Annotated in this window: 224 protein-coding genes, 1 tRNA gene and 2 pseudogenes (1 of these 227 only partly in view); 115 read left to right on the top strand and 112 right to left on the bottom strand. The window is 64.3% G+C overall.

All coding sequences use genetic code 11. The features are described 5' to 3' along the window. The 4 genes from ACM43_RS36555 to ACM43_RS36540 all read right to left on the bottom strand — a co-directional run. Positions 1-37, bottom strand: partial view of a dienelactone hydrolase family protein gene (locus tag ACM43_RS36555; RefSeq protein WP_271546890.1) — the beginning only. 929 nt of this gene lie to the left of the window's left edge; the window shows 37 of its 966 coding nt (coding positions 1-37); its start codon is at positions 35-37; its stop codon lies beyond the left edge, outside the window. A 238-nt stretch (positions 38-275) separates the two neighbouring features. After that, complete coding sequence (locus ACM43_RS36550; RefSeq protein ID WP_271546888.1) at positions 276-1,109, bottom strand: hypothetical protein; 834 nt, start codon at positions 1,107-1,109, stop codon at positions 276-278. 565 nt (positions 1,110-1,674) lie between these two features. Continuing rightward, on the bottom strand, positions 1,675-2,547 hold the full coding sequence (locus ACM43_RS36545) for a tetratricopeptide repeat protein (RefSeq protein WP_271546886.1): 873 nt from the start codon (positions 2,545-2,547) through the stop codon (positions 1,675-1,677). Positions 2,548-3,684: 1,137 nt separating this feature from the next. Continuing rightward, the gene (locus tag ACM43_RS36540; protein ID WP_271547269.1) at positions 3,685-4,419 is read right to left on the bottom strand and encodes a DUF3750 domain-containing protein; all 735 of its coding nucleotides are present in this window, start codon (positions 4,417-4,419) and stop codon (positions 3,685-3,687) included. A gap of 167 nt (positions 4,420-4,586) precedes the next feature. Between ACM43_RS36540 and ACM43_RS36535 the strand changes: the two genes are divergently transcribed. Further along, entirely contained in the window at positions 4,587-4,841 is a 255-nt protein-coding gene (locus ACM43_RS36535) for a hypothetical protein (RefSeq protein ID WP_271546884.1), read from the top strand. 454 nt (positions 4,842-5,295) lie between these two features. Here the strand turns inward: ACM43_RS36535 and ACM43_RS36530 are convergent, their stop codons facing one another. Next, positions 5,296-6,075: a class I SAM-dependent methyltransferase gene (locus ACM43_RS36530; protein ID WP_271546882.1), complete on the bottom strand. Its 780-nt coding sequence runs from the start codon at positions 6,073-6,075 to the stop codon at positions 5,296-5,298. Positions 6,076-6,162: 87 nt separating this feature from the next. Here ACM43_RS36530 and ACM43_RS36525 point away from each other — a divergent pair, with 87 nt between their 5' ends. Further along, the gene (locus tag ACM43_RS36525) at positions 6,163-6,621 is read left to right on the top strand and encodes an Rrf2 family transcriptional regulator (RefSeq protein WP_271546880.1); all 459 of its coding nucleotides are present in this window, start codon (positions 6,163-6,165) and stop codon (positions 6,619-6,621) included. Between the two features lie 74 nt (positions 6,622-6,695). On the opposite strand, the gene ACM43_RS36520 is transcribed toward ACM43_RS36525, so the two are convergent. From ACM43_RS36520 to ACM43_RS36500, 5 genes are all read right to left on the bottom strand, one after another. Further along, positions 6,696-6,866 (bottom strand): hypothetical protein, encoded by a 171-nt coding sequence (locus tag ACM43_RS36520; RefSeq protein ID WP_271546878.1) that lies wholly within the window; start codon positions 6,864-6,866, stop codon positions 6,696-6,698. Next, entirely contained in the window at positions 6,863-8,263 is a 1,401-nt protein-coding gene (locus ACM43_RS36515; RefSeq protein ID WP_271546876.1) for an amidase, read from the bottom strand. Before ACM43_RS36515 ends, ACM43_RS36520 begins: the two co-directional genes overlap by 4 nt. A gap of 31 nt (positions 8,264-8,294) precedes the next feature. Continuing rightward, positions 8,295-9,644 (bottom strand): TRAP transporter large permease, encoded by a 1,350-nt coding sequence (locus ACM43_RS36510; protein ID WP_271546874.1) that lies wholly within the window; start codon positions 9,642-9,644, stop codon positions 8,295-8,297. After that, positions 9,641-10,243 carry a TRAP transporter small permease subunit gene (locus tag ACM43_RS36505; protein WP_025035930.1) on the bottom strand — a complete coding sequence of 201 codons (603 nt, stop codon included), beginning with the start codon at positions 10,241-10,243 and terminating at the stop codon, positions 9,641-9,643. The genes ACM43_RS36510 and ACM43_RS36505 overlap by 4 nt, the downstream gene beginning before the upstream one ends. Before the next feature lie 114 nt (positions 10,244-10,357). Continuing rightward, positions 10,358-11,485, bottom strand: coding sequence for a TRAP transporter substrate-binding protein (locus tag ACM43_RS36500; RefSeq protein ID WP_271546872.1), 1,128 nt, complete (start codon positions 11,483-11,485; stop codon positions 10,358-10,360). 330 nt (positions 11,486-11,815) lie between these two features. Here ACM43_RS36500 and ACM43_RS36495 point away from each other — a divergent pair, with 330 nt between their 5' ends. Next, a complete protein-coding gene (locus ACM43_RS36495) occupies positions 11,816-13,096 on the top strand; it encodes an amidohydrolase/deacetylase family metallohydrolase (protein ID WP_271546870.1) in 1,281 nt (426 codons plus the stop codon). A gap of 267 nt (positions 13,097-13,363) precedes the next feature. Continuing rightward, complete coding sequence (locus ACM43_RS36490; RefSeq protein WP_271546868.1) at positions 13,364-14,986, top strand: ABC-F family ATP-binding cassette domain-containing protein; 1,623 nt, start codon at positions 13,364-13,366, stop codon at positions 14,984-14,986. On the opposite strand, the gene ACM43_RS36485 is transcribed toward ACM43_RS36490, so the two are convergent. Beyond that, positions 14,983-15,966 (bottom strand): glycerophosphodiester phosphodiesterase family protein, encoded by a 984-nt coding sequence (locus tag ACM43_RS36485; protein WP_271546866.1) that lies wholly within the window; start codon positions 15,964-15,966, stop codon positions 14,983-14,985. The two genes, ACM43_RS36490 and ACM43_RS36485, sit on opposite strands and share 4 nt — an antisense overlap. Positions 15,967-16,109: 143 nt before the next feature. Between ACM43_RS36485 and ACM43_RS36480 the strand changes: the two genes are divergently transcribed. Further along, a complete protein-coding gene (locus tag ACM43_RS36480; protein WP_271546864.1) occupies positions 16,110-16,985 on the top strand; it encodes an MBL fold metallo-hydrolase in 876 nt (291 codons plus the stop codon). Between the two features lie 3 nt (positions 16,986-16,988). On the opposite strand, the gene ACM43_RS36475 is transcribed toward ACM43_RS36480, so the two are convergent. Together ACM43_RS36475 and ACM43_RS36470 are read right to left on the bottom strand one after the other, a co-directional pair. Continuing rightward, positions 16,989-18,041: a type II asparaginase gene (locus ACM43_RS36475; RefSeq protein WP_271546862.1), complete on the bottom strand. Its 1,053-nt coding sequence runs from the start codon at positions 18,039-18,041 to the stop codon at positions 16,989-16,991. Between the two features lie 295 nt (positions 18,042-18,336). Continuing rightward, the gene (locus ACM43_RS36470; RefSeq protein ID WP_271546860.1) at positions 18,337-18,585 is read right to left on the bottom strand and encodes a hypothetical protein; all 249 of its coding nucleotides are present in this window, start codon (positions 18,583-18,585) and stop codon (positions 18,337-18,339) included. A 203-nt stretch (positions 18,586-18,788) separates the two neighbouring features. Between ACM43_RS36470 and ACM43_RS36465 the strand changes: the two genes are divergently transcribed. Then, the gene (locus tag ACM43_RS36465) at positions 18,789-19,250 is read left to right on the top strand and encodes a cupin domain-containing protein (RefSeq protein ID WP_271546859.1); all 462 of its coding nucleotides are present in this window, start codon (positions 18,789-18,791) and stop codon (positions 19,248-19,250) included. Positions 19,251-19,256: 6 nt separating this feature from the next. Here the strand turns inward: ACM43_RS36465 and ACM43_RS36460 are convergent, their stop codons facing one another. Beyond that, positions 19,257-20,219, bottom strand: a complete 963-nt coding sequence (locus ACM43_RS36460) for an alpha/beta hydrolase (protein WP_157284660.1) — start codon at positions 20,217-20,219, stop codon at positions 19,257-19,259. A gap of 114 nt (positions 20,220-20,333) precedes the next feature. Between ACM43_RS36460 and ACM43_RS36455 the strand changes: the two genes are divergently transcribed. Both ACM43_RS36455 and ACM43_RS36450 read left to right on the top strand, forming a co-directional pair. Further along, a complete protein-coding gene (locus ACM43_RS36455) occupies positions 20,334-21,011 on the top strand; it encodes a nitroreductase (protein ID WP_225114113.1) in 678 nt (225 codons plus the stop codon). Between the two features lie 132 nt (positions 21,012-21,143). Then, positions 21,144-21,347, top strand: a complete 204-nt coding sequence (locus ACM43_RS36450) for a hypothetical protein (RefSeq protein WP_036000317.1) — start codon at positions 21,144-21,146, stop codon at positions 21,345-21,347. A gap of 26 nt (positions 21,348-21,373) precedes the next feature. Here the strand turns inward: ACM43_RS36450 and ACM43_RS36445 are convergent, their stop codons facing one another. Genes ACM43_RS36445 through ACM43_RS36435 form a run of 3 tightly spaced genes read right to left on the bottom strand, consistent with a single transcriptional unit; the run spans position 21,374 to position 23,981 of the window. After that, positions 21,374-22,492 carry an HD-GYP domain-containing protein gene (locus tag ACM43_RS36445; protein ID WP_271547268.1) on the bottom strand — a complete coding sequence of 373 codons (1,119 nt, stop codon included), beginning with the start codon at positions 22,490-22,492 and terminating at the stop codon, positions 21,374-21,376. 50 nt (positions 22,493-22,542) lie between these two features. Continuing rightward, the gene (locus ACM43_RS36440; RefSeq protein WP_271546855.1) at positions 22,543-22,875 is read right to left on the bottom strand and encodes a PilZ domain-containing protein; all 333 of its coding nucleotides are present in this window, start codon (positions 22,873-22,875) and stop codon (positions 22,543-22,545) included. Continuing rightward, a complete protein-coding gene (locus ACM43_RS36435; RefSeq protein ID WP_271546853.1) occupies positions 22,872-23,981 on the bottom strand; it encodes a DUF2336 domain-containing protein in 1,110 nt (369 codons plus the stop codon). Before ACM43_RS36435 ends, ACM43_RS36440 begins: the two co-directional genes overlap by 4 nt. A 277-nt stretch (positions 23,982-24,258) precedes the next feature. Here ACM43_RS36435 and ACM43_RS36430 point away from each other — a divergent pair, with 277 nt between their 5' ends. Both ACM43_RS36430 and ACM43_RS36425 read left to right on the top strand, forming a co-directional pair. Continuing rightward, on the top strand, positions 24,259-25,206 hold the full coding sequence (locus tag ACM43_RS36430; protein WP_271547267.1) for an AraC family transcriptional regulator: 948 nt from the start codon (positions 24,259-24,261) through the stop codon (positions 25,204-25,206). Positions 25,207-25,256: 50 nt separating this feature from the next. Continuing rightward, entirely contained in the window at positions 25,257-25,847 is a 591-nt protein-coding gene (locus ACM43_RS36425; RefSeq protein WP_271546851.1) for an NADPH-dependent FMN reductase, read from the top strand. A gap of 7 nt (positions 25,848-25,854) precedes the next feature. On the opposite strand, the gene ACM43_RS36420 is transcribed toward ACM43_RS36425, so the two are convergent. From ACM43_RS36420 to ACM43_RS36410, 3 genes are all read right to left on the bottom strand, one after another. Then, the gene (locus ACM43_RS36420; protein WP_271546849.1) at positions 25,855-27,936 is read right to left on the bottom strand and encodes a methyl-accepting chemotaxis protein; all 2,082 of its coding nucleotides are present in this window, start codon (positions 27,934-27,936) and stop codon (positions 25,855-25,857) included. A gap of 85 nt (positions 27,937-28,021) precedes the next feature. Next, a complete protein-coding gene (locus ACM43_RS36415; protein WP_271546847.1) occupies positions 28,022-28,807 on the bottom strand; it encodes a 2-keto-4-pentenoate hydratase in 786 nt (261 codons plus the stop codon). A 13-nt stretch (positions 28,808-28,820) separates the two neighbouring features. After that, a complete protein-coding gene (locus tag ACM43_RS36410; protein WP_225155977.1) occupies positions 28,821-29,408 on the bottom strand; it encodes a TetR/AcrR family transcriptional regulator in 588 nt (195 codons plus the stop codon). A 125-nt stretch (positions 29,409-29,533) separates the two neighbouring features. On the opposite strand from ACM43_RS36410, the gene ACM43_RS36405 reads away from it, so the two are divergent. Both ACM43_RS36405 and ACM43_RS36400 read left to right on the top strand, forming a co-directional pair. Further along, the gene (locus ACM43_RS36405; protein WP_271546843.1) at positions 29,534-30,016 is read left to right on the top strand and encodes a tautomerase family protein; all 483 of its coding nucleotides are present in this window, start codon (positions 29,534-29,536) and stop codon (positions 30,014-30,016) included. A 34-nt stretch (positions 30,017-30,050) separates the two neighbouring features. Then, positions 30,051-30,827, top strand: a complete 777-nt coding sequence (locus ACM43_RS36400) for a crotonase/enoyl-CoA hydratase family protein (protein WP_271546841.1) — start codon at positions 30,051-30,053, stop codon at positions 30,825-30,827. 10 nt (positions 30,828-30,837) lie between these two features. On the opposite strand, the pseudogene ACM43_RS36395 reads toward ACM43_RS36400, so the two are convergent. After that, a pseudogene (locus tag ACM43_RS36395) lies at positions 30,838-31,277 on the bottom strand (DUF1810 domain-containing protein). 206 nt (positions 31,278-31,483) lie between these two features. On the opposite strand from ACM43_RS36395, the gene ACM43_RS36390 reads away from it, so the two are divergent. The 8 genes from ACM43_RS36390 to ACM43_RS36355 all read left to right on the top strand — a co-directional run bounded on the left by ACM43_RS36390 (position 31,484) and on the right by ACM43_RS36355 (position 37,068). Continuing rightward, a complete protein-coding gene (locus ACM43_RS36390) occupies positions 31,484-32,434 on the top strand; it encodes a DUF2778 domain-containing protein (RefSeq protein ID WP_157287478.1) in 951 nt (316 codons plus the stop codon). A 66-nt stretch (positions 32,435-32,500) separates the two neighbouring features. Beyond that, a complete protein-coding gene (locus ACM43_RS36385) occupies positions 32,501-32,758 on the top strand; it encodes a hypothetical protein (RefSeq protein WP_024338019.1) in 258 nt (85 codons plus the stop codon). A 95-nt stretch (positions 32,759-32,853) separates the two neighbouring features. Then, entirely contained in the window at positions 32,854-33,354 is a 501-nt protein-coding gene (locus tag ACM43_RS36380; protein ID WP_271546839.1) for an SMI1/KNR4 family protein, read from the top strand. Positions 33,355-33,539: 185 nt separating this feature from the next. After that, the gene (locus ACM43_RS36375) at positions 33,540-34,631 is read left to right on the top strand and encodes a TRAP transporter substrate-binding protein (protein WP_271546837.1); all 1,092 of its coding nucleotides are present in this window, start codon (positions 33,540-33,542) and stop codon (positions 34,629-34,631) included. Between the two features lie 256 nt (positions 34,632-34,887). Continuing rightward, positions 34,888-35,586: a septum site-determining protein MinC gene (gene minC, locus ACM43_RS36370; protein WP_271546835.1), complete on the top strand. Its 699-nt coding sequence runs from the start codon at positions 34,888-34,890 to the stop codon at positions 35,584-35,586. 19 nt (positions 35,587-35,605) lie between these two features. After that, positions 35,606-36,421, top strand: coding sequence for a septum site-determining protein MinD (gene minD, locus ACM43_RS36365; protein ID WP_271546833.1), 816 nt, complete (start codon positions 35,606-35,608; stop codon positions 36,419-36,421). Next, a complete protein-coding gene (gene minE / locus ACM43_RS36360) occupies positions 36,418-36,699 on the top strand; it encodes a cell division topological specificity factor MinE (protein WP_025035955.1) in 282 nt (93 codons plus the stop codon). Before minD ends, minE begins: the two co-directional genes overlap by 4 nt. Positions 36,700-36,882: 183 nt before the next feature. After that, complete coding sequence (locus ACM43_RS36355; RefSeq protein ID WP_271546830.1) at positions 36,883-37,068, top strand: hypothetical protein; 186 nt, start codon at positions 36,883-36,885, stop codon at positions 37,066-37,068. An 18-nt stretch (positions 37,069-37,086) separates the two neighbouring features. Here the strand turns inward: ACM43_RS36355 and ACM43_RS36350 are convergent, their stop codons facing one another. Together ACM43_RS36350 and ACM43_RS36345 are read right to left on the bottom strand one after the other, a co-directional pair. Continuing rightward, complete coding sequence (locus tag ACM43_RS36350; protein ID WP_271546828.1) at positions 37,087-37,335, bottom strand: hypothetical protein; 249 nt, start codon at positions 37,333-37,335, stop codon at positions 37,087-37,089. A gap of 113 nt (positions 37,336-37,448) precedes the next feature. Next, complete coding sequence (locus ACM43_RS36345; protein ID WP_271546826.1) at positions 37,449-37,841, bottom strand: hypothetical protein; 393 nt, start codon at positions 37,839-37,841, stop codon at positions 37,449-37,451. 127 nt (positions 37,842-37,968) lie between these two features. On the opposite strand from ACM43_RS36345, the gene ACM43_RS36340 reads away from it, so the two are divergent. Further along, complete coding sequence (locus tag ACM43_RS36340; protein WP_271546824.1) at positions 37,969-38,751, top strand: SDR family NAD(P)-dependent oxidoreductase; 783 nt, start codon at positions 37,969-37,971, stop codon at positions 38,749-38,751. 1 nt (position 38,752) lies between these two features. On the opposite strand, the gene ACM43_RS36335 is transcribed toward ACM43_RS36340, so the two are convergent. Both ACM43_RS36335 and ACM43_RS36330 read right to left on the bottom strand, forming a co-directional pair. Beyond that, positions 38,753-38,983, bottom strand: coding sequence for a DUF6894 family protein (locus ACM43_RS36335; RefSeq protein WP_025035960.1), 231 nt, complete (start codon positions 38,981-38,983; stop codon positions 38,753-38,755). 351 nt (positions 38,984-39,334) lie between these two features. Further along, the gene (locus tag ACM43_RS36330; protein WP_271546822.1) at positions 39,335-40,405 is read right to left on the bottom strand and encodes a hypothetical protein; all 1,071 of its coding nucleotides are present in this window, start codon (positions 40,403-40,405) and stop codon (positions 39,335-39,337) included. 342 nt (positions 40,406-40,747) lie between these two features. Between ACM43_RS36330 and ACM43_RS36325 the strand changes: the two genes are divergently transcribed. Next, entirely contained in the window at positions 40,748-41,344 is a 597-nt protein-coding gene (locus ACM43_RS36325; RefSeq protein WP_157287451.1) for a L,D-transpeptidase, read from the top strand. Positions 41,345-41,386: 42 nt separating this feature from the next. On the opposite strand, the gene ACM43_RS36320 is transcribed toward ACM43_RS36325, so the two are convergent. Beyond that, positions 41,387-41,818 (bottom strand): COG4315 family predicted lipoprotein, encoded by a 432-nt coding sequence (locus tag ACM43_RS36320; RefSeq protein WP_157287449.1) that lies wholly within the window; start codon positions 41,816-41,818, stop codon positions 41,387-41,389. Positions 41,819-41,936: 118 nt separating this feature from the next. After that, on the bottom strand, positions 41,937-42,401 hold the full coding sequence (locus tag ACM43_RS36315) for a MarR family winged helix-turn-helix transcriptional regulator (protein WP_271546818.1): 465 nt from the start codon (positions 42,399-42,401) through the stop codon (positions 41,937-41,939). A 102-nt stretch (positions 42,402-42,503) separates the two neighbouring features. Here ACM43_RS36315 and ACM43_RS36310 point away from each other — a divergent pair, with 102 nt between their 5' ends. The 3 genes from ACM43_RS36310 (at position 42,504) to ACM43_RS36300 (ending at position 45,278) form a co-directional block, all read left to right on the top strand. Next, a complete protein-coding gene (locus tag ACM43_RS36310; RefSeq protein ID WP_271546816.1) occupies positions 42,504-44,426 on the top strand; it encodes an FAD-binding monooxygenase in 1,923 nt (640 codons plus the stop codon). 235 nt (positions 44,427-44,661) lie between these two features. Further along, positions 44,662-44,943, top strand: coding sequence for a hypothetical protein (locus ACM43_RS36305; protein WP_036000293.1), 282 nt, complete (start codon positions 44,662-44,664; stop codon positions 44,941-44,943). Positions 44,944-45,071: 128 nt separating this feature from the next. Next, positions 45,072-45,278, top strand: a complete 207-nt coding sequence (locus ACM43_RS36300) for a hypothetical protein (protein ID WP_036000235.1) — start codon at positions 45,072-45,074, stop codon at positions 45,276-45,278. 43 nt (positions 45,279-45,321) lie between these two features. On the opposite strand, the gene ACM43_RS36295 is transcribed toward ACM43_RS36300, so the two are convergent. After that, a complete protein-coding gene (locus ACM43_RS36295) occupies positions 45,322-45,666 on the bottom strand; it encodes a DMT family transporter (RefSeq protein WP_025035970.1) in 345 nt (114 codons plus the stop codon). Between the two features lie 160 nt (positions 45,667-45,826). After that, positions 45,827-46,492 carry an O-methyltransferase gene (locus ACM43_RS36290; protein WP_271546813.1) on the bottom strand — a complete coding sequence of 222 codons (666 nt, stop codon included), beginning with the start codon at positions 46,490-46,492 and terminating at the stop codon, positions 45,827-45,829. A gap of 98 nt (positions 46,493-46,590) precedes the next feature. Between ACM43_RS36290 and ACM43_RS36285 the strand changes: the two genes are divergently transcribed. Continuing rightward, positions 46,591-47,223, top strand: a complete 633-nt coding sequence (locus ACM43_RS36285; RefSeq protein ID WP_157287443.1) for a TetR family transcriptional regulator — start codon at positions 46,591-46,593, stop codon at positions 47,221-47,223. Positions 47,224-47,279: 56 nt separating this feature from the next. Further along, on the top strand, positions 47,280-48,095 hold the full coding sequence (gene pdxY, locus ACM43_RS36280; protein ID WP_271546811.1) for a pyridoxal kinase: 816 nt from the start codon (positions 47,280-47,282) through the stop codon (positions 48,093-48,095). A gap of 4 nt (positions 48,096-48,099) precedes the next feature. Here pdxY and ACM43_RS36275 read toward each other — a convergent pair whose 3' ends face one another. Then, positions 48,100-49,407, bottom strand: a complete 1,308-nt coding sequence (locus ACM43_RS36275; protein WP_271546809.1) for a hypothetical protein — start codon at positions 49,405-49,407, stop codon at positions 48,100-48,102. Between the two features lie 242 nt (positions 49,408-49,649). On the opposite strand from ACM43_RS36275, the gene ACM43_RS36270 reads away from it, so the two are divergent. Both ACM43_RS36270 and ACM43_RS36265 read left to right on the top strand, forming a co-directional pair. Continuing rightward, the gene (locus ACM43_RS36270) at positions 49,650-49,853 is read left to right on the top strand and encodes a hypothetical protein (RefSeq protein ID WP_271546807.1); all 204 of its coding nucleotides are present in this window, start codon (positions 49,650-49,652) and stop codon (positions 49,851-49,853) included. A gap of 171 nt (positions 49,854-50,024) precedes the next feature. Next, complete coding sequence (locus ACM43_RS36265; protein ID WP_271546805.1) at positions 50,025-50,276, top strand: hypothetical protein; 252 nt, start codon at positions 50,025-50,027, stop codon at positions 50,274-50,276. Here ACM43_RS36265 and ACM43_RS36260 read toward each other — a convergent pair. Then, on the bottom strand, positions 50,273-50,833 hold the full coding sequence (locus tag ACM43_RS36260) for a bifunctional transcriptional activator/DNA repair enzyme AdaA (protein WP_157287437.1): 561 nt from the start codon (positions 50,831-50,833) through the stop codon (positions 50,273-50,275). The genes ACM43_RS36265 and ACM43_RS36260 overlap by 4 nt on opposite strands. A gap of 129 nt (positions 50,834-50,962) precedes the next feature. On the opposite strand from ACM43_RS36260, the gene ACM43_RS36255 reads away from it, so the two are divergent. Beyond that, positions 50,963-51,379 carry a nuclear transport factor 2 family protein gene (locus tag ACM43_RS36255; protein WP_271546802.1) on the top strand — a complete coding sequence of 139 codons (417 nt, stop codon included), beginning with the start codon at positions 50,963-50,965 and terminating at the stop codon, positions 51,377-51,379. Between the two features lie 85 nt (positions 51,380-51,464). Beyond that, the gene (locus ACM43_RS36250) at positions 51,465-52,379 is read left to right on the top strand and encodes a DMT family transporter (RefSeq protein ID WP_271546800.1); all 915 of its coding nucleotides are present in this window, start codon (positions 51,465-51,467) and stop codon (positions 52,377-52,379) included. A gap of 6 nt (positions 52,380-52,385) precedes the next feature. Here the strand turns inward: ACM43_RS36250 and ACM43_RS36245 are convergent, their stop codons facing one another. Continuing rightward, on the bottom strand, positions 52,386-52,736 hold the full coding sequence (locus ACM43_RS36245) for a zinc ribbon domain-containing protein YjdM (protein WP_271546799.1): 351 nt from the start codon (positions 52,734-52,736) through the stop codon (positions 52,386-52,388). 349 nt (positions 52,737-53,085) lie between these two features. On the opposite strand from ACM43_RS36245, the gene ACM43_RS36240 reads away from it, so the two are divergent. The 5 genes from ACM43_RS36240 to ACM43_RS36220 all read left to right on the top strand — a co-directional run bounded on the left by ACM43_RS36240 (position 53,086) and on the right by ACM43_RS36220 (position 56,820). Beyond that, on the top strand, positions 53,086-53,490 hold the full coding sequence (locus tag ACM43_RS36240; protein WP_157287472.1) for a VOC family protein: 405 nt from the start codon (positions 53,086-53,088) through the stop codon (positions 53,488-53,490). A gap of 115 nt (positions 53,491-53,605) precedes the next feature. After that, positions 53,606-54,253 carry a cell envelope biogenesis protein TolA gene (locus ACM43_RS36235; protein WP_271546795.1) on the top strand — a complete coding sequence of 216 codons (648 nt, stop codon included), beginning with the start codon at positions 53,606-53,608 and terminating at the stop codon, positions 54,251-54,253. A gap of 297 nt (positions 54,254-54,550) precedes the next feature. Further along, a complete protein-coding gene (locus tag ACM43_RS36230) occupies positions 54,551-54,832 on the top strand; it encodes a hypothetical protein (protein WP_271546793.1) in 282 nt (93 codons plus the stop codon). A 218-nt stretch (positions 54,833-55,050) separates the two neighbouring features. Next, entirely contained in the window at positions 55,051-56,091 is a 1,041-nt protein-coding gene (locus tag ACM43_RS36225; protein ID WP_128261898.1) for an acyl-CoA desaturase, read from the top strand. A gap of 225 nt (positions 56,092-56,316) precedes the next feature. Further along, entirely contained in the window at positions 56,317-56,820 is a 504-nt protein-coding gene (locus ACM43_RS36220) for a hypothetical protein (protein WP_036033716.1), read from the top strand. Between the two features lie 186 nt (positions 56,821-57,006). Here ACM43_RS36220 and ACM43_RS36215 read toward each other — a convergent pair whose 3' ends face one another. Further along, on the bottom strand, positions 57,007-58,020 hold the full coding sequence (locus tag ACM43_RS36215; protein ID WP_271547266.1) for a hypothetical protein: 1,014 nt from the start codon (positions 58,018-58,020) through the stop codon (positions 57,007-57,009). Between the two features lie 344 nt (positions 58,021-58,364). On the opposite strand from ACM43_RS36215, the gene ACM43_RS36210 reads away from it, so the two are divergent. Further along, a complete protein-coding gene (locus ACM43_RS36210) occupies positions 58,365-58,667 on the top strand; it encodes a hypothetical protein (RefSeq protein WP_271546788.1) in 303 nt (100 codons plus the stop codon). A 189-nt stretch (positions 58,668-58,856) separates the two neighbouring features. Here the strand turns inward: ACM43_RS36210 and ACM43_RS36205 are convergent, their stop codons facing one another. Then, positions 58,857-59,513, bottom strand: a complete 657-nt coding sequence (locus tag ACM43_RS36205; RefSeq protein ID WP_271546786.1) for a phasin family protein — start codon at positions 59,511-59,513, stop codon at positions 58,857-58,859. Between the two features lie 185 nt (positions 59,514-59,698). On the opposite strand from ACM43_RS36205, the gene ACM43_RS36200 reads away from it, so the two are divergent. Then, positions 59,699-59,965, top strand: a complete 267-nt coding sequence (locus tag ACM43_RS36200; RefSeq protein ID WP_025575662.1) for a DUF2312 domain-containing protein — start codon at positions 59,699-59,701, stop codon at positions 59,963-59,965. 168 nt (positions 59,966-60,133) lie between these two features. Here the strand turns inward: ACM43_RS36200 and ACM43_RS36195 are convergent, their stop codons facing one another. Together ACM43_RS36195 and ACM43_RS36190 are read right to left on the bottom strand one after the other, a co-directional pair. Beyond that, positions 60,134-60,832, bottom strand: a complete 699-nt coding sequence (locus ACM43_RS36195; protein WP_271546784.1) for a DUF1236 domain-containing protein — start codon at positions 60,830-60,832, stop codon at positions 60,134-60,136. Between the two features lie 336 nt (positions 60,833-61,168). Beyond that, entirely contained in the window at positions 61,169-61,549 is a 381-nt protein-coding gene (locus ACM43_RS36190; RefSeq protein ID WP_271547285.1) for a hypothetical protein, read from the bottom strand. On the opposite strand from ACM43_RS36190, the gene ACM43_RS36185 reads away from it, so the two are divergent. Then, on the top strand, positions 61,439-61,684 hold the full coding sequence (locus ACM43_RS36185) for a GlsB/YeaQ/YmgE family stress response membrane protein (protein ID WP_271547265.1): 246 nt from the start codon (positions 61,439-61,441) through the stop codon (positions 61,682-61,684). The genes ACM43_RS36190 and ACM43_RS36185 overlap by 111 nt on opposite strands. A 71-nt stretch (positions 61,685-61,755) precedes the next feature. Next, positions 61,756-61,992, top strand: a complete 237-nt coding sequence (locus ACM43_RS36180; RefSeq protein ID WP_271547264.1) for a hypothetical protein — start codon at positions 61,756-61,758, stop codon at positions 61,990-61,992. Positions 61,993-62,047: 55 nt separating this feature from the next. Here the strand turns inward: ACM43_RS36180 and ACM43_RS36175 are convergent, their stop codons facing one another. The 4 genes from ACM43_RS36175 to ACM43_RS36160 form a co-directional block, all read right to left on the bottom strand. Further along, positions 62,048-62,563: a ParB N-terminal domain-containing protein gene (locus tag ACM43_RS36175; protein ID WP_271546782.1), complete on the bottom strand. Its 516-nt coding sequence runs from the start codon at positions 62,561-62,563 to the stop codon at positions 62,048-62,050. A 223-nt stretch (positions 62,564-62,786) separates the two neighbouring features. Then, complete coding sequence (locus ACM43_RS36170; protein ID WP_271546780.1) at positions 62,787-63,482, bottom strand: hypothetical protein; 696 nt, start codon at positions 63,480-63,482, stop codon at positions 62,787-62,789. An 11-nt stretch (positions 63,483-63,493) separates the two neighbouring features. Then, the gene (locus ACM43_RS36165; protein ID WP_271546778.1) at positions 63,494-64,795 is read right to left on the bottom strand and encodes an ATP-binding protein; all 1,302 of its coding nucleotides are present in this window, start codon (positions 64,793-64,795) and stop codon (positions 63,494-63,496) included. 247 nt (positions 64,796-65,042) lie between these two features. Next, the gene (locus ACM43_RS36160) at positions 65,043-68,810 is read right to left on the bottom strand and encodes a vitamin B12-dependent ribonucleotide reductase (RefSeq protein WP_271546776.1); all 3,768 of its coding nucleotides are present in this window, start codon (positions 68,808-68,810) and stop codon (positions 65,043-65,045) included. Positions 68,811-69,576: 766 nt separating this feature from the next. On the opposite strand from ACM43_RS36160, the gene ACM43_RS36155 reads away from it, so the two are divergent. Then, positions 69,577-70,476 carry a DMT family transporter gene (locus tag ACM43_RS36155; protein ID WP_271546774.1) on the top strand — a complete coding sequence of 300 codons (900 nt, stop codon included), beginning with the start codon at positions 69,577-69,579 and terminating at the stop codon, positions 70,474-70,476. Positions 70,477-70,495: 19 nt separating this feature from the next. On the opposite strand, the gene ACM43_RS36150 is transcribed toward ACM43_RS36155, so the two are convergent. From ACM43_RS36150 to ACM43_RS36140, 3 genes are all read right to left on the bottom strand, one after another. After that, positions 70,496-72,295, bottom strand: a complete 1,800-nt coding sequence (locus ACM43_RS36150; RefSeq protein WP_271546772.1) for an adenylate/guanylate cyclase domain-containing protein — start codon at positions 72,293-72,295, stop codon at positions 70,496-70,498. A gap of 8 nt (positions 72,296-72,303) precedes the next feature. Beyond that, entirely contained in the window at positions 72,304-73,275 is a 972-nt protein-coding gene (locus ACM43_RS36145) for an ABC transporter substrate-binding protein (RefSeq protein ID WP_271546770.1), read from the bottom strand. Positions 73,276-73,868: 593 nt separating this feature from the next. Then, complete coding sequence (locus ACM43_RS36140; protein ID WP_271546768.1) at positions 73,869-74,729, bottom strand: LysR substrate-binding domain-containing protein; 861 nt, start codon at positions 74,727-74,729, stop codon at positions 73,869-73,871. 111 nt (positions 74,730-74,840) lie between these two features. Here ACM43_RS36140 and mdcA point away from each other — a divergent pair, with 111 nt between their 5' ends. The 3 genes and pseudogenes from mdcA to ACM43_RS36125 all read left to right on the top strand — a co-directional run. Then, a complete protein-coding gene (gene mdcA / locus ACM43_RS36135) occupies positions 74,841-76,487 on the top strand; it encodes a malonate decarboxylase subunit alpha (RefSeq protein WP_271546766.1) in 1,647 nt (548 codons plus the stop codon). 12 nt (positions 76,488-76,499) lie between these two features. Then, positions 76,500-77,780, top strand: coding sequence for a malonyl-CoA decarboxylase domain-containing protein (locus ACM43_RS36130; protein ID WP_271546764.1), 1,281 nt, complete (start codon positions 76,500-76,502; stop codon positions 77,778-77,780). After that, a pseudogene (locus ACM43_RS36125) lies at positions 77,680-78,236 on the top strand (alpha/beta hydrolase); the annotation flags it as partial. The gene ACM43_RS36130 and the pseudogene ACM43_RS36125, both read left to right, overlap by 101 nt. A 188-nt stretch (positions 78,237-78,424) precedes the next feature. Here ACM43_RS36125 and ACM43_RS36120 read toward each other — a convergent pair. The 3 genes from ACM43_RS36120 to ACM43_RS36110 all read right to left on the bottom strand — a co-directional run bounded on the left by ACM43_RS36120 (position 78,425) and on the right by ACM43_RS36110 (position 82,035). Next, positions 78,425-80,683 (bottom strand): CHASE3 domain-containing protein, encoded by a 2,259-nt coding sequence (locus tag ACM43_RS36120; RefSeq protein WP_271546762.1) that lies wholly within the window; start codon positions 80,681-80,683, stop codon positions 78,425-78,427. Further along, positions 80,680-81,102 carry a response regulator gene (locus tag ACM43_RS36115; RefSeq protein WP_157287617.1) on the bottom strand — a complete coding sequence of 141 codons (423 nt, stop codon included), beginning with the start codon at positions 81,100-81,102 and terminating at the stop codon, positions 80,680-80,682. The genes ACM43_RS36120 and ACM43_RS36115 overlap by 4 nt, the downstream gene beginning before the upstream one ends. 240 nt (positions 81,103-81,342) lie before the next feature. After that, positions 81,343-82,035, bottom strand: a complete 693-nt coding sequence (locus tag ACM43_RS36110) for a BA14K family protein (RefSeq protein ID WP_271546760.1) — start codon at positions 82,033-82,035, stop codon at positions 81,343-81,345. Between the two features lie 239 nt (positions 82,036-82,274). Between ACM43_RS36110 and ACM43_RS36105 the strand changes: the two genes are divergently transcribed. Further along, positions 82,275-82,682, top strand: coding sequence for an NADH:ubiquinone oxidoreductase subunit NDUFA12 (locus tag ACM43_RS36105; protein ID WP_157288059.1), 408 nt, complete (start codon positions 82,275-82,277; stop codon positions 82,680-82,682). 522 nt (positions 82,683-83,204) lie between these two features. Here ACM43_RS36105 and ACM43_RS36100 read toward each other — a convergent pair. Continuing rightward, on the bottom strand, positions 83,205-83,891 hold the full coding sequence (locus tag ACM43_RS36100) for a DJ-1/PfpI family protein (RefSeq protein WP_271546757.1): 687 nt from the start codon (positions 83,889-83,891) through the stop codon (positions 83,205-83,207). A gap of 117 nt (positions 83,892-84,008) precedes the next feature. Between ACM43_RS36100 and ACM43_RS36095 the strand changes: the two genes are divergently transcribed. Next, positions 84,009-84,947 carry a GlxA family transcriptional regulator gene (locus tag ACM43_RS36095; RefSeq protein WP_271546755.1) on the top strand — a complete coding sequence of 313 codons (939 nt, stop codon included), beginning with the start codon at positions 84,009-84,011 and terminating at the stop codon, positions 84,945-84,947. A gap of 66 nt (positions 84,948-85,013) precedes the next feature. On the opposite strand, the gene bla is transcribed toward ACM43_RS36095, so the two are convergent. Continuing rightward, positions 85,014-85,796: a class A beta-lactamase gene (bla, locus tag ACM43_RS36090; protein ID WP_271546753.1), complete on the bottom strand. Its 783-nt coding sequence runs from the start codon at positions 85,794-85,796 to the stop codon at positions 85,014-85,016. 200 nt (positions 85,797-85,996) lie between these two features. Here bla and ACM43_RS36085 point away from each other — a divergent pair, with 200 nt between their 5' ends. Beyond that, complete coding sequence (locus ACM43_RS36085) at positions 85,997-86,893, top strand: LysR family transcriptional regulator (protein WP_271546751.1); 897 nt, start codon at positions 85,997-85,999, stop codon at positions 86,891-86,893. A 42-nt stretch (positions 86,894-86,935) separates the two neighbouring features. Here ACM43_RS36085 and ACM43_RS36080 read toward each other — a convergent pair whose 3' ends face one another. Beyond that, positions 86,936-87,190 carry a PepSY domain-containing protein gene (locus ACM43_RS36080; RefSeq protein ID WP_057029054.1) on the bottom strand — a complete coding sequence of 85 codons (255 nt, stop codon included), beginning with the start codon at positions 87,188-87,190 and terminating at the stop codon, positions 86,936-86,938. Positions 87,191-87,216: 26 nt separating this feature from the next. Then, positions 87,217-88,275, bottom strand: coding sequence for a Na+-dependent transporter (locus tag ACM43_RS36075; RefSeq protein ID WP_271546748.1), 1,059 nt, complete (start codon positions 88,273-88,275; stop codon positions 87,217-87,219). Between the two features lie 182 nt (positions 88,276-88,457). Between ACM43_RS36075 and ACM43_RS36070 the strand changes: the two genes are divergently transcribed. After that, the gene (locus tag ACM43_RS36070; protein ID WP_271546746.1) at positions 88,458-89,486 is read left to right on the top strand and encodes a DUF2155 domain-containing protein; all 1,029 of its coding nucleotides are present in this window, start codon (positions 88,458-88,460) and stop codon (positions 89,484-89,486) included. A gap of 212 nt (positions 89,487-89,698) precedes the next feature. On the opposite strand, the gene aat is transcribed toward ACM43_RS36070, so the two are convergent. The 10 genes from aat to ACM43_RS36020 form a co-directional block, all read right to left on the bottom strand. Continuing rightward, complete coding sequence (gene aat, locus ACM43_RS36065) at positions 89,699-90,379, bottom strand: leucyl/phenylalanyl-tRNA--protein transferase (RefSeq protein ID WP_271546745.1); 681 nt, start codon at positions 90,377-90,379, stop codon at positions 89,699-89,701. Between the two features lie 54 nt (positions 90,380-90,433). Next, entirely contained in the window at positions 90,434-91,549 is a 1,116-nt protein-coding gene (locus tag ACM43_RS36060) for a sensor histidine kinase (protein WP_271546743.1), read from the bottom strand. Continuing rightward, on the bottom strand, positions 91,546-91,986 hold the full coding sequence (locus ACM43_RS36055; RefSeq protein ID WP_036000093.1) for a response regulator: 441 nt from the start codon (positions 91,984-91,986) through the stop codon (positions 91,546-91,548). Before ACM43_RS36055 ends, ACM43_RS36060 begins: the two co-directional genes overlap by 4 nt. After that, positions 91,983-93,509 carry a sensor histidine kinase gene (locus ACM43_RS36050; protein WP_271546740.1) on the bottom strand — a complete coding sequence of 509 codons (1,527 nt, stop codon included), beginning with the start codon at positions 93,507-93,509 and terminating at the stop codon, positions 91,983-91,985. Before ACM43_RS36050 ends, ACM43_RS36055 begins: the two co-directional genes overlap by 4 nt. A 105-nt stretch (positions 93,510-93,614) precedes the next feature. Next, the gene (gene accC / locus ACM43_RS36045) at positions 93,615-94,973 is read right to left on the bottom strand and encodes an acetyl-CoA carboxylase biotin carboxylase subunit (RefSeq protein ID WP_271546738.1); all 1,359 of its coding nucleotides are present in this window, start codon (positions 94,971-94,973) and stop codon (positions 93,615-93,617) included. Positions 94,974-95,055: 82 nt separating this feature from the next. Beyond that, positions 95,056-95,544 (bottom strand): acetyl-CoA carboxylase biotin carboxyl carrier protein, encoded by a 489-nt coding sequence (accB, locus tag ACM43_RS36040; protein WP_157285923.1) that lies wholly within the window; start codon positions 95,542-95,544, stop codon positions 95,056-95,058. Between the two features lie 35 nt (positions 95,545-95,579). Beyond that, positions 95,580-96,047, bottom strand: coding sequence for a type II 3-dehydroquinate dehydratase (gene aroQ, locus ACM43_RS36035; protein WP_157285922.1), 468 nt, complete (start codon positions 96,045-96,047; stop codon positions 95,580-95,582). 230 nt (positions 96,048-96,277) lie between these two features. Beyond that, positions 96,278-97,168, bottom strand: a complete 891-nt coding sequence (locus ACM43_RS36030) for a DUF1236 domain-containing protein (RefSeq protein WP_271546731.1) — start codon at positions 97,166-97,168, stop codon at positions 96,278-96,280. A gap of 209 nt (positions 97,169-97,377) precedes the next feature. Beyond that, on the bottom strand, positions 97,378-98,145 hold the full coding sequence (locus ACM43_RS36025; protein WP_271546729.1) for a DsbA family protein: 768 nt from the start codon (positions 98,143-98,145) through the stop codon (positions 97,378-97,380). Between the two features lie 96 nt (positions 98,146-98,241). Then, positions 98,242-99,642, bottom strand: a complete 1,401-nt coding sequence (locus ACM43_RS36020; RefSeq protein ID WP_036022887.1) for a M48 family metalloprotease — start codon at positions 99,640-99,642, stop codon at positions 98,242-98,244. 205 nt (positions 99,643-99,847) lie between these two features. On the opposite strand from ACM43_RS36020, the gene ACM43_RS36015 reads away from it, so the two are divergent. The 3 genes from ACM43_RS36015 (at position 99,848) to ACM43_RS36005 (ending at position 103,099) form a co-directional block, all read left to right on the top strand. Beyond that, positions 99,848-101,035, top strand: a complete 1,188-nt coding sequence (locus tag ACM43_RS36015; RefSeq protein ID WP_271546727.1) for a pyridoxal phosphate-dependent aminotransferase — start codon at positions 99,848-99,850, stop codon at positions 101,033-101,035. A gap of 89 nt (positions 101,036-101,124) precedes the next feature. Next, the gene (locus ACM43_RS36010) at positions 101,125-101,682 is read left to right on the top strand and encodes a biotin transporter BioY (protein ID WP_271547263.1); all 558 of its coding nucleotides are present in this window, start codon (positions 101,125-101,127) and stop codon (positions 101,680-101,682) included. A gap of 82 nt (positions 101,683-101,764) precedes the next feature. Further along, on the top strand, positions 101,765-103,099 hold the full coding sequence (locus tag ACM43_RS36005) for a dicarboxylate/amino acid:cation symporter (protein ID WP_157285915.1): 1,335 nt from the start codon (positions 101,765-101,767) through the stop codon (positions 103,097-103,099). Between the two features lie 84 nt (positions 103,100-103,183). Here ACM43_RS36005 and ACM43_RS36000 read toward each other — a convergent pair whose 3' ends face one another. Next, positions 103,184-104,416 carry an NAD(P)/FAD-dependent oxidoreductase gene (locus ACM43_RS36000; protein ID WP_271546725.1) on the bottom strand — a complete coding sequence of 411 codons (1,233 nt, stop codon included), beginning with the start codon at positions 104,414-104,416 and terminating at the stop codon, positions 103,184-103,186. A 66-nt stretch (positions 104,417-104,482) separates the two neighbouring features. Further along, positions 104,483-107,599, bottom strand: a complete 3,117-nt coding sequence (locus ACM43_RS35995) for an Rne/Rng family ribonuclease (RefSeq protein WP_442869366.1) — start codon at positions 107,597-107,599, stop codon at positions 104,483-104,485. 705 nt (positions 107,600-108,304) lie between these two features. Between ACM43_RS35995 and ACM43_RS35985 the strand changes: the two genes are divergently transcribed. From ACM43_RS35985 to ACM43_RS35965, 5 genes are all read left to right on the top strand, one after another. Next, positions 108,305-109,600: an N-acetylmuramoyl-L-alanine amidase gene (locus ACM43_RS35985; RefSeq protein WP_271546719.1), complete on the top strand. Its 1,296-nt coding sequence runs from the start codon at positions 108,305-108,307 to the stop codon at positions 109,598-109,600. A gap of 227 nt (positions 109,601-109,827) precedes the next feature. After that, positions 109,828-112,329 carry a penicillin-binding protein 1A gene (locus ACM43_RS35980; protein ID WP_157285912.1) on the top strand — a complete coding sequence of 834 codons (2,502 nt, stop codon included), beginning with the start codon at positions 109,828-109,830 and terminating at the stop codon, positions 112,327-112,329. 107 nt (positions 112,330-112,436) lie between these two features. Further along, positions 112,437-113,568, top strand: a protein-coding gene (prfB, locus tag ACM43_RS35975; protein WP_100213427.1) for a peptide chain release factor 2 whose coding sequence is annotated in 2 segments (ribosomal slippage) — positions 112,437-112,505 and positions 112,507-113,568 — 1,131 coding nt in all. Because the reading frame shifts where the segments join, the coding sequence is not laid out codon by codon here. A gap of 2 nt (positions 113,569-113,570) precedes the next feature. Continuing rightward, complete coding sequence (locus ACM43_RS35970) at positions 113,571-114,455, top strand: NAD(P)-dependent oxidoreductase (RefSeq protein WP_271546717.1); 885 nt, start codon at positions 113,571-113,573, stop codon at positions 114,453-114,455. A gap of 139 nt (positions 114,456-114,594) precedes the next feature. Next, the gene (locus ACM43_RS35965; RefSeq protein WP_271546715.1) at positions 114,595-115,197 is read left to right on the top strand and encodes a DUF4337 domain-containing protein; all 603 of its coding nucleotides are present in this window, start codon (positions 114,595-114,597) and stop codon (positions 115,195-115,197) included. A 249-nt stretch (positions 115,198-115,446) separates the two neighbouring features. Here the strand turns inward: ACM43_RS35965 and ACM43_RS35960 are convergent, their stop codons facing one another. After that, positions 115,447-116,379 carry a LysR family transcriptional regulator gene (locus tag ACM43_RS35960; protein WP_157285908.1) on the bottom strand — a complete coding sequence of 311 codons (933 nt, stop codon included), beginning with the start codon at positions 116,377-116,379 and terminating at the stop codon, positions 115,447-115,449. A gap of 170 nt (positions 116,380-116,549) precedes the next feature. On the opposite strand from ACM43_RS35960, the gene ACM43_RS35955 reads away from it, so the two are divergent. From ACM43_RS35955 to ACM43_RS35940, 4 genes are all read left to right on the top strand, one after another. Then, complete coding sequence (locus ACM43_RS35955; RefSeq protein ID WP_271546713.1) at positions 116,550-117,524, top strand: Bug family tripartite tricarboxylate transporter substrate binding protein; 975 nt, start codon at positions 116,550-116,552, stop codon at positions 117,522-117,524. Positions 117,525-117,576: 52 nt separating this feature from the next. Next, positions 117,577-118,845, top strand: a complete 1,269-nt coding sequence (locus ACM43_RS35950) for an FAD-dependent oxidoreductase (RefSeq protein WP_271546711.1) — start codon at positions 117,577-117,579, stop codon at positions 118,843-118,845. 7 nt (positions 118,846-118,852) lie between these two features. Further along, the gene (locus ACM43_RS35945) at positions 118,853-120,061 is read left to right on the top strand and encodes a cytochrome P450 (protein WP_271546709.1); all 1,209 of its coding nucleotides are present in this window, start codon (positions 118,853-118,855) and stop codon (positions 120,059-120,061) included. 212 nt (positions 120,062-120,273) lie between these two features. Next, positions 120,274-121,257, top strand: a complete 984-nt coding sequence (locus ACM43_RS35940; protein WP_271546707.1) for a DMT family transporter — start codon at positions 120,274-120,276, stop codon at positions 121,255-121,257. Here the strand turns inward: ACM43_RS35940 and ACM43_RS35935 are convergent. Both ACM43_RS35935 and ACM43_RS35930 read right to left on the bottom strand, forming a co-directional pair. Further along, the gene (locus ACM43_RS35935; protein ID WP_271546705.1) at positions 121,244-122,599 is read right to left on the bottom strand and encodes a M23 family metallopeptidase; all 1,356 of its coding nucleotides are present in this window, start codon (positions 122,597-122,599) and stop codon (positions 121,244-121,246) included. The genes ACM43_RS35940 and ACM43_RS35935 overlap by 14 nt on opposite strands. Before the next feature lie 111 nt (positions 122,600-122,710). Further along, a complete protein-coding gene (locus ACM43_RS35930; RefSeq protein ID WP_271546703.1) occupies positions 122,711-123,412 on the bottom strand; it encodes a peroxiredoxin in 702 nt (233 codons plus the stop codon). Between the two features lie 195 nt (positions 123,413-123,607). On the opposite strand from ACM43_RS35930, the gene ACM43_RS35925 reads away from it, so the two are divergent. Further along, positions 123,608-127,414, top strand: a complete 3,807-nt coding sequence (locus ACM43_RS35925; RefSeq protein WP_271546701.1) for a YhdP family protein — start codon at positions 123,608-123,610, stop codon at positions 127,412-127,414. 172 nt (positions 127,415-127,586) lie between these two features. On the opposite strand, the gene ACM43_RS35920 is transcribed toward ACM43_RS35925, so the two are convergent. The 4 genes from ACM43_RS35920 to tyrS form a co-directional block, all read right to left on the bottom strand. Beyond that, on the bottom strand, positions 127,587-129,281 hold the full coding sequence (locus ACM43_RS35920; RefSeq protein WP_271546699.1) for a methyl-accepting chemotaxis protein: 1,695 nt from the start codon (positions 129,279-129,281) through the stop codon (positions 127,587-127,589). 389 nt (positions 129,282-129,670) lie between these two features. Beyond that, positions 129,671-130,081, bottom strand: a complete 411-nt coding sequence (locus tag ACM43_RS35915) for a DoxX family protein (protein ID WP_271546697.1) — start codon at positions 130,079-130,081, stop codon at positions 129,671-129,673. Between the two features lie 230 nt (positions 130,082-130,311). Beyond that, positions 130,312-131,595, bottom strand: coding sequence for an MFS transporter (locus tag ACM43_RS35910; RefSeq protein ID WP_271547262.1), 1,284 nt, complete (start codon positions 131,593-131,595; stop codon positions 130,312-130,314). 56 nt (positions 131,596-131,651) lie between these two features. After that, the gene (gene tyrS, locus ACM43_RS35905) at positions 131,652-132,914 is read right to left on the bottom strand and encodes a tyrosine--tRNA ligase (RefSeq protein ID WP_271546695.1); all 1,263 of its coding nucleotides are present in this window, start codon (positions 132,912-132,914) and stop codon (positions 131,652-131,654) included. A gap of 166 nt (positions 132,915-133,080) precedes the next feature. Between tyrS and ACM43_RS35900 the strand changes: the two genes are divergently transcribed. The 3 genes from ACM43_RS35900 to ACM43_RS35890 all read left to right on the top strand — a co-directional run bounded on the left by ACM43_RS35900 (position 133,081) and on the right by ACM43_RS35890 (position 135,324). Next, positions 133,081-134,184, top strand: a complete 1,104-nt coding sequence (locus tag ACM43_RS35900) for an anhydro-N-acetylmuramic acid kinase (protein WP_271546694.1) — start codon at positions 133,081-133,083, stop codon at positions 134,182-134,184. Positions 134,185-134,296: 112 nt separating this feature from the next. Then, on the top strand, positions 134,297-134,992 hold the full coding sequence (locus ACM43_RS35895) for a glutathione S-transferase family protein (protein WP_271546692.1): 696 nt from the start codon (positions 134,297-134,299) through the stop codon (positions 134,990-134,992). 8 nt (positions 134,993-135,000) lie between these two features. Continuing rightward, positions 135,001-135,324 carry a DMT family transporter gene (locus ACM43_RS35890; protein WP_271546690.1) on the top strand — a complete coding sequence of 108 codons (324 nt, stop codon included), beginning with the start codon at positions 135,001-135,003 and terminating at the stop codon, positions 135,322-135,324. A gap of 10 nt (positions 135,325-135,334) precedes the next feature. Here ACM43_RS35890 and ACM43_RS35885 read toward each other — a convergent pair whose 3' ends face one another. Further along, on the bottom strand, positions 135,335-135,982 hold the full coding sequence (locus ACM43_RS35885; RefSeq protein ID WP_025036034.1) for an alpha/beta hydrolase: 648 nt from the start codon (positions 135,980-135,982) through the stop codon (positions 135,335-135,337). A 346-nt stretch (positions 135,983-136,328) separates the two neighbouring features. Further along, positions 136,329-137,165 (bottom strand): LytTR family DNA-binding domain-containing protein, encoded by an 837-nt coding sequence (locus tag ACM43_RS35880; RefSeq protein WP_271546688.1) that lies wholly within the window; start codon positions 137,163-137,165, stop codon positions 136,329-136,331. A 195-nt stretch (positions 137,166-137,360) separates the two neighbouring features. On the opposite strand from ACM43_RS35880, the gene ACM43_RS35875 reads away from it, so the two are divergent. From ACM43_RS35875 to ACM43_RS35835, 9 genes are all read left to right on the top strand, one after another. Further along, positions 137,361-138,554 carry an acyltransferase family protein gene (locus ACM43_RS35875; protein WP_271546686.1) on the top strand — a complete coding sequence of 398 codons (1,194 nt, stop codon included), beginning with the start codon at positions 137,361-137,363 and terminating at the stop codon, positions 138,552-138,554. A 52-nt stretch (positions 138,555-138,606) separates the two neighbouring features. After that, the gene (locus ACM43_RS35870; RefSeq protein ID WP_271546684.1) at positions 138,607-139,746 is read left to right on the top strand and encodes a cysteine desulfurase family protein; all 1,140 of its coding nucleotides are present in this window, start codon (positions 138,607-138,609) and stop codon (positions 139,744-139,746) included. A gap of 113 nt (positions 139,747-139,859) precedes the next feature. After that, complete coding sequence (sufB, locus tag ACM43_RS35865; RefSeq protein ID WP_271546682.1) at positions 139,860-141,356, top strand: Fe-S cluster assembly protein SufB; 1,497 nt, start codon at positions 139,860-139,862, stop codon at positions 141,354-141,356. Positions 141,357-141,489: 133 nt separating this feature from the next. Next, positions 141,490-142,242, top strand: a complete 753-nt coding sequence (gene sufC, locus ACM43_RS35860; RefSeq protein ID WP_035999976.1) for a Fe-S cluster assembly ATPase SufC — start codon at positions 141,490-141,492, stop codon at positions 142,240-142,242. A 12-nt stretch (positions 142,243-142,254) separates the two neighbouring features. Continuing rightward, complete coding sequence (sufD, locus tag ACM43_RS35855; protein ID WP_271546680.1) at positions 142,255-143,559, top strand: Fe-S cluster assembly protein SufD; 1,305 nt, start codon at positions 142,255-142,257, stop codon at positions 143,557-143,559. Next, a complete protein-coding gene (locus tag ACM43_RS35850) occupies positions 143,556-144,803 on the top strand; it encodes a cysteine desulfurase (RefSeq protein WP_157285888.1) in 1,248 nt (415 codons plus the stop codon). Before sufD ends, ACM43_RS35850 begins: the two co-directional genes overlap by 4 nt. Beyond that, the gene (locus ACM43_RS35845) at positions 144,800-145,171 is read left to right on the top strand and encodes an SUF system Fe-S cluster assembly protein (RefSeq protein WP_018641712.1); all 372 of its coding nucleotides are present in this window, start codon (positions 144,800-144,802) and stop codon (positions 145,169-145,171) included. Before ACM43_RS35850 ends, ACM43_RS35845 begins: the two co-directional genes overlap by 4 nt. 49 nt (positions 145,172-145,220) lie before the next feature. After that, positions 145,221-145,631: a HesB/IscA family protein gene (locus ACM43_RS35840; RefSeq protein ID WP_074447904.1), complete on the top strand. Its 411-nt coding sequence runs from the start codon at positions 145,221-145,223 to the stop codon at positions 145,629-145,631. Between the two features lie 166 nt (positions 145,632-145,797). After that, positions 145,798-146,217, top strand: coding sequence for a TfoX/Sxy family protein (locus ACM43_RS35835; RefSeq protein WP_271546675.1), 420 nt, complete (start codon positions 145,798-145,800; stop codon positions 146,215-146,217). A gap of 174 nt (positions 146,218-146,391) precedes the next feature. Here the strand turns inward: ACM43_RS35835 and ACM43_RS35830 are convergent, their stop codons facing one another. From ACM43_RS35830 to ACM43_RS35820, 3 genes are all read right to left on the bottom strand, one after another. Continuing rightward, on the bottom strand, positions 146,392-147,459 hold the full coding sequence (locus ACM43_RS35830) for a GGDEF domain-containing protein (protein WP_271546673.1): 1,068 nt from the start codon (positions 147,457-147,459) through the stop codon (positions 146,392-146,394). Between the two features lie 164 nt (positions 147,460-147,623). Continuing rightward, positions 147,624-149,132 carry a DEAD/DEAH box helicase gene (locus ACM43_RS35825; RefSeq protein WP_036022928.1) on the bottom strand — a complete coding sequence of 503 codons (1,509 nt, stop codon included), beginning with the start codon at positions 149,130-149,132 and terminating at the stop codon, positions 147,624-147,626. A 299-nt stretch (positions 149,133-149,431) separates the two neighbouring features. Further along, a complete protein-coding gene (locus ACM43_RS35820; protein WP_271546670.1) occupies positions 149,432-150,397 on the bottom strand; it encodes a helix-turn-helix domain-containing protein in 966 nt (321 codons plus the stop codon). Positions 150,398-150,598: 201 nt separating this feature from the next. Between ACM43_RS35820 and ACM43_RS35815 the strand changes: the two genes are divergently transcribed. From ACM43_RS35815 to ACM43_RS35805, 3 genes are all read left to right on the top strand, one after another. Continuing rightward, complete coding sequence (locus ACM43_RS35815; protein WP_271546668.1) at positions 150,599-152,113, top strand: caspase family protein; 1,515 nt, start codon at positions 150,599-150,601, stop codon at positions 152,111-152,113. 1,021 nt (positions 152,114-153,134) lie between these two features. After that, positions 153,135-154,352: an FAD-dependent oxidoreductase gene (locus ACM43_RS35810; protein WP_271546666.1), complete on the top strand. Its 1,218-nt coding sequence runs from the start codon at positions 153,135-153,137 to the stop codon at positions 154,350-154,352. Positions 154,353-154,529: 177 nt separating this feature from the next. Further along, positions 154,530-155,294: an outer membrane protein gene (locus ACM43_RS35805; protein WP_271546664.1), complete on the top strand. Its 765-nt coding sequence runs from the start codon at positions 154,530-154,532 to the stop codon at positions 155,292-155,294. 111 nt (positions 155,295-155,405) lie between these two features. On the opposite strand, the gene ACM43_RS35800 is transcribed toward ACM43_RS35805, so the two are convergent. The 4 genes from ACM43_RS35800 to parE all read right to left on the bottom strand — a co-directional run bounded on the left by ACM43_RS35800 (position 155,406) and on the right by parE (position 159,838). Further along, positions 155,406-156,176, bottom strand: a complete 771-nt coding sequence (locus tag ACM43_RS35800) for an SDR family NAD(P)-dependent oxidoreductase (RefSeq protein ID WP_271546662.1) — start codon at positions 156,174-156,176, stop codon at positions 155,406-155,408. A 21-nt stretch (positions 156,177-156,197) separates the two neighbouring features. Continuing rightward, positions 156,198-156,383, bottom strand: coding sequence for a hypothetical protein (locus ACM43_RS35795; protein ID WP_036000069.1), 186 nt, complete (start codon positions 156,381-156,383; stop codon positions 156,198-156,200). Between the two features lie 190 nt (positions 156,384-156,573). Next, positions 156,574-157,356 (bottom strand): outer membrane protein, encoded by a 783-nt coding sequence (locus ACM43_RS35790; RefSeq protein ID WP_271546659.1) that lies wholly within the window; start codon positions 157,354-157,356, stop codon positions 156,574-156,576. A 439-nt stretch (positions 157,357-157,795) separates the two neighbouring features. Next, positions 157,796-159,838 (bottom strand): DNA topoisomerase IV subunit B, encoded by a 2,043-nt coding sequence (gene parE / locus ACM43_RS35785; protein WP_271546657.1) that lies wholly within the window; start codon positions 159,836-159,838, stop codon positions 157,796-157,798. A gap of 273 nt (positions 159,839-160,111) precedes the next feature. Here parE and ACM43_RS35780 point away from each other — a divergent pair, with 273 nt between their 5' ends. Next, complete coding sequence (locus ACM43_RS35780; RefSeq protein WP_271546656.1) at positions 160,112-160,642, top strand: DedA family protein; 531 nt, start codon at positions 160,112-160,114, stop codon at positions 160,640-160,642. Between the two features lie 54 nt (positions 160,643-160,696). Here ACM43_RS35780 and ACM43_RS35775 read toward each other — a convergent pair whose 3' ends face one another. Beyond that, positions 160,697-161,698, bottom strand: coding sequence for an MBL fold metallo-hydrolase (locus ACM43_RS35775; RefSeq protein ID WP_271546654.1), 1,002 nt, complete (start codon positions 161,696-161,698; stop codon positions 160,697-160,699). 388 nt (positions 161,699-162,086) lie between these two features. Between ACM43_RS35775 and ACM43_RS35770 the strand changes: the two genes are divergently transcribed. Together ACM43_RS35770 and argC are read left to right on the top strand one after the other, a co-directional pair. Further along, positions 162,087-162,752: an FMN-binding negative transcriptional regulator gene (locus tag ACM43_RS35770; RefSeq protein WP_271546652.1), complete on the top strand. Its 666-nt coding sequence runs from the start codon at positions 162,087-162,089 to the stop codon at positions 162,750-162,752. Then, the gene (gene argC / locus ACM43_RS35765) at positions 162,749-163,732 is read left to right on the top strand and encodes an N-acetyl-gamma-glutamyl-phosphate reductase (protein WP_036022938.1); all 984 of its coding nucleotides are present in this window, start codon (positions 162,749-162,751) and stop codon (positions 163,730-163,732) included. The genes ACM43_RS35770 and argC overlap by 4 nt, the downstream gene beginning before the upstream one ends. Before the next feature lie 150 nt (positions 163,733-163,882). Here the strand turns inward: argC and ACM43_RS35760 are convergent, their stop codons facing one another. After that, the gene (locus ACM43_RS35760; protein ID WP_271546649.1) at positions 163,883-164,281 is read right to left on the bottom strand and encodes an MAPEG family protein; all 399 of its coding nucleotides are present in this window, start codon (positions 164,279-164,281) and stop codon (positions 163,883-163,885) included. Positions 164,282-164,403: 122 nt separating this feature from the next. After that, positions 164,404-166,212 (bottom strand): PHA/PHB synthase family protein, encoded by a 1,809-nt coding sequence (locus tag ACM43_RS35755; RefSeq protein ID WP_271546647.1) that lies wholly within the window; start codon positions 166,210-166,212, stop codon positions 164,404-164,406. A gap of 253 nt (positions 166,213-166,465) precedes the next feature. Between ACM43_RS35755 and ACM43_RS35750 the strand changes: the two genes are divergently transcribed. The 7 genes from ACM43_RS35750 (at position 166,466) to ACM43_RS35720 (ending at position 172,545) form a co-directional block, all read left to right on the top strand. Beyond that, entirely contained in the window at positions 166,466-166,741 is a 276-nt protein-coding gene (locus tag ACM43_RS35750) for a hypothetical protein (RefSeq protein WP_271546644.1), read from the top strand. 228 nt (positions 166,742-166,969) lie between these two features. Beyond that, entirely contained in the window at positions 166,970-168,190 is a 1,221-nt protein-coding gene (locus ACM43_RS35745; RefSeq protein ID WP_271546642.1) for an LL-diaminopimelate aminotransferase, read from the top strand. A 28-nt stretch (positions 168,191-168,218) separates the two neighbouring features. Then, the gene (locus ACM43_RS35740) at positions 168,219-169,535 is read left to right on the top strand and encodes a homoserine dehydrogenase (RefSeq protein WP_157285872.1); all 1,317 of its coding nucleotides are present in this window, start codon (positions 168,219-168,221) and stop codon (positions 169,533-169,535) included. Between the two features lie 165 nt (positions 169,536-169,700). Next, a complete protein-coding gene (gene glpX, locus ACM43_RS35735; protein WP_271546640.1) occupies positions 169,701-170,702 on the top strand; it encodes a class II fructose-bisphosphatase in 1,002 nt (333 codons plus the stop codon). 149 nt (positions 170,703-170,851) lie between these two features. Continuing rightward, positions 170,852-171,571, top strand: a complete 720-nt coding sequence (locus ACM43_RS35730; RefSeq protein ID WP_271546639.1) for a haloacid dehalogenase type II — start codon at positions 170,852-170,854, stop codon at positions 171,569-171,571. 1 nt (position 171,572) lies between these two features. After that, positions 171,573-171,986: an ASCH domain-containing protein gene (locus tag ACM43_RS35725; RefSeq protein ID WP_271546637.1), complete on the top strand. Its 414-nt coding sequence runs from the start codon at positions 171,573-171,575 to the stop codon at positions 171,984-171,986. After that, positions 171,967-172,545, top strand: a complete 579-nt coding sequence (locus tag ACM43_RS35720) for a DUF4269 domain-containing protein (protein ID WP_271546635.1) — start codon at positions 171,967-171,969, stop codon at positions 172,543-172,545. The genes ACM43_RS35725 and ACM43_RS35720 overlap by 20 nt, the downstream gene beginning before the upstream one ends. Positions 172,546-172,553: 8 nt before the next feature. On the opposite strand, the gene ACM43_RS35715 is transcribed toward ACM43_RS35720, so the two are convergent. From ACM43_RS35715 to ACM43_RS35705, 3 genes are all read right to left on the bottom strand, one after another. Beyond that, positions 172,554-173,525, bottom strand: coding sequence for an MBL fold metallo-hydrolase (locus ACM43_RS35715; RefSeq protein ID WP_271546633.1), 972 nt, complete (start codon positions 173,523-173,525; stop codon positions 172,554-172,556). Between the two features lie 212 nt (positions 173,526-173,737). Beyond that, on the bottom strand, positions 173,738-176,752 hold the full coding sequence (locus tag ACM43_RS35710) for an autotransporter outer membrane beta-barrel domain-containing protein (RefSeq protein WP_271546631.1): 3,015 nt from the start codon (positions 176,750-176,752) through the stop codon (positions 173,738-173,740). Between the two features lie 255 nt (positions 176,753-177,007). Then, the gene (locus tag ACM43_RS35705; protein WP_271546629.1) at positions 177,008-177,673 is read right to left on the bottom strand and encodes a GntR family transcriptional regulator; all 666 of its coding nucleotides are present in this window, start codon (positions 177,671-177,673) and stop codon (positions 177,008-177,010) included. 117 nt (positions 177,674-177,790) lie between these two features. Here ACM43_RS35705 and ACM43_RS35700 point away from each other — a divergent pair, with 117 nt between their 5' ends. From ACM43_RS35700 to ACM43_RS35675, 6 genes are read left to right on the top strand one after another with little or no spacing between them, the layout of a single operon-like run. Continuing rightward, positions 177,791-178,585, top strand: a complete 795-nt coding sequence (locus ACM43_RS35700; RefSeq protein ID WP_271546627.1) for an enoyl-CoA hydratase/isomerase family protein — start codon at positions 177,791-177,793, stop codon at positions 178,583-178,585. 9 nt (positions 178,586-178,594) lie between these two features. Then, positions 178,595-179,854: a CaiB/BaiF CoA transferase family protein gene (locus ACM43_RS35695; protein ID WP_271546625.1), complete on the top strand. Its 1,260-nt coding sequence runs from the start codon at positions 178,595-178,597 to the stop codon at positions 179,852-179,854. 52 nt (positions 179,855-179,906) lie between these two features. After that, positions 179,907-180,899 carry a Bug family tripartite tricarboxylate transporter substrate binding protein gene (locus ACM43_RS35690; RefSeq protein WP_271546623.1) on the top strand — a complete coding sequence of 331 codons (993 nt, stop codon included), beginning with the start codon at positions 179,907-179,909 and terminating at the stop codon, positions 180,897-180,899. An 11-nt stretch (positions 180,900-180,910) separates the two neighbouring features. Next, complete coding sequence (locus ACM43_RS35685; protein ID WP_157285863.1) at positions 180,911-181,393, top strand: tripartite tricarboxylate transporter TctB family protein; 483 nt, start codon at positions 180,911-180,913, stop codon at positions 181,391-181,393. A gap of 12 nt (positions 181,394-181,405) precedes the next feature. Then, entirely contained in the window at positions 181,406-182,944 is a 1,539-nt protein-coding gene (locus ACM43_RS35680; protein WP_057029102.1) for a tripartite tricarboxylate transporter permease, read from the top strand. Then, entirely contained in the window at positions 182,941-183,942 is a 1,002-nt protein-coding gene (locus tag ACM43_RS35675; RefSeq protein WP_271546621.1) for a 4-hydroxythreonine-4-phosphate dehydrogenase PdxA, read from the top strand. The genes ACM43_RS35680 and ACM43_RS35675 overlap by 4 nt, the downstream gene beginning before the upstream one ends. Positions 183,943-183,974: 32 nt before the next feature. Here ACM43_RS35675 and ACM43_RS35670 read toward each other — a convergent pair whose 3' ends face one another. Together ACM43_RS35670 and ACM43_RS35665 are read right to left on the bottom strand one after the other, a co-directional pair. Next, the gene (locus ACM43_RS35670; protein WP_271546619.1) at positions 183,975-184,718 is read right to left on the bottom strand and encodes an SDR family oxidoreductase; all 744 of its coding nucleotides are present in this window, start codon (positions 184,716-184,718) and stop codon (positions 183,975-183,977) included. A 317-nt stretch (positions 184,719-185,035) separates the two neighbouring features. Continuing rightward, positions 185,036-186,112, bottom strand: coding sequence for a methyl-accepting chemotaxis protein (locus ACM43_RS35665; RefSeq protein ID WP_271546617.1), 1,077 nt, complete (start codon positions 186,110-186,112; stop codon positions 185,036-185,038). A gap of 282 nt (positions 186,113-186,394) precedes the next feature. Here ACM43_RS35665 and recJ point away from each other — a divergent pair, with 282 nt between their 5' ends. The 3 genes from recJ (at position 186,395) to ACM43_RS35650 (ending at position 190,023) form a co-directional block, all read left to right on the top strand. After that, complete coding sequence (gene recJ / locus ACM43_RS35660) at positions 186,395-188,236, top strand: single-stranded-DNA-specific exonuclease RecJ (protein ID WP_271546615.1); 1,842 nt, start codon at positions 186,395-186,397, stop codon at positions 188,234-188,236. A gap of 89 nt (positions 188,237-188,325) precedes the next feature. After that, a complete protein-coding gene (locus ACM43_RS35655) occupies positions 188,326-189,135 on the top strand; it encodes an SDR family NAD(P)-dependent oxidoreductase (protein WP_271546613.1) in 810 nt (269 codons plus the stop codon). A 96-nt stretch (positions 189,136-189,231) separates the two neighbouring features. After that, positions 189,232-190,023, top strand: a complete 792-nt coding sequence (locus tag ACM43_RS35650) for an aldolase (protein ID WP_271546611.1) — start codon at positions 189,232-189,234, stop codon at positions 190,021-190,023. A 39-nt stretch (positions 190,024-190,062) separates the two neighbouring features. Here ACM43_RS35650 and ACM43_RS35645 read toward each other — a convergent pair whose 3' ends face one another. Next, entirely contained in the window at positions 190,063-190,947 is an 885-nt protein-coding gene (locus tag ACM43_RS35645) for a LysR substrate-binding domain-containing protein (RefSeq protein WP_271546609.1), read from the bottom strand. A gap of 108 nt (positions 190,948-191,055) precedes the next feature. Here ACM43_RS35645 and ACM43_RS35640 point away from each other — a divergent pair, with 108 nt between their 5' ends. Further along, positions 191,056-191,745 carry an FMN-dependent NADH-azoreductase gene (locus ACM43_RS35640; RefSeq protein WP_271546607.1) on the top strand — a complete coding sequence of 230 codons (690 nt, stop codon included), beginning with the start codon at positions 191,056-191,058 and terminating at the stop codon, positions 191,743-191,745. Positions 191,746-191,795: 50 nt separating this feature from the next. Here the strand turns inward: ACM43_RS35640 and ACM43_RS35635 are convergent, their stop codons facing one another. Continuing rightward, positions 191,796-193,025 carry a lytic murein transglycosylase gene (locus ACM43_RS35635; RefSeq protein ID WP_271546605.1) on the bottom strand — a complete coding sequence of 410 codons (1,230 nt, stop codon included), beginning with the start codon at positions 193,023-193,025 and terminating at the stop codon, positions 191,796-191,798. Between the two features lie 190 nt (positions 193,026-193,215). Here ACM43_RS35635 and ACM43_RS35630 point away from each other — a divergent pair, with 190 nt between their 5' ends. Then, positions 193,216-193,467, top strand: coding sequence for a hypothetical protein (locus tag ACM43_RS35630; protein ID WP_271546604.1), 252 nt, complete (start codon positions 193,216-193,218; stop codon positions 193,465-193,467). A gap of 35 nt (positions 193,468-193,502) precedes the next feature. On the opposite strand, the gene ACM43_RS35625 is transcribed toward ACM43_RS35630, so the two are convergent. After that, a complete protein-coding gene (locus ACM43_RS35625) occupies positions 193,503-194,021 on the bottom strand; it encodes a MarR family winged helix-turn-helix transcriptional regulator (protein ID WP_157285853.1) in 519 nt (172 codons plus the stop codon). A 54-nt stretch (positions 194,022-194,075) separates the two neighbouring features. Here ACM43_RS35625 and ACM43_RS35620 point away from each other — a divergent pair, with 54 nt between their 5' ends. Beyond that, positions 194,076-194,555, top strand: a complete 480-nt coding sequence (locus ACM43_RS35620) for a carboxymuconolactone decarboxylase family protein (protein WP_157285852.1) — start codon at positions 194,076-194,078, stop codon at positions 194,553-194,555. A 21-nt stretch (positions 194,556-194,576) separates the two neighbouring features. Then, the gene (locus ACM43_RS35615) at positions 194,577-195,080 is read left to right on the top strand and encodes a cupin domain-containing protein (RefSeq protein WP_225141852.1); all 504 of its coding nucleotides are present in this window, start codon (positions 194,577-194,579) and stop codon (positions 195,078-195,080) included. A 29-nt stretch (positions 195,081-195,109) separates the two neighbouring features. Here the strand turns inward: ACM43_RS35615 and ACM43_RS35610 are convergent, their stop codons facing one another. The 3 genes from ACM43_RS35610 to efp form a co-directional block, all read right to left on the bottom strand. Further along, positions 195,110-196,096 carry a DUF808 domain-containing protein gene (locus ACM43_RS35610; protein ID WP_271546600.1) on the bottom strand — a complete coding sequence of 329 codons (987 nt, stop codon included), beginning with the start codon at positions 196,094-196,096 and terminating at the stop codon, positions 195,110-195,112. A gap of 77 nt (positions 196,097-196,173) precedes the next feature. Next, a complete protein-coding gene (locus ACM43_RS35605; protein ID WP_271546598.1) occupies positions 196,174-197,775 on the bottom strand; it encodes a M23 family peptidase in 1,602 nt (533 codons plus the stop codon). 44 nt (positions 197,776-197,819) lie between these two features. Then, positions 197,820-198,386 (bottom strand): elongation factor P, encoded by a 567-nt coding sequence (gene efp / locus ACM43_RS35600; RefSeq protein WP_028136595.1) that lies wholly within the window; start codon positions 198,384-198,386, stop codon positions 197,820-197,822. Between the two features lie 162 nt (positions 198,387-198,548). On the opposite strand from efp, the gene epmA reads away from it, so the two are divergent. The 3 genes from epmA to ACM43_RS35585 all read left to right on the top strand — a co-directional run bounded on the left by epmA (position 198,549) and on the right by ACM43_RS35585 (position 201,028). Continuing rightward, entirely contained in the window at positions 198,549-199,601 is a 1,053-nt protein-coding gene (gene epmA, locus ACM43_RS35595) for an EF-P lysine aminoacylase EpmA (protein ID WP_271546596.1), read from the top strand. Next, entirely contained in the window at positions 199,598-200,692 is a 1,095-nt protein-coding gene (locus ACM43_RS35590; RefSeq protein ID WP_128261807.1) for a lysine-2,3-aminomutase-like protein, read from the top strand. Before epmA ends, ACM43_RS35590 begins: the two co-directional genes overlap by 4 nt. Positions 200,693-200,773: 81 nt before the next feature. Then, a complete protein-coding gene (locus tag ACM43_RS35585) occupies positions 200,774-201,028 on the top strand; it encodes a hypothetical protein (RefSeq protein WP_157285847.1) in 255 nt (84 codons plus the stop codon). Between the two features lie 62 nt (positions 201,029-201,090). Here ACM43_RS35585 and ACM43_RS35580 read toward each other — a convergent pair whose 3' ends face one another. From ACM43_RS35580 to ACM43_RS35555, 6 genes are all read right to left on the bottom strand, one after another. Further along, positions 201,091-202,176 carry a 3-deoxy-7-phosphoheptulonate synthase gene (locus ACM43_RS35580; RefSeq protein WP_271546593.1) on the bottom strand — a complete coding sequence of 362 codons (1,086 nt, stop codon included), beginning with the start codon at positions 202,174-202,176 and terminating at the stop codon, positions 201,091-201,093. Positions 202,177-202,411: 235 nt separating this feature from the next. Then, positions 202,412-202,990: an HdeD family acid-resistance protein gene (locus ACM43_RS35575; RefSeq protein WP_271546591.1), complete on the bottom strand. Its 579-nt coding sequence runs from the start codon at positions 202,988-202,990 to the stop codon at positions 202,412-202,414. Positions 202,991-203,060: 70 nt separating this feature from the next. Further along, positions 203,061-204,101 (bottom strand): PrsW family glutamic-type intramembrane protease, encoded by a 1,041-nt coding sequence (locus ACM43_RS35570; RefSeq protein WP_271546589.1) that lies wholly within the window; start codon positions 204,099-204,101, stop codon positions 203,061-203,063. Positions 204,102-204,424: 323 nt separating this feature from the next. Continuing rightward, positions 204,425-204,667, bottom strand: coding sequence for a hypothetical protein (locus ACM43_RS35565; RefSeq protein WP_198399898.1), 243 nt, complete (start codon positions 204,665-204,667; stop codon positions 204,425-204,427). A 97-nt stretch (positions 204,668-204,764) separates the two neighbouring features. Then, on the bottom strand, positions 204,765-205,391 hold the full coding sequence (locus ACM43_RS35560; protein WP_271546587.1) for a PilZ domain-containing protein: 627 nt from the start codon (positions 205,389-205,391) through the stop codon (positions 204,765-204,767). Between the two features lie 174 nt (positions 205,392-205,565). Next, on the bottom strand, positions 205,566-206,231 hold the full coding sequence (locus ACM43_RS35555) for a hypothetical protein (protein ID WP_271546585.1): 666 nt from the start codon (positions 206,229-206,231) through the stop codon (positions 205,566-205,568). A 695-nt stretch (positions 206,232-206,926) separates the two neighbouring features. Between ACM43_RS35555 and ACM43_RS35550 the strand changes: the two genes are divergently transcribed. Next, positions 206,927-207,070 (top strand): hypothetical protein, encoded by a 144-nt coding sequence (locus ACM43_RS35550; RefSeq protein ID WP_271546583.1) that lies wholly within the window; start codon positions 206,927-206,929, stop codon positions 207,068-207,070. A gap of 1,047 nt (positions 207,071-208,117) precedes the next feature. Here the strand turns inward: ACM43_RS35550 and ACM43_RS35545 are convergent. Next, positions 208,118-208,192 (bottom strand) — tRNA-Glu (locus ACM43_RS35545). A gap of 224 nt (positions 208,193-208,416) precedes the next feature. Here ACM43_RS35545 and ACM43_RS35540 point away from each other — a divergent pair. The 3 genes from ACM43_RS35540 to ACM43_RS35530 are packed head-to-tail and all read left to right on the top strand — an operon-like array spanning position 208,417 to position 209,143. After that, complete coding sequence (locus ACM43_RS35540) at positions 208,417-208,671, top strand: PilZ domain-containing protein (RefSeq protein WP_197952920.1); 255 nt, start codon at positions 208,417-208,419, stop codon at positions 208,669-208,671. A 50-nt stretch (positions 208,672-208,721) separates the two neighbouring features. Then, positions 208,722-208,970, top strand: a complete 249-nt coding sequence (locus ACM43_RS35535; protein WP_271547261.1) for a hypothetical protein — start codon at positions 208,722-208,724, stop codon at positions 208,968-208,970. A 5-nt stretch (positions 208,971-208,975) separates the two neighbouring features. After that, positions 208,976-209,143: a hypothetical protein gene (locus tag ACM43_RS35530; RefSeq protein ID WP_036022969.1), complete on the top strand. Its 168-nt coding sequence runs from the start codon at positions 208,976-208,978 to the stop codon at positions 209,141-209,143. A 128-nt stretch (positions 209,144-209,271) separates the two neighbouring features. On the opposite strand, the gene ACM43_RS35525 is transcribed toward ACM43_RS35530, so the two are convergent. Both ACM43_RS35525 and ACM43_RS35520 read right to left on the bottom strand, forming a co-directional pair. Then, entirely contained in the window at positions 209,272-209,910 is a 639-nt protein-coding gene (locus ACM43_RS35525; RefSeq protein WP_271546579.1) for a glutathione S-transferase family protein, read from the bottom strand. 375 nt (positions 209,911-210,285) lie between these two features. Continuing rightward, positions 210,286-210,738 (bottom strand): VOC family protein, encoded by a 453-nt coding sequence (locus ACM43_RS35520; RefSeq protein WP_225113580.1) that lies wholly within the window; start codon positions 210,736-210,738, stop codon positions 210,286-210,288. 838 nt (positions 210,739-211,576) lie between these two features. On the opposite strand from ACM43_RS35520, the gene ACM43_RS35515 reads away from it, so the two are divergent. After that, entirely contained in the window at positions 211,577-211,888 is a 312-nt protein-coding gene (locus tag ACM43_RS35515) for a hypothetical protein (RefSeq protein WP_271546574.1), read from the top strand. A gap of 118 nt (positions 211,889-212,006) precedes the next feature. On the opposite strand, the gene ACM43_RS35510 is transcribed toward ACM43_RS35515, so the two are convergent. The 4 genes from ACM43_RS35510 to ACM43_RS35495 form a co-directional block, all read right to left on the bottom strand. Next, positions 212,007-212,762 carry a hypothetical protein gene (locus ACM43_RS35510; protein ID WP_271546572.1) on the bottom strand — a complete coding sequence of 252 codons (756 nt, stop codon included), beginning with the start codon at positions 212,760-212,762 and terminating at the stop codon, positions 212,007-212,009. Next, complete coding sequence (locus ACM43_RS35505; protein ID WP_271546571.1) at positions 212,743-213,375, bottom strand: hypothetical protein; 633 nt, start codon at positions 213,373-213,375, stop codon at positions 212,743-212,745. Before ACM43_RS35505 ends, ACM43_RS35510 begins: the two co-directional genes overlap by 20 nt. Before the next feature lie 671 nt (positions 213,376-214,046). Next, positions 214,047-214,706 carry an oxidoreductase gene (locus ACM43_RS35500; protein ID WP_271546569.1) on the bottom strand — a complete coding sequence of 220 codons (660 nt, stop codon included), beginning with the start codon at positions 214,704-214,706 and terminating at the stop codon, positions 214,047-214,049. 77 nt (positions 214,707-214,783) lie between these two features. Then, a complete protein-coding gene (locus tag ACM43_RS35495) occupies positions 214,784-216,250 on the bottom strand; it encodes a tannase/feruloyl esterase family alpha/beta hydrolase (RefSeq protein WP_442869368.1) in 1,467 nt (488 codons plus the stop codon). A 337-nt stretch (positions 216,251-216,587) separates the two neighbouring features. Here ACM43_RS35495 and ACM43_RS35490 point away from each other — a divergent pair, with 337 nt between their 5' ends. Continuing rightward, the gene (locus tag ACM43_RS35490) at positions 216,588-216,788 is read left to right on the top strand and encodes a hypothetical protein (protein ID WP_271546565.1); all 201 of its coding nucleotides are present in this window, start codon (positions 216,588-216,590) and stop codon (positions 216,786-216,788) included. Beyond that, the gene (locus ACM43_RS35485; protein WP_271546563.1) at positions 216,788-217,048 is read left to right on the top strand and encodes a hypothetical protein; all 261 of its coding nucleotides are present in this window, start codon (positions 216,788-216,790) and stop codon (positions 217,046-217,048) included. The genes ACM43_RS35490 and ACM43_RS35485 overlap by 1 nt, the downstream gene beginning before the upstream one ends. Positions 217,049-217,052: 4 nt before the next feature. On the opposite strand, the gene ACM43_RS35480 is transcribed toward ACM43_RS35485, so the two are convergent. Both ACM43_RS35480 and ACM43_RS35475 read right to left on the bottom strand, forming a co-directional pair. Beyond that, positions 217,053-217,205, bottom strand: a complete 153-nt coding sequence (locus ACM43_RS35480; protein WP_157783960.1) for a hypothetical protein — start codon at positions 217,203-217,205, stop codon at positions 217,053-217,055. Between the two features lie 58 nt (positions 217,206-217,263). Continuing rightward, positions 217,264-217,455 (bottom strand): DUF3072 domain-containing protein, encoded by a 192-nt coding sequence (locus ACM43_RS35475; protein ID WP_271546560.1) that lies wholly within the window; start codon positions 217,453-217,455, stop codon positions 217,264-217,266. A gap of 98 nt (positions 217,456-217,553) precedes the next feature. Here ACM43_RS35475 and ACM43_RS35470 point away from each other — a divergent pair, with 98 nt between their 5' ends. Together ACM43_RS35470 and ACM43_RS35465 are read left to right on the top strand one after the other, a co-directional pair. Continuing rightward, a complete protein-coding gene (locus tag ACM43_RS35470) occupies positions 217,554-217,787 on the top strand; it encodes a hypothetical protein (RefSeq protein WP_271546558.1) in 234 nt (77 codons plus the stop codon). Then, positions 217,784-218,008 (top strand): hypothetical protein, encoded by a 225-nt coding sequence (locus ACM43_RS35465; protein ID WP_085974320.1) that lies wholly within the window; start codon positions 217,784-217,786, stop codon positions 218,006-218,008. Before ACM43_RS35470 ends, ACM43_RS35465 begins: the two co-directional genes overlap by 4 nt. A 42-nt stretch (positions 218,009-218,050) precedes the next feature. Here ACM43_RS35465 and ACM43_RS35460 read toward each other — a convergent pair whose 3' ends face one another. Continuing rightward, positions 218,051-218,287: a hypothetical protein gene (locus ACM43_RS35460; protein WP_271546555.1), complete on the bottom strand. Its 237-nt coding sequence runs from the start codon at positions 218,285-218,287 to the stop codon at positions 218,051-218,053. A gap of 665 nt (positions 218,288-218,952) precedes the next feature. Here ACM43_RS35460 and ACM43_RS35455 point away from each other — a divergent pair. Then, complete coding sequence (locus ACM43_RS35455) at positions 218,953-219,180, top strand: hypothetical protein (RefSeq protein ID WP_035999684.1); 228 nt, start codon at positions 218,953-218,955, stop codon at positions 219,178-219,180. A gap of 60 nt (positions 219,181-219,240) precedes the next feature. Here ACM43_RS35455 and ACM43_RS35450 read toward each other — a convergent pair whose 3' ends face one another. Then, positions 219,241-219,543 (bottom strand): hypothetical protein, encoded by a 303-nt coding sequence (locus ACM43_RS35450; RefSeq protein WP_197952678.1) that lies wholly within the window; start codon positions 219,541-219,543, stop codon positions 219,241-219,243. A gap of 123 nt (positions 219,544-219,666) precedes the next feature. Next, entirely contained in the window at positions 219,667-220,158 is a 492-nt protein-coding gene (locus ACM43_RS35445; protein WP_271546551.1) for a hypothetical protein, read from the bottom strand. Between the two features lie 272 nt (positions 220,159-220,430). Between ACM43_RS35445 and ACM43_RS35440 the strand changes: the two genes are divergently transcribed. The 3 genes from ACM43_RS35440 to ACM43_RS35430 all read left to right on the top strand — a co-directional run bounded on the left by ACM43_RS35440 (position 220,431) and on the right by ACM43_RS35430 (position 222,041). Next, positions 220,431-220,727 (top strand): HU family DNA-binding protein, encoded by a 297-nt coding sequence (locus tag ACM43_RS35440; protein WP_008558895.1) that lies wholly within the window; start codon positions 220,431-220,433, stop codon positions 220,725-220,727. A gap of 495 nt (positions 220,728-221,222) precedes the next feature. After that, a complete protein-coding gene (locus ACM43_RS35435; RefSeq protein ID WP_260347228.1) occupies positions 221,223-221,357 on the top strand; it encodes a hypothetical protein in 135 nt (44 codons plus the stop codon). A gap of 486 nt (positions 221,358-221,843) precedes the next feature. Beyond that, positions 221,844-222,041, top strand: a complete 198-nt coding sequence (locus ACM43_RS35430) for a hypothetical protein (RefSeq protein WP_333920065.1) — start codon at positions 221,844-221,846, stop codon at positions 222,039-222,041. Here the strand turns inward: ACM43_RS35430 and ACM43_RS35425 are convergent. Then, entirely contained in the window at positions 222,038-222,163 is a 126-nt protein-coding gene (locus ACM43_RS35425; protein WP_057029130.1) for a hypothetical protein, read from the bottom strand. The genes ACM43_RS35430 and ACM43_RS35425 overlap by 4 nt on opposite strands. Before the next feature lie 77 nt (positions 222,164-222,240). After that, complete coding sequence (locus ACM43_RS35420; RefSeq protein ID WP_225138145.1) at positions 222,241-222,483, bottom strand: hypothetical protein; 243 nt, start codon at positions 222,481-222,483, stop codon at positions 222,241-222,243. Positions 222,484-222,879: the final 396 nt, after the last annotated feature.

Raw genomic sequence — 222,879 nt, 5'->3', positions numbered from 1 at the left:
CCATATTCGCTGGGTTCAAAAATTTCTGCCGCCTCATGCCCATTTCCCCTGCTCGAACCGACATCATAGTGGGTCAGACCAGCGCTTCGATAGGGGCTCAAAGTGCGCGCGCATTCAAGATGACGGCCCGGCCATGTCGGCTTTGGGTCAAAGCGGTTCGACCGCTCTGCTCGTCCGGTCCGGTTTCTCTCTGAGAGCAGGCTTCGCGGCGGTTCATGGGCAGTTCGGCTGAGGGCCAAGGAGCTGACATTCGACGCAAACGCGCACCGGTCCGCTCACGGCGGCGGAAATATTCCTGCGATTGCTCCGACGACGTCGCGGCCAGCTGCCGGTCGATGGGATCGAACGAAGATGAAACGGGACGCCACGGATATATCCGTTTCGGAGCGACCATCCTGGCCGATGAGTATCAATCCGGCGCCGCCATTCGCTACATTCAGAATGATCGGCTCGCCGCTCCATGTCTTGATCGGGTCCATTCCGATGATGAGAAATTCGCCGATAGGCTGGTCGAAATATTGGAGACGCAATTGTGGGCCGACTTCGGCCGCAGCGAGTTCAAGGCCGAACTGCTGGGCGCGTGCGTAAACGTTAGCCAAAGTCACGGTATCGGACGTGAATCCAAGCTGCGCAGGCGATAGATCGAGAAGCTCCACATATGTCTTCCGAGAGCTAACGGTGAACGTCGGCCTAGCAAGGATTTCAGCGGCCTGACCACCGACATTGCAGCCCTTGCTATCGAGTTCGTTGCGCAAGGCAAGAGAGTCGGCGAAGGTCCCTATTGTGATCGTCTTCCATGTCGCAACGTCGCGCGCGGACTTAATAGGCTGTTGCGACACCGAGGCCGAGCGCGTCTTGAGCTTCAGCTTGTTTTGCAACACGTCGCGCGCCGCGCATTGAGCGGACGCGGCGCTCGCAAAGGAAATGACGCAGGCGGCCGAGAGTATGGAAGCCAAAACGTAGAGGAAAGGTCGGCTTGCTTGGTTATGACCTGCCGCGCACCGGGCTCGGCTTGAAAAAATACACATGGCAAATGACTTTTCAAAAACCTTTGGACTGGAAAATCCCGTTTCCGAGTCAGCGGAAGAACGGAGGGAAATGAGGTCCAATAAACATTTCACTGCCCGCTTTTTGAATGCGTCCGGAGGCGGGGCTCATGGCCAAGTATTGCAATTTCCAAAATGGCAGGCAGCCGGACGCTGCGCCACCGTTTCGAGGCGGTGCCCTTCTAATCGGGCTTCTTCCGACCGTACTCCGTTTAACCAAGGCAGCATGTGAACCAGCTCACAGCCTCCTTAGACGCGTGCAGTCGCCTGATTGCACCGTTTCGAACAAAGGCGACAACTATGTGTCAAGAACACGAATGGCACCGAACGCGTGAGCTGCGGGAATCCTGCTCAACCAAGCGATCAGCAGACATGCTCGTTTCAAGAAAGCGCAACACCGGGGGACGCCTGGATGTCGCCCTGCAGGAACTCTCGCAGACGCGTGAAGTACAGACAGAGCTTGCCCCTTGCGCGGCGTCGCAAGGGGCGGGCGGGACAGAGTCAATCCCCCTCGGCGTGCAACAAGTCACTCTGTTGAAACGCCTTCATTCAGCCGTTTTAATTTCCGCCTCGAGGCAAAGGCAGCCCTCGCAACCCGGAATGACCTGGATCAGGCGACCCTTGATCCTTACTTCGCGCGGAGCCTCTGCAGCCGCTTCACGGCTAATTCGTCGCCTGGATGTAGTCTTAAGACGGTCTCATAGTCGCGATACGCACGATCAAGCTCACCCGCCAGTTCATAGTCCAGGCCTCGGTATCTGAGGGCTGTAGTCGAATTGGGGTCGAGTTCGACAGCCTTATCCAAGCTTTCGATCGCGGCCTTCTCATTCTTCAGTTTGAGATGAGCGGCTCCGACACCCACGCGAAGTCGATAGGTATCGCTTAGCGTGAGATGTCCGAGCGCCAACGCCTTGTCGTAATCCTCCAGCGCGGTTTGCGGTCGGTCGGAACGATTGTAGGCCTCGGCCCTTCCGAGCATGAATAGACCTGATGTCGGCGCAAGCTTTATCGCTTCGTCAAACCGTTTGATCGCTTCGTCGAATTTGCCCTGCTCCATGAGCGCCAGCCCCTGACCGTTGGGGAAAGCCCCGTTATCCGGGAACAGCCTCCCCGCGGCGGTGTAGTCGGCTAGCGCAAGTTCGAAGTGACCTCGGTGGTGATAAAAAACGCCGCGGTCCAGATAAGCGCGCGGGTCGGTAGAGCCGACCATTTCGACGGCCGCGGTAAGGTCGGCTTCGGCTTGATCCCATCTTTTTGCAAGCTGAGCGGTTACACCCCTCATCCGCAGCAGCTCCGCCCGGTCCTTGAGGCTGATTTGCCGTTCGAGTCCTTTGGAGTAGATTTGAATGGCTCGGTCATAGTCCAGTTTGCTTACGGCAACGGCAGCCGCCGTCTGGTAAGTCTCGGCATCGGACGCAATTGCCGCAGAACAGAAGGGCCAGAGCACGGACAGGAAGGCAATCCCGCGCAGGACCCGCCGCAGCTCCAAGCCCACTTTCATTTGCTTCTCCGGCCTGAAAAAACGTTCTTGCCGATGGTAACTCAATCGGCAGCAAGGCCCATGGAACGCTGCAACGTTAACGCGGATTGCGGTTAAACAATCGTCAAGCGAGTAGAGGCCATTCGCCGTTGCCGTTCTCATCCGGAGGAGGCCGCCTCAAGCGGGCGTCTCGAAGGATGGCCGCAGCGAAAAGCTCTCAAATGCCAGTCCTCCGTTGGATCCAACCAGTTGCAATCGCATCCGCCCAAGTGCGCATTCCTTTGCTGAGGGCGAGTTCAGCCATAGGCGCGTTATCGTAAGGCACGTACCGGATGGTCGAGAGCCACCCTTTCCGAGGTACTCCAAAATTGCGTAGCAAGCATGCGGCGTGCCGACTTCAACCACGTAAGGAACGGGCGTCCTTCCGTCGTAACCGGGCAATCCAACGCTGCCGGGATTCACGACAAGTCGTCCATCTCTCAAAGGAACGATTCTAGGAATGTGAGTGTGTCAGCACAGGATAACCTGGGCGTCGATCCCGTCGGCTTCTGGCTCGATGGCCTCGATTGGACTGGGGCGCATATCACCTTCGCGACTTACGTAGTCCAACCAAAAGGCAGCATCGTTTCGTGGCGACGCATGGCACAAGAACACATGTTCTCTGTACGTCAGCGTCGGCGGCATGCTGGCCAACCAATCGAAATGCCGACGTTCGAGCTGTCGGAAAATCGCTGCGAGCCGATGTGCCAGTCTGCCAGAGCTCGACGAGGATTCGATCCTGATCGCCCCGCACGGACGGAAAGCCTCGCTCAATCAGGAGGTCCGCAGTTCCGGCCGCCTCCAATGGGCCGCTGACGTGATCACCGAGATTAACGACCTCCGTGCATTCAGCTCGTTGGTAGAGCGCCAGCGTCCCATCGCTGCCTCCAGATACGGGCGAAGCAGGATGGGTTTCGCAAGGGCTTCAACCCATCCTACGTGCTTGCCGATGTCAGCAGGTAATTCTCGTCGCCGATGCTGAGCAGCCGCAGGTCACAATGGAAGAGGGCCTGGCCGCGATGCGGCAGAACGAGGTTGAGCTCGCCAGTCTATCTGCCCACCTGGGCGAGCATCGTCTCCTGATGACGAATGTCCGGCCAACCCAGCATTCGCTCTCTATCACGACAGGCCGGGGGTTACCCCAAGCCGACCGAGACCGGGGAGCTTGAGCGCCGGGCGTCGGATGTCGATGCCGAGCACGGCGCCGAAGAAATTGATCTCCAGACCTTCGACCCAGCCGAGCGAGAAGCCGATGTATCCGGCAAGCGAGGCGTAGATGCCTGTGCCGGACGCCGTTACGCCGAACCATTTGCCGGTGTACGGGAAGTCCTTGCCGATCGCGGTCGGCGGCAGCACGGCGCGGAGTTCGGGGACGGAGTCGAGTGCGGCCTGCACGAAGGTGTTCGAATTCGGACCAGGCCAGACGCTGTAATCTCCATAGGATCGAAACCTGTAGTTTTCGACCACATCTCTGATTTTCGGGATCAGCGCCTCCGCGCGCGCTCCATCGACGGCCACGATGATTTCCGGCACGGCGCCGAACCACCGCCCATCCGGAGCGAAGCCGTTGGTGCGGATCGGCTCGCCCCAGGCCGTGTAGTCGTACCTTGTGTAGGTCGGCGCATCTTTCTCCTTGACGACGATCCAGGTGTGGATCGCGAAGATGCCGCGCCATCTCACCGTTCTTGCTCCGAACACCCGGATGACCGCCTCACGGTGATCGGCCGCGGCGGTCAATAGACCCGCGCTGGAGCGGTCGGCCGTTTGCCAGTTCTGGCGGCCATCATCCAGCCAAAAATATCTCGCCGCCGATGCGGCAAGCGGTGCGAAGACGAGGAACAGAAAGATGAGCAACGGCTTTTTCAAGGGAGCGGTGACGGCGGGATCTTCAACAAGCATATAGTTCGCATCAATGCCGACGCCATAGCCGCCTCCGGTCGTCGAACGAGCCTGTGACCTCGGTCGGACGGGCACCAGATCAGTTGAGTTGTTCCGCAATCGTCATCGGATGGAGCTCGCGCATGGACATGAAGGAAGCCGCGGCAATGACGGAAGCCTCCGGGCTGACGGACGATCAAGGCGGCACGGAGCGGACCTCAGGCCTGCGGCCGGGTTCCGGAGAGCGAGGCGGAGTTTTTGCTCCGCAGGCCCGCACGCCGTCGCCAGAGCCGGCGAAGCGATGGGCTGATCAGTTGCGCGAGGTGACGGTGAGGGCGCCGTTACGGTCCTTGCTCGTCGCTTTCCTGGCCGGAGCATGGATCGCCCGCCGACGATAGGAATGGTGACAAGGAAGCCAGCGGTTCAGGCGCTGGCATAGGAAAGGGTGGAAGATGAGGGTTCTGGTTTTGACCGCGACTGTCCTTCTGGGCACGATCTCGTTTTCCATGGCGCAAAGCTCAGGAGGTGGTTCAGGTGGTGCTTCATCCGCTGGAGGGGCGGGCGCAACCGGGTCGGGCGGCACGGCTGGCTCGACGCTCTCAAACGGAACGACGCTGAGCGGAACCGGCGGTTCGCCGGGGCCCAACACGCTCAATGCAAAGGGCCAGGGAACGACGGGCCAGAGACTCGGCGTGACCCCGCCCGGTCAGGAGGGCGGCGGATCTCGACCGACTTACAACACGCCAGCCGCAAACGCCGCCATCCAGCAGCTTGGAAACACCAACACGGGCATCCTTAAGAAGTAGCGACGACCAACGCGAGTTGGATTGTCCACGCAAAGGCGGTTTGTATTCATCGTTCAGCGACGCCAATGAGTGCGGTCGAGCATATCGGCAGCACCGGACGACCATCGGCTCTGGCCCGCACCTCGGCAATCACCGCAGCCTTTTCGCTGTCGTCCAGGCTGGTCCAGTCGGGTGACATGCCGAAAAGCGTGTCAGGCGCGTCGAGCGCCGCCACGTTGAGCAGAAAATCATGAGTCACCACGTCGATCCGGGGATCGCGATAGCCGGCAGTGACGAGGGCGCGGGCGAAATCGTCCGGATCGCTCATGGCCTGAACGGCTTCAGGCATTGCCATGCCCGGCCGATCAGGGAACAGCTTTTGCCGCACTTCGCCCAACAGGAGGAAGGTCGCCGCGCCCCGATCCTGCCAGGTCGCAACCACGCCATGCCCGCCGGGGCGCGTAACCCGTCGCATCTCTGCCAAACCCTTGCGCCAATCGGGGAACATGATGACACCGAAGATCGAAAAGACGGCATCGAAATGCGCGTCAGGCAAATCGAGCGCCTGTCCGTCCATGACCCGCGCCTCCACATTGGGCAGACCAGCAGCTGCGATGCATCCCACCATGCCGGGCGAGAAGTCGGTCGCCAGGACACGTGCGCCGGTGCGAGCGGCTGCCAGGGCGAGCGCGCCGGTGCCGGCTGCCACGTCGAGAACATGACTCTGAGGCGTCAAGGTTACGCGCGCCAGCGCCGCCTCCGCAAACAGGGCGGTGAAAGGGTGCGCGGTCTCTCGATAATGCCTGGCTGCGCTGTCCCAGTGGTCTGGATGCTCAAACTGTCGCACGTCCGATACCTCACGAGTCATGTAACTTTATATGTATCATGACTGCGTGCCCTTGCCAATGATGGGATGCATGCGAAAGATCAGCCGATGCGAAACGACAGCCGCCTTTCCCGAATGCTGCATGTGCTGCTCCACATGGCGCGCCATGACGGACCCATGACGTCGGAGGCGATCGGCGCGATGCTGGGGACCAATCCGGTCGTCGTTCGCCGCACATTGGCGGGCCTGCGCGATGCGGGCTATGTCCGATCGGACAAAGGGCATGGCGGCGGCTGGGTCATCGCGTGCGATCTCGAGCGCGTGTCGCTTCTCGATGTCTATCGTGCGGTTGGCGGTCCCCGGCTATTTGCGATCGGGAACGAGCACTCCAACCCAGACTGCGCGGTCGAGCAACTCGTCAACGCAGCGGTGGACGATGTCCTTCGCGATGCCGAAGCATTGCTGGTCGAGCGGCTGGGCGCGGTGAGCCTCGCGAACCTGAGCAAAGGTCTCGACGCGCGCTGCGCAGGCGATCCCAAGTGGCAGCTCGAACGGGTTGGCCGCTAAAGCTCTCTTCTTGTCGCAATTCCGGCTGCTCCGGCCAATGCCGAGAAGTGAAGCATCTTCTTGCCATGGGGCATTCAACGAGGCGCGCCGTTCGTCCGCAGGGATCGAACGAAATCGATCACTGCCAGCACCACGACGCAGACAACGATGACGATGAGCGGAATGGCCTTGATCCAGACCAGCAGGATTCCAAGAAATGCGATCATGAGCGCGAGGCCGATGAGTCCGGTGATCAGATTGGTCATCGCACTTTCCTTTTCTCGGCGCCGGGAGCGGAGTTCGATCCGGCGCTCGGGGCGTTGCGCCGACCGCTACCACGCGTGCGCCCGATGGTCTTGATCAGCCAGTGCGCCGTGCGCAAGAGGCGGGCGTCGTTGCCGCGGCGGCCGACGAGCTGGACGCCCAGCGGAAGGCCCGTTTCCGAGCGCATCAATGGCAGGCTGATGGCGGGTACGCCGAGATAGGTCCAGAGCGAGCAGAAAGCCGGGTTGCCGGTCGTTTCGATTCCGGGTGCCGCGCCCGGCGCTGCGGGCGTCAGGATGGCGTCGTATTCATCGAAAAGGTGGTCCAGGGCCTGGTTGAGCGGCGCAATTCCGGCCAGAGCGTTGCAATAATCCATCGCAAGATGCGCGCGGCCGCGCGCGATCGCCTCACGCAGGCGCGTGCTCAGCCTGTCGCCGCCGCGCTGGTCATCGCGCCGCAGATTGTGGGCCATATCAACTTCCATGATGATGCGGTGCATGTCGACGGCCCCGTCGAAGCTCGGCCCAAGCTCGACCTCGCTGCACGCTTCGCCCAAAGCGTCGACGAGCTCGGCAAAGGCTTCACGCATCTCCGGCTCGGCCTGATCCCAGACCGGAGAGCGCACGAAGGCAAATCGCGGCGGCAACGGCGGCTCGCTCGCCGCGATCACAGAGAATGGCGGGCGCGCAACTGGCCGGGTGTCCGGATCCTCCGGGTCGAAGTCGACCATGACCTCCGCCAGCAGGGCCGCGTCCTCGACGCTGCGCCCGAACACGCCGACATGGTCGAGCGTGCGCGACAGCTGGAGCGCGCCGCTGCGTGGAATGAGGCCATGCGTGGGCTTGAAGCCGACCACGCCGCAGAAGGCGGCAGGACGGATCACCGAACCGTTGGTCTGCGAGCCGATGGCACCCGGCACCATCAGCGCCGCGACGGCCGCGGCGGAGCCCGAGGACGATCCGCCGGGGGTGTGATTTGGGTTGTGCGGATTTCGGGTCTTGCCTGGATTGTAGTACGCGTACTCGGTGGTCACCGTCTTGCCGAGGATCACCGCGCCTGCGGCCCGCAGACGCGCCACGGCCGCCGCATCGCGCCGCGGCGTGCGTCCGGCCCACAGCTCCGATCCGAATTCCGTCGGCATGTCGCCGGTGTCGAAGATATCCTTGATGCCCACGGGCACGCCATGCAGCGGGCCTGTGGCCTTGCCGTGCTTGCGATGATCGTCGGCCGCCTCGGCCTGCCGCATCGCGTGGTCGCGATCGAGAAACGCCCACGCCTGGATATCGCGATCGACCTCATCGATGCGCCTGAGGCAGTCGCCGACGAGCTCCACCGAGCTGAGCCGGCCGTCGCGGATGCCGGCCGCAGCCTCCGCGAGACCGAGCGCGTTGAGACTCATGCGCAGCCTCTCGTCGGTTTGCCGGGTCCGCTCATCGCGCCCCATAGAGATAGCTCGGCAGCCACAATGCGATCCCCGGGAAGATGTAGACCAGTGCCATGGTGAGGAAGACCAGGCCGACGAACGGAAGCGCGCCGGAGAAGATGTCGGTCAGCTTCACCTCAGGCGGCGCCACGCCCTTCAGATAGAAGGCCGCCATCGCGACCGGCGGCGTGTTGAAGGCCGTCTGCGTGTTCAGCGCCACCAGAATGCCGAAGAAGATCGGATCAATGCCGTACTGGGGAAGCAGCGGCAGGAAGATCGGCACGAAGATGATGATGATCTCGGTCCATTCCAGCGGCCAGCCGAGCAGAAAGATGATGAGCTGGGTCAGCAGCAGGAACTGGATCGGCGAAAGGTTCATCGACGTGAAGAACTGCTCCACCACCGATTGTCCGCCAAGGACGGCAAATACCGCCGAAAACGTCCAGGAGCCGATGAACAGGTAGCAGACCATCGCCGTGGCGCGCACGGTCAGATACACGGATTCGCGTATCATCTCGTAATTCAGCGAACGATAGGCGGCCGCCAGCACGATGCTCATGAGGGCTCCAATCGCGGCCGCCTCGGATGGCGTCGCCAGGCCGAACAGGATCGCGCCGAGCACCGAAACGATCAGCAACGCAAGCGGCAGGAACGACGTGGCGAGCGCCCAGATGACCTTCGAGGTCGGCACGTCGGTCTGCTCGCGCGGCAGCTTCGGCGCGAGCGCGGGATTGATGATCGCGCGCGTCATGGCATAGAGGACGTACAAGCCGGCCAGCATGAACCCCGGAAAGAATGCTGCCGCGTAAAGCTTGACCGCCGAGACGCCGGCGGTCGCCGCATAGACGATCAGGAGAATGCTCGGCGGGATCAGGATGCCGAGGCAGCCACCGGCGCAGACGACGCCCGCCGACAGCTTGGCGTCATAGCCGGCTCGCAGCATCGCCGGCAACGCCAGCAGACCCATCAGCGTGACGACGGCGCCAACGATGCCGGTGGCGGTGGCGAACATCGCGCATGTGATCAAGGTGGCCACCGCAAGCGCGCCCGGCACGTTCTTCATCGACAGCTGCAGCGAGTAGAACAGGCGGTCGAGGATGTTTGCGCGCTCGATCAAATAACCCATGAACAGGAATAGCGGAACCGCCACCAGCACGTCGCTGGATGTGACCTCGAACGTCTTCTGCACCAGAAGCGTGAAGATGCGGTTCTGGAAGAAGTCCTGACCGGGGGTGTAGTAGGCATAGTAGCCGAAGGAGACGCCCATCGCCATCAGCGTGAAGGCGATCGGGAAGCCGAGCATGATGATGAAGATGAAGAGGCCCAGCATCAGCATGCCGAGTTGAGGATCGGTCATGCGCCTGGTCCCTTTTCGCTCTGCGGCTCAGCCGCGTGCTGCTGATGTTCGCGGATGACGAGGCTCTCGGTCTCCTCCACGTCGTGCAGACGTTGCGGCCATCGGCCGGTGCGGATGCACAGCACACAGCGGATGATTTCGGCGACCCCTTGCAGGAACAGAAGGAAGCCGGTGAGCGGGATCAGCGCCTTCAGCGGAAACACCGGCACGCCGGCCGGACTGAAGATGCTGACTTCGCGGAAGCGCACCGACATCTGGGCGTAATTCCAGCCCGAATACATCAAGGCCGCGATCGCCGGCAGGAAGAACAGGATATAGAGGACGAGGTCCATCGTCGCCTGGGTGCGCGGCGACCAGAGGCGGTAGACCACGTCGGCGCGAACATGGCCGTTTCGCGAGAGCGTGTACGCGCCGGCCATCAGGAACATCGCCCCATAGGTGATGTAGCTGATGTCGAAAGCCCAGGTGGTCGGCGCACGCAGCACGTAGCGCACGAATACCTCGTAGCTGACACCCAGGGTGAGGACGAGGATCAGCCAGGCGAACGCCTTGCCTACCCACGTGCTGAGCTCATCGATGAAGAACAGGAATTTCGTCATGCGAGCTGAACTCGCTGCGAGCAGTCCATCCGGATGTCCCCCTCCAAATCGTGGGCGGCGCTTCAATTGCGCCGCCCTCGCGATAAGACCTGACGCGATCCCCCGCGACAGCCGTCAGACCTTGAGCACGCCCGGGAAGTGATGCTCGAAGGCGCCGCGGTAATCCGTCGCGTTGTTCATGTTGTAGTAAACCACGCGGCGCACCCATTCCTTCTGCGAGTCCATGACCTTCTTCATGAACGGATCCGAGCCGAGCTGGGCGATCAGCCCGTCCCAGGCCTTGATCTGCGCGTCGAACACCGACTTCGGTGTCCGCTGGACGTTGACCTTGTCCTTGTTGATCAGCTCCTGCAGGTCCTTCGAATAATAATCCATGGCCTTCCATTCGTTGGCGGAGGACACGGCTTCGGCGGCGTATTGCAGGATCGCCTGCTGTTCCTTCGGCAGCGCGTTGAATTTCGTCCGGTTGAACATGATCTCGAAATATTCCGTCGCCTGATGATGGCTGCCCATCATGTAGTTCTTGGCGACATCCTGAGCGCCGAAGCGGCGGTCCGAGGTCGGGTTGTTGAACTCGAACCCGTCGATCACGCCGCGCTCCATCGCGGGCACGATCTCGCCGCCGGGCAGCTGCGCGACCGATGCGCCCATCGCCTGGAAGAGATCGGCGGCCAGACCCACCGTGCGATATTTCAAGCCCTTGAGATCGGCGTCGCTAGTGATCGGCTTCTTGAACCAGCCGAGCGGCTGGGTCGGCATCGGCATCGCGAAGAAGCTCTTGATGTTGACGTTCATGATCTTGGTCTGGAGCTCCTCGAACAGCTCCTTGCCGCCGCCGTTGTGGATCCAGCCGAGGCCTTCGTTGGCGTTGAAGCCGAACACCGGGCCGGTGCCGAACAGCGAGGCGGCCTTGTGCTTGCCGTACCAGTAGACCGTCACCGTGTGTGCCGCGTCGATCTGGCCGCCATGAACGCCGTCGAACACCTGGAACGGATGCACGACCGAGCCGCCGACCAGATAGTCGATGCGCAGCCGGCCTCCGGCCATCTCGTTGACGCGCTTCACATAATCTTCGGCCATCTCGTTGAAGACATCGGCCTTGCCCCACGAGCCCTGCATCTTCAGGGTCGCTGTCTGCGCCCGGCTGATTTGCGGCATGGCGATGGCGGCAGCGCCGGCCGCGCCGGCGGTCAGCAGGAATTTCCGACGAGTTGTTCTGGTCTTTTCAGACTTTGCAGTCATTGACGTCCTCCCTGGCGGCCTGGTTTTTCGAACGCGCTTCAGTGCGCTTGCCGTTGTCAACCGCTGGAGGTATGCCGCATTCCAGCGACTTTGATCACAGTTTGGACGCATTGCCGGCATCCGACAAGCCCTGGTGTCGCATTATTGGTCTTAGACGTTCGACTCCAGGCAGTCCGACATTCACGCGCCTGTCGCGGCGCAGCATAGGATTGGATCATCCGGGCTTCATTTCCAATCCCGTTCGTTGTGAACTCGACTGTGGCGGCGGAAGCGGATCTGGTCATCCAGCCCGGCCGTCGCCATCAACAAAAGCACAGAGGGGGGATCATCATGCCTGCATTGTCACGCCGCGATTTCCTGGCACTCTCGACGTCGGCGGCAGCCGTCGGCCTCGCCGCGCCCGCGCGCGGGGCGATGGGGCCGAACGACAAGTACGATCTGGTGATCCGGGGCGGCGAGGTGCTCGATCCCAGCCAGTCGCTGCGCGCCAGGCGCGATATCGGCATCCGCTGGGGCACGATCGAGGCGGTCCAGGAGACGATCCCGGCCGAGCGCGCGCAAAAGAGCATCGACGCCGCGGGCAAGCTGGTGATGCCCGGCCTGATCGATCTGCATTGCCACGTCTATCCCTACGGCTCGGCCATCGGCATTCCCGCCGACGAGCTGGTGCAGTTCCAGGGCACGACGACCGTCGTGTCGGCGGGCGATGCCGGCGTCAACAATCTGGCGGCGCTGCGCCGCTTCATCGTGGCCCAGACGCGGGCGCGGATGTACGCCTTCGTCCACATCGCCAATAACGGCCTGTCGGCGTTCCCGGTCGCCGAGCTCCACAACATCGACACCGCGCAGACCGAAGCCTGCGCCATGGCACTGGCCGAGAATTCGGACTTCCTGCTCGGGGTCAAGGTACGCATGTCGGAAAACGTCATCTTCAAGCACGGGCTCGAGCCGCTCAAGCGCGGCATCCAGGCGTGCGAGATGTGCGGATGGCCGGCGAAGATGATGGTGCATATCGGCGGGGTCGAATCCAAGGAGCTGATGTCTGAGATCCTCGACCTGATGCGCCCCGGCGACGTGCTGACGCATGCCTATTCGGGCGCCCCGAACATGTCGAGCGTCTTCACGAATATCGTTCAGGACGGCAAGCTGCTGCCTGCGGCTCTCGCGGCCAAGCAGCGCGGCGTCATGTTCGACGTCGGGCATGGCGGCGGCAGCTTCGATTTCACCGTGGCGGACGTGGCGATCCCCGGCGGATGCGCTCCTGATACCATCTCTTCCGACATCCACGTCTTCTCCGGCAATTCGCCGGGCATACCCTTCCTGCCCAACGTGATGAGCAAGTTCATGACGCTCGGTTTCACGCTGGAGCAGGTGGTCGCAATGGCAACGACCGCGCCGGCCAAAATCATCAACCGTGCGCCGAAGATCGGCACGCTTCAGGTCGGTGCGCCCGCCGACGTCGCGATCATGGAGCTGGTCGAGGGACCCGTCAGCTTCGTTGATACGCGCAACAACAAAAGGGAAGGGAAAGCCCACCTCAAGCCGGTCCAGACCGTCATCAACGGCGTGCCGTTCGGGCGGCCCTATCAGGCTCCTTTCTCAGTGAGATAGAGAGCCGATCTCAAGCCTTTTTGAGATTTCGGCGAAAAGTTCTTACAGGCCGGGCGTGACCCCGAAGCGGCCGAGGCCGGGCAGCTTGAGCGCCGGGCGTCGGACGTCGCCTGTGCCGGACGCAATTGGCCCGACCCATTTGTCCGTAGGCCCCAAAGCCGAACGGTCATGGGCCGAATGGGCCGGATCCCGGCCTGTCCCGGGCTTCCCCTTGCAGCCCGCATGCCGTATGACGCTGCAACGCAAAAATCCCCCAAAAATGACCTCATGATCCGCCTCGACAACGTCAGCAAGCAAGCCGGCCACCAGATCCTGTTCATCGAAGCCTCCGCGGCCCTCAACAAGGGGGAGAAGATCGGTCTCGTCGGGCCGAACGGCGCCGGAAAGAGCACGCTGTTCCGGATGATCGCCGGTGAGGAACTGCCCGACGAGGGTCAGGTCTCGATCGATCGCGGCATCACCATCGGCTATTTCAACCAGGACGTCGGCGAGATGAGTGGCCGCAGCGCGGTGGCCGAGGTGATGGATGGCGCCGGTCCCGTCAGCGAGGTCGCTGCCGAATTGCGCGAGCTCGAGGCCGCCATGGCCGACCCCGACAAGGCCGACCAGATGGACGAGATCATCGCCCGCTACGGCGAGGTGCAGCACCGGTTCGAGGAGCTCGACGGCTATGCGCTCGACGGCCGCGCGCGCGAGGCGCTCTCCGGCCTCGGCTTCAGCCAGGAGATGATGGACGGCGACGTCGGCAAGCTCTCCGGCGGCTGGAAGATGCGCGTGGCGCTGGCGCGTATTCTTTTGATGCGGCCCGACGTGATGCTGCTCGACGAGCCGAGCAACCATCTCGATCTCGAAAGCCTGATCTGGCTGGAAAAATTCCTGCACGATTACGAAGGCACGTTGCTGATGACCTCGCACGACCGCGAGTTCATCAACCGCGTGATCTCCAAGGTGATCGAGATCGATTCCGGCTCGCTCACCACCTACACCGGCGATTACGAATTCTACGAGCAGCAGCGGGCGCAGAACGAGAAGCAGCAGCAGGCGCAGTTCGAGCGCCAGCAGGCCATGCTCGCCAAGGAGATCAAGTTCATCGAGCGCTTCAAGGCGCGCGCATCGCATGCGGCGCAGGTGCAGAGCCGGGTCAAGAAGCTCGACAAGATCGAGCGCGTCGAGCCGCCGCGGCGCCGGCAGAGCGTGGCGTTCGACTTCCTGCCGGCGCCGCGCTCGGGCGAGGACGTCGTCGCACTCAAGAACGTGCACAAGGGCTATGGCTCAAAGCGCATCTATGACGGGCTGGATTTCATGATCCGCCGTCGGGAGCGCTGGTGCGTGATGGGCGTCAACGGCGCCGGCAAATCGACGCTGCTCAAGCTGGTTGCCGGCGCGAGCGAGCCGGACGAGGGCACCGTGGCGCTCGGAGGCAGCGTCAAGATGGGCTATTTCGCCCAGCACGCAATGGATCTGCTCGACGGCGAGCGCACCGTGTTCCAGTCGCTGGAGGACGCGTTTCCGACCGCGGGCCAGGGCTCCTTGCGCGCGCTCGCCGGCTGCTTCGGCTTCTCCGGCGACGACGTCGAGAAGCGCTGCCGCGTGCTCTCGGGCGGCGAGAAGGCGCGCCTCGTGATGGCCAAGATGCTGTTCGACCCGCCGAACTTCCTGGTGCTGGACGAGCCCACCAACCATCTCGACCTCGCCACCAAGGAAATGCTGATCAATGCGCTGTCGGATTTCGAGGGCACCATGCTGTTCGTCTCGCACGACCGGCATTTCTTGGCGACGCTGTCGAACCGCGTGCTGGAGCTGACGCCTGATGGCATCCACCAATATGGCGGCGGCTACACCGAATATGTCGCGCGCACCGGACAGGAGGCGCCGGGGCTGCGGAGCTAATCTCTGCTGTTGCCGGTGAGCCTGGCGATCGCCTCGATCTCGTTGGTCCAGATGCCGCCGGAATAGCTTTGCGGCAGCCGCGCAAGCAATTCCGGCGTATCGATGCCGGTGGAGAACTCGCCGCCGCTGTAGGGGCCGAGCGCGAACACAGCGCTGTTGACGGCGTTCATGCGCGCGAGAAAGCGATCGGGCCAGCCCCATAGCCAGGGGGCGACGTTGATTGGCACCAGCACCATCGCGTTGCGGCAGGCCGCTGGGACGAGACCGGTCCAGCCGTATCCGATATAGCGTGCCAGGCAGCTTTTGATAGACTTCCGCGAGATCGTGCGGACATCCGGGGCGAGGCGACGGATCACGTCGATGGGCTCGTCGCCGCCATAGACCATGATGGTGCTACGCCGCCCGGCCGACAACGTGGTCAGCACGCCGGCAAGTTTCTCGCCTTCGTCCGGGTCCCGGCTCTTCACGTTGATGAGCAACTGCTTGTCGGGGAAGGCGGCGAACACCTCCGACAAGGTCGGCATCATGCCGACACCTTTGCCGCGGAACGGGAAGGTCTTGCCGGCGTCGGCGGTGTAGCCGTAGCCGATATCGAGCGTCTTCAGCTTTGCCATGCTCTGCGCGCGGGTGACGCCGACGCCGTCGGTCCGGCAGTCGAGCGTCCAGTCATGGAAGACGGCGAACTCGCCGTCACTGGTCGGGTGCACGTCGAGCTCGACGACGTCGGCACCGGCCGCGAAGCTCGCGCGCATCGAGCGCAGCGTGTTTTCGAGATAGTCGTGCGCCGGCGGCAGCATCCGCGCGGCGGTGCAGGTGTCGTTCTTCAGCTCGCGCTCGTCAAATCGTTGCGCCATGCCGCGATGGGCGAGCAGCACGGGCTTGCCGTCCCGATGTGGCGCCAGATGGCTTGTGTTGTTGACGTAGATTGCAGCTGCGACGGCGATCACGATCGCCGCGGTCACTCTCAGTTTCCTGCCCACCGGACATTCCTCATTCCGCGATCATCTTCTCCGGGGTTTGAGGTTGATTTGCGGCACGGGGCGCATGGGAGGCTCCCGGGTTCGGCGCCTTGAATGCCCTGATTCCGTTCGCTACGCTTTCGTCAAAAAGGGAGCGAACACCCATGAAGCCAGTCCGGATCGGCGACATCTCCATCGATGCGGTGATCGAGCGGGAGGGGCCGTGGCGCCGGCCGCAGGATTTCTTCCCGGCCTATGACGAAGACGTGTTCAAGCGCCATCTGCCGACAATGGAGCCGGAGGTGTTCGACGCCGCGCGCGGCATGATGGTGATCACCTATCAGACCTTCGTGGTCCGCACGCCGCGTTACACCATCCTTGTCGACACCTGCACCGGCGAGGACAAGGGCCATCCGCCGCCGTTCGATTTTCCCGGCAAGGCGCGCTGGCGCAACGAATTGTTCGCGCTCGGCATCGGCTTCGAGCAGATCGATTACGTGTTCTGCACGCATCTGCACATCGACCATACCGGCTGGAACACGACCTTGCGCGACGGACGCTGGGTGCCGACGTTTCCCAACGCGAAATATGTCTTCCACAAGGGCGAGTATGCGGCCTGGGAGGCCGAGCATGCCAAGGGCAACAATCCGCCCGGCACCGTCTTTCGCGACAATTGCCTGCCGATCGTCGAGGCCGGGCAGGCGCTGCTGGTCGACGACGACTACGCGCTCGACGATACCGTGACGCTGACCCCGACGCCGGGGCATTCGCCTTGTCATTGCTGCGTGAACATTTCTTCGAACGGCCAGCGCGCCGTGGTCGCGGGCGACCTCATGCATCACCAGATCCAGTGCCGCGAGCCGGGCTGGTCGGCGAAGCCGGATTGGGATGCGAAGCAGTCGGCGATGTCGCGACTAAAGTTCTTCGCCTCTGTTGCCGACACGGACACGCTGATCCTGCCGATCCATTTTCCGGCGCCGACGGCCGGGCTGATCAAGCCGTTCGGCGCCGCTTTCGATTACCGTTTCAAGCGCAAGTAGCCTCTAATAGGCGTAGAACATCCGCTGAATGTCCTTGGTGTCGGTCGTCTTGGTCAACGCCAGCATCAGCAAGATGCGCGCCTTCTGGGGATTGAGCGTATCCGAGACGACGAAGTCGTGCTCATCGTCCTTGGCCTCGCCATTGCGCGCGACGATGCCGTTGCCGACACGGCTGCTGCGAACGATCAGCACGCCTTTCTTGCGGGCATCGTCGAGCGCCGGCTCGACCGCCGGGCGGGCCAGGCTGCCGTCACCCACGCCGGCATGCACGACCCCCTTGGCGCCGGCAGCGACAAAGGCGTCGATCGCGACCCGGTTCATGCTGGCGTAGCCGTAGACGATGTCGACCTGCGGGAGGACATCGAGCTTGGACACGTCAAATTCGGAATCCGCCGTGTGCCGGCGGGTCGTTTGGCGATAGAAATACGGCTTGTTGCCCTGCATGTAGCCGAGAAAGCCGAGTTCGGGCGTGCGAAAGGTGTCTGCCGTGGACGTGTTGTTCTTGGTGACGTCGCGCGCGGCGTTGATCTGATCGTTGAGGGCGACGAGCACGCCCTTGCCGACGGCTTCTTCACTGCCTGCGAGGATCACCGCATTGAAGAGATTGATCGGGCCGTCCGCGCTGATCGCGGTCGATGGACGCATCGCACCGACGACGACCACAGGCTTCTTGCTCTTGACGACCAGATTCAGGAAATAGCTGGTTTCCTCGATTGTATCGGTTCCGTGCGTGATCACGATCCCATCCACGTCGTCCTGCGCGAGGAGCGTATTGACGCGCTTGGCGAGCTTCAGCCAATAATCATTGTTCATATTCTCGCTGGCGATCTGGAAGACCTGCTCGCCCTTGACGTTGGCCACGGTTTTCAACTCGGGGACGGCGTTCAAGAGGGTCTCGATGCCCACCGTGGCCGCGGTATACCCGATGACGGTGGTGCTGCTCGCCCCGCTGCCGGCGATCGTGCCGCCGGTTGCGAGAACCATGACGTTGGGCAGGCCGGGGCCTCTCGCGTTGGCAACGTCAACGATCATAAGCAGCGTAAAGAGCACGCTCATTATCGCCACCAAGTGATCACGCACGCGGAACTGCAACATCTCGTCCATCCTTTGCTGGAAGCCTCGTTGATGCGCCCCGGTTCGCTCAGCGCCGCATCATCTGTCAGCCGCTGCGTTCTGTCTAGGGTCGCGGCGCGTTTGCTTTACGCGCTCGGCGCGTGTCGGAAACTGGCGGCGGGGTGGGGCACAAGGAGCCGATGGCCGGGACATCTGGCGCGAAGACGCGCTTCTGCCCGGCCATGACGGCATTTCATTTGTGATGGCTTGCTGAAAAAGCTGGGAACGGACTGCGCGCTTACGCGCTGGTCTCGCACTTCTTCATGAAGCTGTTCTTGGCGGCGCCGGCGAGCGGCTTGCCGTCGGCGCTGACGGCCTTGGGCGCGCAGGCGTCTTCCTTGCATTTCTTCAGGAACGAGGTCTTGGCGGCGCCGGCCAGCGGCTTGCCGTCCTTGCCGACGGCCTTGCTCTCGCAGGTTTCTTGCGCAAGGGCCGAACCCGCTGCGAAGGTGGCAACGATCGCAGCGACGAAAATCCGCTTCATCATGGGGGTCTCCTGAACCAGAAATGGCCGGCAGATTGGAGCCGGGAATCGTGGCGCAATCAAGCAGGATGAGCACTGGGCCGCCCGGTCGCCCGCTGATTTTTGCACTTCAAGCGCGGGAGATGTCGCCTCTGTTGCAGTGCTCGCTGACCGCATCGGGCGATCCTGCTAGCGTTGGTCCCTTGAGACGGAGAGGAAGCATCGTGATGGACGCGGCGATCCCGCACGACCAGGCAGCCGATCGGCATTCCCACCTGGTTCGCCCCCAAGACATGGATTGGCAGAAGACGCGCTTTCCGGGCTGCGAGGCCAAGACGCTGCTGTTCGATCGGCGTACGGGGCTGATGACCGCCTTGATGCGTTTTGCGCCAGGATCGGTGCTGCCCGATCACGAGCATGTCGGCATCGAGCAGAGTTGGGTCATCGAAGGTGCGCTCGTCGACAAGGAGGGGCCGGCCAAGGGCATTGCCTGCAAGGCCGGCGAATTCATCTGGCGCGAGGCAGGCAGCCGGCACGCCGCCTGGTGCCCGGACGGGGCGTTGATCCTGGCGATCTTCCAGGTGCCGAACAAATTCTTCGAGGCCGACGGCCGCGTGGTCGATGCCGCCGGTCAGGACTGGGACGAGACTTGGGGGCACACCGGCGCGCAGCGGCCGCAGAGCGCCTGATCGCCTTCACGCGCCGCGCATCAGCAGCGCCTTGAAGTCGGCCCGCGCGCGCTGCGCTTCGGCGCGTGCGACGTCGGAGGCGTCGCCCATGCCGAAATAGCCATGGATCAGGCCGGGACCCTCATGGTGCTTGACGCGGACGCCGGCGGCCTCCAGCGCCCGCGCATAGGCGGCGCCTTCGTCGCGCAGGGGATCAAACCAGGCGGTGGTTACGACCGCGGGCGCGACGCCGGCCAAGGAGGCAGCCCGCAGCGGCGAGACGCGCCAATCGCCGGCGTGTGCGGGATCGGCGAGATAATGGCCGCAGAACCATTCCATCGTCGCCCGCGTGAGGAAGTAGCCCTCGGCGTTCTCGCTGCGCGAGGGATACCGCGCGTTCTCGCGCGCATCGGCATAAGCGCCGACGACGTCGGTGACCGGATAGACCAGCAGTTGCGCGGCGAGCTTGATGCCGGCCTCTCGACAGGCGATCGCGCTCGTCGCTGCGAGATTGCCGCCGGCGCTGTCGCCGGCAACACCGAAGCGCTTTGCGTCACCGCCAAATTCCGCGACGCGGCCAAACACGTCGCTGACCGCGGCGAAAGCATCCTCGAAGGCGCCGGGAAAGCGCGTCTCGGGTGGGCGGCGATAGTCGACGGAGACGACGACCGCGCCGGTCTCGATCGCAAGGTTGCGCGCCTGCCGGTCGTGGGTTTCGAGATCGCCCGCAACCCAGCCGCCGCCGTGGAAGAACACCACCGTCGGTGCCGGCGCGGCGCCGACCCGATAGACCCGTGCGGGAAGCAGACTGGCGCCGCCTTTCACCCTGATATCCTCGACGCTATCGACCGGCGGCGGCGGAATGGCGGCACGCGAGGCAGCCAGTGCGCGCAAGGAATCGCGGGCGCTCTGTGGCGTCATGACCGTGGGATCGCGCATAGGCATGAGCGGAATGATCTGGGCGATGACGGGATCGAGCGGTGCGGCCATGGGCTTTCCTCACAGGGTTCTTGGTCTTGCTTGGTCATTAGCATAGGTTTTGCGGGCAGCATCGGCAACCGGCGTGCGTCGCAAGGCCGGACGACGGGCAGGGAGGTTCACGAGGTGGAATTCGAGACGCTGGTCCAGTCGCGCCGCAGCGTGCGTGGCTTCAAGAACGAGCCGGTGCCGCGCGCGGTGATCGAGGCGATCATCGAGAGCGCCAAGCGCGCGCCCTCGTCGATGAACACCCAGCCCTGGCATGTCCATGTGCTCACGGGTCATCCGCTGGAGGAGGTGCGTCGCCGCAACATGTCGGAGATGGCCGGCGGCGCCAAGGTCAAGCGCGACATCGTCAGCCATGGCGAATACCAGGGCGTGCATCGCACCCGGCAGGTCGACATCGCCAAGAAGCTGTTCGGCGCGATGGGAATCGCGCGCGACGACAAGCCGATGCGGCAGGACTGGGTGCTGCGCGGCTTCCGCCAGTTCGACGCGCCGGTCTCGCTGGTGCTGACCTATGACCGCGTGCTCGATCCCGGCGCGGTCTGCCACTTCGATCTCGGCGCGCTCTGCTACGGCATCGTGCTCGCGGCGTGGGACCGCGGGCTCGGCTCGGTCATCAACGGGCAGGGCATCATGCGCTCCGACATCGTGCGCGAGGTCGCCGAGATTCCGGAAGACGAGGTCATCATGACCTGTGTCGCGATGGGCTATCCCGACGACGGCTTTGCCGCGAACGCCGTGCGCTCGGACCGCGAGCACAACCACCAGTTCGTGCGTTACGTGGGTTTTGCCGATTAGCACGAGCAAGAGGAGATTATTCTCTAGCGAAAATATTTGGTGCGGTGTCGCGAGTGGCCTCTTGCAATCTCGAAGTCGCGGGAGGAACAATATGCGGACTGAGAGGTTTGTTGCTGGCGCGAGGGAATTGATATGCGGCGGCTGGCTAGCCTGGTTCGGCGGTTCTTCGGTCCGCGACTGCGGCCTAAGATCGATGATGATCCAAGTCTTCCTTTCACACCCGAAGAGTTCGGCCGGCTGATTCGCAGCGGCCGGCACGAGGACATGAAGCTGCTGGCCGACGGGCTGGCCTGCCGCTCCATCCCGCGCCGCGCCAGCCATCGTGCGACGCATTAGGCTGCGCTCGAGACGGGTCACAGCGCTCACCGCGTGAGCGCGACCTGCTTGAACGCGCGGACCAGCGCCTTCTCCAGCTTGCCCGTCATCTCGCACAGAACGTCGTAGGCCTCCGCGCGCGGCATGGTCGGCTTGTAGTGCCGGTGCTCGATCAGGGCTGCGAAGATGTCCGAGATCGTTAGAATCCTGACGATATCGCCAATGCTCTCGGCGCAGAGCGCATCGGGATAGCCGCTCCCGTCGAGGTACTCGTGATGATGGCGGACGGCATCGAGAATCTCCGGCGAGATCCCGTCATGGTCCTTGAGAAACGTATGGCCGGCGGCGGGATGCGTTTCGATCAGCGCGCGCTCGGCGGCATCGAGGCGGCCCGGCTTGTCGAGGATGGCGAGTGGAATCTGCGCCTTGCCGATGTCATGGAACATGGCCGCCGAGTAGAGACGTTCCAGGTCGGCCCTGCCGACGCCGAGGCTCAGTCCGAAGTCGATGGCGACACCGGTCACCAGCAGGCAATGCTGATAGGTTCCTTCGTGGTGCCGCCGCACCGTCATGAGCCACTCCGTCAGGCCATGCCGGGTGATGCGATCGGCGATCTGGCGACCGGCTTCCTTGGTGGCGTTTACGTCGAGCGGCTGGCCCAGGGTGACGGAGGTGAACATGGATGCGATCGCGGTCGCGGCGGTCTCGACGGCAGTGTCGGCCTGCGCGCTCGCGCGCGACGCAGCCGAGAGCGGATCAGGCGGATCAGACAGCGCCGCCAGCAGCTTCGCCCGGTTGATCGCGCCCGGCAGGACCAGGGTCGCTCCAAGCGCATAGGCCTGCGAAACGGAGACATGCGAGGTGTGCTCCAGCAGGAAAATCCGTTTCTTCGCTTTTGCGAGCTTGCCCGCCCGTTTCTTGATCGCCGCGATGTTGTCGACATCGCGAAGCTCGGCGCGAATGACGATGGCGGACGGCACCTCTGACAGCTTGGCCTCAGCGTCCAGCCGCTCGCCCGCGACGGCAAAGCGTTGCTCGAGGATCGAGCACACACCGGCCAGCTTGTCGGACGTGTCGGCCAGCACATGCACGAACGGGCGCGGCGCTCCAGCGACGGCGGTGCCGTCGAGGCTGGTGGGTTTGAGTGTGGTTTGCGCGTTCTGCACGGACATGACCCGGAATATCGCGGGCTCCCATCGAGGGGTCGAATTCTCGTCTACTTGGCCTGAGCGGCGGCCTGCGTTGCGGCAGCCGGCGTACTCGCCTGCTTCTTCTTGCTTTGCGAGGTGACGAAGTGGATGCCGGCCGTGGTGCCGTCGATCCAGACCAGCTCGCAGCGCCGGTAGGCGAGGCCCGTCGACGACAGCAGCATGAAGAATTCCTTGGCCTGGAGCACGTCCAGCGTGCCCTCGACCTCGACCTTCGCGCCCGTCTGCGAGACGTCGAGCAGGACGCAGCTGCGCCGCCAGGTGCCGTCGGAGCCCATCAGATTGACGGGCTGCCGGTGGTCCATTCGCACGCGCGCCGCCTTGCGGCCATCGAACTTCATTGCTTGTCTCCCACTCGTGCGGCGCGATGCGTCCCATCGCTTGGCTTGGCGCTTGCGGCGATTTGCCCCCAGCGCACCGTCCATTGGCTCGTGGACAGCAACTGCGTCTCGAAGATCCGTTGGGCTCGTTCGCGCTGGGCAAAGGAAAGACGCGCGCCGCTGCGATTGCTCAGGATGGCGAGCGTGGTCTGCCAGTTGAGCCGTGAAGCGCGGCAGGCCATGACCAGACCCTCGCAATCCTCGTCGGCCATGACGTGCTCGACGATGTCGAGAGGCGCCCCCGAAAGCACCGACAGCGCCGTGAACAGATTGGCGGTCTCTCCACGGATCGCAAAGCGGTTCACGGCGGAATCGTTGAGCTTGCCGATGCGATTGAGGGCGACGATCTCCGGCCGCGCGCTTGCATAGGCGGCCGCGCAGGGCAGCTTGGCGATGTTTGGCGCGGCCGTTGCGCCTCGAGGCGACACGGCGGCCTTCTGCCCTGTGCCGGATTTCGGCGCTGCCGAGGTCGACAGCAACTCCCGCACGACCGTGTCGGGCGTATCCGGCCGGAGCGTCAGTGCCTTCGTGAGTTCACCATCCGTCAGGCATCTCTCAACGAGCGCAGCGTAAGCGGCATCAGAGAAACGTGCCTCTGTATTGCCGATCAGCGCAATACACGCGCTGCGGGCGCCGACCTTGATCAGCGTCTCGATCACCGGCGGATCGATAGGCGCGCGGGCGGCGATCGCACATTGCTGCCGTTCGCCGGTCGCGGCCGCGATCGAGTTGAGATCGGCCGCGGACAGAGACTGCGAGCTGAGCAAGACAGGGCACGCCACCTGTGGATCGCGGTGGGAGGCGAGGCGTCGCACGGTCTTCGGCGGAGCCACCTTGAGCTCCGCGAGTGCCGTGCTGAGATCGATCAGCGCACCGGCCCCCACCCGCTCCGTCAATCGCAGCAGAACGCCGTCGGTCACATTGGCGAGCAATTCCTGAGGCCGGTCGCGGCTGCTGGTGAGCAGCTGCAAGATGCCGGAGAGGATGCGGGTGCAGCGGTCCAGCGGACACGTTGCGACTGCGTCTTCCAACTCGACCAGAGTATCAGCAGGCGAACTTGCCATCATTGGCGGGAGCCTGAGTTGAAAAAACTTGACTATACAACGTTCGTTATTGCACCTTACATCTGTTAATTTTTGATTTTAAAAATTAAATGTTGGGGTATTAATGCACCGCCAATTTCCAGGAAATACTATCGAAATTTGGTGGGACACGGCGCCACGGCCTGTCTTTATCTTCAATTGTCTAGGACAAGTTTGATTGTTTTGCGTAACCGAAAGCCGAAAGGGGGAGCGGCACGCGGCCGGACGGACGTCAAACACGACGCTGCGTTTTCTTATTGCCATGAACAAAATTGATGATGTGCCCGGGGTGGCGCTCAGAACATTTCACTTTTCAGATGCCGACGAATTTCGAAGCGCCATTCGCGGGCTGAATTTCGAATTCACGCCCTTTGTACCGAAGATTTCGGCCGAGCAGACAATCCTGTCGTTGCCCGGCTGCGACGTGAACTTGACGCGCGCGTTTCCGCGGGTGGTTGACGCACAGCTCGTCGAGAATTGCACGGCGATCGGCTTCACCATGGACGATCTCAACGTGCCAATTCGCTTCAACGGCTCGCAACGGGCGCGACCCGCCGTGGTCATTGGCAACGGCGGCGCGGCCTACACCACCATCGAGGAGGTGCAGCGGCAGATCGCCTCGGTCGTTTTCAGGCCGGAGGTGAGGGATCGTGGCTGGCCGCCCACGCTCTCGAGCTTCAAGATCTTTGAGGTTTCCGCGACTGGCTTGCAGCGGCTGCGCGGCGTGGTTCGTGGGGTGCTGGCCGAGGCGTCCGGGCCGGTCCCGCCACCGGAGCTCTTGTTGAAGAGCGCCGCGATGAAGGAGTCCCTGCTCGCAGCCGTCGACGAGGTCTTTGAATCGATCGTTCCGGTCCGCTGGACCCTGGGTCCCAACGACGGACGGAATTTCAGGATCTTCCAGGATATCCGCGCGCTGCTGTCCGACGACCTGTCGCAGCCGATCTATAGCGACGAGATCGCCCGCAAGCTCGGGCTGTCGGTTCGCACCATGCACGACGTCGTCCGCCGCTATCGCGGCATGAGCCTGCACCGCTATTTGCGTCTGCACCGGCTGTGGCTGGTGCGACGGCGCCTTCTCGCCGGGGCCGATAGCGTCAAGGCGGTGGCCCTGGCGTACGGCTTCTGGCACCTCAGCGATTTCTCCAGAAGCTACCGCGACCAGTTCGGCGAGACGCCGTCGCAAACGCTGGAGCATGGTCGCGGACGGTAATGCGACAAATCGAGTAGGGCTGGGCGCCGGTTTCGTGCTACCGTCGAGCCATGAGCAATCGCATTCTCGTTCTCTACGGTTCTTACCGTTCCGACCGCATGGGCATCCGCCTTGCGAATTTCGTCATCAACCGGCTGCGCGGCCGCGGCGAGGACGTCGAATTCATCGACGCCAAGGCGATCGGGCTGCCGATGCTGGACCGCATGTACAAGGAACATCCCAAGGGCTCGGCGCCGGAGGCGCTCGAGAAGCTGGCCGGGCAGATCCGCGGGGCCGACGGATTCGTCTTCGTCACCGGCGAGTATAATTGGGGCATGCAGCCTGGGCTGAAGAACCTCACCGACCATTTCCTGGAGGAATGGTTCTGGCGCCCGGCCGCGATCGTGAGCTATTCGGCCGGCCGGCTGTCCGGAGCACGCGCGGCGACCGCCTGGCACGGCACGCTCTCGGAGATGGGCATGGTGGTGGTATCGAGCACCATCGGTGTCGGCCCGATCGCGCAGACGCTGTCGGAGGCCGGCGAGCCAATCGGCGATGGCGGCAAGGCCCTGGAGCGCTCGTTTCCGCGCTTCGCCGACGATCTGACGTGGTGGATCGAGGCGGCGAAAGCGCAGCGCGCGCGTAAGGCGCCGCCGTATTGACGTCGCGCTACGCCGCCCGGACCTCGCCAAGGAAGCGCTCGAACTGGCCGGCGAGATCGCGCGACTGGGTCGAGAGCTGCTCGGCCGCGCCCAGCACCTCTCTTGCCGCGGCGCCGGTGTCGTCGGCGGCGCGCTGCACGCCGGAGATGTTGCTGTTGACCTCCTGGGTGCCGCGGGCGGCCTCCTGAACGCTGCGGGCGATCTCCTTGGTCGCCGAGCCCTGCTCCTCGATCGCCGCCGCGATCGCGGTGCCGATCTGGTCGATCTCGGCGATGACGTCGGCGACGTTGCGGATCGCCGCCACCGTCTCGTCGCTCGCGGTCTGGATCGCGGTGATCTGCTCGGAGATCTCCGTCGTGGCCTTGGCGGTCTGACCGGCCAGCGACTTCACTTCGGAGGCGACCACGGCAAAGCCGCGGCCGGCCTCGCCGGCACGGGCGGCTTCGATGGTCGCATTTAGCGCAAGCAGGTTGGTCTGCTCGGCGATGCTCTGGATCAGCGTCACGACGTCGCCGATCTTCTGCGCGCCCTCGGCGAGCGTGCGCGCGGTGTCGCCGGTGCGGCGGGCATAGTCGACGGCACGTGCCGCGATCTCGGTGCTCTGGGCGACCTGACGCCCGATCTCCGCGATCGAGGAGGTCAGCTCTTCAGTGGCGCTCGCGACCGTCTGCACGTTGGTCGAGGTCTGTTCGGAGGCGGCGGCGACCACGGCGGCCTGGCTGTTGGTCTGCGCCGCCGTCGAGGTCATCGACTGCGCGGTGCTTTCCATTGCAGCAGAGGCCCGCGACAGGCCGCCGACCAGCTCGGTCACCTTGGCCTCGAAGGCGCGGGTGAGATCGTCGAGCGCCTGGGCGCGGCGCATCTTGCCGTCGTTCTCGGCCTGCTTCTCGGCCGCGAGCCGATCGGCGCGGATCATGTTGTCCTTGAACACCTGAACGGCCGCGGCCATCGCGCCGATCTCGTCGGAGCGCTCGGCGCCCCGAATGGTCTCCGCAACCTCGCCGTCGGCGAGCCGCGACATGCGCGTCGTCAGGCCGACGATCGGCGCGCAGACGCGGCGGCGAACCGTCACGATGAGGCCGGCGCTGGCGATCAGCACGGCGACAAGGCCGACGAGCGCGATCGTGAAGCTGGTGTGCGCGGCCGACGAAGCGCCGGCGAGAATCTGCTCGGCGTTGTCGTAGAAGGCGTCGCGGACGCCGATGATGGTGCCGAGGCCGCGCTGCGTGGCGGCGTAATAGGTATCCATGTCGTGTTCGTATTTGCCGGTGATCGCGCCGTCCTTCACCAGCTTGAGCTCGCGGCCGAACTCCTCGACATAGATCGCGTTGAACTTCTCCAGGGCCTCCGCGACGTTCGCCGGCGTTGTTGGATTGCCGCGCAATTCCTGCAGCGACATCACGATCTGATCGTTGCGGCCCTGCGAGCGGGCAATGTCGGCCTTCTCGGCGTCGGTCGCCGGCTTCTTTCCGCCGAGGAGATTCTTGTGCAGGCTGGAGTTGAAGCCGCCGACGTCGCGCAGCGTCATCGCGACATTGGCGTAGCTGGCCTGCCGGTAGGCGTCACCGTTCAGGATCGCCATGCGGCGGACCTGCTCGTTGAGCAGCGCAGTCACGCCGCCGTTGAGCACGGCATTGTCGGCGACGATCTTCTTGGCGGCGTCCTTGCGCGCATCGGCGGGACCCGCCAGCGCCTTGTCGATGGCCTCGCGCAAGCCAGTGAACTTCGCGTTGATGCCGTCGATGTTGCTGCCGATCGTGGTGCCGTCGTCGAACGGGCCGGGCAGCTCCTTGCGCAGTGCATTCATCTTGTCGCGGGCGCGGTCGGTCTGCTTGCGCAGCTTGTCCTGCTCGGCCAGCAGCGCAGGGTCGATGGCCGCAGGTCCATAGAGGATGTTGGTGGAAAAGCCGCGCTCCGGATTAAGATAGCGCGGGATGTCGCTGACCGCGCGGACGATCGCGAGGCGGCCTTGCGCCTCGCTGATCAGTTCCATGGTCTGATATTTCGTCACGGCGACGTAGACGGCGAGGCCGCCGCCGACGGTCGAGAGCGAGACGATGGCGCTGGTCAGGAGCGTACCGATTTTCATGATCTGTCCGGCAAATAACGGAGAATTATTTCGCCCGGACGATAGGGCGGCCATGTTAATCAGCGGTTTACGCTCTTTTGCCGTCTCAGCTGTAGGTCGCGCTGACCGATCCCAGCGGGCCAAAATCGGCAACGTAGGTTTCGCCAGCCTTGGGCCGGAGCATACCGGTCAGCGTTCCCGTGCTGATCGTCTGGCCGGCCTTGAGACCGATGCCGGTCCGCGACAGCTCGTTGGCAAGCCAGGCCAGCGGCACCAGCGGATGGTCAATCGCCTCTGCAGCGGAGCCGCGGCGTCTCTCGATGCCGTTGCAATTGAGGACGACATCCTGAGTGGCGACGTCGCGGCTGCGCCAGTCGGCGATGGGCTCTCCGAGCACGATCGTTCCTGATCCAGAGCCGTCGGCCATAATCGCTGGCATCGGCGGAAACGCCGCGTCGTGAATGAAGCGGCACTCGGCGAGCTCGATGCCGGGATGCAACGAGGCGACGGCGTCGCCGACCTCGTCCACCGTATAGGGCTTCGCGCGCGGCGGCAGATCGGCGCCGAGAAGCGCCTGGAACTCGACTTCGGGGATAGGGCTGCATTGTCTGGCATGCTCGACGCTGGCGGGCGAGCTCTTGATCAGGGGCGCGAACACCCGCCCATAGATCGGCGAGGAGATGCGAAGCTGACGCTGGAGCCCGGACTTCATGCCCGCGATCTTCCAGCCGACGACATCCCAGCCGAGTTCTTCTTCAACCATCTGCGCGACTTGGTACGCCGTGTCCGCATCCGGTGGGACCAGCCGTTCGTCGAGGCCGCTCTGTTGCCGGCCCTCGCGACGCAAATCGGCGAGCTGACGGGCGAGTTCGCGTTGTCGGGACAAGTCCATGCGCGTCTCCAATCTATTTTTTTGTGCAGGCGAGGGCGGTTGCGAGGACGATCTCCAGTTCCTCCTGAACCTGATCGAGCGCGTCGGCGCTGCGGCTGGCGCGGCACATCGCGACCGTGCCTTCGATCGAGGCGACGACGAGGGTTGCAAGCCGCTCGGCGCGCTCGGCAGCCAGTCCTTCGCGCAACAAGGCTGCTTGCATGATCCGCCGCCAATCGGCGAACACGCCGTCGGCGAGGTCGAGCAGGTGCTGCTGCGCGGCCGCGTCGTCCTTGTCACTGGGCTCACCGACATAGCGATCGACCGCCACGGCGAGCACGGGGCAGCCGGCCTCGAAGCCAGTTGCCTCCAACTGACGGCGCCATGATGCGACAAAAGCCTTGAGGCCGCCGATCACGCCGCGTTCGTTCATGGCTTTCTCCAGAGGAATGGATACCTGCCGTCCGGCGAAGGTCACGGCTTCGGCGATCAATTGCGGCTTACCGTCGGGGAAGTGGTGGCTGATCGAGCCGCGCGGCGTCGCTGTGTGGCGGACCACGTCGCGCATGCTGGTGGCGTTGACGCCGCGGCGGCTCATCAGGTCGGCGGCGCCGGCGATCATCCTGTCGCGTGTGGTGGCAGTCATCGGGAATCCTGCAATTGGCCATCTCCATCTAGACTATGACACTTGACATAAGCAAGCCGCGATGAAATATGACGAGTGTATATTCGTGGAGAGATGCCAATTTGACCATCATCACCGTCACCGCACCGGCCGGACGGCTCGGCCTGCCGCAGCGTCGGCAGCTTGCGGAAAGCCTGACCGACGCCGTGCTCGAGCCGGAGGTCGGCCAGAAGGCGCCGGCGGCCCGAATGGGGTTCCAGGTGCATTTCCACGACCTGCCGCCCGACAGCATGGCGATCGGCGGCCGGTTGCTGTGCGATCAGGACAAGCCGCGCGACATCATCACCGTCAACATCGCCGTCATGAACGCGGCCTGGCCGGCGGAGGTGCGCGCCGAGGTGATCCGCAACGTGCTGGCGCGACTTGCGGAGGCCTGCAGCATGCCGGCGCCGTCGCCGACCTGGTGGGTCAATTTCGAGATCATCGATGAGGGAAGCTGGGGATCGCGCGGCGGGGTGCTCTCGATCCTTCAGCTGTTGGATTCCGGCGTGTTCACGCCGGCCCGGATCGAGGCGATCCGCGCGGCGCTTCAGCAGCCGGCCTGACTTGCTGCCAACACCACAATCGGGAGACGAGCACATGAGCGAAGGTCAGATCCGCACCGAGGTGCACGGCCACGTCCTCAAGATCATCATCGCCAACGCCGCGAAGAAGAACGCGTTCACGCCTGCGATGATGGAGCAATTGTCCGATGCACTCACCGAACTGCACGACAACGATGCCTATCGCGTCGGCGTGGTCTGCGCCGAGGGCGGGGATTTCACTGCAGGTCTCGATATGCCCAAATTCTTCGGTCCCACCGCGGAGAAGCGCAACACCAAGGACGGCAATGTCGACCCGTTCGGGCTCAACAAGCGCTGCCGCAAGCCGATCGTGACGGCCGTGCAGGGTATCGTCTACACCATCGGCATCGAGTTGATGCTCGCCGGTGACATCGTGGTTGCAGCCGATGACTCACGCTTCTGCCAGATGGAGGCGAGGCGCGGCATCGCACCGCTGGGCGGCGCGCATTTCCGCTTCTTGTCGCGGGCCGGCTGGGGCGATGCGATGTATCATCTGTTCCTCTGCGACGAGTTTTCGGCGCAGCGCGCGCATGCGATCGGTCTCGTCCAGGAGGTCGTGCCTGCAGGCGAGCAGATCGAGCGGGCGATGACGCTCGCCGCCATGATCGCGCGCAATGCGCCACTCGGCATTCAGGTGACCAAGGAAGCGGCGGCGAACTATGTCAAAGCTGGCGAAGCGGCCGCGATTGCCTACATCCCGAAAATTCGCGATCGCGTGCTCGGCAGTGCCGACGCCAAGGAAGGCATCCAATCCTTCATCGAGCGTCGAGCGGCCGTCTTCCAGGGGCGCTGATCGGCGCCGACTAGCGCGGCGCCTGATCGAGCTTTGCGAGAATCTCCAGCGTGGCGCCGTCGCGTTCGCCTGCGAAATATCGGGCGAGCGCCTGATCGAAGACGGGCTCGTCGGAGACCGCGCCGAACAGCGTCATCGACGAGCGGAATTTGGCGTCATCCGGCGCGCCGAGGATCGCGTTGATAGTCCGGCCATCGACCGCGAGCACCAGCCTGGTGCATTCGATCAGGCGACCGCCGAGGATGGGGTGGGCGAGATAAGCCTCGGCCTCCGCGCGGGAGCCGATGGCATAGCGCTGCGACATGGCGCTGAACCCGAGACCTGCGACCTGGGGAAGATGAACCACATCCAGTGAGTCTGCTTCCGGCCCCTAGCCAGCTCGCCCAAGATGTCGCCGTAGACCGGGTCTTGGGCCCGGACAAAGCGATCGAGATCGAACGGATCGGTCATTGGATACCTTAGGGGATACCTTTGGAGGGCCTTGGCGGCCCCGATTATGCCTAACTTTTGGCTCCCAATGTGGTAGCTGGTATAGAGTCTCTCCGGGTGGGGGTGGGTAAGCCCCCGGGGGTCGATTTGGGGATCTGATGGTTTCCGACGCAGCACACGCCGAGAGGCTGTTGTCGCGCCGCCGTGTCGGGCGGGCTGAAACGATTCTGCTGTCCGTGGCCGCGATGGCGCTGGCGCTCGGCGCCGCCGCGTGGGTCGCCGATATCAGCGATTCGACCCCGCTGGTCTCCGCGGCGTTGCCGCCGGCCAATGCCCCCTCATTCGAGGACCGTTTCGCCTCGGCCTCGGCCGGCCCGTCGCCGCGCGAGCTTGGTTTGCGGGTGCTGGAGCGCTCCGCGGTGAATGCGGCCCAGCTCAAGCTGCGGGATGCCAAGGCGATGCTGGCCCAGAAGCTCCAAGGCGACGACTGGCGCTCGATCCTGACCGAGGACGACCGGTACATGACCGAGGAGGCGAGGCGCTCGCAGCGCGCCGACGCCATCCCCATGCCGCGCGCGCGTCCGGTCCAGGCGGACTTCTCCGCTCAGATCGCCTCCAGCCAGGCCTATGCGGACACCAATCTCAGGGTCGACAACCGCAATTTCTTCGAAAAATTCACCGACAAGATCAAGCTGGCCTCGCTGACGCCCGGCGACGGCCTGCTCGGCAGGGGGCCGGACCTCGCCGCTCTCGGCTACGATTCGCGCACCGCGGTCTACGACATCTCGGCCAAGGCGGTTTACCTGCCGAGCGGCGTGGCGCTGGAAGCCCATTCCGGCCTGGGCGCGCTGATGGACAATCCTGACCATGTCGATCGGCGGATGGTCGGCGCGACGCCGCCGGCGATCTACGATCTGAAGCCGCGCGAGAAGCCGTTCCACGGCGTCCGTGCGCTGCGCATGACCCCGGTCGAAGGCACCAGCGCGCTCGGCCGCGTCGGGCTGCTCACGCACAATTACCTGCTCGGGCCGCGCGGCGATTCCAACGGCTGCGTCTCGATCAAGGACTATGATCGGTTCATCAAGGCCTACGACAATGGCGAGTTCAACCGCCTCGTCGTGGTGCCGAGCCTGCGCGGAGCGACGACCGCCTCGCAGCGCGCGAGCACCGATTCCTGATATTCGCCTGCGACGGCGGGGCTGCCGTTTCCCCTTCTTTAAGCCGTCCTCGTCCAGAAGCAGCCCATGAGTGATCCATCCAGTTCCGAGACCCCGCTGCGTACGACGTTCAAGATCAAGCTGAACGGCGACACGTTGGCGATCGCGACCGTCGGCCAGGCCTATCAATTCCTGACCAACTTCAAGTCGGTCGAGTGGATGGAATTTCGCTCGCTGCATGAGGACGCCGTCGCGGCCCTGGAAGGCGCCGCCGGTAACGCCATGCTGGCAGTGCAGGCAACCAACGCCGTGCGCGCGCTGTTCGTCAGCGCGAAGCTGCTCTGAGAGAATCTCTCCCTCTGGCCTGATCCGTCGTCCTCGAACCCACTGCAAGGCGGGTGCGACGAAGGCTTGCGCGTCCCGCGCCAGGGAGAGGGAATATGAAATTGGCAGAATTCATTGCAGGCATCGACGTTGGCGCGGAGCAACCAACCGAAGCCGCGCTCACCGCCTTCGAGACGTCCATCGGCTGTCGCTTGCCGGACGACTATCGCCGCTTCCTGCTGGCCTGCGCCGGCGGCTATCATCAGGGGGGCGCCGACTTCAACTGGCCGCATGGGGACTGGGCGGGTTCGGTGCAGGAGGTGCTGGGATTGCGGACCGAGGAGTGCTCGCTGGTGCAGACGCGCCAGACGCCGCAATGGCCGACCGTCGATGAGCTGCTGTGGATCATGAGCGATCACGGCGGCAACCCGATCTGCATGACGATCGACAAGGCCCATTTCGGCAAGATCTGGTTCATGGACCACGAGATGGCCGAATACGAAAAGCCCTGGACACTGGCGCAGGCGATGTCCGATCAATGGGGCTATGTCCTGCCGCTAGCACCGACGTTCAGCGATTTCATCGCCGGCCTGTACGAGGAAGCAGCGGCCGCCTGAGGCGAGGCCGGGCCGAGCGGGCGGGTCCGCCGCGACATGCTGGGTCCAGCTGGTCCACGGTATCCGGTGCAAGCCCGACCTGTCTTTTCCGTCGCTTGAACTCCGCTCCCGGAACGGGCAAACGGTTCGACAAGAAGCCGTGGCCCAAGCCATCCATTCGACGCTGAGTTCAAGGGAGACCCATCATGAAACGCCGTACATTCCTCCAAGGTGGTGCGGTCGCCGGCGCGACCACGCTGGTTGCGGCCCCTGCGATCGCGCAGAGCATGCCCGAGATTAAATGGCGCCTGACGTCGAGCTTCCCGAAATCGCTCGATACCATCTTCGGCACGGCGCAGACCTTTGCGAAATACGTTGCCGAGGCCACCGACAACAAATTCCAGATCCAGACTTTTGCGGCCGGCGAGATCGTTCCCGGCCTGCAGGCGCTCGATGCGGTCAGCACGGCATCGGTCGAGATGGCGCAGACCCCGCTCTATTTCTACATCGGCAAGGAGCCGGCGCTGGCCTATGCCACCGGCGCGCCGTTCGGCATGAACCATCGCCACCAGGAATCGTGGTGGCATTTCGGCGGCGGCGCAGACCTCACCAACGAGGCGCTCAAACCGTTCAAGGCGCACGCCATCCTCTGCGGCAATTCCGGCACCCAGATGGGCGGCTGGTTCCGCAAGGAGATCAAGACCGTCGACGACCTCAAGGGTCTCAAATTCCGCATCGCAGGCATGGGCGGCCACGTGCTGGCAAAGCTCGGCGTCGTGCCGCAGCAGATCGCCGGTGGCGACGTCTATCCAGCCCTCGAGAAGGGCACGATCGATGCCGCCGAGTTCGTCGGTCCCTATGACGACGAGAAGCTCGGTTTCCAGAAAGTCGCCAAGTACTATTACTTCCCCGGCTGGTGGGAAGGCGGCGCCATGCTGCACATGATCGTCAACGACGAGAAATGGGCTTCGCTGCCCAAGCAATATCAGGCGATCGTCAACCAGGCGGGCGCGGCGGCCGGCGCCTGGATGCTGGAAAAATACGACAGCGTGAATCCGGTGGCGCTCAAGCGCCTGATCGCAGGCGGCGCGGAGCTGAAGGCGTTCCCGCAACCGGTGCTGGAGGCCTGCTACAACGCGACCCAGGAGCACCTGAACGAGCTCGCTGCCAAGAGCGACCTGTTCAAGCGGACCAAGGAGAGCCACGACGCGTATATGAAGGAGGTGCTGTTCTATACGCAGATCGCGGAGAATTTCTACGACAACTATCTGCTCAGCAAGACGCGCAGCAAGACCTGAGCGGAAGAGACGAGGGGGCGGTGTTTACGCCGCGCCCAGCTTCGTAGCCCGGATGAAGCGCAGCGCAATCCGGGAGAGTGCCGGGTGAGGCGAGACCCGGATTGCGCCAACGGGCGGCGCGTCGCGCCGACCGTTGGCTCCATCCAGGGTACAGGACTTTGCATCCGCTCACGTAACCGCACGGAGACATTAACCAGCCATTAACCATATCGGCCGCATCGTTAACCATTCAATAACAGGGAACGAGTCGGCCGCCATGGAGGCTGCAGCAAAGGTCCAACGTCAGATGGTGCGCCTGCGCGGGCGCTCCTATGTGGCTTTCGTGTTCACGCCGACGGTTCCGGTGCAGGACTGGCTGCACGAGATCGACGCCACGATTGCGCGCTCGCCCGGCTTTTTCGCCGGCCGGCCGGTGGTGATCGATCTGTCCTCGGTCGATCTCAGCCAGGCCGGCATCGGCCATCTGCTCACCAGCCTGCAGGACCGCAACATCCGCGTGCTCGGCATCGAGGGTGTGGAGGAGGGAAGGCTGACGCCGATGATGCCGCCGCTGCTGTCGGGCGGACGCAGCTGCGTGGTCGAGCAGAGCGCGCCGAAGAAGGGCAACGTGAAGGCCGAGACCAAGGCGACGTCGCTGCTGCTCGAAAGCCCCGTGCGCTCGGGCCAGACCGTGATCTTTCCGGAAGGCGACGTCACCATTCTGGGCTCGGTCGGCTCCGGCGCCGAGGTCGTCGCCGGCGGCTCCATCCACGTCTATGGCGCGTTGCGCGGCCGCGCCATGGCGGGTGTCAACGGTCACACCAGCGCGCGCATCTATTGCCAGAAGATCGAAGCCGAACTGCTTGCAATCGACGGATTTTATCAGACCGCCGAGGACATCGACGACGCTTTGCGCGGCCGGCCGGCCCAGGCCTTCCTGCAAGGCAACACCATGCGAATTACAGCGCTGAACTGACCAGAAGGAGACAATCGAGATGGCCAAAGTACTGGTCGTGACATCAGGCAAGGGCGGGGTCGGCAAGACCACGACGACCGCCGCGCTGGGAGCGGCGCTCGCGCAGCGCGGCGACAAGGTGGTCGTCGTCGATTTCGACGTCGGCCTGCGCAACCTCGACCTCGTGATGGGCGCCGAACGCCGCGTCGTGTTCGATCTCATCAACGTGGTGCAGGGCGTTGCGAAGCTTCCGCAGGCGCTGATCAAGGACAAGCGGCTGGAGAATTTGTGGCTGCTGCCGGCGTCCCAAACCCGCGACAAGGACGCGCTGACGGAGGAGGGCGTCGGCAAGGTCATCGCCGAGTTGCGCAGCCGGTTCGACTGGGTGATCTGCGACAGCCCGGCCGGCATCGAGCGCGGCGCGTCCATGGCGATGCGCTTTGCCGACGAGGCCGTGATCGTCACCAATCCGGAAGTCTCCTCGGTGCGCGATTCCGACCGCATCATCGGCATGCTCGATTCCAAGACGGTGCGGGCCGAGAAGGGCGAGCGCGTCGAGAAGCATATTCTCATCACTCGCTACGATCCCTCGCGCGCCGCGCGCGGCGAGATGCTGACCATCGACGACATCCTGGAGATCCTTGCGACGCCGTTGCTCGGCATCATTCCGGAGAGCCAGGACGTGTTGAAGGCCTCCAACGTCGGCACGCCTGTGACTCTGTCGAATGCCGATGGAGCGCCGGCACGAGCCTATATGGACGCCGCCAAGCGCCTGTGCGGCGAGAACGTGACAATGCACGTTCCTGCCGAGCGCAGAGGATTTATGGATCGGCTGCTGCGACGGAGGGCTGCATGAGCATGGGTCTGCTTCGACTTCTCCGCGGCAAGAAGGCCTCGGCACCCGTCGCTCGCGAACGGCTGCAGATCCTGCTTGCCCATGAACGTGGAATGCGCGGCCAGCCCGATCTGCTCGGTGTGCTGCGTGAGGAAATTCTCGCCGTCGTGTCCAGGCATGTGACGCTGGACCCGACCAAGGTCATCGTCCGGCTCGAGCGCGGCGACGAGGTCTCGACCCTCGAGGTCGATATCGAGGTGCCCAACGATTTCGAGCGGAAGAAGGTGGCGGTCGCGTAGAGCGCAGCTTCACGTTTTGGGGTGGGTGAAAAGGCGGTCCGCCGGGCATGGCGGGCCGCCTTTGTCTTTGCCGCTCACATCGACGTCTTGGACCTGACATCGACGGAACGCGCCCCACGCCTCGATCGTTGTGAGCGACCCCCGGCGGCGTTGCGCCGTCTTTGGTCACACGGGAGAGCGCCCATGATGTCCGAGGTCCAGGTCCATACACTTGCCCGGCAAATGCTCGAACAGCACGGCTTTGCTGCGATCGCGAAGGCCGCTGAGCAGGCCCAGGCCTGCGAGGGCCGCGGCGAAGTCGACGAGGCCAGGGAATGGCGTCACATTGTGGACGCCATGAAGATCATGCGCGGCCCGCATCACAGCTGACATTCGAACGCGCGAGTTTCAACGCTCCCCGCGATCGGCGCCTTGCTGCGGCGTGCGATTCTGTGTCTGGGGCTGCCCGCGCTCGCTGGCTTCCTTGCAGGGCAGCGGTTCCCACGAGCCGTCCGGCGCCTGCTGATAGGCACTGCAGGATGGCGAGGTGGACTTTTCCCCGCCCTTCTGGGCGTCGGAGTTTCTCGCCAATGCGGGCGCAGTCAGCACCGCGGCGGCTGCGATCGCGCCGGCGAAAACGAAATGGATACTCCGCATGAGGACCTCCTGTTCGAATCCGAAAAGAGGCCGCATGCTTTCGAGGATTGTGACGATTTTGGGCCGCGGCGGAGATTCCGTCGCGGCGTGCTTAACGCGGTGAAGCCGGCGCGCTAGCCACCCTTGCTGCGGATCAGGCCGGCGAGATTGGTCTTCTGGGCTTCGCACCAGCCGGACATGCCGAGGCGGCGCTGGTCCAGGTCGGTCGCCTTGGTCGCGATCGCGACCTCCGCCATCAGGTCATCGTCCTGCTTCTCGCCCATCTTGCCGCCGGTGTGCATCCAGGCGATCGCTTTGCGCACCTTCTCGGTGGTGCCGTCGGGTAGCTGCATCTGCTGCGCCCTCTGCACGAGGTCCTGATAGGCGAGATCGGTGTTGGGACACTCGACCTTGGCGGCGAAGGCCTGCAAGACCATCGTCACATAGGTCGATCGCGGCGGCGCATCGCCAGCGAGGGCCGGGGCGGCCAACAGCAACAGGCCCGTCATCAGAAAACCGGTTCGCATCCTTGGGACCTCCTCCATTTTCTCGAGAGGCTAGCGTCCGCCGCGCTGCTCGGCAATGGGATCGGGACACAATTGTCGCCGCTCGGCCGAGTAGGCTAACCTGCGCTCCCCAGCATCGGAGCGCGACATGAGCCTGTTCAGCACGCCGTTCGATCCCACCCGCGACACCGCGCTCGTCACCGGCGCGGGCAACGGCATCGGCCGCGCGATCGCGCTCGGCCTGGTCGGCGAGGGCATCCGTACCGTGTTCGCGGATGTCAGCGCGGAGCGGGTGCGCGCCGCGATCGGCGCGAGCGAGAGGCCAGATCTCGCCGTGCCCTGGGTCGGCAATCTTGCCAGCCTCGAGGCCTGCGATGAGCTGCTGACATCAGCACATTCCGCGCTGGGCGAGGTCACGCATTTCGTCCACAGCGCCTCGCCGCCGCGGCGCGAGGCGGATCACTTGCTCGCAGTCGATCGCAACATCTGGCAGGAGATGCATGCCGTCAATCTCGATGCCGGCTTTCACCTGGCGCGCGGGCTCGCCAAAGGTCTGATCGCGGCGAAGCGGCCGGGCTCGTTCCTGTTTCTGACCTCGCTACATGCGGGCACGCCGCGCAACCTGGCGCATTACTCGACGGCAAAGGCCGCCATGGCGATGCTGGTGAAGGAGCTGGCCAAGACGCTCGGACGCTACGACATCCGCGTCAACGCTCTAGTTCCCGGCGCGATCGCAGCCGGCGGGTTCGTCGCCGATCCCGCGCTGGCGCGGCACATTCCGCTCGGACGCCTCGGTGAGGCCGGGGATCTCGCACCGATGGCGCTCACGGTGCTGTCGAACAAGCTGTCCGCTTACGTCACCGGCGCGGCCTTCGTCGTCGACGGCGGATTGTCGCTGACGAACTGGTTCGAAGCACCAGTGCTGGATTAGCCTAGCGCTGCCAGGCCGGCACCGGATCGAGCGGCGTGCGATAGAGCTCGTTGTGATCGCGATCGGTGACGCGCACCGCGCAACCCTTCTGCTGCAGCTCCGGCTTCACCTGCGACAGCTCGCAGGCCAATTGATCAGCGCGATCGGAGGCAACCTCGATGTCCTCGAGGATGATTCCACCCTGGTTCTTGAACTCTTCACCAACCACGAGATCGAAATAATAGTAGGGCATCCGAATTCCCCGGTGTGACGATCTGAGCTTCAGTGCAAGTCTCAACACATGTCGGATGGTACCACTGAGTCGACCTCTATCGAATGAACAGAGCGCGCAATCTCTGGGCTTATGGCGCAGAAATGATGTGCAGCGTGCGGGCTCGTTAAGAATTTATTAAATATGCCTGCGCGATCATTAAGGCATGGAATTGCAGCAGAACCGGGCTCCGGGAACCGGCAGCTGCAAGAGAAGGCCGCCGGCATAGATCCCGACGGCCTTTTCTCTTGAGCGAGACGTCGCTCACCGTAATCGCCCGGAGTTAACGCTTCACATCGACTCGGACAGCGTGCGCGGGACGTCGGCGTTATTCTAACGCAGCGGCATCGGCGGACGAACGATAGGTCCGTCGTCATCGGCAACGGCTTGCGTCGTCGTGGTCGGCGCAGCCGGCGGCGCGGCGGCGGCCTGCGTTGACGGCGGCGGAGGTGCGAGCGGTGCGGGCGAAGAAGCCGGCATGTAGGTCCGCGTTACAGGCGGCTTGGGCTTGCGAACCGGCGGCGCCGCGGGCTGCGACGGGACCGCGGCTGCGCGTGCGCGCGGATCAACCGGCGGCCGCGCTTCGGTGACCGGCTTCGCTGCGGGTGGCCTCGCCATCTCGCGCGCCATCTGCTCCTGTCCGGCCTTCAACTCGGCGATGTTGGCCTTGAGCTGCTCGATCTGCTGCGCCATGGCGGCGAGATCGCGTGTCATCGATTGCACCGACTGCGCCGCGTCGACGGGCTGTGGTGCCGCGGGCGGAGCCGCAGCAAGCTGAGCTGCGGGCGGCGCAGCAGCTTGATCTGCCGTTTGGTTGGGTGTGGCTTCTACTGCGGGCGGCGCGGCCTGGGCGGCGGCGACCGGCGCGCTTTGCTGCGGTGTCGCAGACAGCAACGAGGTCGTCGGGAGCAGCGAGGTCAGCGCCGGCGTCCATTCGGCCAGCAACTGCTTTGCTGTGTCGCCGTGCTTCTCCCAGGCGATGCTCGCGGCCACGCTGGCGCCGGCAAGCAGGAACGCGACGGACGCGCCGCGCAGCCACTTGCCGACCGAGGATCGCCTCTTGATCACGGGACCATCGCTGGACGTGACGCGGACAGCGGTGTCGATCGACGGTGCCGCAGTGGATTTTCCGTAGACGACGCTGATGGTGGGCTCGGGCGCGCGCGCCGGCTCCAGACTGAACTTCGGCGTGACCTTGGGCTGCGGGGCAAACTTGGGTTCCGGGGCAATCCTGGGCTCCGGACGCGGCGCGATCTCCGGCGCCAGCGCTGGCGACACGCTGGCGGGGCGCGAGGCCCGCACTATCTCAGGCGAGATCTGGACCGCGTCGTGAGGATCGTTGTCCTTGACCGTGTCTTTCACGATCTCATCGACGATTTGCTTGGCATTCAGCGTCGCGAGCATCGCAGCTCCTTTGAAGCCCAGTGTTCGAGGTTAAGGCATCCGCATTGGCGCGGGGCTGATCCGAGGTGAGCCCATCCCCGGTCCCCATGCGCACGAGTCCAGCCGGGTTTGACCAAAGCAAGGCGAGGGGATGGAGATGATGCGACACTCTTCCGCCCTTTGTGGTGATGGAACCCGATTTGCCGAACACGCGCATGTGTTCCTGCACCGCCTTGTTTTCAGCACGATTTTGGCAATATCTGGCGACGTTGGGGGCGGTGTTGTTCCGCTATTGGGGGGCCGGCGGTGCCTAGATCTCTACTCGTTTTGTTCGTCGCAGCCCTGTTGCCGCTCGGCGGCTGCATGCAGACGACACTTTCGCCATCGACGGATGCGAGCATGACGCCGCGCGACCGTCAGTTGCTCGCGCACGCGCCTTACGCGAAGGCGAACGTGCCCCAGCAATATCTGCGTCACATCGTCGATTATCACCGCAAGGAGCTGCCGGGCACGATCCTGGTCGATACCGACGCGCGCTACCTCTATTACGTGCTGCCCGAGGGCAAGGCGATCCGCTACGGCGTTGCGGTCGGCGAGGAAGCCATGGCGTTCTCCGGCGTCGCGCGGGTCGGCCGTTTGGCGGAATGGCCGGACTGGGTCCCCACCGCGGATATCCAGGCGCGGCTCGGTCCCTATCCGGCGCGCGTTCCCGGTGGTCCCGCCAATCCGCTGGGCGCGCGGGGCATCTATCTCTATGTCGGCAACAAGGACACGCTCTACCGCATCCACGGCACTAACCAGCCCGAATATATCGGGCAGGCGATCTCGTCCGGCTGCATCCGGATGCGCAACGAGGACGTCATTGATCTCTACGACCGGGTGAAGCTCAATTCGATGGTCGTGGTGTTGCCGCCGGGGCAGAGCGCGCAGGCCGAGGCGGGTGGACGCTGGCGCGGCTGAGGTCTGCGCCGGTCAGTTCGAGTTTTGGTGCGTTGTCACGCTCTAGTTCTCAGGCCGGGCGACCCGCCATTGCAGCGTCGTGGCGTTGCCGTTGGCGTCGCCCGGCGCCTTGTCGGCGGGCGAGGTGTAGAGCGGGCGATAACGGTAGGCCCACATCTTGCTGCCGTCGTTGCGGCTGATCACGGTGAAGTCGCCGACGGCCCTGGCGTCGGCCGTTGCGGCGAGCGGCACCCAGCTCTCGATGCATTTGCCGTTGCAGTTCGACGTCTTTCCCGTGGTGTCGCGCTCGTAATAGTAGAGCGTCATGCCGTTGAGATCGACGAGCTTGGGCCCCTGCTTGGTCAGGATCACCTTCGCGGGAGCCGTTGGCGCCTCGACCTTCGGCGGAGGAGGATCGCCGCCGCCATGGCCCCCTGCGACCGCCTGAACGGTCGAGAGCGCGACGGCCGCGGCCGCAACCAGGAACCTGAACATCCGAAACTCCGCCCCGCAAAGTTAATCGCGCGTTAAGCGCCCCAATGCGGCCGACGTTAGCAGCCGAAGGTTAGTTCCTGGTTTCGTGCGCTGCGACAATTACCGACATGGTCCGAGATCAGAGCTGCGTATCGCGCAGCGGCGCGCGGCTGAGCTCGTTGCCGGCGGCGATCGCCTTGCGCAGCAGCCGCATCAGCTCCTCACCCTCTTTCGCGCTGAGGCCGCGCAGCATGATGCGCTGCGCGGATTCGACGGCCGGGGTGATCTTGCGCAGCGTGCGGCGGCCCTCGTCGGTGATCTCGAGCTCACGCGCGCGGCGGTCGCGGCTGGAGGGGCGCCGCTCCGCGAGGCCCTTCTGGACGAGGCGATCGATCACGCCGGTGATGGTGGTGCGATCGTAGGCGATCAATCCGGCGAGCGTCACCTGATCGAGCCCTGGATTGGCCTTGATGGTCGCAAGCGCCGCGTATTGCACCGGCGTGAGATCGAAGCCGGCATCCCCGACCTCGGCCAGGAACACCGCGACCGAGATCTGCTGGAAGCGGCGTGCCAGATGTCCGGGCATGTCGTTGTTGTCTTTCACCGAAATCTCCTCCGGGGCAGAGCGGTGCGGATCATTTGACAAGTATACTGATAGTCAGCATACTGAGCAATAATCAAACAGAATTTGGCGGGAGAGGTGCTCATGCAGTTCCATCTCAATGGATTTCAGCCGGGCGACCCTGAAATCGCCGATCCTGCCGCGCGCGTTCAGGCATCGGGAGCGGCGGGCGCCGTGCCTGGCGAGGTCGATGTCCTCATCGTCGGCTGCGGGCCGGCCGGCCTGACGCTCGCCGCCCAGCTCGCGCAATTCCCCGACATCAGGACCTGCATCGTCGAGCAGAAGCCGGACCGCCTGCTGGTCGGTCAGGCCGACGGCATCGCCTGCCGCACCATGGAGATGTTCCACGCCTATGGCTTCAGCGAGCGTGTGCTGAAGGAGGCCTGTTGGGTCAACGAGACCACGTTCTGGAAGCCGGATGAAGCGGCGCCGGAGAAGATCGTCCGCAGTGGCCGGGTGCAGGACGTCGAGGACGGGCTGTCGGAATTCCCGCACCTCATCCTGAACCAGGCGCGCGTCCATGATTGCTTTCTCGACGTCATGCGCAAGTCGCCGGCGAAGCTCGCGCCGTATTACAGCCGACGCGTGCTTGATGTGAATGTCGATCCGGCCGCCGGTGCCGACGATCCTGCCGTGACCGTGCGCCTCGAACGCGTCGATGCCGCGAACGAGGGCAAGGTCGAGACGATCAAGGCCCGCTACGTCGTCGGCTGCGACGGCGCCCGCAGCACGGTGCGCAAGTCGATCGGGCGCGAGCTGCACGGTGATTCCGCCAACCACGCCTGGGGCGTGATGGACGTGCTGGCGGTGACCGATTTTCCGGACATCCGCTTCAAGTCGCTGATCCAGTCGGCCAAGGACGGCAGCCTGCTGATCATTCCGCGCGAAGGCGGCTACATGGTCCGCATCTATGTCGAGCTCGCCAAGCTCGATGCCGGCGAACGCGTCGCCAATCGCAACATCACCGCCGATGACGTGATTGCGAAAGCGCAGCGGGTCCTGAAGCCGCATCGGCTTGAGGTGAAGGAGATCGCCTGGTGGTCGGTCTACGAGATCGGCCAGCGCCTCACCGACAAGTTCGACGACGTGCCGGAGGGCGAGATCGAGACGCGCCTGCCGCGCATCTTCATCGCCGGCGATGCCTGCCACACCCACAGCCCGAAGGCCGGGCAGGGCATGAACGTTTCGATGCAGGATGCCTTCAATCTCGGCTGGAAGCTCGCCGCCGTGCTGCGGAGGCAATGTGCGCAAAGCCTGTTGCATTCCTACTCGGCCGAGCGCCGGGCAGTCGCGAAGGAGCTGATCGATTTCGATCGCGAATGGGCTGATATCCTCGCCTCCGCCGCCAAGGCCGGCGGCGCCGATGCCGCCAAAACGCAGGACTATTTCGTCCGGCACGGACGTTTTACCGCGGGCACGGCAACGCATTACAAGCCGTCGATACTCACCGGCGCGGCCACGCATCAGCATCTTGCGCAGGGCCTCATTATCGGCACGCGCTTCCATTCCGCGCCGGTGATCCGGCTGGCGGATGCCAAGCCGGTGCATCTCGGCCATGCCGGACGGGCTGATGGCCGCTTCCGCATCTACGCGTTCTCGCCCGCTGAGAACCCCGCAGCGTCGGGCTCGGCCATTCGTGCTTTGTGCAATTTCCTCGCGGAGTCCCGGAAGTCACCTATCCGTCGATATACGCCTGTTGGAGCTGACATCGACAGCGTGATCGATCTGCGCGCGGTGTTTCAGCAGGACCATCGCGAGCTCGCCATCGAGGCAATGCCGCCGATGTTGCTCCCGAGCAAAGGCCGCTATGGCTTGCACGACTACGAGAAGATGTTCTGCCCGGATTTCAAGAGCGGCCAGGACGTCTTCACGATGCGCGGCATCGATCGGGCTGCCGGCTGCATGGTCGTGGTGCGGCCCGATCAGTATGTCGCGACCGTGCTGCCGCTCGACGATTTTGCCGGGCTCGCATCGTTCTTCGATGCCTTCATGCTGCCGGCGAGCTGACGCCGAAAGCGCCGCGTGGGCCGTGCCGCCCGCGATGCCGCATGCGGCGCAGCCGAGCTAGCACGGCTGCAACGAAAGCCCGGCCCTCGTGCCGGGCTTACCGCTTGCGCGCGCCCTCCGGTTCCGTGCGCGTACAATTTAAGAAAGTTCTTCGCGGGCAGATTTCATCGATCGTAATATGTCTATCCAAAGCTGTAAGCATCCACTCGGGGCAGCGGGGCACCGGAGGATGACGATGAGACAGAACCAAGCGGAGACGCGCCGTCAGCAAAATGTCGCGAAGCGGTCGATGACCAAGGAGGCCAAGCAGCTGGCCGGCCTGATTGCCGGACTGCGCGAATCCCTCGAGGAGATCCACAAGGAGCGGGCGGGCACCAAGCTGTCGGGCGCAGAAATGGGACTACTCGATGAGCGTCGCAACAATCTGCTGCTCACCATCGCAGCCCTCAATGACCGTCTTTCGGCGGTGCAGGGCCTCATCAATCTCGGCCGCCCGCACATTATCCGCGTGCACTAGCGCCGATCCGAGGCAACGAGATCGCTCTGTTGCGACGGCACGGGGCCGGCCACAGGCCTCGTGGATGGCACGAAATTGCCACGCTCCCGGCGAATTGCCGCCAAAGCCCGCTGCCACGAGAAGGCCGGGTGCAGGGCGACGCAAGGGGATGCGAATTGGCCTACAAGATGGTCGCAGAACGCGACAACGAAAAGTACAGTTTCGCCCGCGAGAGCCGATTGCTCATCGTAGCGAAGGCGAAAGTGTGGGCGAGCGAGGGGTGGCGGGTGGTCGTCACCGACCAGGATGGCAAGGCCTACGCGCCGTCCGAGCTCGATCAGCTGTCCGCAGCGTGATGGTGGAGCGCGGCCTGGACCTTCAGTGCCGGTGCCGCGCGCATCAACGCACGGTGGTCTCCGAGAACAGGTTGATGATCACCACCCCTGATACGATCAACGCGATACCGACGAAGGCTGCGGCGTCCAAGATCTGACGGAACAGCACGAAGGAGACGGTGGCGGTCAGGATGATGCCGACCCCGCCCCAGATCGCATAGGCGATGCTCAACGGAATCACCCGGATCGCCACCGAGAGCGCGTAGAACGAGGCGACGTAGAACAGCACCATCGCCAGCGTCGGCCAGGGACGGGTGAACTGCGCGGACTGCTGCAGGAACGCCGACGCGGTGACCTCGAACACGATGGCGAGGGCGAGGGCCGTATAGGCGTTGAAGGCGGAGGTCATGAGCCTCTTGGCGTGAGGAAGATACCGCGCGGCTGTCGCCAATATCACATGCGAATGACGAACCTGCGACATTGCCGACGGGACGTGGTGACTTCCGCTGGGGCCGAGCCGCCGCGTGTGATCGTGCGGCGGCTCGAGGCCGCGATGCGTCGGCCCCTTCCTAGCTGATCCGGACCGAGAGTTCGACATCTTCGGCAAAGGGCGTGGACATGTAGCCGCTGCCGGGCGCGCGCACCCGCGCCAGATAGTCAGGGCTGTGGCCGGCGTTGTCGGCGACGATGATCGCCCCCGGCCGGAGCCGGCCTTCGACCAGATCCAGGATCTCGCGGTAAAGCGCCTTGGCACCATCGAGCAGCACGAGATCGACCGCATCGGGCAGATTGGTGCTGAGTGTCTTCAGCGCGTCGCCTTCGCGGATGTCGACGAGATCGATCAAGCCGGCGGCCGAGATGTTGTCTCGCGCCCGCGCCGCCTTGGACGGCTCGAACTCGCTGGTGATGAGACGCCCCCCACCGTTGTCGCGCAGGCCCGCGGCAAGGTGCAGTGTCGAGATGCCGAACGAGGTGCCGAACTCGACGATGGACCGGGCGTGGGAGCTGCGCGCCAGCATGTAGAGCAGCGCTCCGGTCGCGCGCGAGACCGCGAGCGGTGCGTCCTTCAGGCGTCCATAGAGATCGCGATATTCGGTCATGCTCCGCATCATCCGCTCCCGCTCTGCGTCGGACAGGTCTGCGACTGCGGCTTCCGTTGCTTCGCTTGCTGCCTCGGCTTCGCTGAACAGGCGATCCAGTAGCGGCGCAAGCGAAGCGATGGTCGGGGTGGTCATTCGAAGTCTCCAGAGTTGGCGAAAGAAGCGCGTGCTTGCGCGTCGTTTGAAATACGACTAATTCGTCGCATTTCCTATTCGCATTGCCGGAGCGACCCATGGCCGACCGTCGAAGCCGTTCAATTTCCTCGCGAAAACAGCCGCAACAAGCCCGCTCGACGGAGCTGGTGGCGGCGATTCTGGATGCGGCTGTTCAGGTTTTGGCGAAGGAGGGCGCGCAACGTTTCACCACGGCGCGGGTGGCTGAGCGGGCCGGGGTGAGCGTCGGGTCGCTCTATCAATATTTTCCAAACAAGGCCGCAATCCTGTTTCGTCTCCAGAGCGACGAGTGGCGGCATACGAGCGAGCTGCTGCGCGATATCCTCGCCGATCGCGCCAAGCCGCCACCGGCGCGGTTGCGCGCGCTGGTCCATGCCTTCATCCGCTCCGAGTGCGAGGAGGCTGCGATCCGCACGGCCCTCAACGACGCCGCGCCACTCTATCGTGACGCACCCGAAGCGCGCGAGGTCCGGGCGGCCAGCAAGGGCATCGTCGATGCCTTCATGCGAGAGGCGCTGCCCAAAACTTCCAATGCGACGCGGGGTCTCGCCGGCGAGCTGATCACGACCACGCTCAGCGAGGTCGGCAAGCGATTTTCGGAGACGCCGCGCAGTCATGCCGAGATTGCGCATCATGCCGACGGGCTTGCCGACATGTTCTGCGCCTATCTCGGGGAATTGGGCCGACGCTGAAGCGAGATCCGGGCAACACTTGCATCGCTCCACGTTTGTCCGTACGGACCTCTTTCATGCTCGTCATCTCCATCCAGAGCCAGGTGGTCCACGGCCATGTCGGCAACAGCGCGGCCGCCTATGCCCTGCAGGCGGAGGGCGTGAACGTCGCTGCGGTGCCGACGACGCTGCTGTCCAACCATCCGCGCTATCCGAGCCTGCGCGGGCGGGTGCTGGAGACCGAGCTCGTCGCCGATCTCCTCAAGGGCGTGGAGGAGCGCGGCCTGGTCGACGAGGCCGCGCTGCTCGTTACCGGCTATCTCGGCTCGCCCGGCAATGCCGCCGTGATCGCCGACTTCGTCGAACGGGCGCGCACGCGGAATGGAAAGCTCGTCTATCTCTGCGATCCCGTGATCGGTGACGACGGCCGCGTCTATGTCGCGGACGGCATCCTGGACGTGCTCCGCCACCGGCTGCTCCCGGCGGCGAACCTGACGACGCCGAACCAGTTCGAACTCGAGCTGCTCTCTGGCGCCGCAATTGCCGACGCCGAGAGCCTCAGCGCGGCCTGCGCGGTGCTGGCTGGGGCAGGCACCGACGTCGTCGCCACCGGCTGCACCCTCGCTGACACGGCGGCGGGGCAGGTGGAGACGATCCTGTGCACTGATGGGCGATTGTCGCGCTTTGCGACGCCGCGCCTGCCGATCCGTCCCTACGGCACCGGCGATCTCCTTACCGGGCTGATCGCGGCGCATCTGGCCAAGGGCGAAGCAATGGAGTTGGCGGTAGGGCGCGCGGTCGACACGGTCTTTGCCGTGCTGGTGCGCACGCAGGACGCCGGCTCGGCCGAGATGCGGCTGGTGCCGCTGCCGACGGCAGAGCGCAAGCCGTAAACCGTCAGGTCGCGCGCTTGCCGGCCGATTGCGCCGACTTCTGCGGCTTGGCCGCCGAGCCCTTGTGCTCGCGCGCGACGTCAGCCTTCGGCGGCTTGGCGCTCGCGAGGCCTTGTGTCTTCTTCGGCTTGGCGCCGGCAACGTCCTTGCGGTCGGAGGTGCCGCGCTTCGAGATATATTCCTGGCCGTCGATCGGGCCGACATGGGGCGGATCGCGGCCGAGATAGGGGCGCCCGATGCCAAACGCCTTGCCGTTGGCGTCGACCCACTTCCACAGGATCTCGGTCGAGACCCAGCGCTGCGCCCGATTATTGCCTTGCGTGCTGACGATATCGGCGGCCATGCCATGGCCATAACCGCCGCGCGTGCTGCCGCCGTGATAGGAACGGTTGGACGCAGCCTTCAGGCCGCTCGCGATCGACTGGCGATAATCGTCGCGGAACGCGCTGGTGATGCCCGGCGAGAGGCCGGCGGCTTCGGCCGCGAGCATCATGCGGAACAGCTTCCGCTTGAAGCTCTTGTCCATGCCGCCGATGACGTAGTCCATCATTGACATGCCCGCGCGCTCGGCCGCATGTGGATCCTTCCAGGTGAAGTCCTGATCGACCAGCTTGGTGAAGCTGCGCATCACCGTGACGGTCTTGCCCTTGCGCTTGATGGTGACGGCGCGCCGCTCCTGCACCTTCATCGTGTCTTCCTTGGCGGTGCGCTGATAGAGCGCCCAGAGGTAGCGGTCGATGCAGGCTTCCATGACGAAGCATTCGTCGAGCACAGCGATGTTGTCGGCAGGCGGTGACGCCTTGCGCGCAGGCGCAACGGGGTCGCTCGCGCTCGCCGCGGCCGACAATGTGTCCGTCGTCACGATCTCGGTGGGATCGGCGGATGCGAGCTTGACGGGCTCGGGCGCAGGGGCGGGGGCAACCTCGCTGACGACGGGCTCCGGTTCAGGCAAGATCGGCGGCGCGGGCACGGCTTCCGCCGGCAGGATCAGCGCCGGGTCGGCCGAGGCAAGCTTGATGGTGGAGGCGGGCTCTTCCGGCGTTGCCTCTGCCGGTGCGGCAGGGTCGGGCAGCGCAGTGACGGTGGCCGCGATGTCGGCGGCCAAGGCGACGCGGTCCTCAAGGGTCGCAGCGCGCGGCACGTCGGCGAGGTCGATGCGGCCGAGATCCTTGGCGTGCGAGATCGCAGCTACATTGGCGCCGCTATTCTCGATGAGCGCAGGCGCATAGGCGGAGAGAGACAATGCCAGCCAGCCGGCGACAACCGCCGAGGGACACGATAACGCCACCAGAAGAGACCGCCGATCGTTCATGATCCCCTGCCTCCAAACGGTCTGCTCGAACAATCCTGCCCGAACAGTGATGATGCAAACAGTCTGACGAAACAGTCGCACGGAAAGGCACGCAGCACGTCGATTGTTCGGGCCACGGTGTGGCGGCGCAATGGCGCAAATCGGGGAGTGCGGGCTTTTCGGGGCAACTGTGGCCGAAGTGCAACGCCCGGTTCCATTTGACGCTGCCGCAACTTTGTTGCGGCTGGTGCGTTGGAGGCGCCATGACGCATCCCTCGCTTCGTCCCATGGACGCCTTCGACCCCACCGAGCCCGCCATCCTGCACGATCGTCTCTCCGACACGATCATCACCTGGACCGCCGACCAGGCCGAGGACTACCGCCGCGCCAGCCGGCCTAGCGCGGATGGAACCGTGGCCTGGAAGACCTATCTCTTCGATGGCTGGGGCAACGTGCTCGGCGGCTGAGCACTTCCTCTGGAGGCGCCGCGTCGCAGCCGGCGCGATTCGCCCAAATCCCTGGACGTATTAGGCATAACGTCATGCACCGCATGCGATGTTGCAATGCGGCTGTGTATGTCGCGCTGCAGCAAAATGCGCCTAGATAGGCTTCGACTCTCAAACCTCGGAGCATCACCAATGAACAAGAAGACCTTGTCGATCGCCGCCTTCCTGACGATCGCGGGCGGCACCGCGGCTTTCGCCGCCGAGCTGCCGACCTATGAGGCCAACGGTTTCCCGGTTTCCCCGCTGCAGGTGCGCGTGCTCGGTGCCGCACATGTCGAGCAGCAGGTCGCAACGCCAAGCGCAATCGCCTCGGTCCACCAGGTGAAGGTGCTCAGCCCGCGCAAGGTGAAGACCGCGGACGTGATCACTGGCGCGGGCCGCTAAGCTCGCCGCGCGCGCAGGCTTGACGGCGAGCGGCCGTAGAGTTCGGCGAAGGCGGCGTTGAACCTGCGCAGGCTGCCGAACCCGGCCTGGAATGCGATAGCGGTCATGCTGTCATCGCCGGCATCGAGCAGGCGCTTGGCGCGCTGGACGCGCAGTGTCTGGGCGAGCTGCTGCGGCGTAGCGCCGACATGGCGCTCGAACAGGCGCGCCAGGTGACGCGACGAGATGCCGAGCCGCGTCGCGAGATCGACCACAGAGCCTTCATCCAGCGCGCCGTCATCGATGAGCCTCATGGCCCGGGCCACCGTGGAGCGTGTGCCGTTCCAGGCCGGGCAGAAAGGAGCGGTCTCGGGACGGCAGCGCAGGCAGGGCCGGAAGCCGGCGGCCTCGGCAGCCGCAGCCGTCGGATAATAGACCACATTGCGCGCCAGCGGCTGCTTGGCCGGACAGACCGGCCGGCAATAGATGCCCGTGGTCTTCACCGCCGTGAAGAAGCGGCCGTCATAGCGGGGATCGCGGCGCAGGCGCGCGGCGTTGCAGACATCAAAGCTCAACATGATCGCATGGTAGCGCATGGGGGCGGCGGCGGAAGGGCTGCCGGATGACCGAGTCCGATTGCGGCGAGCCGCGGCGCGCCTCGCGGCCTAGAAGGCGGTTCTCATCGCAACACGGCCGGAGACCCCATCGTGACCAGCCCGAGAGACGTCGTACTGAACGCCTGGAAGACCTTTTCGTCACGCGATCCCGAGCGCATCGCGGCACTCTTCACCGAAGACGCCGAATGGATCGCGCCGAAGGGCAATGCCACCGCCATCGCGCTCGACCACACCGATCACATGAAGGGGCCGCACCAGATCGCGCGCTTCATCGCGCAGGAGATGCACCGATTGTTTTCGAGCATCGATATCGCGTTCCGCGGCGTGTATGTCGACGGCGATGTCGTGATCGTGGAGGAGCGGATGCGCGCCACGCTGCCCGGCGGCAAGCCGTACGAGAACGAGTATTGCTTCGTGTTCGAGGTGGTGGGCGACCGGATCAGGCAAGTGCGGGAATACATGGATACGCGCAAGGGATGGCGGATGGTCTTCGACGAGGGGCTGTAACACGCGCAGTCGGCACCGCCCTCGCGTGACAGCCCTGCAGCCGCGTGGGTTGAGCGGCTCAGCGAGCCGACATATCGAGAGATCCATGGATCAGCGGACGAGCGGCGCCGACGCTCAGAAGAAGGATACCGCGCCGGCACTGCTCGGCGTGGTCTGCGGGCTTGCCGCGGCGCTGTTCTGGGCGCTCGGCTTTGCCGCCACGCGGCACGGCCTCAGGGCCGGCTTCACGCCGGTCGATCTGCTGGTGCATCGCTACGTCTGGTCGGGGATCGCCTTCCTGCCCCTCGTGTTGCGCGCCGGACTCTCCGATCTCTGCGGTATCGGCTGGGGCAGGGGGCTGGTGCTGATGGTGCTCGGCGGTCCCGTGATGTCGCTGATCTCCTACAGCGGCTTCCTGTTCGTCCCGCTCGGCCATGGCAGCGTGATCCAGCCCTCTTGCGCCACGCTCGGCGGCCTCCTGCTCGCGGCGGTCGTGCTGAAGGAGCGGATCTCCGCCTCGCGCCTGACCGGCGCGCTCGTCATCGTCGGAGGCCTCGGCGTGATCGGTGCGGAATCGATCGGCCACATCGGCGCCGACGGCATTCAGGGCGATCTGATCTTCGTGCTCGCCGGGTTCATGTTCGCCGGCTTCGGCGCGATGCTGCGCCGATGGCGCGTCTCGGCCGTGCCGGCTGCGCTCGTGATCAACGTGCTGTCGCTGCTGCTGGTGCCGGTCTACGTCGCCACGGTCGGCCTCGCCCACATTGCGTCAATCGGCATGACCGAGAACGCGATCCAGGCGCTGGCGCAGGGCGTGCTTGCCGGCCCCGCGGCGCTCTATCTCTACGCCGTCTCCGTCCAGCGTCTCGGCGTCGCCCGCGCCGCGGTGTTTCCGGCCTGCGTGCCCGCACTGACGCTGCTCACGGGCTGGTTGCTGCTCGGCGAGCCGCCGACGATGCTGCAGATGGCAGGCCTCGTGACGGTGCTGTGCGGGTTCTACCTGGCGCAGCGGCAAAGCTAGCGGACCTCACGCCTTCTTCACGAACTCAGACTTCAGATTCATCGCGCCGATGCCGTCGATCTTGCAGGCGATGTTGTGGCCGTCGCTGGCGTCCTGCAGGCGGATGTTGCGCACCTTGGTGCCGCCCTTGACGACCGAGGACGAGCCCTTGATCTTGAGATCCTTGATCACGATGACGCTGTCGCCGTCGGCGAGCGCGTTGCCGTTGGCATCGCGCACGCCCGTATCCTGCGCCGTGTCCGCGGCCGCGTCCGCCGCGCCGCTCCATTCATGGCCGCATTCCGGGCAGACCCAGAGATCGCGGTCCTGATAGGCGTGCTCGGAATTGCAGGTCGGGCATTTCATCGTGTCGGTCATGACGGGCTTGTCTCGCGCGTTCGTTCGCGGCGCGACCGTAGAGGCGGGAACCGGGAAAGCAAGCAAAAGCTGGCAGGTGCTCGCGGCCGATTCTGAGCCTGAGGGGCAATCGAGGGCCTACTCAAGCAAGTGTTGTGAAAACAACCCCATGCACAGTAGCCATCCGTATGGAATTGCTCGGGGTTTTTCCTGACTTCGGTAAAATCGAACAAGAGTTGACCCGTCGGGCAAAACAATGGCATGATGCCATCGTGGAACGCGATCGGGGGCGTCGGGTGCGGCACCATCCCGGATTACGCTTGCGCTCCGTCCGGGCTACGCTCGCGCCTCAACTTGCGACGAGCCGCTCATGAGCTTCCTCCTCAACATCGACGTTCCCGACGTGGCGAAAGCCACGACCTTCTACACCGAAGCCTTTGGCCTCTCGGTCGGCCGCCGCTTCGGCGCCGACTTCGTCGAGCTCAACGGCTGGCCCGCGCCGGTGTATCTCTTGACCAAGCAGGCCGGCACGATCGGCGCCGGCGGCGACCGCCGCCGCTATGAGCGGCACTGGACGCCGATGCATATCGACGTCGTCGTCGACGATGTCGACGCCGCTGTCGCGCGTGCGCTCGCTGCCGGGGCGATCCTGGAAGTGCCTGCGAGCGATGCGCCCTATGGCCGGATCGCGATGCTGGCCGATCCGTTCGGGCACGGTTTTTGTCTATTGGCGTTCAGCGCGCAAGGCTATGACGCGTTGCTTGAAGATTCGTAGCCTCGATGGAGCGCAAGCGTAGTCCAGCGCCGAGCGTGCCGCACGACCCCGGATTGTGTTTTGCTCGATCCGGGCTACGCTCGCGCGCGGAAAGCTGCGCCGACATCGGAGCGATATGGCAAAGAAGCTGAAGACCTACCAGACCTCGCTCGGCTTCTACGATCAGGCGATCGCCGCGCCCTCGATGAAGGCGGCGCTTGCTGCCTGGGGCGCCAGCTCCAATCTGTTCCATCAGGGCGTCGCCAGGGAGACCGACGATCCCGATGTCGTCGCCGCGACCATGGCGAAGCCGGGCGTGGTGCTGAGGCGGCCGGTCGGCTCGGACGGCCCGTTCACCGAGAGCGCGGAGCTGCCCACCGATCTCGGCGGGGGCGAGGCCAAGCCCAAGCGCAAGTCCAAGAGCAAGGCCGAGAGCAAGCCGACGTCAAAGAAGCGTCCCGCCAAGACAGCCCGGCATGCATCCCGCGAAATCGATGATGCGGCCGCCCGCAAGGCCGCAGCAGCTTTCGAGAAGGAGGAGCGACGCCGCGAGGCAGCGCGTGCCAAGGAGGAGGCCGCCCGCGCCATGGAGCGTGCCCGGCGCGACAAGGCGGTTGCCGCGGCGGAAGCAGCGCTCGACAAGGCAACACGCGAGCACGAAGCGAAGGCGGGGGCGATCGAAGCCGAGCGGGCCGCGCTTGAAGCGCGCGCCGAAGCGGAGAAGGAGCGCTGGGACAAGCAGAGGCACAAGCTGGATCAGGCCCTGCGCCGCGCGCGCGAGTGAGAGGCAGGTGCCGACATCCGGGAGTTCTGTTGCGCACCTAGACCACCCTTGCGTCATACTCGCCGTCATTGCGAGCCACCGGGTCCGCGCGGAGCGCGGCCCGATGACAGGCTCCGCGAAGCAATCCAGGCTCCTTCCGCGGAAGGACTCAGGATTGCTTCGTCGCAAGAGCTCCTCGCAATGACGGGGGAGAGGTCGGAGCGCCAAAGCTCACAGCGCTTATGTCCGCACCTCGCGCGAAATTTGCTTGCCTCGCCTGGCATCCTTTTGCACTCTTGAAGCGAAGGAGACCAACGCATGACCAAGATGACTGTCGCCTGCGCGCTCGGAACGGCCCTGGTGCTGAGCGGCCTTGCAACCTCGGACGCCGAAGCCCGGACGCGGAGAGCCGTCGTCGTTCGCGCGCCGCAGGAGCGGCTCATCGTCACGGCGCCTGTGCTGAGGCCGACGCCGTGGGATTACAACATCGTGCCACGCTATCGCTATCGCCCCGAGCACGACCGGGTCGATCCCTACGGCCCGCCCCTGGTGCCGTCCTACGTGCGCTATGAAGGATGGCGCTGGCCGTATTGGTGGTGAAGGCACCGACCGACGCGAAACTGATCGGCGCGTGAGGGTGGGTGAGCTGAGCAGATGCACGACGTGCATCTGCTCGTCACGATCACTATTCTCTATCCGCGTGAAAACGGGTGGGGTGCGCCGGCCCGTGCTCCTACGGCCGCTCGGGTCCTTGCCTCAGATAACCAGGGGTTGTACGCTGCACTGCAGAAAAATGCAGTGTAAATGGATCGGCTGGAATGAGTGTGGTTGAGAGCGTGGCGTCCGAGCAGCTTTCGGAGCCGAAGATGCCGCCGGGCGTGCTGACCGAAGGTCCGCTGGTCGACGCCAAGTTTCGCGATTCCTACATCTCCTTCGCGATCATGGTCGGCGGCTCGATCGCCGCGCTGGTCTGGGCGTTCTGGCAGGGCATCGGCTGGGTGGAGGTTTCGGTCTTCGCCGGCACGTTCATCATGTCCACGATCGGCATCGGCTTCATGCATCGCTATTTCGTGCACCGCAGCTTCCGCTGCGGTCCGGTGATGCGGACGATCTTCGCCGCGCTCGCGACCATGGCGGTGCAGGGCTCGATCCTGAAATGGGTGAGCAACCACCGGCGGCACCATCTGCACTCCGACCGGCCCGGCGACGTGCACAGCCCGTACTATGACGGCTCCGGCAACGCGTATACCAGCTTCGCCAAGGGCATGACGCATGCGCAAGGCGGCTGGGTGTGGGACCGCGAGACCACCGATGCCAGCTACTACGCCAAGGACATCCTGGCCGACCCGATCGCGATGTTCTTCACCAGGACGCGCTGGTACTGGTACGCGCTGTCAGCGCTGATCATTCCAGGTGCCATCGGCTACGCCTTCGGCGGCGTGCGCACGATGATCGGCTGCATCCTGTTCTCAGGCCTGTTCCGCAGCTACCTGATGACGATGGCAACGTCGCTGGTCAACTCGGTCTGTCACAGCGACGGCCGCTGGGGCTACCGCCGCTTCGAGACCCATGACGGCACCACCAACGAGCTGGTGACCACGCTGCTGACGTTCGGCGAGGGGCTGCACAACAACCATCACCGCTTTCCGCGGGATGCGTATCTCTCGCACGCCTGGTACGAGGTGGACATCAACGGGCTGATCATCCTGGGGCTGGGGAAGCTCGGGCTGGTGCACGATATTTTCGCGGCGGGCGATGCCGGCCGCCATCGTGCTGCGGATGCAGGGCGGGGCGAGCCTGCGCCCGCCGCCGTCGGGAATGCCTTCGACGCCGACGACCGTCGCTCCCCCGGAACGTAATCGTGCCCGCCATGGCCCGGCGCCGATGCGGCGGGGAGTGCACTTCGAACAGGTACACGGATAGATTGAAGTTTGTTGGCTCGTTATCTCTGCGTGCAGTGTTGGCGATTGGGCAAAAGTGGCAAAGTGGAGACTGTCAAGAATACATAGAGGTAGAACGGCACTTATCCCCGTAATAAACCCAATGCTGCTTGGGGTTTCTTTGCGCGTATTGGGAGGACAGTCATGGCAAGTGTCGAACAATTGCACAGACGCGACGGAGTGAACTTGGTCCAACTCGAAGCGGACATCACTTCGATCCGGTCGGGAAGCTCCATTACTTCAGTTAATCTGCCTGATTACGTCGAGCACACCGCGGGGGTGTCCCGGGTCGGTGCGCTCAGTGCAGAAGCGGTCATTCGCGACTATGAGTCCGCTGCAAAAGAGATCGAGGCCATGGGCACCGAGTTGATCGACGCCGCGCAAAAATGCGAGGCGCTGACGGCCCAGGTTCATGATGCGATCGCCTTCATGCGAGAAACGGCGGCAGGCTATCGTGAAGAGGGACGCAAGATCTTCAAGCGCATCGAAGAATGCGCGCTGTTCACCGAAGACGTTCGCAAGACCTGCGAACAGGTCAAACGCAGAATGGCTGAAGTCTCGGTCGGCCCTTCCGATGAGGAGCTTGCGCCGCAAGAGCCCGAGCTGACGGGGATCGCGGCCAAGGTGACGATGAGCGAGATACGCTGAGGGGAGCGTAGGTCCGTAGGGTGGGTTAGCTGCGCGACTGCGCAAGGCGCAGCTCGCGCAGCGTAACCCACCACGTCTGTCTCCGCGGAAATCAAGAGGCGGGGTACGCCAGCGGACTGCGCTTCGCGCCGCCGCAGGCTAACCCACCCTACGGCACTTCAAATCGCGCGCCTTCGCGAAACGGGCTCACCAATCCGGATCGCCGTAATAATAAGGGTCGGCCATATAGCGCGGCGGCATCCAGGGGCCTCGCGGCGGTGGCCTCGGCCGTCGTGGCGCGGCGTCTGGTACGTGCGCCCGGGCACGCGCAGCCGTGTCGTTGCTCACCACGCTGCGCACGACGGGCTTGGCGGCTGCAGAGGCGGATGGCGCCGATGACGCGCTCAGTTGCGTTTGCAGCGCTTGGACCTGCGCGGCGAGGCGCGCATTGTCCGCCGCATCCTTCTCCTGCGCGGCCTTGAGCTGTTGAATAGTGTCGGCCTGGTCGCGCAGGGTCTGCTCGCTGCGGCTCTTCAGCTGCTCGAGCTTGCCGTTGATATTCGCAAGCTCGCTCGTGATGGCCTTGAGCGATTGCGCGAGCTCGGACGATGCCGGCTCGGCCGCCGTGGCGCCGGGCTTCGGGGCGCTTTCCGCGTCCTTAGGCCCCGGCGGTGCAGGCACCGGGCTCGGCTCATCCGCGGCCGCCAGCAGCACCGTCGCCGGCTGCTCCGGACTTTCCGCGGCGGTCGCTTGCGGGGGTGCGCTCGCGGGTGGAGCCCATCGCGCCATGATGGACTTGCCGATCGATGTCGCCTCGTCGCCATATTGCGATGCGACAGCGGCACCGAGCAGGCCGATCGCCATCACGAGAATAGCCAGAGCGCGCATCATCGCCCTGTCTCCCCTCAGGCCGTGATCGCGAGGCTTGGTGTTTAGAACCCTGGCATCCGGCGTCGGCGCCTTGTTTGCCGAGGTGGCGGCTGCCGTCGAGGCGGCGCTTGCGTGGAAGGTCCGCGGGGCTTCGCTGCTCCGTTCCATTCCAGAAACCAGCCGGTCCAGCCGCGCGAGGTCTTCCTCTGCGCTCTTGATCCGGTCGTAGGCCCGCGCCAGCCCACCGTCGGCGCGCGCCTCGTCCGGCTTGGCGGTTTCAGGCTTGGCCGCATCAGGCTTGTCGGTATCGGGTTTGGGGTCGTTCGTCTCAGGCACCGATGCGCTCTCCATCCGGTCGGGCGTCAATGGGAGGCAGTCCGATTTTTGGGAAGAATAGGTCTCGCTGCTATCAGACACAACGCGTGTGCAAAGGAAAAATTATGGCGGGCTCGGCACACCATGCGCGACACGGCGCTGTCGTGCGATCGCTTGGAATCTTCTGGTGCTGAAGCAGCCGGGAGCAGCTTCCCCGTATTCCTACGACGTGCACCGATCCTGATCGAAAAACGTTCATCGCGTTGCGGCGGCGACAGGGACCAGTCGAGCAGCGCCGGTCTCACCATGAGCGTTCGCTGACGGGAACGGGCGCTAGTCCATTCCGTTTCCTTCGAGGGGGCTTGTTCGAGGAGGACAACATGAAAGCAATGATCATCGCGCTTTCGGCTGCTGTTGTCATGGCTACAGCCCCGGCCGTATTTGCTCAGGGTGTATCGAGCAAGACGCCAGGTCATGAGATGCAGCAAATGGGTTCCCAGAAGGGCGAGCCGGGCGCTTCCAGCTACGCTCCGGGACATAAGAAGAAGCAGCAGGCGAAGTCCTCGAAGAGAACCAGCCCCGGCGCGTCGAGCTACGCTCCAGGACGAACTACAGGACAAACCACAGGTCAAACCACGGGCGCGAGCGGCGGGTCGACCACCGGCACCAAGTCCGGGTACTGAACTCCCGGCGGTCCTCAGGCGCGTAGGGTGAGTTAGCTCCGCGACGGCGCAAAGCGCAGGTCGGGTAGCGCAACCCACCTCTTTGATCTCGGCGGCGGAGGGGTGGTGGGTTACGCCGGCGGACCGCGCTTCGCGCAACCGCCAGCTAACCCACCCTACATCCCGCGGCGCCGCAATGTGCACCCGTCGTCAGTGACGTATCGTGCGGATTTCGAGCGTGGTCTGGGTGAGCCTGGCCACGAACCCCTCAAGATGCATGACCCTTTCTCTGGTCAATTGTTCATGCAGCTCGGCGATCTTCTGGGATTCGGCGACAAACGAGTCGCACGCCTGTTTCGCGTACGCCATCTGAAGCTCAAAGGCCTCGACGGGTGAACGCGCCGTCGCGAGCTTTCCCAGGAAATTCCAGGCTTGCTCAAGCGAGGTCCTGATGTAGTCGCTATAGGCGTCGGCAATCGCCTGCGTGGTGGCCTGGAACGGTTCGACCGGTGCGACGGGCGGGCTTGCAGCTAGCTCCATCCCGGAAGCCTCGTCCGGCAAGGCCGCAGCCGAAGGTATCTCCGCACTGATCTGTCGGCCAGGCTCTTGCTCGGTCTCGTGCTCGGTCTCTTGCCTGGTCTCCGCCGGGGCATCCGGCAATTGATGCGCTGCACTTGCGCGTTGCTCGCCGGCCCCGGTCCGATGTCCGGCCTTCTTCTTGCCGCCGCGCCGTCCGGATTTTCCCTTTGGCTTGTTGTCCACCGCACTCAACATTGCAAATGGCTCCCGAATATCGATGAAGCCGCGAGCCTCCGTCGCGTTTGCGCTGAAATCGCGATTGTGGGCTGTCGCTTGCGTGGCGGCCATGTGGTGAGATTTTGCCGCTGCATCGTCGAGGCATACGGGCAAGAAGTCGCCGGTCCAGATAGCTCGGGGTGGCCGCCTGTCCCGGGTATCGCTGCGGCGCGATGGCATCGGGTGCGGCAACTCGGTTAACACATTGGTCATTTCTTTGCGGGCATTTTCACGGCCTCATTCAGCAAGGAGGCACCATGTCCGACATCACCATTCCCGGCGGCAAGATCCGTTCTTTCGTCGAGCGGATCGAGAACCTCGACAGCGAGATGCAGGAGTTGAGCGAGCAGAAGAAGGAAGTCTTCGCGGAAGCCAAGGGCGAGGGTTTTGACGTGAAGATCCTCAAGGAGATCATCAAGCTGCGCAAGGAAGACAAGAACGAGCGCGACGAGCGCGAGAGCCTGCTCGACCTCTACATGCGCGCGATGGAGACGGCCTCGCCCGAGCAGGCGAAGGCGGCCTGATAGGAGCGGGTTGATCGGTGAGGGAGAGATGGCCGCGATCGCTGGGATTGCGGCTATCGCTCCGGAGCGGCGAGGCGAGAACGGCCTGGTGGATCGCCTCGGGCGGAACGACAATAAGGGCGGCCGTGGGCCGCCCTCTCTGTTCGTGCGTGATCCGTCGGATTGCGCTTAGCCCTCGATGATATAGACGATCTCGTGGGTGTGCGGACGAAGGATGACGTACCTGCCGCGCACCAGGATGAACTCGTATCCGCGCCACTCCGGATAGATTTCGACGATGCGGCTCGGCAACGCGTGATAACGAACGCCTGCCGGGACGACGGTGCCGATCGACACGTTGAAGTTCACGTTGGTGACTTCCTCTATCTTCTCCTGCTTGATGGCCGTCGTGATCTGGGTGCGCTTTTCAGCGGGAGGCGCGGCGACCGCGGCGGTCGCGGCATTGCCGGTCGTCTTGCCTTCCGGCGCGGTGGGCTTGCTCTCCGCGGTTGGCGTCTTCAGGTCCTTCGAGGTGGTGGCGGAATCGGTCGCCTTTGCCTTCCCATCGGCCTTCATCTCGCCGGTCGTCTTGCTGTCGGCGGTCGGCTTGGTTTCGGGTGCCGAAGTCTTCACGTCCTTGGACGTGGTCGCCGGGGCCATTCCCTCCGCGGCCTTCGGCTTGCCGTCGACCTTTGCGTCGCCGAGTTGCTTTGCATCGGGCGCGCCCTTTGCTGCGGGTGCGGGCGCATTCATCGGTGCCGCGCTGTCAGCTTTCGGCGCAATGGCAGCAGGGGACTCAGAACCCTTTGCTCCGCCTTGAGCCATCGCAACACCGGTCGCAGCAAGCAAGGCCGCAACGGCGACAGAAGCCATCAAAGTATGTTTCATCTGATTTTCCAATTCGATTGAGTATGATGCCGACGAGAGTCAGCCATGGAGAGCAAACGGGCTCGACCAGTCGAAGTTCCGATTCTATTTCTGGTTTAATGACGATTGATGCGCCTTTATCGGAAACGCCTGTACAAGCGGAAAAACAGTGACGTTCGCGAGCTCATTCCCGGTGTGGACTTAGACGCAATCAACATATTCAAATATAAGTTGTGCCAGGAGGAACCGTTGGCCCTTGCGCATGTTGAGCCAACGATACTGTACGCAAGCAGGATCGAACGTCGATCCTGACTCCCTGCAGCGACAAAAAGACCGCATTCGCCTTGCCAGGGCTGCTCAGGCACGGCGCCTGAATCCTCCGAGCGTACCAACCGGAAACTGTCCGAACAGCCCGGCAATGCCATCCGGATCGACCGCGGCTTCGGCCTGGCGATCCGCAAGGAAAGCTCGGCGGGACACGGCCAACGACCCCAACGTCCGACGCCCCTGGTCGACCAGCTTTGCGCAGATCAACCGCCATTCGGACCAAACCATTGAGGTTGCAAAATGCACATGTCGAGCGAAAGCCTTTTGGTCATCCTGTTTGTAGGTCTCGTCGCCGGCTGGCTGGCGGGCCAGATCGTCCGCGGCACCGGCTTTGGGATCGTCGGTGATATCGTTGTCGGAATTCTCGGCGCGTTTGTCGGCAGCTGGCTGTTGCCTCAGCTCGGCGTGCATCTTGGCAGCGGAATCGTCAGCGCCATCGTCAACGCCACCATAGGTGCGGTCCTGCTGCTCCTCGTCGTCCGACTGCTCCGCGGCGGCGGTGGATGGGGAAGCAGCTGGCGCGGGAGTTGGGGGCGGCGCTGGTAACCCCTGCTGAAGCAGCGACATCGCGCGCCGGCAAGACCCGGGCGCGCGGTGACCTCCGGATCGGTGCCTCCATGCTGGACTTTTCGAATGCATCCTTTTCGCCTGAAACGATCGAGGTGATGAAAGCTGCGCTGGACGCGGCGGTTGCGACGCTGCCTGCCCCGGTCGGATCCGCGCATGTTCAGGCGATCGCGGAATCGATCCTCCGCACCGCGAAGGAGGGCGAGCGAGACCCAATCGTCCTGCAGCGCATGGCGCTGATGGAGCTTCAGATCTCGACGCGTTGTGATGCCGATCCCCGAACTTGAGCGCTGGCGCCAAGGCCGGCTGACGTGAAAATCCCCAAGCAGGTCATCCCGGCCATCAATAGCGGCCGCCGCTGCCTTTTTGCTGTGTGATCCAGGCCGACAATGTTTTTGGTGGCGATTTCGCGGTCCGGCCCGGTGATGCCTTCGGCTTGTCGCGGGCGCCCTTCGCTGGACGGGTGCGCGACGCTTCCGCCTGCTTGACGCCCTTCAAGGCAGCCGTCGACGCCTCCGCGGCTTCCTTCTCGAGGCGCAACTGCTTCAATCGTGCCATCTTGATGCGCTCGGCCTCGACTTCGGGTCGCTCGGCGAGCTGCGGCTTGTGTTGAGCAAGCTCGGCCGTAACGAGGACTCCGAGAATGGTCGTCTCTCCGAGCGCCTTGCAGGCCTCTAACCGATGCAGTCCCTCGACCAGAACGAGGCGGTCTCCGTCGCGCCAAACGGAAATCGGGGCCTGTTGTCCGATGTCCAGGATGCTTTCAGCGATCTCCGCGACGGTGTCGGGCCTGATGGCTTTCTTCTGCTTCGTGGGAACGAAGATATTCTCGATCGGGAAGCTTTCCGGTTTGGGCATGACTTGACTCCGCTTCTATCGGGCCCGTCGGAACCGATGCCGGTGCGGTTGGGAGTTTAGGAGGGAAGGGCGCGAGCGCAAAGGCAATTTCGGGGGTGTTGATGAGCCTCGAGCGGATCGAGAACCTCGACTCCGAAATCCAGGAGGCTGCGATTTACCACTTCGGCGCGGCGAGACGAGGCGGATCGATCTAGAATTTAGTGCCTGTGCCGCAATCCGGGAGTTACATCGGGAGTTTTTGGCGCGCCAATTCCTCAAACTTGTTTGCGGTCGTTGCGACGCCTTTTGCCAGAGCATTCAGATGGCGAATGGTCTCGCGCGTATTCTGCTGTATTCCCCGCTGCCTATCAATGTCCGTAAGCGGAGATCCGAAACCGGGATTGCCACGATCGGGGAAAATGGAGGTATCGAGCTTGTTACAAAGGCCGCGCGCTGATCCTATAACGGACGTCAATGCTTTTTGCAGGTCAGCGTCGAGAAATTGATAGTGCGCACCGCGCCAGTCATCAGCAAGTCTCTCGAGTGGGGCTAATTTTTCGAAGCGATAGGGGAACCTAAAGCTGTGATTCGTCAAGAAGGTAATAAGCTCTCGGGTCACAAGTTTGCGGTAGTTAGCCAATAACTCGACGTCATGTGGACTCGCCGCGGGCACTCCTTCTGCTTGTTCAGGGACTACCCGCGAAAGAACTAAGACGAAGATCCCCAAAAGAATGAGTGTAAGGCTCAGCCACGCCGGTGTTTCAGGAATAGAAATGTTTATTCCGAATGTCTCGGCGAGGGGCGAGAGGACGTACTGGATGATGCCGTTGATGGAAACTACGCCACCGATTATGAGCACTAAGGCACCTTTAGCCCAGGCGGTGCCAATCCAGATCTTAAAAAGCCGCTCAACAAACTCTGGAAGCTGTTTAGGCAACATTGGATGCTCAGTTAATCGAGCTTGCGCAATTTGACGTAGGCTCGGAAAACTGGGTCGGAAAATTCGTAATGTCCGCGTTGCTCACCTTTGATGAGTGCCGGACCATATCGCTCCTCGACTAGTCGCGGCATGAGTTGGTCTATGTATTCAATTCCCAACCCTTGCGCAGTCGTTCGGGTTCTTTGCAGCACGACGCGGCCGACTTCATCATTATACAATGTAGCTTCCCCTTGCTGTTCCGCGAGCAGCGTCAGTAGCATCGCGCGTTCCTTACCTCGGCCGATAGCTAGCTGGTACTGTTCTTCCAGGTTGGGGAAAGACTTACCTTCTCTGATCTTCCCAAGTACCTCACCGAAGATCTTCGCGTCGATGTCGTTTGTTCCTACTTCGTTGCCGTACTGAACTGAGGATTTTCCGATCAGCTGTGCGAAATAGGGCAGTCCCTCGCTCAATTCGACGATGTGGTCCACGACTGACTTCGCAAAAGTGACCTTCCCTCGGAATAGCTCAGTCGCAGTTGTGAAGATTTGACGCGTCTCGTCTCCGCTCATTGGTTTGACATGTATCGCCCCTTGCTCGATGAGCCGGGCCACCGATTTGTGGTCCTTTATCAGCGCGCCGATATCCGCTCCGATTCCGCAAACGCCAAATTTTACTGTAGGGGAAGTGAGCGATTTGATCAGTGACCCCATGCCAAATTTGGAGCCGACTACGTCAAACTCGTCCAGCAGGATCAGCACGCCATCGCGTTTCGACCAAATGCGATTGTTAGCATCGACGGATCCACTCACAAAATTTCGGAAAGACTGTATCGTGTCATTCGGGACGACGCTTGCATACTTTTGGGAATCGGAACCCTTTGCCCCCCATTTGACGAGTTTAAGATCCATTCCGCCGGATATCTCGTCAGAGCGCGAGAACTCGGTTAATTCCTTACCGCTGTCTGGTACTAGCCGGAGCAGTCCGTCTTCTGGATCTGTGTCATTGCAAAGCCTTCGGATTAGGTCGTCCGTGTTGTTTATGTTGGAATCGCAGGCGTAATAGACCGTGTAATAGCGACGAGCTGACTTCGGGATGAGGTGGGCGAGACCAGCTTTTTGAGCGATGTCGTAATTGCCATTTGCCATTTGCTGTATCTGTCGCACTAGCGACGATTTTCCTACACCCCGCTTTCCATAGACAGCAATCACGCCTTCCCTGGCGTTGAGGGCGTTCATGCAGCTTTGAATGAGGTCAGACCGTCCAACAAACCGCTTGGGGTCTCGGATTACACTCGAAGTAAAGCCTATTTCGGGATCGACGAATTCAAACATGCTTTCACCGGTAATTGGTGCGCCTTTCTACAAGATGCCTCCGAAATGATCTCTGCGCAACTGTTGGTTGCCAGTGTATTCTGCTCAACGCGCAACGCGGCCGAATTAGGCGAAGCCGTAGCGAGCGTAGTTTGGACCGGGTTCGGCAGTGGTTCGATCTTGGCTTCGATCAGTAAAAGGGCGGCCATTCGGCCGCCCTTTCTCCCTCGTCAAACTCGGACCTAACAACAACGATTACTAGGCTACCTCACGAACACCCCGTCGTGCTTCCACACGTATCGCACTTCATGCACGTCCCATTCCGCACCAGCGTGAAGTTGCCGCACTCGCTGCACATCTCGCCCTCGTAGCCCTTGGCCTTGGCTTCGGCGCGGCGCTCGGCCTTTGTCGGAGCTGCGGTCGCGGCGGTGCCGGCCTTGCTCCACTGCAGCTGCTCCAGCTTCTCCGTGGGGGAGAGGTCGTGCTGGACTTCCTGCTTCAGGGCGACGGCGCCTTCGATGGCGTCACCGACGCGGGCTGACGCACCGTGCGCCAGGGCCGTGATCTTGCTGCCGCCGGAGGGCGCGCTGTCGTTGCCCTGGCTGACTGCGGTCGAGCCGCCGCGCATCACGACGAGGTTGTCGGTCCGCGAGCGGGTGAGGCCGCGCGAGACCAGTTTTGTCGCGTGGTGGCCGCCGTCGTCGTCCGGCTCCTTGCCTTCCTCGACGCCCTTGCCGAGCGCGTCGAAACCCGTCTCGTTGGGATCGACGTGGGCGAGGTCGAAGCGGGAGAGGTAGCTCACCGCGAGCTCGCGGAAGACGTAGTCGAGGATCGAGGTCGCGTACTTGATGCTGTCGTTGCCCTGCACGGGGCCCGCCGGCTCGAAGCGGGTGAAGGTGAAGGCGTCGACATATTCGTCGAGCGGCACGCCGTATTGCAGGCCGAGCGACACCGCGATGGCGAAGTTGTTGATGAAGGAGCGCAGCGCCGCGCCTTCCTTGTGCATGTCGATGAAGATCTCGCCGAGGCGGCCGTCGTCGTATTCGCCAGTGCGCAAGTACACCTTGTGGCCGCCGACGACCGCCTTCTGGGTGTAGCCCTTGCGGCGATCGGGCATCTTCTCGCGCTCGCGCATCACGACGATGCGCTCGACCAGCTTCTCGACGACCTTTTCGGCCACATGCGCGGCGCGCGCCGCCATGGGTTTCTCGTGCAGCACTTCGACCGCATCGTCCTCGTCCTCATCGTCGCTGATGAGCTGCGAGTTGAGCGGCTGGGAGAGCTTGGAGCCGTCGCGATAGAGCGCGTTGGCCTTGAGCGCGAGCTTCCACGACAGCATGTAGGCGGACTTGCAGTCCTCCACCGTGGCGTCGTTCGGCATGTTGATGGTCTTGGAGATCGCACCCGAGATGAAGGGCTGCGCCGCCGCCATCATGCGGATGTGGCTCTCGACCGACAGATAGCGCTTGCCGATCTTGCCGCAGGGATTGGCGCAGTCGAACACCGGATAGTGCTCAGGCCTAAGGTGCGGGGCACCTTCCACCGTCATCGCGCCGCAGATGTGGACGTTGGCCGCCTCGATCTCGCGCTTGGTGAAGCCGACGGCCTGGAGCAGGTCGAAGCCGGGGGCGGCGATCGCCTCGGCGCCGATGCCGAGCTGGTCGCGGATGAAGTCCTCGCCGAAGGTCCACTTGTTGAAAGCGAACTTGATGTCGAAGGCGGTCGGCAGGGCCTTCTCGACCTTGGCGATCGCCTCATCCGTGAAGCCCTTGGACTTCAGCGTGGTGACGTTGATGCCGGGGGCATTCGCCAGCGAGCCGTGGCCGACGGCGTAGGCCTCGATCTCCGCGATCTCGCTCTCGCGATAGCCGAGCGCGCGCAGTGCGGCCGGAACGGCGCGGTTGATGATCTTGAAGTAGCCGCCGCCGGCGAGCTTCTTGAACTTGACCAGCGCGAAGTCCGGCTCGATGCCGGTGGTGTCGCAATCCATGACCAGGCCGATCGTGCCGGTCGGCGCGATCACCGTGGTCTGGGCGTTGCGATAGCCGTGCTTCTCGCCGAGCTCGAGCGCCGCATCCCAGGCCGCCTGGGCATGGCTGACGAGGTCTCCTTGCGGGCAGGAGACGAGGTCGAGCGGCACCGGGTTGACGCTGAGCGCCTCATAGCCGTTGGACTGGCCATGCGCAGCGCGGCGGTGGTTGCGGATCACGCGCAGCATGTGCGCGGCGTTCTTCTTGTAGCCGGGGAAGGTGCCGAGCTCGGCCGCCATTTCCGCGGAGGTCTTGTAGGTGATGCCGGTCATGATCGCGGTCAGCGCGCCGGCGATCGCACGGCCTTCCTTCGAGTCATAGGGCAGGCCCATGGTCATCAGGAGGCCGCCGATATTGGCGTAGCCGAGGCCGAGCGTGCGGAACTCGTAGGAGAGCTCGGCGATCGCCTTCGACGGGAACTGTGCCATCATGACGGAGATTTCCAGCACGACGGTCCAGAGCCGGCAGAGGTGCTCATAGCCCTCGACGTCGAAGCGCTTGGTCTCGGTGTTGTAGAACGTCAGCAGGTTGGCGGAGGCGAGGTTGCACGCCGTGTCGTCCAGGAACATGTATTCCGAGCACGGATTGGACGCGCGGATGTCGCCGGACGCCTTGCAGGTGTGCCAGTCATTCATGGTGGTGTTGAAGTGCAGGCCCGGATCGGCCGAGGCCCAGGCGGCGTAGCCGATCTTCTCCCATAGGTCGCGCGCCTTCAGCGTCTTGGTCACCTTCTTCGAGGTGCGGGCGGTCAGATTCCAGTCGCCGTCGGTCTCGACCGCGCGCAGGAAGTCGTCCTTGAGCGAGACCGAGTTGTTGGAGTTCTGCCCCGAGACCGTGAGATAGGCTTCGCTGTCCCAGTCGGTGTCGTAGGTGTCGAACTGGATGTCCTTGTAGCCTTGCTTGGCGAACTGGATGACGCGCTTGATGTAATTGTCAGGCACGAGGCTGCGGCGGGCGAGCTTGATTTCGCGGCGCAGGGCAGGGTTCTTCTCGGGGTCGAAGCAATCGTCGCCCGAGCCTTCGCAATTCACGCAGGCCTTCAGCACGGCCTTGAGGTGCTTCTGGTTGATCTTGGAGCCCGTGACGAGGGCGGCGACCTTCTGCTCCTCCTTCACCTTCCAGTCGATATAGGTCTCGATGTCGGGGTGATCGACGTCGACGACGACCATCTTGGCGGCGCGGCGCGTGGTGCCGCCGCTCTTGATAGCGCCGGCGGCGCGGTCGCCGATCTTGAGGAAGCTCATCAGGCCGGAGGAGCGGCCGCCGCCGGAGAGCTTTTCGCCTTCGCCGCGCAGGCGCGAGAAGTTGGAGCCGGTGCCGGAGCCGTATTTGAACAGGCGCGCCTCGCGGACCCAGAGGTCCATGATGCCGCCCTCGTTGACGAGGTCGTCGCCGACGCCCTGGATGAAGCAGGCATGCGGCTGCGGGTGCTCGTAGGCCGATTTGGACTTGGTCAGCTTGCCCGTGAAGGGGTCGACGTAATAATGGCCCTGGCCGGGGCCGTCGATGCCATAGGCCCAATGCAGGCCGGTGTTGAACCATTGCGGCGAGTTCGGCGCGACCATCTGCATGGCGAGCATGTAGCGGAGCTCGTCGTAGAAGGCCTGGGCGTCGTCGTCGGTGGAGAAGTACTTGCCCTTCCAGCCCCAATAGGTCCAGCAGCCGGCGAGGCGGTCGAACACCTGCTTGGCCGAGAGCTCGCTGACATAGCGCTCCTTCTCGGGCAGCGCGGCGAGGGCATCAGTGTCGGGCACGGAGCGCCACAGGAAGGAGGGGACGGATTCCTCTTCGACCTTCTTCAGGCGCGCGGCAACGCCCGCTTTACGGAAATATTTCTGTGCCAGCACGTCGGAGGCGACCTGCGACCACTCGCTCGGCACCTCGACGTTATCAAGCTTGAACACGACCGAGCCGTCGGGATTGCGAATCTCCGACGTGGTCAGGCGGAATTCGATTCCCGCATAAGGTGACTGTCCCGCAGTGGTGTGGCGCCGCTCAATCCGCATGGTCTTGCCCCGTCCTTTTCTTTGACCGGTCCCGCCCCTCGTTGTGGGCGTGCCGGGTCGTCATTGCATTCGCGGCGCCTTCGGCCGTTCGGCCTCGGGGCTCCGCAGTTCAGCCGGTGGATCCGGCCCTGTTTTTTCCCGGCGCGAGCTCGATGCGTCGCATCGATCATCCCGCCGGCATGTCCACACCCATCCGCCCCCAAGGGGATGTGCGCGACATGCGTTCAACGCCCCACACGTCACTTCGTCATCGATGCCATCCGAGCCTGTTGCCGGCCCGTTCTGGCGCCCCGAAGAGCCTGCATTCCGAGGGCAGACAAGCCCTCATCCGCAGCCTTTGGCCGGCTGGCGGAGCTGAAATTTGCGAGACCCTTTGGGGGAGTGCCGGCGGGACGCAAACTCACTCGCGCCGAACGGACCGAAAGCTAGGACTCTCCGTTGCGCCCGTCAAGAACTAGTGCGAGTTCCTGAATCAAATACTAAATATGGTGGATTGTGGGGGATAACAGGGGTCTTCGCCGCGCCTGTCGTGGACCCAAGTATCAGTGAGTCCTCAGGGATTCCCAACTGAAAAAATTTGCATGCCGTGATGACGCGGGGCCTTCATCCCGCTGTTCACAGGGCAGGTATATTTTTGAGCAATGGGATTGCGTCAGCAGGACTCACGTAGCCCTACGGACGGTGAGGGCAGGCATGCCCGCCAGAGCGGTGGTGGGACCTGCGAATCCGGGCCAAGGTGGTCCCAGATTTTGCCGGACTAGCCGACATGCTTGATTCGACGACGCCGGGCGTGCGGCCGCGCATCGCCCCGGCCGGCCTGATGTTCCTTGCGATCACGTCGATCGGCTGGGGCTTCAACTGGCCGGTGACGAAATTCCTGCTCGCCGAGCTGCCGCCTCTGACGCTGCGCGGGGTCACCGGCGTGCTCGGCGCGCTGCTGCTGGCGCTGCTTGCGGTGATCCGCCGGCAAAGCCTGCACGTTCAGGGCGCGATCTGGCCGCGCCTGCTCACCGCAGCCGCGCTCAACGTCACCGGCTGGATGGTGCTGATGGGGCTGGCGCTGCTCTGGCTGCCGGCGAGCGAGGCGGCGCTGATCGCCTATACGATGCCGGTCTGGGCCTCGATCATCGCCTGGCCGGTCCTTGGGGAGCGGCCGACGGTCTTGCGCACGCTTGGGCTGGTGCTGGCTTTCGCAGGGCTTGCCTCGATCATGGGGGGCAACGGCCTTGCCGCCAGCACGGAAAAGCTGCCGGGCATCATCATGGTACTCGTCGGTGCGTTCGGCTTTGCCCTCGGCACGGTGCTCTCGAAGAAGTACCCGATTCACCTGCCGCCGCTCACGGCGGCAGCCTGGCAGATCGGGATCGGCTGCCTGCCGATCTCGATCGTCGGCCTCCTGATCGAGACCACGCATTTGTCGCATGTGACGCCGCTCGGCTGGTGGCTGCTGGTCTATTCGGTCGTCGGGCAGTTCTGCATCGCCTATGTCAGCTGGTTCGCAGCGCTGGCGCGCCTGCCGGCCTCGGTCGCCGCGATCGGCACCATGGCGGTGCCGGTGATCGGCGTCGTGGCCTCGGCGGTCGCGCTCGGCGAGCCGCTCGGGCCAGGGCAGATCGCGGGGCTGGTGTTTACGCTGGCCGCGGTGGTGCTGGCGACACGGGGGTAGCCGTCCGGACGCCGGGGTATCAGTGGTCCTGGGCCTCTTTCTCTCGCATTCGTCGTGCCGAGCCCGGCGGTTTCGACGGAAGGTCAGCAGGTGCGACGGCAAAGACCTCGAGAGCCCGGTCGTAGCCTTTGATGGTTCGCTGTCCGAGCGATGCCATCGGCACGCTATCCCTGACCCTTCCAGCGATCGTGGGATCAGCCAGGATCTGGGCGTCCTTTGCGAGACTGCAGAGCCGCGACGCCAGATTCACCACGGCTCCCATCGCCGTGTAGTCCAGCCGACCGTTATAACCAACGGTTCCTACCGTTGCCGGTCCCATGGCAACGCCCACACCAAAGCCGATCGCGTGGCCGGCGTCACACCATTTGCCGGCAAGGGACTGCACCGTCATTTGCAGGTCGATCGCGAGCCGGACCGCTTGAGTTGCCGGCTGTTCGCATGCGACCGGGGCATTGACCAGGAGCATGACTCCGTCGCCATCAAAGCCGATGAGCGTTGCCTCGTGACGAGTCGTCACGGCGCCGACGGCCTCGTAGTATTCTCGCATGACGGCCATGATGACATCGGGTTCATTGCGCGTGGAGAACGCCGTGAAGCCGCGCAAGTCGCCAAAAATGACAGCCACTTCACGTCGCTGCCCTTCGAGCAGTTCGTGAGAATGTTCGACCAATTCGGCGACCTGTGACGGCAGGAACTGCTTCAGCCGTTCGATCCGCGCAGATTTCTGCTGCGAGATCGCCAGTTCAGAAGCCATTTCATTGAAACGCAACGCCAGCTGCTGCAACTCGTCACCGCTGAAGATTTTGATGCGATGCTCGAATTGTCCGGTTCTAATCCGCTCCACGCCCTCTTCCAGTTGCTTGATCGGACCGGACATTCTGTGCGCGCGCCAATAGGCGAGCGCCAGCGCGACAAGCACACCGAAGGCAATGAGGATCGACGATCGCCACAACGCCGCGCGAATTGATGCGAAGGCTTCCGAGGTCGGCAGCATCGCGATCACCGTCCATCCCACATCGGCGGCCTGAACGGACAGCGCCACCACCGGGTTGCCTTGGTCCCCGGTTATCACCGCCGCTCCACTCGCCGCGCCAACGAGATGCTTGATCCGGCCGAAACTGCCCGAGCTGGCGCGACCGCGCAGAACCAGACTGATATCGGGATGTGCGATCAGATGACCGGAGTTATCGACGACAATGGCGTAGCCGGTCTCGCCAATTCTGATGGCTGCGATGACGTCCCAGATCAGCTTCAGATTGACCTCGGCGATCGCAACCCCCGCTTCCGGCAGGCTCCCGGCAACCGCGATCCTCATGTAGGGCTCTGAATCTCGCTGGTACTGAACCGGTCCGTACCAGACTTTGTTGGCGCGAGCGCCCAGAACAGCGGGATCTGCAGACATATCAATGCCGCGTCCGGTCCTGTTCAGATGCAGCCTGGAGACAAAGACCCGTTCGGTGCCGGTCTCATCCAGGAGCGAAACCGAAACGATAGCAGGCACCTGCTGGAGGAGACGCATGGCATCGATCTTATGTTGCGCATCGCCTCCGGCAGCCCAGGGAAGCTGCACCATCCAACCCAGCTGATCTCGGATGCCTTCGCTGAACGCCTCGATCCTGTCGGACGCCGCGCGAGCATCGGCCTGCAGCACCGCGCTGATCTGGCGGCGCTGGTCTCGATAGCCGAAAGAAGCCTCGACGGCCGCGCCGAGTATCAGAGGCACGACCGCAGCGACAAACAACGTCGCGAAGTACTTGCAGAACAGCGAGCGACGCGGGGGCATCGTACACGAAGAGGGCTGCGCAGCACCGTCCGTCATAACTACGCTCAGGAGATCACCTTGCTGGCGCGAAACAGGATCGACGACACATCCAGATCCATACCCAGAAGCCTGGCTGTCTTCATATTGACTGCCAGTTCAAACTTCTCGGGACGTATCACCGGAAGATCTGACGGATCTTCACCGCGCAGGATGCGATCGGCGTAATTGGCAAGCCGAAAATAGGTCGTGCGCTGGTTTGCGCCGTAGCTCAGGAGACCTCCAGCGTCACAATATTCAGACCAGCCAAACATCGAGGGCAGCCGGCGCGCGATTGCAAGCTCCGCAATCTTCGCACGATGCACCAGCGTCACAGCATCGGGAAACACGAGGAGAGCATCCGCGTCCACCTTGCCGGCAGCCATCAACCCGTTCTCGATTTCGCGAGCGCCGGAGAACGGAACGTAGGCTGCCTCAATGCCGAGATTTCGGCACGACTCCAAGGTCGCACGCCATTCCAGCGGCTCTCCCGGATGATCCGTGTTCGAGAAGACCGCCAGTTTTCGCAGCTTTGGATAGATGTCCTTGAGCAGCTCAACGCGCTTTCCTGCCAGCTCGAGTGACAGGAATGTGCTGCCGGTGAAATTGGTGCCGGGGTGAGAAAGGCTCTTCACCACACCCAAAGCGACGGGGTCGCCGCTCAATGCAAACAGCACGGGGACGTCGGTGACGGCAGTCATGGCGCGTGTCGCCGGACCGCTCGAGACCACGAGGTCGATATCCGCTCGCTGCAACTCGGAGACGATCTTGCGCAGTGCCTGCGGATTTCCAGGAGCATAATGCGTCTCGAAGGTTAAGTTCCTGCCCTCGACGTATCCCAGCGCGCGCATTCCCTCGCGAAAGCCGTCCAGGAAGGGATCCGGTTCGGACTCAGTCGAGACCCAGAAGATACGATGCAGCTTGGTTCCGCCCTGCGCCCGTGCGATCGCAGGCCAGGCCAGTCCTCCACCAATCAATAAGATGAACTCTCGTCTCTTCATGCGAGCACCTGTCGAAACTGGGCCGGCAGTTCCGGCCGCAGACCAAGATCCGAGCCGTGCATCTGGTGACTGCGCTTGGTATCGCGCTCCGCAAGCGGACTCTCGCGACACCGACTCCAACATTTGTCGCCGAGAGCATGCTCAGAGACTGGGTTGGTGAGACGCTTTGTCCTTGAGATGCGCTTGATTTTTGCTTGAGACCGGCCCGGTTAAGACCAAAACGGCCTTACGCGTTGCATCGCGCGGTGTCCGAACACCTCCAGCGCGGATCCGAGCTAGCTATGGCGTCTCAAGAGGACAGTTGGAACTCACATCCTGAGCCAGTGCCCACGACCTCATAGATTGGGTGACTGCAGCGCCTTCGGCAACTCACGGGCTAGTGCGTGTACTCATACGGGCTAGGGGGTGTACTCATAAAGGTAATGTTCGCTCCTGAGGACGAGCGGAGATATTCTGATCTGCCAGAGCATTACTGCTTGTGACCCAGAGCCGTCATGGGACCGATGCGCTCAATACCGCCTGACGGATCCTCATCATTGCGAGATGAACCAATCTGCACCCTGGGGTTTGGACCCGCAACGGAACGTAGGGCGCTAAATCGTCGGGCGCGCTGGCGATTGCCCAAGTGCCAGAAGCGCTGCGGCCAGCGCCGCCGCGGCCTTTTCGGGCCGGGCTTTCTCATAGATTGCGAACTCAAGGTCAGGAAGGCGCGGCAGCCCCTCTTGCGATCCCAGAATGCGCAAACCTGCAATGACCGCGCTCGCGGGAAGCGGCGTGATGGCGAGACCAGCGAGCGCCGCCGCGCGCACACCTGTCAGGCTGGGGCTGGTATAGATGATCTCCCACGTCAGTTCGCTGTCATTTAGCGCGGCGAGCGCTGCCTCACGCGATACTGACCGCTCGCGATAGAGCGCCAGCGGCAGCACCGCGCCCGGAACCAGATCAAACGCGTCGGCGGCGGCCCAGACCATGGGTTCGCGCCAGACCAGGCGCCCACGCGACGTACCGAGCGGACGCTTAGCGAACACGACGTCGAGTCGTCCCTTGTTCAACTGCTCGATCAATTCCGCACTAACGCCGATCTGCACCTCGAGCTTCACGCTCGCGTGCAACATGGCGAAGCGTCCCAGCGCCGATGGCAGCGAGCCGCCGGCGACTTCCTCGACCACTCCAAGACGCACGGCTCCTGACAAACGCGGCGCTGACAGGCGATGGCGGGCCGCCTCCTCGAGTTGCAACAGACGACGGGCGTCACCCAGCAGCATCTCTCCATCGTCGGTCAGCGCGACGCTGCGGGTCGTGCGCCGGAACAGCGGACGTTTGGTTTCAAGCTCCAATCGCTTGATCTGCTGGCTGATGGTCGACTGCGTCAGATTGAGCCGTTCGGCGGCGCGGTGGAAGCCGCCGCAATCCGCGACGGCAACAAAGGAACGCAAAAGCTCGAATTCCAGCATGTCAATTGATCCAAATTCATAATCAGTAACATTACAAAATATCGTTTCTATGATCAATGCTGGTCACCTAACTTCTGCATCGAAGACAGCGTCGAGCGAAGGAGGTTCATCATGCACGCCACATCACGACGGGGAGCGGATCGCTCCGCGAGGCTAGCTCGGGCCGCCACGATCTGCTCTGAAAAGCTCTGCCCTGCCGAGCGCGCGACCGAGTTGCTCGAAGCGATCATCGAGCCGGGCGACCGCGTTGCCATCGAGGGCGACAATCAGAAGCAGGCCGATTTTCTTGCCGCCGCCCTGACGAGCGTGAATCCGGCGCAGATTCACGATCTGCACATGGTGCAGTCGGTGCTGGCGCTGCCCGATCATCTCGCCGTGTTCGAGCGCGGTGTCGCCAATCGGCTCGATTTTGCCTTCGCAGGTCCGCAGAGCCGCAAGCTCGCCGAACTGGTCGGCATCGGCACGGTGAAGATCGGCGCAATCCATACCTATCTCGAGCTCTATGCTCGGATGTTGGTGGACCTGACGCCGCACGTGGCGCTGATCGTCGCCGACAAGGCCGACCGCAACGGCAATCTCTACACCGGTCCCAACACCGAAGACACGCCGACCATCGCCGAAGCCGCGGCCTTTCGCGGCGGCATTGTCGTGGCGCAAGTCAACGAGATCGTTGACCGGTTGCCGCGAGTAGACGTCCCCGGCGACTGGGTCGATTTCGTCATACCGAGCCCAAAGCCTTACGCGATCGAGCCTCTGTTCACGCGCGACCCCGCCAAGGTAAGGGACGAGAACGTGCTGATGGCGATGATGGCGATTGCTGCGGTCTATGAGCCATTTGAGGTCCGGCGGCTCAACCACGGCATCGGTTACGCCACCGCGGCGATCGAGCTGATCCTCCCGACATTTGCCGCCCGGCGTGGCCTGAAGGGCAAGATCGCGAGCCAATTCGTGCTCAACCCGCACCCGACCCTGATCCCGGCGATCGAAGCCGGCTTCGTCGACGGCGTCTATTGCTTCGGCTCCGAGCTCGGTATGGAGCGCTACGTCGCAAAGCACGCCGATATATTCCCGATCGGCGCCGACGGCAGCCTGCGGTCGAACCGGGCACTGGCGCAGGTCGCCGGACAATATGCCTGCGACATGTTTGTTGGCGCCACGCTGCAAATCGACGCGCGAGGCAACAGTTCGACGGCCACGAAAGACCGGATCGCAGGCTTCGGCGGCGCGCCGAACATGGGTGCGGATGCACGCGGTCGTCGCCACGACAGCCCCACCTGGCTTCGCGCCGGTCAGGAAGCAGGCGATCCCTTACGCGGGCGCAAGCTTGTGGTGCAGATGGTGCAGACCCATCAGCCAAACGGCACGCCCAGTTTTGTCGAGCGTCTGGACGCGTTCGATCTGGCCGCCTCCGCCGGCTTCGCATTGCCGCCGGTGATGATCTATGGCGACGACGTGAGTCATGTCATCACCGAGAAGGCCGTTGCGAACCTGTTGCGCTGCCGATCACCGCAAGATCGCGAGGCGGCATTGCGCGCGATCGCCGGCGACACCGAATTTGGCAAGCGCCAATCGCCTGACACAACCGAGAGCCTCCGCCGTCGCGGCATCGTGATGTTTCCGGAAGACCTTGGCATCGACGTCGGCACGGCGACGCGCGATCTGCTCGCCGCCAAGACGATCGATGACCTCGTGGCCGCCTCGAGCGGACTCTACATGCCACCGGCCAAGTTCCGCCGCGCCGTCACCGCCCAAGCTTGAGGAGGAACAGTCATGTCCGCAATCCGCCGAACTTTCAACGATCCATCCAGCACGACAATGCCGCCCCTCGATCGCGCGAAGCAGCTCGCAGCATCGCTGCTCTCCGAGCGCAGCCAGGCCTCAGGAGCGCTGGTCGCGCGGCAATTGCGCGAGCTGCTTGGCGCACTCCACGACAACGATCGCCGCTGCTTTCAGCGCTATCTCGCCACGGAATTTCATCCTCACGGCCCCGCTTTGCGCGCGGCGGCGCAGCGCTACCTCGCCGAAGGCACCGCAGAAGCCGCGGCCGCACTCGCGGGTGCTGCCGAGCCGCCGCGCCAGGAAGTGCTGCGGCGAATCAACATGGCACCCGGCGGGATCAGCGCGCTGATCGCAATGCGCAGCGAAATTGCTTCATACATGCGCACTGACCCCGAACTGAAGTTGCTCGACGCGGACCTCAAGCATTTGTTCGCCTCATGGTTCAACCGCGGCTTCATCGAGTTGCGGCGCATCGACTGGCAGACACCGGCCGCGGTGCTGGAAAAGCTGATCGCCTACGAAGCCGTGCACGAAATCAAGGGCTGGGACGACCTGCGCCGGCGCCTTGCACCCGATCGGCGCTGCTTTGGCTTCTTTCATCCCGCACTTCCAGGCGAGCCACTGATTTTCATCGAGGTTGCTTTGGTGGAAGGACTGGCCACGGCCGTGCAGCCGTTGTTGTCGCAGGACGACGGTGAAGCCATCGCGCGGCAGCGCGCCGCCCGCGCCGACACCGCGATCTTCTATTCGATCTCCAATTGTCAGGACGGACTGCGCGGCGTGGCGTTCGGCAATTTCCTGATCAAGCAGGTCGTTGAAGAGCTGCAGTCGGAGTTTCCGCAGCTGAAGCGTTTTTCCACCCTATCTCCGGTACCGGGATTTCGGCAATGGCTCGCTAATCGGCTTGCAAATGCAAGTGATCCCGATGCGGCGCTGTTATCGCAACTGGAGCGCGATAGCTGGTGGAATGACCCGGCGCATAGCGAGAAGCTGCGCGTGCCCTTGCTGCGGCTCTGCGCTAGCTATCTGACACGGAAGCCCTCGATACGCATCGACCCCGTGGCGCGTTTTCACCTCGGCAACGGCGCACGGCTCGAGCGCATCAATTGGCTCGGCAATACCGCTCTGCGTGCGATTCAAGAATCCTTCGGGATCATGGTCAACTATCTTTATGACCACAACAGCATTGAGACCAATCACGAAGCATTTGTACGCGACGGCACCATCGTCCGTTCGCCTGACGTCGATGCTCTACTGCACATCACCGACTGAGCCGCGATCAAGTTCGTTCGCCGACGGCTCCAGCTTGTCGGAAGTCATTCCGCGCTTACAGGCGGTAGGGTTGAACGTCACCTCCGTGCAAAACCCGTTGACCACACTTCCTGAGGCGGTGGCTGCGGGCGAGCGCGTGCTTGCGCGGCCGCTGGCCTAACGGTTCTGGCCGGTCATTCCTTTTCCGGCATGATCGTCACCAAAGCTGGCGTTCATCCGAACGTCTCGCGCTGGTCTATGTAGCGGCGCGCGGCGGACGCTGGCGAAGACTACACCACGCTCGCTAAGACCTATCCGACTCCACCGGCATCGGCTGGAATCGTGTTTGACGGCGACGAGGGAGGCCTTTCCGAAGAGGCCTTCCTGCGGGATTTCGCGGGTGACCTGCCGAAGGCAAAAGGGAAGGCGCTCTATGCGGTGCAGGAGCCGTTCCAGAGAGCGCTACTCGCCGGCAAGCTGAGAGACAGGCGCAGCAGTCATGGCAGGCTATACTCATCACTATGTAAAGCAGAATGTCTCGCTATTGCAGGGACGATCCGTTGCTGCGAAGGTCGGCTATAGGCCCTTCTCGGACCTCCTGTTATGTCCGCTACTGCGCCGCTGTTGGGGGATAAGCAGACATCGCGGATTTAAGAGTTCACGCGCTAGCTCGGCGCCATCCCGCCGCCGGTCAGCGCCTTCCGGATCATCTCCGCGAGCTGGTTGCGCCGGTAGGGCTTGGTCAGCAGCAGCACGCCGTCGTCGAGCTTGCCGTGATGGACGATGGCGTTGTCGGTGTAGCCGGAGGTGTAGAGCACCTTCACGCCCGGCCGGCGCCTTGCCACCTCTTCGGCGAGTTCGCGGCCGCTCATGCCGCCGGGGATGACGACGTCGGTGAAGAGCAGGTCGAAGCTCTGGCCGGCCTCGATCAGGTCCAGCGCCGCCTTGCCGTCGGGCGCGGCGACCGTCTTGTAGCCGAGGCTCTGCAGCTGCGCGGTGACAAAGTTGCGGACCAGCGGATCGTCCTCGACCACGAAAATGGTCTCGGCGCCGCCTTCGGCCGTCGGCGTGACGCCGGCTGCGACGTCCGCGGCGCCTTCGCCCGGCGGCAGATAGAGCTTGATCGTGGTGCCGTGGCCTTCCTCGCTGTAGATCTTGATGTGGCCGCCGGATTGCTTGACGAAGCCGTAGACCATGGAGAGGCCAAGGCCGGATCCCTTGCCGACCTCCTTGGTGGTGAAGAAGGGCTCGAACGCCATCTGCTGCACGTCAGGGGGCATGCCGGTGCCGGTGTCGCTGACCGCGAGCATGATGTAGGGGCCCGCTGCCACGTCGGCATTGGCCAGCGCATAGGCCTCGTCGAGCACGACGCGGTGGGTCTCCAGCAGCAGCTTGCCGCCGCCCGGCATGGCGTCGCGGGCGTTGATCGCCATGTTGAGCACGGCGTTGGTGAGCCTGGACGGATCGATATGCGTCGTCATCGGCCCCTGTTCCAGCACGGTCTCGATCTGGATCTGCTCGCCGAGGGTGGGGCGCAGAAGCTTTGCGATGTCCGAGATCGCGGCGTTGATGTCGACGTTGCGCGGCTCGAGCGGCTGCCGGCGCGCGAACGCCAAGAGGTGCTGGATCAGGTCGGCGCAGCGTTCGGCGGCATCGTCGATCAGCCGGGCCGTGCGCTGCAGCTCGGGCTGGTCCTTCAGGCTCTCCACCAGCGTCTCGGTGTTGCCGGAGATGACCGTGAGCATGTTGTTGAAGTCGTGCGCGACGCCGCCGGTCAGCTTGCCGATCGCATCCAGCTTCTGCGACTGGTGCAGCTGCCGCTCGGTCTCGCGCGAGGTCGTCGCATCGTGATAGACGAGCACCGCGCCGGAGATGTTGCCTTGCCCGTCCCGCATCGGCCGGCCGCTGACCATGAGATGGCGCGGCGGGTTGCCGCTGTGCGGGCGGACGATCATCTCCAGCTCTTCGAACTGCTCGCCGCGCAGCACGCGCGTCGATGGCAGCTCGTCGGCCGGAAGCGGCGTGATGCCGTCGCCGTGAAACACGTCGGACAGCGCGCGCAGATTGCCGACGTTCATGCCGGTGCGATGCAGCAGCATGCGCTCGGCGGCTGGATTGGACAGCAGCACGGTGCCCTCGGCGTCGATGACCAGCACCGCCTCCGCCATGCTGCGAAACGTGCTCTGGAGCACGTTGACCGACAGGCGCAGCTCGTCATGTGCGGCGACGAGATGCTCAGTGCGCTCGGCCACCGCCGCCTCGAGCGCCGTCTTGGCGGCTTGAGTCTGCTCGAGCGAGCTCTGGAGCTCACCCGTCGTGCGGCGGCTTTCGCGCATCACCAATGCGACCAGGAGCAGGATCAGCACGGCGCCGGCGACGTCGATGCCGAGCAGCACGACGCCGGTGCGGCGCGAATCCTGGGAGCGGGCGGCGAGCAGGCGTTCTTCCTCCGCGCTCAGGCGGTCGAGATTGCGCATCACCGTGTCCATGAGGCCGCGGCCCTCGGCCTTGCTGTTGAGCGCGGCAATGCCGTCCTGGTCGTTGGCGGCCCGCAGGCGCATCGCGGTGGCGGCGATCTCGATCCGGCGCAGCGCCAGCGGCTCGGTGCCCTCAAGCAGGGCGACCTGATCGGGGGTGTCGCGCACGTCGCGCTTGAGCTCGGCGAGGGCCGGCGCGATCTTGGCGTGCACCGCCTGGAACTCGTCGCTGAAGCCCTGGCTGCGATAGAGCTCGTAGCCGCGCGCGGCGCTCTCGGCCCGGCGCAGCAGCACGCGCAGATCGGAGATCTTCTTTTGCACCTGGACGGTGTGGTTCACCGACGCCGCGTCGGACCGCGACTTGACGTCGAGGGCGATCGACGCCGCGGTGATGATCAGGAGGATGGCAAGTCCAGCACCGAGAATGACGCGCTGCGTTGGGATCAAGGGGCTTCTTTCTGGTCCTTCGGCGGCGCGCTCGCGTCCGCGCCGGCGAGGCATTCCCGGATCGTGGTCAGCAACGCTTCCGGCGTGAACGGCTTGCGCAGGCAGCGCGTTGCGCCGAGTTCCAGCGCCATGCGGAGAAAATCGGGAGAGGGCGAGGCGGACGAGGCGAAGGCATAGCCCGACATCGCGATCAGCGGCGTGGCAGGGGCGCGCTCGTGAAAGATGCGGATGGATTCGAAGCCGCGCATATGCGGCATGAAGATGTCGACCAGCATCACGTCGAAGGCTTGCGATTCGAGCGCAGCCAGTCCTGTTTCGCCGCCGTCGGTGAGCGTGACGTCGAAGCCCTGACGTTGGAGGAGGACCTCGATGGTCGCGCCGACCATCGGATCGTCATCAACCACGAGAATACGCGGCATGACACTTCCCAGAAGATCGAAGTCCCCACTGTGATTTGTGATATCCGCGAATCGTGGGTCTGGTCAATTTGGGATTGGATCGCGCAGGATATGCACGGTTCGATGCATAAAGGTCCATTTGCATCGATTTGTATTTATCCGTGCACGCGAGATCGAGCCGAAGCGAGTGAGGAAGACGCCGGTCGCGCAAAAGGCGCCGCATCGCTGCGACGCCTTTCGCCTCTCGTCTCGGCGATCTGCTTACGGGCAAGGATGCCGCCGGCCGTCGTATCCGAGATAGGTGCCCGAGGCCGGGTCGTAAGATTTGAACCGCCGCGCGCAATAGGCGGGGTCGCCGCCGCCATCCTGCACCACGGCCACCGTCGGTTCGTCATAGTAGCCGTAGTAGTAGGGATCATCGTAATAGCCGTAGCCGCTGCCGTAATAGGCGTAGGAGCCGAGGCCGCCGAACGCGGCGCCAGCCGCAAAGCCCGGCCAGAAGCCGCCGTGGCGATGGTGATGGTGGCGGCCGCCGTGCCAGTGACGACCGCTCCAATTGCCGCTGCCGCCCTGCCAGTTGCCCGCGACTGCAGCGCTACGGGTCCCACTGAAGCTTGGCGAGATAGCGGCACGGTCTGCCGCGCCCCCGACGAAACTGCCACCGCCCGGACGAACCGCGCCCCCGGCTGCGAAATTGCCACCGCCCGGGCGCATCGCGGCTCCGCCCCCGAAACCGCCGCCACCGCCCTGGAACGCGGCGCCGCCGCCGCCCATGCGGGCGCCGCCACCGAAGCCGCCGCCTCCGCCACCGACTGCGGCACCTCCGCCACCGACCGCGGCGCCACCGCCCGCTCCGACCGCGGCGGCACGACTCTGCTGCGCAATGCTCGGGCTCGCCAAGGGAAGAACCAACGCCACCGTCGCAGCGGCACTCAATAATTTCAGATTGTTCATGGTAAACTCCTTTCCCGGAAAGCAACCCTGCGAAAGCGCGTGGGTTCCTGGGATCACGCCGGTTTGCGCGCGCATGGACCCTCAGGTCCCGCCGCTGTATCGGGCATGAATGAATCGCGTCCGCTTTGCGGCAGGGCGTGCGCGGCAGGCGGACTTGCGGGGGCGCCGATGCGCCTGCCGAACTGGACATTTCGCCCCACGGATGGCATCAGGACCCCACGAAGCAGGGCCCTTGCCGCATGAAACAATTCTTTCTCAAGTTCTTCACCTGGTGGAATGGCCAGACCTTTGGCACCCAGCTCTGGACCAAGCGGTATGGCGAGCTGGTCGGCGAGGACGAGCAGGGCAACCGTTACTACCGCACGCAGGGCGGGGCGATCGATCCAACGCTCGGCTTCGAGCGGCGCTGGGTGATCTATAACGGCTACGCGGAAGCGAGCCGGATTCCGCCGTCCTGGCATGGCTGGATCCACCACGTCGTCGACAAGCCGCCGACCGAGATTGATTACCAGCCGCGCGAGTGGGAAAAGCCGCACCAGCCGAATCTCACCGGCACGGCCAAGGCCTATCGGCCCTCCGGCTCGACGCTCGCCAGCGGCAGGCGTCCCAAGGCGACCGGCGACTATCAGCCCTGGACGCCCGGCTAGTCCTTTCGTCCCACCCACGAACCATCGTCAAAAGCGGATGCATATGCATCCGCGCCGCGCCGCTGTGGACAACGGGAACAGCGGGGACGCCGCTTGCGCGGCCGTTGCCTCGGGGCGGGCGATGCGGCTCAATGATCCCATCTTACGGAGATGGGAGACCATCGCGTTCGGTTCGGGCAACAGTTCGCGACTGTCCCGAGATGCAGCGGCCGCCGAGGAAGGACTCGATCGGGAGATAGGCCCCCGGTCTGGAAGCTCTGACATCGCCCGATGTGAATGTGCAGCCACCGTGAGACAGGAAAGGCCGCTCGGGAAACCGAGCGGCCTTTTTCTGTCGTTGTTCGCCTCGCGTGTCCCGGACGCGGTGCAGCGTGCAGCGCTGCGTTGCAGAGCCGGGACCCAGGAGCGATGTACTCCGCTGATCCATAGGCCCGGCTCTGCAGCACACCGCTCCCGGACGATGCTCCGCATCGCCTCGAGAGCGCTGCGCTGCGTCCGGGGCACGAGAGCGAGCCCGATGCGTTACGCCACCCGCACGGCCGCGCGCTTCACCGCCTCGAGCCGCCGCGCCTGGTTTTGCGCGCCGCGCTCCCTCAGCAGCGCCAGCACTTCAGCCGGCGCGGTGTCGGGCGATCCCGCATTGAACGGCGGGGCTGGATTATATTCCATCTGCAGCTGGATCGCTTCGGCCGTGGTGCGATCGACCAGGATCGAGACCAGCGTCAACGCGAAATCGATGCCTGCGGTGACGCCGCCACCGGTGATGCGGTTGCGATCGACGCAGACGCGGGTGTTGGTCGGCGTCGCGCCGAACTGCGCGAGCATCTCCATTGCGCTCCAATGGGTGGCGGCGCGGTAGCCCTTCAAGAGGCCCGCGGCGCCAAGGGCCAGTGATCCCGTGCACACCGAGGTGACGTACTTGGCGCCTGCCGCCTGCTTGCGCAGGAATTCGAGCACGTCCTCGTCGTTGAGAAGGTCGTTGGTGCCCTGGCCGCCCGGCACGCAGATGACATCGAGCTGGGGGCAATCCGCAAAGGTCGTGGTCGGCGTCAGCGTCAGCACGGAATCGCTCGGCACCGGCTCGATCCGCTTCCAGATCAAGTGCAGCTTTGCGTCCGGCACCATGGCGAACACCTGCAAGGGGCCGGTGAAGTCGAGCTGGGTGACGCGCGGAAATACCAGGATTCCGATCTGGAGCGGTGACGTCATGGGAGCCTCCGATAATGCGCTTGACGCCGGCAGAATGGCATGGTGCCTTTCTGTCAGAAATGGCATAATTCCCTCGCTTTCGGACATGCCTACTCTAGGACATACCAGGCCTGGCCAATGATCGGCATCCTGATCTTTCCGAACTTCCAGCTGCTCGATGCGGCAGGCCCGATCTCGGCATTCGAGATCGCAGCGCGCTACGTCGGCAAGGCGCCAGCCATCCGCGTTCTCGCTGCCAAGCCGGGGCTGGTGCGCAGCTCTTCGGGCGTCGAGATGATGGCGCGTGACTTCAAGACGGCGAACGCGATCACGACGCTCGTCGTGGCCGGCGGCATGGGCGTCGCGGGGGCCGCGCGCTGCGAGATCACGCGGGCTTTCGTGCAGCGGCTGGCAAGGCGCGGCGTTCGGGTTGCGAGCGTCTGCTCGGGTGCCTTCGTGCTGGCCGAGGCGGGGCTTCTCGATGGCCGCCGCGCCACCACCCATTGGGGACGGACGCGCGATTTCATCGCGCGTTTTCCCAAGGTGAAGTTGGAGCCGGACCAGATTTTTACCCGCGACGGTAATGTGTGGACATCCGCAGGTATCACCGCAGGGATCGACCTCGCGCTCGCGCTGGTCACCGAGGACCACGGTGAGGAGATCGCGCAGGCGACCGCGCGCCAGCTCGTGCTGTACCATCGCCGCAGCGGCGGCCAGTCGCAATTCTCGTCGCTGCTGGAGCTGAAGGCGCCGAACGGTCGCTTCGGTGCACTGCTATCCTGGGCGCGCGAAAATCTCGACGCGCCGCTGACGGTGGAGGAGCTCGCCGATCGCGCCGGCATGAGCGCACGGCATTTTGCCCGCGCCTTTGCCGCTGAGACCGGCACGACGCCGTCCAAGGCGATCGAGCGGCTCAGGCTCGAAGTCGCGCGCGAGCGCGTGCAGTCCTCGCGCGAGGCGATCGAGCGCGTGGCGGAGGTGACCGGCTTCCGCGACCCCGAGCGCATGCGGCGTGCCTTCATCCGCGCTTATGGCCAGCCGCCGCAGGCGCTGCGGCGCGCGGCGCGGGCGGGGTAGGGGCACCCGGCACAGACCTCCCTTCCAGGACCTCCGGCCGCTTCGGCGCGAACGTCAGCTCTGCGGTCAGCCGAATTCCTTGCCGACCTCTCGTCCGACGGAGGCAATCACCTCATTCTGGCCGCTGAAATCGACAGAGGCGCCCGTGAGATAAACTGCCACGATGAGCGCCGAACGCTGAGGTGGCCATGCGATCGCGACGTCGTTGTTGGTGCCGTGGCCGCCCGTTCCGGTCTTGTCGCCCACGCGCCAGCCCTGCGGCAAGCCGGCGCGCAATCGGCTGTCACCTGTCTTGTTCGCGATCATCCATTTGGAAAGCTGCTCCCGGGCTGCCGGCGGGAGCGCGTTGCCGAGCACCAGACGCCTGTAGTTCTCAGCCATCGCGTTTGGACTCGTCGTGTCGCGAACATCGCCGGGCGCAGCTTCGTTCAACTCGGTCTCGACGCGGTCCAATCGGGTCACGTCGTCACCGAGGCTGCGCGCGAAGGCGGTCAAGCCGGCGGTGCCTCCTATGTTCCTGAGAAGCAGGTTCCCCGCCGTATTGTCGCTCCTCGTAATGGCAGCCTCGCAGAGTTCGCGCAGCGACATGCCTTCCGGTCCGACATGCTCACGGGTGATCGGCGAATTCTCGACGATATCGGATTGTTCGATGCGGACGCGGCGATCGAGGCCGTCCAGCTTGTCTCCCAGACTCTTCAATATTGCTGCGGACGCAAGCACCTTGAAGGTGCTGCACATCGGAAATCGTTCGTCTCCCCTATGATGAATCGACGCGCCGGTTTGCGTGTCGAGCACGGTGACGCCGAGCCGGCCGCCGCTTTTGCTTTCAAGTTGTCTGATGGCCTCCAACAGTCGTGTTGTTTCGAGTGTCGCAGCGCTCGAAGCGTTCGAGAGGAAGAAATGTCCTGCGAGCACAAGTGTGGATGATCCGAACTGACGTCGCGTTAGCATCGTGAATTCCCATTGAACGTGCGCTTTTTTGCTGCGTGCTCCCGCGATTGACAAACGATGCTTCGTAAGGCCAACCATAAGTAAAACTTGGATCAGACGTGGCCCGCCGACCTCCCAGCGTTTCCAATCTTCCGCTGAACGCACTTCGTGCTTTCGAGGCGGCAGCGCGCCACCTCAGCTTCACCAAGGCCGGCCTGGAACTCCGTGTGTCGCAGGCCGCAGTGAGCCAGCAAGTGCGAACTCTGGAGCGAAGCCTACGTGTGGAGCTGTTCAGGCGGCTCACGCGCGGGCTTGCCCTGACGGAGGAAGGCGAGGCGCTGTTGCCTGCCATTTCCGATGCTTTCGGTCGCATCAACCAGGTGCTGGATCGTTTCGAAAATGGCCGCATGCGGGAGACGCTGATGATCGGCGTCGTCGGAACGTTCGCAGCAGGCTGGCTCGTTCCTCGCATCAAGACTTTCACCTCGAGCCACCCGCAGGTCGATATCAGGATCTTTGCGAACAACAATCGTGTCGATCTCGGCGCCGAGGGTTTGGACTTCGCCATTCGATTTGGCGACGGCGCCTGGCACGGTACCAACGCAGAGCGCTTGGTCGATGCTCCCTTCACTCCGATGTGCACGCCAGCGATGGCGAAGCGTCTGAAAGACCCGATCGATCTCCATCAAGAAGTGCTGCTGCGGTCCTACCGATCCGGCGAGTGGACACAGTGGTTCGAGGCAGCGAAATGCAGCCAGCCGCGCGTGACGGGTCCGATGTTCGATTCATCGATTTCCTTGGCGCATGCTGCGGCTCGCGGAGGCGGGGTCGCACTTTTGCCGGTCATCTTGTTCTCGGAGGAGGTCGCCCGGAAACGCCTGGCCTGTCCCTACAACACGCGCGTCCATCTTGGGTCGTACTGGCTCACGTCCCTCAAATCAAAGCGGCACACGCACGCGATGCAGGCATTCCGGCAGTGGATATTGGCCGAATGCCAGAGGATGGGAATCAAGTGAAACTTGCGCAGTCCGCCTTGCTCAAGCGGACTGCGGCGATGTTCACTTATCCGGCTTCTCGCGCACGATGACGCCAGTTTTGGGATCGGCGTGGAATTCCATCTTCTGGCCGTTCTTGACTCCCTCGCCCTCCCACTGGCCATCGTCGGCTTCAAGCTTGGTGACCTGTGAATAGCCGGACTCCATGAGCTTGGCTTTCACTTGTTCCATCGGCATCCAGTCAGGTCCGGGTTGATCGGCCCTCGCTGCCGAGCCCATGGCAAGCGAGCCGAGAACCAAAATCATGGCGAACTTCATCGCTAACCTCCTTGCGGTTAGAGGCTTCAACCGGGGTCTTGAACGGATGTTCCTCCCCTGCGTCGGTGCGACGCGAACGAGGGTGCGTCAGTCTTGGTTGCCTCGTCGGGCGCATTTGCGCGCACTCTCAGTCGCCGCGCGATCGGCATCAGCATGTACGGCGCAAGGTGAATCGGAAACTGCGTCAGCGCGAAATAGAGCCAGGTGGTGGGCGGCAATGCGCCGGCGGTTGCCGCCAGCATCAGGCCGAGATTGCGCTGTGACACCATCAGGCCGATGGCGAAGGCGCGCTCGGTGCCGGCGCGGCGAAAAATCAATGTCGTGACCGCGAGCAGGGTGAAATAGACCGCGAAGGCGAGCAGTGCGACAGTGATCGCAAACAGCGGATCAGCGACGAAATCGTGCGCCACGTCGCCCATGACGGCGGATGCGAAGACCAGCAGGATGAGGATGTTGAAGCCGTCGATCGGCTGCTTGTGGCGCTGGATCGCCTCGGTGCCGAACAGGCGGCGGATGACGGTCGCGGCCAGCAGCGATGCGGCGAGGATTCCGAGCAGCTTCAGGCCGAGCGCGAGCGGCGAGATGCTGAGCATGCCGCCGAGAAAGAGGCTCGCGAACAGCGAGGCGGTGAAGGGCACGAGCGCGGTCGCGGTGACCAGGGTGACCAGCGGCAGCGTGGCGTCGAGGCCGATCAGCGCGGCGAGCGCGGGCGCTGCCATCATCGGCGAAGCCATGCCCTGGAGCATCAGCGCGAGGAAGAGACCGGGTGAGCTTTTGTCGAGCCCGCTTCCCTGGGCGAGGAGGGCGACGATCAGCGGCACACCGATCGTGGTCCAGGCCGTGGCGGCCGCGACCAGCGCCGGCCGGCGCAGATGTCCGTACAGCGCGACGAGATCGACGCGCATGAAGGAGATGCAGAGCAGAAGGAAGATCGCCTCGGTGACGTAAGGGCGCAGCAGCGCGCCGAGCGGCGGCACCGCGACCGCGATGAAGGCAATCGCCGCCACCGCGCGCGTGCCCTGGCCACCGAGCCATGCGAGGGCACGCAGGGGGAGGGCGAGGGCGGCTTCGAGGAGGGAGGGCATTTCTGTCGGGATTGTCGGTTCGGGGGCATACCCGCATTCGGCCCCGGGGAGGGGGCTCACGACTATCCCATCCGGGAGCCGGCCTGGCCAGACCGGGCCGGGAAGGGCAGGGATGCCGCCCTTCCCCCGCCGTATTCGGCGTGTTAACCGGAAGGCCTGCGAGCGGCGGTATCCCCTGTAGAATGTCCAACGAGCCCGATTCGCTGTTGAAGCCGCGCGAAATGTTCAAAACCTTTTCCCTGACCGGTCTTGCGGCGCTTTTGGCCGCCACCGCACTGACGGCTGCGACGCCGGCAAGTGCGCAGATCGGCACGATCTTCTCCGATCCGCCGCCGCTGCGGCCGCCCGGCAGCATTCCGCGCGGCCAGCCCCAGCCGCAGCAGATGCCCGAGGACGACGAAGAGGTGCCGGAGCTGCCGCCGCAGGGCCGGGTGCTGCCGTCGCGCCCGATGCCGCCGCCTCCGGGCCGGCAGGGCAACGTGATGCCCGGGCCGGTCGAGACCCAGCCCCTAGCACCGCCGCCGGGCTCGACCCTCGCGCCGCCGAACCAGCCGCCCTCGGCCGCGATCAATCCGCCGGGTCCGCAAGGCGCTCCCGGAGCGCCCGGTCAGCGGCAGCCCCAGCAGAAGGGCGGCGTGCCGCAGACGCCGGCCAGCCTCCAGCCGGGCGACGAGGTCGTAACGGAGCCGCCGGCCCAGAAGATCGTGAACAAGAAGGCGACCTTCTCCGGCCTCGACAAGATCACCGGGCGCATCATCAATTTCGACGAGGAGATCGGCGAGACCGTCCAGTTCGGTGCGCTCCGCGTCAAGACCAACGCCTGCTACACGCGTCCGGCGACTGAAGCGGCCAACACCGACGCCTTCGTCGAGGTCGACGAGATCACCTTGCAGGGCGAGGTGAAGCGGATCTTCTCGGGCTGGATGTACGCGGCGAGCCCCGGCCTGCACGGCGTCGAGCATCCGATCTACGACATCTGGCTGACCGACTGCAAAGAGCCGCAGCAGACTGTGGCGACGGCGGCACCGGATCCGGCCGCGGCCAAGCCGCCGCCACCGCCGCCCGCGCAGAAGAAGGCCGCGCCCAAGCAGGTGCAGCAGCGCCCGCCGCAGCCGCTGCCGCCGATCCAGCAGCAGCAACCGGCGCCGCCACCGCCGCCACCACCGGAGCAGCGCCCAGGCCTGTTCGGCATCCCCGGATTTGGCCGCTAACCTGATGGAGTTGGGTTCGGCGGGCTCTTCACCTCTCCCCGACGGGGAGAGGTCGGATTGCTATGGCGCGCATTGCGCGCCTGAGCAATCCGGGTGAGGGGCTGAGGCACTCCGTGAGACTTGAACCCCTCACCCGGACCGCATCTACGATGCGCTCCGACCTCTCCCTTCGGGAGAGGTGAACGACTCCTGACCGCCAGTCCGGTCGCTGGTTATTGCCGCGAGGCGATGATTTCGAGGGCGCTTGCGCCCGGGATCGCTTCGCCGGCGGAGAGCTTCAGGAAATCGCCGGGCTCGCCGGCCAGCGCCCTGTCGAGCAGCGCGGTGTAGCGTCGCCGCGAGATCTCGACGGCGCCGAAGCTCTTCAGGTGCTCGGTGACATATTGGGTGTCGAGCAGCTCGAAGCCGCCGTGAATGAGCCGCGCGACCAGATGCACCAGCGCGACCTTCGAGGCATCGCGCACGGTGTGGAACATGCTCTCGCCGAAGAAGGCCCGCCCCAGACTGACGCCGTAGAGACCGCCGACGAGCTCGTCGCCCTGCCAGGCTTCGACGCTGTGGCAATGGCCGAGCTCGAACAGCCCGCCATAGAGGTCGCGGATGCGCTTGTTGATCCAGGTGTCCTCGCGGCCCACTTGCGGCGCCGCGCAGCCGGCGATGGTCGCCTTGAACGCGGTGTTGACGGTGACGCGAAACTGATCCGAGCGCACCGTGCGCGCAAGGCGCGAGGCGACGCGGAAGCCGTCGAGCGGGATGACACCGCGCAGCTCCGGCTCGACCCAGAACAGGGTCGGATCGTCGGCGCTTTCCGCCATCGGAAAGATGCCGCAGGCATAAGCGCGCAGCAGCACGGCCGGCGTGATTTCAGACGGGGCGGAGTCGCGCGAAGTCATGGCTTGCCATCATAGCAGGATCGCAATGCAGTTGCGATGGGTGCGCCGGACCGCTCAGCTCGCGGCAGCGGTGCTGGTTTTGCCGACGCTTGCGAGCATGCGGCCGAACTTCAGCACGACCCGGGTTCCGGAATGCGCGGGATCGCGCTCGACCGTGGCGTCGAGCTTGGTGGCCATGGCCGCGACGATGCGCTGGCCCATGCCGGTGGAGCGCGGATCGGCCTTGGCGTTGTCGCCGACGCCGTCGTCGGTGATCGAGAGCAGGAGGTCGTCGCCTTGCGAGATCAGCTCGACATGGATCGGGCCGGCGCCGTCAGGATAGGCGTATTTCACCGCGTTCATCACCAGCTCGTTGACGATGATGCCGACGGCGACCGCACGGTCCGGATCGATCTCGATCGGCTCGGCCTTCAAAGTCAGGCGCGACATGCGGTTGCCCTCGGCCGACCGCCTGAGATCCTCGAGCAGCGAGTCCAGATATTGATTGAGGACCACGCTCTTGAGGTCCTGCGAGGTGTAGAGGCGGCGGTGCACCTGGGCCACCGCGGCGACGCGACCCATCGCGTTGGTCAGCGCCGCCTTGACCTCATCCTGCGCGGCGGAGCTTGCCTGCAGGTGCAGCAGCGAGGCGATGATCTGAAGCGAGTTGCCGACGCGGTGGTTGACCTCGCGCAGCAGGAGCTCGCGTTCGGCGGCGAGCGCCGCGTAGCGGTCGCGCGAGGCGTGGATCTCGGCCTCGGCTTCCTCGCGCGCCCGTTGCAGCTCGGCCTGGCGTAGCGCGCCTTCGGCCGCGACGTGGAGGAGCGGGATGAAGTCGCCCTGGACGTCCTTGACCAGATAGTCGGCCGCTCCCGCCTTGAGCGCCGTCACCGCGATGCTGGAATCCTGCGAGGCGGTCACGAACACGACGGGCGGCGCGTCCGGGATCGCCATGATCTGCTCAAGCGTCTCGAGCCCGTCGAGGCCCGGCATGTACTGATCGAGCGCGACGACGTCGATGCCGCCTTCGGTGCTGTTCTGGGCGGCGGCACGGCGGATGCGCGCGAGCCCTTCCTCGCCGCTCGCGGCATGGACGACCCGGAAGCCGCGCCGCGTCAGGCCGCGATCGACCAGGCGCGCCAGCGCCCCGTCGTCGTCAATGTAGAGCAGTGTCGGCGTGCGCTGGTTCATGTGGCGGCGGGCGGGACCTGGATGACCGAGAAGAACAGACCGAGCTGCCGGATGGCGTTGGCGAAATTCTCGTAGTTGACGGGCTTGGTGATGTAGACGTTGCAGCCGAGCTCGTAGCAGCGCTTGATCTCCTGGGAATCGTCGGTGGTGGTCAGCACCACCACGGGCGAGGCCTTCAGGTATTTGTTCTCCTTGATCTGCTTCAGGATGTCGATCCCGGTCATGTCGGGGAGGTTGAGGTCGAGCAAGATCAGGAGCGCGTTGCCCTTCTGCACGAGCCCGGAGCCGTCGGCGCCGAACAGGTGCCGCATGGCGTCGGTCCCGGTGGTGAAGGAGACGATCTCGTTGTTGACGCCCGAGCGGCGGATGTTGCGCTCGATCAGACGGGCATGGCCCTCGTCGTCCTCGACCATGATGATGGTGACAGGCTGGGTCATCGATCTCTGTTCCGGTTGCTCACGTTCCAGGCGATCGGCAGCGTGATCGTGAAGGTGCTGCCCGTGTTGAGTTCCGATGATACCGACATGGTGCCGCCGAGGCGACGCACAAGTGCACGCACATGGGCAAGACCAATGCCCTGGCCGGGCTTGTCCTGGGTTCCCGCGCGGCGGAACAGGTCGAATATCCGCTGGTGGTCCTTGGGATCGATGCCGCGGCCGTTGTCGCTGACCTCGAAGATAGCGTAGCCGAGCTTGGTCCGCCCGCGGATTCTGATCTCGCCGGGCACGCCGGGCTTGAGATATTTGATGGCATTGTCGATCAAATTGGAGAAGATCTGCTCGAGGGCGAGACGGTCGCTCACGAGGTCCGGCAGGGGCTCGACGTGAATCTCGGCCTGCGCCTCGGCGGCCTGGTGCGCCAGCGTCGTCACGATGGCCTCGATCAGCTCGCGCGTGTCGACCTTCACCGGCTGGAATTCGCGCCGGCCCTCGCGGGTGAGGTTGAGGATGGCCGAGATCAGCCGGTCCATCTTGGCGATCGACGATTTGATGAAGCCGAGCGCTTCGGAGAAATCCTCCTGGAGCTGCTTGTCGCCGCCCTCGAGCGCGATCTCGCCCGGCGCGGCGGGCGCGAGCGGCGCTCCTTCCGCGGGGGCGTGCGAGAGGCTGCCGATGCGGCGGAAGATGTCGCCGCCGAGCTCATCGAGCTCGCTGGTGAAGCCCATGATGTTGACGAGTGGCGAGCGCAGATCATGGCTGACGATATAGGCAAAGCGCTGGATTTCGTCGTTGGCCTCGCGCAGGTCCGCCGTGCGTTCGTCGACGACGGTCTCGAGGTTGGCGTAGGCCTCGCGCAGGCGCGCTTCGGCTTCGTCGCGCACGCGTGCCGAACGCCGCACCAGCCAGATCGAGATCAGCGCCAGCACCACAACGAGGCCGGAGCCGATTCCGGTCATCGAGGCGGCCAGGGTCTGGCTGCGGTCGGAGTTGGTCGTGCGGAGGCGGAACAGCCGCTCCTCCTCCCGCATCATCGTGTTGGCGACGCTGGCGATCCTCGCCGTGGCGTCCTGGGCTGCCAGCTCACGCACCAGTGCCGTGGCCTTGTCCGCCTGGCCTTGCCGAATGAAGGCCATTTCCTGCGCGAACTGGCTGAGCCGGGTTTCAATCGCCGTGCTCAGCTTCTCGACATTCTCGCGTTGCCCCGGATTGTCGACGCTCTGGCGGGTGAGCTTGTCGAGGGCCGGGATGATGGCGGCCACGGCCTTTTCATGGTCAGTCCTGAAGTTGTCTTCCCCGGTCAACAGGTAGCCACGGGCGCCGCTCTCTGCACGTCGGATCTCCAGCAGCAGGGCATTGATCTGGTTCTCCACCTCGATGGTGTGAACCACCCATTTGCTATCCTCCCGCGCCTTGTTGACGAGGTAGACGGAACCGGCGCTGATCACGGTCAGCACCAAAAGGCCCGCCGCGAACAGCAGGATCTGCCAGAATGCGCGCCGTCGCTGGCCTTCAGCCGTCACGACGGTTCACCTGTCTGCAGGCAATGGAGTTCAAAACGCCCCCTTGGAACTGCCCCAACCATCCAGAACGCGATTAGAGGCAAGGGGTTCCATGAGAGCATGTGATTATCGCGGCACTGGTTCCGCCTTGCCGGCCAGGTACTGCTCCAGCCAGTGGATGTGGTAGTCGCCGTTGATGATGTCGGCTTCGCGCACCAGCGCGCGGAACAGCGGCAGCGTGGTCTCGATGCCCTCGACCACCATCTCGTCCAAGGCGCGGCGCAGCCGCATCAGGCATTCGGCGCGGGTCTTGCCGTGCACGATCAGCTTGCCAACGAGGGAGTCGTAATAGGGCGGGATCGTGTAGCCCTGGTAGACGGCGGAATCGATCCGCACCCCGAGGCCGCCGGGCGGATGATATTGCAGGATCCGGCCGGGCGAGGGGCGGAAGGTCTGCGGATTCTCGGCGTTGATGCGGCACTCGATCGCATGGCCGATGACCTGGACTTCGTCCTGCCTGGCCGGCAGGTCGCCGCCGGCGGCGATGCGGATCTGCTCCAGCACGAGGTCGATGTCGGTGATGCTCTCGGTGACGGGATGCTCCACCTGGATGCGGGTGTTCATCTCGATGAAGTAGAACTCGCCGTCCTCGAACAGGAATTCGATGGTGCCGACGCCGAGATATTTCATCTCGCGCATCGCTTTCGCGCAGGTCTCGCCGATCTTGGCGCGCGCGGCGGCAGCGAGCACGGGCGAGGGGCCTTCCTCCCAGACCTTCTGGTGGCGCCGCTGCAGCGAGCAGTCGCGTTCGCCGAGATGGATCGCGCCGCCGCGGCCATCGCCGAGGATCTGGATCTCGATGTGGCGCGGCTTCTGCAGGTATTTTTCCAGATAGACGGAAGCATCGCCAAAGGCGGATTTGGCCTCGTTGGCCGCCGTCGACAGCGCCAGCTGCAGGTCGGCCTCGCTGTGCGCGACCTTCATGCCGCGGCCGCCGCCGCCCGCCGCCGCCTTCACCAGCACGGGGAAGCCGATTTTCCTCGCGATCGCCATCGCATCGTCGTCGGGACCGACGGCGCCGTCCGAGCCGGGCACCACGGGGATGCCGAGGCGCTTGGCGGTCTTCTTGGCCTCGATCTTGTCGCCCATCAGGCGGATGTGCTCGGCCTTCGGACCGATGAAGTGCAGATTGTGCTCGGCGAGGATTTCCGCAAAGCGCGCGTTCTCGGAGAGGAAGCCGTAACCGGGATGCACGGCATCGGCGCCGGTGATCTCGCAGGCCGCGAGCAGGGCGGGCACGTTGAGATAGCTGTCCTTGGACGCCGGCGGCCCGATGCAGACGCTCTCGTCCGACAGCCGCACATGCATGGCATCGGCGTCGGCGGTGGAGTGCACGGCGACGGTGGCGATCCCGAGCTCCTTGCAGGCCCTGAGGATGCGAAGGGCGATCTCGCCGCGGTTGGCTATGAGGATCTTGTCGAACATGTTGTCCTGCAGCGAATGGCGAGTGGCGAATGGCGAGTAGGGAAGGCTGACGCCATTCGCTATTCGCTATTCCCCATTCGCGTCACTCAATGATCACCAGCGGCTCGCCGTACTCGACCGGCTGGCCATCCTCGACCAGGATCTGCGTCACCGTGCCGGCGCGCGGCGAGGGGATCTGGTTCATCGTCTTCATGGCTTCGATGATCAGCAGGGTCTGGCCGACCGAGACCTTGGCGCCGACGTCGATGAACGGCTTTGCGCCCGGCTCCGGCGCCCAATAGGCCGTGCCGACCATCGGCGAGGTCACGGCGCCGGGATGCTTCGACAGATCGGCCGCGGCAGGGACCGCGGGGCTTGCTGCCAGCGGCAGGGCGGCCGGAGGAGCCGTCACCTGCATCGGCATGGTCGCGGCAACGCTGATGTTGCGGGCGACGCGCAGGCGCAGACCCGCTCGCTCGATCTCGATCTCGGTGAGGCTGGTCTCATCGAGCAGAAGTGCCAGCTCGCGGACGAGCGCGGAATCCTCGCTGGAAAACTTTGCGGCTGCTTTGTCGTCTGGCTGGCGCGCCATGTTGTTTGATCCGAATGTACTGTTGGAAGGGAGCGTCAGGCGTTGGGCTTGATGCCGAGCTTGGCGGCAAGGCCCTGGATGGCGAGGCGGTAGCCCTCGATGCCGAAACCGCAGAGCGAGGCGAAAGCCGCGCGCGCAGTGTAGGAATGGTGACGAAAACTCTCACGGGCGTGGATGTTGGTCACGTGCACCTCGACCGTCGGAATCTGCACCGCGAGCAGCGCATCGTGCAGTGCGATCGAGGTGTGGGAATAGCCGCCGGCATTGATGATGATGCCCTTCATCTTGCGCCGATGCGCCTCGTGGATGAAATCGATCAGCTCGCCTTCGCGGTTGGATTGCCGGCAGTCCGCCTTCAGGCCGAACGTCGCGGCCGTGTCCCGGCACAGCGCCTCGACGTCGGCCAGCGTCGCATGGCCATACTTGTCGGGCTCGCGGGTCCCCAGCATGTTGAGGTTCGGCCCGTTCAGGACGAGGATCGTGTCGGTTGCAGGTTCGGCCATTCCAATCCCGGAAAGAGGTGTTTCGGCGTGGCGGGGGTTATAGGTAACAAAGCGCGTGAGGGGAAGCCTTGAAGGGCCTCAGGGGCGGGGTCAGCCACCTCATCCAGTGCGCAAAAACCTGTGCGGAAACTACGGAATTTGCTTGTTAACCAGGCTGAAGCATGGCTGCCGGGTGCATGCAAAGGGGCGGGCATCGCTGCCCGCCCCCAAGAGCTTGCCGGTGTCCGGCCTTAGACGTTCAGGACGGCCACGATCTCATAGGTGTCCGGATCGATGATCACGATCTCTTCCCGGACCAGGACGTACTTGTAGCTCCGCCATTCCGGATAGATCGACACGACCCGCGACGGCAGGGCGTGAAGGGTGATGCCCTCCCGCGGAATGCGGGTGCCGACCGAGATCGAGAAGTTCACGTTCGTCACCGGGGCGACGCGCTGCTCGCGGATCACCGAGGTGATCTGGGTCCGCTGCTCGGTCGAGAGCTTGGCAGCGGCGCCCGCCTGGCCAACCGTGGTCGAGCTCTGGCCCTGGACGTTCTGGGTCGAACTGGTGCCAGTCTGGCCCTGCGCGTTCTGGTTCGTGCTCGTGCCGGTCTGGCCTTGGACATTCTGGTTGGTGCTCGTGCCGGTGCCCTTCTGGGTCTCGGTGGTCGAGGTGCCGCTCTTGCTGCCCTCGGCCTTCATGTCCTTCTGGTCCTTAGCTCCGGACTTGCTGGTGTCCTGGCTCATGCTCTTGGACTTGTCCTGCTGGGACTTGTCCATCTGACCCTGCGCGCGGTCGTCGGTGCGCTGGCCCTTGGTGGTGCCAGACTTGTCCTCGGCCGCGTTCTTGTTCATCGCGCCGCCCGAGGGGCGCTCGTCCTTCATCGCGCCGGACTTGTCTTCGGACTTCATCGCGCCGGAGCCGCTGGCCTGGCCAACGGTCCCCTTGTCATGGCTCATGGAATCCCGGCCCATCGACCCGCCGCGCTCGGCTGCGCCGCCGGAGGGTTGGGACTGCTGCATCTGCGCGCCACCGGCGCCGCCGCCGCTGTCGCGGCCCATATTGCCCTGCGCGTTCGCGAGGCCAGTGCCCGCGACGAGCGCGACTGCGGCAACCGAAATCATAAAGCGGTTCAACATCGAAATTCTCCTCACGTGTTCATTCGCGTCATTGCCCGCGCCGACAACGAAAGGGGATTTGAGTTGTTCCGGAACTTCGACTGTTCCGCGGCTTTTGTTTGTTGAACGCCAGATGAATGACTTTGCACGAAGGCGCCAACGTTCAGCGCAAGAAAAAAGGCCGGCATGTCTGCCGGCCTTTTTGTGTTCTCGCTATCGTAAAACTGTGATCAGCAAGTCGCCTTGCCGCAACGGGCAATGCCGATCTTCTCCTTCAGGCTTTCAACACCGACGGCACCGATCACGATCTGCTTGCCGATCACGTAGCTCGGCGTACCGTTCATGCCCATCGCTTCGGCGAGCTTGAAATTCTCCTCGAGGGTGGCGCGCACCTCGGGGCTGGCGATGTCCTTCTCGATGCGAGCCGTGTCGAGACCGGCTTCCTTGGCGGCTTGCATCGCGCGGGCCTTGTCGGCGGCGCCGCGGCCGCTGAGCAGCTTCTGATGGAAGTCGAGATATTTCTTGCCGGAGGGATCCTGCATGCGCACGGCGACCCCGACCTGCGCCGCTTCCACCGAGCCCTGGCTCAGCACCGGAAATTCCTTCAGCACCACCTTCAGCTTCGGATCGCCCTTCATGATGGTCAGCATGTCGTCCATCGCGCGCTTGCAATAGCCGCAATTGTAGTCGAAGAACTCGACGAAGGTGACGTCGCCGTCCCTGTTGCCGAGCACGACCTGGCGCGGCGAGTTGAAGATCGCCTCGGCGTTCTGCGCGATGCTGGCCTGGTGCTTCAGCGTTTCGGCCGCGGCCTGGCGCTTGCTGAGCTCGGCCATGGCCTCCTCGAGCACCTCGGGATGGCTGACGAGATAGTTCTTGATGATCTTCTCGATCTCGGTGCGCTGGCTGTCGGAGAAACTGTCGGCCGAGGCGGGCACGGCTGCGCCGAACATGGCGAGCGCGAACAGGGCAGGAGCGAGCAGGCGCAGCGAAGGCATAGTCAAATCCTCTTATCCAAAGCAGGTTTCGAGAACGTCCCGGCGGATTCAAGCCCGGTGTCGTGACGTCGTGGTCGGGCGTCGTTCGAGTTTGCGTCAGTTGCGCGGCGGCTTCGCCGCCACGATGTCGTCGGCCTTGACCCATCCGGGGGTGCCGACGGCGAAACGTGTTTTCGCGCGCGTGGCAAGCTCGCGGGCGGTTTTGTTGTCGCCGCGCAAATATGCGGCCTGGGCCGAGGCGAGATCTGCCTCCGCATAATCTCCCTTCCGGCCATAGGCCATCGCGAGCTGGGTATAACCGAGCGCCGCCTCGGGCTCCCGGGCCACCGCGGCGCGGAGAATCCGAACGGCATCGTCGGTGTAGGCCTTATTATCGGTTCCGACCAGAGCCTGCCCAAGTAACATCTCGATGAGGGGGGCGTTGTTCGAGAGGGCGACGGCCTTGCGCAAGGGAGCGATCGCTTCGGCCGCCTTGCCGCTTTCCAGGAGCGCCTGGCCGCGCACCTCGTAGAAATACGGGTTGTTCGGCTGCACCTGGATCAGCGCGTCGATCTGGGCGAGCGCGCTGCGTAGATCACCGTGCAGATAGGTGCTGATGGCGCGGGCATAGCGCGCCGGCAGGCTGTCGTTGGTCTGGGGATAGCGGCGGTACACCGTCTCCGGCCGCTCCATGAAGGCGGAGATCTTGGCGCGGACCATGTCGTGCCGAAGCTGGAGCGCGGGATCGTCCTTCTTGTTCCAGTAGGGGCTGGAGCTTGCGAACTCCTGTAGCGCGGCGACGCGCTCGGCCGGCATCGGATGCGACTGCAGGTAGGGATCGGCACCGCGCGCAGCGAACAGGCTCTCGCTGGTGAAGCGCTTGAACGTCTCGTACATGCCCTTGGGCGATTGCTGGGTCGCAGCCAGGAACTTCACGCCGGCGCGGTCGGCATTCTCCTCCTGCTGGCGCTGGTAGGACAGCAGCGTACGGCGGATCACCTCCTGCGGAGCGGCGATGGCGGCCGCGCCAGCATTGGCGAGCCCGTTATTGCCTACGCTGCTGCGCTGCGTGCTGCCGGCCGCAATCGCGCCGGCGCCGAGCAGCATCGCGATGATCATCTGGGTCTGGGCGGCGGCGAGCTGCTCGCGCAGCTTGGACAGATGGCCGCCCGCCAGATGTCCGGTCTCGTGCGCGAGCACGCCGATGATCTGGTTCGGCGTCTCCGATTGCAGGATCGCGCCCCAGTTGACGAAGATGCGGCGGCCATCCGCGACGAAGGCGTTGAACGAGCCGTCGTTGATGATCACCATCTGGATGTTGTGCTTCTCCAGACCCGCAACGCGCAGGATCGGACGCGTGTATTCGCGCAGCAGCTGCTCGGTCTCGGTGTCGCGCAGGACCGGCGGCCCCTTGGCCTGAGCGCGCGCGGCCGAGAACGGCGTCAGCGCGATCGCCGTGGCCGTGACGAGAGCGGTGAGGGCGGAGGCCTTCTTGCGCAATGCGATCTGGAGCGACATCAAGCGGTCTTGGTCAAAAGGGGCTCGGTCAAGTGATCTTGGTCAAGCAGTTCAGTGATTGGTTTTGGTGATTGGCGGCGGACCGGATACGCGATATGCCCTTGTGAGCGGTGCCCTTATGAGCCGTACAATGCGGCCAGTCTGGGGCACAAGCGCCCCGTTTACGGACCGGACGGACCGGTTCGCCAGCCAATAGCAGAAATCGATGCGCGACGCGACATTGAGGAACCGGTTGGGGCAGTGGCTCGAGCCCTCCCGCCGCAGCGATGTTCCCCCGTTCATGGTGATGGACGTCATGGCCGCGGCGGCCCGAATCGAGGCGGCCGGCGGTCATGTGATCCATATGGAGGTCGGCCAGCCCGCGGCCGGCGCCCCCAGGACCGCGATCGCGGCCGCCCATGCGGCGCTCGAGGCCGGACGGATCGACTATACGTCCGCGCTCGGCATCCCCAGTCTGCGCGCGCGCGTCGCGCGCCATTATCGCGACACCTATGGCTGCGATGTCAGCCCCGAGCGGATCGTGGTGACGACGGGCTCGTCGGGCGGCTTCATCTTGGCCTTTCTGTCGATGTTCGAACCTGGCGATCGCGTCGCCGTGACGGTGCCGGGCTATCCGCCGTATCGACATATTCTGACCGCGCTCGGCTGCGAGCCGGTGCTGATCGAGACCACGAACGAAACGCGGCACGCGCTGACCGGCGAGGCCCTGCTCGCAGCGCATCGCAAGGCGCCGCTGAAGGGTGTTCTGGTCGGCAGCCCCGCCAATCCGACGGGCACGATGATGTCCCGTGAAGCGCTCGCCGGCCTGATCGCGGCGGCGGAAGATGCCGGCATCCGCTTCATCTCCGATGAGATCTATCACGGGCTCGATTACGCGTTGCCGGCCGTGACGGCGGCCGCGCTGTCCGAGCACGCGCTCGTGATCAATTCGTTCTCGAAGTATTTTTGCATGACCGGTTGGCGCGTCGGCTGGATGGTGGTGCCTGAAATCCTGGTGCGGCCGATCGAGCGGCTGCAGCAGAACCTCTCGATCTCGGTGCCCTCGCTGTCGCAGATCGCAGCGGAGGCCGCCTTCGACGGCGCGGCCGAGATGGAGGCGATCAAGCACGGCTATCAGGAAAACCGGCGTGTCCTGATCGATGGCTTGCCCAAGGCCGGACTGACGAAATTCCTGCCGGCTGACGGCGCCTTCTATCTCTATGCCGACGTCTCGGACTTCACCTCGGACAGTTTCGAATTCGCAAAGCAGATGCTGGAGCAGGCGCGCGTGGCGACAACGCCCGGCCTCGACTTTGATCCTGTCCAGGGCCGTTCATTCATCCGCTTTTCCTATGCACGCTCGCTCGATGAGATGCGGGAGGCAGTTGACCGGATCGCTCACTGGCTTAAATAGCCGCCAGTTTCGACAGCCCTCCGGAGTTCGACGTGCCTGACCGTTCCACCCCGTCCGCGGCAACGCCACATTCCTCTCTCGCCGCATTGATGTGGCCGACGCAACCGGGCGAAGCCGTCGGCACGCTGCGTGCCGTCGTGCTGATTGCGCTCGGCACCGCGCTGATGGCGCTGTCGGCCAAGGTAAATCTGCCGCTGCCCTACGTGCCAATGACGCTGCAGACGTTGGTGGTGCTGATGATCAGTGCCGCCTATGGCTGGCGCCTTGGCAGCGCAACCATGATCGCTTACCTCGCCGAGGGCGCGCTCGGACTTCCGGTGTTTGCAGGCCCTGTGGGTGGGATCGCGCCGCTCGTCGGGCCGACCGCAGGCTATCTGTTCGGTTTCGTTGTGGCAGCTTTCGTGACCGGTTGGCTCGCCGAGCGCGGCTGGGATCGCAGCGTCGTGCTGCTGTTTGCAGCGATGGCCGCCGGCCATGTGGTCATTCTTGGCGCCGGCTTCGGCTGGTTGGCCTTTGGCCTCGGTCTCGGCGCAGCGAAAGCCTGGCAGGTCGGCATCGTGCCGTTCATTGCGGGTTCGCTGGTCAAGAATGCGCTCGGCGCGGCGTTGATGCCGGCCGCGCGCCGCATCGTCGATCGCCGCGGTTAAACCTGCCACAATTTGCAGCTCCAATTAACGGGCCGGCCAAGTTGATCTTGGCTGGCCCAGCGCTTTGAGGGGAAGTGAAACGATGACGACGACAACAATAGCGGAGGCGCCGGTCGCGCCGCCCGCCGCCAAGCCGTGGTACAAAGTCCTCTACATCCAGGTGCTGATCGCCATCGTGCTCGGCGCCATCGTCGGATGGCTGTGGCCGTCCGTCGCCACCAACGATTGGATCAAGGCGCTCGGCGACGGCTTCATCAAGCTGATCAAGATGGTGATCGCCCCGATCATCTTCTGCACCGTGGTCTCCGGCATCGCCCACATCCAGGACGCCAAGAAGGTCGGACGCATCGGCGTCAAGGCGCTGGTCTATTTCGAGGTCGTCTCGACCTTCGCGCTGGTGCTCGGCCTCGTCGTCGGCAATCTCGTCAAGCCGGGGTCCGGCTTCGGTGGCGGAGCGGCAAACGAAGCGGCGGTGGCCAATTACGCCAAGCAGGCCGCTGGACAAAAGTCCGTCGACTTCGTGCTGCACATCATTCCGGACACCGTGGTCGGCGCCTTCGCGCAAGGCGAGATCCTTCAGGTGCTGCTGTTCGCGGTGCTGTTCGGCTTTGCCTTGATGAGCCTCGGTGAGCGCGGCCACACCATCCGCAGCTTCATCGACGATGCCGCGCACGCGGTGTTCGGCGTCATCTCGATCGTGATGCGCGCGGCGCCGATCGGCGCGTTCGGTGCGATGGCCTACACGATCGGCAAGTTCGGCACCGGCGCGATCCTCAATCTGCTCGGTCTGATCGCGACGTTCTACGTCACGGCTGCGCTGTTCGTGTTCGTCGTGCTCGGCCTCATCGCGCGCATGGCCGGGTTCTCGATCTTCAAGTTCCTCGCCTACATCAAGGACGAGCTGCTGATCGTGCTCGGCACCTCATCCTCGGAAAGCGCGCTGCCGTCCTTGATGGAGAAGCTGGAGCGGCTCGGCTGCTCCAAGTCGGTGGTCGGCCTCGTCGTGCCCACGGGCTATTCGTTCAACCTCGACGGCACCAACATCTACATGACGCTGGCGACGCTGTTCATCGCGCAGGCGCTCGGCGTCGAACTCTCCTTCGCCCAGCAGATGACCATCCTGGTCGTGGCGATGCTGACCTCGAAGGGCGCCTCCGGCATCACCGGCGCCGGCTTCATCACACTGGCGGCGACGCTCGCGGTGGTCGATCCGCGCCTCGTGCCGGGTATGGCGATCGTGCTCGGCATCGACAAGTTCATGAGCGAGTGCCGGGCGCTGACCAATCTGTGCGGCAACGGCGTCGCCTGCGTGATCGTCGCCTGGTGGGAAGGCGAGCTCGACCGCGACAAGCTCAACGCCAATCTCGCCAAGGAGATCGATCCGACCGACATGGAGACGGCGATCACCACGGACTGATCGGGCTCTGGCAGCGCGAGCTGCGCTATCAGACTTAAAGCAATAGGGCTGATCGAACTGCTCGATCAGCCCTTCTTCTGTGGGCTAAAATCGCTCGGGCCGATACGGCGTGGGATCGACCGCAGGCGTTTCGCCGCTCATCATCTCCGCGAGCAGGCGTCCGGTCGCAGGGCCCAGCGTGAAGCCCTGATGGCCATGGCCGAAATTCATCCAGAGGCCGGGGTGGCGCGGGGCGGGGCCGAGCACCGGCAGCATGTCGGGCGTGCAGGGCCTCGTGCCGAACCACGGATCCGGCTCGACCCGTTTGCCGAGGTCGATCAGCTCGCGCGCCGAGGCTTCGGCGCTGGCGAGCTGCACTGGTGTTGCGAGTGCGTCCGCGCCGGTCAATTCGGCGCCGGTGGTGATGCGGATGCCCTTGGCCATCGGCCCCATGGCGTAGCCACGGGCCTTGTCGACCAGCGGAAGGTCGAGCGAAGCGCCGCCGCTGTAATGCATGTGGTAGCCGCGCTTGCGCACCAGCGGGATGCGATAGCCGAATTTGTACAATAAATCAGGCGACCACGGCCCGAGCGTCACGACGGCGTGGGCAGCGTCGATGCGGCCCTGGTCGGTGTCCACTGACCAGCCGGTCGCGGTCTGTCGCAGCGACTGCGCATCACCGAGCACGATCCTGCCGCCGAGGCGCGCGAACAACTCGGCATAGGCCGTGACCAGCGCGCCGGGGTCGGACACGGTCCAGGTGTCGAGCCAATGGATCGCTCCCGGGAGATCGTCACGCAGGATCGGCTCGGCTCTGGCAAGCTCGCTGCCCGACAGCACGCGATAGTTCACGCCGAATTCACGCTGATCTTCTTCCGCCGCCTTGATCGAGAGATCCAACGAAGCGCGATCGCGAAACAGCGCTCGGTAGCCGGCGCGGCGGATGAGATTGTCGGCATGCGCCTCGCGGATCAGGGTGTCGTGCTCGGCCGTTGCGTAGGCGATCAGCCGTGCCCAGGCCTCGATCGCCTCGCGATGCCGCTTCGGCGCCGAATGCCACCAATAGCGGAGCAGGGGCTCGACGTGGAGATGCAGCGAAGAGAGGCTGTAGCGCACGTCGTTGGTGCGGCCGGTCGCGATCTTCAAGAGCGAAGCGAGGTCGCGCGGCATCGGATAGGGGCGTACCGCCTCGGCCTGGATCATTCCGGCATTGCCGTAGCTGGTCTCGCGGCCCGGCTCCCTGCGATCGACCAGCGTCACCGACCAGCCGCGCCGCTGCAGATGCAGCGCGGCGCCCACGCCCACCATGCCGCCGCCGAGAATGATCGCGCTTTGCATCGCAGCTGACCTCATCAAATCAAAACCGCCCGGTTGGGCCGGGCGGTTTCAATTCTATTTGTCCCTTTACTCGCCGCCGCCGAAACGGCGTGACCACCAGCCGGCACGACGTGGGGCGGCCGGGGTTTCGCTTGCCGCCTCCGGCGCGGGCTCAGGTGCCGGCGCGGGTGCAGCAACCGGCTCGGTCGCCTCCGCCGCCGGCGTTGCGGGCTCCGCCTGGCTGTTCGCCAGGAAGCTCACCTTTTCGCGCACGGTGGAGCGGCGCCGCGCGGCCCTGTCGCCGGCTGGCTCTTCGTCCGGCGTTGCGGTCGTCGCGGCGGGAGCGGGCTCCGGCTGGGCCGGCGCCTCGGTCCGGATCTCGGCGTGCGGCTCAGGCTCGGCAACTTGCGGCTCGCCGGTCGGCTCGGCCTGCGCGATCGAGGGCGAAGCCTGGCTGCCGAGGCCGTCGAAATCGGCCACTGCATCGGCAGCTTCCGGCGGCGCGTTGGTGCCGAGCTCGTCGCTGATGGAGCCGGCAAGACCTTCCTCGCCGCTACCGCGACGGCGGCGACCGCCGCGGCGACCACGCCGGCGCCGGCGATCACCGCTGCCCTGCTGTTCGCCACGGGCGGCCTGTTCCTCGCCTTCCTCACCGTCCTGCTCGGCCTCGGTCTCCTCCTCGCTTTCGCCGGCGATCATCGCGGGCTCAGGCACGGTCGGCGCCGTATCCTCGCGCAACTCTCCTTCGCGCGGGCCGCCGCGGCCGCGCCGGCGGCGCCGGCGCTTGCGGCGCTGGCCGTCCTGCTCCGAGGCTGCCTCGCCGCCGCCCTGCTCGTCGGCAAGGCCTTCGGTCTCGTCGGTTTCGATCTCGGATTCCGTCTCCAGGTCGAAGACGTCCTCGTCGTCATAGGCCTCTTCGGCCGGTGGCGGCGGGCTCGCAGCGGCTTGCGCAACGAGCAGCGCCTTGGCGGCTTCGAGCGTATGCACCTGCTCGCCGCGGTCGATCACATAGGCCTGCGGGCCGCTGACGCTCGCGTCGGCGATCACCGACAGCGTGACCTTGAAACCGTTCTCGAGATCGCGCAGATGGCCGCGCTTGTGGTTCAGCACATAGAGCGCGACGTCGGTGCGGGTGCGGACCACGAGATTGTGGGTGGCGCCCTTCATCAGGATCTCTTCGAGGCCGCGCAGGAGCTGCAGCGCCACCGAGGACACCGAGCGGACGTGGCCGGTGCCGCCGCAATGCGGGCACGGATCGGTCGAGGATTCCAGCACGCTGGCGCGGATGCGCTGGCGCGACATCTCGAGCAGCCCGAAATGCGAGATGCGGCCGACCTGGATGCGCGCGCGATCCTGCCTGAGGCAATCGGACAGCTTGCGCTCGACCGCGCGGTTGTTGCGCTTCTCGTCCATGTCGATGAAATCGATGACGATCAGGCCGGCGAGGTCGCGTAGGCGCAGCTGGCGGGCGACCTCTTCGGCCGCTTCCATGTTGGTCTTGAGCGCGGTGTCCTCGATATGGTGCTCGCGCGTCGATCGTCCCGAGTTGACGTCGATCGAGACCAGCGCCTCGGTCTGGTTGATGACGATGTAGCCGCCGGAGCGCAGCTGCACGGTCGGCGAGAACATCGCATCGAGCTGGCTCTCGACGCCCATGCGCGAGAACAGCGGCTGGCCGTCGCGATATTGCTTCACCGCGCCGACATTGGCGGGCATCAGCATCTTCATGAAGTCGCGGGCCTCGCGGTGGCCGGCTTCGCCGGCGACCAGAATCTCGTCGATCTCCTTGTTGTAGAGGTCGCGCAGCGAGCGCTTGATCAGCGAGCCTTCCTCGTAGACGAGGGTCGGGGCCTGCGATTTCAGCGTGAGGTCGCGCACCGTCTCCCACATCCGGATCAGATATTCGAAGTCGCGCTTGATCTCGGGCTTGGTGCGGGCGGCGCCCGCGGTGCGCAGGATGATGCCCATGCCCTCGGGCACGTCGAGGTCCTGCACCACTTCCTTCAGGCGCGAGCGATCCTGCGCGCTGGTGATCTTGCGGCTGATCCCGCCGCCGCGTGCGGTGTTCGGCATCAGGACGGCGTAGCGGCCGGCGAGCGAGAGATAGGTCGTCAGCGCCGCGCCCTTGTTGCCGCGCTCTTCCTTGACGACCTGCACCAGCATCACCTGGCGGCGCTTGATGACTTCCTGGATCTTGTACTGGCGGCGCGGGCGGAAGGTGCGCTCCGGCACTTCCTCCAGCACGTCGTCGCCGCCGACGGATTCGACGACTTCCTCTTCGGCATCCTCGCCGTCCTCGTCCTCGTCGTCCTCCTCGGCTGCTTCCCCGGCGTCCGCTTGCGGGGCTTCCGTGCTTTCGCCGGCGGCGTAGACGGCATCGGCCGGTTCGGCGGCCGATGTCACGGCTTCCGCCAGAGGCTCCGCCTGCGCTTCCGCGGCATGAGCCTCGGGAGCGGAAGTCTCGAAGGTTGGAGCCGGCTGCGGCTCGGCAACGGTCTCGACCGCGGGCTCGGCGCCGACCGCCGCGACAGGCGCGGGCGTCTCGTCGGCGTGTTCATGATCGTGATGATCGCGTTCGTCCTCGCGGCCGTGGGCATCATCGTGAGCGTGATGGTGCTCGTCATCGCGGGCATGACGATGTTCGTCATGATCATGGTCGCCATGATCGTGGTCGCCATGATCGTGGCCCTCGTGCTCGCCGTGATGCTCGCTATCGGCGTGCAGATGCTCGCCCTCGGCATGCTCCGGCAGCGCGGCGCCGTCGACCGGCTGGGCGGCGGGATCGGCGCCGGCTTCGAGACCTTCGACGATGTCGCTGCGCACGCGCTCGCCATGACCGCGGCGGCGGGCGTTGCGGTGCCGCGAGCGGCGACGGCCGTGCGAGCGGTTCTCGCTTTCTTCCTCGGCCTCGCGATGGGCCTGTTCCTCGGCCTCGATCAGCGCCTGCCGGTCGGCGACCGGGATCTGGTAGTAGTCGGGATGGATTTCGCTGAAGGCGAGAAAGCCGTGGCGATTGCCGCCATATTCGACGAAAGCGGCCTGGAGCGAGGGTTCGACCCTTGTGACCTTGGCGAGGTAGATATTCCCGCGCAATTGCTTGCGTTGCGCGGTCTCGAAATCAAACTCTTCGACGCGATTGCCGCGGACCACGACGACCCGGGTCTCCTCCGGGTGGGTGGCATCGATCAACATCTTGTTGGGCATGTCTTAACTCTTGGCGGCGGCGGACGCGATAAGCCGTGGGCGCGTATCGCGCCGGCGGGTGACGCGACGGTCCACCTGATTCGGGGCTGAGGGGAAGGCCGAAACGCCGTCTCTCGCGCCTTGCCGAACCGGAAGCTTCAGGACCATTGCGACGCACGGGATTGTCACTCCGCAGCGTCGCGAATGCTCCTTCAGATTTCGTCGGCACAGTCTGGCGCATCAAGCGTCGGCCCGTATGAAACACTGGGCGGCGAGGCCGCCCTTCAATCAGTTGCTGCTGGCCAGGCACGGCGCGCGCGCGCTCGCCTTGGGGATCACGAACCGCCCCCTTGGGATCAAGGGACCGGGTAATGGGTTACGCCGCTGTCAGAACCGTCCCGGCAACATGAGTGGTAGCCCGAGACCGTCCGCCGCCGGGGCTTGACCCGCTCCACCTCGCTGCCGCGCACCGCGCTGGTCATAGAGGGAAGCGGAAAACGCTGGAATTCTCAAACCTTGAGAGTTCCGGCGCTGCACCGGGAGGCTGAATGCGACACAACCGGAAATATCGGCCGTCAGCATTCCGTACATACGAGGAATGAGCCATCCGTGCAAGGGAGCGTCGCACGGCGGTCACAGTCGCCGAGTTTCGCGTTTCCGTCATTAAGGATCGATTAACCCTGTGGTTCTATTGCGTTAAGAGAGCTGCTCGGAGGCACGGAATCGGTGGCGAGCCGCACAAATCGACGGATTTTGCTGGGGGGCGTGTTGCTGTGCACTGCGGCATTGCCCTGTGCCGATTCCGCGCGCCTGATCGCTGCGGAGAGCCGGCTGCAACCTGCTGCGGTTGCGGCGAATTTTCCGGTCGCCTCGGCCGCCCGCCTGGCCGGCGACGGCAAGCAGACCCGCTTCATCCTCGACCTCGACCAGACCGTCACCTTCCGCGCCGTCACGCTGGCCGACCCCTACCGCGTGGTGGTGGACGTGCCGCAGGTCAATTTTCAGCTGCCCGCGGGGACCGGAAGTGGGGGGCGGGGGCTGGTCAAGGCCTTCCGCTACGGGCTCGTCATGCCCGGCGGCTCGCGAATCGTGTTCGACCTGTCCGGACCGGCGAAGATCGCCAAATCCTACGTGCTGGAGGCGGCCAACGGCCAACCGGCCCGGCTCGTGCTCGAGCTGGAGGAGGTCGACCGCACCGCCTTCGTGTCGTCACGTGGCCCCGAAAACCGTCCCGAGCTGCGGCCCGCGATCGCTGAAGCGCCGCCTGCCACGGTTCCCAGCGCCGCGGCCCCGGATGGCGCGCAGCAGAAGGGTGATACTCGACCGGTGGTGGTGATCGATCCCGGCCACGGCGGCATCGACAACGGGACGCAGTCGAGCGGCGAGAGCGAGAAAAACCTGGTGCTGGCCTTTGGCCTGGCGCTCCGCGACAAGCTGGAAAAAGCCGGCAAGTACCGCGTGGTCATGACGCGGGACGACGACACCTTCGTTCCGCTCAATGACCGCACCAAGATCGCCCGCAATCTCAAGGCGGCCTTGTTCGTCTCGATCCACGCCGATGCGCTGCCGCGGGCGGAAGGGGATGCGCAGGGCGCGACCATCTATACGCTCTCCGACAAGGCCTCCGACGCCGAGGCCCAGCGGCTGGCGGATGCGGAGAACCGCGCCGATGCGATCGCCGGCTTCAACCTCGCGGAAGAGCCGACCGACGTCGCCGACATCCTGATCGACCTCACACAGCGGGAAACCCGCACCTTTTCAAACCGTTTTGCTCGCCATTTGATGAGCGAAATGAAGCAGACCGTGCGGATGCACAAGCATCCTCTGAAATCCGCCGGCTTCCGGGTCCTGAAGGCGCCCGACGTGCCATCGGTGCTGGTCGAGATCGGCTACGTCTCCAACAAGGCAGATCTCGAGCACCTGGTCTCCGAGGGCTGGCGGTCCCGCGCCGTGGGCTCGATGGCCCAGGCGATCGACGGATTTTTGACCAAGCGGATGGCCACGGCCGGGACGTCGAACTGAGCCGGTTTGTTCGTCCCGGCCCAAAGGCCCTAGTTTGGCCACAGCGGACGCTTTATAGAAACCGGTAGAGGGTTCCGGAATCGGCGAGAACCTGTTCGGCAAGCGTCTTAAGTCCGGCCTCGATGTGATTGCGTAAGCCGGTGAATTCGCGACGTGAGATTGGTGCCGTTTTGTGTGCCAAAGGGCTGATACTGGGCTGATCCAGAGTTTGAACGGATAAACAGATAATGCGCTTGCTGGTGCGGTTCATGGGCTTCCTGTTCGCCGCGGGAACAGTGGTGTTCCTTGTTGGCGTCGGGGCCGTGGCAGGCCTGATCTGGCATTTCTCCAAAGACTTGCCGGACTACTCTCAGCTTCAGGATTACGAGCCGCCGGTGATGACGCGTGTGCACGCGGTCGACGGTTCGCTGGTCGGCGAATACGCCAAGGAGCGGCGGCTGTATCTGCCGATCCAGGCGGTGCCGAAGCTCGTGATCAACGCCTTTCTCGCGGCCGAGGACAAGAATTTCTACGAACATGGCGGCATCGACTACACCGGCATGGCGCGCGCAGGCCTGCTCTATCTGCAGAACTACGGCTCGAACCGCCGTCCGCAGGGTGCGTCCACGATCACGCAGCAGGTCGCCAAGAACTTCCTGCTCACCAACGAGGTCTCCTTCTCCCGCAAGATCAAGGAAGCCTTGCTGGCGATGCGCATCGAGAAGACCTATTCGAAGGACAAGATCCTCGAACTGTATCTCAACGAGATCTATCTCGGCCTCGGCGCCTACGGCATCGCGGCGGCCTCGCTGGTCTATTTCGACAAGTCGGTGAACGAGCTGACAGTGGCGGAAGCGTCCTATCTGGCGGCGCTGCCGAAGATGCCGGCGACGCTGCATCCGGTCCGCAACCGCGACCGCGCCATCGAGCGCCGCAATTACGTGATCGATCGTCTCCTGGAAAACGGCTGGATCAAGCAGGCCGACGCCGACAAGTCGCGCAAGGAGCCGCTCGCCGTCACCAGCCGTTCCAACGGCGCCCACACCTTTGCCGGCGAATATTTCGCCGAGGAAGTCCGCCGCGACATTTTCGAGCGCTACGGCGAGAAGAAGCTCTACGAGGGCGGCCTGTCGGTTCGCACCACGCTCGATCCGAAGATCCAGGTCATGGCGCGCAAGGCCATGGTCGCCGGCCTCGTGAACTACGACGAGCAGCAGGGCTATCGCGGCGCCATCAGCAAGCTCGACATTTCGGGCGACTGGGGCGTGAAGCTCGCCGAGATCAAGTCGCTGTCCGACATCTCGCCTTGGCGCATGGCGGTGGTGCTGGAGACCAGCGATCAGTCGGCACGGATCGGCTTTCAGCCTGGCCGCGAGCTCGGCGGCGCGGTGAGCAAGCAGCGCGAGACCGGCATCGTCACGGTCGACGGCGTGCGCTGGGCGCGGGCGCTGCAGGGTGGCACGAGAGGCAAGACGCCGACAGCGGTGTCGCAGGTGCTCCAGCCCGGCGACGTCATCTATGCCGATCCGCTCTACAAGGACGGTCACCCCGTCGAAGGCCAGTACCGGCTCCGCCAGATTCCGGAAGTCTCCGGCGCGATGGTGGCGATGGATCCCTGGACCGGCCGCGTGCTCGCGATGGTCGGCGGTTTCTCGTTCGACCAGAGCCAGTTCAATCGCGCCACGCAGGCCTACCGGCAGCCCGGTTCGTCGTTCAAGCCGATCGTCTATTCGGCCGCGCTCGACAATGGCTACACGCCTTCGACCGTCGTGCTCGACGCGCCGATCGAGATCGACCAGGGGCAGGGCGCCGGCGTGTGGCGGCCTGAAAACTTCTCCTCGGGCAAGTTCCAGGGACCGGTGACGCTGCGCAATGCGCTACGGCAATCGCTCAACACCGTGACGGTGCGCCTCGCACAGGACATCGGCATGCCCTTGATCGGCGAATATTCCCGCCGCTTCGGCGTCTATGACGAACTGCCGAACTATCTCTCCTACGCGCTCGGCGCCGGCGAGACCACGGCGATGCGCATGGTCACGGCGTACTCGATGCTCGCCAATGGCGGCCGCCGCGTGAAGCCGACGCTGATCGACCGCATCCAGGACCGTTACGGCCGCACCATCTTCAAGCACGACCAGCGCGAATGCCGCGGCTGCGACGCGCCGGGCGGCTGGAAGAACCAGCCCGAGCCGCAGCTGATCGACCGCCGCGAGCAGGTGCTGGATTCCATGACCGCCTATCAGATCACGGAGCTGATGGAGGGTGTGGTGCAGTCCGGTACGGCCACGGTGATCAAGGAGGTCGGCAAGCCCGTCGCCGGCAAGACCGGTACCACCAACGAGGCGAAGGATGCCTGGTTCGTCGGCTTCTCGCCGGACATCGCAGTCGCAGTCTACATGGGCTACGACAAGCCGCGCCCGCTCGGTAAGGGCAATGCCGCGACCGGCGGCCATCTCGCCGCTCCGATCGTGCGCGACTTCCTCAAGCTCGCGCTCGCCGACAAGCCTGCGGTCCCGTTCAAGGTGCCCGCCGGCATCAAGCTCGTCCGCGTCGTCGCCAAGACCGGCATGCGCGCCGGCCCCGGCGAGACCGGCGGAACCATCCTCGAAGCCTTCAAGCCCGGCACGGCGCCGCCGGACAATTATTCGGTCATCGGCGTTGCCGACGCCGACGGACGCGGCATGCCGGTGCAGCAGCAGCAGCCGGATTCCGGCTTCCTCTTCCGGCCGGGCACTGGCGGGTTGTGGTAGGCCGCGGATAAGACCGACGATCACGGTTCGGGCAGTTGCGCTTTGCGGCTGCCGCCGCTACATCCCCTCTCGAACTGCACGCGGGATTCCGCAAGACAGAGAACAACATGCGCGCCGAAATCGAACGGTTGGTAGAAGAGATCAAGCAGTCGGTCGGGCTGCTGAGGAGGCATCTTTGACGTCGAGAAATCGACGGCGCGCCTCGCTGAGCTGAACAAGCTCGCAGAAGATCCCAACCTCTGGAACGATCCCCAGAAAGCTCAGAAGCTGATGCAGGAGCGCACCTCGCTGGAGGATGCGCTCAGCGGAATCGGCAAGGTCGAGCAGGAGCTCGAAGACGACATCGGCATGATCGAGCTCGGCGAGGCCGAGGGCGATGACGGCGTCGTCGCCGAAGCCGAAGCTGCGCTGAAGAACCTCAAGAAGGAAGTGGCGCGGCGCGAGCTCGAGGCGCTGCTGTCGGGCGAGGCCGACCGCTTCGATTCCTATCTCGAAGTCCATGCCGGCGCCGGCGGCACCGAGAGCCAGGACTGGGCGCAGATGCTCCTGCGCATGTACACGCGCTGGGCCGAAACCCACGGCTTCAAGGTCGAGTACCTCGAAGAGTCCGAGGGCGAAGAGGCCGGCATCAAGTCGGCCACCATCCAGGTCTCCGGGCACAACGCCTATGGCTGGCTGAAGACCGAAGCCGGCGTGCATCGCCTGGTGCGCATCTCGCCGTTCGATTCCAACGCGCGGCGGCACACCTCGTTCTCGAGCGTGCAGGTGTTCCCCGTCATCGACGACAGCATCAAGATCGACATCAAGGAATCCGACGTCCGCGTCGACACGATGCGATCGGGCGGTGCCGGCGGCCAGCACGTCAACAAGACCGAATCCGCGGTGCGCCTGACGCATATCCCGACCGGCGTCGCCGTGGTCTGCCAGGCCGGCCGCTCGCAGCACAAGAATCGGGCGCAAGCCTGGGACATGCTGCGCGCGCGTCTTTACGAGATCGAGCTGAAGAAGCGCGAGGAGAAGGCCGCCGCCGACCAGGCCGCCAAGACCGACATCGGCTGGGGCCACCAGATCCGCTCCTACGTGCTGCAGCCCTATCAGATGGTGAAGGATCTGCGCACGGGCGTGCAGACCTCCGATACATCGGGCGTGCTCAACGGCGAGCTCGACGAGTTCATGGCCGCGACGCTGGCGCAGCGCGCGTTCGGCACAACGGCCGGCGACGTCGAGGACGTGGACTAGCCATGTCCCGCGTCGCCTTCATCGGGCTTGGGCGGATGGGCCATGGCATGGCCGGCCGCTATCTCGATGCCGGCTTCACCGTGACGGTGTGGAATCGCAACAACACAAAGGCCGCGGACCTGATCGCGCGCGGCGCGATCTGGGCGACCTCGCCGGAAGATGCCGCGATCGATGCCGACGCGGTCGTGACCATGGTCGCCGACGACGAGGCCTCGCGCGCGGTCTGGCTCGGGCCTGACGGCGCCGCCAAGACGGCGAAGGCCGGCACCATCGCGATCGAATGCTCCACCGTCTCCTATGACCACGCCCGTGAGATGGGCCGCGAGCTCAATGCGCGCGGGCTGATCTACATCGACTGCCCCGTGACGGGATTGCCGGACGCGGCGGCGGCCGGGAAGTTGACGCTCTTGGTTGGCGCCGACGCGGCCGATCTCGAGCGCGCGCGGCCCTATCTGACGCCGATCGGCTCGACCATCCGCCATTTCGGCGCGGTCGGCTCCGGCACGGTCTACAAGCTGATCAACAATCTCATGGGTGCGATCCAGATCGCCGGCCTCGCCGAGGGCCTTGCGATTGCCGAGCAGGCCGGGCTTGACATGAACCTGGTGCTGGAATCGATCCAGGCAGGCGTCGCGGCAAGCCCGCAGGTCGCGCGTCACTCCAAGCGCATGGTCGCCCGGGATTTTTCCGGAGCGACCTTCACCGCAGCGCTGCGGCACAAGGATGCCGCCTATGCCGTGAAGCTCGCCGAGAGCCTGCTCGCGGGCAAGCCGCTAGTCGCGCGCGCCGCAGTCGAGGCCTACGCGCAGGCGAAAGCGGCGATGCCGGATGAGGACGAAGGCAGGATGATCGAGCTGGTGTCGCGGCCAAAGACGCCTGCCTCATAATTTCGGCCTAGCAACGCAAGGCGGCGGACTCCGGCCTTGCAGGTGTTCGGCTTCTGACCCGGGCTCGTTCGTCGCGATAGTGACATAACGCCGTTGTTTATCGTGCCTGCGCTTTTTAGGAGCGAGGAGGAGCCGATCGATGAAAGCTGAAGACGCCGCGGATATGATGGATCAGGAGCAGGTGAACGACCGCTTCAAGCAGCGCGCGGCGGTCGGCATCGCCATTCTGGCGATGCTGCTCGCCATCACCGCGCTTGGCGGAGCCAATGCCGGCAAGGAGGCGACCAACAACAACATCTATGCCGCGAACCACTATGCCTTCTACCAGGCCAAGACCATTCGCCAGACCGACTATAACCTCGCGGCCGACGCGATCGAACTGGCGTTCCTGCAGGACGAAAGCCTCAATGCCGAGGCCAGGACGGCCCTGAAGGCAAAAGCGGAGGCCTATCGCAAGACGGCAGCACGCTACGAGTCCGAGCCCGAGACGCAGGAGGGCAAGAAGGAACTGATGGCGCAGGCCAAGGACTACGAGAGCAAGCGCGACCATGCACTGAAGCAGGATCCCTACTTCGACTATGCCGAAGCTCTCCTGCAGATCGCCATCGTGCTGATCTCGGTCTCGATTGTCGCGACGCTGCCGTGGCTTGCGATCGTCGGCGGCATTGTCGGTGCTGCGGGTGGCCTGCTGATGGTCAACGGCTTCACACTGGCGGTCCAGATACCGTTTCTGGCCGCGTAGAGGTCCGCACGCGGTTGCGGTGCAAGTGCTGCTGGCGCGCTGGATATTCGTGAGGAGCCTACGCGCACGCGGTGATGCCTGATGAGGATGAAGGCAGATGATCGAGCTGGTGTCGCGGCCGAAGAAGCCTGGCTAGGGCGTGTCCTCATACTTCAGATTAGCAACGCAGAGCGGAAGTCTCCGCCTTCAGGTGTTCGGCGGCTTGTGGATCCAAAACGGACGTTCCCATGGATCGGCGCGTACGCTTCGCTAGGCTTTGGCTTTTGGACGTTCGGCGCGCGCCCAGACCTTGAGCTCGAGCGCGTCGGACACCGCCTTGATCAGGAGCGCGCGGCCCTCGCGCACCGCTTGCGAGTGAGTTCGGTCCAAATTCTCGCAGAGTGCCCAGGTTACGAATTGCCCCTTGATCGGTCCCCAACTGATTGCATCCCCCAAGCCATGCTCAAAGACCGAAGAGGCTGGCACGACGGCATATCCGACTCCGCGGCGTGCAAGGTCGAGGCAAAGGCTCAGCGTGTCGGTCTCGACGGCCAATCGAAACTGCATACCTTTGCGTTCCAGGGCGTGCTCGATCTGGATCCGCGCCACATTCGGACGTCCCGGAAGCACCAGCCGCAAGCCGTCAAGCCTAGAAAGTGCGACCGGTTTTTCGGGGTGTAGTGCATCCTCTCTTCGACCGACCAGCACCATCGGTTCGCGCACCAGCGGCGTCTTGCGGTAGCTGGCGGTAGGCGAGGAGTCGTACGGCACAATGGCAATGTCGAGCAGGCGCGCGGACATGTACTCGCGCAAGATATTGCTGACACCCTCGTAGACACGGAGCGTGATACCGGGGTGCCGCTCCGCAAGCTTCTCCACGAAGGGGGATGTCACCACCTGTTGCCATGCGGGCGGCGTGCCGATGGCAAGTTGGCCCGAGGCCTTTTCGCCGACCTGCTCTCTGAGGAGAGTAAGCTGGCGCAACAGAGGACGGGCGCGATCAGAGAGCATCTTGCCAGCCTCCGTGAGGTCGACGCCGCCCGGAGTGCGGATGAACAGCTTGTTGCCCATCTGGTGTTCGAGGAGCGCAATGTGCCGCGACAACGCCGGCTGCGACAGATGCACGCTCGCAGCTGCCTTGTTGATGCTGCCGAGTTCAGCCACGCGCAGGAACAATTCCAGCAGGCGTACTTCAACAGTCATCACGACCTCGAGGGTTATACAGCCAGTGAATAACAATCATAGTCAATTGGCATTATAAGAATAACTCATAATGCTCCTAGAGTCCTGACGTCACGTGCCAACGAAGGGCGGCATTTGAGGAAACTGAAAATCGGCCGTTCGAGCCGAACTTCAGCAAGGGGAGGCGCATAATGCTTACGCGCGCAGGAGCGATTTCAACGGCACTGATGCTCGCAATTGCCATGACGGTGCCGGGCAGGGCGAAGGCGCAGGAATTTCCGACGCGACCGCTATCCATCCTGGTAATCTATCCTGCCGGTGGCCCCGCCGATCTGATGGCTCGTGCGCTGGCGGAAGTATTGCGAGAGCGCCTCGGCCAGCCAGTAATCGTCGAAAACAAGCCGGGTGCCGGCGGTCAGATCGCGGGCACCGCCCTGATCCGCGCGCCGGCGGACGGACACACGCTTCTCATCGGTGACACCGCTTCGCTCGGAATCAACAAGGCCGTCTATGCGAATTTCAGCTACGACCCGCTGACAGATCTGGAGCCGGTTGCTCCACTGATGTTGATGCCGATGCTGCTTTATGTGCCAAAATCCAGCCCGTTCAATTCAACCGCCGATCTTGTTGCCGCAGCAAAGTCCAAGGCGCTGAATTATGCTTCGCAAGGCAACGGCAGCCTAGGCCACCTGCTCGGGGAAATGCTCAAGGCGGACGCGGCCATCCAGCTGGTTCATGTCCCCTACAGAGGTTCAGCGCCGGCGATGCAAGACCTGATAGGTTCGCAAGTTGACCTGCTGTTCGACGGTTTGGGACCCGGGCTGCCTAACGTCAGTGCGAACAATATCAAGGCGCTCTTCGTTGCGGGGCCTCAGCGCTTGCCGCAATTACCGAACGTACCCACTGCAGACGAGGTCAGGCTGCCCAATGTCGTGATGTCTTTGTGGCTCGGGGTTGTGGTACGGGCGGGTACACCCGAGCCAGTTGTCCAGCGGCTCAGCGAAGAGGTCGGCTATGCGATGCGGCAGCCGCAGGTCACCAAGCGATTTCTCGATCTCGGCTTTCAGATCCTCAACATGACGCGCGCGGAATTCCGCGAATTCGTCAAGAACGAAGCCGGCAAGTCAACCGCGTTGGTGAAAGCCCGCGGCATCTCCGCCGAGTAAGTCCATGACCCTTAATCTTGCCACCCGCACTGTCACCAGGGCGCGAGAACGAATGACCCTGGACGCGGAAGTCTGCGTCGTCGGAGGCGGTGCCGCAGGAATCATGGCGGCCCTGACGGCAGCCAACCTAGGCCGCAAGACCGTCCTGCTCGACGCCATGCCGACGATCGGCGGCCAGCTTGTCGGGACGTTGCTCGGCACGATATGCGGCCTCTATTCCAACGGCCCGCGGCCATACCGCGTTACGTTCGGCGCGGTCGACGATATGCTGAACGAACTGCATCGCGCCGGCGCAATCCACGCCCGCCGTGCGCTGGACACGATCGTTCTACAGTACGACGAGATGCTATGCGGTCGCTGGAGCGAACGGGCACTCTCGCGTGCAAATGTGAACCTGGTGCTGGGTGCCGTCCTGCGCTCGGCCCGTGTTGAAAGTCGTCGCGTTGTCGAGCTTGATGTGTCGACGCGATGGGGCGATTTGGCCGTCCGCGCGGATGGATTTGTCGACGCCTCGGGCGATGCTGCCATTGCATGGCACGCCGGATTACCTGTGCGCGAACCCCATCAACCCCAATGGGGCACGCAGATGATCTTGCTAGAGGGCTTCGCGGAAGATGCGATCCCCGATTTCGACGGATTCCATGTCGCAGAGGTTCTGAAGAACAAGAAGGCCGAATACGGTCTGAGCCGCGAGGATGGATTCATCTTCGCATTTCCCGGCCGCGGCGTGGCGACCGTCAACATGACGCACATGCCCAATCCGACCGAGCCAATCGCGGCCACGCGCGCCACGCTCGAGGGCAGGGACCAAGCCGACAAGGTGCTGGAATTTTTGCGGCGGGAGTTTCCGAGGTCGATGGGCCAGGTCCGTATCCGGGCCTACGGTTTGCCCGGAATCAGGCAAACCCGCTGGTTCGTCGGCGCGCACCAACTCACCATCGATGAAGTCCGGACCGGCCATCGCCCCGCCGATGCCGTAGCGCGCTGCTCATGGCCGGTCGAGGCGCATGACAGCGCCGAGACAGTGCATTGGGAAACTTTCGAGGATCGCAACCACATGCACTATGTGCCGTTGCGCAGCCTCGTGCATCGGGATAGCGACAACTTGATCGCGGCAGGCCGATGCATAGATGGCGACGTCGCGGCTCTGGCCTCGGTCCGTGTCATGGGACCCTGCTTTGCGATGGGGCAAGCAGCTGCCCACGCTCTGGATATTTCCGGCGGCAAGTCCCTACACGACGTCGATTCGAGCCGGCTCGCAAATCGCCTGCGCGACAATCTCGACGGCGCGAAGATCGATCGGTGGTGCGATGGTGTCTGACCCTGGCATGCGCTTCGCCCCACCCGCGGGAGTTACGAAACATACCCTTGTTGATGCTGCGTCTTACGACGTCGACATCTACAGCGATGAGGTGATCGCCGAGCCCTACGGCCATTATCAGGCCATTCGCGATGCAGGCCCGGCGGTATGGCTGCCCAGGAACGGACTGTGGGCGGTCGGCCGCTTTGCCGATGTACGCTCGGTGTTGATGAATCACACGAAGTTCTCCTCAGCCCGCGGGGTCGCCGCCAATGAATTGATCAATTCTTCTTCGATCGGCAACACGATCACCAGTGATCCACCCGAACACACCAAAATGCGACGAATCATACGCGCGCCGTTGACGGCGCCAGCGCTAAAGGATGTTGCCCCGCGGATCGAGGCCGAAGCCGATGCGCTGGTCGCGCGTCTGGTGAAGCGGGGGAGTTTCGATGCGATAGAAGATTGTGCTCGACATTTACCGGTGTCGATCGTGTCCGATCTGGTGGGGCTGCCCGAGGATGGACGTGCGAACATGCTGCGCTGGGCGGCTGCGACGTTCAATGCGCTTGGTGCCATGAATTCGCGCGGCACGGCGGCTTTGCCGCAGATACAGGAGCTTCACGCTTATTGTCGCGATCCTTCCACCATCGCCCGTCTTAGACCCGACGGCTGGGCGGCCGCGATCTGGAAGGCTGCAAAAGGCGGAGAAATTTCGATGGAGAAATGCCCGGCGATGATGCGTGATTATATCAGCCCGAGCCTGGACACCACGATCTTCGCCACGGGCAGCCTGATCTGGTTCTTCGGCGAGAATCCCGACCAGTGGGACTTGGTGCGACGGGATCCGTCGCTGATCTCCGCAGCCATCAACGAAGCCGTAAGGTTGGAGTCTCCGATTCGGGGCTTCACTCGGGTCGTGGCGGAAGACACGGTTTTGGACGGAGTGAGACTCTCCGCCGGATCGCGAGTCCTTGTGCTTTACGCGTCAGCAAATCGCGACGAGCGAAAGTGGGAAGAACCAGAGAAATTCAACGTGAGACGGGATGTCCGTGATCATCTCGGTTTCGGGATTGGAGCGCATGTTTGCGCCGGCATGCATCTAGCGCGCCTGGAGATCACTGCGTTGATGACGGCTTTCGCACGTCGGGTATCCCGCTTTGAACTCGGGATGCCAACCAGGGCCGTCAACAACGTGCTGCGGGGGTTCACGAGTCTGCCGGTGACGGTTCGATAAGGCGAGGCGAGCAGCACGGCTCCGTTCTTGCCGCTCGATTCGCGAATGGGGTGTATGGGTTCAAGTCCTGGTCGGGCAGCATCGCTTGGGACATTCGATCCCCATTCATTGCCGGCATCAGCTTCGTAAACCGGCTTTGCATCGGAAATCGGGTGGCACTGTTCGCCCCGTCGCCCTAGGTCTGCGGGCTCGGCCAAGGGATGTAAGACCCCATGCTCCCAAGCGACCACAGGATCGACGCGCGCGACTGGTCGCTCCTCGCGGTGCTCTCCATTCTCTGGGGCGGCTCGTTCTTCTTCAACGGCGCGGCTCTGCGGGAATTGCCGCCGCTGACGCTGGTGTTCCTGCGTGTCGCGCTTGGCGCGGCCATTCTCGTTCTGTTGCTCCGCATGCAGGGGATCGGCTTCCCCAAGGGGGCGGCGGGCTGGGCACCGTTCATCGCGATCGGGCTTCTCAACAACGTCATCCCGTTCTCGCTGATCGTGATCGGCCAGACTTTCATTCCGAGTGGGCTCGCCTCGATCCTGAACGCGACCACGCCGATGTTCACAATTGTCGTGTTGGTTGCAGCGGGCGAGGAGGCCTTGCAGATGCGCCGTCTGGCCGGGGTGGCGTTGGGGCTTGCCGGCGTGATCCTTCTGCGCGGATGGGGCTTCGAGACGAGGCCGGGGCAGGGGCTCGGCATCCTGCTCTGCCTCGGCGGCGCACTGAGCTACGGCTTTGCGGCGCTGGCGGCGCGGCGCTTGCCGAAGGACGCAGTGCCGCTCGGGACCGCCACGTTCCAACTGATGGCATCGACCGTCATGATGGCGGTCGTCGCTGGCGTGGTGGAGCGGCCTTGGCAGCTACCGATGCCGCGCCTCACGACCTGGCTCGCCGTGCTCGGCCTCGCCGCGCTTTCGACGGCGCTCGCCTACATCGTCTTCTTTCAGATCGTGCGGCGCTCGGGTGCGAGCAACGTGATGCTGGTGACGCTGCTCATTCCCGTCACCGCCATCCTGTTGGGATGGCTGCTGCTGGATGAGCCGATCTCCGCGCGCGAGATCGCGGGCGCAATCGTCATCGGCAGCGCGCTGCTGGTGATCGACGGGCGTGCACTCGGCTCACTGCGCAGGCTCTCGGCCGCCGGTCGCTCCTCTGGCTCTCGGGAAACCCGGCGCTGCGAAACTGAAAAGCGCGGGCCTAACCCGCGCTGAGCCGTACGCCGGCGCGCAAGAATTTCTGCGGATCCACCGCTTCGCCTTCGATGCGGGTCTCATAGTGCAGGTGCGGACCGGTGGAGCGGCCGGTCGAGCCGACGAGGCCGATGACCTGGCCGATCTTCACAATCTCGCCGACCCTGACGTTGATCTCGGAGAGATGGCCGTAGCGGGTCGAAAGCCCGTTGCCGTGGTCGACCTCGACCATGCGGCCGTAGCCGCCGGACCATCCGGCGGAAACCACCTTGCCGTAGGCGGTGACGCGGACGGGATCACCGCTGGCGGCGCGGAAATCAAGGCCGGTGTGCATCGCGGGCCGACCCAGGAAAGGATCGCTGCGCACACCGAAGCCGGACGTGAACTCGACCTCGCCGATGACGGGCTTGCGATACGGCACCAACGCCAGCGTGCGGTTGAGACGGTCCATCTCAGCGCGCGTGGTGTGGATGCGGTGGAGCTGCTTTTCGAACGGTCCGGCATTCGCCGTCAACTTGACGGGAACGAACGGTCCGCCCATCGCACTGCGCGGCACGGCGGCTTCGAGATGGGCAAGGTTCAGGCCGAGATCGCTGACCACGCTGCGCATCCGGCGCATGCGCGAATCCATGCTTTCCTCGGCCGCGTTGAGCGCCGCCATCTGGCGACGCTCAACCTGATCGAGAGAGGCCGTGAGCCGGACCAGTACGTTGTCGAACCCCTGGTTCTTGGCGAACTGTCTGGTCGGCGCCGCCAATACGTTCGGCGCGCGCGATTCGAGGCGCGCTTCGCGATCCGGCGGCGCCACGAAGATCACGGTGTCGCTGATCGGCGACGGTTTGGGCGTGGTCGGGCTCGCATCGCTCCGCTGCGGGGCGGCGCGGGGAATCGAGCCGGTCACGTCGGGCATGGCGCCAAGCGCCGTGGCCCGGGACTCCAGCGCCGTCTGGCGCTTCATGATCTGGTCGAGCTTCTGGTCGAACTGTTCCTGGTCGAGCAATTGACGGCTGGTGGTGCGATCGATCTTGGCGCGCAGCTCGGCGATGCGGTCCTCATAGGCGTATTGCATCTCGGCCTGGCGGGCGATCAGCCGGGTCAGGACGTCGTCACGGAACGCGAAATAGGTGGCGGTGGCGGCCGACCACAGTCCGAGCAGCACCACGGTGCCGACCACGATCCAGAACACCACGGGCCCGAAGCGGACCTGCTTGCCAGCATGCACGATGGTGTAGGCATCGTCGGTGGCGGGCAGGGGAATCGCGGTCACCGCCGCCGGGGCACCCAGGGGGCGCCGGAAAGCCCGTCCGTGGTCGTGAGGATGATGTTGGGGGTACTGCGAGTATTGGGCAGAACTTTTCGACATCGGCACTCCCGCGCCGGTCGGATGGGTTCCTTGCGGCTCAATTGCCGCCGCAATCTGGGCCGCGCATGGTTAATTTTCCGCAAATGGGAACGCGCGAATTTAAAGGATTGGTTAAAGGCTCCTTGCCGCCTCCAGCACTTCGTCGGCATGGCCATCGACCCGGACATTGCGCCAGATCCGCGCCACCTTACCGTCGGTCCCGACCAGGATCGTGGTGCGAAGAATCCCCAGGAAGTTCTTGCCGTACATGGACTTTTCGCCCCAGGCCCCATAAGCCTCCAGCACCTCATGCGTCTCGTCCGAGATGAGGGGGACGCCGAGCTTGTGCTTGTCGCGGAACTTCTCCTGGGCCTTTAACGGATCGGCGGAGATGCCGAGCACGGCGGTGCCGGCGGCAGCGAAGGCGTCGGCGAGGCGCGTGAAGTCGATCGCCTCCCGCGTACAGCCGGGGGTGTCGGCGCGGGGGTAGAAGAACAGGACGAGCTTTCGGCCGGCATAGTCGGCCAGCGTGACCACGTCGCCGCCATCGCGCGGCAGGCGGAAGGCCGGGGCCTTTTGGCCCTCGGCCAAGCCGGACTTCAAGCCCGACTTGGCCGCAGCCGGAGAGGAGGCGGATTTGGAGGATTTTAACTGTTTCGATGCCGCCTCATGTGATCCTGCTTTTGCTATGGTCGCAGCTGATTTGCGTGCCGGCGTCCGCTGCGTTTTCGCGGATCTTGTTTGAGTCGATGCCCGCGTTTTTGCGGACTTCGTTGTAGCGGTCGGACTGCCGGAGGGCGTTTTGGACGATTTCTTTCGGGATTTCTTGGACATACGCCTTCCTTTCGACGCTTTCGGCAGGTCAACCGAAGCGGTATTGCAGCTCTTGTCCGGCGAGCCGGAATCGTGCCCTCGGCTGGGCAAGTCTGGCGACGCCGGAGTATGGTTACAAGGAATTCCACGCACCACCCCACTGCTCGTTGAACGCGCTCCCGGGGCGAAATGACGAACAGCAGGAATATTCGAGGTATGGCGGCAGTGCCGGCGCAGGGAGCGTCACTTCCCGCGAACGGCTGCGGTCCCGGCGGCGCTCAATCCTATGACGGGCGCCTGTATCGAGAGGCAATGGCAAGGAATACGTCGCCCCAGGACTACAACCGGGATTTTGATCGGCGCGGCGGCCAATTCGAGCCGCAGGAGTGGGACGACGCCGACTGGGATCCGGATCAGGAAGCGGCTGCACGCAATCGCGCACGCCGGTTGCTGGCGCGTTCCGGCTCGGGCTTTCTTCGCTTCGGTGGTGGATTTGGCGCGCTGCGCCGCTGGACGGGTGGGGGACGCTGGCTGAAGCGCCTTGCGGTGGCCGTCGCCACCGTCATCGTCATTTTCATCGGCTGTTTCGGTGCGCTGTGGTGGCGGCTCGGTGCCGGTCCCATCAGTCTGGACATCGCAACCCCGTGGCTCGCAGCCGCGATCGAGGACAATATCGGCCACGGCAACACCGTTGAGGTCGGCGGCACTCAGATCGAGCGGGCGGGCCGGGTCCGCGTCGCCGTCCGCATCCGAGACATCATCGTTCGCGACCGCGATCACGCCGTCGTCGCCAGCGCGCCGAAGGCCGAGGTGAGGCTGTCGGGTGCGGCCCTCCTGATGGGGCACCTGCGTGCCGAGAGTCTCAACCTGGTCGATGCCGAGCTCGCCATCCGCATTGCGCCCGACGGCACCGTCACCGTGTCGGCCGGCGACACCGCAAAGCCGCTGGCGACCGGTGTCGCGTCCAAGAAGGACGCGGGCCTGCCGCCGACATTCCCACGCAGCGGTGTCCCCCCGCCGCCATTCGCGACCGCGCCTGCGAGCCCGGACGCATCGCAGGCTGCACCGCAGGCGACCGCGCAGAGCGGCATCCTTCAGGGCCTCGACTGGCTCGACAGCCTGAGCATGACGGGCCTCGACGGTCAGAACCTCAACGAGATCGGTCTGAAGAACGGCGTCCTGATCGTCGACGATCAGCAGCGCGGCAGCAAATGGTCGTTCGAGAACATCACGCTCAGCCTGCGCCGGCCGAGCCGCGGCGGCGTCGCGCTCAGCCTCGGCGAGCAGGGCGCGCGCCCGTGGATGCTGCGCGCCACGATCGGCCCGGCCGAGAACGGCGTGCGCTCGGTCGACATCAAGGCCGACAAGGTCTCGACCTCCAACATCCTGCTGGCGCTGCGGGTGAAGGACCTCACCTACACTGCCGACCTGCCGCTGACGGGCGAGCTCAAGGGCGAGCTCGGCCGCGACGGCGTGCCGACCTTCTTCCGCGGCAAGATCGCGGTCGGCGCCGGCAACATCATCGATACCGACACGCCCGACTACCCGATGGCAATCGACTCGGCCGAGATCAACGTCGAGTGGGATGCGAACCGGCGGGTGCTGGTCGCGCCGTTCAAGGTTCTCTCCGGCGCGAACCGCCTGACGCTGCTGGCCCATGTCGAGCCACCCAACGGCAACATCAACGACTGGCAGCTCGGCTTCAGCGGCGGTTCGATCCTGCTCGGCGGCATCGACAACGAGCCGCCGCTCGTCTTCAACCGCATCGCGATCGGCTTCCGCTTCGACACCGACCACAAGCGCATCCTGCTGACACAGGCCGACGTCTCCAACGGAGAGATCGGCGTCGCCGGCACCGGCGCCATCGACTATTCGGGCGAGCCGCGGCTCACCCTCGGCTTTGCGGGCACGCCGATGTCGGCCTCGGCCTTGAAGCGGATGTGGCCGACGCTGATCGTCCCCGAATTGCGTGAATGGGTGATCGAGCGGATCGAGCGCGGCACGCTCCAGCGCATCGAGATCGGCGTCAACTCGCCGACCAGGAACCTGCCGCGCAAGGGTCCGCCCATTCCGGACGACGGCCTGTCGGTCAACATCGTGGCGAGCGGCGTTGCGGTCCGGCCCGTGGACGGCATGCCGGTGGTGCGCGATGCCGATCTGAAGGCGCGCGTGACCGGTCGTACCGCGACTGTCAACATCGGGCAGGGCATTGCCGATACCCCCGCGGGCCGCAAGGTCACGATCTCCGACTTCGTCTTCGAGGTGCCGGACATGGCGCCCAAGCCGTCGCCGTCGCGGAGCAGGTTCCGTGTGGAGGGGCCGGTGCCCGCGGCCGCTGAAATGCTCGCCAATGATCGGCTGAGCGACCTGTCGGCGACCGTCGTCGATCCCAACACCAGCAAGGGAACGTTCTCGGCGAACATTCAGCTTGGCATGCCGGTCAAGGGCGAGCTGACCAAGGCCGACACCACCTACGCCGTCACCGCCGATCTCAACGGCTTTGCCGCCGACAAGCTGGTGATGAACCAGAAGCTGGAAGCCAACAACCTCAAGATATCAGCCAACAACCAGGGCTATCAGGTCAAGGGCGACGTCAAGATCAACGGCCAGGCGGCCTCGCTCGATTATCGCAAGCCGGCCGAGGGCGACGCGGATGTCAGGCTGCAGGCGACGCTGGACGATGCCAGCCGCGCGCGGCTCGGCTTCGATCTCAGCCCCGCCGTCATCGGATCGTTGCCGATCAAGCTGTCGGGCAAGATCGCGAGCGGCGCGGATCAGACGACGAAGCTCGGCGTCGAGGCCGATCTGACCTCGGTCAGGCTCGACAACATCCTGCCTGGCTGGGTCAAGCTGCCGGGCAAGTCCGGCAAGGCCAGCTTCAAGGTGGTGCCGACGGCGCAATCGACGCGTTTCGAGGACATCGTCATCGAAGGCGGCGGCGCCTCGATCAAGGGCTCGCTCGAGCTCGACGCGAACAGCGATCTCGTGAACGCGAACTTCCCGACCTACGCGCCGTCCGACGGCGACAAGGCCTCGCTCAGGGTGGAGCGCAGCCAGGACGGTGTGCTGCGCGGCACCATGCGTGGCGACGTGTTCGACGGCCGCGGCTTCCTGAAGTCGGCGATCTCGGGCAATTCCAAGGACGACAAGAACAAGCTGAAGAACGTCGATTTCGACATCGATGTGAAGCTCGGTGCGGTCGCCGGCTTCAACGGCGAAGCCATGCGCAGCCTCGACGCCAAGATGTCGAAGCGCAACGGTGCCATCAAGGCGTTGACGCTGAGCGGCAAGATCGGCCGCGACACGCCTGTCGCGGCAGATCTGCGCGGTGGCCGCGCCCAGGGCAGCCGCGAGGTGATCTACCTGCAGACCAATGATGCCGGCGCGCTGCTGCGCTTCACCGACACCTACACCAAGGCGGTCGGCGGCCAGATGGTGGTGGCGATGGAGCCGCCGGCCTCCGAGCCGAACACCGCGCGTGAAGGCCTGATCAACGTGCGCGACTTCACGGTGAAGGGTGAGGCGCAGCTCGAGCGCGTGGCTGCCGGCGCGCCCAACGGCACCGGCAACGGTGTCTCCTTCAGCGCGCTGCGCGCCGAGTTCACCCGGCAAAACGGCGCACTCACGATCCGCGATGGCGTGGTCAAGGGGCCGATGATCGGCGCCACCATCGAGGGCTCGATCGACTATCCCGGCAACCAGGTCTGCATGAGCGGCACCTTCGTGCCGATGTACGGCGTCAACAACATCTTCGGCCAGATCCCGCTGTTCGGCATCTTCCTCGGTGGCGGCAACAATGAGGGGCTGATCGGCGTGACCTACGAGGTCGTCGGCACGCCAGCCGCGCCCGTGATGCGCGTCAATCCGATCTCGGCGATGGCGCCGGGCCTGTTCCGCAAGATCTTCGAGTTCAACACCGGCAAGCAGAACTCGCCGTTCGAGGAATTCCCCTCGCATTCGAACGACGGCTCGACCGGATCGACGCGCCAGCTGTCGAGCGGTTGCACCCTCGCGCGGCGGTAGCGGCGATCTGCTTCTCTCCGACGTCATGGCCGGGCTTGTCCCGCCTGCGCGGCCGAAGCCGCTTCGGCGCGGCGAAAGCCGGGCATCCACGCTCTTCGTGCGGGGAGCCAAAAACGTGGATGGCCGGGACAAGCCCGGCCATGACGCAAGTGGAGATATTCGGGCCTGAAGGCTACGCTGCGCGCACGCCCTTCAGGAACGTGCCGACCTCGCCGGAGAGCTGCTCGGCCTGCTTGGAGAGGTTGCTGGCTGCCGCGAGCACCATGCCGGCAGCGTTGCCGGTCTCGTTGGCTGCGGTGGAGACGCCGCCGATATTGGTGGTGACCTCCTTGGTCGCCTCCGCGGTCTGCGAGACGCTGCGGGCGATCTCGGCGGTGGCGGCGCCTTGCTCCTCGATGGCCGCGCCGATCGAGGTGGCGATGCGGCTGACCTCCTCGATGGTGGCGGTGATGCCGCCGATCGCATCGACAGCTTCCTTGGTGGCGCCCTGGATCTGGGCGATCTTGTCGCCGATCTCGCGGGTGGCTTCCGCGGTCTGGCTCGCCAGCGACTTCACCTCGGAAGCGACCACGGCAAAGCCGCGGCCGGCTTCGCCGGCGCGGGCGGCCTCGATGGTGGCGTTGAGCGCGAGCAGGTTGGTCTGCGCCGCGATGTTGGAGATCAGCTCGGCGACATGCTCGATCTGCTGGGCGCCGTCGGACAGCGCGCGCACGATGGTATCGGTGCGGCGGGCACTGTCCACCGCACGTCCCGTGACCTCGGCGGATTGGGCGACCTGGCGGCTGATCTCGGTGATGGAGGAGGAGAGCTCCTCGGCGGCAGCGGCGACGGTCTGGACGCGCTGGCTGGCTTCGGTGGCGGCCGAGCCGACCAATGCGGCGCGGCGATTGGTACCTTCGGCGGTCGATGACATCGACTTGGCCGTGGTCTCCAATTCACCGGAGCCGGAGGCCATCAGGCCGACGAGCTGGCCGACGGAGGCATCGAAACGGTCGGCAAGGGCGATCAGGGCCTCGCGCTTCTCCTGCTCGCTGCGGGCCTTGGCCGCGACCTGCTCGGCCTCCAGCGTGCGGGCCGTGAGCGCGGTCTGCCTGAGGATTTCGAGCGTCTCGGCCATGCGGCCGATCTCATCGCCGCGGTCGGTCTCCTCGACCGGCTTGTCGATGGCGCCTTCGGAAATCGCCTGCATGCGGCTCTTCTGACGGTCGAGCGCGCCGAGCACGTCGCGCGCGATCAGCCAGGACAGCGCCGCCATCAGCAGCATCAGGCCGATGCCGATGGCACCAAGCTCCAGCGTCAGGGCGCGCACGTCGGCGTCGATGTCGTCGACATAGAGGCCGTAGCTGATGACCACGTTCCAGGGCGCGAACTTGCGCGCGAACACGGTCTTGCGGACCGGCTCGGTCTGGCCGGGACGGGGATAGAGATAGGAGGTGACGCCGCCCTGCGCAGTCTCGCTGCCGGCCTTGATGATGGCGTCGGCGATCAGCACGCCGTTGGAATCCTTGGTGCCGGTGATCTTGCCTTCGAGCTGCTGATTGGCGCCGTTCACGACCAGGGAGCCGTCCGGATTGTAAACCACCGGATAGCCCTGGTTGCCGTTGAAGTTCATGCGGCGGCCGCGCTGGTGGAACAGGCTCTTGGCCTCGGCCGCCGTCAGCTTGCCGGCAGTCACTTCGTCCTGGAGCGCTTGGGCGTAGTTGTAGAGGAGCTCGACGGCGGTCCGCATCTGCTGGACGCGGTCCTCCATCATCCGGCTCTTGCTGAGCACGGCCGATACGCCGATGATGGCTGTGACCGTGAGAGCCGCAAGGCAGACCATGCTGGCAAGCTTGGTACGGATCTTCAGATGACTCAGCAGTTTCATCACAGCCCCTACGGAATGGTTGTTATTGCTCGCACCGGTAGCATGAAGTTCTTACCAATCATGAATGGAGGCATGCGGCGGCCTGCTGCGAGGACGGCGCAGGCGCGTGCGCAATCGTGCAGGCAAATCGCCTTGCCGATGGGCTCCAGTCCTTCCGGGAGAAGGGAATCGGTCTTGGGTTTTGGCAGCTAGACCGTCTGGACGGACCTGCAATGAATCGATTCGTTCATCGCATCATCATGTCTCTGCTGCTCGTCGCGGCCCTCGTTCTGATCTGGAACGTGCTGGGGACGCGCTGAGACGGCACCGGAGATCTGCCGGCGCCGTCGTCGTGCTTAGCGGATGAGATGTGCTTCAGCGGGGCGCGGATGCGCCCGCCGGTCCGGCGGCTATTTCTTGCCCATCGCTGCGTCGACGCTGACCGGGCCTCCGCCCGCCGCCGAGAGATACAGGCAGGCGAAGCAGAACAGGATCGCCAGGGTGCCGTTGTTCAGCAGCGGCAGGAACACCGGCGTCTCGCCCCTGAACATGTGGCCCATGAAATAGGCGAACGCCATTTCACCGGACAGGATGAAGGCCGACAGTCGCGAGAACAGGCCGATCATGAGCAGCCCGCCGAGCACCAGTTCGAGCGCGCCGGCCGCGCCGTAAAGCGACATCAGCTCGACCTTGGCGAACATCGGAACAGCCGGAAACTTGAACAGCTTGGCGACGCCGTACTGGAACAGCAACAGGCCGGTGATGAAGCGAAACAGGCTCAGGAGAACCGGTTGAAAGCGAGTGAGATAAGGAAAGTCCATTGGTTTGCCCTCCATCCAATGCTGGACCCAATGCTGCGACTTGGACCGCATTCGCTTCCGCCTCGCAAGCCACCCCGGATCAATTCAGCACTGACATTTTCGTCATGTCGGACAAAACACCGCAAGGCCCGCCGCCAGCGGCACGCGACCCTCTTTTTTGCACATGTTCGCCGCGCCTGGATCCGTAGGATCCCGGTGAAATCGGGGTGTGCAGGTTACGTCGGGGAGACCTACTCCCGCAAAGCAGGGACGACCAGGAACGGAATCATTCCGAGGATCACGCTCGCAAGTGCGAAGACGAGCAGGAGATCGTAGCCGTGCGTGGCATCGTGGATCAGGCCGCCGCTCCATGAGCCGAAGGCCGAGCCGAGGCCGCTGCCGATCGAGATCGTGCCGAAGATGGTGCCGACGCGTTCTCCGCGAAAGATCTTCATCGCGGTGGCGCTGATCAGCGGCCCGCGGGAGCCCATCATGCTGCCGAAGCAGATGACGAAGCCGGTGAGCAGAATGACGTTGGGATAGTACTGCAGCAGCCAGAGCAGAACGATGCCGAGAATCGAGATCGCGTAGCTGAGCAGCACCGACGGCCGGCGTCCGATCAGTCCGTCGAGCGCGGAGACGCCGAGCATGCCGAATACCAGCACGATTCCGGAGAAGCCCCAGGCGGTCGCAGCCTGGAGCGGCGGAAAGCCGGCGTCGATCAGATAGGCCACGATCTGCGCCGCGATCGCATACATGCCGACCGCGGTGAAGAAGAAGGTCGAGAACAGCGCCCAGAATGCGTGGTGGCGCATCGCGCTCGCGAGCGTCCAGCCGCTGTCGACGAAGTCAGGATCGCTCTTCTTGGCGATGTGCGGCGAGCCGGCCGCGAACATGCGCCAGGGCAGCAGCAGCAGCGGCACCAGCAGGGCGAGCGCGGCGAGGCCGAACAGCTGATAGGTCTCGCGCCAGCCGAGATGATCAATCAGGAGCTGCGAGGCCGGCAGCAAGGCCAGCACGCCGCCGCCCATCGCCGAATAGACCACCGCCATGGCGGTCGGCAGGCGTGGTCCGAACCAGCGGCCGAGCAGGATCGAATTGGGCACATTGCCGATGAAGCCAACGCCGATGCCGACGCAGATGCCGATCGAAAGCTGGAATTGCCAGAGCGCTTGCGCATGGCTCGCGATCAGAAAGGCCGAACCGAGCAGGAGCAAGCCGACCGCATAGACGAGCCGTGGCCCGGAATGATCGAACAGGCGCCCGACCAAGGGTGCGGTCAGCCCGCTGACGAGCCAGGTGAGGGAGTAGATCGAGACGGCCTGGGCGCGGTCCCAGCCCAGGCTTTCTGAGATCGGCTTGAGGAAGACCGTGAAGCTCTCGCTCAAGCCCCGACCAAGAACAGCCAGCGTGAAGCAGAGGCCGAGCACGACGAGTGCGGTGCGCACCGCGTCCCGCCCGGTGCTACCGATCCGTTCCTTGCTCGTTTCCGCTGTCGTTCCCGCTTTCGTTTCCCTGGGCGTGTTCTGGTCCATTGCCGTCAGGGAGCGCGCATCCGTGCGCCCTGACAAGCAGTGAAAAGCTCATACGCCTATGCAGGCTTGAGTAGCACGTGCTTCTTTTTGCCTAGTGAGACTTTGATAGCCCCGTCCTTGAGGTCCGCCGAAGTGAGCATTTTCATGATGCTATCGACCGTCTCGTCATTGATTTTCACGCCGCGGGAATCGATCAGGCGGCGAGCTTCGCCGTTCGATCGAACCAGTTTGGTGAGTTGAACCGCAATGAGAACCGATAGCCCCTCACCAAACAGGTACTTCTGCTCGTGTTCGGGTATTAGGACCGTAGGCAAAGTCTCCGCGGTTGCCCTTTCCTCGAAGGTGCGGCGCGCGGTCTCCGCGGCTTCGTTTGCGGCGTCGCGGCCGTGCAGCAGCGCGGTCGCTTCGGTTGCGAGCACCTTCTTGGCCTCGTTGATCTCCGAGCCGCCGAGCGCCTCGAGCTTCCTGATCTCGGCCATCGGCAGCGTCGTGAACAGTTTCAGGAACTTGCCGACGTCGGCGTCCTCGGTGTTGCGCCAGTATTGCCAGAAGTCGTAAGGGCTGAACTGGTCGGCGTTGAGCCACACCGCGCCTTGCGCGGTCTTGCCCATCTTGGCGCCCGAGGCGGTCGTCAGCAGCGGCGTCGTCAGCGCGAACAGCTGGTGGGTGCCCATGCGGCGGCCGAGGTCGACGCCCATGATGATGTTGCCCCACTGGTCCGAGCCCCCCATCTGGAGGCGGCAGCCGGTGCGCTTGGCCAGCTCGACGAAGTCGTAGGCCTGGCAGACCATGTAATTGAACTCGATGAAGCTCATCTCCTGCTCGCGCTCGAGGCGCAGCCGCACGGAATCCATGGTCAGCATGCGGTTGACCGAAAAGTGCCGGCCGACGTCGCGCAGCATCTCGATCCAGTTCAGCTTGGTCAGCCATTCCGCATTGTCGAGCATGACCGCGTCGCTCTTGCCCTCGCCGTAGCGGAGCACCTTGGCGAACACGCCGCGGATCGATTCCTTGTTGGCCTCGATCTCGGCGATGGTGCGCATCGCGCGCGTCTCGTCCTTGCCGGAGGGATCGCCCACCATGGTGGTGCCGCCGCCCATCAGCGTGATCGGCTTGTTGCCGGACTGCTGCAGCCAGTGCAGCATCATCATGGTCAGGTAATTGCCGATATGCAGCGAGCGGGCGGTGCAATCGTAGCCGACATAGGTGGTGGCCTCGCCCTTGGCGGCGAGCGCGTCCAGCCCCTCGAAATCGGAGCACTGATGGATGAATCCACGTTCCTGCAGGGTGTTGAGGAGATCCGATTTAAATGCAGTCATCTGTCGGCGTGCCTGACAATTCTTGGTTTACCGTTTTGAGGGCAATTTAAGGGTCTTCCGCGGGAACCCGGTTGGCCGCCCGCCACTTGGCGCGTTGGCATTATAAGATGTGTCCCCCTGGCACAAGATCGGCATGCCAGGGCGGGTTTCTTGAGGACGCTGGTCCATGATGTTGACGGCACTCGGTTTGATGAGCGGCACCTCGCTGGACGGGGTGGATGTCGCGCTGATCGAGACCGACGGAAAGCAGGTGAAGGCGTTCGGGCCGTCCGGTTACCGGCCCTACGGCCCGGCCGAGCGCAACCTGCTGCGCCAGGCCTTGAGCGAGGCCGTTCATCTGCAGCAGCGCGACGCCCGCCCGGGTATTCTGGGCGATGCCGAGCGTGCGGTGACGCAGGCCCATGCCGAGGCGGTCGCGGCCTTCCTCGCCCAGAACCGGATGAGGGCGGAGGACGTCGACATTGTCGGCTTCCACGGCCAGACCGTGCTGCACCGGCCCGAGAGACGGCTGACGGTGCAGATCGGCGATGGGCCGGCGCTGGCAAGGACCATCCATATTCCGGTGATGTATGACTTCCGCGCCGCCGACGTCGATGCTGGCGGGCAGGGCGCGCCGCTCGTGCCGGTCTACCACCGCGCGCTCGCCCATTCGCTGGAGCGCGAAGGGCCGGTCGTCGTGGTCAATATCGGCGGCGTCTCCAACATCACCTATATCGACGGCAACGACGCGTTGATCGCCTGCGACACCGGCCCCGGCAACGCGTTGCTGGACGATTTCATGTACCGCACCATGAACCAGGCATTCGATGCCGAAGGCAAATTCGCTGCGCTCGGCAAGGTGGATGATGCCTGGATTGCGCGGGCGCTGGAGCTGCGGTTCTTCGCAAGTCCGCCGCCGAAATCACTCGACCGCAACGATTTTGCGGCCCTGCGGCTCGGCGACGTGCTGCCTGCCGACGGGGCGGCGACGCTGACCGCCTTCACTGCGGCCGCGATTGCCCGAATCATTCCGCTGTTGCCGCGGCGGCCGCGCAGCTGGATCGTCTGCGGCGGCGGTGCCCGCAACCTCACCATGCTGCGGATGCTGCGGGAGCGGGTGGGCTCGGCCAGTGTCGAGGCGGCCGAAACGCTCGGCTGGGCCTCGGACGCGATCGAGGCGCAGGCCTTCGGCTTTCTCGCCGTCCGCGGCATGAAGGGCCTGCCACTGTCCTATCCGGCGACCACGGGCGTGCCGATGCCGATGACCGGCGGGGTGATCGCCAGGCCCTGATGATGACTGCCTGAGGATCACGCTCGGTTGATGCGAATGCATGGATCTTGACGAGTGGATGCAGATGCATCTATATTGGATGCAATTGCATCTAACCGCCGGGATCGTTGCCATGACATCGCCGCTTAATGCGCCCGCTTCACTGAAACTGATCAGCCACAAGCTTTGTCCCTACGTGCAGCGCGCTGTGATCGCGCTGAAGGAGAAGGGTGTGCCGTTCGAGCGGATCGACATCGATCTCGGCAACAAGCCCGACTGGTTCTTGAAGCTCTCGCCGCTCGGCAAGGTGCCGGTGCTGGTGGTGACGACGGAGCAGGGTGAGGTTGCGCTGTTCGAGAGCAACGTGATTTGCGAATACATCGAGGAAACCCAAGGCGGCGCGAAGCTGCATCCGGTCGACGCGCTGAAGCGGGCCGAGCACCGCGCCTGGATGGAGTTCGGCTCGGCGATCCTCGGCGACCTCTGGGGCTTGGAAACCACGACCGATCCGGCGATCTTCGAGAGCAAACGCCAGGCACTCGCGGCAAAATTCGCGCGGGTCGAGGCAGCGCTCGGCGCGGGCCCGTACTTCGCCGGCGAAGCGTTCAGTCTGGTCGATGCGGTGTTCGCACCTGTCTTCCGTTACTTCGATCTGTTCGACGAACTGACCGAGCACGGCATCTTCACGGATGCTCCGAAGGTCCGTGCATGGCGCGCAGAACTGGCGAAACGTCCAAGTGTCCGCACTGCTGTCGGCGAAGACTATCCGCAATTGTTGCGCGCCTTCCTCGTTCGCCACGACGCGCATCTGCTCAAGCTTGCGGCGTGAGCCATCCGATGTCGCAATCGCTTGCCTGGCTCATGCTGGTGATCGCGGGCCTGCTCGACGTCGGCTGGGCGATCACCATGAAATATGCCGAAGGCTACACGCGCGTCGGCTGGAGCATCGCCTCGCTCGTGCTGCTCGCTGCGTTCGTATTCCTGCTCGGGCGCGCCTTGAAGGTGCTCGAGGTCGGCGTCGCCTATTCGGTGTGGACCGGCATTGGCGCGGCCGGCACTTTCCTGATGGGCGTGGTGCTGTTCGGCGAGACCTTAAGCGCGATGAAGCTTGCCGGCATCGCGCTCGTCTTGATGGGGATCGTCGCGCTCAAGCTGGCTTGAGCCGCAGCCTTCACCGCACGTTGGCGAGGCGCATGTCGAGATAGGCCGTGATGGTTTCCATCAGCGGCTCGAGCTTGGAATCGAAGAAGTGGTTGGCGCCGGGGATGATCTGCTGATCGATCACGATGCCTTTCTGGGTCTTCAGCTTCTCCACCAGCGTGTTGACGTCCTTGGGCGGCACCACTGCATCCTTCTCGCCATGAACGATCAGGCCTGAGGACGGGCAGGGCGCGAGGAACGAGAAGTCGTAGAGGTTGGCCGGCGGCGCGATCGAGATGAAGCCCTCGACCTCGGGGCGGCGCATCAAGAGCTGCATGCCGATCCAGGCGCCGAAGGAGAAGCCGGCAACCCAGCAGGCGCGCGCCTCGGGATTGATGGTCTGCGCCCAATCGAGCGCGGCGGCCGCATCGGACAATTCGCCGGTGCCGTGGTCGAACGAGCCCTGGCTGCGGCCGACGCCGCGGAAGTTGAAGCGCAGCACCGAGAAGCCGCGATGGGCGAAGGCGTAGTAGCACTGGTACACGATCTGATGGTTCATCGTGCCGTGGAACTGCGGATGCGGATGCAGGATCATCGCAATCGGCGCGTTCTTCTGCTTGGCCGGGTGATAGCGGCCCTCGAGGCGGCCGGCAGGGCCGGTGAAAATGACTTCAGGCATCGATGATCTCTGATCTAAGTCCCTTGGAGGTGATCCCTGCGCAATCGTCCGATTGTGGCTCTCGCAGCGTTGCCGCCGACGAGAGCACGGATGAAGGGTGGAGAGGCGCGCCCTCGGATGATGCGAGTGGCGCGCAGGTGAACTGACGCGCGCTTCTAACACAAGGCCAGGGTCAAAAAGCAAGCTTCTTCGACATCTCTCAATCAGCTCAAGAGCTTAGCCGGTCATTGCAATGTCATCTCGGGCTTGCCTCCCGCGACCCGGACCCGCCTGAATCGACCGAAGCGCGGCAACAGCCGGCCGTCCTGCCGAAGGGCGCTATCCAACTCATTGAAATCACGATTGTTTAGGGGGCGCCTGGGGTGATTCCCGCTGGCGCGGTTCGGCTTCCGAGCGAGGCGACCGCCGGCCGGTAGCGCCGGCTGCCGCCGAGCGTCTGGCCGTTGTCGAAGGCGAGCTCGAAATCCCCTGATGGCTTGAGGTCCACGCCGCGCACCCGGTCGAGATTGGCGAGCTTGGTCCGGTGGACACGAACGATGGAAAAGCGCGCCAGTTCGCTTTCCGCCGCCGCCAGCGTGCCCCGTATGAGGTGCTGGGTGCCGTCGGCGAGGCTGTATTCGATGTAATTGCCGGCTGACGCGACCCAGAGGATATCGCGCGGCACCACGCGAATGCGGCTGGTGCCGTCGCGCAGCCAGATCAGATCGGGGGACGATGGCTGCGGCGGGGTGGGCGGCGCCGACGGTGCGACTGCCGCGCTCTTCAGCTCACGCCGGCTTTCGAGCAGCCAGATCGTGGCGGCGATCAGGGCAAAGGCCACGGCGTCTTTGCGGAATTCGTACAGGACCGTCGCGAGCGAGAAACGGAAATCGTAGGCGCCGCCGGCGAGCCAGAGCGCGAGCTTCCGCACCCAGACCATCCCGGTGATGTGGAGGGTGGAGAAGCCGAGCAGGGCGATCGCCCCGATGGCCGCCTGGGCGGCGAGGCCGGCTGTCCGGCGCATGCGGCGGACCGCCAAGACCAGGATCGGCAGCAACAGCAGGATGACGGCGATGCTCGACATCTCCCAGAAAAGCCGCCGGCCGATGTCGTAGCTGTCGCCGCGCCAGGCCGCGTCCTGGGCGAACGAAAACGCATTGACTACTCCGATCACGAGCGCGACGGCCGCGATCGCTGCGAACATCATCCGATCGCCGCCGCTGATCCCGAAAGACCCGCGACTCGTCCCAGCCGCTGGCGGCTCATCCCCTCGTGTCCGATTCTGATCCCAAACCGGCTCGACGCGCGCCGCAGGCGGAGCATTTTCGGTGTCAGCCATTTCCGATGTCAGCCCTGGTCCCAAAACCGCGTTTGTCGTCCCGTCAAGGAGCAGAAGACCATGACAACACCACAGCAATCCCAAAGCTCTGAAAGGCGTATCGACCTGGATTGGGTGCGGATTTTAGCCTTCGCGCTGCTCATCTTCTACCACGTCGGCATGCTCTACGTGTCCTGGGGATTTCACATCAAGAGCGCGCACCGGCTGACGTGGCTGGAACCGGTGATGCTCTTCCTCAACCCATGGCGGCTGTCGCTGCTGTTCCTGGTGTCAGGGGTTGCCACCCGCTTCATGCTCGGCAAGTCCAGCCTCGCCTCGCTTGCTGGCGCGCGATCGACGCGGCTCCTGATCCCGCTGATCTTCGGCATGCTCGTGATCGTGCCGCCGCAGGCCTATCTCCAGATCGTCGAAAGCCTCGGCTACCCCGCGGGCTTCTTCGATTTCTACGCCAGGCACTACTTTGCCTTCGGCGCGCAGTTTTGTCCGAAGCCGTGCATCGTGTTGCCGACCTGGAACCACCTCTGGTTCGTGGTCTATCTGTGGGTCTACACCATGGCGTTGATCGGCGTGCTCGCGTTATGGCCGGCCGGCGCTGACTGGCTTGGCCGAAAGTTGGCTCGTGCGCTCACCGGCCCATGGCTCCTGATCGCGCCCTGCCTGCTGTATGCGGCCTGGCGCCTGGTGCTGTTCCCGGCTTTCCCGTCGACACACGCGCTGTTTGGCGACTGGTACAACCACGCGGACCACGCCACGGCCTTCCTGATCGGTTTCCTGCTGGCCAAGCAGGAGGGGATCTGGCGCGAACTCGAACGCCTGCGCTGGGCGGCCCTGCTGGCGGCGGGCGCCTGCTTCGCTGGCTTCATCCTGGTACGCGCCGGCCTGTTTGCGCCGTCGCCCATGCTGAAGTGGTTCGCCGCCTCGGCCTATGGCTGTTATCAATGGCTCGCGATCGCCGTCGTGCTGGGCTTTGCGCGGCGCACCTTCACAGCCGACAGCCCGGCGCGGCGCTACCTGACCGATGCGATCTTCCCGTACTACATCGTGCATCAGACCGGGATCATCGTGATCGCGCATCAATTGCATGGCAGCGGTCTGTCGGCCGGGATCGAAGCGTCCATTGTCATCGCCGGGACCGCGCTCACATGTGTGGCGACCTATGAGATCGTCCGGCGCGTTGCCTGGCTGCGGCCGCTGTTCGGATTGCGGGCGGTGCCGCGAAGCGTTGCAAGGATGGAGCAGCATCAACCGGCCTGACGAGTGCACGCCGTCCGATTGGCCGGACGACAAAAGGTGCTAAGAGGGCGAGATGCCGAACCGTGTCTATCTCGACTGGAATGCGACCACGCCGCTGCGCCCCGAGGCGCGGGCGGCGATGGTCGCGGCCTTCGACCTGGTCGGCAATCCATCCTCGGTCCATGCCGAGGGGCGGGAGGCGCGTCGGTTGGTCGAAGAAGCCCGCGCGACGCTTGCGGCCACGGTCGGGGTGCAGCCGCGCAATGTCGTCTTCACCTCCGCTGGAACCGAGGCCAATGCGCTAGCGCTCTCGCCGGGTTTGCGGGGCCCGTCCGGCGGACCCGTCGAGCGGCTACTGGTCTCGGCGGTCGAGCACGCCTCGGTGCTATCAGGCGGCCGGTTCCCGGCGGACAAGATCGAGCTGATCCAAGTCACGCGCTCTGGCGTGGTCGACCTCGATCATCTGAAGGCGCTGCTGAAGGGCGGCCCGCCGGCCTTGGTCTCGATCATGGCCGCCAACAACGAGACCGGCGCCCTTCAGCCCGTCACGGAGGCTGCAACCATCGCCCACGAGGCCGGCGGCCTGCTGCATGTCGATGCGATCCAGGCGATGGGCAAAATCCCGTTCGATATCAATTCGGTAGGCGCAGACCTTGCGACCTTTTCTGCGCACAAGATCGGCGGGCCCAAGGGGGTCGGCGCCCTGGCGATGACTGAGGGGATAGGCGGGCTGGAGCCGGTGCTGCGGGGCGGGGGGCAAGAGCAGAGCCGCCGGGCTGGAACCGAGAACATTGCCGGGATCGCCGGCTTTGGCGCGGCGGTGAAGGCTGCGCTTCAGGCTCTGCCGGAGGATGTGAAGCGTATGGCAAGTCTCAGAGATCGCTTGGAAAATGGCCTTCGTGACATTCCCGGGACGACAGTCTTTGCAAAAGACGTGGCGCGGTTGCCAAATACCGTGCTTTTCACGGCGCCGGGTTTGAAGGCCGAAACCGCCGTGATCGGCTTCGATCTGGAGGGCATCGCGGTCTCTTCCGGCTCCGCCTGCTCCTCCGGAAAGGTCCAGCCGTCTCACGTCCTATCGGCGATGGGCTATGATCCCGCGGTGGCCCAGGGAGCGGTGCGTCTCAGTCTGGGCTGGTCCACGGAACCGGATGACATCAATAGGGCGTTAGAGGCTTGGCGAAAGCTTGGTAATACCCTACTTAAGGGTTGAGCGATGAAACACGGCTTGAACGGTTCTAAGCCCGTGCTTTCCGCAGAGAAATATCGTAATACTCGTCCGACTTTGATCCACCGCGGTCCTTGAAACCGCGAGCGGAGGATGGAATGCCAGCCGTACAAGAGACGGTCGAGCGCGTGAAGCGCATCGACGTCGACCAGTATCGTTATGGGTTTGAGACCCTGATCGAGTCCGACAAGGCCCCCAAGGGTTTGTCGGAAGAGACCGTCAAGTTCATCTCCGAGAAGAAGAACGAGCCCGCCTGGATGCTGCAGTGGCGGCTGGAAGCCTATCGGCGCTGGCTGACCATGCAGGAGCCGACCTGGGCCCGCGTCGATTATCCCAAAATCGACTTCCAGGACCTCTATTATTACGCGGCGCCCAAGCCGAAGAAGACCGTCTCCTCGCTCGACGAGATCGATCCGGAGATCCTGAAGACCTACGAGAAGCTCGGCATCCCCTTGCGGGAAGTCGCCATGCTCGAAGGTGTCGAACCTAAGCCCGGCGAGGAAGATCCGGCCCGCCGCAAGATCGCGGTCGATGCAGTGTTCGATTCGGTCTCGGTTGCGACCACGTTCAAGGCTGAGCTGAAGAAGGCCGGCGTGATCTTCATGCCGATCTCGGAAGCGATCCGCGAGCATCCTGAGTTGGTGCAGAAATATCTGGGATCGGTGGTTCCGACCTCGGACAATTTCTATGCGACGCTGAATTCGGCGGTGTTCTCCGACGGCTCGTTCGTTTACGTGCCGCCCGGCGTGCGCTGCCCGATGGAACTGTCGACCTATTTCCGCATCAACGAGCGCAATACCGGCCAGTTCGAGCGCACGCTGATCATCGCCGACAAGGGCTCCTACGTCTCCTATCTCGAAGGCTGCACCGCGCCGCAGCGCGACGAGAACCAGCTGCATGCAGCCGTGGTTGAGCTCGTCGCCCTCGACGACGCCGAGATCAAATACTCGACGGTGCAGAACTGGTATCCCGGCAATTCCGAAGGCAAGGGCGGCATCTACAATTTCGTCACCAAGCGTGGCGACTGCCGCGGCGCCAATTCCAAGATCTCCTGGACCCAGGTCGAGACCGGCTCCGCGATCACCTGGAAATATCCGAGCTGCATCCTGCGCGGTGACAATTCCCGCGGCGAGTTCTACTCGATCGCGATCTCGAACGGTTACCAGCAGGTCGATTCGGGCACCAAGATGATCCATCTCGGCAAGAACACGTCGAGCCGCATCATCTCCAAGGGCATCGCCGCCGGCAAGTCGCAGAACACCTATCGCGGTCTCGTCACCGCGCACCGCAAGGCGACTGGCGCGCGCAACTTCACCGCCTGCGACTCGCTGCTCATCGGCGACAAATGCGGTGCGCACACCGTGCCGTACATCGAGGCGAAGAACTCGTCGGCGACGTTCGAGCACGAGGCGACGACCTCGAAGATCTCCGAGGACGTGCTGTTCTACTGCATCCAGCGCGGGCTCAGCCAGGAAGAAGCGGTCGGCCTCGTCGTCAACGGCTTCGTCAAGGACGTGCTGCAGCAGCTGCCGATGGAATTCGCGGTGGAAGCGCAGAAGCTGATCTCGATCTCGCTCGAAGGATCGGTCGGCTAGCTCGGACCTCATCCTGAGGAGGCCGCGCACGCGGCCGTCTCGAAGGATGGATACCGGAAAGATTGGTGGCCTCAATCCTTCGAGAAGCGCCTGCGGCGCTCCTCAGGATGAGGGGATAGATGGAAAAAACATTATGGCTTTGCTTGAAGTGAAAGACCTCAAGGTTCGTGTCGAGGAGCGTGAGATCCTCCACGGGCTGACGTTGACCGTGAACGAGGGCGAGGTGCACGCGATCATGGGGCCGAACGGCTCCGGCAAGTCGACGCTCTCGCACGTCATCGCCGGCAAGCCCGGCTACGAGGTCACCGACGGCCAGATCCTGTTCAGGGGCGAGGACCTGCTGGAGATGGATCCCGACGAGCGCGCCGCCAAGGGCGTGTTCTTGGCGTTCCAGTATCCGGTCGAGATTCCCGGCGTCACCACCATGAATTTCCTGCGGACGGCGCTGAACGCGCAGCGCAAGGCGCGCGGCGAGAGCGAGCTGATGGTGCCGGACTTCCTGAAGAAGGTCCGCGAGGTCTCGAAGTCGTTGAACATCCCGCAGGACATGCTCAAGCGCGGCGTCAATGTCGGCTTCTCCGGTGGCGAGAAGAAGCGCAACGAGGTGCTGCAGATGGCGCTGTTCGAGCCGAGCCTGTGCATCCTCGACGAGATGGATTCCGGCCTCGACATCGACGCGCTGCGCATCGCGGCCGACGGCGTCAACGCACTGCGCTCGCCGGGGCGCGCGATGGTCGTCATCACCCATTATCAGCGGCTGCTCAACTACATCGTGCCCGACGTCGTGCACGTGATGTCCAGGGGCCGCGTCGTGAAGAGCGGCGGCAAGGAACTGGCGCTGGAGCTGGAAGCCTCCGGTTATGCCCAGTTCGAGGATGCCGCGTAAGGAATTCTTAAGATGAACGTTGCTGTGGCAAAGACCGGGAGCGGCCGCGCGGTGAGCGATCTCTTCGCCAGCGCCGAAGGCCGCCTGCCGGGTTCGCCTGATGTGGCAGCAGTGCGCCGCGAGGCATTCGAGACCTATGAGCGTCTCGGTCTGCCGCACCGCCGGATCGAGGAATGGAAATACACCGACCTGCGCGCGCTGGTCGGCGAGGTGCTGCCGCTGGCCGCCGTGCCCGATGCGACCGCGCTGAAGCGCGCTGCGGACGCGGTCAAGGCGCATGCAATCGCGGGCGCCTACAAGCTGGTGCTGGTCGATGGCGTGTTCGCGGCCGAGCTTTCAGACGTGAAGGCGCTTGCGTCCGAGGTCAGCTTCAAGACTCTGCGCGAGACGCTGGATAAGGATGCCGGTCTCCTCAAGACCGCGTCCACCGATGCCGTGATCGCGGTCAACGCGGCGCTGGCGACCGACGGCGTGGTGCTGTCGATCGCGGATGGAACGCAGCTCTCTGCGCCGGTCCAGATCATCCATGTTGCGACCGCCGCATCGGCCTCGGCTTTCACCCGCTCGCAGGTGGCGATCGGGAAGGGCGCCCGCGCCACCATCATCGAGAGCTTCGTCGCCGCCGGCGCTGCGGCCTACCAGGTCAACGACGCCGTCATCGTCTCGGTCGGCGACGACGCCGACGTCGCGCATATCCGCCTGATGGACGATGCGGCCGATGCGGTGAACATCACCTCGCAGTTCGTCACCGTCGGCGCCAACACCAAGCTGAACGTCTTCAACATGACCAGCGGCGCTGCGGTCAGCCGCCTGCAGGGCTTCATTACGCTGGCGGGCGAGGGCAGCGAGCTCTCGGTCAACGGCGTCAACCTCCTGAAGAAGACCGAGCATGGCGACACCACACTGGTGGTCGACCATGCCGTGCCGAACTGCGTCAGCCGCGAGATCTTCCGCGCGGTGATCGACGACCGCGCCCATTCGGTGTTCCAGGGCCGCATCATTGTCCGTCCCGACGCGCAGAAGACCGACGGCAAGATGATGACGCGCGCGCTGCTGCTCTCGGACGAGGCCGAGGCCGACAACAAGCCCGAGCTCGAGATTTTTGCCGACGACGTCTCCTGCGGCCACGGCGCCACCGCCGGCGCGCTCGACGACAGCCTGCTGTTCTACCTGAAGGCCCGTGGCCTGCCGGAGAAGCAGGCCCAGGCGCTGCTGATCCAGGCCTTTGTCGGCGAGGCGATCGAGCAGATCGCCGATGATACTTTGCGCGAGCACGTGATCGGCATCGCCGAGCGCTGGCTGGAGCGGCGGTCATGAGCACGCATCCGGCGGTCAAGAACGGCGCCTATGACGTTGCGCGCGTGCGCCAGGATTTTCCGGCGCTCGCCATGCAGGTCTACGGCAAGCCGCTCGTCTATCTCGACAACGCCGCCTCGGCGCAAAAGCCGAGCGCTGTGCTCGACCGGATGACGCAGGCCTATACGTCCGAATACGCCAACGTGCATCGCGGCCTGCACTACCTCGCCAATGCGGCGACGGAGGCCTATGAGGGCGCGCGGGCAAAAGTTGCGCAGTTCGTCAACGCCCGTCGGACAGAGGAAATCATCTTCACCCGCAACGTCACCGAGGCGATCAACCTCGTGGCGTCGTCCTGGGGCGAGCCGAACATCAAGCAAGGCGACGAGATCGTCCTCTCGATTATGGAGCACCATTCCAACATCGTGCCCTGGCATTTCCTCAGGGAACGCCATGGCGCAGTGATTAAGTGGGCGCCCGTTGATGATGAGGGCAATTTCCTGATCGACGAGTTCGAGAAGCTGCTCACGCCGAAGACCAAGCTTGTCGCCATCACCCAGATGTCGAACGCGCTCGGAACGTTCGTTCCGATCAAGGAGGTGGTGCGGCTGGCCCATGATCGCGGCATTCCGGTACTGGTCGACGGTGCGCAAGGCGCGGTGCATCTGCCCGTCGACGTGCAGGATCTCGACTGCGATTTCTACGCGTTCACCGGCCACAAGATCTACGGCCCGACCGGCATCGGCGCGCTCTATGCCAAGCATGAGCACCTCGTCGCGATGCGGCCCTTCAACGGCGGCGGCGAGATGATCCGCGAGGTTGCGAAGGACTGGGTCACCTATGGCGATCCGCCGCACAAGTTCGAAGCCGGCACCCCGCCCATCGTCGAGGCGGTCGGCCTTGGCGCTGCCATCGACTACGTCAACTCGATCGGCAAGGAACGCATCGCCGCCTACGAGGCCGACCTCACCGCCTACGCCCAGGAGCGCCTGCGCGAGATCAACTCGCTGCGGCTGATCGGCACGGCGCGGGGCAAGGGCCCCGTGATTTCCTTCGAGCTCAAGGGCGCGCACGCCCACGATGTCGCCACCGTGATCGACCGCCAGGGCATCGCGGTGCGCGCCGGCACCCATTGCGTCATGCCGCTTTTAGAGCGGTTCAACGTGACGGCGACATGCCGGGCCTCGTTCGGCATGTATAATACGCGGGAAGAAGTCGATCATCTGGCACAGGCGCTGCTGAAGGCGCGGGATTTGTTTGCATGAGTGACACGGCCGAAATCAAAGCCAATCCGATGGAGACCCATTCGGCGTTGCCGCCGGAGGAGACCGAGCGGCTGACCCGCGAGATCATCGCCGGGCTCAAGACCGTGTTCGACCCGGAAATCCCCGCCGACATCTACGAGCTCGGCCTGATCTACAAGGTCGAGATCAAGGACGACCGCTCCGTCGACGTGCAGATGACACTGACAACGCCGAACTGTCCGGCCGCCGGCGAGCTGCCGACCATGGTCGAGAACGCGGTGGCGAGCGTGCCCGGTGTCGGCGTGGTCGACGTCAAGGTCGTCTGGGAGCCGCCGTGGTCGCCGGAACGCATGAGCGACGAGGCCCGCCTCGTGCTGAACATGTGGTGACGGTCTCGGCCCGCATTGAATTCGCTCCGCAACGGACCACATAGACAACATGACCCAGATTTCGTCAGGCTCGACACCAGCATCCACTCCGAAGCCGCGGCGGCCGCGCCCGCAGGTGATGCGGCTGACGGACGCCGCTGCCCAGCGCATCACCGAGCTGACCCAGCGTGCGGACTCGGAAATCGTGGGCTTGCGCGTCGGCGTGAAGAACGGCGGCTGCGCGGGCCAGTCCTACACGGTCGAATACGCCCACGACATCCGCCCGACCGACGAGGTCGTCGAGGACAAGGGCGTCAAGATCCTGGTCGATCCCAAGGCCGTGCTGTTCCTGCTCGGCACCGAGATGGACTACAAGGCCGACAAGATGCAGGCCCAGTTCGTCTTCAACAATCCCAACCAGGTCTCCGCCTGCGGTTGCGGCGAATCGGTCGAGCTGCGGCCGGCAAAGATCGACGGGTAATTTCGGCCTACGCTCTGCTCTCTTGTCCCGGACGCGCTGCAGCGCGCTTGCGCTGCTGCGCAGAGCCGGGATCCACGCTATACTTTCCGTCGCAGAGGGCTGGGCCCCGGCTCTGCAGCGCACCGTTACACGCTGCGCTGCGTCCGGGGCACGAGAGAGCGTCAGCATGGACCGCGAATTCCTGATCGACCTGTTCGTTGATTTCGGCCCGGTCACCATCCGGAAAATGTTCTCCGGCTACGGCATCTCCGCCGACGGCGTCAATTTCGCGCTGTCACTGCGCGCCGGCCTGTTCTTTCGCGCCGACGAGACGACCATTCCCGACTTCGAAGCCGAAGGCTCAAAGCCGTTCCAGTATTCGACCCGCGCCAAGACCGTGGTTGTGAATTCCTACTGGGAGCTGCCGGCGCGTCTGTTCGACGATTCCCAGGAGCTTGCGCAATGGGCGAGGGCGGCGCTCACTGCCGCGCAGCGCGCCAAGGTGAAGAAACGACCGAAGGCGAAGAAGGCGGCGAGGAAGAAGCCCGTTGCAAAGAAGCGGGCGGCCAAGAAAACGGCGCGTAAGGCGGGTCGCCGTAGCTCATAACGCGACGGCGGAAGCTCGCCCGTTGTTGAGGCCAAGTTCTCGCTCCCTTGTCACCGTCATTCCGGGGCGCGGCATAGCCGCGAGCCCGGAATCCATAACCACCGTCGTGAGTATGGATTCCGGGCTCGCACCAAGAGGTGCGCCCCGGAATGACGGCGGTAGATGAATTTGGCGCTACGCCACCCGGCTGTGGCTCTCGATCGCGAATTCCGGATCGGCTTCGCAGATCACGCGGTTGCGGCCGTTGCGCTTGGCGGCGTAGAGGCAGGCGTCGGCGCGCTCGATCAGCGCGTCGGTGTCGTCGCCCTCCCTGAGCATGGAGACGCCCACGGAGATGGTGACGCGGCCGAGGATTTCGCCGGTCGATTTCTTCTTCAATTCCTTGGCCATCACGGCGCGGCGAATGTGATCGGCCACCGTCAGTGCCTGGCGCATCGCGGTGTTGGGGAGAACGACCGCGAATTCCTCGCCGCCGTAGCGCGCGGTGATGTCCTGGCCCTTGATGGTCTGCTTCAGCGAAAGGCCGACGAGCCGCAGCACCTGGTCGCCGGTGAGATGGCCGTAGGAATCGTTGAACGACTTGAAGTGATCGATGTCGAACAGCAGCAGCGACAGCGGCTCGCCCGAGGCGAGCGCGCTCTGCACCGCCATGCCGATCATGCGGTCGAAATATTTGCGATTTCCCAGGCCCGTGAGCGGATCGGTCAGGCTTTCGGCGCGGATCGCCTCCAGGCTCTGCTGAAGATTGCTGATCTCGTTCTTCGACAGCGTCAGCCGGTCTTCCAGCGCCTTGTTGGTCTCGCGCATCTCGCTGGTGGAGCGCAGCAGCGCCTCGACGATCGCTTTGACCTGGTCGCGGTTCTCGGCCGACGACAGTTTCTCGGTCGCATCCGACAGACTGGTATCGTAGGCCCCGGTCATGCCGAGCGCCTCGCCCAACACCTTCACCACGTCGTCGATCTCGCCGACGACGCGCGCGCCGACCTTGTCGATGCGGTCGGTAGTCTTGATGTGGGAGAGATAGGTCTCGTAGATCTGCTCGAGATCGGCCTCGGTCAGCTTGCCGCTGCGCGCCAGCGTCTCATTGATGATCTTATTGAGCGGTGCGTTGTAGCCGGTGGCGTAGACGTACCAGATCTCGTAATTGCGGGGAATGGCCGTCTGTCGAAGCGATCGGATCTGACCGAGCGCCACCTCGGCGAACGCCAGCGTGCGTTCGTGTTCGTCGAGTACCTTGATCACTGAACATCCCCACAGCGGCCGACGCGCCATCGACCGCAGCAATCCTTAAATTATGTTCGTAGGCTAACGGACGATCGTGAACGCCCCGTAAATATACGTTCACGGGGCATCCAAAAAATTGCAGTTCGAGGATTTTCAACCGAAATCTGGCGCGCCAGCGCGCTTCAGGCGCCGGCGGGGGAGCGCACCGGCCGCAGAAGAAACGCCGGCAGATGCGAGTGATCGCCCGGCTCGCTGTCGATCTCGCGCTGGCGGCGCGGCTCGGGACGGCCGATCGAGGGCACATGCGACGAATTCGCTTGCGGGCGCGCACCATTGCGCGGCTCGGATGATTGCCTGGCTTCGCGCGGAGGCCGTGCCTCGCGTGCCGGCCTCGCCTCGGGAGCCGCCCGTGCCTCGCCACGCGCCTCGCGCGGCTCGTGGCTGCGTTCGCGGTCATGACCGCGCCGCTCGCCGCGCTGCGGCTTGCCGCGTCCGCCGCGTGAACGCTCGCGGCCGCGCTGCTCGCGCGGACGCTCGCCTTGTTCGCCCGCTTCGGCGTGGACGTCATAGTCGCCTTCGGCGCGCGGAATGCTCTGGCCGATCAGCTTCTCGATTGCCGCCATCGACTTCTGGTCGAGCGGTGTCACGATCGAGATCGCGGTGCCGGTTCGGCCGGCGCGGCCGGTGCGGCCGATGCGGTGGACGTAATCGTCGGCGTGGTGGGGAACGTCGAAATTGAAGACGTGGCTGACCTCGGGAATGTCAAGACCGCGGGCGGCGACGTCGGAGGCGACGAGGAGGGGCAGCTCACCCTTGCGGAACTGGTCGAGCGCGGCCATGCGGGCCGGCTGGTCCATGTCGCCGTGCAGGGCGCCGACGCTGAAGCCGTGCTTCTGCAGCGATTTGTGAACGATCGCGACCTCGCGCTTGCGATTGCAGAAGATGATCGCGTTCTTGAGGTCCTTAGCCTCGCGTAGCAAACGGCGGAGCAATTCGCGCTTCTCGTGCGCCTCGCGGCCGGCGGGCACCTGGGCTTGCGTCACGGTGACGGCGGTCGTGGCGGGCCTGGAGACCTCGACCTTCTGCGGATTGTGCAGGAAGGCTTCGGTGATGCGCCGGATTTCCGGCGGCATGGTCGCGGTGAAGAACAGGGTCTGCCGCGTGAAGGGGACGAGCTTGCAGATGCGCTCGATGTCGGGGATGAAGCCCATGTCCAGCATGCGGTCGGCTTCGTCGATGACGAGCAGTTCGACGCCGGTGAGCAACAGGCCGCCGCGCTCGGTATGGTCGAGCAGCCGGCCGGGGGTGGCGATCAGCACGTCGACACCGCGCATCAGCTTGGCATCCTGGTCGCCGAAGGAGACGCCGCCGATCAGGAGGGCGACGTTGAGCTTCTGGCCGGCGCCGTAGCGGTCGAAGTTTTCCTTCACCTGGGCCGCGAGCTCGCGGGTTGGCTCGAGGATCAGCGTGCGCGGCATGCGCGCCCGGGCGCGGCCCTTTTCGAGGATGGTGAGCATCGGCAGCACGAAGGCCGCGGTCTTGCCGGTGCCGGTCTGGGCGATGCCGAGCACGTCCTTGCGTGCGAGGACGTGGGGGATCGCCTGTTCCTGAATGGGGGTGGGGGTGGTGTAACCGGTGGCCGCCACTGCGGCGAGGACTTTTTCGGACAGTCCGAGATCTGAAAAGGACATTGAGCCTCTGGTCGAAACCGCCGTTCGGAATCGAGGGTAATAAGGCTGTCGCGTTCCACCCCGAAACGGCGCGCTCTCGAAGAAGCTGGGGGTGCTGACTCACGCGGACAAAGCGCAAGGCTCAGGAATCGCTCTTCGATCTGAGCCGCGTCGACCCGGAACATAGGCGGGAATTGGCCAAAGTCAATGGAGCGGGCGCGGGAAGAGCCTAAAAAGCCTGAGGTTTTTGCCCAAATCACGGGCGCGGCTGGGGTTTTCCCCCGAGCCCCTCCGCCTAGCCGCAACCGCCAAGACAGCAGCTAAGGCCCGTCCGAGCCTTTTGCCCGGAAATCACCTGGGGCCATGCCATAAGCGGCGTTGAACACCCGGTAATAGGTCGCCAGGCTCTCGAAGCCGCACGACGACGCGATGTCGGCGATCAGCCGTTCCGGCGCCTCGCGCAGCAGGCGGCGGCTCTGTTTCAGGCGCTCGTCGGTCACCGTCTGGGAAAAGCTCTTCTCCGCCATCTCGAACAGCATGTGCAGGTGACGAACGGAGACGCCGAGCAGGTCGGCCACCATGGCCGGCGCAAGATTGGGGTCCTGAAGGTGGCGCGCGATCAGCCGCCGGGCTTGCGAGAGGCGGGCGGTCCGCAGTGCCTCCTGTCCTCGCCGGCTTCCGGGCCGCACGATGCCGCGCTCGATCAGCGCCAGGTGCGCCAACGCCTGGACCAACGAGGTCTGGACGGCAGAGGCCGTATCGTCCGCGGCGATTTCGCCGAGATCGGCGAAGCAGGCCGCGAGCAGGGGCGCCAGGGCCAGATCGTTGAAGGTCCGGGGCGCCAGCTCGCGCATGCGCTTGTCCTGTACCGGGATGTGGCTCACGGGGATCTTGAGGATCCGCAGGTGGAAGCCCCCGGTGCCCAGCGGGGCGGTGCGGTACGGCAGGTCGGTATGGCTGGTGGCGAAGCTGCCATTGGCAATGGCAAAGTCGCTTGCGCGCATGCCGCCGAACCAGCCGCCGCTGCCGAGCTGCTGATAGACGCAGATCGCCTCACCCGGGGCATAGGCGATGTCCGACGCGCTGCGCTCGACCGCGTAGGGCGAGGCCTTCAGCTCGACGAGGCCGGCGCCGCCCAGCTTACGCAGCGAGAATTCGCCGAAGAAGTCCGCGCGCCGTTCGCGCGCGAGCTCGGCGGTGACGCCGAACAACCCCTTGGCGCGCACCTCGCGCCAATAGTCGAAGCGATCCTTCGGGTCGACCTCGTCCGTACACCAGTGCAACACGGCAGCCCCTCGCTTCCGGCGAAATTGTCCAAAGGAAACAGATTCCAGCGGAATCGGCCATAGTCGGATCGTACAATCGGAGCCCCGGGGTCCTTGAACCGTCGTCAGGTCTGGGCCGACTATCACACAGCGGCAGGGGGTCCCATGAACTGCCGTTCGAAGATCGGCGGCAGGGCCGGTTCTGCAACGGGAAATTTTGCGATGACGCGTCGGCTTTTCAGAATTCTGGCGGCCCTTGGCCTCGCGGCGGGCCTGAGCGGATTCGCAGTGCCCGCCTGTGCCGAGAAGCGCGTCGCGCTGGTCGTCGGCAACAACGATTACAGGAACGTGCCGAAGCTGCTCAAGGCGGTCAACGACGCCCGCACCATGGGCGACACGCTGAGGCAGCTCGGCTTCTCGGTGATGGTCGCCGAGAACCAGAGCCGGCAGCAATTCTCCGAGACGCTGCTCGCCTTCGACAAGGCCATCGAGCCCGGCGACACCGCGTTCTTCTTCTATGCCGGCCACGGCTTCGAGATCGCGGGCCAGAACTATCTGCTGCCGACCGACGTGCCCGTAGCGACCGAAGGGCAGGAGGAGCTGGTGCGTGACGCCTCGATCCTGGCCGACCGCATCGTCGAGCGGCTGCAGAACAAGAAGGCGCGGACCTCGATCCTGGTGTTCGACGCCTGCCGCAACAATCCGTTCGAGCGCAAGGGCACCCGTGCGGTCGCCGGCGCCGGCGGTCTCGCACCGATGACCCAGCTGCCCGAGGGCGTGTTCTCGGTGTTCTCCGCGGGTCCCCGCCAGACCGCGCTCGATCGGCTCTCCAATGACGACGCCAATCCAAACTCAGTGTTTACGCGCACCTTCGCCAAGGAGCTGCTCAAGCCCGGCGAGAATCTGGTGCAGGTGGCGCAGCGTACCCGCCGTGCCGTCAGCGAGCTCGCCGACACCGTGAAGCACAGGCAGGTGCCCGTCTATTTCGACCAGATGGTCGACGATGTCTTCCTCAGCGGCCTCGCCAAGGACATCGCCGCGCGTTCGGACGATCCGCCGCCCACGAAGCTTGCGGCTCTGCCGCCGGTGTCGGTGCCGCAGATGCCCAAGGAGGAGACCCTCAACGCGCCGATCGCGAGCTTCTCGCGTCACAATGGCGGCTGGAGCGTGACCTTCTCTTTCGCCGATCCGACGCTCGGCATTTCCTGGCGCATGGCCGGCGCGGGCGATTTCCGCGAGACCGGCTTCATCGACACACTCGATCCGCGCACCCGCAAGCGGATGCCGAACTCGTCGATCGAGCTGCCGCCGGATGCGCAGGCCGGGACCATCGAGGTCCGCTATGTCGATCAGTCCGGCGACATGCAGGGCCCGTTCCCGATTAGGTTCGATCCCGAGGCCGCGCTGATCCGCGACCAGCGCAAGATCCTCGACATGACCTCGACGAGCTGGCTGTCGTTCCGCGAGTTCAACGGGCTGCTCGTCTACTACACGCATCTCGTCTCCTACCGCTGCGCCATTCGCGAGGTGCGCATCGGCGTCGACACCGCCGTGCCCAACCAGGTGCTGAAGATGCCGCCCTGCGACATGCGCGACCCCAGCGCGGTCAGCTCCGGCATGCCGCTCTACATGAAGCTCGCGCCAAGCACGAAATCCGTCTCGGTGGAGCTGACCTATCGCGACGGCAGCGTGTCGGAGATCAAGAGCTTTCGGAGCGCGAACCGGAGCAATAATTGATGCGCTGTTCGATTGTGACGGGATGATCTTGCGCAGCGGCCGAACTTAAATCGGACAAGCCAAGGTGAAAGTGCTAGAGCCGGGAATGACAAAATTCATTATTGTCGCGCTCCTTACGACGCTTCCGGTTCTGGCTCAAACGAATCCAGTTCCCACAGCCCCGCCTCTCACCGATCGCGAACGCGTCCAGGCGGACCGCGCGAAGGCCGCCGAGGATGAGAAGGGGGCTCCGGCCACGCGACCATGGGATCGCGACGCCGAGGGCAAACGGCCGTGGGACCGCAAGTCGCCAAAGTCCTGAGACGAGAAGCTCGCTTCCCCTGCGGAAGGAACAACTCCTGCCGGGCTGGATTGTCTGCCAAACCAGGGAGACGATCCATGATCCGTAAATCCATCCTCGTTACGATCGCTTGTGCTGCGCTTTCGACGGCCGCCCTTGCTCAAGGAGGCGGTGGTGGCGGAGGCGGTGGTGGTGGCGCAGGTGCGGGTGCCGGTGCCGCGGCAGGCACGGGGACCGGCGGAGCCAGTGGCGGATCTGCGGCCTCATCGGGTGCCGGAATGGGGACGTCATCCAGCAGTGCCAATTCCGGGCCGTCGGCTCCCTCTGGGACGGGAACGCAGGGCACCACCACAGGCGCCAACATCAACACCAATAACAGCCCGACCAATCCCAACGTTCAGGCGCCGACTGCCGCCGGCAAGTCGCCCACGGCAGCTCAGGCCGAGCGAAACATGGGTGCCGGGCGCGCTCCGAATGGGGTGCCGATCGGCAGTCCGGGGTCCGGGACCAGCAGCGAGGATCAGAAATAGTCGAACGCGATTGTCACGGAAGGCTCGCACGAAACGGGCCTTTCATTTGACGCCGGTCTGCTGCTCCCAACCGGCATTGATCCACCTGCGCCCTGCATAATTAGGACTGTCTTTGACCTGAATCGCGCTAGTATCGGCGGACATCTCTTCATCGATACTCACCTCGCGGATCTCGTCTGCAGTGACACCCGACCAACAACCTGCGAGGACCATGAAGGTCCGCTGCTGCATCGTCGGCGGGGGACCTGCCGGCATGATGCTCGGCTACCTCCTGGGACGCGCCGGCATTGACGTCGTGGTGCTGGAGAAGCATGCCGATTTCTTCCGCGACTTCCGCGGCGATACCGTGCATCCCTCGACGCTTCAGGTGATGGATGAGCTCGGCCTGATCGACGGCTTCCTCAAGTTGCCGCACCAGCGTCTGCAAAAAATGGACGGCCTGTTCGGCGGCACGCCGGTGCGCATTGCCGATCTCAGCCGGCTCCATACCAAATACCCCTTCATCGCCTTCATGCCGCAATGGGACTTCTTGAATTTTCTGCGCGAGGCGGGCAGGCGCTTTGCCTCGCTCGAGGTGATGATGAGCACGGAGGCGATCGATCTGATCCGCCGCGGCGAGACGATCGCCGGCGTGCGGGCGAAGACGCCTGAGGGCATCATCGACATCGAGGCCGATCTCACCATCGCCTGCGACGGCCGGCATTCGACGGTGCGCGAGCGCGCCGGCCTTAGCGTCGAGGAGATCGGCGCGCCCATGGACGTGCTGTGGTTTCGCGCCGGCCGCAGACCCGAAGAGACCGAGAACGTGTTCGCGCGGGTCGAGCCCGGCAAGATGATGATCACCTTCGACCGCGGCGATTATTGGCAGTGCGCTTATGTCATCGCCAAGGGACGGTATGATGCGGTGAAGGCGAGGGGACTGTCGGCGCTGCTCGACGACGTCGTGCGCATGGCGCCGATCCTCCGCTCCGGCATCGCCGAGGTGAAGAGCTTCGACGACGTCAAGCTGCTCACCGTCGCGATCAACCGTCTGACGCGCTGGACGCAGCCAGGCCTGTTGTGCATCGGCGATGCCGCCCATGCGATGTCGCCAATCGGCGGCGTCGGCGTCAATCTCGCCGTGCAGGATGCGGTTGCAACCGCGAACCTCCTGACGGACAAGCTGCAGCATGGCTGCCCGTCCGAGCACGAGCTCGATGCCATCAGGCGCCGTCGCGAGTTCCCTGTGAAGATGACACAGCGAATGCAGGTGGTCGTGCAGAACAACATCATCAGCGGCGCCTTGCAGGGCGGCGATCGGCCGCTGAAGGTGCCGCTGGTCGTGCGCCTCATCACCGCGCTGCCATGGCTGCAGGGCATTCCGGCGCGCCTGCTTGCGCTCGGCGTGCGGCCAGAGCACGTGCATTCGCGCGCCGCGCCGCAATCCTAGCGGAGGACTCGGTAGGGATAACCCTGCGTGAATTCGCGCGCGATGCGTTGCACGCTTGCAACATCGCCATCGGATTCACGGCGCGATGCGGGCCCAACCGCCACGTTAACCGTGTTGATTTCAATTTTAGTAAGAGCCGTCTGTGACCGTGCGTCCATCAAGGACACGGGGTGTACCATGCGTAATAAGTTGATTGCCGCCTTCGCCTGCACGACGGCTCTGGTTTCGACCGGTGCCTCCGCCGCCGATCTCGGTGCGCGCTACACGAAGGCGCCCGCCTATGTCGAGCCGCTGTTCAACTGGACCGGCTTCTATGTCGGCGGCCACATCGGCGGCGCATGGACCAACCAGCAGTTCATCAACAACGGCACCGGCGCGGCGTTCGGCGATCTGCTGCCGGGAGAGGGCTATCGCCAGCGCAACGCGGGCGTCATGGGCGGCGCGCAGATCGGCTACAATTGGCAAGCCAACAACTACGTGTTCGGCGTGGAAGGCACGATCTCCGGCCTCGATAACAAGGGCTCGTTCACGAACACCGCGTTTGGCGCGGGGGATGACGTGTTCTCCTGGCGTACCAACGTGCTCGCCACCGTGGTCGGCCGCGCCGGCTTCGCCGTGCAGAACAACCTGTTCTATTTCAAGGGTGGCTATGCCGGCGCGAACAACCGCCTCTCGGTCACCGACACCGTCGGTGTGGCGACGGGCTCGGGCGGACAAACCCACTGGGCCAACGGCTGGACCGTCGGCGCCGGCTGGGAGTACGGCGTCACCCGCAATTGGATCGTCGGCCTCGAATACAACTACGCGGCCTTCACCAGCCAGACCTATCAGCTCGGCGGCACCTCCGGAAACTACACCTTCGATGCCAAGCCGCGCGACATTCAGTGGGCCGTGGTGCGTGCGAGCTACAAGTTCGACGCCCCCACTATCGCCCGCTACTGAGCACGTCGACGCAACGCGACCAACGATCAAGAAAAGCACTGTCTCAATTCAAAAGCCCCGGCGTCGTCCTGGGCTTCTTTTTTGCGTTGTTGGATGGCGCGCAGACCGGCCTCAGGCCATCACCGAGAATCCGCCGTCGACCGGGATCGCGGTGCCCGTGACGAAATTCGACGCGGACGATGCCAGGAACACGGCGATGCCGGCGAAGTCGTCGATGTCGCCCCAGCGCCCCGCAGGCGTGCGCGCCAGCACGCGCTCGTGCAGCCCCGAGACCTGCTGTCGCGCGCCACGGGTGAGATCGGTGTCGATCCAGCCCGGCAGGATGGCGTTGACCTGGATGTTGTCCGGCGCCCAGGCATTGGCGCAGGCGCGGGTGTACTGCACGATGCCGCCCTTGCTGGCTGCATAGGCGGTCGCGAAGCTCGCGCCGAAGATCGACATCATCGAGCCGATGTTGATCACCTTGCCGTTGCCGGACGCCTTCAGCGCCGGATAGGCCAGCTTCGAGCACACGAAGGCGCTGGTGAGATTGGTGTCGATCACCTTGTTCCACTCGTCGAGCTCGAGCTCGTGCGGCGGCTTGCGGATGCTCATGCCGGCATTGTTGACGAGGATGTCGATGCGGCCGAGCTCCTTGACGACACGGTCGATCATGGCTGCGACCGCCGCCTTGTCGGTCACGTCGGTGGCGACGGCGATCGCCTTCACGCCGCGCTGCCTGAGATCGGCCACGGCGGTGGCGGACTTGCTCTCGTTGCGTCCGACCACGGCGATATCGGCGCCGGCATCGGCGAGGCCGCGCGCCATGCCGAGCCCGATGCCGCCATTGCCTCCCGTGACGATCGCGACCTTGCCGCGGAGATCGAACCGGCTGGATGTCATGCTTGGATTCCCTGGTTTCTTCTATTGGTTGCTCTGCCAGATCAGCACCAGCCCGAACCCGGCCATGGCTGCGCCATAGCCGGCCCAGTGCAGCTGGTTGACCATGAAGCTCGATCGCGGCCACGGAACCGTGCCCGTGCCCTGTCCGATCCAGAGCAGGCCGAGAGCGGTTGCAAACAGGCCTGCCACCAGCAGAAATCTGCGCATGCCTTCCTCCCATCGGTCCGCTTCTGTCGCGCTCCACGGCATCAATGACTGCCGCAGCCACGAAAACTTGCCGACAGACTAGCCGTAGCTCTGGTACGGACACAATGGGCCGTGGCCGCAAGGACGCTAGAGCCCAAAACGAAAAAGCCCCGGCGATGCCGGGGCTTTGACGCTTGATCGTGAGATCGGATTAGTACTTCGCGACGACTGGACCGGTCCAGTTGAAGCGGTAGACCAGCGAGGTCGAGATCGTCTGGTTCCAGCTGTTGGCGCGGACGCTGTGAATGGTCGGGAGGTCGGTGCCATCAAACCGGATGGCCTCAGTCTTGCCATTGTAGAAGGCCGAACGATACTCAGTCTTCATGAACCAGCCGGGTGAGGTGATGCCGAAGATGTTCAGGCTGTTCTCGACGCCGCCGCCGATGAACCAGCCGTGACGATCGTAGCCATTGAGGTGAACACCGGCCGGGGTACCGCCGAGCGTCGTGAAGTTGGTGCGGCCGAAGTGAGCGCCGGAGTAACCGCCGTTGACGTAGGAGAGAACGTTCGGAGCGACCAGCCAGCCGAGGCGCACGCCCGCAGCCCAAGAGGTCTCCAGCTTCTGGTTACCAGTGATGTCGAAGATCGGATCCTGGATGGTCGAACGGATGCTGCCGAACTGAGCGTCACCGAACACACCGGCAACCCAGGTGCCGCTGAACTGCCAGTCGTAACCGGCGCCAACCGTGCCGAACCAGCCGGAGCCGCCCTGGCGCTGCGTGATCGTCAGCGGCGTGCCGGTGCCCGTGTCGACAATGCTCTGGTCGGCATTGGAAAGGCCGCCGCCGCCGCCGCCGAAGATGTAGAAGCCGGTCCAGTTGGCGACGGGCGCCGGCATCGGAGCCTTCGCATAGGGACGAGCGCCCAAGTCGGCAGCCGAGGCCGAACCGGTCATCGCCGCGATCGCGGTCAAAGCGAGCAATGTCTTCTTCATTTTAAATCCCCAAATCTTGTCGGCGCGAGCGCACTGAAGTCCGTGTCATCTGATGACCGGACTATAGACGGTTCTTGCCGAAATGCTGTTGCCGGACAGGCACAGTCGCCGGAAAACGCCGGTGCGAGGGTATTTGCGGCGGTGTCGCGGAGACCCGTAATATTGCTTAGATTCCAATATGTTGATCGGAATTTGGCGGCTCGACTTTTGGTAACGTCTCATTAGCAAATTCGGCTTTGTCCGAATGGAGGCAATTCTGCCTCCGCCGCGGCACCCGGTGAGTCGCCCGCCGAGTCGCCGCGAGACGAACCCAGGAATCAAACGACAATCCCGGCAGCACACAAGGCAAACTGGTCCGAAACAACGGCCGTTGCCCCAAAGACACAGCCCCGGCTTTGGGCCGGGGCTGTGTTGGCGTGCAGCCAGTTTGGTTGCCGCCTCAAACGTCCAGCAGCTCGTCGCTGGCAAACTCGGCCTTGTCCGAGATGAAGGCAAAGCGCGCCTCGGCCTTGGTGCCCATCAGCCGCTCGACCGAATCCGCCGTGGTGTCGCGGTCGTCGGCCAGCAGCACCACCTTGAGCAGCGTCCGCTTGGCCGGGTCCATGGTGGTCTCCTTGAGCTGCGCAGGCATCATCTCGCCGAGCCCCTTGAAGCGGTTCACCTCGACCTTGGCGTTGGCGTTGAACGCGCTCTTGAGCAGCGCCTCCTTGTGGGCGTCGTCGCGGGCGTAGACCGACTTGGAGCCGTGGGTCAGCTTGTAGAGCGGCGGCACCGCGAGGAAGAGGTGGCCTTCGTCGATCAGCCGCGGCATCTGGCGGTAGAAGAAGGTGATCAGGAGCGAGGCGATGTGGGCGCCGTCGACGTCGGCGTCGGTCATGATGATGATGCGCTGGTAGCGCAGATCCTCCTCGCGATATTGCGCGAGCGTGCCGCAGCCGATCGCCTGCACGAGGTCGGAGAGCTGCGCATTCGCCGTCAGCTTGTCCTTGCCGGCGGAGGCGACGTTGAGGATCTTGCCGCGCAGCGGCAGCACGGCCTGGGTCTTGCGGTCGCGCGCCTGCTTGGCGCTGCCGCCGGCCGAGTCGCCCTCGACGATGAACAGCTCCGAGCCCTCGGTGCCGGCATCGGTGCAGTCGGCGAGCTTGCCGGGCAGGCGCAGCTTCTTGCCGGCCGTCTTGCGCGCGGTCTCCTTCTCCTGCCGCCGCCGCAGCCGCTCCTCGGCGCGGTCGATGACGAAGTCGAGCAGCCGGTTGGCCATGTTCGGATTGCCCGACAGCCAATGGTCGAACGGGTCCTTCATTGCCTGCTCGACGATGCGCTGCGCTTCGGCGGTGGCGAGGCGATCCTTGGTCTGGCCCTGGAATTCGGGCTCGCGCACGAACACCGACAGCATCACGGCGGCGCCCACCATCACGTCTTCCGAGGTGACGGAGGCGGCGCGCTTGCCCTGGCCGACGCGCTCGGCGTGATCCTTCAAGCCGCGCAGCAGCGCGCTGCGCAGGCCGGATTCGTGGGTGCCGCCGTCGGGCGTCGGCACGGTGTTGGTGTAGGAGGAGAGGAAGCCGTCGGCATCCGCGGTCCAGGCCACCGCCCATTCGCAGGCGCCGTGCGCGCCGTTGCGTCCTGACTTGCCGGAGAAGATGTCCGGATGCACCAGCGTGTCGGCGTGGATCGCGGCAGCGAGATAGTCCTTGAGGCCGCCCGGGAAGTGGAACGTCGCTTCCGCCGGCACGTCCTCGACGCCTTTGAGCAGCTCGGGCGCGCAGTTCCAGCGGATCTCGACACCGCCGAACAGGTAGGCCTTCGAGCGCGTCATCTTGAACAGGCGCTGCGGCTTGAACGCGGCCTTCTGCCCGAAGATGTCGGTGTCGGGCTTGAAGCGCACGCGCGTGCCGCGGCGATTGTTGACCTTGCCGAGGTCCTCAAGCTTGCCCTTGGGATGGCCGCGCTCGAAGGTCATGCGGTAGAGCTTCTGGCTGCGCGCAACCTCGACCTCGAGACGCGAGGAGAGGGCGTTCACCACCGAGATGCCGACGCCGTGCAGACCGCCCGAGGTCTCGTAGACCTTGCTGTCGAACTTGCCGCCCGAATGCAGCGTGCACATGATGACTTCGAGCGCCGACTTCTTCGGGAATTTCGGATGCGGATCGATCGGGATGCCGCGGCCGTTGTCGGTGACGGTCAGGAAACCGTCCGCACTCAGCTCGACTCCGATGAAGGTCGCGTGCCCGGCCAGCGCCTCGTCCATCGAGTTGTCGATGACTTCGGCGAACAGATGATGCAGCGCCTTCTCGTCGGTGCCGCCGATATACATGCCCGGCCGGCGCCGCACCGGTTCCAACCCTTCGAGCACCTCGATGTCGGCTGCCGTGTAATCGGCTTCCCCGCCACTGCGCGGCGCCGCCTTGACGGCGGCGCGGGCCTTCGGCTCGTCACCGCCGAAAAAATCGTCTTTTGCTTTTGGCTTCAACTGTTTGGACATATATCTTGATGCGGTTTGAGGGCTGCAGAGGCAGCGAATCGGTTAGGCCGACTATGCCACTTCTGACTTGGAAAGGTTACCGCAGGGCGGTCGGGCGCTGTGGGTTGGGAGGCAATCCCGGCGATTTTACGCCGCAGCCTCGCCATTTCCCGGCAATTTGACGCTCCGGCCTGGTGATGTCGGGTTATGTGACTTGATGTCACACAAGTCCTTGGCTTACCAGTCCTTTTCATCGAGCAGCACCTTGAGACGGGGCGGGAAGGCTAATCTGGTATGGAGCAGTTTGCGCACGCCCTCGTCGAATTCGTGCGCGCTCACCAGGCTTGGGCCGCGCCGATCGTATTCCTGCTCGCATTCGGGGAGTCGCTTGCCTTCATTTCGATTTTGGTCCCGGCCTGGGGCGCGCTGGTGGCGATCGGTGCGCTGATCGGGGCCAGCGGCATCAATTTCTTCCCGGTCTGGATTGCCGGCGCACTCGGTGCGGCGCTGGGCGATTGGGTCTCCTATTGGTTCGGCTTCCGCTACAAGGAGCGGGTCGCGCAGATGTGGCCGCTCTCGCGCTATCCGGAACTCCTGCCCAGGGGCGAGGCTTTCGTGCGCAGCTGGGGCATTCCCAGCATCTTCATCGGGCGCTTCTTCGGCCCCTTGCGCGCCTCGGTGCCGCTTGCGGCCGGCATCTTCGAGATGCCCTATTGGACCTTCCAGGCCGCAAACTTTGTCTCGGCCCTGATCTGGTCCGCCGTGCTCCTGCTGTTCGGCGACGTGCTCGCCAAGATCATGGAATGGATCTGGCGCGTGATCTGACCGGGCAACCGGGGCTGCCCGGTCAGGGCGTCAGGCCAAGCCTACTGCGCAAGCCTACAGCGATGCGTTCCAGATCGCGGGGATCCAGCGGTAGCCGGAGCCGTCCTTTTCCTTCTCGACCCGGACGAGACCGGGGAAGGCGGCGTGGAAGGCCTGGATCGGCATCTTCTCGGCAATCGCCATGTCGTAGAGCTTGCGGCGCGTTTGCTGGGCCAGCGGTTTGTCTACATCGGATGCGATGTTCCATTCGGGATGCTTCACGAACAGGAACGCTGCGCCCGCGGTGATGTCCACCTGCACCAGCACCTTCTCGGCGCCGGAGGCGACGATGAAGGAATTGTGGCCCGGCGTGTGGCCGGGGCTCGCCATGGAGGTGATCCCGGGCGCGACTTCCTTGCCGGCCTCATATTGCGTGACCTTGCGGCCCAGGGCATCGAACACGCGGCGGATGTTCTTGAAATTGTTCTCGAGGATCGGATTGCCCATCCCCTTGCTCATCTCGCCGTCATCCATCCAGAACTTCCATTCCACCGCCGGAACCATGATCTCGGCATTGGGGAAGGCGGGCTTGTTCTCGGCCGCCAGCAGGCCGTTGATGTGGTCGCCATGGAAATGGGAGATGATGACGGTATCGACCGCCGCGCGGTCGATGCCGGCGGCGGCGAGATTGTTTTGGAATTGGCCGACCTTGCCCTTCGACTGTGTGAACTGGTCGGGACCGAGCCCGGTATCGATGACGACGAGCTTCGGTCCGGTGTTGACCACCACCGGGTTGAAGGTGTGGGTGACCTTGTCGGCCGGCAGGTGGTGCTCGGCGAACACTTTGTTGATGTCATCCTTGCTGGCGCCGGCGGCGTAATTGTCGGTCAGATTGACGGTCGCAACGCCGTCGCAGACCACCGTGACCTGGTGGGTGCCGACAGTGTAGCGATAGAAGCTCGCATTCTGCTTCTCGGCCAGCGGCGCGGCGGCGCCCGCGGGCGAAATCTTCACGAAAGGCAGGAGCGCCGATGCGGCGGCGCCGGCTAGCGTTGCGCGACGAGTAATCTCGGTCATGGTGATGTCCTGAGGCTGGGTGCGAACGGCTCGGGGCCGGCGAAGAGGTTGTGTCCCGCCGGTCGTTCTCGAAAACCCCTACTCCTAGTAGAAATTCCACGGCGGTCCGATGACATCTGTGCGCGTCCTGCCGTCGCGCGGCATCCTGCCGTCCCACTGAACCGATTTGCTCTTGACCATGGAACCTGGTGGCATTATAGCCGCGTGCCATGATCAACGCCGCGACCATTCTGTTCGCCCGTCGCCGCCGCCGCAGCTTAGCGGTTTGGGCGGTCGATCGCGTTTGAGATCATCGTCTTTGCCGCTGGACCCGATCCGCGGCATCCTCTCTCCTGTCAGCGCGATCTGATCCGGCGGCTCCCCCGAGGAGGCCCAGCAGGAGACCACGATGTACACGCCACCCTTTTTCAAGCAGGACCGCGCCGCGAGCCTGAAATTCGCCGAGGAGCGCGGCTTCGGCACGATGTGCGCCTTCGACGGCAAGCGGCCGATCGCCTCGCCGTTGCCGTTCTATTTGACCTATGCCGCGGACGGCACGCCGCAGGCTGCCTTTCATCTCGCCCGTCACAATCCGCTGCTAAAGCTGGCGGGCGGCGAGGCGTCGTGGCTGCTCGCGGTCAACGGCCCGGATGCCTATGTATCGCCGGACTGGTACGTCTCGCCGGATCAGGTTCCGACCTGGCTCTACCAGTCGGTGCATCTGAGCGGGCCGGTTCGGCTGTTGTCGGATGACGAGCTGGCGGTGCAGCTCGAGACGCTCAGCGCCAAGTTCGAGAGCTGGCTGTTGCCGAAAAAGCCGTGGACGTCGGCCAAGATGACGGCGGGTCGGCTGGAGACGATGAAGAAAGGGATCGTTGGGCTGGTCATGACCGTTGAGGAGGTCGAAGGCAGCTTCAAGCTGAACCAGCACAAGTCGGATGCCGATTATGCAGCGATCGCGAATGCGCTTGACGGCGGCGATGCCGATGCCAAGCGGATCTCACAATTGATGCAGCAGGCAAGGCCGCAGATTTTCGCAGACGACACGAACATGCTCGAAGGGAGCGCATCATGAGCCTCGCTGACACCACCAAAGCTCCGGCCACCAGCGCGGCCAAGAAGCCGGCCACCGTCTTCGTCGATGGCGGCTCCGGCACCACCGGGCTCGGCATCAACGAGCGGCTGAAGCTCCAAAGCGACGTCGCGGTGAAGACCATTGCCGACGACAAGCGCAAGGATCCCGCGGCCAAGAAGGCGCTGATGGAGGAGGTGGATCTCGTCATCCTCTGCCTTCCCGACGATGCCGCCAAGGAAACCGTTGCCCTGGTCGACGGCATGGGGGCTCACGCGCCGAAGGTGCTGGATGCCTCGACCGCCTACCGGGTCGCGCCGGACTGGGCTTACGGCTTTGCGGAGCTGACGCCTGACCAGGCCGGCAAGATCAAGGCCGCGAAGAAGGTTTCCAATCCCGGCTGCTATCCGACCGGCGCGATCGCGCTGCTGCGGCCGATCGTCGATGCCGGCCTGCTGCCGCCTGATTATCCCGTCACCGTCAACGCGGTGAGCGGCTATTCCGGCGGTGGCAAGTCGATGATCGCAAGCTTCGAGGATGGTAGCGCGCCGTCCTTCGAGCTCTACGGCCTCGGCTTCGAGCACAAGCATCTGCCGGAGATGCAGCTCTATTCGAACCTGACACGGCGGCCGATCTTCATTCCCTCGGTCGGCAATTATCGCCAGGGCATGCTGGTCTCGGTGCCGCTCCAGCTCGACACGTTGCCGGGCAAGCCAGGCGGCGCCGACCTGCAGGCCGCGATGGCAAAGCGTTACGCCGGCTCGAAATACGTCAAGGTGATGCCGCTGCAGAACGAGGCGAGCAAGGGCGGCCGGCTCGAGCCGGAGGCGCTCAACGAGACCAACATGCTCGAGCTCTACGTCTTCGCCAGCGACAAATATCACCAGGCGCTATTGGTCGCCCGGCTCGACAATCTCGGCAAGGGGGCATCCGGCGCAGCCGTGCAGAACATGCGGCTGATGCTCGGCCTGCCGGAGGAGTGAGGCAGGCACTGCTCGTGCCCCGGACGCAGCGCAGCACTTCTTCAGTGATGCGCTGCAGAGCCGGGGCCCATCTATGCTTCGCTTGTTGCGTTCTGGGTCCCGGCTCTACGGCACGTCACCAATGTGCCGCGCCTTGTCCGGGACACGAGACTAAACCACCCTGAAGATCGCCAGCACCAGCACGGCCTGGGCGAAGAAGCCGACGGTGAAGGCGAGGGTGCGGAACACCGGAATTCCGAGCGCATAGACGATGATGTGCGCGACGCGCGACCAGAAATAGACCGCGCAGGCAAGCACCGTCCATTTCGTGGAATAGTCGATCGCGTTCAGGATCAGCACCAGCGGGGCGAAGATGACGAGGTTCTCGACCGCGTTGTCATGGGCGAACATCAGCCGGTTTGCCCACTCCGCCTGCGGCTTGTCGCCGCGCGCGGGGTTGGCCATGGCACCGCTCAAACCGCGAACCTGGCAGCGGTTGATGATGTAGGGAACCCACAGAACTCCCGTCAGGATCACCGTCAGTGTCAGCCAGAACAATTCGCGTGTCATAGTGCCGGTCCCCTGTGTCGTCGCTGGATTGAGGAGAGAGCATGATCCGGAAAAGTGAGTAGCGATTTTCCGAAAAGATCATGCTCAAACAATTATCCTATACGAAAGCGCGCCGGATTCCGCTACGCGCGAACTCTGACATAGCTGCCGGGCGCGTCCTCGATCGGCGGGAATGCGTCGCTGCCGACCGCGCGCGCCGGGACTTCCTCGGGATCGAGCTCGCCGAGCCACTCCCGCCAGTCCGGCCACCACGAGCCCTTGTGCTCCACGGCGCCCTTCATCCACTGCGCGACGCTGACGTTCTTGATGTTGTCGTTGGTCCAATACTGGTACTTGTTCGCGGCAGGCGGATTGACCACGCCCGCGATGTGGCCCGAGCCGGACAGCACGTATTTCACCGGGCCGCCGAAGAATTGCGAGCCGTAGAGCACCGATTCCGCGGGCGCGATGTGATCCTCGCGGGTGGCGAGATTGTAGACCGGCACCTTCACCTTGGAGAGATCGAGCAGGGTGTTGTCGAGCGCCATCGTGCCGGTGGAGAGCCGGTTCTCCAGGTAGCAATTGCGCAGGTAATAGGAATGGTTGGCCTGGGTCATCCGTGTCGCATCGGAGTTCCAATGCAATAGGTCGAATGCGCTCGGCTGCTGGCCCTTCAGATAGTTGCTGACCACGTAGGACCAGATCAGGTCGTTGGACCGCAGCATGTTGAAGGCCATGGCCATCTTCGAGCCTTCGAGCACGCCGACCGTTTTCATGTCCTGCTCGAGTGCCGCGATCTGCTCCTCGTCGACGAACACGAGCAGATCACCGGCATGGGTGAAGTCGACCTGGGCCGCGAAGAACGTCGCGGACGACACGCGCTGGCGGCGCTTCTCGGCGAGCCAGGCCAGCGTGGTCGCGAGCATCGTGCCGCCGACGCAATAGCCGGCGGTATGCACCTTCATCTCGCCGGTGATCTTCTCGATCACGTCCATCGCCGTGAGCGGGCCTTCCTTCATGTAGTCTTCCCAGCCCTTGTTGCCGAGCCGCTTGTCGGGATTGACCCATGAGATCACGAAGACGGTGATGCCCTGGTCGACGCACCACTTGATGTAGGATTTCTCCGGCTTGAGATCGAGGATGTAGAACTTGTTGATCCAGGGCGGCACGATTAGGAGCGGCGTGCGCAGCACCTTCTCCGTCGTCGGCGAATACTGGATCAGCTGCATCATCTCGTTCTGGTAGATCACCTTGCCCGGCGTCGTCGCCATGTTGACGCCGACGACGAGATTGTCCGGGTTGGACTGGCGGATCTTCAGCATGCCCTTGCCGGCGGCGATGTCCTCGGCCAGCATCTTCAGGCCGCGCGCGAGGTTCTCGCCGCTGGACGCCACCGTCTCGCGCAGCACTTCGGGGTTGGTCAGCACGAAGTTCGACGGCGAGAGCGCGTTGGTGACCTGCTGGACGTAGAACTCGGCCTTGCGGCGCGTGTGCGGATCGAGCCCTTCGGCGTCGCGCACCAGCTCCTGCGCCCATTTGGTCGTGAGCAGATAGAGCTGCATGAGGAAGTCGAAGAACTGGTTCGACTTCCATTCCGGATCGGCAAAGCGCTTGTCGCGCGGCGATGGGGCGATCGCCGGCTCCGCGTCCTGGCCGGCCATGCGACGCACCGCCGAGCCCCACAGGTCGAGATAGTCCTTGGCGAGCTTGGTCTGGAGATCGGACGAGCGGGACGTGTCCGACAGCCAATATTCGGCGACCGACGTGAACGTCTTGACGACCTCGGCAAGCTCGGCCGGCGGACGGTCCTGCACCTCGCCGCTCTCGCGCGGCTTGAGGTAGGCGGCGAGCGCCTTGCCGCCGCTCTCCATCGCCCGCGCGACGTTCATCGCAAAGGCTTCGGCGTCGAACTTCGTCTCGGGTTTCGGCGTATCGGTCGTGGCCATACTCATGAGCAGAACAGTAACGATTCATTCCGTATTCGTCACCGCGAAGCTCGCAGGTTTGACGTTAAACACTCTCGAAGATGTGTTGCACTGCGACAAATCTTCTTGGTTCCGTCACAATCGGGCCGCACGGCTCGGTTTGTTGGGCATCGGCTGTTTTCTCGCTCGCACCATTTGGGCAGCAATGGTTTGAGCTTGCGCACGGTCTTGGGTAAGCTTGCCCGGGGCCGTGCTTTGGGACGAGTAGGGGATTTCCCAAGTGTTGGCGTTATGGGACCTGCAAAAGACGCTGCCGATCTGCGGCGCGGTGCTGATGGCCGCGCTCGCCCTGGGCGGGTGTTCGAGTCAACTCGCGGATCTGGCGCCCGCGGATGCGCCGCCGCGCGCCAGGGAGCCCGGGACCTATCTGCCGGTGCATGATCTGCCGCCGGATCGCGATCAGGCGATTATCCCGCTGGAGCAGCGCGCCAAGATCGAGGCCGAGCTCGCCGCCGCGCGCGATCGCCAGGCCGCCGCCGCCAAGGACGCCAAATAGGCCCGTGGCCGGGAGACCGGCAAGGTAATCGCTGGCGCCTCCGCTTTGCCGTGCTAAAAGACCTCGGTTCAGCCTGGAGTCAGGGCTAACGACTTCAATCTTCGTTGCCGACGATTGCTCTAAGTATCTGATTTTGAGTAATTTTCGCAATGGAGCCTGAGTGCTTTCGTGCCGGCCCTCGCGGCCTGTCGATTCTGTCCTGACCGGTTGCCCGGAGCCCAGAGAGCCATGGAAGAATTTTACCGCATTCGCCGCCTTCCGCCTTACGTGTTCGAGCAGGTCAACCGGGCCAAGGCGGCTGCGCGCAATGCCGGCGCCGACATCATCGACCTCGGCATGGGCAATCCGGACCTGCCGGCGCCAGCGCATGTGCTGGAGAAGCTGAAGGAGACGCTCGGCAAGCCGCGCACCGACCGCTACTCGGCCTCCCGCGGCATCCCCGGGCTGCGCCGGGCCCAGGCCGCCTATTACGCCCGCCGCTTCGGCGTGAAGCTGAACCCCGACACCCAGGTCGTGGCGACGCTGGGTTCGAAGGAGGGTTTCGCCAATGTGGCGCAGGCGATCACCGCGCCGGGCGACGTCATCCTCTGTCCGAACCCGAGCTACCCGATTCACGCCTTCGGTTTCTTGATGGCGGGCGGCGTCATCCGCTCGGTGCCGTCGGAGCCGACGCCGCAATTCTTCGAGACGGCTGAGCGGGCGATCGTGCATTCGATCCCCAAGCCGCTCGCGCTCGTCGTCTGCTATCCCTCGAACCCGACCGCCTATGTCGCGAGCCTCGACTTCTACAAGGACCTCGTCGCCTTCGCGAAGAAGCACGAGATCCTGATCCTGTCCGATCTGGCCTATGCCGAGGTCTATTTCGACGAGAGCAACCCGCCGCCCTCGGTGCTGCAGGTGCCGGGCGCGATGGACTGCACCGTCGAGTTCACCTCGATGTCGAAGACCTATTCGATGGCCGGCTGGCGCATGGGCTTTGCGGTTGGCAATGAGCGCGTGATCGCCGCGCTCGCCCGCGTCAAATCCTACCTCGATTACGGCGCCTTCACGCCGGTGCAGGTCGCGGCGACCGCGGCGCTGAACGGTCCGGACGATTGCATCAAGGAGATGCGCGACACCTACCGCAAGCGCCGCGACGCGCTGGTTGAATCGTTCGGCCGCGCGGGGTGGGAGATCCCGCCGCCGGAGGCCTCGATGTTCGCCTGGGTGCCGCTGCCGGAAGCCTTCCGCAGCGTCGGCAGCATGCAGTTCGCGACCCTGTTGGTGGAGAAATCCGGCGTTGCGGTCTCGCCCGGCGTCGGCTTCGGCGAGCATGGTGAAGGATATGTCCGCATCGCCATGGTGGAAAACGAGCAACGGATCAGGCAGGCCGCGCGCGGCGTCCGCCGCTTCCTTGAAAGCGGCATCGAAACGTTGCACAACGTGGTTCCTCTCGCCAATCGGCGGTAATTCTCTTCTGCAGGTTTTCTGAAGTATCATGGTCGCACCGCTGAAAGTGGGCATAGCGGGGCTCGGCACCGTGGGTGCCGAGGTTATCCGTTTGATCGAAACACAGGCGCGCGTGCTCGCAGGGCGCAGCGGCCGGGGCATCCGCGTGGTTGCGGTCACCGCGCGTTCGAAGGCGAAGAAGCGCGGCATCGACCTGCGCGGCTTCGATTGGGCGAAGGACCCGATCGCGCTCGCCACGCATCCGGAGGTCGATTGCTTCGTCGAGCTGATGGGCGGCGCCGGCGATCCCGCGCTGTCGGCGGTGGACGCCGCGCTCGGCGCCGGCAAGTCGGTCGTCACAGCCAACAAGGCGCTGCTCGCCAAGCACGGCCTCAAGCTGGCCAAGGCGGCTGAAAAGCACGGCGGTGCGCTGAATTTCGAGGCAGCGGTCGGCGCCGCGATCCCCGTCATCAAGACGTTACGTGAAGGCCTTGCCGGAACCGGCATCAACCGCGTCTACGGCATCCTCAACGGCACCTGCAATTACATCCTGACCCGGATGGAGCAGGAGGGCCTGTCCTTCGCCGAATGCCTCAAGGATGCGCAGCGGCTCGGCTATGCCGAGGCCAATCCGTCCTTCGACGTCGATGGCCACGATACCGCGCAAAAGCTCGCCATTCTCGCCAGCCTCGCTTTCGGCACGAAAGTTGCTCAAAGTGCGGTGTATGTCGAAGGCATCTCCTCCATCGCGCCGGAAGATCTTCGCGCCGCCGACGATCTCGGTTATCGGCTCAAACTGCTCGGTGTTGCCGTGCGGACCGCCAAGGGCATCGAGCAGCGCGTGCATCCGACCATGGTGCCGAAATCCTCCTCGATCGCGCAGGTGATGGGTGTCACCAATGCGGTCACGATCGATGGCGAAGGCATTCCGCCGATCACGCTGGTCGGCCCCGGCGCGGGCGGTGCTGCGACCGCATCCGCCGTCGTCGCCGACATCGCCGACGTCGCGCGCGGCATCCGCGCCAATCCGTTCGGCCGGCCGATCGGGCAGCTGCGCGACACCAAGAAGGCGCCGATGGAGCGCCACGAGGGCGGCTATTACATTCGCCTGCTCGCGCGCGATTTCCCCGGCACTGCGGCCGCGATCGCGACGCGGCTTGCCGAGCAGAAGATCTCGATCGAGTCGATCGTGCAGCGTCATCCCAATGGCGGCGCTGCGCCCACTGACGGCAAGGCGGTCCCCGTGCCCGTCATCCTGATCACCTATGCCACACACGAGGATGCCGTGCGCCGTGCGCTCGCCGCCGTGCAGAAGGACAAGGTGATCAGCGGACGGCCGCAGGTGATCCGGATCGAGAAGAACTAGAGCATGACCTCGGACCCGGAGGGCCGCGCAGCGCAAAGTGTTGAGCGTTTTTCCGGAAAGGTCATGCTCAAGCCATAAGGCGGTCGTTCGGTCGAACGAACCGTGGGCGTTGTGAGTTAGCGCGGGCAGGAATCCCGCCCAGAAACGTTTCGAAGGAGTAAGCCGATGTCGACCCATATTGAAGTCCCCCCGCACGCCTTGCTCGAGCGAATTCTCACGCTGGAGATCGTGCGGGTGACGGAGCGGGCGGCGGTGTCGTCGGCGCGGTTGCGCGGCCACGGCAACGAGAAGGCGGCCGACCAGGCCGCCGTCGACGCCATGCGGCGCGAGCTCAACAAGCTGCCGATCCAGGGCACCATCGTGATCGGCGAGGGCGAGCGCGACGAGGCGCCGATGCTCTATATCGGCGAGCAGGTCGGCCTCAAGGCGGGTCCCGAGGTCGATATCGCGGTCGACCCGCTCGAAGGCACCACGCTGTGCGCCAAGAACATGCCGGGCTCGATCGCCACCATGGCGATGGCCGACGGCGGCACGCTGCTGCACGCCCCCGACGTCTACATGCAGAAGCTCGCGATCGGCCCCGGCTACGACAGGGGTGTCGTCGATCTCGATGCCTCGCCGGCCGACAATGTCCGCTGCCTCGCCAAGGCCAAGGGCGTGAAGCCTGAGGGCATCACCGTTCTCGTGCTCGACCGTCCGCGCCATGCCGACATCATATCGAGCGTGCGCTCGACCGGCGCTGCCGTGCGCCTGATCACCGACGGCGACGTCGCCGGCGTCATCCATTGCGCCGACCCCGACAACACCGGCGTCGACATGTATCTCGGCACCGGCGGTGCACCGGAAGGCGTGCTCGCCGCCGTGGCGCTGCGCTGCATCGGCGGCCAGATGCAGTGCCGCCTCATCCTCGATTCCGAGGAGAAGCGCGAGCGCGCCGCCAAAATGGGCGTCAACGATCCCAAGATGATCTACGGCATCGAGGACATGGCGCGCGGCGACTGCCTGTTCGCCGCCACCGGCGTCACCACGGGCTCGCTGCTGTCGGGTGTCAAGTTCCGCAAGGACGGCGTCATCGAGACCGAGACGGTGGTGATGCGCTCCGTCACCGGCACCGTGCGCTACATCAAGGCCGAGCATCGCGAGCTGGCGAAGTTCCATCTGGATTGATCCAGGCAACAGCAACTGCCGTCATTCCGGGGCTCGCGAAGCGAGAGCCCGGAATCCATCGGGCGGCAGACTCCGACGCGAAATGGATTCCGGGCTCGATGCTGCGCATCGCCCCGGAATGACAATAAGAACAATCGGAGGAAGCGCCCATGTCCGATCTCTCCGCCGTCAAAGCCCTAGTGTTCGACGTCTTCGGCACGGTCGTCGACTGGCGCACCAGCCTGATCACCGACTTCATGTGGTGGGGCAAACAGCGCGGCATCAGCGCGGATTGGACCGCGCTCGTCGACGGCTGGCGCGGCATGTACATGGCCTCGATGGACGACGTGCGCCAACATCCCGAGCGCGGCTACGTCATGCTCGACGATCTGCATCGCCGCTCGCTGGAGCAGCTCGTCGAGAAATTCGCGATCAGGGGCCTCACCGAGGCCGATCTCGATTACCTCACCAAAGGCTGGCACCGCCTGCATCCCTGGCCCGACAGCGTCGCCGGCTTGAGGCGTCTGAAATCAAAATTCGTGATCTCGCCGCTCTCGAACGGGAACGTCGCGCTGCTCACCAACATGGCGAAGTTCGCCGGCCTGCCGTGGGACCTCATCATGTCGGCCGAGCTGTTCGAGCATTACAAGCCCGATCCCGAGACCTATCTCGGCGCCGCGCGCCTGCTCTGCCTCAAGCCGGATGAGGTGATGATGGTCGCCGCCCACAATGGCGATCTCGCCGCCGCCCAGAAAAACGGATTGAAGACCGCCTTCGTGGCGCGGCCGACGGAGTATGGCCCGCTCCAGAAGGTCGATTTCGAAGCAACCGGCCATTGGGACATCGTTGCGAAGGATTTTGGCGGCATCGCCGATCAGCTCGGCTGCTAGGATGGGCAGGCGGATTCCCGAGCCGTATCAGCATTTGCGAACCTTCGCGTTCGGCGACAGTCCTGCGCTGGCGGACGAATTGGTCGAGCTCGTCGTCAAGGGCATCAAGACCGCGACGTGCAGCACCGAGGACGAGCCGAACACCTCTACGCCCGGTGAGCGCTGGGTCGTGCTCGACGGGCGAGGAGAGCCGCGCTGCGTCATCGAAACCATCGAGGTGACATATCGGCGCTTCAATGAAGTCGATGCAGCCTTTGCACATGATGAGGGAGAAGGGGACCGGAGCTTGGCTCATTGGCGCCGTGCCCATCAATCTTATTTCGGCCGGCTCGGGCGCTATAGCGACGACATGATGCTGATGTGCGAGCGTTTTCGCCTGGTCGAGGTCTTCGGCGATGCCAGGAACGATCGATAGCTACGAAACGGCGATCGGCAGTTCGGGATTGCTCGATGAGCTGCGGGAGTTCGATCCACGCGTGGTCGGGACGCTGCCCTTGGGACTCTCGACGCCGACGAGCGACATCGATGTCGTCTGTCACGTCGTGGACGCGGCAGCTTTCGCCGAAGTGGTCTGGCGACGATACCGCTCCTGTGACGGATTTGCGCTCTACCAATGGTGCTCCAGCTGGCGGCCGGTGGTCGCCCGCTTCGAGTGGGACGGCTGGCCGTTCGAGCTGTTCGGCGATCCGAGGCCGGTCGATCAGCAGGAAGGCTGGCTGCACTTCGCGGTCCAGCGGAGATTGCTCGCGCTCGACGACGGGCGCCTGCGCAAAGCGGTGGCCGAGCACAGGGCGCGCGGGATGAAAACCGAGCCTGCGTTTGCCGCCGTGCTCGGCATTGCCGGGATCCGTATTCCGCATTGCTTGCATTGGGCCGTGAGAGCGACGCGCAGCTGCGGGCCCGCGTGGAGTGCCTGTAAGGTTCGCCGCGTGGGACCGCACAGGTCCGAGCGGCTTCGCGCCGCCCGGATCTGAACTGATAGCTACAACGTCATCTTCATCGGCTCCGGATAGTAACGGAACCCATCTCCGGTCTTGGCGACATGACCATAGCCTGGCCAGGCGAAGTGATAGGACATCACCGGGATCTTGTTGGCGGCCAGCATCGTCAGCAGCTTGACGCGCGACTCGGCCGCCTGCTTCGGATCGGAATCGTAGGAGAACTCCATCCGTGGCTTCTCCAGCAGCAGCACCGAATGGTGCGAGAGATCGCCGAGGAAGGCGAACGACTTGCCGGCCGAAGTCACCATGAAGATGGTGTGGCCGACGGTGTGGCCGGGGGCCGCGATCGCCTGCACGCCGGGCAGGAATTCCTCGCCATCCCTAAAGAATTTGATCCGATCCCGGACCGGCAGCAGGTTCTTGCGGGCGTGGACGACGAAATCCTTGGCAGAGCTGCCGAGCTTGCCTTCGTCGGTCCAGAAGTCGAAATCGCTCTGGGCAATGTAGACTTGCGCGTTGGGGAACAGCGGCTTGCCGCCTTCGTCGACGATGCCGCCGATATGATCGATATGGGCATGCGAGCACACGACGGCATCGATGTCGCCCGGCTTGATGCCGGCCTCCGTCATGCTCTTCTGCTGCCGTCCGGTGCTGGCGCCGAACATCTTCGATGAGCCCATGCCGGTGTCGAACAGGATGAGCTTGTCGCCGGTGTTGACGATGGGGGAATTCTGTTCGAGCACGACATTGTCCGGCGACAGGAAATTGTCGGCCAGCATCGTCTTGACCTCTTCCTTGGAAACGCCGGTGAAGGTCCCGGAGGGATCGCCGAGCGGAAGTGGTCCGTCGGATACGACGGTCACCTCGGCATCGCCGAGAATGAAGCGGTGCCAGTAGGGCGTCTGGGTGCCGAGCTTGGGCGCCCGCGCCATCGCGCTGCTGCCGAGCATGGCGCTGGCGCCGAGGCCGGCGCCGAGTGCGAGTAGGGACCGACGCGAGACGTCGAATGTCATCCTTTTTCTCCGCTTTCGTTTTTCACAACGCGTTGTGCGCGTTGTGTTCGGCTCGCGCCGATAGGCGGATGCTGCTCCGGTTCAGATGAGCTAGCAAGTGGAATTGGTTTTGACGATGAGCGCCGCCTGCCGAAGCGAAAGCCATTCCGGCCGCCCGCCAACAATTGTGTCACCTTTGTGTCTGGTGTGTCTGGTGATCGTATGCCCCGGCATCACCAGCTGTATCGGACCACGCCCTTGCCTGCGTAGGAACGCGTGACGTTCGAGAACTCACCCTCGAACGTCCCGGCAGCCGACCAGCCGGTGAGCCACTTCTTCTCGACTGATCCCGTCACCAGCGCGGAGTCCGAGGCCATCGCTGCACCGTTCACGACAAAGCTCGCGCCGGGAAGAGCTTGGAACGTGGCTCCGATGACGCGGTCGGGATTGAAGTCGTGCGCCCAGGCGAGCCGCCCGCGCAAGGTGACGATCCCGTCAGCCTGGGCGAACGATTTGTCCGTGCGCAGGCCGAGCTCGGTGCGGGTGTTAGTGACGCTCTTGGCACCATAGGCCAGCGCGAACAGGTTGCCGCCAACGACGGCCTGTTCGGCGTAAGCCGGCAGGTCGAACGTCGTGAACTGCGCTGTGGCGTAAGGCGTAAGGCCGACGCCCTGCGTGACGAAGCGATAGCCGCCCTCGAGTCGGCCGGAATAGGCGTTGGCGTTGAACTCGGCGCGCAGGCGATCGACGCCGGCAACCGTCACGGTGCGATCTGTGGTGATGTCCTGCCATCCATAGGCCAGCGCACCGGTGATGTAGGCAGGGCCGACGATGTGCCGGAAGAAGGCGCCGGCCTGGAACAGGTCGGACCGGCCGCCGCCGAGCGCGTTCGCTACGGTGAAGTTGGTGCCGCCGCCGGCGAGCGCGAAGCCAACCAGCGTATCCCGCGAGATGCGATAATCCGCACCGACGGCGGTACCATAGAGGTTGCTTGTGGTGGTGTTGGACCCGACGACTGTGCTGCCGTCAGTCTGCTGCGCGCCGCCAAAGCCCGCCGCCCAGACGCTCCAGCGCTGCTCGAACGGTGGCACGACCGGTGCCTTGGTGTAGATCGCAGCCAATGCGTCGTCCGGCTTGCGCTTGCGCGCGTAAGCCAGGGCGGTCTCATCCGCATAAGCATTCGGCGTGCCGCCCGCACTGACGGTATCGCCGCGACCCGCGATGAACGGATCCGTCATCACGCCCATGAACTGGTTCATCGCGTTGAAGGTCGTCTGCTGCGGCGCGCTGCCGACCTCGCCGGAGAGCTGGGTCAGGCCGGCGGGCGTCAGGCTACCGAACACCAGCGGGATCGTGCCATTGGTGTTGAAATAGTTGATGATCGCGTTGCCGACGTTCTGCTGATTGACGTTGAGGTTGCCCGATGGAGGCACGAAGTTCAGCGCAAGGTTCAGATAGGCGTGGGTTGCGTCGTAGCTCAGCGTGGTATTGAAGCCCGAAGGCAGGCCGACATTCAGGACCGTCGGATCGAATGTGCCGCTGACGCTGCCTGCGTTGAGAATGGTGTACTGCTTGGCGACATAGCTTCCGGCCGCGAAGCTCGCAGCTACCGTGGCACCGCCGAGGGTCGCATTGCCGGTCACATTGGCAAAAGTCGACGTCGTGGGGTCCACGTAGACAAGATACAGCGCCCCGGACTGCATCGCGAGGCTTGCCACGGTCATGGACGTGCCTGGCGCGGCTACAATGCCCGGCGACAAAAGCCCACCCGCGTTGATCTGGGTGGCGCCAACGGTGCCGCTGCCGACCAGTTGGCCGCTTGCGTTCACCGTGGTGAGGACCGAGGATGCAATCGAGCCAATCACGGCGAGGACGCCGCTATTGACGGTTGTTGACCCGGTGTAGGTGTTCGCAGCCGTCAGCAATGTCACGCTCGTTGCGCTGTTGCCATTCTGCTGGAAGGCGCCGGTGCCGCTGATCACGCCTGTGAAGGTGAGAACGTTCGAGCGATTGACGGCGAAAGTGCCGTTGTTGACGACGTTGCCGACAATCGAACCGGTCGTGCCGCCATTGCCGAGCTGCAACGTGTGGCCGGAATTGATGCTGGTCCCACCGGTGTAGGTGTTGGCGCCGGTCAACGTCACAGTGCCGGATGGGCCGAAGCTCAGGCTCAGGCGCCCGGCGCCCTGGATGACACCACCGAAATCGCCGTTCATGATGGATATGGTGGTCGCGGCACTGGATCCGGTGTTTACCGTTCCTGCGCCGAGCAGGTTGCGCAGGGCGCTGGTATGGTCGTTGTAATCGAGGACCGCGCCTGCGGCCACCGTCGTTGAGCCGGCGTTGCCTGTAAGAAACGATAGGATGCTGTCGGTTGCCTGCAACGTGCCGCCGTTGACCGCGAGCGTCGTACCGGTGCTGACGGATGTGCCGACCGCGAACTGCACTTGAACGGTTCCCGTATCCGTTGCGGATCCGAACTGCACATGAGCGTCGTTCATGCTCATGCCGCCCGCGGCCAACAGAGTTGTGCCGGCGCCCGCCGCCAGGGTCGAGGTCGTGGCGGCCGTGAAGGTAATATCGTTCGCCAGTGTCCCGGTGACGGTCGTGCGTAATGTGCCGCCGCTCATGGTCATGGCGCCGCCGCCGAACGCGTCGATCGCGCCCGCAGTTGCGTGACCGCCCGTCAGTGTCCCGCCAGTGACCGCGGTGCCGCCCGCATAGGTGTTGGTGCTGTTCAGCGTGACTCTGCCGGGACCGGCGACCGTCAAGCTGCCGGGACCTGTGATCTGGCCGGTGCTGTCGACCATAAACTCCGCACTCGCGGAGGCCGTCGTGATGACGGTGTTAGAATTGAGCTGAAGAACGCCGCCGGCCGTAATATCGCCGGTCAGGAACGGGTTGCTTGATTGCACATTGATCGCGGCCGAGCCCGCACTGGTCTGCATGATCAGGGTGCCGTTGACGAAACCGAAATTGCTGTTCGTGGCCGAAGAGTTCAGATTCAACGTGCCAATCGTGAACGTCCCGGCCTGCAGATTGACTTGTGGACCTTGATTCGGGACCGTCGCATTGAATGTCGCAACAGCGTCGACTGCGTTGGGAACGGTGGCCGGCGTCCAATTTCCGCTTACGGCCCAAAATCCGGGGCCGCCATTCCAGGTCTGGGCGGCCGCCTGGCCGGAGATCGCCGTGAGCAGACCGGCCGCCACGGCGGGTAGCGCCGCCGTCAATGCGGTACTCGTCAACAGCGCCTTGATTGAACTCGTTCTCCGCCTCGTACGCGAGCCGCCAACCTCAATTGCCAATTCCACAGGGCGCCCCGATGCAATGCGTGGCCAAATGTTCCGAGCGAGACATACGTAGCTGTTTCGCCGCCGGCGGACCACCGGCGCCACTTCTCGTCGCCGACCTCACTGACGATTTCGGGGCGGTGTGATTGCGGGGCAACAGAAGGTTGCTTGTTTTCCGGGCAGCGCGACCACCCGCCGGTGTCTCGCCACTCACGCAATACGCAACGTGGGCTCACTGCCTTCCGTCTCGGCGAAGCCCGCCTGCAGCACCTCTTCGCGCTTGTGACGGAGATGTGCTCGCAGAATATGCGAGAGGCCAACGCCGTCGCGGCGCTGAAGCGCGTTCAGGATCGCCTCGTGCTCCTTCACGGCGAGCGCCCAGCGCTGCGCCGTCATCGGCGTGACATAGCGCGCGCGCCGGATGCGCGCGGTCACCGAGGCGTAAAGCCCGGCGAGCACGGGATTTCCTGCCGCAGTCACGATGGCTTCGTGAATGGCGCGATTGCCACGGTAGTACTGGATCAGGTCGCGCTCACGATAATGCTGCACCATGTCCGCATGTGCGGCGGCGATCGCGTCGATCTCGGCGTCGCTGATGCGCTCGCAGGCGAGTTCGCCCGCGAGAGCCTCCAAGCCCTGGCAGACCTCGAACAGGTCGCGCATGTCCTTGTCGGTCAGCTTTGCTGCCCGCGAGCCGCGATGCGGCAGCAGCTGCACGAGCCCTTCCGCCGCCAGCACCTTGAGCGCCTCGCGCAGCGGCGTCCGCGAGATTTCGAGCCGCTCGCACAGCTCGCGCTCGGGAATCCGCGCGCCCGGCGGGATCTCGCCGTCGAGCAGGATGGCGCGGATGCGGTTGACGACCTCGTCGTGAAGCATGGCTCTGAGCTCAGTTTTGAATGCAAAATCGAACTTATATGCAGAAACTGTCAAGTTCCAGCTTGAAAATTCCAAGTTTTGCATTCAAAAATGTAAAAAACAGAAAGGTGTGAGGAAATGGACCTGCAAGTGGAGGCTGGAGACCTCGTGTTCGAGCGCGACGGCGGCATCGGGCGGATCACCTTCAACCGCCCGCAGGCCCGCAATGCCTTCACTTTTGCCATGTACGAGCGGCTTGCCGCGATCTGCGAGGAGGTCAACCGCGACCATGACATCAAGGTGCTGGTGCTGCGCGGAGCCGGCGACAAGGCCTTCGCGTCCGGCACCGACATCAACCAGTTTCGCGAGTTCAAGTCGCCGCAGGACGCCATCGATTACGAGAACCGCATCGACCGCGTGCTGACCACGCTCGAGCAGTGCCGGGTGCCGACGATCGCGGCGATCAACGGCTTCTGTACCGGCGGCGGGGCGGGCATTGCCGCGGCCTGCGACCTCCGCATCGGCACGAAAGCTGCGAAGATCGGATTCCCCATCGCCAGGACGCTCGGCAATTGCCTTTCGATGTCCAATGTCAGCCGTCTCACCGCGCTGATCGGCGCCGCGCGCGTCAAGGATCTCATCTTCACCGCGCGCCTCGTCGACGCCGCGGAGGCCGCAAGCGTCGGGCTGCTCGGCGAGGTCGTCGACGATCTTGCCGCCCTTGAACGACGCGCAGACGAGGTCGCCCGGCTCGTCGCGAGCCATGCGCCGTTGACGCTGAATGCGATCAAGCAGGCGGTGGCGCGTCTGCAACGCCGGCTGACGCAGGACGAGGGCGAAGACCTCATCCTGATGTGCTACACGAGCCAGGATTTTCGCGAAGGGCTCGATGCTTTCCTCAACAAGCGCGCGCCGCAATGGCGCGGCCAATAGGACGAGCCGATGCAAAGCGATCCGTCGCAATCCACCTCCCGCCGCTCGGGCCCGCTGGCCGGCCTCAAGGTCATTGACCTCACCCACGTCATGGCGGGACCGACCTGCACCCTGATGCTCGCCGACATGGGCGCCGACGTCATCAAGATCGAGAAATGGCCGAACGGCGACGACACCCGTCATTCGGTGCCGCCGAAGATCGGCGACGAGGCGGCCTCGTTCCTGATGATGAATCGCAACAAGCGCGGCATCGTGCTGGATCTGAAGACCGACGGTGGCAAAGAGGTGCTGCGCCGGCTGATCGCGAATGCCGACGTGCTGGTCGAGAACTTTGCGCCGGGCGCCATGGAACGCCTCGGCTTCGGCTACGAGGCGCTGCACGCGGAATTCCCGGCGCTGATCTATTGCTCGCTGTCGGGCTTCGGCCGCACCGGCCCGTACAAGCATCGCAGGGGATTCGATCTCGTCGCGCAAGCCATGAGCGGCATCATGAGCTTTACCGGCGAGCGGCCCGACGGTCCGCCCGTCAAATGTGGACCGCCGCTGTCCGACATCACCGCCGGCCTGCTCGCGAGCATGGGTATCCTGGCGGCCTACACGCATCGCCTCAAGACCGGTGAAGGGCAGTGGGTCGAGACCTCGCTGTATGAAGCTGCGCTGGTGCAAACCTATTGGCAGTCGACCATCGCGCTCGCCGCGGGCACTGCGCCGCGCGCGATGGGCTCGGCGCATCCACTCAACGCGCCGTATCAGGCGTTCGAAGCCTCGGACGGCTGGCTCGTGGTCGGCGGCGCCAACAAGAAGCATTGGCTGTTGATGCTGGAAGCGCTCGGCGCGAGCGAGCTCGCCGACGATCCGCGCTTCGTCACCGGTGCCGATCGCATGGCCAACCTGAAAGAGCTCGAAGCCGTCCTGAGCGAGCGCTTCCGCACGAAGTCGCGGGCGCATTGGCTGGCGGCGCTGGACGAGAAGGGCGTGCCGTGCGGCCCCGTGCACGACATGCTGGAGGCGCTCGGCGATCCGCAGACGCTGGCGCGCGAGATGGTCGTCGAGGTCGAGCACTCCACGCTCGGTCCCGTCAAGACGATCGGGCTTCCCATCAAGTTTTCGGAGACCCCGGGGAAAGTGCGATCAGGCGCACCGGTCTATGGTGAGCACACGCGAGAGGTTCTGGCCGAGCACGGGTTCGACCAGTCACGAATCGAAGCGCTCGAAAAAGAAGGCGCGATCGTCTCGGCCCAGGAAATACGTGAGGAACACGTCGCCTGACCGGACGCCGATACGACAACAACAAAAGACAAAAAATCAGCTGGAGGAAATCATGGGTCGGACGTCAACATTTCTGCTCTCGGCAGCCGCAGTCCTGCTCGCCGGCACCATGCCGGCGCTCGCCGCCTGGCAGCCGCAAAAGCCGATCGAGTTCATCGCCACCGCCGGTCCCGGCGGCGGCACCGACAATCTCGCGCGCGCGGTGCAGAACATCATCACTAAGCACAAGCTGATCGAGCAGCCGATCGTCGTCGTCAACAAGGGCGGCGGTAGCGGCGCCGAAGGCTATGTCTACGGAAAGGCCTCCGCGGGCGATCCCTACAAGGTCATCTTCGGCACGTCGAACGCCTGGCAGCAACCGCTCGTCTCCAAGGTCGCCTTCAACTACACCGATCTCACGCCGATCGCGGCGATGGCGCAGGACGAATTCCTGCTCTGGGTCAAGCAGGACGCGCCTTACAAGACCGCAGGCGATTATCTGAAGGCGGCCGCAGCGGGCGAATTCAAGATGGGCGGCGCGCAGTCGAAGGACACCGACGAGGTGCTGACGCGCATGATCGAGAAGACCGGCAAGGTCAAGCTGACCTACATCCCCTTCAAGAGCGGCGCCGAGACCGCCGTGCAGCTCGCCGGCGGGCATCTCGACTCCCACGTCAACAACCCGAGCGAAAGCCTCGGGCAATGGCGCGGGGGCACGCAGCGACCGCTCTGCGTGTTCAGCCCGAAGCGGCTGCCGCAGGGGCCGAAGGTCACTGCGACGGATGGCTGGGGCGACGTTCCAACTTGCGTCGAGCAGGGCCTCGACATCAAGCAATATGAGCAGCCGCGCACGGTGTGGCTGCCCGGCAAGGTCACGCCGGAACAGGCCGCGTTCTATGTCGACCTCATGAAGAAGGTGCAGGCGACGCCGGAGTGGAAGGACTACATCGAGAAGACCTCCCAGGTCGACACGTTCCTCACCGGTGCCGAGCTCGAAAAATTCATCAAGGAGGACCTCGAGCGCGTCAAGCAGGTCGCGGGCGAGCAGGGCTGGCTGGTGAAGTAAGGCATTACGCCATGATCTCACGCCGCACGCTTGAACTTGCGACAGCCGTGCTCACCGGCAGCTTCGGCGTGGCCGTCGTCGTCTCCAGCCTCGACAATGGCATCGGCTGGTCGAGCGCAGGCGTGGACGCCGGCACGTTCCCGTTCCTGACCGGGATCATCATCGTGGTCGGGAGCCTCACCAATCTGGTACGAGGCGTGCTGCCGGCCGCGACGCTCGCAAACGTTCCCATCGCGATCACGTCCATCGAGCTGCGTCGGCTCGCCGGCCTGTTCGTGCCGGCTGCCATCTTCGTCGCCGCGATCCCGCTCGCCGGGATGTACGTCGCCTCGGCTCTCTACGTCTTCACCGTGCTGGCGATCCCCCAGCACCAATCGGTGCCGCGCGCGCTCGCCATGGCAGGTGCCACGGCGCTCGCGCTCTACCTCGTGTTCGAGCGCATGTTCCAGGTCAGCCTGCCGCACGGCGCGCTCGCTTCCGCGCTCGGGTTCTGAGGGAGCGGCGGGATGGACAATCTCCAGGAGCTCCTGCACGGCTTCACCATCGCGGTCACGGTGCCGCATCTGGTCCTGATGGTGGTCGGCGTGCTGCTCGGCATTCTCGTCGGCGTGCTGCCGGGGCTGGGCGCGCCGAACGGCGTGTCGCTGCTCCTGCCGCTCACCTTCGGCATGCAGCCGGTCTCGGCCATCATCCTGCTCTCCAGCATGTATTGGGGCGCGCTGTTCGGGGGATCGGTGACCTCCATCCTGTTCAATATCCCGGGGGAGCCGTCGTCGGTGGCGACCACCTTCGACGGCTATCCGATGGCGCGCGACGGCAGGCCGACCACCGCGCTCGCGACCGCCTTCGGTTCGGCGGCGTTCGGCGCGCTGGTCGGCGTCATCCTGATCACCTTCCTCGCCTCCTGGGTGGCGCAGGCTGCGCTCGCGTTCGGGCCGGCCGAGTATTTTGCCGTCTATTTTCTCGCCTTTGCCAGCTTCGTCGGCATGGGCGGTGCGGCGCCGATCAAGACCGTCGTGGCGCTGGCGCTCGGCTTCGCCATCGCCGCCATCGGCATCGACACGGTCTCCGGAAGCGTCCGCCTCACCATGGGCGTGGACGAACTCGTCAAGGGCGTCAGCTTCGTCGTGGCGGTCATGGGCCTGTTCGGCATTGGCGAACTGCTGGTCGCCGTCGAGGAGGAGTTTCACGCCCGCGCGGTCTCTTCCAAGATCGATTGGCGCGAGGTGTTTCGCGCCGTCGGCCGCCTGCCGCGGCACGGCGTTGCGCTGCTGCGCAGTGCCGCGATCGGATGCTGGATGGGCATCACGCCGGGCGGCCCGACCGCGGCCTCCTTCATGAGCTACGGTATCGCGCGGCGCTTTTCACGGCGCGGCCGACATTTCGGCACGGGCGAGGTCGAAGGCATCGTCTCGCCGGAGACGGCCGATCATGCCGCCGGGACCAGCGCGCTGCTGCCGATGCTCTCGCTTGGCATTCCCGGCTCGGCGACCGCGGCCGTGATGATGGGCGGGTTGATGATCTGGGGCCTCAATCCCGGGCCCATGCTGTTCGTGGACCAAAAGGATTTTGTCTGGGGCCTGATCGCCTCGATGTATGTCGGCAACATTGTCGCCGTCGCCCTGGTGCTGCTGACGGTCCCGGTGTTCGCCGCCCTGATGCGGATTCCCTTCGTGGTGATCGCGCCGCTGATCGTGATCATCTGCGTCGTCGGCGCTTATTCGGTGTCGAACTCCTATCTCGACGTCGTCATGATGCTCGGCTTCGGGGTCGTCGGCTATCTCTTCAAGAAGCTGTTCTATCCGCTGGCGCCGCTCGTGCTCGCGATCGTCATCGGCGACAAGGCCGAGGACGCCTTCCGGCAGTCGATGCTGATCTCCAAGGGATCTCTCGGCATTTTCTTTGCGAACAAGCTGGTGACGTGCCTGATCGTGGGCGGCATCGCGCTGCTGCTGCTTCCGCTTCTGTTGCAGCTGCCGCGGCTGTGGCGCAAACCTGCGTCGCCCGCGACCGATGCGCCAGTCCAGGAAAGGGCGATCATATGACCGCAAAGCCGCTGATTGCGCTGGCCATGGGAGATCCCGCCGGCATCAGCCCGGAGCTGACGGCCAAGCTCGTGGCGCAGGACGACATCCGCGCGGGCTGCCGGCTCGTCGTTATCGGCGACCGCCGCATTTTCGACGAGGGCGCGCGCATTGCGGGCGTCAAGCCGGAGCTGAAGATGCTAGAGCAGGGCGCCGATCTTCGCGCAGCGCAGGAAGATGCGCTGTTCGTCGATCTCCGCCACCTTGCTCCCAGGGAGGTCGAGCCCAAGACTGCGACCCTTGCCGGCGGAAAATTCGCGCTGGCCAATTACAGGCATGCGCTCGAGCTCGGCCGCGACGGCCATGTCGACGCGGTCTGCTTCACGCCCTTCAACAAGCAGGCGATGCGCCTTGCCCGCGCCGAGTACGAGGACGAGATCGCGTTCTCGGCCGAGGTCGTCGGTCTCAAGACGCCGGCAAGCGAATTCAACGTGCTCGACCGGCTCTGGAACGCACGGGTCACCTCGCACATCCCGCTCAAGGACGTCGCTGCGAATCTATCCGGCGAACGCATCCATCGCGCGCTCAAGCTGACCGATTTCTGCATGCGGAACGCCGGCTTTGCGCGGCCGCGCATCGCGGTCGCAGGCCTCAATCCCCATGCCGGGGACGGTGGCAATTTCGGCCGCGAGGAGATCGACGTGATCGCGCCGATGGTCGCAGCAAGCCAGCGCGAGGGCATTGCCGCGGAGGGACCGTTTCCGGCCGACACCGTGTTCCTGCGCGCCAAGGCGGGCGCCTTCGATGCCGTGCTGACGATGTATCACGACCAGGGCCAGATCGCGATGAAGCTAATGGGTTTCGATCGCGGCGTGACCTTGCTCGGCGGCTTCCCGTTCCCGATCTGCACGCCCGCGCATGGCACCGCCTACGACATCGCGGGGCAGGGCATCGCCTCGATCGGCGCCAGCCGTGCCGCGCTGCTGCTCGCCGCGGAGATGGCGCGGCGCACCGGCTGATCGCATGCTGATCTAGCGTGCCCGCCGGTGCCTCAGCGGCTCGCGAGCCATTTTGCGAGCGGCGTCGCCCCGAGCCGTGCTTCGCCGAGTGGGTTCAACGACGTGTCGTCGATGGGAGTGCCGTAGTACAGCGCCGTCCGATCTCCGATCACGGGGCGTGGGTCGCCGGACGCCTTCAGGCGGCGCGCGATGAATTCATTGAAGGGGGCCTTCTCGGGGCCGGCGATATCGATCGTGCCGTTGAGCGGCCGGCCGCTTGCGACCTCCGCGAGGCGATCGACGACGTCGTCGGCCGCGATCGGCTGAAACTGAGCCGTGGGAACGACGATCTTCCCCTCGATTGCGCTTGTGTCGGCAATGGCCGCGAGGAATTCGAAGAACTGGGTGGCGCGCACGATCGAGTAGGGCACCGAGGCGGACTTGATGACGGTTTCCTGCGCCAGCTTGGCACGGAAATAGGCGTTGTCGGGCGAGCGGTCGGTGCCGACGATCGAGAGCGCCACGTGATGCTTCACGCCTGCTGCGGTTTCTGCCGCGACGAGATTCTCGCTCGATTGCTGGAAGAATGCGAGCACCGCTGCCGGCTCCCAGGACGGCGCGTTGGCGACGTCGACGACCACATCTGCGCCCGAAAGCGCTGCGGCAAGGCCTTCCCCGGTTACGGCGTTCACGCCCGATTTCGGCGAAGCTGCCACCGCTTCGTGGCCCTGCTGCTTGAGCTTCGCCACCAGTCTTGATCCGATCAATCCGGTTCCGCCGATCACGACGATCTTCATGGCTTGTCTCCTTGCGATTGTGGGGCGGGAGATGATCGAAGCCAATCGAAACTCACGCCTCCCACGTCACTCATGTGGTGCGAAGTGACTCTAGCCGATCCATGGCGCAGGCTCTTGCCTGTAGCGGGCTTACCTTGCCGGAAAATGCTGCCAGCGTTTTGCCCGACGTGTCAAAATGTTTGGTCGCCGCAAGCGGCGGACTGGCCCTTGAAAATGCTAATGAAAACAATCCCCAGGCTACTGTGCATGGGGTTGTTTCGCAGTTTTGGATGGGACGGGCGACGGCCTCCGATTCCGGGAGGCGGCCGCTGCTCGCCTCACGACCCGCAGACGATCACGCCGTACCAGCCGAGCCCTCGATAGGTCTCGTAGCCCGGCGTGGCATGGAACGCGACCAGTGTACCCGTGCGTTCCTGATAGAAGCCGGAGCGCTGGCCGTTCAGCGACAGCGAGATGCGCTCGCTGAGGATGCCCTGGCCGTCGGACGCCGCGATCACGCGGAAATTCGAATCGACCAGCAATACGCGCGCCTTGTCGCTGTCGCCGACGCGCACGCCCTGCACGATGGCGCGGGCCTGCGGCTCCCAGTCGAAATGGATGGCGAGAACCCCGATCGGCGCGCCATGGGCCTGGCCGCCGGCGCGGACGCTGGCGCAATAGGTCGCGACCTGCGCATTGCCGAGCAGCGGTTGGTTCTCGACGTCCCCGGCGACATAGTCGTCGCCGGAGCGAAGGGCTCTCGCGTCGCGAAACCATTTTGTGTGGGCGACGTTCTGGCCGACGACGCGGAAGCGGTCGGCGCGGCCGTTGGCGATGACGTTGCCATCGAGGTCGCAGAGCCAGAGATCGAGATAGACGGTGTAGGCCCCGAGGATCACGCCGAGGCGCTGCGAGGCATGGGAGACGGCCGCAGCATTGGACGAGTCTGCGCAATCGACCACGGCGGAATCGGTGGCCCACCAGCGCACGTCGCAGGTGCGTTCGTAGAGATTGCGGTCGATCAGCTCGATCGCGTTGAGCGACAGGTCGACCATCCGCTCGCCGCGGGAGCGCTGGCTCATGCGGTCGATCGAGGCGACGAGATCGCCGGTGCGTTTCGTCAATTGGGTCTCGAGCTCGCGGGCGATGGTTTCGACCTGCTGGCCGACGCCGCGCACCTCCTGTGCCACCACCGCAAAGCCCGCGCCTTGCGCGCCGGCGCGGGAGCTCTCGATCAGCGCGTTCAGCGCCAGCATCTTCATCTGGTTGGTGATCTGCTGGATCGACTTGGTCTTGTCGACCGCGATCTGGTTGACCTCGGCGGTGAGGCGGTTGATCAGCGCGGAGACGTCGGAATCATCGTCCGCGGGTTCGGAGGCGATCGGCTTGGCTTTCAGACCCAGCGCAGCAGACATCGGGGACTTCCCTTGGCAATGAGGTCTGATCTGCAATGAACGGGGAACAACGACTTACAGATCGAATACGATTCTTTTTCGAGGATTCCGCCTAACGCCTGCTTAATTTGCTGTTTGGCGGGATGCCTAAATGATAGTCACTCCGGCCTGCCTGCTGGCCATCCACCGCTTTGTGCGTCCCGGCCGTTGCAAATCGCCGGGGTTTCCCAGCCAATCCTTTCAAGCCAGTCGCGGCCCCGAGCGTGTCGCCCGGACCCGAGTTCCCAATCGATAGCCCTCGTCATGACGCCTCCCGCATCCGCGCTCCCCGTCGAAGCGCCCCAGGCCTTCCTGGGCGTGGCGCGCTCGCTCACCGACAAGCTGTGGCGCGACCGGCTCGATGCGCGCGGGGCAGCCCAGGCGCTCGCCATCGTGCAGCGGCACCAATTGCCGGAACTGCTGGCGCGGGTGCTGGCCGGCCGCGGTGTCGACATCGATGCCGTCGCCGACTTCCTCGATCCGACCATCCGAAAGCTGCTGCCGGACCCGTTCACGGTGACGGAGATGGAGACCGCCGCCAAACGCATCGCGGATGCCGCGACCAGGGGCGAGAAGGTTGCGATCTTCGGCGACTACGACGTCGATGGCGCGACCTCGGCGGCACTGCTGGCCTGGCATCTGCGCCATTGCGGGCTCGATCCGCTGATCCATATCCCCGACCGAATTTTCGAAGGCTACGGCCCGAACACGGAGGCAGTGCGGGCGCTCGCGGCAAAGGGCGCCACGCTGCTGATCACAGTCGATTGCGGCACCACCAGCATCGAGCCGCTCGCCGAGGCGAAGCGCCTCGGCATGTCCGTGGTCGTGATCGACCATCACCAGGCCGGCACGGAGCTGCCGGTGGTGGATGCGCTGGTCAATCCGAACCGGCTCGACGATCTCTCCGGCCTCGGTCATCTCGCCGCCGTCGGCCTCGTGCTGGTGACGCTGGTGGCGGTCAATCGCGAGCTGCGCCAGCGCGGCTTCTGGACCAGCGAGATGCCCGAGCCCGACCTGCTCGGCATGCTGCACCACGTCGCGCTCGGCACCGTCGCCGACGTCGCGCCGCTGATCGGTCTCAACCGCGCATTCGTCGCCAAGGGGCTGATCGCGATGCGTCGGCGCGACCATGTCGGCCACACCGCGCTGATGGACGTGGCCCGGCTCAACGGCCCGCCGGAGGCCTGGCATCTCGGCTTCATGCTGGGGCCGCGCGTCAATGCCGGGGGTCGCATCGGCCGCGCCGATCTCGGCGTGCGGCTGCTGCTTGAAGGCGACAGCGTCGAGGCGGCGCGGATCGCGGCCGAGCTCGACCGTCTCAACAGCGAACGTCGCGTCATTGAGCAGGCGGCGGAGGCCCAGGCCGAAGCCGAGGCGCTGGCCTCGATCGGACTTGAGGACAAGCTCGCCGTAATCGTCACGGCCTCGGAAGGCTGGCATCCCGGCGTGGTCGGCCTCGTCGCCTCGCGCCTGAAGGAGAAGTTCTCGCGGCCCGCCTTTGCCATTGCGCTGGAGCCGGGCGGCATCGGCACGGGCTCGGGCCGTTCGATCGCCGGCGTCGATCTCGGCAAAGCAGTGCGGCAGGCGGTCGCCGACGGCATTCTGCTCAAGGGCGGCGGCCACGCGATGGCTGCGGGCGTGACGCTGCGCAAGGAGAAGCTCGCCGAATTCCGCGCCTATATCGAGACAGCGCTGGCGCGCGACGTCGCCGAGGCGCGCCACGTCAACGAGCTCTATATTGACGGCGCGGTCACCGCCCGTGCGGTGACGCCGGAGCTGGCGACGACGCTCAACCGCGCCGGTCCCTTCGGCAGCGGCAATCCGGAGCCGGTGCTGGCGCTGCCGGCGCATCAGCTCGTGTTTGCCGACGGGGTCGGGCAGGCGCATCTGCGCCTGCGCTTCAAGGCGGGCGACGGCGCCATCGTCAACGGCATCGCGTTCCGTTCGGTCGGCCAGAAGCTCGGCAATGCGCTGCTCGCCAATCGCGGCCAGCCGATGCACGTTGCGGGTTCGTTGTCGGTGGACCGCTACCAGGGCGCCGAGCGCGTGCAATTCCGTGTCGTCGACGTCGCGCTACCGGACCAGGGGCCATCCGTGATTAGATGACGCATGATCCGGAAAAGTGCGAAGCGGTTTTCCGACAAAGATCATGCGCAAAAAATAACGGCCTCGAACGACAAGAAAAGGGAGTGAGCATGGCAGGGCAGGTTGAGGGCAAGGTCGCGCTGGTGACGGGTGGCGCCTCCGGCATAGGCGAGGCCATCGTCGAGCTGTTCGCGCGCGAGGGCGCGAGTGTCGTCGTCACCGATATCGACGAGCTGCGCGGCCCGGAGCTCGCTAGGCGCGTAACAAACGTGGGCGGCAAGGCGATCTTCCTGGAGCAGGATGTCACCAGCGAAGAGCGCTGGATCGAGATCGTCGCCGAGATCGCAAAGCGCTTCGGCCGGCTCGACGTGCTCGTCTCCAATGCGGGTATCGGCATTTCCGTGCCGTCGATCGTCGACATGACGCTCGCCGACTGGCGCAAGCAGAACGCGATCAACCTCGATGGCGTGTTCCTCTCGGTCAAGCATTGCCTGCCTTTGATGCGCAGGACCGGCGGCGGCTCGATCATCATGATGTCCTCGCTGGCGGGCCTGCGCGGCTCGCCCGGATTGTCGGCCTATTCGGCGACGAAGGGCGGCGTGCGGCTGTTCGCCAAGTCGATCGCGATGGAATGCGCGGCTGCGGGCGATGGCATCCGGGTCAACTCGGTTCACCCCGGCATCATCGACACCCCGATCTGGGGCAAGATCCCGACGGGGGCGGCCGGCGCCGGCCAGAACGCTCCGATCGATCCGGAGGAGCGCGCCCGCGTCGTCACGCCGCTTGGCCGCGCCGGCCACGCCGCGGAGATCGCTTCGGGCGTGCTGTATCTCGCTTCCGATGCCTCGCGCTACGTCACCGGCAGCGAGCTCGTCATCGACGGCGGCATGAACGCCGGCGGCGTGCCGCGGCGCGCTTGAGCTGCGCAGGGCAGGGTGGCTGCCACAGGGGCTGACGCGCAGGCGTTGCCCCTGTACAAGATGAGCAACTGCCAACCGACAGAGGTTTTACTCGCCATGGCGCACAGCCTTCACGCGTCCTCGCCCGCGCCGCATCGTTCGAACCGGCCCGATCTCGCCACCGACGCGATCCGCACCGCGCGCGAGGATCTCGCCGCCTGCTTCCGCATGGCCGCGCGCAACGGCTTTGAGGAGGGCATCTGCAACCACTTCTCGGCGGTGGTGCCGGGCCATGACGACCTGTTCCTCGTCAATCCCTACGGCTACGCCTTCCGCGAGCTAACCGCGTCGAAGCTGTTGATCTGCGACTTCCACGGCAATGTCCTCGACGGCGAGGGCGTGCCCGAGGCGACCGCGTTCTACATCCATGCCGAGATGCACAGGCTGCTGCCGCGCGCCAAGGCCGCCTTCCACACCCACATGCCCTATGCGACGGCGCTGTCGATGACCGAGGGCGAGCCCCTGATCTGGGCCGGCCAGACCGCGCTGAAATTCTACGGCCGCACCGCGGTCGACCGCGACTACAGCGGCCTCGCGCTCGACAGCCGCGAAGGTGCCCGCATCGCGTCCGCCGTCGGCGATGCCGACATCGTTTTTATGAAGCATCACGGCGTGATGGTGCTGGCGCCGACCATCGCGGAGGCCTGGGACGATTTGTATTATCTCGAGCGCGCCGCTGAGGTGCAGGTGCTGGCGATGTCGACGGGGCGGAAGGTGCTGCCGGTCGATCCCGCCGTTGCGGCGGAGACCTACAGGCAGATGCGCGAGGGCGATTCCGAATCCGCGCGGCTGCATCTTGCCGCGATCCGGCGGCAGCTCGATGCGGAGGAGCCGCAATATCGGCACTGACCACGATGTCATTCCGCGGTGCTTGAGCTGCGCTGCGTATCAGCGGGCCGCGTCGAACTCTGACTTCAGCCAGTGTCGTACAGCCTCGACCGGCTCGGTGAGCGGCCGGTCGCGGCTGCGGACCAAGTGCAGTGAAAAGCCTTCCAGCTCCGGCCCGAATGGTGCGATCAACGTTCCCTGCGAAAGTTCGTCGGCGACGAGCACAAGGCTGTGCAAAGCGACACCAGCGCCGGCGACGGTTGCCTGGATGGCATGGGTTTCATCGCTGAAACGCACGCCGGCGCGCGCATCAACGTCGTTAATGCCGGCCGTCTTGAGCCAGCGCCGCCAGGTCGGATTTCGGGCATCACGACGGTGCCAGTCGAAATGTAGCAGCGTTGCTGAGCGCAGGTCGCTCGGTCTTCGGATGCCCAAGCGCGGACTGACCACCGGCGCGAAACGATCGACCGTGAGCGGCTCGGCAATCAGATCGGGATAAGGACCGGAACCGTAGCGAAGTGCGAGGTCCGCGGTCGAATTGAGATCGGCCACCTCCAAGCTCGCAAGCAATGTGAGATCAATGTCGGCTCTGCTCTTTCGGAGCCCAGCAAGACGCGGCACCAGCCATTTGGCTGTGAAAGCCGGCGTCGCCGAAAGTGTGACCACCGCCCGGCGTCGCTTCCGGCTCAATCCTTCCAGAACACGCGCAAACGCATCAAAGCCGTCGCGCAGGACTGGAAGCAGGACCTGTCCTTCCGCGGTGAGCAGAACCTGCCGGGTCCGGCGCTCGAACAGCCTGACCCCGACCGTCTGCTCCAGCTGTCGCACCTGATGGCTGATCGCGGTCGGCGTGACGTGAAGCTCGTCGGCCGCGCGCTTGAAGCTGAGGTGACGTGCCGCCGCTTCAAATGCACGCAATCCCGCCAGCGGAGGAAGCCTTCTCATCGCGAACTCGAGGATGAATGCAGTTCATCCATAAGCTGAGCAACTTTCGTTTGTCAACGACGGGGCCTGAACCGATCTATTGGGCAAACAGATGAGAGGAGTGCTGCAATGCAACTGCTACAAATCGATTCAAGCGCGCGGTTGGAGCCTTCAGATGCAAATCCGCGCGGTTCGCACACCAGGCGTCTGACTCAGCGTTTCGTCCAGCGATGGCTACAGTCGCGGCCGGGGGATCGCGTCGTCAACCGCGACCTCGGTCGCTTCGCACCGGGCCCGGTGACGGACGGCTGGGTCAAAGCGGCCTTCGCGAAGCCCGATCGGCGCGAGCCATGGATGAGCGAGGCTTTGGCGGAAAGCGATGCGCTGGTCGACGAGTTGATCTCAGCTGATCTGATCGTCGCGGGCGTGCCAATGTACAACTTCGGTGTGCCAGCGCAGTTCAAGGCATACATAGACAACGTCGTTCGGGTCGGACGCACGTTCGGCTTCGACCGATCACGCCCGGACGATCCATATTCGGCGCTGCTTGCGGGCATGGACAAGCGTCTTGTCCTGCTCGGCTCGCGCGGAGACTACGGGTACGATCCGGGCGGGCGCATGGCCGCCGTCAATCATGCCGAAGGAGCCGTCCGGGACGTGTTTGCTTTCATCGGGATCACGGCCTTCCACAGCATCGCAGTCGAGTACGACGAATTCGCCGACGATCGGTTGCAGGCGTCGATTGCCGCGGCCGAGCGTGCCGTGGATGACCTCGTCGACGAGCTGCTGAAGCTCACAGAACAGCGAAACGCGGCTTAAGGGTCGGCTGCAGCTGCGGCGGAGGCGCCAGCGCCGAGCTCCCAGCCGTACTAGTTGGTTTGCCGCAGCTTGGCCAGCACCTTCAGCCCGCCGTAGCCATCGGCGGGCGCGATCCCGACCTTCTGCTGAAACTCCTTGACTGCCTTCATGGTGTCGTTGCCAACCCGGCCGTCGGTGCCGCCCGTGTCGAAGCCGGCCTTGGTCAGGCGCGTCTGCATCTCCTGCACTTCGGCGAGCGTCAACGCCCGCTCGGAGCCCGGGAAGGGCTGGATGAAGGGCGGGGCTCCCAGGCAGCGATCCCCGAGATGGCAGATCGCCAGCGCGTAGTTCATGGAAGGGTTGTAGCTCTTCACCGAGTAGAAATTCGGCCCGAGCAGGAAGGTCGGCCCGCCCGCAACCGGCGTCCACATCTGCGCGGATGCATTGGGCTGCGGAAATGATTGGCCGTCGGCACGAGTCACGCCGGCCGCCTGCCAGGCCGCAAACGTCCGGCTGCCGCTCATGTTGGCGGGCGCGCGCACCTCGTAGCCCCAATGCTCGCCGCGGTGCCACTTGCCGCGATTGACGAGATATTTTGCGGTCGAGCCCAGCGCATCGTCGGGCTTGCCGAATGGCGAGACCTTGCCGTTGCCGTCATAGTCGATACCGACATTGAGCCAGACCTCCGGCATCCATTGCGAATGACCCATCGCGCCGGCCCATGATCCGCGCATGTCCTCAGGCGTGGACCAGCCCTTGTCGACGATGCGCAGTGCATTGATCAGTTCGGTCTCCCAATAGGCCTTGCGGCGCGGCTCGTTCCAGGCGAGCGCGGCGAGCGAGGGAAACACCGGCCGCATGTGGTTCTGCTGCACCAGCGGATCGCCATAGGCGGACTCGACGCCCCATAGCGCCAGCAGCGTGCCGCGCTCGACCCCGAAATCGCGCTCGATGCGGGCGAACAGCGCCTCGTTGTTCTTCAGCGCGATCTTGCCGTTGATGATGCGCCAGTCCGAGACGCGGCGGTTGATGTACTGCCAAACCTGCTCGCGGAATTCGGGCTGGTTGCGCATCTGCGCAAACACGCTCATGTCCGGTTCGACCCGTCCCATCGCGCGCTGCCATGTCGCGGCGGAAATACCTTTTGCCATCGCGCGCGCACGAAAGCTCTCGCGCCATTCGTCGAAGCCGGGAGGCGCGGCGAGAGCGCGGGTGGGAAGCGCGAGCAAAGCGGCTGCACCGAGCGTCGACTGGAGCAGGGCGCGGCGTGTATGACGGGGCGAGGAATCAGTGTGCTTCATGGGCACATTCTAGCCGGAAACATGGCACGCGTGAGTCGGTTCCGAAACGGCCGCGTGCGTCAACTCGGCCCGACCCCGTCGGTCGTTCCCACCGGAACAAGTGCCCCACTCCCGCATTCCTCCCACGCCAGAGGAGAATAGTCGGTCCTGGTACGGCCGGCCTTCCTGTTCATCGAATCGTCGGGGTGGAATGAAGATACGCACGCACGCCGAAAGCCATATCGTCGAACTCGACGACGGATCGCAATGGAAGATCTTTCCCGGCGACCTCGCGACGACGCTGAGCTGGAAGCCCGAAACCGATTTGCGTCTGGAGCCGAGCGGTGAGCGGGTGAGTTCGCACGTGCTGGTCAATCCCGCCGACCAGACCCGGGTGCGGGTGATCGCGGCGGACGAGAGCTGGCCGGACGGCGCAGTCAAGAACGCCTTGAAAGGCGGGTAGCACCAGCGGCCACGACAGCCGCGAATGCCGGTCGCCTAGTCCTCCTGAAGGTCAGCCGCGATTCCGGCAAGCCAACGCCGGATCGCGGTTTCCGCCTTTGCATCCAAATTGCGAGCGAGCCGCTTCTCCAATTCGAGCACACGCTGCCGGCACGTCTTCAAAAGAGTCGCGCCTCGCGGCGTCAGCGTCCATTGCTGGATGCGGCCGTGAACGGGATGAGGCGTCATCGCAATCGCGCCGTCGCGTTCGAGATTGCGGATGATGACGCCGACGGTCTGGGGCGTCAGGAAGGTGAGGCGGGCGACATCGGCCCCCGACAAGCCCGGATAGGCGTTCAGCATCGTCAGCACCGCGAATTGCGGCGAGGTCACGCCGAGATCGGCGAGCGTGCGCTCCATCGTCAGGCGAACCGCGGCGTGGGCCTGGCGCAGCAGGTAGCCGAGATAGCCTTGCTCGCCGCGCTTGCCTTCGCCCGGTGCCGGGACATGCACCGCGCCGGCTGCAACGGCCTTGCGGCCCGATTGCAATGTCATGACATTCGTCTTGCGCGACATATAAGAGCTCTTATAATGTATCTGAGCTCTTATAATAAGCCGAGGTGAATGGCAATGGCACACGCCCGCAGCGAATACGAGGATTTCAAGCGGATCGCGCCCGATGCGTTTGATCTGGTGCTGGCGCTGGGCCAGCTTGCGGCCAAGGCCGGCCTCGACAAGCAGCTGCTCGAGCTGGTCAAGCTGCGCGCCTCGCAGATCAACGGCTGCGCGTTCTGCGTGCAACACCACGTCCTGCTGTCGGAACGGATCGGCGTTCCCCTCGACAAGCTCCATCTGCTCGCGGTCTGGCGCGAGGCGCCGATCTTTTCGCCGCGCGAGCGGGCTGCGCTCGCCTGGGCCGAGGCGCTGACCTGTTTGCCGGACGGCGTCAGCGAGGAGGTCTACGCGGAAGCGTCCGGCGAATTCTCCGAGACTGAACTGACGTACCTGACCTCGGCGGTCGCCTCGATCAACGTCTGGAACCGTTTTGGCGCGGCGTTTCGCTGGACGCCTGCAAAGCGGCCGGCGGCCGCCGTTGCCGCTTCGTCCTGACGGGGAGAGGGGAAGATCACGATGACAGCCATGAGCCTTTCAGCCGTGCAGTACCCGTTGCCGTCACGTTCGACAGCGTTCGCCGTCATCGCAGGATTAGTTTGCGCGCTGGCAATCGGCAAAGCTCTGCCGGTGACGATCGACAGCGTGTCCAGCGCCCTCGCGCCGCTCTGCGCGACGGCGGCGGAAGGCTCGCCGCTCGATAAGGTTGAGCCGATCGGCTCCTACGCGCTTCCGAACGTGCCCGGCAAACGCGTTACCATCGTGCGCGTGTCCTATGGTCCAGGCGGGTTTTCGCGCCCGCATCGTCACTCCGGCTCCGTCACCGCCTACATCACCAAGGGCGAGATCCGCTCGCAGCTCGGCGGCGGCCCGGTCGAGACGTTTGGCGTCGGCCAGTCCTTCTTCGAACCGCCGGGCTCGACGCATCTGGTCTCGGCCAATGCCAGCATGACCGAGCCGGCGGAACTGATCGCGGTGTTCGTGGCGGATGAGGGCGCGCAGCTGACGACGTTCCTGGAATAGGCTGCGCGCGTCATCCGCAATGGCTGTGCTCAGGCCGATCGCGATCGCCTCAACCGCTTCCAGGCCGGCGCGAGTCCGTATTGGACGACCGGAATGGCAACCGCGCCGACGAGCAGTCCAAGCGCACCCGAGATGGCTGCCTCGACCGACCATTCGACGATGCCGGCAACGGATGGAAGGAGATGTGCGGCAGCCTCGGTTATGGCATGGACCGTGTGGCCGATCGCGGGTGGGCCGTACTTCTCGATGCCGTGCAGGATGATGCCACCGCCGACCCAGATCATGGCGGCGGTGCCGATCGTGCTCAGCACCGCCAGGAAAACGGGCATGCCGCGGACGAGCGCGCGCCCAAGCAATCGGATCGCGCCGCCGGCGAGCGAGGCGCCGTCGAACCGCGCGAGGGCGATGCCAGCATCGTCCGCCTTCACGATCAGGGCCACCACGCCATAGACGCCAACAGTGATGAAGAGGCCGACCAGCGCCAGCACCAGCGCCTGCGTCCAGATGCTGCCCGCCGGGAGGGCCGCCAGCGTGATCGCCATGATCTCCGCCGACAGGATGAAATCCGTCTTGATGGCGCCAGCGACCTTCTCGTCCTCGACCGACTGGGCATTCAACGCAATCGGCTCGAGCTGAGCTTCGTGCTGGTGCGCATGATGCGGCATCACGGCTTCGAGCACCTTTTCGGCGCCCTCATAGCAGAGAAAGGCGCCGCCCAGCATCAGCAGCGGCGTGACCGCAGCGGGAAGGAAATAGCCGAGCAGCAGGGCAATCGGCAGCAAGATCAGCAGTTTGTTGCGTAGCGATCCGACCGCGATCTTGCCGACGATCGGCAGCTCGCGTTTCGAAGCAAAACCGATGACGTAGTTCGGCGTGACCGCCGCATCGTCGATGACCACGCCAGCCGCCTTTGTGCCTGCCTTGGCTGCCTGGCTGGCGATATCATCGAGCGACGCTGCAGCCACCTTAGCGATCCCCGCGATGTCGTCGAGAAGACCGATCAGTCCGACACTCATCAACCTATCCTTCTTCGTTCGAGCGGGGGCGCGACCAGAGGCTTTCCTGCCCGCTCCGGCAACGAACCAGTACGCTCTCAGTTCTCCTCGCCGCCCGCTCCCTCGCGCAGGTCAGGCTTGAGCACGTCTTCCGGCAGCGCATGGGCCACCGGCTGCGCCGTGACCGCGATCTCCGGGCCGATCTCGCGGCCGCGCGCGCGGATCAGCCGTTCATAGGCCGAGACCAGCGTCACGTAGGGGCTGACCCAGATCCAGCCATCGCGGGTGAATACCTGGACGTCGAAATGCAGGTGCATCGAGGTGCCGGCGGGACGGTCGAGGTAGTTCGAGATCACGCCGATCTTCTCGCCTTCGGTGACGATGCGGCCGTTGAGCACGCCATCGGCGTTCATCGCATGCGGATTCATGTGCATGTAGCGGAAACGAATGTGCTCGGTGCGGCTATTGACCTGAAGCGTTGCGGCCTGGTCCTTGGCTCCACGGATGACGATTGCGTCACGCACGGCGACGACGCCGCGCCGCTTGGGATCGCAGGGCTCGCGGCCTTCACCGGGCGAAGGGCAGTCGGCGGCGCGGATGTCCTCGCCCTGGTGGCCGTAACCTCCGCCGCATTGCCACACCTCGAAACTGCGCGACTCGCAGAAATTGTCGCGCCAGGGATAGGCGGTCGGGCCTTCGCTCTTGTCGCGCTTGCCGAAGGATTGGGAGCGCACGAAGGCGGGCGCCTTCTCCAAGGGAAAGCGGATCTGGGCATAGGCCATGGCGTCGGGATGACCGCCCTGCTTGCGGTAGCCGGTGTTCGGAATGATGTCGCCGCTCGGCCGGTAGCTGAAATCCGGTGAACGCACCGCGGGGCGATCGATAATGTTGGACGCAACGTCCGCCAGGGGCCGCATGCGCTGGCCGCCTGCGACGCGCAGTGCCTTCAGGAAGCGCTCGGCGACTGGATAGGCCTCCTTGCAGGCGAGCCGCCGTGGCCTCGCGACACTGTCGAGGCACTGGATCGAGACCACATAGGCGGCGCCGAAGCGGGTGAAGGCGTAGCGCACATAGCCTTCCCGGATGAACCTGCGCAGATCCGGGTAGGTTGCGGCGAGCGGCTTGACTGGCTCGCCCTTGCCCCCGGCCGGATCGGCGATGTCGTAGAGCAGCGCCGAGCCCGTGATCTGCACCTCGACAGGCTTTGCGTACACCCGGCTCGGCATGCCGTCACCGGCGCCGGGCTCGAGCGAGAAGGTCGCGCTGTAGCCGGCAGGACCGGCATCGAACATGTCGACGGGATTGAAGTCGGCTTGGTAGCGCGCTAGCGCGAGCGTCGCCGGCGCGCCGCTGCGCTGCGCATCGAGATATGCGGCGGCGTCGAACGGCAGCAGCACGGGGACGGGACTTCGGGTAATGCCGGTGAAGAAGCGCGAGGAGACCGCGTTGAGCTGCACCAGTGCCGGCATCGCGCGCGGATCGTAGCGCGGCACCGAACGGCGCGGTGCGAAGATGAAGTCGCCCGCAATTTGCGGACGGCTGTTGATCTCGCTGCGAAGCTGGTCGAGCGCCGCGCGCCACTCGATGCGCAGGGCCGTCAGCGAGGGGCTGCGGAATTCATCCGCAGCGATCGGTGCGGCAACGAGAAGCGACGGCCACGCCAGGAGAAGCGAGACGAAGCGGAGACTGTTCCTGCCCACTGCTTCGCCCCCGGCGGTACCTGTTCCGATCCTCGATGGCTCGCTTAGTCCTTGGCACGCTCGGAGTAGGAACCGTCTTCGGTCATCACCACAATGCGCGTGCCGACCGAGATGTGCGGCGGCACGGTGGTGCGCACGCCGTTGGACAGCACCGCCGGCTTGTAGGAGGAGGAGGCGGTCTGGCCCTTGGTCACCGGCTCGGTCTCCACCACTTCCAGCGTCACGCGCTGCGGCAGTGCGATCGACACCGGATTGGTGTCATGCATCGACAGTTTGACGGTCATGTCCGGCTGGAGATACGCGGCCGCGTCGCCGACGACGTCCTTGGAAACCTGAACCTGGTCGTAGGTCTCGGGGTTCATGAAGTGGTAGCCATCGCCATCTTCGTAAAGGAAGGTGTAGTTGCGCTCTTCGATGGTGGCCTTTTCGACCTGGTCGGTGGTCTTGTAGCGTTCCGAGATCTTTACCCCGTCCGAGATTCGGCGCATTTCGATCTGGCTGACCGGGGTTCCCTTGCCCGGATGGATGTTCTCGGCGCTCACGACGACATAGAGCTTGCCGTCTTGCTCGATCACGTTGCCCTTGCGAATAGAACTGGCGATGACTCTCAAAGCTGTATTTCCTGCTTGCTTGGCCCGGCACCAGCCAGGACGTGGTCGAATTGCTGGGGGACTTGGGGCCTCAAATCGGACCTCGGCACCCGTTTCGGGCCGCAACATACTGATTTTGCCGTTGGATGCCAGCATTTTGCTGCCGGCCGGGGCGGTGGGTTGATGGCTGGGGACAAGCCGATGTCGCCGTTTTGGTCGCCCGCGCGCCACCTCGACCGACGGCCGTTCCTCCAGGCAAGGGGCGCCGTGACCGGAGCTTTGCGGGGGTTTTTCGCCGAACAGGGGTTTGTGGAGGTCGAAACCTCCATTATCCAGGTCTCTCCGGGCAACGAGACCCATCTGCACGCCCCCAGGACCGAGATCATGCGGCCCGATGGCAGCCGGGCCAGCCGATACCTGCGCACCTCCCCCGAATTCGCCTGCAAGAAGCTGCTGGCGGCGGGCGAGACGCGGATTTTCGAGTTCGCACGGGTGTTCCGGGACCGCGAGCGCGGCGACCTGCATCTGCCCGAGTTCACCATGCTGGAATGGTACCGGGCGGGAGCGCCCTATGATGCCATCATGGCCGATTGCGTCGTCGTGATCGCCCGAGCGGCGCAGGCGACCGGGATCGAAGCCTTCTCCTTCCGCGGCCGGACCGCCGATCCCTTCGCCGAGCCGGAGCTCCTGACGGTCGCGGGCGCCTTCGCGCAGTTCGCCGGCATCGACCTGCTGTCGACAATCTCGGGCGGCGAGGGTAACCGTGCGGCGCTTGCCGCTGCGGCAGCCGGGAAGGTCCGTGTCGCCGAGGACGACACCTGGTCCGACATCTTCAGCAAGGTCCTGGTCGAGCACGTCGAGCCGCAGCTGGGGCAGGGGCGTTTGACCATCCTGTTCGAATACCCATCTCCAGAGGCGGCACTGGCGCGGGTGAAGACGGACGATCCGAGGGTCGCCGAACGTTTCGAGGTCTATGCCTGCGGCGTCGAGCTCGCCAACGGCTTTGGAGAGCTGACCGATGCCGAGGAGCAGCGCAAACGCTTCACGGAATCCATGACGGAGAAGCAGCGCCGCTATGGCGAAGCCTATCCGCTCGACGAGGATTTTCTGGCGGCGGTCGCCGCAATGCCGGAGGCGAGCGGTGTCGCGCTCGGCTTCGACCGGCTGGTGATGTTGGCGAGCGGCGCCACACGAATTGATCAGGTGGTGTGGACACCGCCTGCGGATGAGAGATGACAAAGACGAACCTTGCACGCACCCTGCGCGAACCTGCCGAGCTGGTAGCCGAGGGCCTGGCGCCCGCATCGGCGCTGCCGGCGCTCGAACGCGTCGCCGCGCGCTATGCCGTGGCGATCACGCCGGATCTGGTCGGGCTGATCGATGCGACGGATCCCGACGATCCCATCGCGCGGCAGTTCGTTCCTGTTTCAGCCGAGCTCGAGGCGCAGCCGGGCGAGAATGCCGATCCGATCGGCGATCACCCGCATTCGCCGGTGGCGGGAATCGTGCACCGCTATCCCGACCGCGTGCTGTTCAAGCTCGTGCACGTCTGCGCGGTCTATTGCCGCTTCTGCTTCCGCCGCGAGATGGTCGGGCCCGGCAAGGAGAACGCGCTGTCGGAGAGCGCCTATCGCACCGCGATCGACTACATCCGGTCGCATGACGAGATCTGGGAAGTGATCCTGACCGGCGGCGATCCCCTGATGCTGTCGCCCCGGCGGATGAGCGAGATCATGGCCGACCTTGCGGCCATCGATCACGTCAAGATCATCCGTCTCCACACCCGTGTCCCGGTGGCCGAACCCGCGCGCGTCAGCGCGGAGATGGTTGCAGCCCTGAAGGTTGCGGGCGCGGCCACCTGGGTCGCGGTACACGCCAATCACGCGCGCGAACTGACGGGGGCCGCGCGCGATGCCTGCGCGCGGCTCGTCGATGCTGGAATTCCCCTGGTGAGCCAGTCCGTGCTTTTGCGCGGCGTCAATGACGACATCGCCGCTCTCTCGGATTTGATGCGAGCTTTCGTCGAATGCCGGATCAAGCCCTATTATCTGCACCACGGCGATCTCGCCCCGGGAACGGCGCATCTGCGCACGACGTTGGCAGAGGGGCAGGCCTTGATGCGGCAGTTGCGCGGGCGGGTGTCGGGTTTGTGTCAGCCGGACTATGTCATCGACATTCCCGGCGGTGCCGGCAAGTCGCCGGTGGGTCCGAATTACGTGTCGGCGGTGAAAAATACCGCAAACGAGACAAGTGAAGCGGAATCAGAAACGCGCTATCGTATCGTCGACTATTGCGGCGACGTTCATCTCTATCCGCCCGAAGCATGAGTGGCGATGGCATCGACGCTGACTTGAGTGCTGGGCTTGGACGCTGATTTTGGACGCTGATTTGAGAATGGAGAAATGGACATGACGAAGATCATGCTGGCAGTATCGCTCGTGGTCTTGCTTGGCGGCGCGGCTGTTGCGCAGACCGGCGGCTCCAAGGGGTCGACCTCAAGCGGCGCATCGTCCGGATCGGTGTTGCCGGCGCCGGTCGGTCATCGCCAGCCGCGTGCCAGCGATGTGCCTAGCGAGAAGAATCTGAGCGATGCGAACGATCCGCTCAGCAAGGAAAACCAGGCGCTCGACAAGAAGATCAAGAGCATCTGCCGCGGCTGCTGAGGCTTTACACCTCTCCCCGTCGGGGAGAGGTGAGGAACGAGGCATCCTAAACTCGTGATCCGTCAGGCTGACCTCTCGTGCAGTCCGGCGCGCTGGATATTGCGGCGAATCTCGACCGCGTCGGCGAGCTGCTCGAGCGTCTTCGCCGTCGTTGCCCAGTCGATGCAGCCGTCCGTGATGCTCTGCCCGTAAGTGAGCGGCTTGCCCGGCACGACATCCTGGCGGCCGGCGACGAGGTTGCTCTCGATCATCACGCCCATGATGCGGCTCTCGCCGCCAGAGATCTGGCGGGCGATGTCGGCCATCACCAGCGGCTGGTTCTCCGGCTTCTTGCTCGAATTGGCATGGCTGGCATCGACCATCACCAGCGGGGCAACGCCGGATTTGGTCAATTCGTTGCAGGCCGCCGCAACGCTTGCCGCGTCGTAGTTCGGCTCAGCTCCGCCGCGCAGGATGATGTGGCAGTCCTCGTTGCCGGCGGTCGAGGCGATCGCCGAGCGTCCGAGCTTTGTGACGGCCATGAAATGATGGGGATGCGAGGCTGATTTCACCGCGTCGGCCGCGATCCGCACATTGCCGTCGGTGCCGTTCTTGAAGCCGACCGGGCAGGACAGGCCCGAAGCCAGCTCGCGATGGATCTGGCTCTCGGTCGTGCGCGCGCCGATCGCGGCCCAGGAGACGAGGTCGGCGATGTATTGCGGCGTGGTCATGTCGAGGAACTCGGTGCCGGCGGGCAGGCCGAGATTGTTCACCGCCGCGAGCACGTTGCGCGCGAGCCGCAGCCCCTTGTTGATGTCGAAGCTGCCGTCGAGGTCGGGATCGTTGATCAGGCCCTTCCAGCCAACCGTGGTGCGCGGCTTCTCGAAATAGACCCGCATCACGATCTCGAGCTGATCGGCGAGATCCTCGCGAAGCTTTGCGAGCCGCTCGGCATAGTCGAGCGCCGCCTTGGGATCATGCACCGAGCAGGGGCCGACGACGACCAGAAGGCGGTCGTCCTGATTGCTCAGGATGGCATGGATGGCGTTGCGCGCGGCCATCACCACACGCGTCGCAGTGAGCGTGCGCGGGACCTCCCGCATCACCTCTTCCGGCGTGCTCAGTTCTTTCAGTTCGCGGATACGAAGATCGTCGGTCGTGCTCAGCACGGCGGGCTCCTGTCTGTTTTAGAACCTGCCGGCCAATAAAAAAGCCGCCAGGTCTGGCGGCTGGTCGGACGTTTGCTGCAATGTTTCAGATTGAGCGCGATCCTCCCGCCGCCAGCGAGCTGTCGTAGCTAAAATACCAAAAATAGCTGGTGGCGACGGTGATCATGGAAAGGCCATATAGCGTGCCGCTGACGCCTTGTCACCCCCCAATCAGAATGTGGAGCGACGAGGCGCCTCAACTGTTGCCTTTGCGTGCCGCCAGCGCCATTCCGATCAGGGTGGCGCCGCCGAAGAGCAGGTTGATACCGACGAGGACGCCAATGGCCCACTCCGCCGAGCTCGGCAGCCCCGTGATCACCACGAACGAGATCGCGATGTCGACGAGGCCCGAGATCAGCAGCCATGACCAGCGGCCGCTGAGCTCACGGCGGTGCTCCAGCGCGTACATGATAGTGGCGACGCCCTCGGCGAGGAAATAGGCGCCGAGCACGATAGTCAGCGTCAGCACGGCCTGCATCGGCCGGGCCAGCAGCAGCAGGCCGGTGAGCACGGCCAGCGCAGCCGAAATCAGCGACCACCAGAAGCCCGGCGTGCTGCGCGCCCAATAGGTCGCGATCAGTCCGCCGATGCCGCCGATCAGGAACATCCAGCCGAGGAAGATCGCAGTCGCAAGACTGGCGAGCGGCGGCAGGATGAGCGCAGCAATGCCGAGGACGGCAAGCAGGATCCCTTCGAACAGAAAAGCCTTCCAATGTGCCTTGACCGCCTGGTTCATCTCGGATTGGAGGCGGACAAATTCCTCGGGCGATGTCATCGTCTGGCTCCGGAACGAGAGGATTGCGTCCCAATCTAGTGGGCCTGTCGCGCGTTCGCCATGCGTTGGATCAAGTGCCGCCGGGCGCCGACGAAAAGCCTTCTGCGTTGGTGCGAATGCGGTTGCGGCCGAGAATGTAGATCGCCGATGTGACAATCAGAAGCGCTAGGCCGAGCAGGATCGAGACGAAACCGATCGGAATCAGCGCCAGCGTCAGGTTGCGCTCGGGGTTGATCAGCCAGTGATGAATCGAGGTCAGGACGAAGGCGAGCCCGACGAAGCCGATGCCGCCGCCGGCGAGCAGCAGCGCCCACATCCGGCGCAGCTGGCTGAGCCGCTCGCGCGCGACATCGGTTCGCGGCGCGTGGTGGCGCGCGACGCGCCGCACCAGGCGGATGGCGAAGGCAATCGAGCTGAAGCCGATCAACAGGCTTGCAGCGCCCAGCCACATGCGGAGCGTCGGATCGAGATCGGGCATGCGCTGGAGCGTCAGCAGCGGGAAGTCGAAGGCCGTATGGAGCGCAAGCGGGCCGCCGAAGATCAAGAGCCGGCTGGAGAGACGGGCCCAATCGCGATGGTGGCGGTTTGCGCCAAGCGCCGTGCCGGCGCGCGCGATGGTCAGGTAGGCGCCGGCGATGATGCCGAGCGCGCCGTGGAACGGCACGGTCAGGACGCTGCGCAGCGCGGCGAGCGAGCGCCACATGTCGGCGTGATGGACCAGGTAGGCGAGATTCTCGTAGGCGGCGAAGCCGAGGCCGACCGCGGCGCCGTAGACCACTGTGTCCATCGGATTGGCAAAGGTGCGCCGCTTGGTCGAGGAGACCAGCACGATGGCGAGCACCTTGACTGCCTCCTCGGGCAGCGCGACGCCGAAGATCGAATGCATGGCCAGCGCCGCCCAGGGATCGTCGGGGGCGGCGACCATCTTGGCGAAGGGGGCGCGGGCGAGACCCAGCAGAGAAATGCTGGCCGCGCCTAACAGGAATGCGGTCCAGACCTGGGCCGGCGGCCCGGGGCGTTCCTCGGCAGCGATGACGAGCCAGAGCAACAGCAGCGCCGGGGCGATAGCGGCAGTTCCAATGACGGTGGGGAGCGCTTCGATCAGGTACATTGGCGCCGAAAATAGGTTCCCTTGATCCGCTTATCTACGCTCACCGATGCGACCATGTGTCATGCGCCGGCTGTCGGCTTCCTGAAGGCGTGCGACAGCTGCCGTTCATCCGGGCTCATTGTGGGGAGTAGAATGCGAGCGCAATCAATCGCATGATGGCAGAAGCTCGCCAGTCACGGCAACGATTGCCCGGCACGCTGGGGATTGTGATTTGCAAGCCAGTTCAAGGAAATGCGCGGGATTCCTCGATTCCTGGCTTACCCGGCCCATCGGCCCGCGGGCGCGAGGCCCTCGCCTGGATGCAGCGCCAGCGCCTTCCGAGCTCAGTGCGTGGTGATCGCGGGCGGCGCGTCGGGTGCGACGTCGAAGGCGCCGAGATGGAATTCCTCGCCGGCGAACTCGTTTGACTCGGAACTCTGTGCCAGCAGCGTGAACGCGGCCTGCGGGTATCGCTTCCAGATCTCCAGATCGCCGGCGGTGATGGTGAGCCAGCCGAACGTGTACATGTAGCGTCCGGGCTCGGTGACCCGGCCGACCCTGTCCCAGGTGATCTTGTCGACTGCCATTCGGTCCCCCGATCGCAAGTCTGCAAAATGACGTCCGGCCCGAGGCCCAGACCTGCAAAAGCTGATCCGGCATTGGGGCCGCTATAGGGCGGCGAATTCAGGCCGACTTCAGCAAGGGCGCGCGGACGATCAGGCGGACGAGGTCGTCCCGGTCCAGCTTTTCGGCGAATTTGACCGCAAAGCCGTGCTCGAACTTGCGGATCACCCGCCCGACACAGGCGCCGACCGCAAGCGGGGTTCCGACCACCGGATCATACTCGGAGGACACCGCGACGCCGGCCGTCGAGACGTCGATGATGAAGCATGGGTGACTGCTGCCGTCGGCGAGGGTCAGCACGGTGTGCGAGACCTGCGGAACGAAACGCGCGTCACGCCGCAGCTCCCGAACGCTGGCATCCTTCTGCTTCTTCTCGAGCCAGGTCAGCTTTTCCGACATCCAGGCGCGCCGCGCCCGCGTCATCTCGAGCTCCATCAGGAAGCCCGCCTTCAGCGTCGCGCTGATGGTGCCCTGGAATTCGCCGAAATCCTCGAAGTAGGAGGTCAAGCGCTCGCCGACCTTGCCGACCACGGGCACATCCACGATCATCCGGAACGGCGAGACGCGCTTGGTCCGGCAGGCGAAGCTGCGGAGCTTGCCCTCGCAATCATACCAGCGCGGCAGCGAGTAGCTGCCGCTGACCGTAACATCTACTGCTCGCTGCCTCAGGAAGTCTGCGACGGACATGAGCGCTGACCGGGGGTTCGGGTGATTGCCGTAGTTCCACGGTAGCGAACAAATTCTAAGCAAGTGATACCGCTGCCCAAGAGCTGGGGTGAATTTTCGGTAAACGACGCTGGGCGATGATGTCCCGGAATTCGCGGCATAAGGTCCTTGGCAACTGCCAGCGATCGCATGGGCCTACCGCGATCCGAAGAACGCCAAGAGCAAAGCCAGTGCGCCGATCGCCGCCGTAAGCTTGACCGCCATCCAGATCCACCCGCCCGGAGCGAGTTCAAAGCCGAACCATGGGGCGGAGCGACGCATCACCTGGACTGCGACGGATTCGGCGAGGGTGAGCGCGACAGCGATGCCGGCGAGCAAGGACCAGGAGTCGGCCGGGGGCAGCCATGGTGCGAGCCAGGCGGGGACCGAGGCTCTGACGGAGGCGAGCAGCGCGAACCATCCGAACCAGAATACAAAGCCCTTGATGATGTCTGGGCCGATTGTCCCTGGCTCGAAGCGGATGCCGATGTGGCCGAGCGCGCTTTCGATGCGCTCGCCATCGGTCAGGAAGAGAAAGGCACCGAGGTAGAGCGGAACGCGCGATTGGAAGAGCAGGGCGATGACACCGAACAGGACGATGTGGCCGATGGCGTCGCCGAGAATCTCCGCGCCGGCTTTGCCTGACCGCTCGGGCGCGGGCGTCGTCAACGTCGCTTGGCGGTCCGGAAGCGATCGGACTCGGGCCATGTGATCGAGCATCTTGGCAAGCCGGTCCGGCGCGTGCTGGTGCGGGTGGCGCAGCCATGTGGGAAGCGCCGGCATCGGGGATGCGTCTGCGATGTCGTCATTGTGCTGCGGCATGGGCCTCGACCGTTTCGACCTGACATTGGTCGGAGACGAGGGGCGAGGAGGTTCATGCTGCCACGGCGGCTTTGCGCCTCTGGCGCTCCCTAGCGGAATCGAACCGCTCTCTCCACCGTGAAAGAGATGAGAATAGGTCCATGGCCGTCCACCTCCGTAACAATAGACATCGACAAGGCACAAACGAAGCTCAGGAAGATCCGCGGGCAGTTGACACGCGACCAAGAGAACTGGGCCGCCCGGGTTGATCTACTCACGGCAGCGGCCAAGAGGTTGAGCGCTGCGATCATTGCGGCCCGGTCGATGGAGGGCTGAGGCATGGCCAAGGCAAAGGAGAAGCCCATCACCCGCGCGGGCATCACGCGGCGTCGCAACGCCGCCAAGCGTCGCCGGCTACGTCTAAGGACGCCTCTGGGCCGGCTCGACGCAGACGGTGCGTCGTGAGCGCAGAACATCAACCGGCGCCTGTTGTGGCTCGCGATCGAATGGGGACTGGAGCGAGCTCCGAAGGTCGGTCCCGCGCCCAGCGCCGAGCTGTGCGACTACTGCCGGAAGCACGGGATCAACGTCGACTGGATGCTCGACGGCGATCTAAAGGGCCTCAAGAGGATGATCGACGAACGCCGAGGGCACCAGAGGGCTGAGCGAGGCCTTTGGCGAGGTATGCCCAGCTCACGCCTGAGCACCAGCTGATCGTGACGGCCGAGATCAACCGCATCCTGGCGAGCGCGACCAATGAAGCGCCATTGAGCAGGGCCCGCCGGTTCACGCTGGCGGGCCGTTCGTTTTCGGGCATCTCCGCGTGGAACAACCGCCACTTGCAATGGAACCGGAATTAACATATGATATTTTTATTTCAGTTCAGAGTTGTGTTCATTGAAGCAGATTGCACCCCAAGGGCTCTGTCGGCGCCCCGCTCTCGTCACGCCTGAAATGGTTGCACTCGCGATACTCGGGGGTCTGGCCCTGCTTGCTGTGCTTTGGGGGTGGTCGAGCCCACGAGTTGAGACGCCCCAGCACGTGGTCACCAAGCCCAATCCTCCTGATTGCTACTCAATCGCCAACAGGGTAGCCGCTGGCTGTTTCGAAAAAAATAAATGAGCGATGCCGGCGGCTTGCCTCGCGGCGACCGCAGGTTGCACAGGAGGCGCGACCGGCCGCGGCTGATGACGCACCGCCCCGGGCTCAGGCGGTAAGCACGAGGGCCCGCTGGTTTACGCTGGCGGGTCGTTATTTTTCCAGACTTCTGCCAAGCTGGCCTTATGATCTAGGGGATTCGGAGACATCTCGGTTAAGCGAGCATGGGCATGCAAGCGATGACGCGGGTGATATTGGTCGGCCTTCCTAGCCTACTTGTCTCTGCTTGTGTGAGCTCTAATCAAGTCACTTCCGGTCCGACAGCCCGATCGGGGGCACCATGGGCGCGAGATCTCAATGAACCGCCCCCTCGACGACAGGCGGCTGATGCAGCGATCTCAGGCATAAAGGCGGACCTGAATGCTGCGCGCGAAAGAGCTTCGCACTAGGGCTTGGCCCCCGGGCTGCGCCCACAACGTCCGCCGGCCGGCGCGCTTTCCATTACTCAGATTGTAAATGCTTTATTTCGCTACCGCTCGTTCTGTGCCAGCATCGCGGCGCAATAGACCGGCCGATCGAATAGCAGGAAGGTGGAGCCGCTTTAGACGTCGCGCGCTTGGCTGTCTGGTGCTCCGGATTCAGCAGGCCCAGAGTACCGCTAGAGCGGCCATGGCTCCGACCATCGCTAGGGCGAGCTTGTCGAGCTTCGTGAAAGCGGTGCGGCGATCGAGCCCACGTCCATGGGTGTTCGCACGGGTTTATTGGCCACACGTTGGACACGGCGGCAGAGTGGATCTTTAAGTGTTTGGTGGCGCTCCCTAGCGGAATCGAACCGCTCTCTCCACCGTGAAAGGGTGGCGTCCTAACCGATAGACGAAGGGAGCAAACGCAGGGCCCTGCCGATTGTCCCGGCACGGCCGCTGGCCGGCCGAACAGGGCCCGGCGGCTTGCAGCGGGCGAACGTATAGTGGCCTTTGCGCTCCCGGGCAAGCCGTTCGGGAACGGTCTTTCGGGCCCGGTGGATAGCCCGGGGCGCGGGATCATTCGGAGGCGATTTCAACGGTTTGTTAGCGTTCCCTGCGTAGCGCTGGACGGGGAGATTTTGCCGATGCCACCGCCGAAGAAGCGCGCAGCCCGCAAGCTGCTGTCGCAGCATGCCTGGATCACGCTGGACGGCGGCTTTGCCGCGCGGCACTGCCTGGTCCAGGACATCTCGGATTCGGGCGCCAAGATCACCCTGGACGAGGACGCGAGCCAGCTTCCCGGCGTGATCCGGATGGCCTTTGCACGCGATGCGCGCACCGGGCGGAGCTGCCAAGTGGTCTGGCGCCGCGGCAAGTCGGCCGGCGTCAGGTTCCTCTGATCGCGGACGGTTCGATGGCGCGCGGGACCGGTCCAGGCTACAAGGCGGCGATGCGCACGCCGCTCCTCATCCTGCTCTCGCTGCTGGCCCCGTCCGCGACCGCGGCCGAGAGCCTGCGCCTGCCGCCTGCCGAGCCACCGCAGGCCGGCAAGGCGCTGCCGCTACACGGCAGCACGGCCGGCAAGGCGCGGGCAGGCGCCTGTGCCGCCTATGGCGCTGGCTTCGTGATGGCCGAGGGCACCGGGACCTGCGTCAAGCTCGGTGGCTCGACCAGCCTCGACACCAACATCCGGCGCTGAAGCCTATGCCCGCGGATCTGGTGCGGCTCGACATCATCGTCCCCGTGCTGATGTATTGCGCGCTGCTGTGGTGGGTCGGCCGCGGCCTCAGCTGGACCGCACGGCTCGCCACGGCTGCGGTGACTCTGGTGCTGATCGTCGTCGTGCTGCTGGTCGAGCGCGGCTGGCGCTAAAGCCTGAAACAAAACTGCGAAAACAACCCCATGCACAGTAGCCGTCAAGCGCGGCCGCGATGCCGCGGGAAGCGCGCCGGAACGCCGATTCCCCGCGCGATTGCCACAGCTTGACCCGCGCGAGGTGCTCACGACATCGGCGGTGCGACGAATTGCGCAAATCCCGGCCGCTTGCCGAGCTCGGCGAGCCAGCGCGTGAGGTGCGGCTGGGCCGGCCGGCTGATGCCCTCGACCCCGAGCCAGCGCCGCGCATAGGATCCGACCGCGATGTCGGCGAGCGTGAACGCATCGCCGTCGATGAAGGGGCGCGTGGCGAGCAGGCGGTCGGCGATGGCCCAGACCTCGGCGGCAGCATCGGCATCGCGCTGCACCTGGATCATGTCGCGCTCGGCGGGCGCGGTGCGCACGATGCCCCAGAACACCGGGCGGTCGACCGGCTGCACCGTCGACAGCGTCCAGTCGAGCCAGCGGTCGACCGAGGCGCGCTGCTTCGGCGCCTCGGGATAGAGCGGCGTGCCGCGGCCATGCGCGAGGCAGAGATAGCGCATGATCGAGTTGGACTCCCACAGCACGAAGTCGCCCTCGACCAGCGTCGGGATCCGCGCGTTGGGATTCATCGCCAGATAGTCGGCCTCGCGGGTCTTGCCGTATTGCATGCCGGCATCGATGCGCTCGTAGGCGAGCCCAAGCTCGGTGCAGCACCACAGCACCTTCTGCACGTTGACCGAATTGGCGCGGCCCCAGATCGTCAGCTTGGTATCGGCCATGAAGCTCTCCCCGCGGCATTGTTCGGTGTCGTAGCCTGGATGGAGCGAAGCGCAATCCAGGGTCGGCGTCCCCGCATTCCGCTGCGCTCCATGCGGGCTACAATCCACCTTGCTGCGGGTGATAGCGGAATTCGGCGCGCGGAGCGATGCGCGATTGCATCGCGCCCGTCATGCAAAAAGCTCCGCACGCGGCGGAGCTTTCCTTGCAAAGTTCAAGCTTTTCGCTCAGCGGCCGAAGAACAGCCACAACAGAATGATCACCGGGATAGGCACGCCAATCATCCAAAGCAACAGCCCTCTCGCCATCGCATCCTCCTCCAAATCGGTTTCGTGAAAGGAGAACGTCCGGCGAGGGGCCTGGTTCCTGCCTGTGGCTTACCAATGGCCGGTGTTCGGCATCGACGCCCAGGGCTCCTGCGGCGGCTTCGGATCGCCCTTCTGCAACAGCTCGATCGAATGGAGGTCGGGCGAGCGGACGAAGGCCATGTTGCCGTCGCGCGGCGGACGGTTGATGGTGACGCCCGCCTTCATCAGCTTCTCGCAGGTGGCGTAGATGTCGTCGACCTCGTAGGCGAGATGGCCGAAGAAGCGATCCTCGCCATACTTTTCCTCGTCCCAATTGTAGGTGAGCTCGACCAGCGGCGCCCCGCGCGTCGGCGGCTGCTTCTTCAGCGCCTCGAGATCGTCCGCCGAGCACAGGAACACCAGCGTGAACCGCCCCTTGTCGTTCTCGATCCGCCGCACCTCCTTCAACCCCAGCGCATCCTGGTAGAACTTCAGCGCGACATCGAGATTGCGCACGCGCAGCATGGTGTGGAGGTATCGCATTTTTGTTTCCTTCTGAGAACGTTGCGAGAATTTGCGCCCGTCTCGGCACGACGGGGCACAAAATAGCAGTAAATATCGTGTCGGTGCACTCACATACGTGCGGAATACGTGCGGGTCCGACCCGCTTTTTCTCTGATGGCCCAAGCGCGGAATCTTGGGCGGATGTGACCAGTCTCTTGAGCCCTCGGGCGGGAGGTGGGCACAGCGCCGAAGGCGGGGCGTTCCAGTAAGTGTTAAGCGGCTTTCCGGCGACGACGTAGCTAGCTGCGTCTGTGTCGGCGAATGCTGCTGGGTATTTGTCTAAGCGTTTGCTGTTTAATTCTGGTGATCGTCGTGATGGTGATATTGGTGGTCGTTGCGGTGGTTATGTTGATTGTCAACAGAATTGGCTTGCGTTGATCGTTTCGGTGAAAATCCACCCACAGCCTAGGACATTCTGTCCTTTGAGTTTTTTGCCTTATCCACAAAAGCCTTCCATTAATCCCCAAGGAATAAGGGGGATAACCGCGACGAAATCCGAATCGCCGCTGTCCGGGCGCACGACTCACAGATAGAAAAGGCGCCGGTCGATGTTGGAAGCATCGGCCAGCGCCTGGGGTGGAGATTCCGAGGACTCTCCGCCTGAACACCGTAGGTTCTCGCTCCCTCCAGGCATTCTGTCAATCACTGCGCGATGTCGTCTCGCGCCACGGATCAGGTTTGCCTATGTCGGATAAGTTGCTCGTGAACTTGTGGGGCGTGAGTATCAACGCGGAGGGGCTCTGGGCGATCTTCGCCGCCATCATCATCGTCGGCATCGTCGCCGCGGTGGTCGTGTGGGGCCGCGCCTGATTGCGGCATGCTGTCGCTGAACATCGTTTTGAACATAGACGGCAGCGCGAGTGTGCTTCAGATGGAGAGCCTCAGCTTGGAGGCACCCATGGAAAAGTACATCACTGTCGCCAACCGCCGGAATAAGGTCGCGACCGTTCACGTGCTGACGTGCCCGTATGTGAGGGGAGGCGTCGAGGTTCAGTCCGAGAACACCACGCGCCGCGCTTTCGTCGATGGCATTGAAGCCCTCGAATTTGCGGAAGCCTCGCAACCGGCCAACTATGATTTCTGTTCCCACTGTCTCGCCAGCGCGATCCGGCTGTTGCGGAGAGGCTAACAGAGGAAGAGGGCAGTAAGCAATCTCATAGGGACTCCTTCGGCTAAGGAAAGAGCCGCACTTATCAATCCCGCGAGGTACCCACTAGGTCCCGGCATCGTGAACATCGGGAATAAATTCACGTGAGCGCCAGCACGACATTGTTGACCAGATCGGTAACGACGTCGTCAGCCTGGGACTGCACGACGACGACTGAAGAGGGATGGGCGGCGATATTCCGCTTATCCAGCTTCTCCTTCAAAATTTTGAAAACGTTAGAATTGAATAGGTTGGCCGTGTTGGCGATCTCGATGACCTGAGACTCCTTCAGTTCGTCCAGGAAGTCATCGTACTTGGTGATCTGAAGGCTGGTCATCTTAGGATAGCGGCGCGTGATTGCGGCGTTGAAAGTCGCCAGCCGTGCGGGCTCCTTGAGAACCCAGTCAAGCAAGTGGCTATAAGCGAGATTCCAAGTCATCACGATGCAGGCGCGATACGCCTCGACTTTGTAGCACTTCAGGGCCTCGGTCAGAAACGTGCGCTCATCCACGCTGGGGATCTTGGCCGGTAGTTCGGACAGAATTTTGCTGACCTGGATGATGCTCTGGTGCACGCCGTATTGCTTGTCGAGATCGATGCGAGCGGCGCGCTCCAGTTTGAAGCCGCCATTCGCCTTCATCAGGTCCTTATACTCCACCATCCGCGGGAGGTACTTGGCCACATTGGGATCAGCCAAGTGCAGCTCTACAAAGCACGCTCTGATGGCGGCATTGTCGAACACCTCCCGCTTGCGATAGGTGTGCAGGAACCAGGCGAAGAGCTTAATCTTCTCGCGCGGCTGCAGGGTTTCGAAGCCGCTGACCTGGTTGACCAGATCAGCCAGCTCCATTGCCACCCAGCTTCTTCACGAAGTCCAAGCCGAGATGATTGATCTCGTAGTCGCCTGCGTCGTTCTTGGCGAAATACTTCTTTGCCTTGAGATCGCGTAGCGGCTGCCAGAAGTCCGGGATGTTCGCCGACCACTCCATCGAGCGGAAGCAGGTGTAGATATGTCCTGCGCTGACAGCATCGATACCGCGATGCTCCTTCAGCCATGCGGCGGCGATCATATACTTTTTGTGCTGGCTGCCTGCATCCTTGCCGGCCGCGAACGTTGCCAGCGAGACATCGGAGTTCATGTCGATATCGACGACATCCGGCGCTTTCGGAGCCTTGCGCGGCGCCCTCGGTTTGGCAGGTGCTGGCGTTGCCTCGACCGCCTCTTCTTCGTCGAGGTGATCGAACAAGCCGGGCTCGTCATCTTGCGCTGCTTCGGCGGGATGATGCGTGATGGTCTTGGCGGCGGCGCCGTTCGTCATGCGCGGCTGCTGGATCACGGTCGGCGTCTTCAATGCATTCTGGAGAACCTGGGCGAGCGAGTTGAAATCGCCATCCGGCACTTCAGCGTCGAACACGACCAGGCGCACACGCGCCGGGCCTCCTGACTTAACCGTAGAGTTCTTTGCCATTACTCGGTTTCCAAACTAAAAAAGGAGCGAATCAGATGTTGTGAAGGTAGGGTCCTGTATCTCCCGGTTGTAGGTTCCGCTCAAGGGAAAGTTGCCGCTTTGTTCCGCGTTTCCACGGGTTATCCGGGCCAAAATTGGTGGAAAATCTGATTCTTGGTAGTTCCGCAACCTGGCTGAACGGCTTGACCGACGCCGAAATTCGCCTCATGATTGTATCTTTCAGAGCGATCAACCGAACGGGCGGGCGGTCGCTGCATTGGCGCCGGTCGCCGGCGCGGCTCGGGTCGGTTTGGTGAACCCACGATCCCGCTGCGCATCCCAGCCAGCCTGCAGGTACAAGTCGCGGCGATGATCGCGCGTCACGCAGCTGGCAAGAAGCCGCTTATTTCTCTAATCGACATGCATCAGGTGAAAGCGCGATAGCCGGGCGCAGATCTGTCCTTGGCATCGACACGGGCACCAAGATGGGTGTCGCGTGGGTTTTCGAGGATGGCTCGATAGAGGCGTCATCCCACAGGATCGAACCAACCATAAACGCCAGGTGCGTGCCCGTCGCCACAATGATCGAGGGCATCGCAGCCCTGACTGCATCGGGGTTTGCGTCGCGGAGCCATTCTCGGGCCAATGAGGCACATGTGCGTGAAGGGTTGCCGGTTCGGCTCGCAACCGCATCACGTTCGGAGCAGTGCCGCCATCTCTTTCCAATGATAGATCCGCACCTTCTCGGTTTGATGCCGCGCGGCTTTGGCGATGGCGTGCGCGATGTCGTTGCCGGCGAGGCCGCGATACCGGTCCGCCGGACCAACGAGCAGCGGATTGAGCACGCCCCATATCGCGATGATGAGGCGTTCGCGCGGGCGGTCCTCGTCGCGCTCGCCGAGGATCATCGACGGGCGGAAAATATGCGTGTGCTCGAAATCGAGCGAGAGAATGTCCCGCTCCACCTCGCCCTTGGTCCTGAGATAGAACACGCCGGAACCGGTGTTGGCGCCGACGGCCGTGACCAGAAACACCGACCGCGCGCCGTTCGCTTTTGCGATCTCGGCCGCGAGGAGCGGATAATCATGATCGATCTTGTAGTACTCGGCCTCGTCAGGCGTGTGCTTGCGCGTCGTCCCCAGCGCGATGAAGATCTCGTCCGCAACCAGTTGCGGCTTGAGTGCGGGCAGCGAAGCGAGATCGCCGATCAGCACCGTGAGCTTCGGATCGCTCCCCGCCAGCGGCTTGCGGACCACCGCCACAACCCGCGAATAATCGGGACTGTCCAAGAGGTCGCGCAGCAAATGCGAGCCGATGAAGCCGGTTGCGCCGAAGACAAGTGCGGTTTTCATTCAAGCCACCGCCCTCGATGGGGTTTCGCTTCGCTCTACCGATCCTACGCGCTAAGTTTAGTGCAAGTTCGTAAGTTCTACCTGCACTCAAAACTCGCCGCGCTCTCCGGATCGCCTTGCCCCTTGTAGCGCGCATGTTGCGGATAGGCGCAAAGCGGCCGAGTGCGGCCGGGAAAGGCTGGTCCCGTCGCGACCACCGCATCGGGCGCCTTGCCGTCTTCCACCCAGTCCACGACTGAGGTGAGGAGATCGAAACGATCGAGCGTTGCGCCGCTCGAGCAGTGACCCATGCCGGGCACCAGGAAGGCCCGGCTCGATTTCTCCCGCACCAATTCCATGCCGCCGGAATCCGCCGCCATGCGCTCGTAGTAAGTCACGGTGTCGTTCGCCGAGAACCAGGGATCGCTCACACCGTGGTAAAACAGCATCTTGCCGCCACGGCCGAAGTAGCTCGAAAGGTTGGTCCAGTAGGCGGTGTTGGTGAGGCGATCCATCCCGCTCGCGTTGACGCGGTCTTCGAGTTGATCGACGTTGATGTTCTCCCAAACAGGCGGTCCGACCGGACTGCGCGCGCCTGTGGTCAGGATGCCGGGAATGGCAACGCCCTCGGCTGCCACGCCGCTGTCCCACGGGAACGGCGGGTAGACCTGCGTGCCGCGTGAATTCTTCGGTCCGGCAAAAGCCTTCTTCAAGGCGTCGACCTGCGGCGGCGCCAGGCAAGAATCCGTCTTGTCGCCCTTGCAAGTGAGGACCGCGGGATCGAATTGACAGGCCTTGCCGTCGAAGATCAGGCCATCCTTGACGCCGTCCTTGGCGTCGCAGGCATCGAGGATCGCGTTCGTGATCAGCTTTCGCTCGCCTGCGGAAAACGTCCTGGCGGGCTCCGGCTTGCCGGACGCATCTTTCGGCGCGATCTGGCTGAAGGCAGCGTTGGCCCAGGCGAGACCGAGATTGGAATTGCCGGTGCGCATCGCAGGCGCGCCCGCGACGATGCCGTCGAATTGTTCGGGATAGCGCGCCGACGCCAGCATGCCTTCACGGCCGCCGGTCGAGCACCCCGTGAAATAGGAACGCTTTGCGGGCTGGCCATAGTAATGCGCGATGATCGCCTTGGCGGCAATCGTCACCTTGCCGACGGATGCATGGGCGAAGTTGAGCGCGGCTTCCTGGTCCTTCAGGAACGAGGCATCGAACACCGCGCCCTGATGACCGCTATCGGTCGAGACCACGGCAAAGCCGCGCGCCAGCGCCGGCACCTCGCCGGCCGCGTGGTAACCCAGCGGCGGCCGGATCGAGCCGTTCAAACCGCCGCCGCCCTGAAACAAAAACCGGCCGTTCCAGCGATCGGGCAGGGCAACGGCAAAGCCGATCGCGTAGGACTTGCCCTCGACGCCGACGCGCTGATCGATCACGCCATCCGCGCGGCAGTTCGGCGGCAGCGCCACCGATACGGTGGCCGGCGCCGGCGGCGACGGCTGCACGGTCCCCGGCGGTGCCTCCGGCACCAATTCGGCTTTGGTGACTGTTGCCGTCGATCCCGGCATCGTCCAGCCGGTCAGGTCAGCGCATTTGAGCGCGGGCGGTATGTTGGCCGAATTGTCGGCGCTTGCCGGCGAGATCGCAATGACCATGATGGCCGCTACTAGGCCAGCCATCGCATCATCAAGCGCCACATTTCTTTTTCGCCGCATCGTTCCTCCCAGCGCTTTCTGAATTTTATTGCGGCACTTAACTCACGCCGGCCGCCGGCCGATCTGCGGCAGCGACACTGAAACTATCTTGTGTTATTCGGCAGGTGCAGTCCAGCGGCGCAGGCTTTCAACCGCTCTCGTCATTGCCTCCGCACTTGAACCCCGCCAGAGGTCGCGCCGACCAAACGGCATGGCCGCATTCGTTGCAGAACTCCTGTTCGATCTCGTCAGAGCCCTCGTGGGTAGCTGGCTGAGACAGGCTGTGGTCGCCATCTGTGCGTGGCTCGATACGAAGATTCACGGCCGCGCGGGACGCTTTGTCGTGGGCGGGCTGCTCGGGATCGCCGTCTTTTTCCTCATTCCTGTTATCGCCGGCCTGCTGGGTCTTTGATGCCCTGGCTGAGGACACACCTTGCCATCGCGTTAGCCATCGGGGCGCTCGTCTCGACGGTGCTCCTCGTCCTGGAGCCGCTGACCGACTTCGCGTTTCTTTGGCTGGAGTGGCCGGGTATCAGCGCAGCGTATTTTTTCCGGGGAGCGGTCGGAGGACCCATCGTCGGCATCGCCATTTCCTGGGTCGTGAACGCGCTGACTTACGGTCTGGGTGCTTTCGTCATTCTCAGCGTCATCAAGGTGCTGAGGGAAGCATGATCCCTCACGCCGTCTCCTCGTCACCCTTGGCGACGATCTCGACTTCGAAATAGCCCATGTCGCGGAGCTCGGCGGCTTTCTTCTCGGCCGCTTCCCTTGTGTCTCGCTTCAAGATGATCTGGCCCGCTCCGTCGCGGGCACAAACGAAATAAGGCATTTTCGATTCCCAATTTCGTTTGCATACGCACGGAGCCGGGTTCCCGCAATTGGACGGCTCACTCGTCCAGCCCGGCCTTTTGCCGCATCTTGTCGATCAGCTCCGAGGCCTCGGCCTTGGTCAGCTCGTCCGCGGGCAGAGCCTGGTGAGCCTGCTCGGCGAGGGTCTTAAGGTAGGATTCCTGGGCTCCGGTCATCGGGTCGTCGCCGGAAACCCAGTCCTTCGGGTCCTTCCGGGTGTTGTCGGCCATCGCGCATCTCCTATTCGGTTTTCCGTAGAACGTCGGACTCGACTCTTCGTTCCGTTTTTGTTCTCATGGGCCATCTCTAGAATTTGCGAGGCGGAACAATGCCGGACCTGGACTTTCTCAGGCGGGAGATCGAACGGATGCGCATCCAGATGGGCAGGCAGAGGAAGGAGATCCTCCAGCTGCAGCGGGCGGGTATCGGCACGGCCTCGGCCGAGGCGTTGCTGTCGCGGATGCAGGCGAAGGTCGAGAGCCTGTGCGCGGAACGCGATGCGCTGAAGGCGGCAGAGCCGCGCCAGTCCAAGGGCAGGGTGCTCGGCGGGAGGACATGGTGAGCAGGCGATGGTTCGACGATGAGCGAGACCTGTCGCCCTTCCTGACCGCGCTCGAGGACGTCCGCCGACGCGCGACGCGGGAAGGGTGGTGCTATGCCCACGTCCAGGCCATCATCGTCGCCATCGACCAGTACGCGGAAGCTGCGACGGGTAACCGCGAGTATTTCCTCAACAAGCCGGTTTCGATCGGGGACAACCGGAAGGCCGCGGACATTCCGTGAGCGCCCGAGCGGCTCTCGGGACTGCGCGGCTATCGTTGCCGATCAGCGCGGTGAGACCGAGGAGGAGGGCGCTGACCTCATGCGTTCCGCCGAAGCGGTCTTGCTTCGCGGCGAGGCAGTCGCGCGGCGCTTGCCCGACTTCGAACCAGCTTTTGGTGTGATCCCGTTCTGCTCGTCGAACTGCTTCAGCCAGGCCGCGATGTAGCGCGGGTCGTCGGGACAAAGCCGCTCGAGCAAACGAAGGTTCTGCGCTCTGAATTCCACAAGGGTTTTCGGCATCACGGCTCCTCAAAACCCTGCCCGTCGCAAAAAGTGCGGCCGGACGGCCGCCGGGTCAACGGCAAAGAGCGCTTGAAATCCCGAGCGAGCTGATGCAGCGCCAAAGCGAAAACCCCGCCCTTTCAGGAGCGGGGTTCTCTGTCGAGGTGAAGCTTAGGGACGCTTCAACTGTAAGACGCGCGAGGGCTAAGAAAGTTCAAACGAAAGTGCGCCGCTTCGCTGGAGTGGGGTCCGGTTAGTCTGAATCGATTGCCGCGGCTCCTTCACCTCTCCCGCTTGCGGGAGAGGTCGGCGCGTCCGGGCGATGCGAAGCATCGTCCCGCGCGCCGGGTGAGGGCTTTCTCCTCTAGGGGATTGTCCCATTGCGGAAATACCCTCTCCCCAACCCTCTCCCGCAAGCGGGAGAGGGAGCGCACCTCCGTCTTTGCAGCGATCGAGCTTCATTTCATCGCGCTCTAGAACGTGGAGGCGCTCGCGCCGGGCCATTACAAATCCGTAAGTCGGTTGAAAATCGACGCCGCAAAACTATCTCTGCGTCAGGCGGCAGCGTAACAAGCCGCCCCTCAACTGACACCCAGCCGCCGCGCTCAGAAAAAAGGCGAAGCTGGGTCCTTTGACATTCTCCGGCTCAGGTCCCGCCTCATTGGCCTCAGAGGCAAACGTCGATGGCTGCCCGCACCTACAATCACGAACGCTGGTCGGAAGACGACGACCGGCTGCTTCGATCCATGTGCGAAACCGGAAAGAGCCTCACGCTGATGATCGTGAAGCTCAAGCGCCCCATTGCATCGATCAGGTCGCGCGCGATCGAGCTTGGCATCAATCTGCCGGGCACGCGCATCGGTCTACGACGGAAGCGGCGAACAGCCCGTACGCCCAGACAAAGCCGCTGAAGGCACCACGACAATTCAGCCGCGCCGCTCTGCTGCGGAGCGGTGCGGCTGCAACCAAGCTCAGGCCGCAATCCGGTGTTCGACGGGCGCCGTCAGGAACTTGAGCGCCTCGGCATGGGCGAGATCCGGAACCGCGATCGCCGTGTGGCTGTACATCGCGTGTGTGCGCGACGTCGCGATCTGGTCCAGGATCTCCTTGCCCTTGATGACGTGGAGGCCCATGCCGTCATCGACGGGGAAGATCGCCAGCACCACGTCGTAGGCCGCGATCACGGCTCTGAGCGCCTCGGCCTTGTCTTCGGCGACATCGACGAAAATACGAACATCCGCCGCGAGTTCACGCAGCTCGTTAAAATCCAGCACTTTGAGGATACTCCAACGCAACCAACCTGAGTGAAGCTTGGTCGCGTTAGGTTACTGAAGCGTCAACAAGGGATCGCCGAGCCACAAGTTTCACGACGAGGTGACGCCAAAGCGCGATGCTATCTAGGGCTTGGCGTCCTCCTTGCGCAGCCTGGCCTCGGCGGCCTCGTCCACGAGAGTTAAGCTGGCGCCGTCATAGCTCAGCTTGAAACCGCGGCCGACGATCCAGGTCCAACCCTCCCGATCCTTGATGGCCGAGGCGTTGAACTGGTCGGAGATGGATTTGACCGCAGCTTTCTGCGATCCCGGATTGTTCAGCGTCGCATTGACGCGCCAGATCGGATGCCTGGGGTCGGTCTCGTCGCTGTCGACGGCGACCTTGGCGCCGTTGATGTCGCATGAGAGGGTGTACGGACCTCGGCTCGGCCGGCAGAGATAGTGGCGTCGCGCGACGAGCTTGTTGGCCTCGTCGAATGTCATCCCGGGCGAGAAGCCGAACATGTCGGACTTTTTCACGTGGGCGAAGGACGCGGGCTTCAAGAAGCTAGGCTGGATCGCGACGAGGGCTGCGACGGCGACCACGATCAAACCTGCGATGACGATAGCGACCTTCATCAGAACCCCATCAGATACCTTTCCTGGCTTATAGCAGCCGCGCCGCTGTGCCAGGTTCGAGAAATTGCAGGTCCTAAAATTGCAGGTCCTGCAACGTCTTGCACAGGAAGTCGGGAACCTCGCGGAGCCCGTGCTTGCGTTTTTGGCCTCGATAGGGTCTAAGCCCGATCGCTTCATGACTTCTGGCATGAATCAGCAGCGCGCACTCGCGGGTCCGGCCGCGTCCCCAGCAGCAGAATTGCTCCGCGCACCCATTCAAAGGAATTCAGACCATGGCGAAGATGACGAAGACCCAATTGATCGATGCAATTGCCGAGGGCACGCAGCTTTCGAAGAACGACGTGAAGTCGGTGATCGAGTATATGGCGACGGTCGGCTACAAGGAGCTCAACGAGTCCGGCGAGTTCGTCATTCCCGGCTTTGTGAAGATGTCGGTCGTGAACAAGCCGGCGACCGAAGCCCGCATGGGCATCAATCCCTTCACCAAGGAGCCGATGCAGTTTGCGGCGAAGCCCGCCAGCAAATCGGTCAAGGCCTCGCCGCTGAAGGTGGCCAAGGACGCCGTCTGACGTGCCGGCGATGTCGGTGCGGTGGGCTCATTGACGCGCCGGCGCAGCAATCAACGGCCGAGGACCAGGTGGTGCTCGGCCATTGCGATGCCCGAACATCACGACGACCATCAGGGTAACCAGCACGCGGTACTCGCTTCGTCCTGAACGACGAGCTTTGTTCCCTCACCATGCTCATCCGCTTCACAAGAAAAAGCCCCGCGCTTTCGCGCGAGGCTTTTCTGGCTGACGGCGTTGGGATTTCAGCGCCTGGCCGACAGCCATGGCTTTAACCTAAAGTTGAAATCGCAAAAAGCAACAGCGCCGCCACGACGGAGTATGTTCGTCAGGCGGCGCTGCCGTGTAACTGGGCGCTGAAATCCCCAGCTTCCATAGGTGCTTGTCGCGCCGAAAAGGTTCAACGCCGCCCCCCACCAAAATTTTACGTCCGGGGCTGGACTTTTTGTTCTCATTTTGTTCTAGTGAGGCGCGTTGATGGACCGTTGGAGGTTGCTCATGACCGTCGAAAAACAGCGCGAAGTGATCAGGCTCTGGAACGAGCTCAGAAAGGTCGAGGGCCCTGCGGCGGAGGAGCTGCGCATCCAGATCCTCGAATGCTTCTCGAAGGAGAAGCCGAAGCGGGCGGCCTGACTTTGTCGACGCCGCGCGGCAACGCGCAAGCGCGATCCGCTTCCGAGGGGCGCGCTTGATCTGTCGCCGCGTTGCTTGCCGGCGAAGAGTCTTCTCGAAGTTGTGTCGAAGAAGAGTCTTGTTGCAGAAGAGACTTGTTGCAGAAGACACTCGTCGAAGAAGGGTCCCGCCGGGTCGACGGTGTGAGCGTGCGCGCTTTCATCGATCGTTAGGAGTTGCTCTCCGCGCATTCTTGCGACTCCGATTCGTTCTTCGCGAACGAAACGGAGTCGAAGCTGGAACAAAGCCGGGCGTTCTTGCGCCGCTCTCGCCGCGAAGGTGCCGGATGCGTCTGGCTAACGATAGCTTATGCGGATGCCGATAACCCTATTCGGTTAGGTTAAAAGCCCAATCGCGTTGCGCTTGCTGCGCCTTGGGGTAGGTGTTCGGCAACGACAAGCAAGAAACGCCTTTGCCAAAAACGATTTGCGCAAGCAGCAATTTGCCATGATGCCTTTTTCAGCTCCGTCCTTTTTCCAAGGCGACCGGCACACCTACCGGCGCGTCGCGGTCGTCGGCACGCTGTTCTGTATTGCTTTCGTTGTGATCAGCTTCTCGCTGCGGCCGCAGGCCGAGGACACGCGCGTTGCGGTCAAGGCCGACCGTTTGGTGCGTACGGCAGGTCAAGCCGCGCGCGCCAACTAACGCTCGTCGCCGCAACGGCGGTCATCGGCCCGCGCCTGCGGGCATCCGGCGCCGCGCGAGGCGAGCGCCACGAAGCCGGCATAGCCGGACAGGTTGAGCAAGACTTCGAGCCAGGCGGGCATATCTCTTTCTCTCCGCTCAGCAGGGAACGGACTCAACGTCCGCGCGCATTCCTGGTTCCATACTCCCGCGAAGAAACTCAGAGCCGGGTGGACGGGTCGAGCCGGCGGCCGAGGGTCGCGACGGATTCGCTCGACGGCTGCTCCTTGAGGAACTCGGCGATGGCCTGCGCCAGCTCGCGGTCGCTCATCGGCGTCGGCGGCGGGCGCAGCGTGCCGACACCGAAGCTGCGGACGATCTCGTCGTAATGTTCATCCTCGGATTTGGGAACCAATTTGCGGATACGGGCCAGCAAAGCGGATAAGGGCAAACTCTCCTCCATGATTGTTGTCCCCGCTGGCAACCGTCATGGTCTGCTGCCATCTGCTCCCGTGAAACTGAAAACCCCGCCAGCACCGCGGAGATGCTGACGGGGTCTTCGTGCTGTCGCCTCGACCCGGATGGCGGAGGCTCCCGCACTTGAGACGCTAACCCTCGTCTCGCCGTTTCGTTCCCGCTTCATCGACATTTCTTGCCTGCGGGCTGGTTCCATCCATGCGCAACCATCGCAGGCGCTCGCCGTTGTCTCCGCGACACGCGAAGGAGGACAAGCATGAAGAAGACACTGGCAGTTCTGGCCACCATCGCGGCGGTCGGTGTGACCGCGGTCGCGGCGCCCGCGCCGGCTGAGGCGCGCGGCCGCGGCGGCATCGGCCCGGGCCTGGCGTTCGGCCTCGCC

It is taken from the genome of Bradyrhizobium sp. CCBAU 45321, from assembly GCF_028128975.1.
In the GTDB taxonomy this organism is placed as follows: Bacteria; Pseudomonadota; Alphaproteobacteria; order Rhizobiales; family Xanthobacteraceae; genus Bradyrhizobium; species Bradyrhizobium yuanmingense.
Note: the sequence above shows the minus strand (reverse complement) of the source record. Positions and strands in the feature narration are given on the sequence as shown.

Coding starts and splice junctions, on each gene's coding strand:
- ACM43_RS36525 (WP_271546880.1), top strand. CDS start 6,163: ATGCGAAACGACAGCCGCCTTTCCCGAATGCTGCATGTGCTGCTCCAC.
- ACM43_RS36535 (WP_271546884.1), top strand. CDS start 4,587: ATGGACATGAAGGAAGCCGCGGCAATGACGGAAGCCTCCGGGCTGACG.
- ACM43_RS36160 (WP_271546776.1), bottom strand. CDS start 68,810: ATGCGGATTGAGCGGCGCCACACCACTGCGGGACAGTCACCTTATGCG.
- sufC (WP_035999976.1), top strand. CDS start 141,490: ATGGCTTTGCTTGAAGTGAAAGACCTCAAGGTTCGTGTCGAGGAGCGT.
- ACM43_RS35775 (WP_271546654.1), bottom strand. CDS start 161,698: ATGACCGAGATTACTCGTCGCGCAACGCTAGCCGGCGCCGCCGCATCG.
- ACM43_RS36200 (WP_025575662.1), top strand. CDS start 59,699: ATGTCCGACATCACCATTCCCGGCGGCAAGATCCGTTCTTTCGTCGAG.
- ACM43_RS35955 (WP_271546713.1), top strand. CDS start 116,550: ATGCTTACGCGCGCAGGAGCGATTTCAACGGCACTGATGCTCGCAATT.
- ACM43_RS35790 (WP_271546659.1), bottom strand. CDS start 157,356: ATGAAGAAGACATTGCTCGCTTTGACCGCGATCGCGGCGATGACCGGT.
- ACM43_RS35970 (WP_271546717.1), top strand. CDS start 113,571: ATGTCCCGCGTCGCCTTCATCGGGCTTGGGCGGATGGGCCATGGCATG.
- accB (WP_157285923.1), bottom strand. CDS start 95,544: ATGGCGCGCCAGCCAGACGACAAAGCAGCCGCAAAGTTTTCCAGCGAG.
- ACM43_RS35495 (WP_442869368.1), bottom strand. CDS start 216,250: ATGCCGGGATCGACGGCAACAGTCACCAAAGCCGAATTGGTGCCGGAG.
- ACM43_RS35715 (WP_271546633.1), bottom strand. CDS start 173,525: ATGACATTCGACGTCTCGCGTCGGTCCCTACTCGCACTCGGCGCCGGC.
- ACM43_RS36195 (WP_271546784.1), bottom strand. CDS start 60,832: ATGAAACATACTTTGATGGCTTCTGTCGCCGTTGCGGCCTTGCTTGCT.
- ACM43_RS36440 (WP_271546855.1), bottom strand. CDS start 22,875: ATGAAGTTCGATGGCCGCAAGGCGGCGCGCGTGCGAATGGACCACCGG.
- ACM43_RS36210 (WP_271546788.1), top strand. CDS start 58,365: ATGAAAGCAATGATCATCGCGCTTTCGGCTGCTGTTGTCATGGCTACA.
- ACM43_RS35695 (WP_271546625.1), top strand. CDS start 178,595: ATGCAAAGCGATCCGTCGCAATCCACCTCCCGCCGCTCGGGCCCGCTG.
- ACM43_RS36325 (WP_157287451.1), top strand. CDS start 40,748: ATGCAGACGACACTTTCGCCATCGACGGATGCGAGCATGACGCCGCGC.
- ACM43_RS36330 (WP_271546822.1), bottom strand. CDS start 40,405: ATGCTCGCGACGCTGAATGCCAAGCAAATCGTCGATGAGATCGTGAAA.
- ACM43_RS36275 (WP_271546809.1), bottom strand. CDS start 49,407: ATGAACGATCGGCGGTCTCTTCTGGTGGCGTTATCGTGTCCCTCGGCG.
- ACM43_RS36385 (WP_024338019.1), top strand. CDS start 32,501: ATGAGTGATCCATCCAGTTCCGAGACCCCGCTGCGTACGACGTTCAAG.
- ACM43_RS36130 (WP_271546764.1), top strand. CDS start 76,500: ATGTCCGCAATCCGCCGAACTTTCAACGATCCATCCAGCACGACAATG.
- ACM43_RS36515 (WP_271546876.1), bottom strand. CDS start 8,263: ATGAGTCTCAACGCGCTCGGTCTCGCGGAGGCTGCGGCCGGCATCCGC.
- ACM43_RS36010 (WP_271547263.1), top strand. CDS start 101,125: ATGTGGCCGACGCAACCGGGCGAAGCCGTCGGCACGCTGCGTGCCGTC.
- ACM43_RS35425 (WP_057029130.1), bottom strand. CDS start 222,163: ATGCCCGCCTGGCTCGAAGTCTTGCTCAACCTGTCCGGCTATGCCGGC.
- ACM43_RS35645 (WP_271546609.1), bottom strand. CDS start 190,947: ATGAGAAGGCTTCCTCCGCTGGCGGGATTGCGTGCATTTGAAGCGGCG.
- ACM43_RS35800 (WP_271546662.1), bottom strand. CDS start 156,176: ATGACATCCAGCCGGTTCGATCTCCGCGGCAAGGTCGCGATCGTCACG.
- ACM43_RS35810 (WP_271546666.1), top strand. CDS start 153,135: ATGAAGGTCCGCTGCTGCATCGTCGGCGGGGGACCTGCCGGCATGATG.
- ACM43_RS35430 (WP_333920065.1), top strand. CDS start 221,844: ATGATGCCTTTTTCAGCTCCGTCCTTTTTCCAAGGCGACCGGCACACC.
- ACM43_RS35520 (WP_225113580.1), bottom strand. CDS start 210,738: ATGCGATACCTCCACACCATGCTGCGCGTGCGCAATCTCGATGTCGCG.
- ACM43_RS36265 (WP_271546805.1), top strand. CDS start 50,025: ATGAACAAGAAGACCTTGTCGATCGCCGCCTTCCTGACGATCGCGGGC.
- ACM43_RS35690 (WP_271546623.1), top strand. CDS start 179,907: ATGGGTCGGACGTCAACATTTCTGCTCTCGGCAGCCGCAGTCCTGCTC.
- ACM43_RS36190 (WP_271547285.1), bottom strand. CDS start 61,549: ATGCACGCCGAGCTGAGGCAACAGCCAGCTGCCGACAAACGCGCCGAG.
- ACM43_RS35455 (WP_035999684.1), top strand. CDS start 218,953: ATGGCTGCCCGCACCTACAATCACGAACGCTGGTCGGAAGACGACGAC.
- accC (WP_271546738.1), bottom strand. CDS start 94,973: ATGTTCGACAAGATCCTCATAGCCAACCGCGGCGAGATCGCCCTTCGC.
- ACM43_RS36465 (WP_271546859.1), top strand. CDS start 18,789: ATGGACGCGGCGATCCCGCACGACCAGGCAGCCGATCGGCATTCCCAC.
- minE (WP_025035955.1), top strand. CDS start 36,418: ATGAGCATGGGTCTGCTTCGACTTCTCCGCGGCAAGAAGGCCTCGGCA.
- ACM43_RS35940 (WP_271546707.1), top strand. CDS start 120,274: ATGCTCCCAAGCGACCACAGGATCGACGCGCGCGACTGGTCGCTCCTC.
- ACM43_RS36410 (WP_225155977.1), bottom strand. CDS start 29,408: ATGATCGCCGGCGCCGCCGACCTGATGAGCCGCCGCGGCGTCAACGCC.
- ACM43_RS36205 (WP_271546786.1), bottom strand. CDS start 59,513: ATGGCCGCCACGCAAGCGACAGCCCACAATCGCGATTTCAGCGCAAAC.
- ACM43_RS36110 (WP_271546760.1), bottom strand. CDS start 82,035: ATGAACAATCTGAAATTATTGAGTGCCGCTGCGACGGTGGCGTTGGTT.
- ACM43_RS35845 (WP_018641712.1), top strand. CDS start 144,800: ATGAGTGACACGGCCGAAATCAAAGCCAATCCGATGGAGACCCATTCG.
- ACM43_RS35555 (WP_271546585.1), bottom strand. CDS start 206,231: ATGCCGCAGCACAATGACGACATCGCAGACGCATCCCCGATGCCGGCG.
- ACM43_RS35480 (WP_157783960.1), bottom strand. CDS start 217,205: ATGCCTTATTTCGTTTGTGCCCGCGACGGAGCGGGCCAGATCATCTTG.
- ACM43_RS36080 (WP_057029054.1), bottom strand. CDS start 87,190: ATGAAGTTCGCCATGATTTTGGTTCTCGGCTCGCTTGCCATGGGCTCG.
- ACM43_RS35880 (WP_271546688.1), bottom strand. CDS start 137,165: ATGTTCGCAGCGATCGCGGCCGTCGCGCTCGTGATCGGAGTAGTCAAT.
- ACM43_RS35780 (WP_271546656.1), top strand. CDS start 160,112: ATGGAGCAGTTTGCGCACGCCCTCGTCGAATTCGTGCGCGCTCACCAG.
- ACM43_RS36105 (WP_157288059.1), top strand. CDS start 82,275: ATGAAACAATTCTTTCTCAAGTTCTTCACCTGGTGGAATGGCCAGACC.
- aroQ (WP_157285922.1), bottom strand. CDS start 96,047: ATGGCCGAACCTGCAACCGACACGATCCTCGTCCTGAACGGGCCGAAC.
- ACM43_RS35795 (WP_036000069.1), bottom strand. CDS start 156,383: ATGCGCAGATTTCTGCTGGTGGCAGGCCTGTTTGCAACCGCTCTCGGC.
- ACM43_RS36165 (WP_271546778.1), bottom strand. CDS start 64,795: ATGTTTGAATTCGTCGATCCCGAAATAGGCTTTACTTCGAGTGTAATC.
- ACM43_RS35470 (WP_271546558.1), top strand. CDS start 217,554: ATGCCGGACCTGGACTTTCTCAGGCGGGAGATCGAACGGATGCGCATC.
- ACM43_RS35525 (WP_271546579.1), bottom strand. CDS start 209,910: ATGGCCGATACCAAGCTGACGATCTGGGGCCGCGCCAATTCGGTCAAC.
- ACM43_RS35900 (WP_271546694.1), top strand. CDS start 133,081: ATGATGTTGACGGCACTCGGTTTGATGAGCGGCACCTCGCTGGACGGG.
- ACM43_RS36505 (WP_025035930.1), bottom strand. CDS start 10,243: ATGACGAAATTCCTGTTCTTCATCGATGAGCTCAGCACGTGGGTAGGC.
- ACM43_RS35590 (WP_128261807.1), top strand. CDS start 199,598: ATGACAAAGACGAACCTTGCACGCACCCTGCGCGAACCTGCCGAGCTG.
- ACM43_RS36545 (WP_271546886.1), bottom strand. CDS start 2,547: ATGAAAGTGGGCTTGGAGCTGCGGCGGGTCCTGCGCGGGATTGCCTTC.
- ACM43_RS36260 (WP_157287437.1), bottom strand. CDS start 50,833: ATGTTGAGCTTTGATGTCTGCAACGCCGCGCGCCTGCGCCGCGATCCC.
- ACM43_RS35995 (WP_442869366.1), bottom strand. CDS start 107,599: ATGCCCAACAAGATGTTGATCGATGCCACCCACCCGGAGGAGACCCGG.
- ACM43_RS36380 (WP_271546839.1), top strand. CDS start 32,854: ATGAAATTGGCAGAATTCATTGCAGGCATCGACGTTGGCGCGGAGCAA.
- ACM43_RS35515 (WP_271546574.1), top strand. CDS start 211,577: ATGCTGTCGCTGAACATCGTTTTGAACATAGACGGCAGCGCGAGTGTG.
- ACM43_RS36480 (WP_271546864.1), top strand. CDS start 16,110: ATGAAGCCAGTCCGGATCGGCGACATCTCCATCGATGCGGTGATCGAG.
- minC (WP_271546835.1), top strand. CDS start 34,888: ATGGAGGCTGCAGCAAAGGTCCAACGTCAGATGGTGCGCCTGCGCGGG.
- ACM43_RS35490 (WP_271546565.1), top strand. CDS start 216,588: ATGGCCGCATTCGTTGCAGAACTCCTGTTCGATCTCGTCAGAGCCCTC.
- ACM43_RS36240 (WP_157287472.1), top strand. CDS start 53,086: ATGAGCTTCCTCCTCAACATCGACGTTCCCGACGTGGCGAAAGCCACG.
- parE (WP_271546657.1), bottom strand. CDS start 159,838: ATGTCCAAACAGTTGAAGCCAAAAGCAAAAGACGATTTTTTCGGCGGT.
- ACM43_RS35760 (WP_271546649.1), bottom strand. CDS start 164,281: ATGACACGCGAATTGTTCTGGCTGACACTGACGGTGATCCTGACGGGA.
- ACM43_RS35770 (WP_271546652.1), top strand. CDS start 162,087: ATGTACACGCCACCCTTTTTCAAGCAGGACCGCGCCGCGAGCCTGAAA.
- ACM43_RS36285 (WP_157287443.1), top strand. CDS start 46,591: ATGGCCGACCGTCGAAGCCGTTCAATTTCCTCGCGAAAACAGCCGCAA.
- ACM43_RS35630 (WP_271546604.1), top strand. CDS start 193,216: ATGAAGATACGCACGCACGCCGAAAGCCATATCGTCGAACTCGACGAC.
- ACM43_RS36350 (WP_271546828.1), bottom strand. CDS start 37,335: ATGCGGAGTATCCATTTCGTTTTCGCCGGCGCGATCGCAGCCGCCGCG.
- ACM43_RS36005 (WP_157285915.1), top strand. CDS start 101,765: ATGACGACGACAACAATAGCGGAGGCGCCGGTCGCGCCGCCCGCCGCC.
- ACM43_RS35890 (WP_271546690.1), top strand. CDS start 135,001: ATGTCGCAATCGCTTGCCTGGCTCATGCTGGTGATCGCGGGCCTGCTC.
- ACM43_RS36000 (WP_271546725.1), bottom strand. CDS start 104,416: ATGCAAAGCGCGATCATTCTCGGCGGCGGCATGGTGGGCGTGGGCGCC.
- ACM43_RS36230 (WP_271546793.1), top strand. CDS start 54,551: ATGACCAAGATGACTGTCGCCTGCGCGCTCGGAACGGCCCTGGTGCTG.
- ACM43_RS35435 (WP_260347228.1), top strand. CDS start 221,223: ATGACCGTCGAAAAACAGCGCGAAGTGATCAGGCTCTGGAACGAGCTC.
- ACM43_RS36140 (WP_271546768.1), bottom strand. CDS start 74,729: ATGCTGGAATTCGAGCTTTTGCGTTCCTTTGTTGCCGTCGCGGATTGC.
- ACM43_RS35440 (WP_008558895.1), top strand. CDS start 220,431: ATGGCGAAGATGACGAAGACCCAATTGATCGATGCAATTGCCGAGGGC.
- ACM43_RS36495 (WP_271546870.1), top strand. CDS start 11,816: ATGCCTGCATTGTCACGCCGCGATTTCCTGGCACTCTCGACGTCGGCG.
- ACM43_RS35565 (WP_198399898.1), bottom strand. CDS start 204,667: ATGGCAGTCGACAAGATCACCTGGGACAGGGTCGGCCGGGTCACCGAG.
- ACM43_RS36430 (WP_271547267.1), top strand. CDS start 24,259: ATGAACAAAATTGATGATGTGCCCGGGGTGGCGCTCAGAACATTTCAC.
- ACM43_RS35745 (WP_271546642.1), top strand. CDS start 166,970: ATGGAAGAATTTTACCGCATTCGCCGCCTTCCGCCTTACGTGTTCGAG.
- ACM43_RS36520 (WP_271546878.1), bottom strand. CDS start 6,866: ATGACCAATCTGATCACCGGACTCATCGGCCTCGCGCTCATGATCGCA.
- ACM43_RS35650 (WP_271546611.1), top strand. CDS start 189,232: ATGGCGCACAGCCTTCACGCGTCCTCGCCCGCGCCGCATCGTTCGAAC.
- ACM43_RS35935 (WP_271546705.1), bottom strand. CDS start 122,599: ATGTCGAAAAGTTCTGCCCAATACTCGCAGTACCCCCAACATCATCCT.
- ACM43_RS36295 (WP_025035970.1), bottom strand. CDS start 45,666: ATGACCTCCGCCTTCAACGCCTATACGGCCCTCGCCCTCGCCATCGTG.
- ACM43_RS35815 (WP_271546668.1), top strand. CDS start 150,599: ATGACGCGTCGGCTTTTCAGAATTCTGGCGGCCCTTGGCCTCGCGGCG.
- ACM43_RS35560 (WP_271546587.1), bottom strand. CDS start 205,391: ATGTCCGTCGCAGACTTCCTGAGGCAGCGAGCAGTAGATGTTACGGTC.
- ACM43_RS35705 (WP_271546629.1), bottom strand. CDS start 177,673: ATGCTTCACGACGAGGTCGTCAACCGCATCCGCGCCATCCTGCTCGAC.
- ACM43_RS35445 (WP_271546551.1), bottom strand. CDS start 220,158: ATGAAGGTCGCTATCGTCATCGCAGGTTTGATCGTGGTCGCCGTCGCA.
- ACM43_RS36510 (WP_271546874.1), bottom strand. CDS start 9,644: ATGACCGATCCTCAACTCGGCATGCTGATGCTGGGCCTCTTCATCTTC.
- ACM43_RS35575 (WP_271546591.1), bottom strand. CDS start 202,990: ATGACATCGCCCGAGGAATTTGTCCGCCTCCAATCCGAGATGAACCAG.
- ACM43_RS35875 (WP_271546686.1), top strand. CDS start 137,361: ATGACAACACCACAGCAATCCCAAAGCTCTGAAAGGCGTATCGACCTG.
- ACM43_RS35420 (WP_225138145.1), bottom strand. CDS start 222,483: ATGGAGGAGAGTTTGCCCTTATCCGCTTTGCTGGCCCGTATCCGCAAA.
- tyrS (WP_271546695.1), bottom strand. CDS start 132,914: ATGACTGCATTTAAATCGGATCTCCTCAACACCCTGCAGGAACGTGGA.
- ACM43_RS36375 (WP_271546837.1), top strand. CDS start 33,540: ATGAAACGCCGTACATTCCTCCAAGGTGGTGCGGTCGCCGGCGCGACC.
- ACM43_RS35725 (WP_271546637.1), top strand. CDS start 171,573: ATGGGCAGGCGGATTCCCGAGCCGTATCAGCATTTGCGAACCTTCGCG.
- ACM43_RS36320 (WP_157287449.1), bottom strand. CDS start 41,818: ATGTTCAGGTTCCTGGTTGCGGCCGCGGCCGTCGCGCTCTCGACCGTT.
- glpX (WP_271546640.1), top strand. CDS start 169,701: ATGTCGACCCATATTGAAGTCCCCCCGCACGCCTTGCTCGAGCGAATT.
- ACM43_RS36170 (WP_271546780.1), bottom strand. CDS start 63,482: ATGTTGCCTAAACAGCTTCCAGAGTTTGTTGAGCGGCTTTTTAAGATC.
- minD (WP_271546833.1), top strand. CDS start 35,606: ATGGCCAAAGTACTGGTCGTGACATCAGGCAAGGGCGGGGTCGGCAAG.
- ACM43_RS35615 (WP_225141852.1), top strand. CDS start 194,577: ATGACAGCCATGAGCCTTTCAGCCGTGCAGTACCCGTTGCCGTCACGT.
- ACM43_RS35720 (WP_271546635.1), top strand. CDS start 171,967: ATGCCAGGAACGATCGATAGCTACGAAACGGCGATCGGCAGTTCGGGA.
- ACM43_RS35840 (WP_074447904.1), top strand. CDS start 145,221: ATGACCCAGATTTCGTCAGGCTCGACACCAGCATCCACTCCGAAGCCG.
- ACM43_RS35870 (WP_271546684.1), top strand. CDS start 138,607: ATGCCGAACCGTGTCTATCTCGACTGGAATGCGACCACGCCGCTGCGC.
- ACM43_RS36415 (WP_271546847.1), bottom strand. CDS start 28,807: ATGGACTTGTCCCGACAACGCGAACTCGCCCGTCAGCTCGCCGATTTG.
- ACM43_RS36475 (WP_271546862.1), bottom strand. CDS start 18,041: ATGAGCGTGCTCTTTACGCTGCTTATGATCGTTGACGTTGCCAACGCG.
- ACM43_RS36420 (WP_271546849.1), bottom strand. CDS start 27,936: ATGAAAATCGGTACGCTCCTGACCAGCGCCATCGTCTCGCTCTCGACC.
- ACM43_RS36175 (WP_271546782.1), bottom strand. CDS start 62,563: ATGCCCAAACCGGAAAGCTTCCCGATCGAGAATATCTTCGTTCCCACG.
- ACM43_RS36150 (WP_271546772.1), bottom strand. CDS start 72,295: ATGACGGACGGTGCTGCGCAGCCCTCTTCGTGTACGATGCCCCCGCGT.
- ACM43_RS36070 (WP_271546746.1), top strand. CDS start 88,458: ATGTCCAACGAGCCCGATTCGCTGTTGAAGCCGCGCGAAATGTTCAAA.
- ACM43_RS35950 (WP_271546711.1), top strand. CDS start 117,577: ATGACCCTGGACGCGGAAGTCTGCGTCGTCGGAGGCGGTGCCGCAGGA.
- ACM43_RS36450 (WP_036000317.1), top strand. CDS start 21,144: ATGCGGCGGCTGGCTAGCCTGGTTCGGCGGTTCTTCGGTCCGCGACTG.
- ACM43_RS36335 (WP_025035960.1), bottom strand. CDS start 38,983: ATGCCCTACTATTATTTCGATCTCGTGGTTGGTGAAGAGTTCAAGAAC.
- ACM43_RS35535 (WP_271547261.1), top strand. CDS start 208,722: ATGCGCACGCCGCTCCTCATCCTGCTCTCGCTGCTGGCCCCGTCCGCG.
- ACM43_RS35570 (WP_271546589.1), bottom strand. CDS start 204,101: ATGTACCTGATCGAAGCGCTCCCCACCGTCATTGGAACTGCCGCTATC.
- ACM43_RS36155 (WP_271546774.1), top strand. CDS start 69,577: ATGCTTGATTCGACGACGCCGGGCGTGCGGCCGCGCATCGCCCCGGCC.
- ACM43_RS36180 (WP_271547264.1), top strand. CDS start 61,756: ATGCTGGACTTTTCGAATGCATCCTTTTCGCCTGAAACGATCGAGGTG.
- sufD (WP_271546680.1), top strand. CDS start 142,255: ATGAACGTTGCTGTGGCAAAGACCGGGAGCGGCCGCGCGGTGAGCGAT.
- ACM43_RS35960 (WP_157285908.1), bottom strand. CDS start 116,379: ATGACTGTTGAAGTACGCCTGCTGGAATTGTTCCTGCGCGTGGCTGAA.
- ACM43_RS36220 (WP_036033716.1), top strand. CDS start 56,317: ATGGCAAGTGTCGAACAATTGCACAGACGCGACGGAGTGAACTTGGTC.
- ACM43_RS36115 (WP_157287617.1), bottom strand. CDS start 81,102: ATGCCGCGTATTCTCGTGGTTGATGACGATCCGATGGTCGGCGCGACC.
- ACM43_RS36145 (WP_271546770.1), bottom strand. CDS start 73,275: ATGAAGAGACGAGAGTTCATCTTATTGATTGGTGGAGGACTGGCCTGG.
- ACM43_RS36055 (WP_036000093.1), bottom strand. CDS start 91,986: ATGACCCAGCCTGTCACCATCATCATGGTCGAGGACGACGAGGGCCAT.
- ACM43_RS36100 (WP_271546757.1), bottom strand. CDS start 83,891: ATGACGTCACCGCTCCAGATCGGAATCCTGGTATTTCCGCGCGTCACC.
- argC (WP_036022938.1), top strand. CDS start 162,749: ATGAGCCTCGCTGACACCACCAAAGCTCCGGCCACCAGCGCGGCCAAG.
- ACM43_RS35805 (WP_271546664.1), top strand. CDS start 154,530: ATGCGTAATAAGTTGATTGCCGCCTTCGCCTGCACGACGGCTCTGGTT.
- ACM43_RS36270 (WP_271546807.1), top strand. CDS start 49,650: ATGACGCATCCCTCGCTTCGTCCCATGGACGCCTTCGACCCCACCGAG.
- ACM43_RS36340 (WP_271546824.1), top strand. CDS start 37,969: ATGAGCCTGTTCAGCACGCCGTTCGATCCCACCCGCGACACCGCGCTC.
- ACM43_RS35835 (WP_271546675.1), top strand. CDS start 145,798: ATGGACCGCGAATTCCTGATCGACCTGTTCGTTGATTTCGGCCCGGTC.
- ACM43_RS35925 (WP_271546701.1), top strand. CDS start 123,608: ATGGCGGCAGTGCCGGCGCAGGGAGCGTCACTTCCCGCGAACGGCTGC.
- ACM43_RS36305 (WP_036000293.1), top strand. CDS start 44,662: ATGAGACAGAACCAAGCGGAGACGCGCCGTCAGCAAAATGTCGCGAAG.
- ACM43_RS35620 (WP_157285852.1), top strand. CDS start 194,076: ATGGCACACGCCCGCAGCGAATACGAGGATTTCAAGCGGATCGCGCCC.
- ACM43_RS35635 (WP_271546605.1), bottom strand. CDS start 193,025: ATGAAGCACACTGATTCCTCGCCCCGTCATACACGCCGCGCCCTGCTC.
- ACM43_RS35665 (WP_271546617.1), bottom strand. CDS start 186,112: ATGTCTGCTGCGCTGGGTCTGAAAGCCAAGCCGATCGCCTCCGAACCC.
- ACM43_RS36020 (WP_036022887.1), bottom strand. CDS start 99,642: ATGTCGCTCCAGATCGCATTGCGCAAGAAGGCCTCCGCCCTCACCGCT.
- ACM43_RS35505 (WP_271546571.1), bottom strand. CDS start 213,375: ATGGCAAAGAACTCTACGGTTAAGTCAGGAGGCCCGGCGCGTGTGCGC.
- ACM43_RS35930 (WP_271546703.1), bottom strand. CDS start 123,412: ATGTCCAAGAAATCCCGAAAGAAATCGTCCAAAACGCCCTCCGGCAGT.
- ACM43_RS35655 (WP_271546613.1), top strand. CDS start 188,326: ATGGCAGGGCAGGTTGAGGGCAAGGTCGCGCTGGTGACGGGTGGCGCC.
- ACM43_RS35610 (WP_271546600.1), bottom strand. CDS start 196,096: ATGAGTGTCGGACTGATCGGTCTTCTCGACGACATCGCGGGGATCGCT.
- ACM43_RS36310 (WP_271546816.1), top strand. CDS start 42,504: ATGCAGTTCCATCTCAATGGATTTCAGCCGGGCGACCCTGAAATCGCC.
- mdcA (WP_271546766.1), top strand. CDS start 74,841: ATGCACGCCACATCACGACGGGGAGCGGATCGCTCCGCGAGGCTAGCT.
- ACM43_RS35740 (WP_157285872.1), top strand. CDS start 168,219: ATGGTCGCACCGCTGAAAGTGGGCATAGCGGGGCTCGGCACCGTGGGT.
- ACM43_RS35460 (WP_271546555.1), bottom strand. CDS start 218,287: ATGCCGAAAACCCTTGTGGAATTCAGAGCGCAGAACCTTCGTTTGCTC.
- ACM43_RS35485 (WP_271546563.1), top strand. CDS start 216,788: ATGCCCTGGCTGAGGACACACCTTGCCATCGCGTTAGCCATCGGGGCG.
- ACM43_RS35500 (WP_271546569.1), bottom strand. CDS start 214,706: ATGAAAACCGCACTTGTCTTCGGCGCAACCGGCTTCATCGGCTCGCAT.
- ACM43_RS35475 (WP_271546560.1), bottom strand. CDS start 217,455: ATGGCCGACAACACCCGGAAGGACCCGAAGGACTGGGTTTCCGGCGAC.
- ACM43_RS35685 (WP_157285863.1), top strand. CDS start 180,911: ATGATCTCACGCCGCACGCTTGAACTTGCGACAGCCGTGCTCACCGGC.
- ACM43_RS35585 (WP_157285847.1), top strand. CDS start 200,774: ATGACGAAGATCATGCTGGCAGTATCGCTCGTGGTCTTGCTTGGCGGC.
- aat (WP_271546745.1), bottom strand. CDS start 90,379: ATGACTTCGCGCGACTCCGCCCCGTCTGAAATCACGCCGGCCGTGCTG.
- sufB (WP_271546682.1), top strand. CDS start 139,860: ATGCCAGCCGTACAAGAGACGGTCGAGCGCGTGAAGCGCATCGACGTC.
- recJ (WP_271546615.1), top strand. CDS start 186,395: ATGACGCCTCCCGCATCCGCGCTCCCCGTCGAAGCGCCCCAGGCCTTC.
- ACM43_RS36025 (WP_271546729.1), bottom strand. CDS start 98,145: ATGCCTTCGCTGCGCCTGCTCGCTCCTGCCCTGTTCGCGCTCGCCATG.
- ACM43_RS36425 (WP_271546851.1), top strand. CDS start 25,257: ATGAGCAATCGCATTCTCGTTCTCTACGGTTCTTACCGTTCCGACCGC.
- ACM43_RS35700 (WP_271546627.1), top strand. CDS start 177,791: ATGGACCTGCAAGTGGAGGCTGGAGACCTCGTGTTCGAGCGCGACGGC.
- ACM43_RS36095 (WP_271546755.1), top strand. CDS start 84,009: ATGATCGGCATCCTGATCTTTCCGAACTTCCAGCTGCTCGATGCGGCA.
- ACM43_RS35825 (WP_036022928.1), bottom strand. CDS start 149,132: ATGTCCTTTTCAGATCTCGGACTGTCCGAAAAAGTCCTCGCCGCAGTG.
- ACM43_RS36250 (WP_271546800.1), top strand. CDS start 51,465: ATGGATCAGCGGACGAGCGGCGCCGACGCTCAGAAGAAGGATACCGCG.
- ACM43_RS35895 (WP_271546692.1), top strand. CDS start 134,297: ATGACATCGCCGCTTAATGCGCCCGCTTCACTGAAACTGATCAGCCAC.
- ACM43_RS35965 (WP_271546715.1), top strand. CDS start 114,595: ATGAAAGCTGAAGACGCCGCGGATATGATGGATCAGGAGCAGGTGAAC.
- ACM43_RS35670 (WP_271546619.1), bottom strand. CDS start 184,718: ATGAAGATCGTCGTGATCGGCGGAACCGGATTGATCGGATCAAGACTG.
- ACM43_RS35910 (WP_271547262.1), bottom strand. CDS start 131,595: ATGGACCAGAACACGCCCAGGGAAACGAAAGCGGGAACGACAGCGGAA.
- ACM43_RS36500 (WP_271546872.1), bottom strand. CDS start 11,485: ATGACTGCAAAGTCTGAAAAGACCAGAACAACTCGTCGGAAATTCCTG.
- ACM43_RS36290 (WP_271546813.1), bottom strand. CDS start 46,492: ATGACCACCCCGACCATCGCTTCGCTTGCGCCGCTACTGGATCGCCTG.
- ACM43_RS36225 (WP_128261898.1), top strand. CDS start 55,051: ATGAGTGTGGTTGAGAGCGTGGCGTCCGAGCAGCTTTCGGAGCCGAAG.
- ACM43_RS36030 (WP_271546731.1), bottom strand. CDS start 97,168: ATGTTGAACCGCTTTATGATTTCGGTTGCCGCAGTCGCGCTCGTCGCG.
- ACM43_RS36355 (WP_271546830.1), top strand. CDS start 36,883: ATGATGTCCGAGGTCCAGGTCCATACACTTGCCCGGCAAATGCTCGAA.
- ACM43_RS36075 (WP_271546748.1), bottom strand. CDS start 88,275: ATGCCCTCCCTCCTCGAAGCCGCCCTCGCCCTCCCCCTGCGTGCCCTC.
- ACM43_RS35680 (WP_057029102.1), top strand. CDS start 181,406: ATGGACAATCTCCAGGAGCTCCTGCACGGCTTCACCATCGCGGTCACG.
- ACM43_RS35915 (WP_271546697.1), bottom strand. CDS start 130,081: ATGGACTTTCCTTATCTCACTCGCTTTCAACCGGTTCTCCTGAGCCTG.
- ACM43_RS35730 (WP_271546639.1), top strand. CDS start 170,852: ATGTCCGATCTCTCCGCCGTCAAAGCCCTAGTGTTCGACGTCTTCGGC.
- ACM43_RS35945 (WP_271546709.1), top strand. CDS start 118,853: ATGCGCTTCGCCCCACCCGCGGGAGTTACGAAACATACCCTTGTTGAT.
- ACM43_RS36235 (WP_271546795.1), top strand. CDS start 53,606: ATGGCAAAGAAGCTGAAGACCTACCAGACCTCGCTCGGCTTCTACGAT.
- ACM43_RS35755 (WP_271546647.1), bottom strand. CDS start 166,212: ATGAGTATGGCCACGACCGATACGCCGAAACCCGAGACGAAGTTCGAC.
- ACM43_RS35850 (WP_157285888.1), top strand. CDS start 143,556: ATGAGCACGCATCCGGCGGTCAAGAACGGCGCCTATGACGTTGCGCGC.
- ACM43_RS35640 (WP_271546607.1), top strand. CDS start 191,056: ATGCAACTGCTACAAATCGATTCAAGCGCGCGGTTGGAGCCTTCAGAT.
- ACM43_RS36400 (WP_271546841.1), top strand. CDS start 30,051: ATGAGCGAAGGTCAGATCCGCACCGAGGTGCACGGCCACGTCCTCAAG.
- ACM43_RS36015 (WP_271546727.1), top strand. CDS start 99,848: ATGCGCGACGCGACATTGAGGAACCGGTTGGGGCAGTGGCTCGAGCCC.
- ACM43_RS35625 (WP_157285853.1), bottom strand. CDS start 194,021: ATGTCGCGCAAGACGAATGTCATGACATTGCAATCGGGCCGCAAGGCC.
- ACM43_RS36215 (WP_271547266.1), bottom strand. CDS start 58,020: ATGGAGAGCGCATCGGTGCCTGAGACGAACGACCCCAAACCCGATACC.
- ACM43_RS36470 (WP_271546860.1), bottom strand. CDS start 18,585: ATGATGAAGCGGATTTTCGTCGCTGCGATCGTTGCCACCTTCGCAGCG.
- ACM43_RS35675 (WP_271546621.1), top strand. CDS start 182,941: ATGACCGCAAAGCCGCTGATTGCGCTGGCCATGGGAGATCCCGCCGGC.
- ACM43_RS36460 (WP_157284660.1), bottom strand. CDS start 20,219: ATGGCCGCACCGCTCGATCCCGTCATCGCCCAGATCATTCCGCTCATG.
- epmA (WP_271546596.1), top strand. CDS start 198,549: ATGGCTGGGGACAAGCCGATGTCGCCGTTTTGGTCGCCCGCGCGCCAC.
- ACM43_RS35540 (WP_197952920.1), top strand. CDS start 208,417: ATGCCACCGCCGAAGAAGCGCGCAGCCCGCAAGCTGCTGTCGCAGCAT.
- ACM43_RS36435 (WP_271546853.1), bottom strand. CDS start 23,981: ATGATGGCAAGTTCGCCTGCTGATACTCTGGTCGAGTTGGAAGACGCA.
- ACM43_RS36060 (WP_271546743.1), bottom strand. CDS start 91,549: ATGAACCAGCGCACGCCGACACTGCTCTACATTGACGACGACGGGGCG.
- ACM43_RS36345 (WP_271546826.1), bottom strand. CDS start 37,841: ATGCGAACCGGTTTTCTGATGACGGGCCTGTTGCTGTTGGCCGCCCCG.
- ACM43_RS35885 (WP_025036034.1), bottom strand. CDS start 135,982: ATGCCTGAAGTCATTTTCACCGGCCCTGCCGGCCGCCTCGAGGGCCGC.
- pdxY (WP_271546811.1), top strand. CDS start 47,280: ATGCTCGTCATCTCCATCCAGAGCCAGGTGGTCCACGGCCATGTCGGC.
- ACM43_RS35920 (WP_271546699.1), bottom strand. CDS start 129,281: ATGAAACTGCTGAGTCATCTGAAGATCCGTACCAAGCTTGCCAGCATG.
- ACM43_RS36245 (WP_271546799.1), bottom strand. CDS start 52,736: ATGACCGACACGATGAAATGCCCGACCTGCAATTCCGAGCACGCCTAT.
- ACM43_RS36490 (WP_271546868.1), top strand. CDS start 13,364: ATGATCCGCCTCGACAACGTCAGCAAGCAAGCCGGCCACCAGATCCTG.
- ACM43_RS35530 (WP_036022969.1), top strand. CDS start 208,976: ATGCCCGCGGATCTGGTGCGGCTCGACATCATCGTCCCCGTGCTGATG.
- ACM43_RS35980 (WP_157285912.1), top strand. CDS start 109,828: ATGCGCTTGCTGGTGCGGTTCATGGGCTTCCTGTTCGCCGCGGGAACA.